The organism is Lutimonas vermicola, from assembly GCF_038433205.1.
Classification (GTDB): Bacteria; Bacteroidota; Bacteroidia; order Flavobacteriales; family Flavobacteriaceae; genus Lutimonas; species Lutimonas vermicola.
Genome location: NZ_JBCDNA010000002.1, coordinates 178,919 through 409,604 on the forward strand (window position 1 = coordinate 178,919; position 230,686 = coordinate 409,604).

Below are 230,686 nucleotides of genomic sequence, written 5' to 3' on the forward strand. Positions count from 1 at the left end.
TTAATTTAACTAAACAAAGGAATTATATAATATTAGCTCAACTTCCAACATCCGCTCCAGAGCCTGATAAAAAAACAAGCAATCCACATCCCCACACTAACTTATAAGGAATAAAAAAAGATTTTAAATCTAAAAAAAAAATACGAGAAATTAATAAAAAAGAATAGGCCTGCGGATTAAACCCCGTTAAACCGATCAAGATCCAGACACTGCTTCCTTCTGAATGCGTTCCAAATGCGCCTGAAAATCAAAGGGAGACGACACCTTAAGAAGCTGCTCGCCGTCTGCTACTGCATCAAGATTTTCCATACTCCCGGAAATCACGAAAGGGACGCTATTTCCTTCGACAATAGACTCAATATAACCATTAACCTTATTGATTTTAGGGGTAACGAACATGGTCATCAAAAGATTCGGTTCAGCGATTTCAATAACCTTTTTGATATTTGCAATTGGTACTCCCTGACCTAAATAATAAACATTCCACCCCATTTCCTTTGCTATAAAACTCGCAAGCAGCAATCCAATCTCGTGCTCTTCGCCTTCTAAAAGAAACAGAACGATTGACGGAGCCCCCTTTGGCGGAATAGACAAACGCTCTATGGCGGCAATAATCTTTTGTCGAATAAGATTTGACATATAATGTTCCTGAGCTATCATTGCCTTGTTGGTGGTCCATAGAACACCTACATACTGCAGAAAAGGATAGATCGATTCTGTTATCGTTCTCAAAAACCCTTTTTTAATAACCTGCCTTTCAAATATATTGTCAAAATCCTCCTCGTTCATTTCCAGCATACTCAGCGTAAGTCCTTTCATATCATCGCTTGACTCTGATTCAGGATCGGCCAATACTTTGGCGACCTCCTCGTAAATCTCTTCAGGGGTCATCTTATTCAATTTGGATACCCTGTATCCGTTTCGAACGAGTATTCCAAAATTCAGAAGCATCTTCAACTGCTCGTCAGAATAATACCTAATATTGGTAGGGGTCCGCATTGGATTCAAAAAATCATACCTACGCTCCCAAATCCTCAGCGTATGCGCCTTAATTCCTGTAAGAGCTTCTACTTGAGCTACCGAATATGTTACCATGTTTAGTTTTTTTAATTAAAAGATGGACAAATATAGAAACTTTATACCTTACAAAGCAAGTAAAATCAGGAAAATTATTTTTTTTGTTCATTTTTTTTACTTTTTTCTTGGACAGTAATTATTTTTTTATTTATATTTGTCGAACTATTTTAATTAAATTATTAAACAACCAAAAATTTTATCCAAATGAATTATTTAAAAAAACTTACGTGGGCCGTTTTAATAATGGCCATTCCGTTGCTAATAACAAGTTGTAGCGACGATGATGATGATAACGGCAACTCGAGCAAAAACATTGTTCAGGTTGCACAGAGTTCTCCGGAACTAAGCATTTTAGTAGACGCTATTGTAGCGGCTGACCTGGTAGGAGTTCTTTCAAGTGACGGACCTTTTACAGTTTTCGCTCCGACTAACGCGGCGTTCCAGGCTATTCCTGAAGAGACGCTGAACACTATTCTTGGCAACCCTGCCTTGTTAACCTCTCTGCTTCAATACCATGTAGTGGGAGGTGAAGTAAAGTCTGGAAATCTTTCTACAGGCCCTGTTCAGACCTTATTATCGGGACAAACCGTTGCTGTTGACGTTTCAGGAGGTATGGTAACCTTAAATGAAACTTCAAATGTGACAGCAGCTGATATAGGAGCATCAAATGGTGTCATCCATGTTATTGATGAAGTTCTTATGCCAGAAGATTTTTATGCGATGACATTGGCTCAGATCGTTGGAGGAAGCCCTGATCACACTATTTTACTAAGTGCTTTGACAAAACCAGGATTATCCGGCTTATTAGCTGCCGCCATGGACCCAACTGCCGACCTTACAGTATTCGCACCAACAGATGCGGCTTTTGAAGCTGTCTTAGCTGCTTTAGACAAAGAAAGTATCGATGATATTCCTGAGGCTCTTTTGAATGAAATTGTTTCTTATCATATATTAGGTGCATCAGTTACTTCTGACCAGTTGGCCAACGGAGACGTTGAAACCATTCTTCCGGGAGAATCAGTAATCGTTGACCTTACAGATGGTGTAAAAATTAACAACGCAAACGTAACCGCAGCAGATCTTAAAGCGGTAAATGGTGTGGCACATGTTGTAGACGCTGTTTTATTACCCAGTTATGTTGCTTATTCAGTAGGAACAATTGCTGAAGTCGTTCTTTTTGAAAAAGACTTTACAATTCTTGCAGGAGCTTTGAGAAAAGCAGATCTTTTAGAAACAGTTGCTACTGCCCCTGCTCTTACAGTTTTCGCTCCGGATAACGCAGGATTTGTTGCCGCTGGTATTACTAATTTAGATGACTTCACTGCTGAGCAATTGAGCCCTATATTATTGTACCATGTATTAGGAGGTGTTGTTAAATCAGGCGATCTTCCTGCCAGTGGAATTGCAGAGACCTTAAATGGAGGTAATATATATCTAGGATATTTAAATCAAGGTAGGGTTTTAGTTAATGGTTTAACTGAAATCACGACTGTAGACATAGAGAAAAGTAATGGTGTGATCCACGTGATCAATAGAACTCTGGTTCCACCAGCACTAAATATAGTTGAAATTGCCTTAGCCATGGCTGATATGGGAGAAGCTTCTGAATTCACAGTACTTACAAGTTTATTAGCTTCTGACGAATATGCAGATATCACTCAAGACATCATTGACGCAGACAATATTACTGTATTTGCTCCAACAGATGCAGCCTTTGCTGAAGTTAATAATGGTGCAGGTTTAACGCAAGAACAAATTAGCACGATCTTAACTTATCATGCTGCAGGAGCAAGAGTATTCAGTTACAACCTTGTTCAGGGACAAGAAGTAATCATGCTGAATGGACAAACATTAAAAGTTTCAAGCATATCAGGTGAAGCCATCGTTTTGGAAGACAAAACTGATGACAGTGCCAATGTTATTGAAGTGAATGTTCATGGTAGCAATGGTGTCATCCATGTTGTTGACAAAGTATTACTCCCCGAGTTATAATTCTTTCTTGATAGTTTGATTTATTTTGGATGGGTGGATCGATGGTTATTGTAATCGTCGGTCCATTCTTCTTTAAATAAGCCTGCTAAATTACTATTTCTTTTTTATCTTTAATTAAACTTATCACAGTGTTTTCCAAAATAAACCTACTACTTGTCATAGCTCTAATTACAGTTACTAATCTAATGGCACAAACCGGCTCTATTAAAGGCCGTGTATACAATGAGATCAATAATGAAAGTATACCTTTCGCAAATATCGTACTGGATAGCACGCTCATTGGGACAACGTCAGATGAAGAAGGGCGCTATGAGATCAGCAACCTGACACCGGGTATATACAACCTCACCTGCAGCTTTGTTGGTTTTAAAACCACTTATCTCTATGAGATAACAGTAGGTTCGGCAGCTGTTACCGACATCAATATTGCCTTAACAGAAGAAAGCGCACTTTTAGACCAGGTAGTCCTGCAAACCAACCGAATTGAAAAATCAGAAGAAAGCCCTTTGAGTAAGCAAACCATTGGAGCAACCGAAATTTACAGAAATCCGGGGGCCAACAGGGATATTTCAAGAGTCGTACAGATACTTCCAGGGGTTGCAACAACCGTTTCCTTTAGAAATGACATTATTGTTAGAGGTGGTGCACCCAACGAAAACAGGTTTTATCTCGACGGTATCGAAATACCAAATATCAATCACTTTGCCACCCAGGGATCATCCGGAGGTCCGGTAGGAATGATCAATGTGAATTTTATCCGTGACGTAGATTTTTACTCAGGTGCATTCCCTGCAAATCGGGGTAATACCATGAGTTCTGTAATGGAGTTTCAACAGATTACAGGAAACAGGGAAAAATTAGGAGGTAGCTTTATGGTGGGCTCCAGCGATATTGGACTTACCTTAAACGGACCTACCGGCAAGAATTCTTCATTTATTCTTTCAGCCAGAAGGTCTTATTTGCAATTCCTGTTTCAGGCTTTAAAACTTCCCTTCTTACCCACGTATAACGACTTTCAATACAAACATTTTTTTGAGTTCGGCGACAAGGATCAGCTCACCATTGTTGGCCTTGGTGCCATTGATAATTTTGAGCTTAATACAGATGTGAATGACGGAGAGACCGATCAGGAAACCATAGACCGGAACAATTATATCCTGGGTAACTTACCCGTAAACGACCAATGGAATTATACGATTGGGGCCAATTGGAAACATTTCTCAAAAAATAGTTATCAAAATGTAATTTTAAGTCGTAATCACCTGAACAATAGTGCTATAAAATATAAAGATAATATCGAAGACCCGGATGCATTACTTTATGACTACAATTCAGAAGAAATCGAAAACAAATTACGTGTTGAAAGTACAAAAAGAATAAACGGATGGAACTGGAATATTGGAGCAGGTTTTGAACATGTAAAATATACAAATTCAACCTTTAATAAAAGGGTTGTAAATGATGAAGTAACGATCATTGATTTTGACTCCGAATTTACCATGCAAAAGTATTCGCTTTTTACACAATTGAGTAAATCTGTCTTAAATGAGCGCTTATCACTTTCTTTAGGTATAAGAACTGATGCCAACAGTTATTCAGATGAGATGTCAAACTTACTGGACCAATTGTCTCCGCGTTTTTCAGCATCTTATCAATTTACTGAAAAGTTTTCTGCCAGTTTTAACCTGGGACGTTACTATCAACTTCCCGCTTATACGGTTATGGGCTACAGAGACAATGACGAAAACCTTGTTAACAGAGAAAATGGCATTACCTATATTCAAAGTGACCACATCGTTGGAGGCGTTCAGTACAACCCTACAAGATATTCGAAGATTTCGGTGGAAGCCTTCTATAAAAAATATGATAATTATCCTTTTTTAACCAATGATAGCATCTCTTTGGCGAATCTGGGAGGAGATTTTGGAGTCATTGGAAACGAACCTGCAGTTTCTAATTCCAAAGGCAGGAGTTATGGGCTTGAATTTTTTCTCCAGCAAAAATTGAGTTCTACGGTATATGGTTTGATTTCTTACACCTTTGTAAGAAGTGAATTTGAAGATAAAAATGGTGATTATGTGGCCTCTTCCTGGGACAACCGACATATCCTGAATATTACAGCAGGTAAAAAATTAAGGAAAAACTGGGAAATCGGTGCAAAATTCAGGTTTCTGGGCGGATCACCTTATACGCCTTACGATATCGAACAGTCTTCTAAAAAAGAAAATTGGGATGTGACCCAAAGGGGAATCAATGACTGGGATCAGCTAAATACTGTGCGAAACGGTAATTCCCATGGGCTTGATTTTCGTGTTGATAAGCGCTGGTTTTTTGAAAAATGGGCGCTAAACGCCTATCTTGATATTCAAAACCTCTATGGTTTTAAGACTGAAACCCAGCCCTTTTTGGATGTAGTAAGGGATGATAGTGGAAATCCTATTGAAGATCCGAATCAGCCTGACAGTTACCTTACCAAAGAGGTCGAAAATACGTCGGGCACAATTCTTCCTTCAATAGGACTTATGATTGAGTTTTAAAACTATTACTAAGCTTCAACCTTTTTTTTGTAGGCCTCTTCATGGACATTGGCAACCGCCCTTCCTGACGGGTCATTCATATTCTTGAAGCTTTCATCCCATTCCAGCGCAATTTTTGTACTACAGGCAACTGAGGCTTCCTGAGGCACACAAAGAGCTGCCGTATCAGAAGGGAAATGTTCTGCAAAAATACTTCTGTAATAAAATTCTTCCTTGGATGTTGGTGTTTGAATTGGGAATTTATACTTGGCATTTGCGAGTTGTTCATCAGTAACTTCCTGTTCAACTACTTCCTTCAAGGTATCGATCCAGCTATAGCCTACCCCGTCAGAAAATTGTTCCTTCTGCCTCCATGCCACACTTTCTGGCAGGTATTTTTCAAAAGCCTTTCTTATGACCCATTTTTCCATTCGTTCACCGTTGATCATTTTATCTTGTGGGTTAATTCGCATGGCTACATCCATAAACTCTTTGTCGAGAAACGGAACCCTTCCTTCAATTCCCCATGCTGCCAATGACTTGTTGGCTCTCAGGCAATCATACATATGGAGTTTTTCAAGTTTTCTCACTGTTTCTTTATGAAACTCCTCAGCACTGGGTGCTTTGTGAAAATATAAATAACCTCCAAACAATTCATCTGCCCCCTCTCCCGAAAGCACCATTTTAACACCCATGGATTTGATCACCCTTGCCATCAGGTACATTGGTGTGGAGGCTCTTATGGTAGTAATATCATAGGTTTCGAGGTTGTAAACAACATCCTTTATGGCGTCAAGACCTTCCTGAATCGTAAATTTGATTTCATGATGAACTGTACCTATGTGGTCAGCCACTTTTTGAGCGGCGGCAAGGTCGGGTGATCCTTCCAACCCTACTGAAAATGAATGTAAACGGGGCCACCAGGCTTCCTGTGTATCACCGGATTCAACTCTCTTTTCAGCATATTTTTTTGCCAAAGCCGAGGTCACAGAAGAATCTAAGCCTCCCGATAACAGCACACCATAGGGCACGTCACTCATCAGTTGCCTGTGAACAGCCGCCTCAAGTGCATCATGGAGTTCATCTATGCTTGTCTGATTTTCCTTTACCGCGTCAAATTCTGTCCAATCCCTTTTATACCACCTGCTTAGTTCCCCATCCTTGCTTGACAGGTAATGTCCGGGAGGAAATAATTCTATTTTTGTACAAACTCCCTCAAGTGCTTTTAGCTCAGAGGCCACATAAAAAGTTCCGTTAGCATCCCAACCAATATATAATGGAATGATACCCATATGATCTCTCGCAACAAAATACTCGTCCTTCTCTGCATCATAAATAGCAAATCCGAAAATACCGTTCATCTCATCAATAAAATCTACACCCTTTTTCTGGTATAAAGCCAGAATTACCTCGCAATCTGAATCAGTTTGAAAATTATAAGTTCCTTCGAATTGTTTGCGTAAGTCCTGGTGGTTGTAAATTTCTCCATTAGCAGCCAAAATCAGTTTTTTATCTTCGCTGAAAAGAGGTTGTTTCCCCGAAGCAGGATCAACGATAGCCAAACGCTCATGTGCGAGAATCGCCTTCTCATTGCTATATATTCCACTCCAGTCAGGCCCGCGGTGACGGATTTTTTTTGACATCTCTAACAATTGAGGCCTTAACACCTCAGCTTTTTCTTTCAAATCAAATGCACATACAATTCCACACATGTTTATTCTATTTTAATTTTTATTAGGCTGCAAATATGATATTTATATTTCAATACGTAAACGTATATTCAATATATGGTTATATATTATAACTTATATTTACTTATTGATTATAATATGTAAGTCTTTTATGCTGTTTTTATTTCCAGGCTTAACACATTGAAATTTCCCGAAGGCAAGCCACAAATCGATAAACACGGCAGGATTCAAGTCAATAGCAAAAAGCCGGAATCACAGAAATAGCCGGCGCTTCAATTCAAGGACCTATTGGCGAAATCATACCAGGTAACTTTGAAGCGAATAGTAGATGGTATAAAAATGGATGAACTCTCGAATTACACCACGATTGAAAAACAACAGGATAAATTTCCTTCACTTTTTTATGCCAGGAAGTTTAAGATTTCCCTGTACATGTTTAACCCAACTTCATTGCCATAAAGTTCAAGCTTATAATCGGGAGTATTCTCCTGGTAATAGGTATATGCATCCTTTATTTTAACCGGATCACTGCCAACTATCAAAGCAAATCCGCCCTCTAACAATTCAACCCATTCGGTTTGTTTCCTGGCAATGATACAAGGTTTTTGATTAAAATAGGCCTCTTTCTGAAGCCCGCCACTATCTGTAATGACCAGTTTACAATGTTTGAGAAGCTGCAACATATCAAAATAGCCAACAGGTTCTATCAATAACCCTTCAAATTCTATATTGAACTTCTTCATCATAACCTTTGTTCTCGGGTGCAAAGGCATCACTACAAGAGTGTCTGCCGAAATTGAATTAAGTCCTTCGAGGATGGCTTTCAAAGTCTTCAGGTCTTCTGTATTTTCCTGCCGGTGGATTGTTGCAAGCACAAAACCATTATGCTCTAAATTTAAGCTCCGAACGATACCGGATTTCTCATCTGACAGCTTGCTGTAATAAGCGACGGAATCTTTCATGATATCACCACTCAGGACCACTTTTGAACCAAAGTGGTCAAAGCCTTCGTTTTTTAAATTTGACAGCGCCGTATTTGTAGGGCATAGCAACAAATCCGAAATCCTGTCGGTAAGTATTCTATTAACCTCCTCGGGCATAGCCATATTAAAAGACCTTAAACCCGCCTCAACATGAACCACTTTAATTCCCAGTTTTTTAGCGGCCAGTGCTCCTGCCAATGTTGAATTTGTATCACCATAAACAATGACCAGAGCAGGTTTTTCCAGCAACAGGACCTTCTCTATTTCCTCAAGCATCCTGCCGGTCATGGCTCCGTGGCCCACCCCATTGATGTTCAAATTATACTTTGGTTTGGGGATTTCCATTTCCTGAAAGAAAACATCACTCATGTTCTTGTCAAAATGCTGACCCGTATGCACAATCACCTCTGTGAACTGCTTTTGATCACGAATGATCCTGCTCAATACAGCAGCTTTTATAAACTGAGGCCGCGCTCCTAAAATGCTTACTACTTTTTTCAATTGTTATTTTATTAATGAACAAATATAATTCTATTGCTCTTTCTGCATCATATATAACTCACTTAATCACGGTTGGCCCCTACCCGGTCATATCAATTTAACCCGGCTTCGTTGACCTATAATTACAAACTCTTTAAAAGCGTGGCCAAATCCTTCGTCAGGTTTTTCCTGTGGTATTGGTCGATATGCTGAGCCTGGCTATTTAAGCCTCCGGCCTTATACAAAGCATATTGTTTTCTCAATAAGCCCTTTAATGAGGTGAGATCATCAAAATCAATCATCTTACCCGATCCGGTTTCATTTAGGATTTCGGCCAGATCACCATCAACCGGCCCAATCCCTATTATTGGCCGCTTACTTTGAAGATATTCAAACACTTTACCCGTGACCACTGATTTTGCCGAAGGGACTCTGTTTACAGCGAGTAAAAGCAGCTGGGATGATCGCTGAAATTTCAGCACATCCTTGTGGGGCACATAGGCTACAAATGAAACATGATGCTGTAATTTAAAATCGGCTATACTTTGATATACTTCCCGATCGCATTTCCCAATCAGTTTAACACTCAGGTCTTGTGCAAAATCTTCAGATTCCTCCATAAGTTCCTTCAGCGCCTTCCAAAGGATCTTAGGATTTCGATCGGCATTCATCATCCCAATATGGGAGATACTGAATTTCGTATCCAGTATAACTTCTCCTGGCAGGTTCTCATCATCAAATCCGTTACTGATGACTACGACTTTATCGTTTCGGTCATCAAATTCCTTCTTCATGAATTTTCCAACCACAACTACGGCATTAGCCTGGTTCAGCACCATGGTTTCCAAATCATGATGTTTTCTCCTGGCCTTATTTGTGAGCGGTAAATTATGAAAATAATCAATATTGGTCCAGGGGTCCCTAAAATCAGCAACCCACTTTACCCCGGTTTTGTTTTTCAAGGCAGCACCTATGAGATGCAAACTGTGAGGAGGTCCGGTCGTGATAATCACATCAACCTTGTTTTCTTTGACAAAAGAAGTCAGTTTCCGAACAGAGGGTTTAATCCAGAACTTTCTTGAATCAGGAATAAAGTAATTGGCCCGTATATAAAGCATTTGACGGCCGAAAAAAGTTGGATTGGGATCGAGAAACCCTGCACTTTGTTTTGTCTTTTTTAATTTTAAACGGCCCAAAAGGGTATTCGGCTCCCAAATGCTTTTAGTGATCACCCAAAGATCCTTTGGCACTTCATGACTTAAGCTGAGATCTTCCACGGCATACGATGGATTCTTAACCGTATACACCAATGGCTCCACACCAAAAGACGGTAAATACTTTACGAATTTAAGCCATCTCTGAACGCCGCTGCCTCCTGCTGGAGGCCAGTAATATGTAATCAATAAAACTCTCAAGGCTTTTCCAATTTCAAATATAGGTCCTTCAAATTATCCGAGACCTTTTCCCAACAAAATTTCTCCTCAATAAATTGCTTTCCTCTTGATCCAAATTCCAAAGCAAGGCCCGGGTGACGATAGAGGTACAATATTTTTTCAGCAATGTCAGCTGCATCTTTCTCCTTATGCACAAGCCCGCTGTTGACTTCTTCAACAAGGTTTTTCTGAGAGCGCGCGTCACTAACAAGCAGAGGCACGGCAAAACTCATATATTGAAACAACTTGTTCGCATAGGTGGTATCATGGTGAAGGTTTCGATGCAAGGGAGAGATTCCTATTTTAGCTATCTGAAGATATGAGGGGAATACAGCAATATCCTGCCAGCCTTCAAAATCAATCAGGTCATCCAGGCCCAATTCCTGAACCTTATTTTTAAGCACTGTATCAGATGAATTCTGACCAACAATCACCAGTTTAAATTTTTTTCGCAAAGAACGATCATTTCCTATGATAGAGAAAGCCTCTATCACCGACATTAATCCACGTCGCAATCCCGTATCACCTAAATATAGGATTACAAATTTATCCTTATACTTTTCAATGACAGACGCGTCAGTTGTAAATTTGGTATAGAAGGATGCACTTACCGTATTGGGTACAATAGCGATTTTTTCGTCTTTTATGCCCGTCCTTTCTTTTAACTCTTCCTTTGCCTCTCTTGTTACAACAATCACCCGATCAGCCTGCTGAACCAGAACACCTTCTTTGTGTTTCCATAAAGCGGGTGAAATCAAAAGATTTCCAGGAAATTTATTCAGGTGAGGATAGGTCTGCATAATTTCCGGCCTGTTCTCATGAAGGTCCAGGATCCAGGGAAGCCTGAAGGCTTGATTGGCTTTCATCACAGCATCTGCGATCACCATATCATGCACATGAATGACCTGAATCTTATTCTCCTTTAAGAAATGGGCAATTTTTCGAGACATCATATTCCTGTACAGCGGAATGCTGTAGGACAATGCCGAAAGTTTATATTCCAGGGTATTACTGGGATATCTTTTGACTTCAATTCCATGTATGAGCTCAGCCTGAAATTTTTTTTCGTAAGTGAGGCAAAAAAGAAAAACCCGGTGCCCGCTTTTGATCAAAGCCAGAGCCTCATTCTCAACCCGGGGATCAGGTGGAAAGGTCTTGTCTAAAATCATTCCAATTCTCATGTCATAAGGAATCTATCGTTCGGCATAGACCGCATAATATCTAGGCGTAAATTTTCTTAGAATAGGCCTGAAACCAATTTTATTCACAGGACTCGACCATTTTTCAGATTTTCTAATATGCCATCCTGACTTTTCCAGCAACCAGTCAAACTGCCAGTCTTCGAACTCGTGATAATGCCGGTCCCACTTATCAGTTTTACTTCTGTAAGCACTGGCAAACCATAATTTTAATGGCACTGTGGTAATCAGTTTAGAAGCCTTTATTGTTTGCAATACATTAAATGGAGCTATAAGGTGCTCAAAAATTTCAAAAGCCGTTACTGCGTCAACCTGATGTTTTTTAACATTCACGAATTCCAAATCAAGATCTTCTCCCATAGTATTATAAACCGTATACCCATAACTCTCCAGGATCTCGCTCAATTCATTTCTAACCCCGAGATCAAGTATGGTTGCCGGAGCCGGAAGTACAGACTGAAGAAACTCAACAGTATGTCTGTATCTTTTTTTTGGAACGGTTTTATAGGATTTGAAATCACTCATTTTCGTCAGGTTTGAACGATTTTTTTTGTCTTTCCCTTAAGAACCAACCTAATGGAATCAGTATCAGAAGACCATAAGAAATCAATGAAATCATATTTCCTGTTTCGATGACCCTTGGCTCAAATTTAAAAACCAATTCGTGCTCCCCTTTGGGAATCATCAAGGACCTCAAAACATAATTTGCTCGCATATGCGGCACTAACTTACCATCAATATATGCATTCCAGCCATCTTCATAATATATTTCTGAAAAAACAGCCAACTGATCACGTGAAGCCGAAACAGCATAAATCAATTCGTTGGCCTTATAAGATGTCAGACTGATACTCGCTGTGCTGTCTTTTTCGAAAACTGTTTCCCCTATTGCTTCTTCGTATTTGCGCTCAAGGATTACTTTTGATTTGGTTTTTAAACTATCAAGGGCCTTTATTTCTTCATTGGCCGTATCCACATATTCAATTTCGGTCACAAACCAGGCATTTCCATTTGCTTCTTCATTTATCTGAACGTTTTCCAGATTGTTCTCCCCCGGAAATATAAAATATTTTGTATTGAGCATATTGAGTACCTCCATATTGTTCCTTGCAATCTGGAAATCAAATAATTCCTGATAACGCCTTGGTTTCGCGGCATGATATCCTCCTATTGAATTATGATAAAAAGAGGTGCTTCCGTCATTCATGGGGTTTACCATAAAATTCATGACCCTGAAGTGTTCTTTATCTTTAAGGATTTCAGCCTGCATAGGGCTAAGGTCAAAAGGCTTTTCAATTTTTGCCTTACTGATAAAATCATCCTGGTTCACATAACGAAGATCGACACCCACCAAATCGAACAGTACGAGTATAAACAGGCCAATTATCACAATATATCTCTTGATTTTATTGGTCATAAACAACCATAACAAACAAGCTGTTATCACAACAAATACCAAGGTGCGCAAACTATCCTGAAAAAAAATGGTTCTTCTGTCCTCAACAAGCACTTCTGACAAGCCAGCCAACATTTGTTCATAGTTTCCGTCACGGTAGCTCTCAAAAGAAAAAAGGCTGGCACCCACTGCTGTAAAGAAAAGAGCAAGACCCAGCACCAAGATGCCTGAAGCTTTAAACGCTTTCATCTTTTCAGCTTTGGTGTATGTATTACCGAGAAAATGATGTACCCCAAAAATGGCCAGTAACGGCACGGCTAATTCTGCAATTACCTGTATGGATGAAACAGCCCTGAACTTATTGTACAAGGGCACATAATCAATAAAGAAATTGGTGACAAGTTCAAAATTCTTTCCCCAGCTCAGTATAATTGAAAAAATGGTTGCTGCAACAAGCCATTTTTTCAAAGGGCCTTTGATTAAAAAAGCTGCCAATACAAACAAATAAATAAAGACCGCACCTATATAGGGAGGGGCAGCTACTATTGGTTGGTCACCCCAGTACATTGGTGCATTTTGTGCAAAACCCAGCGCCTGCTTTCTACCTGCTTTATCTTTCAGAAACCTGTAGGTATAACTTTCCTTATCAAGTTTTTCATTATTTGAACCTCCCATAAATCGGGGGATGAACAAATCGAATGTCTCCATCAGGCCAAAACTGTATTCGGTTATATATGATTTCGACAAGCCCGAAGATATTTCCTTAGGGCTCCCATCCGGATCGATGGTCAGCTCACTTTGACTTCGGGTACTGTGATCGGCATATTCCATCGTAGCCAACAAACTGGTGGCATTCACCCCCACTGCCAGGACAACGGCTACCAACAACAAACCAATGTGCTTTGCAAACAGCTTTACTTCCCTGTCTTTTACAGCTTGAATCAGATAAACAATTCCAAATATCAAAACTAAAAAAAGCAGGTAATAGGTCATCTGAGGATGACTCGCATTAATTTCAAGAGCCATGGCCAGGGCTGTAAGCACAAAACCCAGCAAATATTTTTTATCAAAAACCAGTAACAAGCCCGACAGCACAAAAGGCATATAGGCTATAGCGTGTGCTTTGGCATTGTGCCCTACCCCCAGAATAATGATCAAATAGGTTGAAAATCCGAATCCCACTGCTCCGATCAAAGCCAATTTCCAATCGACCTTTAGTATGCTCAACAACAGATAAAAGCCCAAAAAATATAAAAAAAGATAATCCGCAGGCCTGGGAAGGAATCTCAAAAACCCATCTAATTTTTTAATATAATCATTTGGATAATAGGTACTTAACTGGTATGTTGGCATACCGCCAAAGGCCCTGTTTGTCCAATAAGGTTCTTCCTCAAACCGATCTCTGAAATCCTTTACTTCTTTAGACATTCCCCTAAACTGAGCAATGTCTGACTGAAACAATTCTTTTCCTTCCAAAACCGGTGAGAAATACGCCAGCGAAATGATCACAAAACTTAGTAAAGGGATCAGTACAGGCAGGAATTTCTTAATATTCATAGACCTTAAGTTATATTCAGTTTTTTTTTGATCCGGGCGATCTTTAGTCATCAACTTCCTCAAAATCTATGTATTCACCAACATTATTATTAATTTCATTTTTCTGGACGGGTTTTTTGTCAACCACAGTCTCACCTTCTCTCACCTGATCAGCCGGATCTTGATATCCCTGTTGCTCCCTTGCCTTTTTCTCAAAGTTTCTCACTGCTTTTTGCATCAAAAACGGAAGAAAAATCCTTGCCAACCATTTGAAAGCATAATACCCGAGAATAAGGATCAAAATGAACCGCAAACCCTGAATTGAAGCCTCCTGCATAATTTTAAAATTTAATTTTCAAAAATAACAATTTGAGAGCAACTTAAGCGTTTATATAATGAAAAACTTAATTTGATCAAATTATAAGTTGAACATGAAATCCTTCCTTACAACCCTTCTCCTCCTGCTATTGGCAGAATTTTCTTATGCTCAATATACCGAGGTAATCAATTCCCGTCGTCCGGGATTTTCAGACAGCCCTTATGCCGTGGGCACTAAAGTATATCAGGTAGAAGCAGGTCTTTTTTACAAAGATGTAGGCGGATATCTATACTATGACCCAAATCTTCAACAAACTTTTTCCTATAGCGGGGCCAGTATCGGGTCTGACATTATGTTGAGGACCGGGCAGTTTTTTGAACCATTGGAGTTTAGCCTTGACATGGCGGTTGTGAACGAAAACCGGGACTTTTCTAGACCGGCTGTTTACAGCAAATCTTCATTCGGCTTCAGTAAACTTACCGTGGGTGCCAAATACATGGTGTACAAACCGGAGTATGCCGATAAATCAAAGGAGATCAGGAGTTGGAAGGCCAGGCATAGCTTTGACAAAAAAAGGCTGATTCCTGCCGTGGGAGTTTATGCAGGCTTGAACACCAATTTACTCACTGAACTTCACAAAAATCCTGAGGGCATGAGCCCAAGGTTTGGGATTTATACACAAAACGACCTGTCGAACCGATTGATCGTTCTTTTTAATTTTATCGCCGATAAAGTCTTTACCAACGAAGCCGAAAACTCATATATCGCTACTGTAACCTACACTTTGCACGAAAAATGGTCAATCTTTGGGGAGAATCAGGGTTTTTTCAGAAAAAATGTCCCTAATGATTTTCAATTTGGCGCAGGAGGCGCCTATTTGATCAATCCGAATATGCAGGCCGATCTTTCGGCTAGAATGATTTTCGATGAAAGAGGAGACAATACCTATTTAATAGGTGGTGGAATCTCCTGGCGCCTTGACAAACACAAAGACAAAATCATTGTCGGTGAAGTCGAGAACAATGATGCATCTATCATGCCAAAAGAAAAGAAAAGTTTCTGGAATACCATAACATTCGGGCTTTTTTCCGGTAAAAAATCATCCAGCACAGGAAAAATACGTAACGTAAAAACTTCAAAAGTAAAAACAAGAAGTCTTGAGCCTCCTGTTAATAAAAAAGCTCAGAAGGCCAGAAAGAAACAAAACAAGATGCAAGTCAAGCAAAACAAGAAAAAAGAAAAAGCTGAAAAAAAATCCAATAAAAAATAAGAAAACGATTAATTTTGTCGAATGATAAAAATCCTCGAGATTTCGACAAAAAAAGAACTTAAGCAGTTTGTAAAGTTTCCCTTCACTTTATACAAGGGAAATAAATATTGGGTACCACCTATTATTAGCGAAGAAGTCGAAAGTTTTGACAAACTTAAAAATCCAGTATTCGAACATGCGGATGCCAGGTTCTTCCTTGCCTACAGGAATGGTATGATTGTCGGCCGGGTGGCTGCCATTATTAACAAGGTTGAAATCGATGTTCAAAAAGTTAGAAGAATGCGATTTGGCTGGATTGATTTTATTGATGACCTGAACGTTAGCAGGGCTTTGCTGGATAAGGTTATTGAAATTGGCAGGATGCATCAACTGGAGTTTATTGAAGGGCCACTTGGCTTTTCAAATCTTGACAAAGTTGGTGTACTAACAGAAGGATTTGATTCGATAAGTACGATGATTACCTGGTACAATCATCCCTATTATGCTGAACATTTTAAAAGCCTGGGACTAAAACCTGCTCAGAAATTTATAGAATCCAACTTTCATATAAAAAATGTAGATATTGAAAAGTATAAGAGATATGCCAGCCTAATCAAAGACCGTTACAATCTTAAGGCCATTAATTTCAAGACAACTCAAGAAGTGATGCCATATGCTGAAGACATGTTTGACCTTTTTAATACTTCCTATGCCAAATTATCTTCCTTTGTTCCTGTTAGTGACCAACAAATTGCCTATCTCAAAAAGAAATTTATCAATTTTGTCAATCCTGAATACATCAAATTTATTATAGACAAAGACGATAGACTCATTACATTTTCGATCACTATGCCGTCTTATGCTGAAGCCCTGCAGAAAGCAAATGGTAAATTGTTTCCCACGGGATTCATGCATTTGCTCAAAGCCAAAAAATCTTCTAAGGCTTCAGTGTTTTTTCTGATTGGCATTCTTCCTGAGTACCAGAGAAAGGGTGTAACCGCCATTATTTTTGATGAGTTTTTCAAAACATTTAAAGAAAAAGGAGTAGAAAAAATGATCATAACGCCTGAATTGGAAGAAAACAAAGACATTCAACTTATCTGGAAGAATTTTAAACCTCAAGTACATAAAAGAAGGTGCACTATGAGAAAAGATATCAATTGATATGGATCTTTGAATGAAATATACTGATGAGAATAAGTTATATTTAACCTGCTACACAAACAATCATGCAACTTTTTTACAATCCTGACATCACCGAGAAATTAGAAACAGTTGCCTTTAATAAGGAAGAAAGCAGGCATATTGTGAGGGTTTTAAGAAAAACCAGCGGTGACGAGTTATCCATTACTGACGGTAAAGGAAAATTGTTCCAGGCAAAAATTGTTCAGGCCATGGATAAAAAATGTATTGCTCAAATCAGTACCTGGGAGCACAAACCCAAAACCTGGAATTATCATTTACACATTGCCATTGCACCCACAAAAATGAATGATCGTTTTGAATGGTTTCTTGAAAAAGCGACAGAAATAGGGGTAGATGAAATCACCCCGATTTTTTGCGACCATTCTGAAAGAAGGCAAATCAAAACAGAGCGCATGGAAAAAGTGATACTTTCGGCCATGAAACAGTCCTTGAAATTTAACCTTCCCGTGTTGAACAAGCCCGTTAATTTTAAAGAATTCCTGAGTACAAGCCATTGGGATCTCGGCCTTATAGCTCATTGTGAAGATGGCGCAAAGAATCATTTAAAATCATTCTTCCCCTTTCATCAAAAAATCATGATTCTTATTGGTCCAGAAGGTGATTTTTCGGTCGGCGAAATCCGGCTGGCACTCGAGATGGGTATAAAGCCGGTAACTTTAGGCGAGAGCAGATTACGATCTGAAACAGCAGGTATTGTGGCCTGCAACGCAGTGGCACTTCTCAATGAAATTTTATAACTTGACACGCATGAAAGTTAAACATAGTACATCATATTTATTAGCTGTACCTCTTTTTATGGCCTTTATATGTTTAATCTCAGGCCAACAGATTAGAGCTCAGGAAGTTGCTATCCTAAAATATGAAGGCGGGGGAGACTGGTATGCGAACCCGACTGCGGTTCCAAACCTGATCCGTTTTTGCAATTCGAATATCAATACAAAACTCAGTGAAAAGCCAAAAAATATTGAGCCTCAAAGTCAGGAACTCTTCAATTTTCCCATTGTGTTTTTAACAGGTCATGGGAACATCTTCTTTAGTGAAGAAGCTGCCAAGAATTTAAGAAATTATCTTGTTTCAGGTGGTTTTATTCACATTTCCGATAATTATGGATTAAACGATTATATACGGAAAGAAATGAAAAAAGTATTTCCCGAACTTGAATTCGAAGAAATTCCGTTCGATCATGAAATATACCATCAAAACTATAATTTTAGTACCTTACCAAAAATTCATGAACACGAAGGAAAGCCTGCCCAGGGTTTTGGCCTCATTTATGAAGGCCGATTGATCTGTTTTTATGATTATGAGAGTGATTTGAGTGATGGATGGGAAGACGAAATAGTACATAACAATCCTTCGGAGGTTCGATCCAAGGCGTTGCAAATGGGAGCAAATATCATGGCCTACGCCTTTAAAAATTAAGCATCAAATAACCCCTATGATCGATTCTATTGACAGTATACAGATCAATTTTAATTCAGATAACCTTTGGTTGGTAAACCTTACCTTGTCATTGGTCATGTTTGGAGTGGCTCTTGATATCAAAATGTCGGATTTTACAAATTTACTCAAATCACCCAAATCTGTAATTGTCGGGATTATTTCACAATTTATCCTGATACCACTGGTTACTTTTTTGATGATTATCATCATTGAGCCCTATCCAAGTGTAGCCCTGGGAATGATTATGGTGGCGGCTTGCCCGGGAGGGAATATTTCAAATTTCATGACCAAACTCGCTGGAGGAAATACAGCTTTGTCGGTGAGCCTGACTGCCTTTGCTTCTTTAGCAGCTCTTGTGATGACTCCGCTCAATTTCGCTATCTGGGGTAGTCTTTACCCCCCGACCTCCGAAATTCTAAAAAATGTGGAAGTAGCTCCTTTAGAGGTAGCGAGATTCGTTCTGTTGATCCTGGGTATTCCATTAATCCTTGGTATGATGATCAATAACTATCATCCCGTATTTGCCTTTAAAACCTCAAGGTTTCTGAAACCGGTTTCAATATTGATCTTTCTGTCTTTTATCGGAGTTGCTTTTTATAATAACCTTGATGTTTTTTTGACACATATCCATTATGTTTTCGCCATAGTGATCGCCCATAACTCCTTACTTCTGCTGGTAGGTTTCTTCTTTGCAAAACTCAATAAACTCTCTTATCTCGATCAAAAGACCCTCAGTATTGAGACTGGAATTCAGAATTCGGGACTGGGCCTGCTATTGGTTTTTAGTTTTTTTGACGGCCTTGGCGGAATGGCTTTACTGGTAGCTTTCTGGGCCATATGGGATATTTTATCCGGCTTGCTTATTGCTTATTTTTGGTCTGAAAAAACGAAACCTGTTAAGGCATGAAAAAGATTTGGTACCTTTTTGTGAAATCTTATATGAGACTGGGTTTCTCTTTTTATTTCAAGAAAATACTGATCTCAGGAACAGAGAATATCCCTAAAGACAAGGCAATTCTTTTTGTAGCCAATCATCAGAATGCCCTTATAGATCCGCTTTTGATCGGTGCAGTTACCCCGAGAGAATTAAATTTTTTAACCAGAGCCGATGTCTTTAATAAACCTGTGATCAGAGCATTGTTATCTACGGTTAATATGCTTCCGATTTACAGGATCAAGGACGGAATGAACAGCCTTTCCAAAAATGAAGAAGTATTTCAGAAATGCTATAAGATCCTTGATAAAAATGGAACCGTATTGATCTTTCCGGAAGGCAACCACAATATCAAAAGACGATTAAGGGTTTTGAGCAAAGGCTTTACCAGAATCATCTTTGGAGCACTCCATAACAAGCCTGATCTTGAGATCGTCGTCGTACCAATAGGCATTAATTATTCGAATGCCAAGAAATACGCCAGCAGCGTTCATCTTGTTTACGGACAGCCCATACCTGTAAATGATCATCACAGGGAGTCGGTATTAAACGGCGCCTCTTCTGATTTAAAAAATGATGTAAGCGAAGCCTTGAAAAAACTCATTACTCATATAGAAAATTTGGAACACCACGACAAAATAGCGGCTTCTTTCAAGGAAGAAGAATTTCTTAATCCCGATAATGTCAATGAAAAACTTCTTGATTTGGACCATGAAAACATGCCACATAAGGAAGATGACAACCAGTTTCATTTTTTGCGCCCATTTGTAAAGGTCAATAGTTTTATTCCGATTTTAGTATGGAAATACTTGTACCCGAAAATTGTTGAAGAAGAGTTTATCGCTACGCATCGTTTTACAATTGGGATTACCCTGGTGCCCATCTGTTATCTTATTCAAGCTGGTATTATTGCATCTTTCACGACAGGCCTTACAGGTTTGATCTATCTGGGAACCAGCTTACTGATCGTATACCTGTTTGTAAAATCAAGTTAGGCCTTTATTCGTTGATAATCGCTTCCTGAATAAGCATTTGAACAACAGTTCTGATATCAGCCTCACCCAGCTTATTGTTTTCACGGGTTGGATACACCCTGTTTGATAAAAACACATAAACAATTTCTGTTTCAGGATCTGCAAAAGTATAGGTGCCTGTATATCCGCTATGGCCGAAGCTCTTAAAGGAGATACAACCGCAGGTTGCCATTGATTCATCCAGCTGAGGCTTGTCAAATGCCAGTCCCCTTCTCACCCCCTTGTCTTCAAAATATCGGCGGTTGAATTTATCAAAAGATTCAGGTTTAAAATAACTTTCACCACCGTAATATCCCTTCTGCAGGAACATCTGCATCATTTTTGCCACGTCATTCGACGTTCCGAACAAACCGGCATTTCCACTCACCCCGCCCATCATGGCTGCACCTTCATCATGAACATTTCCATGTAAGAGCTGGTGTCGAAAAAATTCATCCTTTTCTGTTGGAACTATTCTTGATTTTGGAAACTTATTCAATGGGTTGTAAACTAATGTAACGGCCCCCAGGGGGCCATAAAAATATTTATGGTTGAGAACATCCATTGATTCCTTGTAGGTTTTCTCTATATAATCCTTAAACAGATAAAAAGGCAAACCGCTGTATTTGTATTCCAGCACGTCTCTTTGGGGTGCATCTGCGATCAATTGAAAGATAGTGTCTCGATAATCAGTTCTCAGATAAAGGTTTTCGGCAACCTTAATACTGTATTTACCTGAATTCGTGGTACTGAAATACTTCTTCATAGGTGTGTTCTCCTCGCCCTCAACCATGGTTTCATAATAGGGGATATAAGGCATTAGTTTGGCAAAATGAGAAAGGGCTTCTCTTACTGTTACCGTGTCCTTATTACTGTCTTTTAACACGGGCATGAGTTCCCCGAGAGGGGCGTCCAAGTCAAATTTTCCTTCTTCTTCGGCTTTGATGATCATAGGAAGGCCTCCGAGAATCTTTGTCACAGAAGCCAGGTCATAAATGCTGTTATTGTCTACCTTTTTTTTTTTATCGTAGGTATGGAACCCATAAGCCTTTCTGTAGACAATTTTGCCGTGTCGAGCCACCAGTACCTGCATGCCGGGAGCCATCATTGAATCGATCACCACCTCAGCCACTGAATCAATCCTTTGAAGCCTGTTTCTGTCCAAACCCACATCCTCCGGAATTGAATAGCCCATTCTATTGAGGCCGGCGAGCTGAAGTCCAAAACCTACTTTGAAATCATCTTTGATATTCACCGGTAAAACGCCTTTGAAGTCGAGAGCTCCAAAAATCATTTGAGCTGATATATCCTGGGCGAGACCGGTATTCTGATAGGATACAATAATACCATCTATATTTTCATAAGATTTGATCTTTAGCAAACTATAAGGGCTCGCAAATACATCGAGGATTACCTTGTGATTTTTTGCTATTTCCTGAAGGATCAATAATTCATCATCATCGATCTTGTAATTCGCATAGGCGCCCAGGCTTGTGTGAAAACTAATGATTACGGTTGTATAGCCCTTTAGTTTATTTAAAATTTCAGCCGCACTTTTACCCGAAATCACATCAACTTTTGCATAATCTTTAAGGCGATTTACAAAGGGGCTGTTATTGTGTTTTCCCAATTTCACATAAGCCAGCTTATTCTCCCCTAAGTTTTTAACAGGCAATACGTCATTTTTATTCTGGATCACCGTAACCGAATTCTCAACAAGTCTGCGGTTCAAAAGATCATCTTCTACAGTATGGAGGTCACTCATCAGGTTTTCCACTTTCAATGGCTCATAATTATGCAATCCGACCCAATATTTCGTTTTGAGAATCTTTCTAACAGATTCGTTTAACCTATCCTCAGAGAGGGTTCCCTTGGCATAGGCCTTTTTCATTAACTGAATTGATTTGACAACGTTGAGCGGTACATCAAGAAGATCGTTTCCTGCGAGAATAGCTTGTAAATTGATTTCTTCAGAGGAAGCAAAATCAGCGGATCCCTTCATGTTTAACGCATCGGTAACAATCAATCCCTTGAAACCCATTTTCTCCTTGAGCAATTTTGTAACGATATTATAAGATAAAGAGGATGGCAGATTCACATTGGGTTCCAAAGCCGGAACACTGAGGTGACCGATCATAGCCGATCCTATTCCCTGTTCTATAATCTTGGTGTACGGGTATAATTCGATTGAATTTAATCGTGTTGTATCATGGAGCACTGATGGAAGTGTTTTATGAGAATCCTGAGCCGTATCTCCGTGGCCGGGGAAGTGTTTGGCACAAGCCATTATTTGTTCACTTTGGATTCCCTTGGTAAAGGCGATGGCCTTTCTCGTAACATTGTCCTTGTCCTCGCCATAGGAGCGATTGCCAATAACCGGGTTTAAAGGGTTGGTATTCACATCGACTACCGGGGCAAAATTGATATGCACACCCTCTCTTTTCATGTGCTTACCCATTTGTTTGCCCATCTCATAGAGCAACTTATCGTTACGAATTGCTCCCAGTGCCATGTTATAGGGAAATGCAACCGTATTTTGAAGCCGCATTCTCAATCCCCATTCTCCGTCTATTCCAATCAGTAGGGGAATTCTGGATAAACTTTGATATCTGTTGGTCAGTTCCACCTGTTTCACCGCCTGGTCCTGAAAAAATATTAAGGCTCCGATATGATGCTTTTCTATCAGGTCGCTGATAAATTTTTCGTGTGCCTCATCCTTATTCGAATAGGCAGCGACCATAAATAACTGACCTATTTTCTCCTCAACATTCATGGTCGCCATAATACTGTCAACCCATTTGTTTTGAGCTATACTGTCTTTTGTTTGTAAAGGGTCTTTTTGGGCTCTGGCCTGAAAGGCCATAAGCAGGACTATCAGTACTGCGATCTTCTTCATAAAAGTGAATTTAAGGTAATAAAACAAATGGTTCAAGGGAATCTGTTGTTCTGTGCTCGTCTGCAGATGAGGTAACCACCTCATACGGTAAAATTAAAAAAATCAGTTAAAATACCGGCTGTGCCAGCTCTTATTGGCCGGAACTTCCCACATCTCCTTTAGATCCGCCTTGTTTTGCACCAAATTGTTGAAGACCAAAGTATCAGGATGTATTTTTTTCTCTTTTACGTAGTTCTGGAATTCAGCCAGAGAAACTACATTGATATGGTCTCCATGCTTAAATGCTGTATTTAACTTATTCAAAAGTTCAAGCTCAAATTCCTTTTCAAAATGCTTAAATACATGGGTTGAAGCATCAATGGAACAGCCCGAAACCTGATTAAAGGATTCATCGACAGCCAATATGATAAAATGATTGTACTTAATATCGAAAGATCCCTTGAGGTCATCCCCGTGCCTTGTCCATTCATTGATAAAATTTTTCATCGTGACCGATATAGTTTTCATCTCATCAGCACTGAATTCTCTATTAGACTGATAAACCCAAACTCTTGAATTATCCTTCAAAGTATCAAAATCTACGTACATATTTTATATCTTATTATTAAATTTATTTTGCAGGTCTTCCAGCGTGCTGATCTGTTTTTTGGCCGACATATTCTCTTTGACATTTGTCAGTATTTTTTTCGTGTAAAGAGGAAAGTCAGCATTCTGTATCCAGTTGTAATATCCCGGATTTTCTCTAAAAACATCTCTTACCTTCCTGCCTTTGTATTTACCAAATGAAAAGATTTCCTCGTCTTCAGCATCCATTAAAATAAAGCCGGCAAAATCGGCCCGTTTCTGATGTGAAGAATAGTCACTTAAAAACGAAACGTCGTTTTGAAGATCCTCATATTTCTCTATCTGTGCCTCCAGAATTTCAAAAGTCGCTATGGTATCAGCTTCTGCAGAGTGTGCATTTTCAAGGTTCTTTCCACAGTAGAACTCGTAACCTGCACTAAGGTTTCGCTGTTCCTTTTTATGAAAAATAACCTGGACATCAATGGCTTTCCTGTTTTCCATGTCAAAATTTACCTTGGAACGAAGCATTTCTTCAGCGAGTAAGGGAATATCAAAACGGTTTGAATTGAATCCGGCAAGATCACAACCTTCTATCATTGTACTCACCTTGTGGGCCAGTTCTGAAAACTTGGGTTCCATCACAACCTTTTCATTCGTTATGCCGTGAATGTCTGACGCTTCTTTCGGAATTTCAATTTCGGGATTCACCAGCCTTGTCCATGTTTCTTTATTTCCATTGGGGTAGACCTTAAGAACAGAGATTTCTACGATTCTATCTGTTGCTATTTGAATTCCGGTAGTTTCCAGATCAAAGAAAACGATCGGTCTTTCAAGTTTAATATTCATCTTAGTGAAATGAAATTTATATTCGTTTTATAATTTTCTTAAAAAGTGGTATTGACATCCCAGGCTTCCAGATAATCTGCAATTCTTTTGGCAAACATACTTCCCAGTGCTCCGTTGACGACTCTGTGATCATAGGAATGCGAAAGGATCATTTTATGGCGGATTCCTATAAGATCGCCTTCAGGGGTTTCAATAACCGCAGGAATCTTGCGAATTGAACCCAGGGCCAATATGCCTACCTGTGGCTGATTGATAATTGGGGTACCCATGATACTTCCAAAAGAACCCACGTTCGTCACCGTAAAAGTACCTCCCTGTACATCATCCGGATTAAGCTTACCTGCCCGTGACCTTTGAGCAAGATCATTAACGGCTTTGGTCATGCCCACAAGATTGAGCTGATCAGCTCTTTTGATTACAGGAACAATTAAATTACCATCTGCAAGTGCTGCGGCCATGCCTAAATTGATGTCTTTATGTTTAAGGATCCTGTCTCCGTCTACAGAGATATTCATCATCGGGAAATCACGTATTGCCTTGGCGACTGCTTCCATAAAGATCGGAGTAAAAGTGATTTTTTCACCTTCCCTCTTTAAAAATTCATCTTTGACTTTCTCTCTCCATCGCACAACATTGGTAACATCTACCTCAACAAAACTCTGAACATGTGCCGAGGTCCTCAAAGAATCGACCATATGCTTGGAAATAAGCTTGCCCATTCTGCTCATCTCAATGATTTCATCATTTAAAGCGGGTTGAATGGCTTCAACTGAAGGAGCGTTTGCAACTTTTTCAGAAACTGGTTCAGGGCTTTTTGTATCCTGTACTTTCTCCGAAGCTTTTCTGCCTCTTTTAATATAGTCCAAAATATCATTCTTGGTAACCCGTTCACCCTTGCCCGTTCCTTTTATAGACTCAAGTTCATCAATACTAATCCCTTCAGTTTTTGCAATATTCTTAACCAAGGGTGAAAAAAACTTTCCACTTGGTGAGCTAATATCAGCACTATTTGTGCTTACTGAATCCATTGCTGATTTCACCGATGAAACTGTTGGCAATTCCTCAGGAACTTCTATAGCTGCTGCTTCGGGTTCGTCAGTAACTTCTTGAGATTCACCATTTGTTTCGATCACTGCAATTACCTGGCCAACACCAACAACCTCGTCAACTTCAAAAAATCTTTCCACCAATACACCTTCTACCTCACTTGGAACCTCTGAGTCAACCTTATCTGTTGCTATTTCTACGATAGCTTCGTCCATTTCAATGGTATCCCCAACCTCCTTCAACCAAGAAGTAATTGTTGCCTCGGCAACGCTTTCACCCATTTTCGGCAGTTTCAATTCAAATTTTGACATTTCGTTGGTAATTTTAGGGGCAAATTTAAGAAATTAAAAAGATAATAATAGGGAGTTTTTAACTATACTCTATTTTACTAAAAACAATTTAATCAGAATACTCTAATTTTGCGAATATGATATTCGGGGCCATCTGTAAATAATCCTTTGATCGCTGGATGATCAACCTTTTAAAAACTGCTAAGGATTCCCTGAAACCTGGTCATCCTTTTTGATCTTGATCATTTCTTTGGTGAGCTCATTCATTTTCGACACCTTGTCTTCAAAATCACCTTTAATCGTTTTCCTGTATCTATTAAGGTTTTCAACCAATTCATTGATATTATCCGGAAGTATTTCTTCAAAAAACTGTCTGAGCCTCTTCGCCGCTGTCGGCGATTTACCATTGGTGGAAATAGCAATTTTCACATTGCCTTTGGTCACGATTCCTCCCATGTAAAAATCACAATAAGCAGGATTATCGGCCAAATTCACCAAAATATTCTCTTTTTTACAATCATGATATACTTGTATATTCACGTCGAGATCATCAGTGGTTGCAATGACTATCTGCTTTCCCGACAAATAACTTCTTTTATAGGCATCCTTGACTAATGAAACATTAAATCCCCCGGCAAGTGAAATAACTTCGGGGATAAATGACTTTGAAACCAAAGTAACTTTGGCATTGGGACTGGACTTCAGGAGAAAGGTCAGTTTCTCCAATCCAACATGGCCACCCCCTACGATCAATACATCCAAAGCTGCCACTTTGAGAAAAACAGGATAAAGCTCATTTTGTTCCAAAACACAAATTTTAAGGTCAATAATCAGGTTGAAAAAACTGAAGACTCTTCAAAAATACTTGAATTTTATCAAAAGCCTCAGGAAACTTTTTCAATTTTTTCCATCTCACAACCGATAGTATGATGAAAATCATAAAAATTTCTATTCCTAACTTTTACATTTACCTTTAGAATACATGAAAATCAGCGTGAATGAAAAATTTGGTTCTTGGAAATGAAGCATTGGCACAAGGGGCCATCGATTCTGGTATTTCAGGGGTTTACGCCTATCCGGGCACGCCCTCCACAGAAATAACTGAGTATATACAACAATCTAAAATCGCAAAAGAACTCGGTATTCATTCCAGCTGGTCGGTCAATGAAAAAACTGCAATGGAAGCTGCTCTCGGAATGTCGTACTGCGGAAAGAGGGCCCTTACGGTCATGAAACACGTAGGGCTCAATGTAGCTTCTGACGTATTTATGAATATGGCAGTCTCAGGAATCAATGGTGGATTGGTAGTTGTGGTGGCCGATGATCCTTCGATGCATTCTTCACAGAATGAACAGGATTCGCGTTTCTATGGAAAATTTGCCAAAGTTCCAGTTTTGGAGCCCTCAAATCAGCAGGAGGCCTATAACATGATGCACTACGCCTTTGATCTGTCGGAAGAAACTCAACTCCCTGTTTTATTGCGTTTGGTAACCAGATTATCCCATTCACGTACAGGAGTTATATTCAAAGAAAGAAGGGCACAAAATGGCATACAGTTGCCCGTGAATACAGATCGTTTTGCCTTGGTTCCTTCGAATGCAAAAGTACAATACGAAAAACTGGTCGATAAAAAATCGCTCTTGCTCGAGGCCTCCGAAAAGTCATCCTGGAATCACTTGGTGCAAAATAAGGATCGCACCCTGGGAATCGTGGCCTGTGGGATAGGATACAATTATGTTATGGAAAACCTTGCCGATGATTTAGGTTTTTTCTCATTGTTAAAGATCTCTCAATATCCGTTACCCAAAGAAAAACTCAAAAAAATATATGGTGATTGCGACGAACTGCTCGTAATAGAAGAGGGATATCCATTGGTGGAAGAGCTTCTGAACGACTATTTTGACGAAACTCCAAAAGTCACCGGAAAACTGAGCGGGCACTTGCCTCAAACAGGAGAACTGAATCCTAATATCGTAGCAAGGGCAATAGGCCTTTATCGAAATGAAACTGCACAAACATCCGATCTTGTAGTCGGAAGACCTCCTCAGCTCTGCGATGGATGTGGACACCTCGATCTGTTTAAAGTGATTCAGGAGATACTCCCTGAAATTGGACAAAAAAAAGTATTTGGCGATATTGGCTGCTATGCACTTGGTGCATTGACTCCCCTTAATACAGTCAACACCTTAATTGATATGGGTGCGTCCATAACCATGGCCAAAGGTGCAGCGGATGCAGGAATCGAGAGCGCCATTGCCGTAATTGGTGATTCTACTTTTACCCATTCGGGCATGACTGGTTTGCTGGAAGCCATTAATGAGAAGTCTCCCATCACAGTCATTATTTCAGACAATTCAACTGTTGCCATGACAGGAGCTCAGCCATCTGTTGCAACAGGGCGTTTAAAGGATATCTGCCTGGGCCTCGGGGTAGACCCGAAACACTTGAAAAGAATCGAACCTTTAAAGAAGAATTTTCAAAAAAATCTCGAAATTCTGAGAAAAGAAGTTCACTATAAAGGGGTATCTGTTATCCTCTCTGAAAGGCCATGTGTAAGGCTAAGCAGAGAAAGTAAAGAACAAATTAAACAAACAATAGCCTCCTTAAACTAAATCTACATTATGAAGTCGAATATTATCTTATCCGGAGTTGGTGGACAAGGGATCCTCACCCTGGCTTCCATTATTGACATTGCCGCCCTACAACTCAATCTATTTGTTAAACAATCTGAGGTTCATGGAATGAGCCAACGTGGTGGTGCGGTTCACTGCCATGTCAGGATTTCTGACAAGGAGATCTACTCCGACCTCATTCCTGAGGGAAAAGTCGATCTTATCTTATCTGCTGAACCTATGGAGCTTTTAAGACATATTCCTTACCTTAAAAAAAACGGTTGGATCATTACCGATTCGAGTACCTTTGAAAATATAATCAACTATCCCGACAAACACGAATTATACAAACAGATAAAAAAACACGTTAACCATATCATCATTAACGCCAAAAGCTGTGCAAAGGACATGGGAAACACTAAGGTTTGCAATATGGTCTTATTAGGTGCTGCCGCAGATCATCTGCCGATACCAGAAGAAAAGATCCTGCAGGCGATTAATTATTGTTTCAGGGATAAAAGTGAAAAGGTAAGAATTAAAAACACTGAAGCTTTTCAACTTGGACGCCAGAAAGCCAAGGAATTCGTTGAGTTCATGTATTAGTATCGTATAACATCGAAACTTTTAGGTGATTTTTGATGACTTTAGAAAGAAGAACTACGCCTTTTTCAATTTCCTTTTTGGGCATGTTGGAGAATGACAACCGAAGGTTGTGGTCCTCCTCATTTTCCGGGTCGAACGTTTTTCCTGCAACAAATACAACGCCTTTTTCCAGGCAGTCCTTAAAAATGGCACTGGCACTGAGTTCATTTGGCAGCCTTAACCATATATAAAATCCACCTTTGGGTTCGATCCACCGAATACCGTCAGGTAGATGTTCCTCCAAACTTCGTTGAAGGATTTCCTTTCTTTCGCTGTATTCCTTTCTCAGGAAATCAAGATAGGGTGTCAAATAACCTTCATCGATGAAATGCTGTGCCAAAATTTGCATAAAATTAGAGGTACAGGCATCAAGTGCCTGTTTAATGGTTTCGGCTTTTTCAAATATTTCCGGTGAAGACAGCATATATCCCAAACGGAATCCAGGCCCCAATATTTTAGAGAAAGAGCCTGTATAAATGATCTCTACATCATAAGCATGGTATGATTTCAAAGGTCGTGTCAAGGGCTTGTCGTTCACATCAAAATAAAGGTCTCCATAAGCATCATCTTCGATCAATATGATATCAGTTCCGGATAGGGTTTCCAATAGCGCGCGCCTTCGCTTTTCTGTGTATAAAATTCCTGCAGGATTGTGAAAATTCGGTGTGATATAAAGAAATTTTGGAGGCCTTTTCAATGTTGAAATCACTTTTCTTAAAGCATCTATATCTATCCCTTCTTCATCAATGGGTATCCCTATAATTTTTGCGCGGTATGTTTCGAAAACAGACAAAGCGCCAACAAAACAGGGATTCTCAGTAAGGATAATGTCTCCTTCATTTACAAATTCCTGCGTGATAATACTTATGGCCTGTAAGGACCCTGTAGTCACAAGAATTTTATCTGTTTTAGCAGGTAAACCCTTTTTCAGCATCATTTTTTGAAGAGACCTTATCAATGGAGGATACCCTGTAGTTGGGCCGTATTGAAAACAAAGTTTCTTAGTATCGTCGCTTAAACTGTTATAAATTTTATCTATTTGCTTTACCGGAAACAGATCATTATTTGGCATCCCGCCGGCAAAAGAGATCAAACCTTTCCCTGAAGACTGTTTCATCAATAATTTAATGTCTTCTGAGTGCATTGAATTAACTGCCCGTGAGAATGGGTACATATTGTTCACACTTTAATCCGTTTATCAAAGTAACTAATTTTTGAGCCTAAAAGACTTGATAAATATCAGTAAATGGGTCATTTTTTTTGGCTTATTTTACATCTACCAATCCAGCACAGTTATGTTGCATAATAACCTTCTTCAACCATCGAGTATCGCAGTAATAGGAGGTTCGGATCATCTTGACCATTTAGGGGGGAGTGTCCTCAAAAACCTTCTTGATCAGGAATTTAAAGGAGACTTATACGTTGTGAATCCCAAAAAAGATGAGGTACAAGGTGTAAAATCTTATCGAGACGCTTCTCTCCTTCCTCAAACTGATCTTGCCATAATTGCCATTCCTGCGCAGGAAATTTGGCCGGTGATTGAGGAATTAATTAAATCAAAAGGAACCAGAGGGTTTATCATTTTTTCATCCGGGTTTGGAGAACTCAATAAAGAAGGACGCGATCTGGAGAGAAAAATAACCACACTCATCAGCAGCGCCGGCGGAAGTCTTTTAGGCCCCAACAACATTGGTATGATCAACCGCCACTATGCCGGGATCTTTACCCGGCCTCTTCCCGTGATCGATAAAAAAGGCGTCAGTTTTATATCTGGTTCCGGCGCAACCGCAGTATTTACATTGGAAGCGGCACAGCAGATTGGCTTGAGGTTCTCCAACATATTTACGGTGGGAAATAGTGCCCAATTAGGAGCAGAAGACATATTGGAACATCTTGACGATACCTTCAGGCAGGGTGAAAGCAGCCTTGTCATCATGCTGTATCTGGAGTCAGTAAAAAATGCTTCCAAACTACTTGAACATGCTATTTCTTTAAGGCGAAAGGGCTGTTCAATAGTCGCCCTGAAATCGGGTGTTACCGACAAAGGAAATGCCGCCGCGGCATCACATACAGGTGCCATGGTCAACTCAGACCTGTTTGTACAGGCACTCTTTAAAAAGGCCGGAATCATAAGGTGTTACAGCAGGTACGAACTGATAACTATTGCTGCCATTCTGCAGGCAACTCAACAAAAACCAAAGCGCTTTGCAGTCGTCACTCATGCAGGAGGCCCGGGTGTAATCCTGACCGATACCCTGACTCAAAACGGCTTATCTGTCCCAGACCTTTCAGTTGCCCATCAAAATGCTTTAAAGCAATTACTCTACCCGGGCGCAGCCACTGCCAACCCGATTGACATTCTGGCTACCGGAACTGCCGATCAACTGGAAAAGGTTTTGGACTATTGTGAACGTGACGTAAAAGAAATCGATGCCGTAATTGTGATTTTCGGCAGCCCCGGGCTGGGAACTGTAACAGAGGCCTATAAAGTAATTCATCAAATGGCTCAACGATCAAGTAAGCCTGTATTTGCTATTTTACCTTCTGTTGTGAACGTCAGGGAAGAGATCAGCAATTTCATAAAAAAAGGGAATCTGGCCTTTAATGATGAATACCTTTTTGGAACATGTCTTGCCAAAGTGATGGAGAATAGTGTACCATCTGGACAACTATTTAAAATCAAACCGAAACAATACTCAAACATCAGGACACTGGCCAGGGAGTTTCCGAATGGGTTCCTGCAAGCTGACCAGGTCTATGCGATCCTGCAGGCTGCCGGAATTCGCTGTGCTCAACAGCAAGTAGTTAGTACCGAAACAGAATTATTGAAGATATCCGGCTCCCTGAATTACCCGGTGGTCCAAAAAGTTGTCGGACCTCTGCACAAAAGTGACATAAAAGGGGTAATCATTGACGTGACAAATGTCAGCGATTTGTTGCATAACTTCAGGAAATTGAAAAAAATTAAAGGTGCTACCGCTGTTTTGATACAAGAGATGATCAAAGGAAAAGAAATTTTTACAGGAGCAAAAAGAGAAGCTGGTTTTCCTCCGTTGATCCTTTGCGGTGCCGGCGGAATCTATGTAGAAGCGCTTAAAGACAGTGAGTCCAGCCTATCGCCAATAACAAGAAAGGATGCCGTGGAAATGGTAAGCAAACTGCGGATCAAACCTATCCTTGATGGAATGAGAGCGGAAGCCCCGTGTAATCTGGAAGCTTTATATGAGGTGCTTCAAAAAGTCTCTGAACTCATGGAAAGCATACCTGAAATAACCGAGTTGGATATCAATCCGTTGATGTTGAACGAAGACGCTGCCATTGCCGTTGACGCAAGAATCAAAATTGAAAAACAAGACGAAAATACCTTATAAAATCACGACCTCTCCCCTTTCATCTGATGCATCACTACCCAAATAAAAAGATTGGTCAGCCGAGATGATTCTTTTTTTGACCCCACTAAAATTGGGGTCGCTTATTCTTTCAATTATTTTAGTATAACTCAGGTTCTTACTGTCAAAAAAAGCCAATTCAGGTTGTAGGAATTCCTTACCGGCAGGTTGTTCATATAAACCATTTGAAAAAGGATACTTGTTTTTTAGCTTCTCAAAAACTTGCTTGTCGTTTCCAAAATAGATCCATGTATCGAACATAACCGGGTCGCCTTTATCAGGAGAAACCCTGACAGATTTTACTGTAATAATCATGCTCACCAAGACTTCAATCAAACCATAGAGGGCTTTTCTGTTCGGAAAATGCTTCCTGTAGAATATACTGAGTGCGCCATAAAAATTGCGAAAATAGAAGGTATTTTTAACGGTAGATTCCCCTTTAAAGTGTAAGACTTTTGTGCTCCCCACATAATAATTTTTGTATCCCGAGCTGCTAATTCTATAACTTAAATCAATATCTTCTCCATACATAAAAAAATCTTCATCAAATCCGCCTACCTCTTTATAAACCTTCTTTTTGATAAACATAAAGGCCCCAGTCAGAATATCGATCTCTGTAATTTCGTTCTTGCCAATATGATTGGCATAATAATATTTGGAGTAGCCCAGAAGTTTAGCACCCGCGACCTTTAAATCAGGGAAATTCCTTTTGCTTTCGGGAAGATATTTACCTGACCCATCAATAAAATGTACTCCGGCAGCTCCGAAATCAGCTTGTTGCTCACTAAAATGTAAGAGCTCCGACAGCGTAGTTTCTGTCAACATGGTATCCGGGTTCAAAATAAGTACATAGCTTCCCTTTGCCAATGAAACACCTATGTTGTTGGCTTTGGAGAAACCTATGTTTTCATCATTCTGAACATAATTCACCTGAGGGAAATCACGCTGTATCATTTCAGAACTACCGTCTGAAGAATTATTATCAACAACGATAACCTCTACTTCTTCTGCGATGTCAGAACTAAGTATGCTTCCAATGCAGTTCCTAAGAAAATACCGGGCATTATAATTGACAATGATAACAGAGATGCTGACCAAAAGCAGTAGTTTTTCGGTAAAAATATGACAATTTATTATTTAGTCAAGACATAGCTCTATATTTGTGTATATAATCATAAACCTATGAAATCAGCTACTGTAAGGGAACTCAAAACCGAACTTCAGGAAAAATCTCCAAAAGAGATATTAGAGCTGTGTTTAAGACTCTCTCGTTTTAAGAAAGAAAACAAAGAACTCCTTACCTATCTGCTTTTTGAATCATCCGACGAGCAGTCTTATATTGAGAGCGTTAAGGAGGAAATCGACGAAAAATTTGAGCACGTCAATCGCAAAAGCCCCTATTTTGTCAAAAAAAGCATCCGTTCAATTTTAAACCATACAAAAAAATACATCCGCTATTCTCAAAACAAAGAGACCGAATTAGAGTTGTTAATCTACTTTTGTCAGAAATTGAAAAATTTCAAGCCTTCCATTCACAGAAATAAAAAAGTAGAAACCCTGTATTACCGTCTTATCGCCGAATGCAAAAAGAAAACCGGTTTATTACACGAAGACCTGCAATATGATTATTACAGGGAATTGGAAGATCTTTAATCAGTGCGGATTTTATGTCTTATCGCCTATCGTTTGATGCCTTGTTCAAAAGGAACCCTGTTGATGATGCTGCGCCCGAGGGTTACCTCGTCGGCGTATTCAATTTCATCTCCTACCGAAATTCCCCTGGCGATCGTCGTTAAATTGACTTCATGTTTTTGCAGGCGCCTGTATATATAAAAGTTGGTAGTATCCCCTTCCATGGTCGAGCTCAAAGCTAAAATGATCTCCTTGATACCTCCCCTTTCCACTTTTTGAACAAGATCTTCGATGGTTAGATTATGCGGACCAATGCCCTCTATAGGTGATATCTTACCTCCAAGCACATGGTAAAACCCTTTGAACTGAGCTGTGTTTTCTATAGCCATCACATCTCTTATATCTTCCACTACACAAATCAGCTCAGGGTCTCTCCGCTTGTTTGTACAGATCTCACATAATTCCATATCTGAGATATTGTGACAGTTTTTACACAGCTTAATCTCATCCCTGAAATTTTTAAGGGCCTCTGCTAAATACTGGGTTTGTTCTTTTGGTTGTTTTAACAAGTGTAATACCAGGCGAAGTGCCGTACGTCGGCCTATCCCGGGTAACTGCGCCATTTCATTCACAGCATTTTCCAATAATTTTGACGAAAAATCCATGTTGCAAATGTAATGTTTTTAAATTTTTGAAAACCATCAACAACCTGATATTAATAGGTTTCTTATTCTAATATTTTCAACAGTTCCCAAATCAAAATCTGTTACTTTTGCACTTTAATGTTGAACTATGTCTCCTTTTTTACTACTGACCATCGTACTGGCCTATTTTGCCTTGCTTATCGGCATTACTTACCTCACTTCGAAGGACGATAGCAATAAGGTTTTCTTTAGGGCCAACAGAAACTCGCCCTGGTACGTGGTGGCATTCGGCATGATTGGCGCCTCTCTTTCAGGGGTCACTTTTATTTCGGTTCCGGGATGGGTCAGCAGCACGCAGTTTAGTTATATGCAACTTGTTATCGGATACTTTTTAGGTTATCTGGTCATCGCATTTGTATTGCTCCCCTTGTATTACAGAATGAACCTCACCTCGATCTATGGGTACCTGCATCAAAGATTCGGGCCTAAAAGTCATAAAACGGGAGCCTTTTTCTTTTTGTTGTCCCGGATGCTGATTGCGTCGTTCAGATTATTCCTTGTCGCATCGGTGCTGCAATACTTTATCCTTGATGCCTGGCATATACCCTTTGTGGCTACTGTCATCATATCCGTATTGTTTATTTGGCTCTATACTTTTAGAGGAGGCATTAAAACCATAGTTTGGACCGATACCTTACAAACTTTTTTTATGCTGGCCGCTGTGGTTTTTGCCGTACTGATCCTCATGGATCTCCTGCCTTATGATTTTATGGAATTCATAAACTCAGATGACTTTAAAAAATACAGCAAGACTGTTTTTTCCGAAGATGTCAATGATCGAAAATACTGGTTGAAAGGGTTGCTTGGAGGTATGTTTATTGCCATAGCCATGACGGGGCTCGATCAGGATAATATGCAAAAAAATCTCACTTGTAAAAACCTGAGGGATGCTCAAAAAAATGTAATATCACTGGGTTTGGTGCTCATCCCGGTAAATTTGATCTTCTTGTTTCTGGGGGCACTTCTTTTTACTTATGCTCAAGAATATGATGTAGCTATTCCTGTGGTAGACGGAAAGGTCAAAACTGATTTGCTTTTTCCCGAAATCGCTCTCAACCAGGGCCTTGGAGTCGGGTTTGGCATTGTATTTATCCTTGGGTTGATCGCTGCGGCCTATTCAAGTGCCGACAGCGCACTTACTTCTCTAACCACTTCGTTCAGTATTGATTTTATGGATATTGATTCAAAAATAAAAGGAGAAAAAAAGAAAATACGCAAAAGAATCCACCTCGCTTTTTCGGGCTTGCTCGTGCTGATTATTATAGCATTCAAATACCTGTTACATGATAATATTATCAGTAGTCTGCTGCAAGTATCGTCTTATACCTATGGGCCATTATTAGGCTTATTTTCCTTTGGCCTGCTTACCAAACACAAGGTTAAGGACAATTGGGTATGGCTGATTGCTATTGCGTCTGTGGCCTTAAGTTTTGTACTGAATTCATATGCGGCAAGCTGGTTTAATGGTTATACCTTTGGTTATGAAATTTTAATCATTAACGGATTCCTGACCTTTACAGGATTATACCTGATCCGTCAAAAAGAGGGTCACAGCAAAATTTAATGTATTTTTGAAACATGGAAAAAGACCTTAGCCATTACAGAAAAAATTATGAGCGAAATCCTTTGATAAAGGAGGAGTTACCCGAAAACCCAATGGAGCTATTCCAAAAATGGTTTCTTGAAGCTGATGACTTTGACGGCTTGGAAGAGGCAAATGCAATGAGTGTTTCAACAATTGGTTTAGATGGTTATCCAAAAACCCGTATTGTTTTGTTGAAAAAATTCACCTGGGAAGGCTTTATTTTTTATACAAATTACAAGAGTGAAAAGGGAAGAGCGATAGAAGCAAATCCAAATGTATGCCTCAATTTTTTCTGGCACGGACCTGAACGGCAAATTATAATCAAAGGGGTTGCCGAAAAATTAGCACCCAATTTGTCGGATGGATATTTTGAATCAAGACCAGATGGAAGCAAGCTTGGTGCCTGGGCCTCAGATCAGAGTGAGGAGATTGATTCAAGGGATGCCCTTGATTTAAAGCTAAAGCAATTAGAAGAAGCATATGCCAACAAAGAAATTCCCAGACCCGAACACTGGGGAGGGATCATCGTCAAACCCGTATCCATGGAATTTTGGCAGGGCAGGCCTAACAGGATGCACGACAGGATTCTATTTGCCTTGCAGGAAGATTACGAATGGAAGGTAACCCGGCTTCAGCCCTAAACCTGTGGTTTAATTTGAAAGAAGTTTTAAAAAAAATAAGTATTGAAAAATTTCGCTTCTTAATTTGTTTATATTTGAGAACAGCTAAGTTTATTTTTGCGAATTGATAAGATGAAAACACTGTTTATTGTGCGTCATGCCAAATCGTCCTGGGAATACGAAGGTATTAAGGACATAGATCGCCCCCTGAAGAAAAGAGGTATCGAAGATGCCTATTTGATTTCCAAAGTATTACAGAAAAAAATTGAAACCCCATCGGTCTTTGTATCAAGTTGCGCAAACCGGGCGCTTCATACAGCCATGATCTTCAGCTATTCTTTTAATTACCCTTTGGCCAACTTAAAGATCAGCAAATCACTTTACAGTTTTAGTGATGGTTATTTGATCAAAACCGTAAAGGCGCTGGATAACGGCTTTGACTCCGCTATTATATTCAGTCATGACCACGGTATTAGTGATTTTGTCAATAAATTTGGCAACATTGCGATTCACCATGTACCCACCTGTGGGGTAGTAGCCATTGAATTCAATACAAAACACTGGAAAAACATAAAAGACGGCAAAACCCTGTTTACAGAATTTCCAAAATACTATAAATAAACAAGTGAATGCACTGCGGTTATGAAGTTCACTTTGAAGACGAACGTGCTAAAAAGATGCTCCTGCCGGAGCTTGAGAAAAGTAATTCAAAATTTCATCACTATCCTTCGTTGAATGTAAAAGGTGCCTTAAGAGCCTTTAAAACAGCATCATCTCTTTTATACACATCTTTCATAAACATTAAGTTGTTGTCCTGATCAACAGCTGCCGTAAGATAAATCAAGTAAATATTTATGGGTTTGGGCAAGTAGATTTTTGTTGTTTCTCCTGATTCTAAAATTTCATTGATCTTCTCCATATTCCAAACTTCCGGATCGTTCATCAGGCTCATTAAAAGGCCCCATTTATCTTCGGTCCTGATGCAGCCATGGCTAAAAGCCCTGTCCTGCTGATTATACAAGCCACGTGAAGGAGTATCGTGAAGGTATACGGCATATTTATTAGGAAAAATAAATTTGACCTCCCCTAGTGCATTCCAGGGACCTGCCTTTTGCCGTATGATAAAAGGAAAATTTCCAGATGAATACTGGTTCCAGTCAATAGAGGAAGGATTGAGTAATTTTCCTTTGTTATCCATAACCTCCATGTGCTTCTCCTCCAAATACCCGGGATCTTTCTTTAAGTTGGGTAAAGTTTCGTGTGTTGCAATGGAATAAGGCAGGATCCAGGTAGGATTTATCACGATATATTCCATAACTCCCTTAAAAATTGGAGACTCCTTGTGGTATTTCCCAACAATCGCCCTTGAATTAAACACTTCTTTCCGATTGGTGAATCTCTTTACATGAAACCCTGCTATATTGACCAACAAAAAATCCTCATCAGGTTGATGAAATATCCATCGTGTTCTTTCAAGATTGAGCAGTAACATATCAATGCGGTCCTCAACCGGGACCTGCATTTGTTCAACGGTGCCTTTTCCAATAACGCCATCCTGTGTTAATTTGTGCCTCCACTGAAATTTTTTAACACCTTGTTCAAGATCTTTATCGAATATGTTCTTATTTTCCACCAGGCTTTCTTTAAGGTCTCCTACTGCTATGAGATATTTTCTGATTTCAGCAACTCTGCCCGCTGTATCTCCTGGCTTTAATACCTCTCCATCACTCACCCATGGCCACCCGCCTTGTGCCGATTCTTTCCTCAATCGTTTCAAATGAAATTTCATGAGATCATACATATAGTGATGGGGTTTAAAATCTTCAAATACCTGTTTAATATTTTGATTGTGCAAAGTGATCGTCAAAAGACTGTCAGGATTAGACGGGCCTGCGTTTCTTTCGACATCCCAATTTTTTCTTATTTCAGATTGCTCCAGCTTGCCCTCCAAAAGATGAGACGCATAAAGGATCAGGGCATCGGTCATCAAAAGGTCAAGGTCTGCCGTTTCTGTCTTACTCAGTTTTGCTTTGTCTGATTTAGCCATTAATTTTCTGATCCTGTCAAGATGATAATCTTCAGGACTAAGCCCTTCATCATAAGATGATTCGAGGCTTTCGATCAGGTCCCTTCTGTTTTTATGACTCGTCCAGGCCAATTCAAATTCCCTGTTGGTATAGAACTTAGGCAATTCAACTTGAGAAAATAATTCGATACCTTCCACAATAACGGTCCCTTGCGTTTCCTTCGCAAGAATCTTGTCCTCCAGTATTTCTTCAACAGAAAGATCCTGTGCATGAAGAAGAACAACCGGCAAAAAAAATATAAGGAGTAATAAAACTTGTTTGAATGTACTCATGATATATCAGCTTGTTTAGCTAACAAAAATATCCAATTATTCTCATAAAAAAGCTGCAGTAATTAAAAACAATATTTTATCAGTACACTGACCGTCTTATGCAAGCCGGTTAACGGCTTTTCGGAGCAATTAAAAAATATCTATATTAGTCGATCATTCTTTAAAACATCTGTATATGCCTCACGGTGATCATAAAAAATATTGGAAAACAAATCTCAAATATTTAGGGGTTCTCTTGTCAATATGGTTTCTTGTCTCTTATGTCATGGGAATTATTCTTGTGGATGAATTAAATGCCATACGGCTTGGGGGCTTCAAACTTGGCTTCTGGTTTGCCCAGCAAGGATCGATTTATTTCTTTGTACTCATCATCCTGGTCTATATAAGACTTATGAATAAACTCGATAAAAAATACGGGCTAAACGATTAAATTATGACATTACAAATCTGGACCTGGCTATTGATCGCCATCACATTTTCACTTTATATAGGAATTGCAATCTGGTCAAGGGCCTCTTCCACCAAAGAATTCTATGTAGCAGGAGGCGGGGTTTCTCCTCTTGCCAATGGAATGGCCACCGCCGCTGACTGGATGTCGGCTGCCTCGTTTATTTCAATGGCAGGGCTGATCTCATTCAGTGGTTACGACGGTTCGGTATATCTTATGGGATGGACGGGCGGCTATGTTTTGTTAGCCCTTTTACTGGCGCCTTATTTACGGAAATTCGGAAAATTCACCGTTCCTGATTTTATAGGGGATCGGTATTATTCGAATGTTGCCAGGTCGGTGGCTGTATTTTGTGCCTTAATTGTCTCCTTTACCTATGTCGCAGGACAGATGAGAGGGGTGGGATTGGTATTTTCCAGATTTTTGGAAGTAGACATTACTTCAGGGGTGTTGATTGGGATGATCATCGTTTTGTTTTATGCTGTATTAGGCGGTATGAAAGGCATTACCTACACACAAGTAGCCCAATACTGTGTCCTTATTTTTGCATTCATGGTGCCGGCCATATTTATTTCAATCCAGATGACCGGAATTCCAATTCCACAATTAGGCTTTGGAAGCACAGGCACAGACGGAATATATTTGCTCGATAAATTGGACGGACTTCATCGGGACCTTGGATTTCACGAATATACCTCGGGCGCTAAAAGCAAACTTGACGTGTTTTTTATTACGGCAGCGCTCATGGTCGGAACAGCAGGACTCCCTCATGTGATCGTTCGGTTTTTTACTGTTAAAAAAGTAAGTGATGCGCGTAAATCTGCGGGCTGGGCCCTGATGTTTATTGCCATTTTATATACCACTGCACCGGCAATTGCTGTATTTGCAAGAACGAACCTTATCGAAACGGTATCAAATACACCTTATCACGAATTGCCGGCATGGGTTGGGAACTGGGAAAAAACAGGCTTGATGAAATTTAATGACAAAAACAAGGATGGATTGGTCCAGTATCTGGCTGATCCAAAGCTAAATGAACTAACCGTTGATAGGGATATTATGGTACTGGCCAATCCTGAAATTGCTGATTTACCCAATTGGGTGATTGCACTGGTTGCAGCCGGAGGCCTGGCAGCTGCCCTTTCTACCGCTGCCGGGTTGTTGTTGGTTATTTCGGCATCCGTTTCTCATGACCTGATCAAAAAAATGATGAATCCAGATATATCTGAAAAGGGAGAATTGGTGGCGGCAAGGATTTCGGCCGTTGTAGCCGTTTGCATTGCCGGTTATTTTGGTATAAACCCACCCGATTTTGTAGCTGCGACGGTGGCTTTGGCCTTTGGCCTTGCTGCAGCTTCATTTTTTCCTGCCATAATATTAGGAATATTCGTCAAACGCATGAACAAGGAAGGTGCCATAGCGGGTATGGTTGTTGGTATGGCGAGTATGATCTATTACATGGTGAAATTCAAATTCGACTGGTTTGGCGGAGGAACACAAGAAGATTGGTTTTTGGGAATATCTCCTGAAGGATTTGGAACGGTCGCCATGATCATCAATTTTGTGGTATCACTCAGCATCGCATTTATGACTCCAAAACCTCCCTTGGAAATTCAGGAATTGGTGGAAAATATAAGAATCCCTTCCGGAACGGGAAAAGCTCATGATCATTGATGCGTTAATTTAGTCGTTCGTCGAATTTTTTTCTAATTAATTATCATTAATTTTATATTCGTCATGGTTGTGGCCTGACCGTGTATTGATCAGTCACAACTAATGAATTCTGGAATCAATAAATTAATTTGATATTTTATGAAATCTTTGCAAATCAACACCTTTAAAGAGTACAAAGAGAAATATGAACAAAGTGTTTCTGATCCTGAAGGATTCTGGAGCGAAGTTGCTGAGCACTTTCAATGGAAAAAGAAATGGGATAAAGTATTGGAATGGGATTTTTCCAAACCCGAAATAAAGTGGTTTATCGGTGCAAAATTAAACATTACTGAAAACTGTCTTGACCGCCATTTGGAAACCATTGGCAATAAAACAGCGATCATCTGGGAGCCCAATGATCCCGATGAAGAATCAAGATATATCACCTATCGGCAACTTTATGTAAAGGTCTCACGATTTGCAAACGTCCTTAAAAACAACGGGATCAAGAAAGGAGATCGGGTTTGCCTGTACATGCCAATGATACCTGAGCTCGCTATCGCCATGTTGGCCTGTGCCCGAATCGGAGCCGTGCATTCCATCGTCTTCGCGGGCTTTTCTTCTTCGGCCCTGTCGAGCAGGATCAATGATTCTCAATGTAAAATGCTGATAACTGCAAATGAAGTCTACAGGGGAACCAAACCTATTAATCTTAAAAAAGTATGCGATCAGGCACTTGAAAACACACCTTCTGTTGAGACCGTTATTGTATACCGCAGAACAGTTGAACCGACTGAAATGACACCTGGAAGGGACAAGTTCTGGTTTGACGAATTGCAAAAAGTTGACACCCCTTGTGAGGCTGAAGCGATGGATGCTGAAGATCTCCTGTTTATTTTATACACCTCCGGTTCAACCGGAAAACCAAAAGGAATGGTTCATACCACAGGAGGATATATGGTAGGATCAACCTATACTTTTGAAAATGTATTTCAATGTAAAAAAGATGATATTTACTGGTGTACTGCAGATATAGGCTGGATCACAGGGCATTCATATATTATTTATGGTCCGTTGTGTGCCGGAGCCACCACAGTTATGTTTGAAGGCGTTCCTTCTTATCCTGATTACGGCCGGTTTTGGGAGATTGTCGACAAACTGAATGTCACACATTTTTATACAGCACCCACTGCGATAAGAGCCCTTGCAAAGCATCCTCTTTCTTTGGTTGAAAAGCATGATCTTTCTAGTTTAAAAGTACTTGGGTCTGTAGGCGAACCTATCAATGAGGAAGCCTGGCACTGGTACAATGATAACATTGGTAAATCAAATTGTCCAATTGTGGATACCTGGTGGCAAACTGAAACCGGGGCAATGATGATTTCACCTATAGCAGGGATCACCCCTACAAGACCGACCTTTGCCACACTTCCTTTGCCGGGGGTTCAACCCGTATTGATGGATGAGCGTGGAAATGAAGTAGTTCAAAAAAGCATGGAAGCCTCAGAAGGCAGGTTGGCCATGAAAGCACCTTGGCCGTCGATCGCCAGAACCATATACGGCGATCATCAAAGATATAAAGACACTTATTTTTCTGCATATAAGAACATGTATTTCACAGGTGACGGAGCTTATCGGGATGCCAGCGGGAATTATAGAATTACAGGAAGGGTTGACGATGTTGTGATCGTCTCCGGGCATAATTTAGGGACAGCTCCGATTGAAAATGCCATTGACGAGCATGCTGATATCGTTGAGTGTGCTGTGGTTGGGTTTCCACACGATGTTAAAGGAAATGCCCTTTATGCCTTTGTTACAAAATACGATGATTGCAAAACTTCTGATGAAGACCTGAAAATTGAAATTAACAAATTAATTGCCAGCACTATTGGCGCCATTGCCAAACTGGACAAAGTCCAATTCGTGTCAGGGCTGCCAAAAACAAGATCTGGAAAAATCATGCGCAGGATCCTAAGGAAAATTGCCTCAAATGAAGCTGATAACCTGGGGGATATTTCGACACTTTTGAACCCGGATATAGTTGAAGAAATTAAAGCTGGAGCACTTTGATTGTTATACATGGATATAATATGATATTCATTTTATGAAAATGATTCATTGCGCTTTTTGGAATTGACTGATAAAAGGTTTAATGGCCTATTTACCGAACAAAAATGTTTCTTGGATTAAATCGAAATAGAATCATTTAGATAATCGTCAATTTCAATTATCTTTACAATATCAGAATGTATGGTATAAAAGCGAATTCATGATTTCAAAAAAAACGAAATACGGTCTAAAAGCCTTAACTTATATTGCTCGCAATGACAAGCAGATGGTTCCTATAGCACTAATTGCAGAAAGTGAAAACATTCCTCATAAATTTTTGGAAAGTATTTTGTTATTGTTAAGGAAGTCCGGATTTTTGGGCTCCAAGAAAGGAAAAGGCGGTGGCTATTACCTTCTTAAAGAAGCTTCGGATATTTATATGACTGATGTTATGCGAATACTCGAAGGGCCAATCGCCCCGGTGGCTTGCGTGAGTTTGAACTATTATGAAAAGTGCGATGATTGTGAAGATGAAACCACTTGCAGTCTGAATAAATTAATGATACAGGTTCGTGATGCCAACCTTCATGTTTTCAGAAATACTACACTTGAAGACCTAAAATAATCCAATTTTAACATATCAAAACTTGGCTGGTTCAATTATTTTTTTACATTTGCATTATTATCCTAGTTATCCGATAGGAATTATATTTATAATACAAAGTTATGCTGGTCGATAAATTCTGCGCATCAAAAATCCAAAATAGCGATTCTCACAGTAAAAGCATGGTCAAAGCAATCAGCTGGAGAATTATAGGAACAATAGATACAATTCTTATCTCCTGGCTTTTAAGCGGAACACTGACTTTGGCCCTTTCAATAGGATCAATAGAAGTGTTTTCAAAATTTTTTCTCTATTACGGACACGAGAGGGTCTGGAATCTAATAAAATGGAAATAACATGAAAATCAACAGTTTAAACATAAATATCGATCAGGCCAATGTTTTTTTAAGAGACAAAGATCCGGTGGAAATCATTGAATGGGCTTTGTCAAAAGCAAAAACCCCGATACTTACAACCAATTTTGGCCCCTACTCAGCCAGTTTGGTTCATGCAGTGACAAGATTGAGAAATGACATCAAACTGATCTGGTGCGATACCGGTTACAATACAACGCATACCTACAGATTCGCTCATGAACTTATACAGAGATTGTCTTTGAACATGCACATCTATACACCAAATTCAACCGCAGGTTTTAGAGATGTCACAATGGGAATTCCTCAGGTCGATACTTTAGAACACAAACTCTTTACCGACGAAGTAAAACTGGAGCCCTTCAGGAGAGCACTCAAGGAGCATCAACCGGACCTGTGGTTTACAAACCTGCGAGCTGATCAAAGTGAATTTAGAAGAAACCTCGATATACTCCATGTAGACAAAACAGGAATTCTCAAAGTAAGTCCATTTTTCTATTATTCCGAATTTGACATGGAACTATATCTTCAAAGGTTTGCGCTTCCAAATGAAAAAAAATATTTCGATCCTACCAAAGTACTGACCAAACGAGAATGTGGATTACACCTAACATCTAAATAAACAATAAACTAATGTTAAGCTTCAGAACTGAAATAGAAAACCCCCTGGTTCAAAAAGATATTCTAGAATTAGACAAAAAGATCCAATTGTATCAGAATGGTAAAATTGACGAAGATGGATTTAGGTCTCTCCGACTTGCCCGCGGTATATACGGACAAAGACAGGAAGGTGTTCAAATGATCAGGATCAAACTGCCTTTTGGAAAGCTTAGTTCGGCACAGCTTCACCGAATCGCCGATGTTTCGGATGAATATTCCACGGGCAGACTTCATATAACAACAAGACAGGATATCCAGATTCACTACGTAAGCCTGGATCGTACCCCGGAACTTTGGGCTGAACTTGAGAAAAACGATATTACCTTAAGAGAGGCATGTGGCAATGCAGTTCGAAATGTTACAGCTTCAGAAACTGCCGGTATAGACCCAAATGAACCATTTGATGTGAGCCCATACGCAGATGCCGTTTTTAAATTCTTTTTAAGAAATCCCGTTTGTCAGGAACTGGGCAGGAAATTTAAAATTTCATTTTCATCAAGTGATGAGGATAGTGCATTAAGTTTTATTCATGATCTTGGCTTTATTGCAAAAAAAAAGGAAAATAACGGAAAAGAGGTCAGGGGTTTTAAAGTCATGATTGCAGGAGGCCTTGGAGCACAACCCAGACAGGCAGATGTGGTTTTTGACTTCCTCGAAACCGATAAAATCATTCCATTTATCGAAAGCACCCTGAGGCTTTTCGACAGATATGGAGAAAGAAACAGAAGGGCCAAAGCACGCTTAAAACATTTGATTTTAAAAATGGGCCTGAACAAGTTCCTGCAATACATTAAAGAAGAGCAGGCTGCTTTGTCTCATGAAAGCGTACATATCGATACAACAATGGCAGCATCTGAAATTCCTGAAGAAGACATGTTGATACCGGAAGTTGAGATCACCGATACATCAGCCTATCAAAACTGGAAACAAAGTAATGTCTTTGCACAAAAACAAACCGGCTTGTTTGCGATCGGGATAAAGGTGAGACTGGGTGACTTTTATACAGACAAGGCCAGGCTACTGGCCGACCTTATTAAACAATACGGACAGGACGAATTAAGACTTACCATTAAGCAGGGTATCCTGATAAGAGGTATCAGGGAAGCTTTATTGCCTTTTTTTTATGTCAGGCTAAGAGAACTTGGTTTTGCCGATATAGGCTATAACAGCAGCCTGGATGTGACTTCCTGTCCGGGAACAGATACCTGTAATCTTGGTATAGCCAGCAGTACAGGACTTGCAAATGAACTGGAAAAAACATTACAAGAAGAATTTCCTGAATATGTGAATAATAAGGACATCTCCATAAAAATCAGTGGTTGTATGAATGCTTGCGGGCAGCACAGCATTGCACAAATTGGTTTCTATGGTATGTCAATCAAAAAAGGAGCTATCGTTATTCCTGCATTTCAGGTATTGCTGGGAGGAGGCGCCTTAGGTGATGGAAACGGTAGGTTCGCAGATAAAATTATTAAGATCCCCAGTAAAAAAGGGCCTGAAGCACTAAAACTACTGCTAAATGATTTTGAAACCAACAAAAGCGATGACATCAGCTTTAATGCCTATTACCTCAACAGGGGTAAGGCTCATTTTTACCAATTACTCAAGCCATTAGCAGATATCTCTGAAGTAGATAAAGACCTCTTCATCGACTGGGGACATAGCGAAGAATATATCAAAGCAATTGGGGTTGGAGAATGTGCGGGAGTCGTCATAGACCTCGTAAGTACACTTTTGTTCGAAACGGAAGAAAAACTGGAAAATGCCAGGCTTAATCTGGAAGATGGAAAATGGTCAGACAGCATTTATCACAGTTATTCCTCAATGATAAATACAGCTAAAGCAGTTTTGATTGGAGAAAATATCAAAACCAATACACAGGCAGGTATTGTGAAGGATTTTGATCAGTATTTTGTTCAAAATGGTTTGATAAAGTTAGAAGGTAGCCTGGGTGATTTGATTTATCAGATTAAATCCAACAAAGCAGATGCAGCATTTTCGAGGCAATATTTTGCAGCAGCTCAAAATTTCTATAGTCTAGTCGATAATTTAAGAACCAAGGCCCTGAATGATGAATTCTAAAGCAAGACTTACATTAGTCGGAGCGGGTCCGGGAGACCCCGACTTAATAACGGTTAAAGGTTTAAATGTATTGAGAACAGCCGATGTTATCCTGTATGACGCACTCATTAACCCTGCGCTTTTGGACCATGCTCCAAAAGCAAAAAAAATATTTGTTGGCAAGAGAAAAGGTTTGCATCGTTATTCTCAGGATGAGATTAACAGTTTGATTGTTGAACAGGCTTTTCAACACGGTCATGTCATCCGTTTAAAAGGAGGTGATCCTTTTGTATTTGGAAGAGGTTCAGAAGAAATAGATCATGCCGAAAACTTTGGTTTACACACTGATATAATACCTGGAATTTCTTCCAGTATTGCTGTTCCCTCGAGTATTGGTATTCCACTTACCAAAAGAGGTGTGTCAGAAAGTTTTTGGGTGATCACGGGCTGCAATTCAGACAGACAATTAAGTTTGGATGTTTCGTTGGCAGCCCAATCTTCTGCAACTGTAGTGATTTTAATGGGCATGCATAAACTTGCCCAGATCACGGCTGTTTTTAAAGGGCTTGGCAAAGGCGAAACTCCTGTAGCTGTCATACAAAACGGAACAATGAGACATCAAAAAAACGGCGTTGGAACAATTAATGATATAGAAGAAACTGTCAAAGAAAACAACCTCTCCTCACCCGCTATCATTATCATTGGAGATGTCGTCTCAGCGGCGGGCAATAGCGAGGAATTAAGCAGGGCTCTTGAGTTACATCTGGCCTCCTGATCTAAAAGCCTGTCATTTAAAAATGAAACTCAATACCCAGAACAGGGCCCGCCAATTAAATCTCCAAATTCAGATATTTTAATTCAAAATCCTGCTCGTAATTAAACTTTAGAAAATTCCAGCCAAGCCCCCATTGTGAGCAACTTATTAAAGCGATAAGTACCATTGATACTCGCAATCCACGACCAATGATTATTGATGCTTAGTCCCCCGACATCCAATTGGGATGAAAAAAACCATCGTTTGTATTGTATAGGGATTTCCAGCCCGATGACAGGTTCTATGATCTATTTCCTTTAAAAAATCTAATCGGTAATTTTTATTGCTGTTGGAATCCTGAGCACATAAATCAGTGCTTGAAAGACTTATTAAACATAAAAAAACCAGAAATATCTTTCAAAGAAACCCATTACTCAAAATAACTAAACCCTTTCTTTGGATCAATCTCCAGCAAGGTTTCATAGATCAGCCTGATGACGTTTTCCACATCATCCCGATGGACCATTTCAACAGTGGTATGCATATACCTGAGCGCCAAGGAAATCAACGCCGAAGGGACACCTCCATTTGAATAGGCAAAAGCGTCTGTGTCTGTTCCGGTTGCCCTGGATGCAGCTAATCTCTGGAATGGTATTTTATGTTTTTCTGCAGTATTAATGACCAATTCCCGCACATTGTTTTGAACGGCCGGAGCATAGGATATAACGGGGCCATCGCCTGACTTGGTTTCTCCTTCTTTCTTTTTGTCGATCATCGGGGTGGTTGTGTCATGGCAGACATCGGTAATGATGGCCATGCTTGGCTGAATGGTATGCGTAATCATTTCGGCTCCTCTTAAACCAATCTCTTCCTGAACAGAGTTTGTGATATACAACCCGAATGGCAATTCCTTCTTGTTTTCCTTTAACAATCTTGCTACTTCCGCAATCATAAAACCTCCCATGCGGTTATCTAAGGCACGGCATACAAAATTATTTTTATTGAGAATCATAAATTGATCAGGATACGTGATCACGCAGCCCACATGTACACCCAATGCCGTTACCTCATCCTTTGTTTTACAGCCTACATCAATAAAGATATTATCCAATTTTGGCGTCTCTTCCTTACCCTTGTCTCTTGTATGTATTGCCGGCCATCCAAAAATACCTTTTACAATACCTTTCTTTGTATGAATATTCACGCGCTTTGAAGGTGCAATCTGATGGTCACTGCCCCCATTCCTGATTACATAGATCAGCCCTTCATCAGTAATGTAATTCACATACCAGGAAATTTCATCGGCATGACCCTCAATCACAACCTTAAACTCCGCTTTAGGATTGATGACGCCTACAGCCGTACCGTAATTATCAGTGATAAACTCATCCACATAAGGTTTTAAATAATCCATCCAAATCTTTTGCCCCTCAGATTCATATCCTGTAGGAGATGGATTGTTTAAATATTTTTCCAGAAATGATATCGATTTTTTATTGAGAATTTTCTTTTTTGACATGTTCTTAAGTTTTCTACGAAATTAAGAAATATCACATAATATTAACAGAAAACATCTTACATATTCCTAAATTTGCAATGTCAATATAAGTCTCAAATATTTGATTACTTCTTTAATGAATTGAGAACCATACTATGAAAAAGTGTTTTGGCATATTACTATTCTTGTTTCCTTTGATCTTATTCTCGCAAAACCCGGAGAAAAAGCTGTCAATTGATGAATTTTATATCATTAGAAACGACTCTCTCACCATTCCTTTAGATGAAATTCTGTTATTGGATAAGCGAGATTTTAAATCAAAAAAAGAAAGGCGTTATTATTACTGGTATTATAAAAAAGTTCAACGGGCTTACCCTTTTGCAAGGCTGGCTTCAGATACCCTTGTAGGGATAAATAAAGAACTTGAAGGTATCAAGTCTAAGAGAAAGAGGAAAAAAAAGATAAAAGAAATTCAGCATTATATGGAAGGTGAGTTTTCAGATCAACTCAAGAAACTTACGCGTACCGAAGGCCGTATCCTTATCAAACTCATCCACAGGCAAACCGGAGAGACCATGTATGAATTGATCAAAGAATATCGAAGCGGATGGAAAGCCTTTTGGTATAATTCTACGGCAAATATGTTTAGGCTCTCTCTTAAAAAAGAATATATTCCAACTGACGAAGCCCTTGATTTTATAATTGAAGACATTCTACAGAGATCATTTATCAATGGTACCCTCGAAAAAAGGGAACCTAAGCTGCAAATGGATTATGTAGAGCTCTTGAACCAATACCGTGACATTGATATAGAAAAAGAAATCACGGAGTACATTGACAAATACATGAAATAAATCAACCTCCCTTTAAAGTGGATGCATTGGGATCCATCCTGTGTTCACGATCATTAAAATCATCAGAAACCTCCTTTATCTTTTTATTTATTTCGGCCTGATCTCTAATATATTTTGGTGCCAGGGAACTCTGGCCGGGAAATTGTTCTATCATCATGGTGGTAGACGGGAAAGCAAATTCAACTCCAAGTGCCGCCGCCAGTCTAACGATTCCAAGATGCAGGATATGTTTTGATTCCTGTTCTTGCCCCCAGTCAAGCCCTTTGAAATATACATTTACCAAAATGTTCAAAGAGGAGGCTCCAAAGGAAATAAAATCGACATTATACGATTGACTCTTTGTAGAGGGGTGCAAAGCGATCAGGTCCTTTATTCCCTGAACAAAGGCTTCAATCAACTCGGGAGGCGTATCATATCGTATGCCAAGCTCTGTCGTATAGCGTCTAAACACCCGCAGCCCTTTATTATTGATGTCTGCTTCAGAAATCTTGCTGTTTGGAACCTGAAACAAAGTCGTATCAGCAGCTCTTATCACTGTTGACCTGAACCCCACTCTCTCTACCGAACCTTCAACGCCTCCAAATTCAATCCAGTCATCGAGCTGGAAGGGTTTATCAAGAAAAATTACCATGGTTCCTATTAAGTTCTTGACGGAATCCTGAGCCGCGAATGCCAAAGCGATACCCCCTATGGAAGCTCCTGTCAAAACAGTGACCGGATCTACACCGAAAACGGTCAATATATGCAGAAATCCTATCAAAATTACAATCGCATGAAGGACCTTGCTTAAAATGGGAGCAAGCTGTTTATCAAGTTTGGTTTTTTCTTCAGGCTTGTATCCGTCATAAAAATTCAAGACAACATTTAATAATTTCAGCACCATGACAATCCAAAAAACAGTTTCCGCTATTTTAAGGCCCGTAATCAACAAAGCGTTAAGCTCTACCATTTGCAATGAGGGAAGTATACTTTTTACAAATCTTAAAATGATAATAAATACAAGTGGATTGGCAAGTTCATGTAAAATTGTCATTGTATTCCGGTCCGAAATTTTTCTAAAAAACATTCGTTGAAACATCCTGAGAATGAAAAACATGACAGGTTCCAGTATATAATACAGAATGACACAAATAACAAGTATAATCAAGACTGAGACAGGCTTCCAAATGAGGATTCCTTTTACAGATGTACTAAAAAAACTTGGGAACTGTTCATTGAACCAGGAAAATTCCAAAGGAAAGGTTTTCTTGTAAATCCTATCGAGGTTTTGGACGGTTTCTTCAGAGAAATACCAATTCTGTCCTGATTTTTCAATATATATTTCCGGAAGTCGGATGGGAAAAGGTGCATATCGGTGTTTGGCATACTCTAATGTATTTGTGCCGATATTGAGTGAATCCTTATAATCCGGATCAGCAGGAACTTTTGTGAAATCAATGATTAAGCCATTTCCATCAAAAACTTCCTTGATTCTTTTTACAATAAGTTGTGCCTCCTTTGGTTCCATGCCTTTTACCGTCGCAGAAGATTTTTCCACGTCATAATGTTCAGGCATCAAAAAATAGATGTGGGTGTATAAGGTCGCTTTAGGGTTGCTAAGATCAACCTTCCACTTTTGTTGTGATTGAGCAAAAAGAGAAACAAATAGAAATAAAAAAGCTATTTTTTTCATGAATAATTGAATTAATAAGAGCTAAATTAGTAATATAAATCTTAATATTCTGAGGAATTCATCTTCATTTATATCGGTTTATAATATGCACCCGTGAAATAATAATGACTTGGGTAAAAGATTAACCTTTTGTTTTTCTTTTGTGCTTTAATACACTTGTATATGTCCCCTCATTACCCTTTGACTTATTCCTTTTTTGACCAGGCTTGAATTTTTTCTTGCCTTCTGCAGGTAACAACCTTGACATCAAATCATGCCTCCCTACCTTTTCAAGTGTGTTTCTGATCCAACTCTGATTCTCCTTTTTATACCAGAAAAAGAATCGGTGTTGCTCGTCTTTATCTTTTTTTGATTTAGGAACATAAGACTTTTTTAAGGTGTAAGGATGATAGCCACTGTAGTAGATAACTGTGGCAACAGTCATGGGAGTCGGAGTAAAACCCTGTACCTGTTCAAGTTGGAATCCCATATCTTTGGTTTCAGCCGCCAAATTTGCCATATCCTCAAGCCTGCTTTCAGGATGATTTGAAATAAAATAAGGAATTAATTGAAGGTTTAATTTTTTACGCAAATTGATTTTGTCAAAAGTCTCCTTAAACTTATGGAAATAGGTAAAAGAAGGTTTTCTCATCAATTTTAACACAGGATCCGAGGTGTGTTCGGGAGCTACTTTCAATCTTCCTGAAACATGATTGGTGATTACTTCTTCGGTATAATCCTCCAGTTCCTGCGGATCGGCATTTTTATTAAATTCAGGCACAAGCATATCATATCGAATACCGCTTCCGATAAATGATTTTTTAATTTTAGGATTCTTATCTATAGCCTGATACAGTTCAGTCATTGGTTTATGAGAAGTATCCAGGTTATGGCAGATAACAGGAGAAATACAAGACGGGGCCACACAGCTGTCGCAAATACTCTGAACCTTCCCCTTCATTTGATACATGTTTGCCGAAGGTCCTCCGACATCTGATAAATACCCTTTGAAATCAGGCATTTCAGTTAGGGCCTGAACCTCCTTCAATACAGATTCCTGACTTCTGCTGGCAATGAACTTTCCCTGATGAGCTGAAATAGTGCAGAAACTGCAGCCACCAAAACATCCCCTATGGGTGTTAATTGAAAATTTGATCATCTCATACGCAGGAATCGGTCCCCTTTTCTCGTATTTAGGATGAGGCATCCTTGTAAAAGGCAGGTCATAGGAAGCATCGATCTCCTTTTCGGTCATGGTTGGAAAAACCGGATTGATCACCAGTAACTTTCTCCCGCTTCTCTGCAGGATTCTTCTGCCTTTAATTTTATTGGATTCCTGTTCAATCACTTTAAAATTTGAAGCAAAGGTCTTTTTATCTTTTAGGCAGGCTTCATGAGAATTGATCTCTATATCCTCCCAGTGCTTATTTCTTGGGGGTTGTTCCCCCTCTTCGAGTAAAAAGGCAGTCTGCCTTATTGTTTTTATAGCCTCGAAAGGAACCCCCTTTTTCAAAAGGGTTATTAATTCTCTCAGTGGTTGTTCACCCATTCCATACACCAGCAAGTCTGCTTTGGAATCGACCAAAATATTCGGTTTTAAAGAGTCGCTCCAATAATCGTAATGAGTTACGCGACGAAGAGACGCTTCTATCCCCCCTATAACGACAGGAATATCAGGAAATTTCTCTTTGAGTATTTTACTGTATACAGTTGTGGCATAATCTGGCCTGAATCCTTTATCCCCGTTTGGCGTATAGGCATCCTTATCTCTTCTGCGTTTGCTTGCAGTATAATTACTCACCATGGAATCCATGGCTCCGGATGTAACGGCAAAAAACAAATTGGGCTTTCCCAACTTTTCAAAATCCTGTAAATTATCATTCACATTTGGCTGTGGGACAATCGCCACCCGAAGTCCATAACTTTCCAAAATCCGTCCTAATGCAGCAGGTCCGAAGGCAGCATGATCGACATAGGCGTCTCCGCTAAAAATGATCACATCAAGGTCTTCCCAACCTCTGATCTTCATTTCTTTTCTAGTGGTAGGTAACCAATCTGAAAGTTGAAGTGTTTTTTGCATTTTGCAAATATAAGGCTATTTGCAACATCCTTCACATCTTAAGATATTCTCTAAACAAGGCGAAAGTAGTATGTCAATATAAAAAACCATCATTGCCCAGACTCTTCTCCCGAAGCGTTTTTAATCAATTGGACATAAAACCTGATGGCGTTTTCAAATTCACTAATTGCGATTCTTTCATTCAAGCCATGAAATGATTTTACGTTGGATCTGTTGATCCTCGTTGGCAAAAACCTGTAAATCTGGTCTGATAGTTCATTAAAGTGTCTCGCATCTGTGGCGCCAACAACCAAATAAGGACTCACAAGTGCTTCGGGAAATATTTGTGCAATCGTACGCTGAACGGTTTTAAAACCTTTGGCCTCCGTATCAGAAACACCTGATGGTTCAGTGTTAAAGTTCCCTTCTTTGATTTTAATCCTTTCATCATCGACGACTTCTCTAATATGATCAATTACATCATTTATTGACGATCCGGTAATGATCCTGAAATTAATGGTAGCTTTTGCAGACAGGGGGACAATATTGTCTTTTAAACCGCTATTGAAAATTGTTGGAGCAGTTGTTGTTCTTACCAATGCATTCCCTGAAGCCGTTTTTTCATAAACGCCAATGATCATAGATTGAAAAAAGTCTTTGTTTGCAAATGCCATTCTGTTTACAAAAGGCATTTCAGGACCAAGATAAGATAAAAATCCTTCTACCGGCTTAGAAATTGTGGCCGGAAAAGGATTTGATTTCAACTTAAAAATAGCCTTTGAAATCACATCAATGGCGGTTTCCCTGGCAGGCATTGATGAGTGTCCACCTTCAAGTTCAACCGAAATTTCCAAAGATACCGACCCTTTTTCGGCCGTACCAATCAAAGCGACGTCTTTGTCAATTCCCGGAACCATTCCTTGGGTTATAGTACCTCCTTCATCGAGGATAAATTCTGCCTTAACCCCCTGATCGGCCAAATAAGAAGCCATTGTTTTGGCTCCCTTCAACCCTCCTATTTCTTCATCATGACCAAAGGCTAAAAACATATCGCGTTTGGGTTGAAATCCTTCTCTTAATAAATGCTCAACCGATTCCATGATCCCAATAACTCCTATTTTATCATCAATGCAGCCTCTGCCCCATATCGTATCATTAACAATTTTTCCATCGAAAGGGTTTTCTTTCCAATAGGCCCTGTTTGCCTCAATCACCGGAACCACATCGAGATGCCCCATCAGAATGACAGGTTTTAATTTAGGATCCGTACCTTTCCAATGATAAAGATGACTGTACTTGTTAAATATTTTGTGATTCAATAAGGAATCCGTCAAGGGATAGGTGTTTTGCATAAAAACGTTAAACCTGTTGAATTGAATTGAGTCGAAGTCGGAGCTGTGTTCAGGAGATATTGTCGGGATCTGTATGGCACTGGAAAAGCGTTCGATCGACAAGGAACTGATATCAATCTTTTCGACTGATTCTTCGATAAGTTGTTTTGACCTGATTGAAAACGTGTTGAATAAAATGTAGATAATGCTGAGAATAAAGACGATCAAAACCAGCACTAATATTGACTTTAGTATTTTCATTTGCAATGATTCAGGATAAGCGAAACTAGTAAAAACAAACATACTACTTTTCTGCCTCTTCTTTATATCATTCATTGATCTACTCGAAACCTCTTCCTGTATTGACTTCAATTTGCTTCGAGTGAAACGGAGCAGTAAACCTTTAGATGCTTCCCGTTGAAAAAATCCTGTGAGAATTCATTCAAAGGTCCTTAAAATCAACAAAAGCAAACGAATTCCAAATCTAATCAAAAAGAGAAATCAAAATGACCATTTGAACCTGACAAAAAGGGCGGTGCCGCTGCTCACCAATTCATTTCCATTGCCGTCATCCACTTCGTCCATATCAAAATACTGTCCAATACCGGTCAGCTCCATTGAGTTTGAGATTGAATAGGACAAGGTGGGGCCCAAATAAATAAAATTACCTTCAGGGCCGTACATAGCTGCAAACATAAGCCTGAATAAAGCACTCACATCATAAGCCCCACTACCCAAAAAAGCCAGTTTTGTTGGAAAAAGATTCTTGGGGTCGAGGTCCTGAAATACCAAATCACCTAGCCCACTTGAAAAATTTTCAGCACCAAAGCCGTTGTACAGCGTTTCAAACTGAAGGTTTAGAGAATTCTTAAAAGTATAGTCATAATGCAGTGTTGCCGTTGCTTTTCCTTTTGTATTTTGATCATCTATTGGATGGAAATAGGTCATTTCGCCACTAAAACCACCCCCGCCTATGCTTCCCGAAAAACCACCTCCCAATACGTAATCGGTTTGGGTATAGATACCTCCTAAAAACTGGATATCATATCCTTTGGTATTGAATCTGTACAACAGGACCGAGGTAAGTTCGCTTTCTGAATTCAGCGACGTTGAAAGTTCGAGCTTACTGGACTCTCCAATATAATACTGTAATCGAAGGGCGTCACTGCCGGGTTTTTCCTCATAGTCAAAATCAAAGTATGAATAAGTATTAAATAAATCATTGGGGTTCCAGACAAAGGTCTGACCCCAGTTGATCCTCTGTCTTCCCAAAGTTATCTGAAGATTCCCGACGGTGTAATCAATCATAAACCGATCGAGTTGTGAAATACCTATCCATGAGGTTTTATCGGCCCAGACCCATGAAAGATCCAGGTAACCATTATCCCTGGCCACGTAATCACTGTAACCGGGAATCAGGCTCACATTATTCCCGATGATGATACGATTCCTTAACCCTGCTGAAAACGTTAGCTTATTATTGATAAACCAATTCAGATCCAACCGGTTATGCACCACATTTTCCAAAGCTATTTCACCGTCCTCTCCTACGGTCTGCATGATAGCAAGGCCTTTTACATAACCTTTTACCATCAGGTTATCCTGGCCAAATACGGCCAGGGTTATCAATAAAAAAGTTGCAATAATTATTTTATCCGGCATAAAATGACTATTTACATCCAAAGCGTTTTAATTAAGTCCGACTAAGCTTTGGTAACATCGGATATTACTTTCCCGTCATCCAGCGTGATCACCCTTCTCGCCTTATCCATCACCCTTTGATCATGAGTAGCAAAAATAAAGGTGATTTGCTCTTCCCTGTTCAGTTTTTCCATGATTTCCAATAGCTGGTTCGTAGCCGTTGAATCTAAATTTGCCGTGGGCTCATCGGCCAGAACAAACTTAGGCTTTGAAGCCAGCGCCCTCGCAACCGCAACTCTTTGCTGCTGTCCTCCTGAAAGCTGGTTTGGACGGCTGTTCAATTTATCTCCCAGTCCAACAGACTCCAACAAGGAAATGGTCCTTTTTTGCATTTTTCCCTTCTTCCAGTTTTGCAGTTGCATGATAAATTCAACATTCTCCCTGGCGGTGAGGACCGGTATTAAATTAAATGCCTGAAAAACGAACCCGATATTTCGCAATCTAAAATCTATGAGCTCATTTGAGGACAGTGTCGACATATCACTTTCATCAACCACCACCTTTCCTGATGTTGGTTGTTCCAACCCGCCGATCATATTCATCAGGGTAGTTTTCCCGCAGCCTGAAGGGCCGACTATTGCCGTGAATTCTCCCTTCTCAAAAGTGAGATCTATCCCATTGACCGCGTGAACAGGAATTTCAGTGTCGTGATATGTTTTCTTCAAGTTGATGATGTGTATGATACTCATGATTATCTGCTTTCCTGATGTTAGTTTATAGTGACCGTATTGCTTCTGCCGGATGTAATCGGAGTGCCTTCCAGGCAGGATATATCGAAGCCGCCACGCCTGTGACAATAACGAGTATGGTGATTTGCACATACCTGAAACCTTCCAGCATGGGGTAGGTAATGGCGGCATAGCCTACGGATTCCATTCCTTCACCCACAAAAGACAAGTCAATACCCGACTGGTTAAAGTAATTGATAATGAGCATGCTGAGAATTTCCCCGATGATCGCACCCACAAGGGCCAGAAAGATGGTTTCCAGCATGATCATAACAAAGACCCGTTGCTTTGTCATCCCAATGGCCATCAGCATGCCTAATTCGCGGGTACGTTCCAATACTACCATTAACATGGTATTTACAATACCAAATCCCAGAGCCCCCAAAATAATGGCCATAAATAAGCCCATCATGGTATCCATATATCCTGACATCAAACTCAGGTATGGTGATATCTCGGCCCAACCTTCGACCTTGGTATCAGCATACATAGCTTGTAACCCGGGCTCAATAATTGCTGCTTGTTCAAAATCATCAAGTAGCATGACTATTTCATGTGATTCATCCTGAGGCAATTCCAAAACCCTTCTGAGATCATCATTTCTTACAAATACATGCATTTTATCCCAGGGGTTGTTATCAGTTTTATAAATACCTGATACCTTAAAGGCAGCCCCGGTAATTTCACCCTTGTAATCCTGAAAAGTAAGTACGATTTTCGACTTTAATTTGGCCTTGAGTTCATCTGCAAGTGCCTGTGAAATTACAATAGGATTTCTCCTTTCTGATGTAAAGAAATTTCCTGAAGCAGAATCTATCCTCTTATAAATCTGAAAAACTTGTTTTTCCTGTTCAGGATCTACTCCAACGATGTTCACGCCCAGGTTTTTATTAGCAGTGGCAGACATTCCTGTTACCAGAACTCTTTCTGTAACCGCTTTGATTCCTGCTGTCTTTTTGAGTGCTTCAAGCTTATTGCTGGTTTCCTTAATAGTTTTTTTTACATCTCTATTCTGGGCATACTCGGGATGATGCATTTGCATATGGCCGATTTCATAAACAAAAGTATTATTCACCCTTTGCTGAGCCATCCCATTCATCCAGGCGCTTGAAAACAGACCTCCCAAGAGCCCCGAAGCGATAGCAAAGATAACCACAGCGCTTCTTAATTTGCTTCTCCAGATACTCCTCCATGCTATTTTTATCAATACCATACCTTAAGATCTTAAGCCTTTTACAACATCAAGTTTTAATATTTTTATCGTGGGATAAGACATAGCAATCAGACTGAGAATACTGATGGCAATACCTTGAAAAACGAAAATACTCCAATCCATGCTCATTGGCATAACGGGTTCAAAATTAAAGTCCAGCATCACCTCCACTGCATCACCTGAAAATTCTATAGGATTATACAAAAAGTAATACATAACCGGAAGGCTTATGACCACACCTGCCGCAACAGCCAGGCCGGTCAAAAAGAACAATTCCACGATTACTACAAGAGCCAGTTTTCTTTTCTGCATACCGACGGAGACCATTACAGAAAACTCTCTGATCCTCTCATTGGTCATCATCAATACGGTTCCAAATATTCCAAACGCAATGACCATATACAGAATGGCGATCATGATTACGCCGCCTGCATTATCTGTTTCAATCATTTGTAACAACTCTTTATTCATTGCTTCCCACCCCATGACTCTATATTCATTAGTATCTATCTTATAACGTAACTTATCTTCAACAGCCTTCACGTCGTTCATGTCGTAAAGGTCAAAAACGAGTGCACTATATCGGTCATAAGCCGAAAATAGATCCTGTGCCTCTAATATGGGCAGATATACGGTGCTGCGGTTCATTTCGGGTGTCGGCAGCTTGAGAATTCCTTTAACGGGATATAAGCCTGCGGCAGTCGTTCCGTGATAGCCGGATGAAAACAACACAAGGGTATCATTAACCCCAATATCTAAAAACTGGGCAAGACCTTGTGAAAGCATGATGCTTTTGTCGTCTTGCTCAATAAATTCTCCCGATTGCAAATAAGATTTTACCTTGGTCATCTTGTCTTCCTTGTCGGGGTCTATACCCATCACGACCACACCTTTAGTGGATACTCCGGAAGAAGCGAGGGAAAACGACTCCAATCGCGGAATGATCACCTTGACCCTTTCATCTTTGGCCAATTCAAATGCCATTTCCTGACTAAAGGTCATGGTATTGTTAATCGTCTTATCGTCCCAGTAATCCTTGTTCTGAATTTGCAGGTATCCTGAATAAGATTCAACTGCATTTTCTTTCATTTTGGCATAGGAACCCTTTTGAAAGCCACGCATAATAATTGCGAAGAACAAGGCAAACATTATTGAAGCGACCGTAATAAGGGTTCTCCGCTTATTACGCCAGATATTTCTCCAAGCTATTTTTAAGATGGTTTTCATTGTGTAATGAATTTGAATCTATCTGATGCGCTTCATATTTTGCTGAGAAAAAAAAGATTTGTCGAGCTCAATATCGAATTTGATTTCTTTGATATATAAAACGGTCTTTTTACCTTCTTCACCAGCCGGGACAATCTCAATTCTGGAAGGGATAAGTCTTCCATCCATCACTTTAAAGTCATATCCAAAATCACTTTTTACCAGTTCATCCTCTTCGTCGTAATATTCTGATTTAATCTGAATAAAATCATTTTTTGTAATCCATTTATAGACTTTTGACCAGATCACCGCCGCTTCTTCTTTTGGCAACATTTCTATTTTGTAACAATCAAATCCTTCTAACCTTTCTTCAGCAAAAATACTGTGGTTATAATCAACGACAATTGAACTTTCCTTGAGTATGTCATCGTTGGTATAATCTGAACCCATCCAACCCTGAGACATCATGGATGCCGGTATTTTTATCATTCTTCCTATCGCGGGCATCCAATTCCACATTTCTGTTTCTCTTTTCATAAAAACCTGCCCCTTATCACGCGCAGGTGCTGTAATATAGGTCATGGAGTAATCCAGTCCGTTGGCCCAGCTTTTCATTGAAATATTCCGTTTCCAGGAAGGTCGTACTATTTCCATTTCCAAAACTGATTGGTTGGTCTTCCCCCTTACTTTTTCATCAGCTTTCCGGATTATTTGTTCAGCTGTAAGTTGCTCTTGAGAAAAAATTGAATGTTGAATGGAAATAATACTGATGATCAGTGTAAAAGAAAGTGTTTTAAATTTCATAACATTTCCCTTGAAAGAATGAAATATAAAAATAAGGTTTTAAGTCAATAATTCCTAGCAAATCATAGGATATAACCGGGTCAAACAGAATATATGCGAGGCGATCGCAGGTCATCGCCTCATCTCTCATCGCCTCGGAGGTGAGGTGCTCACCTCCGAGGCGATGAGGACAAAAAATTAATATTGATGAAAGGCCATCGACACAAATTCAAGCACTTTGGGAAGTGATTCGCGCCAATAAGTCCAGTTGTGAGTTCCGTTGCGAACCCTGTATTCATGAGGGATTTTATTTTTACTCATTGATATGTGAATCAAACTGTTTCCTTCGAAAAGAAAATCGTCATCACCGCAATCAATATACCATCTTACAGAAGACAGGTCGTCAGTTGAAGAATTGTCGACCAAAAAAACAGGGTTATGCTTTTCCCAATAATCTTTTATTTGTACATCCGAATAACTCATTTCATTATTTCTGCTTAGGTATTCTTTAAGGCTTTCAATTGTCGGAAACCCGGTAAAAGCACTGAGCGGCGCCGATGATGAAAAAAGTTCAGGATGGTGCAAAGCATAGATAAAAGAGGCTCCGCCTCCGGAAGACAGACCCGAAACAGCCCGGTAACGCTTTTCACCCTTAATTCGATATTTTTTTTCGACATAAGGCATGAATTCTTCAAAAAAGAAATCTTCATAATTCCAGTCTCCGTCAATCGTATTGTAAAAGCCCCGTTTAACGGCACTCGCATCAGGCATAACTATAATCATTGATGTAGCTTTAGCGTCTTTAATGGCCTGATCAGCTATGTGTAATACTTCTCCAAATTGAATCCATCCTGTTTGATCGTCACCTCCACCGTGAAGCAAATAAAGCACCGGATAACTTCTGGATGATTCGTCATAATCAGGAGGAAGATAAATAGCATATTTCCGTTCGCTTTTTAGAATGCTGCTGTTCATGCTCAGGTTGTCATAGACCTTCCCATGCTGTCCGAAAAGCCAGTTCGTAGCGAAGGCCAACAACAAAAAAGTTAACGTAAGGATCCTTTTTCTTATCATATCTATTCTATGCAAATACTACTTGTTTTATCCATTTAATCAGAATTGCTTACAAAAGCGACTTTTTTACTGTCAGGTGACCAACTAGGCACATTAATGGTGCCCTGGCCTCCATATACATAGCTTATGATTTTTGGCTTTCCGCCTTCTACAGACATCATCCTAAGATACACATGCTTGTAAAAAGGGTGATCTCCCGACTCAACATCTGTCCCAAAAGACAGAAATACTATTTTTTTTCCATCAGGGGAAATATGTGGAAACCAGTCATTTAATTCGTCAAAAGTGAGCTGTTCAACTTCGCTGCCATTTGGCTTCATCCTGTAAAGCTGCATCACTCCGCTGCGATTTGAATTGAAGTATATATACTTTCCCTGAGGATCATATTCCGGCCCGTCATCCAGTCCCGGGGTGTTTGTCAATTGTGTTTCAATGCCTGATTCAATATTCACACTGTAGATATCGTATTGACCTTTTCGATTTCCGGTAAAAACCAATTCTTTGGCATCTGTTGACCATCCGTGAAGATAGGAAGCCCCCAATCCCTTTTTTGTGACGCGCCTGGGCTCATCGCTCCCTTCCACAGGCAATGTATAAATCGCAGAGTCACCATCATCAGCATCGTCATGGTGGCTGATTGCCAATTGCTTTCCATCAAATGACAATACATGATCGTTATTGTTTCGATCAGCAAATCCTGTATTGGTCATTGTTGTTTGCTGGCTTTTCAGGTCGTATCGATACAAATAACCATTAGAATTATAGATCAATGCGTTTCCATCAATTGTCCAATTTGGCGCTTGCAAGGAATGTTTTGAAGAAAATAGAATTTTTCTTTCCAGGCTTTCAACATCAAGGATTTCCATATTGCTTCCTAAATAATCCTGATAGCGCTCACCGGATTCAACAAAAGGTTTAATGATCCTCACATTGCTGAAGATCGCCTTTTCAACAACTTCAGGGTTATGTGAACATACATAAAGCCCTACGAAAATCTCATTGTTTAAGCCGGCATCATCAAGCGTCACTTTGACCAAAGGCTCTCCCATTTTAGCTGTACCCATGATAAAGGTATTTCCTTTTCTTTCGAGCTGAATCACGTCGGGTGATTCATCAACCGAAGTCAACTCTTCCGTTTCACCGCCTCTTTGTTTTCTGTATTGCAGTGCAACCAGCCCGTCACCATGAATGGCGGCACTTACATGTTCTGAATCAGAATGAAAATTGTTTCTCGCCATCCATCCCAGTTTTCTATGGGGATCGACTCCGTTTCCAACAAATTTCACATTGGCTCTCAGGATAAAATCTCCCTGTATACTATTCCATAGAAAATGAAACTGATCATCTGCAAACCAAATATTTTTACCTGAACCTTCAATCAGGTATTCCTGATCAATATTGTGATAAGATACGTTTCCGGGATGCTTTACCGATCCAATATCGCTATGGTTATAAAAGATACCCGTCGAATCAGTTTGGCTCATTACTTTTGTATTACAGCTCATTAAAAATAGTAAAATTAAGCACCTCAAAAGATTTTTTTTCATAACTAAAAAGCTTTAAAAAATGGCATACTCAACTGCCATCTAAATAATTTTAGATAAAAGTAGGACAAAATACAGGATCGGTGAAATCAATTCAATAAAACAGCATCCTCCACAATAACAGGATAAACATAACCTGCGCCAAATTCCCTGTCTATGGCCAGAATACCTTCAAAAGTAACAGTATCACCTACCTTCACTACATCCTTTGTTGTAAATGTCAGGTCAGATCTTTTTTCTCCCCTGGTCCCATCCATCAGGTGTACCCAGTTTCGGTCCATAATGTCCATATTTACTTTAACAACCTGGCCTCGTACTTTAACGGTTTGCCCATTAAACTCTTTGGAATTATTGTATAATTCACTAATACTGTGGCCATCGGCCGGCGGACTGATTTTTATACTATCGAGCAACTTATTAATCCCTTCCTTTTTTTTACTGATCATCTCTGTCTTTTTTGAATCATAGTCAATGGGATTCTTACTAATACGATCCACAAAAAAGATACGATCAAAAACCTTGTTTAATTCCTTGCTTTCAAAATTTTTCATCTCCATGGCCCCTGTGAAATAAATCTTTTCTCCTTCCTTGACCTCTGACTTCGAAACAGCCATCCAATACTCCTTACCGGATTCCTGTACAAATAAATATGTATAATCGCTGGTTTGCTGTACCTCCTTGACCACAACTTCATTTTGAGCAATTTCTTTCTTTAGGGGTGCATAATCCTTTTTTTTAGTTTCACATGACATCAGTAATGTGATACAAAATAGTAACAACGTGATTCTCATTTCAATTTAATTTAATTTATTTGGTTATTTCTTTATAAAGCGACAAAATACGTAATTCTGTACTGTATTTGCTGGTGTTTTATGAATAGATTCAAAATTTTCTACCAGTCTGTACCCTCTTGAAAAAAGCCTTGATAATCCTGAACTGTCGTATTGACGTATTGGAAGACCACTGCATTTCTCAGGGCCCGTTTTAGAAAATGTTCCAACAATCAAATTACCACCCGTTACCAAACACTTTCCTACTTTTTCCCTGTATAATTTCAATTCCGCATCACTGGTTAAAAAGTGGAGGCAGGCTCGATCATGCCATAAATCAAAAACAGCATTCGTCTGAAGGTTTGTTACATCCGAACAGATCCAGTTTACTTTTTCGGCTAATTTTCCAAGCCTAACTTTTGCCTTTTCAAGGGCCCTTTGGGATATATCAAGAACCGTGATATTCTCATATCCTTGGTTTAACAGATGATCCACGAGTAAACTATCTCCACCTCCAACGTCAATAATCCTGCTTTTTTTGGAGATTTGTGATCCGGCAATCAATCTAAGTGAGCTTGCAGGGTTTGGCTGATACCAACCAGATTCGATCAACGATCTGTTCTGATAGACACTTTCCCAATATTCCTTGCTGTTTTCCGGGCTGCGTGAAGTTTTTGAATCGATCATAACTTTATCTCTTAACTTATTGAATCTGAGGCAAAGCCACCACATGGGCAAGCACTTGAATTTCATTCATTGTCATTTCGAGCCTTTTATCGTACATTTTTACCCCTTTTACATCATTGAGTTTTCCTTGCTGGGAAATGGCTTTAACACCGTAAAAAGATCCATCCTTTTCAACAGCTTTGATATGAATTATATACCCTGATTTACGAACTCCCCGTACTTCCAATAAGTCTCCGTTATTCGCAATGGCAGCTAACTTATAGATCTTTCCCTTCTCAGCAATGGCTGCGACGGGTTTGTATTGCTCTTCGCTCACCAAAACCTTCACCGGCAGTATTTCCGTGCCAACAAAGGCCTTGACATCCATAATGTATTTCTGGCTTGAATCTTCCATTGCCTTGACATCATAACGGTTTCCTCCAGCATCCAAGGCTTTGACATCCATGGTATAGCCCTCAGGGTGCATCGCTTTGACATGCCATATAACCCGACGGTTATTCTCAGGTTCCTCATAAGAATCATGATTCTGCCCGATAACTGCAAGGCAGGGAGCCATCATTAACCATAAAAACCAAATTTTACTATCCATGTGCATACTAACCCATTCAATAAAGAAGACAAATGTAGTAATAGCAAATCATATCAACTATGATTTTGATTAGCTTTTACAGCATTTTTGACCAAATCAAAAGATATTTTGAAAACAAAAAACTTCAATATAATTTGAAGTTTTTCACTCATTGAATAAAAGTTATTTTAATATTTTAATGACGATTGACTATATAATCATTATTAGAATCTTCGCCTTCTTTATGATACCTTTTCCTGAGAATTTTTATATCAGTGTTTCTCTCCCCGGTTTCAATGTAGCTCTTATAAGATAACAGACTGTCAAAATTGGCCCTTTTTAATTTCCTTTTAAACAAATTTGTCAAAAAGCCATTATTCAACTTATAGAACGTTTTACTAAACAAAACCGTTCTTCCTCTATGATCTAACCTGACACCATAGGTAACATGCATTTTTTTAGTTGGGAAGTTTTCAGATTCATAGACTTCGTAAGTATAATAGACCCCATCTATGTATTTAATTATGCGTTCCTTATTGATGATATTATTTATCCCGTCAGGGATCTGAACTTCTCTTTCGGCTCCAAGACTTGCTTTCTCTTCAGTTCCATTAATTGCCATTGACTCGTCAATGGTCGTATGAAAACCACTCACATTTCCAAAGGATAACAGCGCATTCCAAACCGCTTCATGGGAACTATGAACAATCACCTCATTCTCCAAAACCTCCATTTTTTTGCCATCTATGATTTGCTGAGCCGATAGCTGGTTGACCAACAACGTAGCTGTCACAATTAATAGGTGGATTCTGATTGTAATTATACTTTTCATCGTTCCATATTTAGGGGCATCATGAAACAAATTTCTTGTTTTATTCGCTAGACACTTTTATTATTTAGGCCAATTGATTGACCGTTTAATTCATTCTGCAGCCTGATGGTGAACTACCAAACTCACTCCTAAAACTTCTGGAGATTTATGTTCTAAAATCTTATCGCATTGTCATTCTTATATCCTATATACAATAGGACGATTAAAACCTTAAAACATTACACTTTTTATTGGGATTATTCTAATAAAAACGAAGATTTACTCAAGATACAAATTGATGAAGTTCTGATCCAGTTCCTCGGAATCCTTGTACTCAATCCGGAGTTCATCAAGTTTTTTATGAAGTTTATCAATAATATTTTTGTACGACGGATCATCATAAACATTATTCATTTCCTGCGGATCTTTAATCCTGTCATATAGCTCCCATTCATCAATATCATAATAAAAATGAACCAATTTAAATTCTTTGGTCACAATCGCATAATGCCTTTTTACCATGTGAACCGAAGGGTACTCATAATAATGATAATAAACGGCCTTTCTTGACCAGGAAGCTGTATCTTCCTTAAAAAGCGGAATCAAACTTTCTCCCTGCATATCTTCGGGGGCTGCTATTCCTGCTGCTTCCAAAAAAGTTTGGGCAAAATCAAGGTTTTGGACCATTTCATCATTAGTGGTTCCGGGATTGATCTCATTGGGCCATCTCACCAATAAGGGTGTTTTAAAGGATTCATCATAAATAAATCTTTTATCGAACCAACCGTGCTCCCCCAGATAGAAGCCTTGATCAGAAGTGTAAATGACAATAGTGTTTTCAGCAATCCCGGATGCATCCAGGTAGTCCAATACCCGCCCCACATTGTCATCCACTGAAGATATAACTCCAAGATAATCCTGCATATACCTCTGGTATTTCCAACGCATCTTATCTTCCATACTCTTCGTGGGCCAGGTATTTTTAAAATCTTCATTGATCGAATCAAGCGTAATATCATATGCCGCTTTTTGTTCGGCATTTGCCCGGCCATAGGGGCCGTAAAATCCATTTTTCATTTCGGACACCACCGGTTCCACTCCTCCCATAATCTCAATCGTTTCTGGTCTTATTTTACTGTCATGGCTGTACATCATATGTTTGTACAAATTCATTTCGGCGGTTTTAGCAGCGGTTCCCCTGTTTGCATAATCGTCAAATAAAGACTCTGGCTCAGGAAAGGTTTTTTTACTGAATTCGGCAAACTTCTCCGGGCTGGGCCACCAGGGCCTGTGAGGAGCTTTATGCAAATACATCATCATAAAAGGCTTATCCTTATCTCTTTTTTTATCCAACCAGCCTATGCTAAGGTCAGTGATAATATCTGTTACATAACCTGTAATGGTCGTGTCTCCGCGAGGCGTTATAAAGTCGGGGTTGATGTAATTTCCCTGACCGGGAAGAATCATATATTCATCTACTCCTTTAGGGCTGTTTCCAAAATGTAATTTTCCAAACATGGCTGTTTGATAACCTGCTTTTTGAAACAACTGGGGAAATGTTACCTGTGTAGTGTCAAATGGCATTCTATTATCAATCTTACCATTAATATGGGTATGCTTTCCTGTAAGAATGGTAGCCCTTGAAGGTGCACAAATGGAATTTGTAACACAGGCATTTGTAAATAAAAGGCCTTCTTCTGCAATTCGATCGATATTGGGGGTTTTAATCAATTGGCTGCCATAGGCACTTATTGCCTGATAGGCATGATCATCAGACATAATAAATAGGATATTAGGCCTTTTCGGAGTTGAAACTTCCTGGTTATTACATGAAGCAAAACCAATTAACGTCAAAAGTGAAATCAGAATTTTACCGGCACTATACATAGAAGAAAGCTGATATTAACATTTAGTTTAAAAAATACCGGGTTCCGAATATTTTATCAGTCCCCAGTGAATCAAAGATATAGAAACCTGCGCTCTTCATAAGAGGTAGAGCGCATTAGTTTTAACATAAATTTAAAGATTGATCTTTAAACCTATGTGTGCAATTCAGGTCTTACCATTGAACAGTAAATCTTAAACATCATGAAAAAAATAATGATTTTCCTATTTCTGGGAACTACACTTTTGAGCTTTGCTCAAACGGAGAATCGACAAAAAAAAATGAATGCGGACTTCACTTCTGAACAAAAAGCCATTTTAAAAACGAAACAGATGGCCCTGGAATTGGATCTTACAGACGGGCAACAGAAACAGATGCTCGCTTTGAATAAAAAATGGGCTGAAGAAAAAGCCACTCGAAAGGCTAAAATGAAATCTGTGAACGAAGAAGAAATGACCTCTGATGAAAGGTTCAATCACATGAACGCAATGCTTGACAGCAAAATTGCCCATCAAAGCGAGGTTAAAAAAATTCTTACTGAAGACCAGTATGCCGAGTGGAAAAAAGCTACAAAAAAAATGCCACACAGATCGAAAGACAGAAGGCCTCAACATTACAGACAAAACAGAGTAGGTCAAAAATAATGAGATTGGATAAGTAGATTGATTTTGAGTTTAGACGAGAGCCACCCTTTTATAGGGTGGTTTTTATTTGGAAACCAGCAACTTCATCCCCACGCTTATCTCATTGGAATCCAAACCATTGATTCTTTTTAAATCATCCACCGACAAATTATTGCTTCTTGCAATAGAATAGAGTGTGTCACCACTTACCACGGTAATAAAGATATCCGAATCATCAATAACGTTGCTCACAATACTGCGATCATCATACTCAGGCTGATAATTGTCAAGCTGACGGGTTCTTTTATACCCTCTTTCATCAAGCACTAACTCATCATACTTGTACAGTTCAAAGGTTTCTATGAAGGAGATTAATTTCTTAGGATATTTTCTGTCAGTAGCATAGCCTGCCTTTTTAAGCCCCTTTGCCCAAGCCTTGTAGTCATCGGGTTTTAGATCGAATAAAAATTCATACCTGCCTCTTGACGTGAGAAACTTTGAATGATCATTAAAAGAACCCTCAGGCGATGGATATTTTCTAAAACACTCTCCCTTTTTGTCGTCATCGTGATAAACGCGTTTTCCTCTCCATCCTGAATGACATTTAATACCGAAATGGTTGTTTGATTTTTTTGCCAAGGTACTCAAACCGTTTCCGGATTCCAGGATACCCTGTGCAAGCGTAATACTGGCCGGGATTTTATACTTTTCCATTTTATCAATAGCAATATTTTTGTAGGTGCCAATGTATTTCACGGTATAATCATTGACCTTACCTTCATTGCTATTTTTATAGGAATCAAAAATAACGTCACTCTTGGCCTGGAGATACTGTTCCCTTGTCTCAACTTTTTTCTTCTTCCCTTTGTCGGCTGAAGATCGACTTGAACCACAAGCTGACATCAACGTTAACACAACCACTAAGATTGAAAATTTACAAACCTGTTTCATACACTGATCAATGGTAGTTTCTTTTTTAATAACTGCCGATTCATGCCTTCTATGCCCTGAAGCCCCCCGGTATGAATAGCGAGTATACTCATGTTTTTCTTAAAAAAATCCTTTTCTACAAGGTCCATGATACCAAACATCATTTTTCCGGTATAAACAGGATCTAAAGGTATGGTTGTCTGTTGATAAAAATTGTTGATAAAACTAATCAAAATTTCATTGATTTTCGCATATCCGCCAAAATGATATTCATTATTCAAACTCCAATTATCCCTTTTCATTGTACTATCGTCAATAATATCTTCCAAAAAATCGCCTTTCAAGCTTTGAAAACCAAGTATAGTTTGATGATCAGAAGCTGAGTTTATAAGTCCTGAAATCGTGCCTCCTGTACCAACAGAAACGCAAATATAATCGTAAGTATTGTCTGATTCCAACAAAATCTCTTCACAACCACGAACTGCAAGGGCATTGGTTCCACCTTCGGGAATCTCATAAAAATCACCAAATTCATCTTTTAAGGCAGCTGAAAAGCTTTGTTCAGTTTTTCTTTTATATACTGCTCTTGAAACGAATTTAAATTGCATACCATTTTCATAAGCGAATTTTAATGTTGGATTTGTGTTGAGAGTAGTGCTAAGGTCAATTCCTAACTCATCTCCACGAATGACACCAATGGTTTTAAAACCGTGAATCTTCCCTGCATAAGACAAGGCACTGATATGGTTAGAATAAGCCCCGCCGTATGAAAGAAGTGTTCCACAACCTTTATCCTTGGCAAGGAGAAGGTTATACTTTAACTTACGGTATTTATTCCCTGAAATAATTGGATGCAGCTCATCTTCCCTTTTGACCACAAGGCGAATCCCTTTTTCATTCAATAGCTTTAAAGACACCAACTGATTTCTACTGCTGCTCATGGCCTGGTGTAATTGATGAATGATGAAAAATATTTAAGGCTAATAATGCCGGTCGAAATTCAAAGTCAGCGCCTTTGGATTGATATCGGAAATGACAGGTGAAAGAAGGATGAAGAGATCGCCTATAATTCCTTATTTTAGCCGATTGAATGTAAGCATCAAAAAATGGGTGATTGATCTGCATGAAAAGAACAAAATGGAAAAAAAGTTACATTTAGTATGCAATTTAACAATAATAACTTAGATCCTGAAGATTTTTATTACAGTGAGGAAGGTTTTAAAGTTTTTACCAAAATCTACCATTTGAAGAGGGGCTATTGTTGTAAAAATAATTGCCGTCACTGTCCTTATGGGTTTGATCTTAAACGGCCCTAAAATCAATTCAAAAAACTTGCAACTCATAAGCTTTTGAAGCTAAGCATATTGTGTAGCTTCAGCATAAAAACCTGACATGATCATGCATTTGTTTGGTATGATTCTTGATATACCTTAGCAAAGTATGCTGTTTTTATAAAATACGTTTATATGAAGGATTTTTACTTTGTAGCCTCGCTATCATTATTGCTGATTGTTTTTTCATGCTCTTCAGTCAATGTTTATTCTGATTATGATAAAGAAACCAATTTTTCCAGTTTTAAAACCTATGCATTTTATAAAAAAGGTATTGATAAGGTGGAAATTTCCGATCTTGATAAAAAAAGAATTCTCAGGGCCATTGAAAGGGAACTAAAAGCCAAAGGAATGGTTCCTTCCGATAATCCCGACCTGCTGGTTAACATTTTTACAAAATCACGCGAAAAAATTGACGTTTATAACAATAGTTATTACGGCTGGTATCCATGGTATTATGGTTATGGATATGGACCAGGGTATGGATTTGGCTATAGCAATGTCACCAGTTCAACAGAGGGCACCCTTTTTATAGACCTGATCGATGCCAGAAAAAAAGAATTGGCCTGGCAGGGTATCGGCGTAGGAATACTTTCCTATTCTAAAAACATAGATAAAAAAGAAGCCCGTATCAGTGAAATAGTCACCAACATCATGATGCAGTATCCACCAAAAATTGAAGTCTCTTCAAACTAACGAGATAACTTAAAATCACAATGGCCTAAAGCGATTCAATTTGTCCTTGTACCTCCTCCCACAAGGTCATGAGCTCTTCAACCTTTGATTTTTTTTGTTGATACGATTTAAAGAACTGTTCATTTTCATGTAATAATTGAAAATTTTCAGCGATTTCGGCATCATCATTTATGATCTTCTTTTCCAAGTCTGAAATTTCAGTTTCAATTTTGCTCAAACGATTCTGCAATTTTTTCTTTTGCTTTTGATCCGCATGATTTTGCTTCCCCCCTTTTGAGGAATTAGCTGAACTCTCTTCTTTTTTGGTCTTCATTTCAACGGCTCTCATGTCTTCCAATTCATGCTGCTCAAGAAAATAATTAATGTCTCCAAGGTATTCTTTGATTCCACCTTCCCTGAATGAATAAACCGTAGCTGCGAGATCCTGTAAAAAGTCCCTGTCATGTGAAACCAGTATCAATGTTCCATCAAATTGTTTCAAGGCCCTTTTTAGTACATTCTTTGAAGCTATATCCAGGTGATTTGTAGGCTCATCCATAATCAGCACATTAAAAGGATGCAGCAACATCTTGCACAGCGCCAGGCGATTTCTTTCACCTCCTGAAAGTACTTTAACTTTCTTTTCGACTTCATCACCTCTGAAAAGAAAAGACCCCAGCATATCTCTAACTTTCACCCTGTTCCCGTCAGTGGATTCATTTTCCATAGTTTCCAGAATGGTCAGTTCACCATCGAGATATTCAGACTGGTTCTGGGCAAAGTATCCTATCTGAACATTATGTCCCAATTTCAATTCACCATCATAGGGGATCTCCCCAACCATAATCTTGGCAAGCGTCGATTTACCTTGACCATTTTGTCCAACAAAAGCGATTTTACTCCCGCGTTCGATGAGCAAGTTAACGTGCTCCAGGACCTGATTTTCATCATAATTCTTCGCCACATTATTGGCTTCCACGACAACTTTTCCCGGGGTAACAGACATGGGAAATCTTACATTCATAACAGCATTGTCTTCAACATCAACTTCTATGCGTTCCACGCGATTCAGCTTTTTGATCAATGATTGAGCCATTGAGGCCTTGTTGGCCTTGGCCCTGAATTTCTCAATAAGTTGTTCGGTATGCTTGATTTCGCGTTCCTGATTTTTTTGAGACTGAAGTTGTTTCTCTTTTATTTCATTCCTCAGAAGAAGATATTGAGAATATGGTTTTTTATAATCATAGATCTGACCTAATGATATTTCTATCGTTCTGTTGGTCACATTATCAAGGAACATCTTATCATGAGAGACCATCATAATGGCTCCACTAAATCCTTTTAAAAAGTTCTCAAACCAAATAATGGATTCTATGTCCAAATGGTTTGTAGGCTCATCAAGCAAAAGAATATCGTGATTCTGCAACAACAATTTTGCCAATTCTATTCTCATTCTCCATCCTCCTGAAAATGTATTGGTCAATTGCTGAAGGTTTTCCTGCTTAAAACCAAGGCCGGCAAGGATTTTTTCTGTTTCTCCCTGGTAATTATAACCTCCAATCAATTCGTATCTATGAGATAACTCGTCAAGGTCATGCATCAGATCATGGTAGTACTCGCTCTCATAATCTGTCCTTTCTGCTAATTGGGTATTGACCTCCTCAAGTTTCCTTTCTATGCTCTTGATTTCTTTGAAGGCCTGATAAGCCTCCTCGATCACGGTTCGGCCTTCTTCAAAATCAATATCCTGTTTTAAGAAACCCAGGCTTATATCCTTGTCAAAGGCCATTGAACCCCTGTCATATTCCTGTTCGCCGGCAACAATTTTTAGCAAGGTGGATTTTCCTGCTCCATTTTTACCAACGAGTCCTATACGATCTCCGGCATTTAACTTAAAAGTGATTCCCGAAAACAATTCTTCTCCAGAAAAGGAAACGGTAATATCGTGGGCATTGAGCATTATTCTGTTTTAAAAATTTATCTTTGCAAAAGTAATTGAATCTTGTTAATCTGCAATGCTTAAAAAAGGCTCTAAATTCTATAGTGTTTTTCACAATAAATGTCCCAGATGCCAGGAGGGTGAATTCTTTAAGTATGGCATTACCCTGAATTTTAACAACAATTTAAAAACCCATACTGCCTGCAGTAACTGCGGTTTGAAATATATGATCGAACCTTCGTTTTTTTACGGTGCCATGTATGTATCCTATGCATTGACTGTGGCCTTTGCTATTGCTGTTTTTGTGATTTCTTATCTGATTGGCTTAGGGCTGATCAGTTCACTTATCGCCATCATTGTCATTCTGATCGCTTTGACACCTCTTACCATGAGGATGTCCAGGCTACTGTATATAAACCTGTTTATTCACTATAAAAAGGAGATTTAGATTTTTTGTTTAAACCTTTTGATGTCTATCTCTGTATCCAAAGGCTCTCCATTTTCCAAAAATTGATATAGTTTTTTAGCCATCAATGGAGCAATCATGACACCTCTTGTTCCTAAACCGTTTAAAATGGCCAACCTGTGATTTTTCGCATGGACTCCAAGTAAAGGTTTCCGATCTCCTGTTGTTGGCCTCACACCAGCCTCATGATCAGTAATTTTATACGGACAATTGATCACTGTCATTAACTTCTCTTCAAGTTCTTTTTTTCCTGCCATTGTCGGGTCATTGGTTTTATCCGACCAGTTAAAAGTAGCTCCAACTTTATAAAAATCATTTCCAAGAGGCATGATAAAAACAGCAGATTTTATAACATAGTCCAGTTTTAGCTCCGGAGCATGAATCGTAAGCAACTCTCCCTTAGTACCGTTTAGCGGCAGTTTTTTAAAAAACGGATTGCTTTTAACGCCATTTCCTTCACAGAAAACAATCTTCTGAGCCATAATATCACCATAGTCAATATGGCTGTCCCAGGTGATGACCCGATCATGCCTGAAGGTTTCTTCGACCAAATAATCGTTTTTCCTAAGGTCTTCCCGATACATGGAAACTAGTTCCTTCACTCTTATTCTTCCGGTGTGCCTTAGTTTCCCTGCCTGATATGGTGCATTAACTCCCTTAGATTCAACCTTGACCAACTCGGGATGCATAAATTCCCTGAGTATGGGTTGATCACATGCTACGAACCAGTTATTTTGTTCTTCAATACTTTTAAAGGTTCTGTAAATGGGTAAAGGCTCATCGAAAGATGCTGAGAGTTCTTTTTCAAGTGACAAATAAAAAGGAATGGCTATATCCAATTGCTCCTTTGCATTCCAAACGGGTGTAAAGCGTTTTAGAATAACGGGATTGTACATGCCTCCGGCCACCAGGGAAGAGGTTTGAGAATGGTTTTCAAAAACCAAAAAGGACCTGCCCTGTTTTTTAAGTTCCTCGGCAAAAGCAATACCGGCCAGTCCAAGTCCTACAATGATATAATCAACAGTTGTATTCAATTTATTCCAATGAATCAATAAAATATTCAGTATTCAAAGATAGTATATAGCGCTTAACTATATATTATTTATTTCCGAGGCGATCGGAGCTGAAACCCTCAGTTCTCATCCCCTCAGTTTTCATCACCTCAGTTCTCATCACCTCAGTTTTCATCACCTCAGTTCTCATCACCTCAGTTCTCATCGCCTCAGTTCTCATCACCTCAGTTCTCATCACCTCAGTTCTCATCGCCTCACCTCCGATCGCCTCGCTTCCGATCGCCTCGCTTCCGATGCCCTTGAGATCAAGGCATAAAAAAAACCCTGCTAAAAAAGCAGGGTTTTTTTCTTATTAACTCAGTAATTAGTAATTCCACATATCGAGCTCCCTATCTCGAATGTCTTCTTTAAGTTTATCTGATTCTAAAACTTGAAAAAGTGAATTTCCCTTTATATATTCCGCAACATCTCTGTTACCATAAATATTCTCTTCTCTGTATATGATCGCATTAAACCTTCTTGCATTGAGCAAATGATCATAAGACAACGGATAGGCCGAATTCTTTTGATTGAAAACCTTCATATCGTGAGTAGTGTACCTGGCACCAGGATACCATACCCAAAACAATTCGATTAATTCATCTTGAGATCCTTCACTATCAATGAAGTTTACATCCGGAGCTACAGGTGCAACTCCAAGCAACCTGTATTTTAACTCGCCTTGTCGCTTGTCAAAATACCATACTCCCTTGATTCTGAAACCTTCAATATCTCCGGCAGTAATATCTCTTCTGTCTATATATTCATCCGTTAATACTTCTCCTGCATTCAATCTCTCTATACCAGCATCAGAGGTATCAACCCTGGCCAATCTGCCCTGGATATCCTTTAGCGTCAATTTGTCTTCGAAATATGAGTCGTCATAAACATCGATGATCTCTCCGCTTTTGATCCCCCGTAACAAAGTATCGTATAATGACCTTCTTGATGAACTGATGTTACTTGTATCTACCGGGTAGTAGAAAGGCATATTTATCTTTTCATTAAGATCTACATATTCCCAAACTACTTTAGACCACAAAATGTCTCTGTCATCTATATACCCGTAAGGTAATGGACTATCATTGTCTGCAGCGAGCTGCTCAGGGGTTTTCATACCTACCTGTTCAGGAATCTTTGCATTCAGTAAATTTGCCTGGGCACTTACCGATCCAACAGATAGTAAACCTATTATTGCTATTATTAAACTTCTCAATTTCATAATTCTATATGGATTAATTTGTAATTTCAACATTTACTGGTGAAGCATTTTTCAAGTAATAACCTGAATTCCCCACTAATTTTTGTTTGATATCAAAAATGATCACAACATCACCTCTTCTCGCTTTATTCAATACTCTAATAGCAGAGGCATCAAATTTTTCACCTTTAACGATTACGGTTGGTTGTCCTGGCACTTTGACACTGAAACCGGTAGTATTGATCTTTAGATCGAATACAAAATCAGGTAATATTGAACTTATTGTTGCCTTTTGTAAAGTACTTTTTGGCATTTTGATCATTCCATACTCACCTCTTACTGCTGCAACAGGGGCAGGGATATCTTTAATTCTAAATATTTGACTTGAAGTAATCGGGGTTCCGTCAGGTAATTTTGCACTTACCGTGATTTTCACTTCTCTTCCTTTTCCCGGAGCCATTTCATATTTTCCTATTCCTTTTACTTTTCTCAAACCTGGAGCGCTGGCTTTTACAGCATTGTCAGCAACACCCGGAACAGAAACAGTAATTGGATTCTGAACACCTCTGTAAACCACATTCATCTTATCTGCAGAGATTACAGCACTATTTGGTTTTGCAACCACAGCATATGAAGTTTCAACTGGTATTTCAACAGGTATCCCATTCTCCATAAAGATGAACTTACCCTTGATTTCATTTTCTCCAACGTTTCCTGAAGGAAAATCAAGGATTGCTCCTCCGTCTTTGATATTGGTAATCTCCTTACCATTGATCACTACCTTAGTAGGCTTTAGTGACCCATCATATCGACCCAATACTATTTTACCTTGGAAATTTTCTCCTTGTAAGGTCGCTGGTGCATTAGGAATCAAGATGGCCTGATAGTTATTCATCGATACATCACTGGCCATTTGACCCTGTAACATATTTCCAAGAACTTCTGATTCAGTAGTTTTAATATCTGCCTGAATCTGCGTCATCTTTGTGATTGATGCCACTAAAGGGAATCCTTTGTAATTGTAATCCAACCAAAAGATTTCTTTGCCTTCTCTGTTGGTAACTTTATCAGTTGAAAATCTTGTTTCTACATCCTTTTTGACACTTTCGCTTCCCTCACCCATTACTGTAGAAAGGTCGCTACGGTATTTATTCATTCTGTCAACAAACTCCTGACCTGCTTCGTGATAAACTCCATCATCTCCTTTAAAAAACTTCTCATCAAGAAATTTACCAGAATCCATAGTTTCGTAATCTGTTGGATCGTCAACAGTAGATTTCATTTCTTCTTTTAAATTTTCGATATAGGCAAAGTAATCTTCAGATAATTTTTGAATCTTATCCGCTTTTGCTGCCTCATCTCCATACTTTTCAGATTGCTCTACTGCTTTTAGCGCCAGATCCTCATAGGATCTTTTATTCCTGGTTGTAGCAGCATCGTTTGCCGCGACCAGTTTATTGTCCATTAAACCAAAGGCCTGTAAAACTTCCTTTGACATATTCATTGCCAACATAGCGATGAAAATCAAATACATCAAATTAATCATTTTTTGCCTTGGTGATTGCTTACCTCCTGCCATTCTTCTTAGTTTTTATAGGGTTAATAATTGAGTTGTTAAAAAATTATAACTCTATGAATTTCTATTTGACATAGCAGATAACATACCTCCGTAAACACCGTTCAATGAAGATAGGTTGGTAGCTAAGGATTCCATTTGCTCTTTTAAACGTTCCGCATTATCCAAAGTTTCTTGATTCAGGGTAGCCTGACGTTCCGCATTTTCCTTCTGGATGATATACATACTGTTCAACGATTCTAATTCAATGGCTGCAACTGATAGTTGCTCAGCATATCTGTTTGACGCTGCGATAGAATCCGTTGCCGGCTTCATTCCTTCTGCCGCACCTGCAAAATTGCTGATACTTTCTGATAACCTTGCTATCTTTTCTGAATCCAAATTTGCTTCTTTCAAAAGGTCATCCAATTTTTGTGACAACATTCCCTGAGCGTCATTAGCTTCTTCTTTATCTTTAGCTGCTCCTCCTGCCAATTCAGGATATACATTCGTCCAATCCAAATCTTCTTCAACCGGTTCAAAAGCTGATAATGCAAATACTGCTGCTTCAACGATCATTCCAATGGTTAACATTTCGGTTCCCCCGGGAAAGTGAGCAATTTTAAAAAGTGCTCCTAAAATTACTACTGCTGCTCCCAGGCCATAGGCCATGTTGAACATTTTCTTTTTCGTTTTTGATTGTGCCATAATTTTTGTTTTTTTTAATTATTGATTGATTAAGCTATTTTCTTATTTATTTTTCTCGGTCATTTTCGTACCCATATAATCCTGAACAGTTCTAAAGCCAATATAACTTCTGGCAGAATCACCATATTCATAGTCTCTTGTTCCTACTTCAAGGAAATAGGCCACATCTTTCCAAGATCCACCTCTGATCACTTTTCTTTGGTTATCACTGTCAACCACATTTGGATTGATCGTTGAGCCTAAATAATAAGATGATGGGTTATAAGCCGTGTTGGTCCACTCTGACACGTTTCCGGCCATATTGTACAAACCGTAATCGTTCGCATTATAAGATCGTGCTTCTACTGTATACAAAGCTCCATCGGCAGCATAATTCCCTCTTTCAGGTTTGAAATTGGCAAGGAAGCATCCCCTGTCTGTTGTTGTATAAGGTCCACCCCATGGATATTTAGCATATTCCAAACCTCCTCTGGCGGCATATTCCCATTCAGCCTCAGTAGGTAACCTAAAACTTGGTTCTCTGCCGGTTCCTTTCTTTTTACCAGCTAAAAAGTCATTTCTTTTTTCTGATCTGAAATTACAAAAAGCCTTTGCCTGATTCCAGGTAACTCCCACAACGGGATAATCGTTATAAGCCTGGTGCCAGAAATAGTCCTGATGCATAGGATCGTTGTATGAATAATTAAAATCCTTAACCCAAACAGCAGTGTCCGGATATATTTCAACTTCAACTTTTTTTAAGAAATCCTTTCCACTAGCATTATTTCTTGCAGCACTTACCCCATCAAAAGCCAGGTAAACATATTTTAATTTCTTAGTGTCAATTCTTCTTTTTCTCTCCATTGCCTCATCCATTGGAATATAAAGGCTGTCCATCGCTTCAGCATAGTATTCATCTGGAAATTCGTTGGTGTTCCATACCAATTCAACATCCCAGTTTAAATAACGTCCTTCAGTAGGTGAGTTGATATCCCCCAAACTACCATAGTTGTCCATCATATATTTATAGTACGCATTATCAGTACTATCCTGTTCCTTAAATTTATATTTTGAGATGCCACTTATATCTCCTTTATTCTGTTCAATTGGAGCACCACCACCTATATCAGCCTCTTCGGCCAGAATAGCCAGTTTTGTTCTTAGAATGGAATCTCTCACTCTAAAGACGAACTCTCTGTATTCACTGTTGGTAATCTCTGTATCGTCCATATAATATGGTCTTACAGTGACGGTTCGGGAAGGGGCACTAAAAGAGCCGGCCACATCTTCATCTCCTTTTCCCATGGTAAAAGCACCACCGGGAATCAGTACCATTCCGAATGGCTTTTCAGGAAAAAATTTCTTATTTGCCGAAACTCCTACCAATTGACCTCTGTCGTTGCCAGATTTACAACTGCTTAAGAAAGCAATGACAAATAGTAATAGGATTAGGGATAACTTTTTCATAATTTTTACTTTTCTAACAAGATGTTATTGTTACATTAAAACTTATTGTTACTACTTTTAACCGGGATTTTATTCAAAATAATCAAATAAAATTCCATACAAAATTTAACCTTTTGTTCCCTAAGAACGCTAAAAAACCAAGTTTAGTGTGTATTAATTTAATTTTCTGAAGGTTTTTAACCATCTTTCGGGTATTATCTGATTATTTGCTGTTAAATAATCCTGATACGTACATGGTACTAACGAAGATTTATCCATATTATTATGGCTAAAGTTAATTTCCATCCACCATCTTTCGCTCTTATTGCTTTTGAAGAAATTAATCGTTTCGTTTTCGACTAAAACGATGTATTTTTTATAGTTTTCAACTGATTCAAAGGGATATTCCTCAATCCTTAAATTATATCCTTCCATAAAATACCATATCATCTGAGCCATCAAATGAGCGGTATTTTCTCTTTGGTCAAATTTTGAATTATATTCGTAAAGGCCAAATGAAGAAACTTTACTGCTGATTCCTGCATATCTTGCAATGGCACAGATCTGATCCCCAAAAAAACCGTTGGGAACAGAATTGCTATTTGCCGGCGCATCACTCATTCTTACCGCTCCCAGGTCAATGCTTACAATATCTGCATCTCTTAAAATGGGTTCAACCGAAGACAGGTCATGAGTGACCTCTCCCAGCCTGTAGGCTTCGAAGAACATTTTGTCCATAAGGTCGATTTCTTCCTGAGAATTAAAGAAAGTTTGAAAACCGATATTACTGTAATTAAACAGGTTATTCGGTTTATCCATGACGATATAGTGTAAATAATTACGTGAATTCAACTTTGGATCCATTTCACCAATATCGAAGCGGTTGTCTACAGATACAATGTTCACAGGTTTATACAACCGGTCATAGGCCCTGTAATTGGCATAGGTAATGTCCTGGCTGCCACCAATAATAACGGGAGTGATCTTTTGCTCTAATAACTCACCCAGGATTTCCTGAACTAAAAAATAGGTATCCCCTGTTTCATTTCCAAGGGGTACATTACCAAGATCAGCAATCTGTAAATTCCAATTACCCGGAAACATCTGATACAGATATTTTCTGATGATATCCAATCCTTTTCCCGCTCCAATGTTGTCAACGGCCCCTCTTGCCTCCGAAATACCAATCATGGCTATTTGAACATGCTCAAGGTTGGGCAACCCTTCCTTTTTTGTGTGTATCTTAATTTTTCTTCCTAAGGTAAGGTCTGATTGCAAAGCAGTATGGGCAACTGCATTTTCTTCTACAGGTAAAAGAAGCTCTAGGCTCATATGATAATGTTAAAGATAAAAATCGCCGCAATGTAATTAAATTTCGACATGAATGAAATTAGTGTTTACAAAAAATAAAAAGTCCTTTAAGTTTTAAAACTGAAAGGACCCTTTTTCGAAAAATAAATTAATTATTTCTTTTTTACAGCTCGCTTCTTTCTTACGGCTTTTTTCTTTGGTGCATTTTTTTCAATCAGATCTTTAACCTCTTCAAGAGTAAGTGCCTGGGCATCTACGGTTTTGGCCAACTCAATTTTGGTGCGCCCCTTTAAAATATTGTGACGGCCCCAGCGTGCTTTTTCAACTCTAATTCCTTCTTCTTCCCAATTATGCACTACTTTCTCGATCTCCTTTTGCTTCTTTGCTTCAATCAATTCAACAATATCATCATACGACAAATTATCAAAATCGTATTTTCTGTTGACATTAATAAACATGCCGTTCCATTTTATAAAAGGTCCGAATCGACCCACGCCCTTTTGAACCGGAAGGTTTTCATATTCAGCAATGGGTGCATCTGCCTGCCGCTTCTCCTCTATTAATTCTATCGCCCTCTTAAGATCGACTTCCATCGGATTCTCATCCTTTTCCAAAGAAACAAAGGCTTTACCAAACCTCACATAAGGGCCAAACCTTCCATTGGCCACAACTACCTCCTCACCTTCATAGTTACCCAGTGCTTTAGGCAATTTAAAGAGGTCCATAGCCTCTTCATAAGTGATATTGCCTAAGGTTTGTTCTCCTTGTAAACTTGCAAACTTGGGTTTTTCGTCATCAGTAGCTTCACCTATTTGCACCATGGCCCCAAATCTGCCCAATCTTGCGTAAACGTTTTTACCTGACTCAGGATCTACTCCCAACAAGCGTTCTCCTTTTGCCCTTTCAGCATTTTCCGAAACATGCTCAACAGCATCATGAAATGAACCGTAAAAAGCCTTGATCATTTCTGTCCAGTTTCCATTTCCATCAGCAATATCATCAAACTGCTTTTCTACATTGGCTGTAAAACCAAGGTCCATGATAGAGGAAAAATTATCGATTAAAAAATCAGTTACGATCTTCCCTATATCAGTAGGTACCATTTTTCCTTTATCCGCACCAACTTTTTCAGTTAGGGTTTTTGAAACTATTTGCCCATTTGAAAGCGTCAATTCTGTATAATCTCTATCCTTTCCTTCGACTGTGCCTTTTTCAACGTATTCTCTCCTTTGTATCGTCGAAATAGTTGGAGCATAGGTAGATGGACGTCCAATCCCCAATTCTTCAAGCTGCCTGACCAAAGAGGCCTCCGTATATCTGTAAGGTGCTTTTGTATAGCGTTCTGTAGCATTGATATAGGAATTCTCTAGCACTTCGTTTACTTTAAGCTTAGGAAGCATTCCTTCTTGCTCCTCCTCTTCAAAGTCATCCCCCTCCAGGTATACTTTTAAAAAACCTTCAAAAGTAATCACTTCACCATTGGCGGTCAAAACCTCTTGATTCTTGTTATTGGTTATTCTTACATTGGTTCTCTCAAACTGAGCATCACTCATCTGGGAAGCAAGCGTTCTCTTCCAGATCAATTCGTATAACCTCGCCTGATCACTTTCGATCTTTACAGTTCTGGTACTCATATTGGTAGGCCTGATTGCCTCATGCGCTTCCTGAGCCCCTTTAGATTTTGTCGTAAAATTTCTCGGATAACTGTACTCGCTTCCATATGAACTGACAATCTCCTCCTGAGCCTCTTTTTTAGCATCATCAGAAAGATTAACACTATCGGTTCTCATATATGTAATGAGTCCTGCTTCATATAACCTTTGGGCAACCACCATGGTTTTGGCTACCGGGAAATATAATTTTCTCGAAGCCTCTTGCTGTAATGTGGAAGTTGTAAAAGGTGCAGCAGGAGATTTTTTTGCCGGCTTGGTCGTTAAGTCATCAACCTTAAAGCTCGCTCCAATACATGATTCCAAAAATGATTCGGCTGCTTTTCTGGTGGGGAAATTTTTCGGCAATCTGGCTTTGAACTTTTTACCTTCTTCATTAATGAATTCTCCTACGACCCTGTAGGAGGCCACCGGAACAAAGTTTTCAATTTCACGCTCCCTTTCAACGATGAGCCTTACAGCAACAGATTGTACCCTTCCTGCGGACAAACCTCCTTTTACTTTTTTCCAAAGTACGGGAGAGAGTTCATAACCTACCAATCTATCTAAAACCCTTCTGGCTTGTTGCGCATTCACCAAATCGTAATTGATGCTTCTCGGATTTTCAATGGCCTTAAGAATAGCCTTTTTTGTTATTTCATGAAAAACGATCCGTTTTGTATTCTCGTCGTTTAATTTCAGTTGTTCGTATAAATGCCAGGCAATAGCCTCTCCTTCGCGATCTTCATCACTGGCCAGCCATACCGTATCCGCTTTTTTTGCCAGCGACCTCAATTTTTTAACAACCGCTTTCTTATCTGAAGAAACTGTGTAATTTGGTTTAAAATCCCCATCAACATTTACTCCTAACTCTTTGGATGGCAGATCAGCAATGTGCCCAAAGCTCGATTCCACCACATAATCTTTTCCTAAAAATTTTTCAATGGTTTTGGCTTTGGCTGGTGATTCTACAATTACTAAATTCTTCGACATTTTTATCTTTTTTATGATGAATGCAACATAAAGCGGCTGGTTGAACCGCAAGTTGAAAACCCCTTTTTGAGATTGCAAAAGTATATAGAAATTTTTAATTCGAAATTTTAATAAGTAAAATTCATGGGTTTTAGGGATATTTTAACTTCTTCAAGCATCTATTTTTTTCTGTCAAAATGTCATAAAAACAAATTTTGATCGTATCTTTGCAATCCCAAAAAAATGAAAATGGCAAGTGAAAATATCATAGAAGAAAAAAAACAGGGCCAGGCCCTTATCACCGATAAAATAAAAGGGAATAACAAAAAACTTTTTATAGAAAGTTATGGGTGTCAAATGAATTTGAACGATAGTGAGATCGTCGCTTCTATTCTTGCCAAGGAAGGTTTCAACACGACACATCTGTTGGAGGAAGCTGATTTGGTTCTGGTTAATACCTGTTCTATCAGGGAAAAAGCAGAGCAGACGATTCGAAAAAGATTACAAAAGTACAATCGTGTAAAAAGGATTAACCCCGAGATGAAAATTGGGGTCCTCGGCTGCATGGCTGAGCGGTTAAAAACCAAATTTCTTGAAGAAGAAAAAATGGTCGACCTGGTTGTTGGTCCCGATGCTTACAGGGATCTGCCAAATCTGGTTAAAGAAATTGAAAGTGGAAAGGATGCGATCAACGTAATCTTGTCCAAAGAAGAGACCTATGGGGATGTAACCCCGGTAAGGCTCAATAGCAATGGGGTTTCAGCCTTTATTTCGATTACCAGAGGCTGCGATAATATGTGTACTTTCTGTGTGGTGCCTTTTACAAGGGGTAGAGAAAGAAGCCGGGATCCTCAAAGTATTTTGAAAGAAGCACAGGATCTTTGGGAAAAAGGTTATAAAGAAATTACCTTGTTGGGTCAAAATGTGGATTCTTATCTCTGGTACGGCGGCGGCTTAAAAAAGGATTTTAAAAATGCTTCAGAAATCGCCAGAGCCACTGCTATAGATTTTGCCAAACTCCTTGAACTGGTGGCGCAGGAAGTCCCGAAAATGAGAATTAGATTTGCGACATCCAATCCGCAGGACATGAGTATTGACGTATTGCACAGCATGGCCAAATACGAAAATATTTGCAACTATATTCATTTGCCGGTTCAAACCGGGAGCACGAGAATGCTTGAAAGAATGAACCGTCAACATACGCGTGAAGACTATATCAAACTTATCGACAATATCAACAAAATCATTCCAGAATGTGCTATTTCTCAGGATATGATCGCAGGTTTCTGTGGTGAAACAGAAGAGGACCACAAAGCGACCCTGTCTTTAATGGAGTATGTAAAGTATGATTTTGGTTTTATGTTTGCCTACTCTGAACGTCCGGGAACACTCGCAGCAAAGAAATTGGAAGATGATGTCCCAATGGAAACAAAAAAAAGAAGGTTATCCGAGATCATCAATCTTCAACAAAAACATGGACTATACCGTATGCAGCAATTTGTGGGTAAAACAGTTGAAATCCTTATTGAAGGTGACTCTAAAAAATCATCTGAACAATGGATGGGCAGAAATTCGCAAAATGCGGTTGCTGTATTTCCAAAAACAGATGAAAAAATAGGAGATCTGGTCATGGTCCACATTGATGATTGTACTTCAGCCACCCTGATAGGAAGACGCGTAGCCTAAAAAAATAGAAATCATTGCCTGTTAAGACGGGCCATAAAATAATTATTTTGGAATCATTACAAACCATAAAACAACGATTTGGAATCATTGGTAACAATAACCAGCTCAATGTTGCCCTTCAAAAGGCAATGCGTGTTGCACCAACCGATATTTCAGTGCTTGTTACAGGAGAAAGTGGAGTGGGAAAAGAAGTTATACCCAAAATCATTCACAACCTCTCTCATAGAAAACACGCCAAATATATTGCTGTGAATTGCGGTGCCATTCCCGAAGGAACTATTGACAGCGAATTATTTGGGCATGAAAAAGGATCTTTTACAGGTGCTTCACAATCCAGAAACGGTTATTTTGAAGTGGCCGATGGTGGAACAATTTTTTTGGATGAGGTAGGTGAACTGCCTTTAACGACTCAGGTAAGATTGTTAAGGGTTCTTGAAAATGGGGAGTTTCTTAAAGTGGGATCGTCAAAAGTGCAAAAAACAGATGTAAGAATTGTGGCTGCAACAAATCAAGATATGTTTCAGGCCATTCAAAAAGGAAAATTCAGGGAGGATTTGTATTACAGACTAAGCACCGTCGAAATTCATTTACCCCCATTGAGAGACCGGAATGATGATATCCATCTTTTGTTTCGAAAATTTGCCTCGGATTTTGCCATGAAATACAATATGCCAACCATAAGACTTGACGATGATGCCGTTGAAGCTTTGGTGTCAAATCAATGGAAAGGAAATATCAGGCAATTGAGAAACCTCACTGAACAAATTTCTGTTCTTGAACAAAACCGCAATATAACAGGAGCTGTTTTACGTTCGTACCTGCCTGATTACAATCAAAATCTACCCGCAGTGGTTTCACAAAAAAAGTCTGAAGGTGATTTTGCCAATGAAAGAGAGATCCTGTACAAAATTCTTTTTGATATGAGGAATGACATTACCGATCTGAAGAAACTGACCAGGGAACTGCTCAATGAAGAAGTTCCTAACAAACCTCAGAAAAAGACGCAGTTACTTATTGACAAGATCTATGGAAAAAACGAAGATCGTGATGATAACCATCCCCTTGAAATTATTTCCAAAGAAGAACAAGAGAAGTTTGAACCTAATCCTGAACTGGTATCCTTTGACGATGCCGAGACTGTAGAAGAAACTGTTTCACTGCAGGAAAAAGAAGTTGAAATGATCAAACAATCCCTTGAGAGAAATAAAGGAAAAAGGAAACTGGCAGCAAAGGAGTTAGGCATTTCAGAAAGAACACTGTACAGAAAAATAAACCAATATAATTTGTGATTTCGATCCTTTAATTGTTTATTTGTTCAAAGTAAGCTGTTCTAGAAATTCTGTGATTTCTTATTAAGTTTCTACCGAACCTTTGCTATATACATTTAATTACTAATGAAGAACATTTTATTTGGTTTGGCTTGTCTTATCCTCCTTCTGCCTATTGGATGCGGAGTGTACTCTTTTACCGGAGGAAGCACAGGGGATGCGAAGACTATACAGATAGATTATTTTCCAAATACCGCCATCCTGGTTGAGCCTACTTTGAGCCAGAGTTTTACCCTGGCACTGCAGGATCTGTTTTTGAGGCAAACCAACCTGAAATTGACTGATTCAGGAGGAGATTTGCATTTTGAAGGTGAAATCACCCAGTACAGGATTATGCCTATTGCAGCAACAGCCGAACAGACTGCGGCTCAGAATAGATTGACCATTGGGGTTAGGGTAAGGTTTTACAACCGTCTTAATGAGGAGGATGATTTTGAACAGACCTTTTCTTTCTACAGTGATTATGACGGAAACCTGCAGTTGACCGGATCGGTTCTTGAATCTGCCTATGAAGAAATCTTCGAAAGAATTACACAAGATATTTTTAACGCAGCTGTTGCCAAATGGTAGTATATGAATCTGATTGAATTCAATAAAATATTGTCACAACCCAGCCAGATTAAAAAAGGGCAAATTCAAGGTCTCTCTGAACTTATAAAGGAGTATCCTTACTTTCAGGTGATCCATTATCTTCATCTGAACGGACTAAAGAATCAGCACAGCTTCAAGTACAACGATTATTTAAAAAAAACAGCTGCCTACACAACTGACCGGACAGTTCTTTTTGATAATATCACTTCAGGCGATCTCGACATCCATCCGGCTCCCGCGGATTTAATTGAAGAGGAATCAGTACCTGTGGAAAAGACGGAGACTGCTCCGGTTATTAAAGAAAAGTCTGAAATAACAGCAGCATCATCTCCCGAAAAAACACTCGGCATTGGAGAGCCTTTGCAATTTAAACGCGATGAAACCCACTCTTTCAGGGAATGGCTGCAATTGAGCAGTTTTACTCCTATTCAAAGGAACGAAAGATCAGACAGCGATATAACCCCCGGAGAAACGGCTAAGAGGCAAAAGGAGCAAAAAGGTGATACAAACATGGATCTGATCGATCAGTTTATCGCAGCAAGCCCAAAGATAAATCCTTCATTATATGACAATTATAATGATATCGCCATGAATAGTGTACAAGAAAATGAGAGCCTGATGACAGAGACTTTGGCCCATGTTTATGTGGAACAAAAAAAGTACAAAAAAGCGATTACAGCTTTTACAATTTTAAGTTTGAAATATCCGGAAAAAAGTAGTTTCTTTGCACACCAAATTGAAGCAATAAAAAAATTACAAGCAAAATAATTTAGATTATGTCGTACTTTCTATTTTTAATATTGATTATTATCGTTTCAGTATTACTTATACTGGTAATCATGGTTCAAAACCCAAAAGGAGGCGGACTATCTTCTTCTTTCGGAGGCGGGGGCTCTCAGAGCCTTGGTGGGGTTCAAAATACAACGAACTTTCTTGATAAAAGCACATGGGCTTTAGCCATTGCCTTATTCGCATTGATACTTTTGTCTAATTTTGCTATTCCAAGAGCAAATTCAGTTGACTTAAGGTCTGAGACGGAAGGGATCATCAACAATCGGGAAGTGTTGGACACTCCTCCAACTTTAGATACTGACAAATTGATAGACAGCAGCAACTGAGCACGATAAAAACAAACAAAAATGCCAACGTAATGACACGTTGGCATTTTTTTTTCTCATTTGTCAGTTTTTTCACAATGGCAGTGTTTTTGCAACTTTGAAGAAAATATTAATAACCTAAAAATATATATAATGAGTAAATTAACAATTAAGCCTCTAGCAGATAGAGTTCTTGTTGAGCCTTTAGCGGCAGAAACCAAAACAGCATCTGGAATTTATATCCCTGATTCGGCAAAAGAAAAACCACAACAAGGTAAAATTGTTGCAGTCGGTAACGGAACCAAAGATGAACCAATGACTGTTAAAATTGGTGATACCGTGCTGTATGGCAAATTTGCGGGTACCGAATTAAAACTGGATGGAAATGACTATCTAATCATGAGGGAGAGCGACATCTTCGCAATTCTATAATTCTAATTACAACCAAAAACTTAAAATAAAATAAAATGGCAAAAAATATAATTTTTGATATAGACTCGCGCGAAGGATTGAAGCGTGGTGTCGATGCATTGGCAAATGCAGTAAAAGTAACCTTAGGACCGAAAGGACGAAATGTAGTGATCGGAAAAGCCTTTGGAGGACCTCAAATCACAAAAGATGGTGTTACGGTTGCAAAGGAAATCGAATTGGAAGATGCCCATGAAAATATGGGTGCTCAAATGGTTAAGGAGGTTGCTTCAAAAACCAACGATCTTGCCGGTGACGGAACAACAACTGCGACAGTTTTAGCGCAGGCTATCGTCAAGGAAGGTTTAAAGAACGTAGCTGCTGGTGCAAATCCACTTGACCTTAAACACGGCATTGACAAGGCTGTAACAGTCATTATTGAGGATCTTCACAAGCAATCTCAACTTGTAGGCAATAAGCTTGACAAGATCAAACAAGTTGCATCAATCTCTGCCAATAACGACGAATCAATAGGAGAATTGATCGCTGAAGCATTTGACAAAGTTGGTAAAGAAGGTGTGATTACTGTTGAAGAAGCTAAAGGTACAGAAACACATGTTGACATAGTTGAAGGAATGCAGTTCGACAGAGGATATTTGTCTCCTTATTTCGTAACTGATTCAGAAAAAATGATTGCTGACCTGGAATCTCCTTATATTCTTTTATATGATAAAAAGATCTCAACAATGAAAGATCTCTTGCCGGTACTTGAACCAGTGGCTCAGTCTGGAAAACCCTTATTGATCATTGCTGAAGATATCGACGGAGAAGCTCTTGCTACTTTAGTCGTGAACAAATTAAGAGGTTCTCTTAAAATCGCAGCAGTAAAAGCTCCTGGATTCGGAGATAGAAGAAAGGCAATGCTTGAGGATATAGCGATTTTAACGGGAGGTACTGTAGTCGCTGAAGAAAGAGGTTTTACCCTCGAAAATGCTACAATTGACATGTTGGGTACTGCAGAAAGAGTTAGCATTGATAAAGACAATACCACAGTTGTAAACGGTTTTGGAGATACAGATGCCATAAAGGCCAGGGTAAACCAGATCAAATCTCAAATAGAGACAACGACTTCTGATTACGATAAAGAAAAACTTCAGGAACGTTTGGCAAAATTAGCCGGAGGTGTAGCTGTACTGTATGTCGGTGCTGCGAGTGAGGTTGAAATGAAAGAGAAAAAAGACCGTGTTGATGATGCCTTACATGCCACTAGAGCAGCTGTAGAGGAAGGAATTATCGCAGGTGGAGGGGTTGCTTTGGTAAGAGCAAAACAAAAGCTGGTTAATTTAAAAACAGAGAATCAGGACGAAGCAACAGGCGTTAAGATCGTAGCCAGAGCTATTGAGGAACCATTACGTCAAATTGCTGAAAATGCAGGTAATGAAGGATCTGTAATCGTCTCTAAAGTGTTGGAAGGAAAAGGAGACTTTGGTTTTAACGCGAAAACAGAAGAGTTCGTGAACATGCATAAGGCAGGAATTATTGATCCTACAAAAGTAACTCGTATTGCTTTGGAAAATGCGGCTTCAGTTGCGGGAATGATCCTGACCACTGAGTGTGCCCTTGTAGACATCAAGGAAGATGCTCCTGCAGGAGGTGGTATGCCTCCAATGGGAGGTGGCATGCCAGGCATGATGTAATCAAATGACATTATGATTGAATGATACAATAAGATTGTATTGTTAATACCTTAAAAACACCTGTTCATTACTTTGAGCAGGTGTTTTTTTATAAAGACTTTAAAATTGCGTCGAGATCCGATCGATTCTTATAATCCGGATCGTAATGTACATAAGATATTTTACCCGATTGATCGATCAAATAAGTAGCCGGAACCGGTAATACATTATTGTCATCCTCATTGTATTCATTAATCCTCTGAGTAATCTTATCGTAATATTTGGGAACAGATAATTCATTAACGGTAAAAGCTACTTTATAAGCAGTCATAATCTTATTCCCAGGGTCATGAATTATAGAAAATCCATTATTATATTTATTTCCTGTCTCTTGGGTTTTTTCAACTTTTTCAGGAGTAACAACGAGTACAAAAACACCTTTGTCTTGAAATTCCTGTAAATGTACTGCCAAGGAGCTCAAGTGTTTTTTACAATAAGTGCACCAATTTCCTCTGTAGAAAATGAGTAAAATCTGATTGTCCTTTAAAATTTCCCTAGAATCGATCAATTTTCCATTTTGGTCCTTGCCCATGATGGAAGGTGCTGTTTCACCTAACATTAAATGATCATCATCAATTTGCGCCGCTAAAAGAGCACTCACAAACAGGCCTATAAAAGTTAAAAGTATTTTCATCTCCTTGTTTTGAAGTTTAGACGAAGGATAATATTCAAATTACATCCGGTCCTTTGTTCCGTCTAAAGATATTCTGCCCAATACGATGTCAAAAAACATTCTAAAGTCGGAGACGAGACTCCAAAAGGGATATGTAAAAGTAGCAGGCTTATTCTTCTCAAAATAATAATGACCCACCCAGGCAAATCCATACCCCATAAGCGGTACAAAATACCACAAAACTGACAGCTTAAGGTAGAGGGCCAGAAATATCAGCACAAACACCAGAAAAGTTCCAATAAAGTGAAGACTTCGGCAGGTTTTATTCTGGTGTTCAGTGAGGTAAAAACGGTAGAATTCACTGTAGGATTTAATTTCTTTCATATATAAATTGATTAAAATCAATTGATAGAGTAGAAAAATACAAAAATAAAAAGTGCAAAACAAAGCACAAAAGAACAATTATTCCATTGCAAAAAATAAATTCTATTGCTTTATCTAATGATCAGCATACAGGTCATCATAGTTTATAGCCGTTGAAATCGATTAATTCTCTTTTAATTCTTTTCTGATTTCTTTTGCCTTTGCCGTAGCTTCAACATTTCTTTCTATGGTATGTCCGGGCCTGCTCCATTTTTTAACCTCTTCGGCTTCCACAAGAGATTTTCTGATCTTGAATTTACCTGTATCATCCTTCTGTTTTTCAGTGGGGGTTAAACCCAGGTCTTCAAACATCTGAGCGTCTTTATCTTCTCCGGGATTGGGAGTGGTCAATAATTTCTCTCCCGCAAAAATAGACGAAGCTCCTGCCATAAAACACAAGGCCTGAGCCTCTGTACTCATTTGGGTTCTTCCCGCCGATAACCTTACGGTTGTCTTAGGCATTACGATTCTGGTGGTAGCGATCATTCTGACCACATCCCAGACCGGTACGATATTTTGTTCTTCAAGAGGTGTTCCTTCAACCGGAACAAGGGCATTGATCGGCACTGATTCCGGCTGCGGATCCAGCATCGAAAGACTCAATAACATTCCAGCTCTATCCTCAATTTTTTCACCCATTCCAATGATACCACCCGAACAAACTTTTAAGGCACTTTTTCTAACATTATCCAATGTTTCCAAACGATCTTCATAACCTCTGGTTGAAATCACCTCTTTGTAATACTCCTCTGAAGTATCTAAGTTATGGTTGTAATAATGTAAACCTGCCTCTGCCAAACGAGTTGCCTGACTTTGGGTAACCATTCCAAGTGTACAGCATACTTCCATATTCAATTCGCTAATACCACTGACCATTTTTAAAACACTCTCAAAATCTTCCCCTTCTTTAACATTTCTCCAGGCCGCTCCCATGCAAACACGCGAAGACCCATTCTCTTTAGCGCGCTTGGCCAAATTGATAACAGTTTCATAAGGCAGTAAATCATTCTTGTCAATCTGGGTATGGTACCTGGCTGCCTGTGGACAATAGCCACAGTCTTCTGGGCAACCTCCTGTTTTAATTGAGATCAATGTACTTACCTGAATCTTTGACGGATCGTGAAATTCCCTATGCACACGGGCAGCCTCATATACCAGCTCCATCAGTGGTTTATTATATATATCAATGATCTCTTGTTTGGAATATCTGCTCATGTGGAAAATTTTAAACGTCAAAAATAAGGAAACCTTATGTATTAATCTAAAGAAAGTAAAATACTAACGGCATTTCCTCCAAAACCAACGGCATTGATCATGACCTTCCTGATCTGTTCAGGTGTTTTTGAAAAACTGCCAAATGGCACTTCAATAAATTCCTGATGCCGCATCATCAGTATCGCCAATTCAAGACTCATTCCACCGGAAGCACCAAGAGAATGACCTATAATCCATTTATTTGAAGTCAGGGCCGGATAATCATCACCGAACACTTTTTTAATGGCATTAAACTCAGAACCATCACCTTTTATGGTCCCGGGAGCATGCATCACTATGGCATCCACTTCCCTTGCCTCCATCCCGTTTAAGGCCATTTTCATGGAGCGCTGGAAACAATCTGCATTTGTTGAAATTGAAATATTGTGTTTAAGGGGTTCGGTGGCATAACCAATTCCCCGAATGACGCCAAGAGCCGATTTTTGAACACCTCCTTCAAGACAAAATACAGAAGCTGCTTCTCCCAGAACCATCGAATTGACTTTTTTATCCATATCCAGGCTCCTGCAGGGAAATTCATTTTTATCCCTGGCATAGATCTTCAGGGCTTTCATTTGAGCAAGGGTAAAAGCCGTATTGGAGGCTTCGCTCCCACCTGCCAAAAAACGATCACTCATGCCACTGTTGATCCATGCAATCCCATTTAAAACACCATGCAAAGCTGTTGAACAGGCTATCGAGTGACTTATAACCGGCCCCAGGGTATGCAAATCATGCCCCACCCAAGAAGAAATATTACCCAGGGTTGTGGTCGGGGAGCTTAAGGTGTTTACAAGGCCCTTTTCATTTTTACTGAATTCATCAAAATACTTTTCAAACAACCGGGTAGCACCTCGCGAAGAACCTATATTCACACCAAATTCCTTATCATTCCAATGTGCTTTTTTATATGCCATTCTTGAACAATAGATCGCCATTAAAACTGAAGGATCAAGATCTTTATAATTCTTGATACTCCTGAGTTCCTGTATACGATCCTTATGTATATCGCTTATTTCACTTACTAAAGCATGAAATTTTTTAAAATCTTTTTCTTGAATTAAAGATCTGCCTCCTTTATAGTTTCCCCAAATTTCATCCTCTGAGGCCCCGAGTGCCGATACTGATGCCATGGAAATAATGGATATCTCGTTTTTCATGTCAGATTATTTCCAAAGATTTTTCCATGACCTCATAAATACGCTCCAATTCACTATTAGAAATCACAAAGGGTGGAAGAGTATAGATCGTATTGCCCAGAGGCCTTAGAAATACACCTTGTTCCATAAAAAAGGCATATAGCCTGTCTCTTAGTGTACCATATCTATCCATTTCAACATCCAGGTCCATAGCTAAAATAACCCCGGTAACCCTGGTTTGTTTCACCTTATCATGGTTTTTGATATAACGTTCAAATTCAAGGTGCCGTTGGTGAATAGTTTTAATTGCTGTTTGAATTTCATGTGAACAAAGAAGATCCAATCCGGCAATGGCCGCAGTACAGGCCAACGGATTTGCAGAATAAGTATGCCCGTGAAAAAAACCTTTGCTTATCTCATCATCAAAAAAGGCGTTATAAACTTTTTGGCTGCAACAGGTAAGCGCCATCGGAGCAACACCGGCGGTTAAAGACTTTGACAAGCAGATGATATCGGGCTGTGACGTCATATACTCAGAAGCAAAATTCTTACCTGTTTTACCAAAACCTGTCATCACTTCATCAGCAATGGTCAAAACCCCTGCTTCCTTCGCCATCTTGATAAGGATTTCCAAATGATCAGGGCTGTACATATGCATAGCTGCTGCTCCCTGCACCAAAGGCTCATAGATAAAAGCTGCCACTTCGTTGGAATCCAGCATGGCCCGAAAACTTTTCATTACAGTCTCGATATTTGTCTTATCCGGCACATTAAGCCTGTCTACTGTCAGCAGGAAATTCTCAAAAGGCCCGTTATAAACAGATAGTCCGGACACCGACATGGCACCAAAGGTATCTCCGTGAAAAGCGTTATCAAAAGCAACAATTCTTTTCCTGGAATTTCCTTTATTAAAATAATATTGTAACGACATTTTAATCGCCACATCAACTGAAGTCGAACCATTATCAGAAAAAAATAACTTCTCCATACCCGGGGGTAACAGCGGTATTAATTTTTCAGACAATTCTATGGCCGGAGGATGGGTGAATCCGCTAAAAACAACCTGATCCAAGACATCGAGCTGCTCTTTTACACGTGATATAATCTTTGGGTGACTGTGCCCGTACATACAGGTATACCAACTAGAAATACCGTCTATATATCGTTGTCCGTTTTCGTCATACAACCAAACACCTTTTGCTTTTACAATGGGCAAATGGTCGGGGTGCAATTTATGCTGGGTCAAGGGATGCCATAAATGCTTTCGGTCTCTTTCTTTAAAATTCATTATAGGGCTTCGAGTAGCGGTTTAAATAATCTTGAGTACTTTTTAATTGTCTTTTTATCGATATATGGCTCCTCATCGATTCTTCCAATTTCCTTTACAATCCCCATTTTTTTAATAATACTTTCAGTACGCTCATTTACAGTGCCATTAAACACGATTCCCGACACGTTCAAACCCCTGTTTCTCAATTCACTCAAGGTAAGAAGGGTATGGTTTATACTACCCAAATAGTGCCTTGAAACTACTACGACCTTATATTCCTCTCTGATCAAATCAAGCATGGTTTCTTGCTCATTGAGAGGTACCAGCAAACCTCCGGCTCCTTCAATGACCAGATGATTTTCAGTTTTCGGCGGCCTGATAAAAGACAGATCTATGCTTATTCCATCAATAGCGGCTGCGGCGTGAGGACTCATGGGTGATTGTAAGGCATAACTATGCTCATGCATAACAGATCTTGAATTAGAAATAAGGTCCCTGACACGATGTGTGTCAGTGTACTGTAATTCTCCGGCTTGCACCGGTTTCCAATAATCAGCTTCCAAAGCTTCGGTAACAATGGCTGAAACCACAGTTTTTCCTATATCGGTACCTATACCAGTGATAAAATATTTATTCATGAAGTACTTAAAAAATCTAGACAAAAGTACTCAATAAAAAAAGAACTTCCTGAATCTCAGAAGAAGTATTATAACTGTGAATACAAAACCTGATTCGCTCTTTACCCAAAGGAACAGTAGGGCTAAGGATTGATTTTGCATCGAAATTATGATCTCTTAATTTAACGGAAAGTTCCTTGACCCTTTTAGGTGAATCGAAGACCGAACTTTGGATAGGACTGCTGCTTTTGATAAAAATATCATCCAGTTTTAAGGCAGTTATCCTTTCTCTAAAAAAAGAAATGTTTTGGTTTAAGAGCTCCCTCTCATTTGTCTCAGCCAAAGCCAAAATCGCATATTTTATGGTAAGTACACTGAATAAAGGCATCGCAGTTGTATAAATAAACGACCGCGCAAAATTAATAAGATACTGAATCAGTTTTTGACTCCCAACGACTGTGGCTCCATGGCATCCCAAGGCCTTTCCAAAGGTGTGTATTCTCGCGAAAACAAATGATTCCAATTGCTTTTCGACAACCATTCCCTGACCTAGGGATCCGTATATTCCTGTTGAATGAGCCTCATCCACAATCAATTTAAAACCCATTTCAATGGATAAATCCACAAGTTCTCTTAAAGGGGCTGAATCACCATCCATGGAGTATACAGACTCAACAATAACATACGCTTCGCCTTCTGAACTGGTCCTTTCAATTTTATTCCTGAGATCGTTCAGGTCATTATGCTTAAAGCCAAAGTTTTTTGCATTGGATAACCTGATACCATCCCTAATCGATGCATGTGAAAACTCATCGTAAAAAATGCTGTCACCTCGCTGGGGAACCGAAGACAACAATCCTATATTGGCATCATAACCTGAATTGAAAAGTAAGGCAGCTTCTGCCTGGAAAAACCCTGCAAGTTGTATCTCCAGAGCTTCGTGAAAATCAAAATTACCGGATAATAACCTTGAACCCGAACTTCCGACACTGGGATCATGGGTTTTCATCTCCTCCATCACTTGGTTGGAAATAAGTTCACTCCTGGAAAATCCAAGATAATCATTGGAAGAAAAATCTATCAGGTCATTTTGACGAGGCAGGCTTCTTAAGGTTTCATTGAAACGACGAGCCTCTAGTTTCTCATTAAGATTTGACGGAAAATTCATATGGCTAAAATAAAAAAAAACGGGTTATTACCCGTTTTTAAAACTTTTAAGCTTGACCTGTCGGGCCGAAATTCAATGGGATCGGAGGTTGCTCGTAATCTTTAATTTCACCATTGTTAGCTTCAAACCTTTTTATGTTTTCTGCCAAAGCCTTCGCAAGCCTTTTGGCATGCTGAGGTGTCAGGATGATCCTTGATTTTACTTTTGACTTGGGTGATCCCGGCATCACATTTATAAAATCTACAACAAATTCTGAAATAGAGTGATTGATAATCGCCAGGTTGGCGTAAGTACCATCAGCTGTTTTTTCATCTATCTCAATATTTAACTGATTCTGATTTGTTTCTTTTGACATGACTGAAAATTTTAAAAAAAAAAGGCACGATATATCGTGCCTTTATGTTTATCCTTCTATTTCATCTTTAGAACCGACGATGATATGATCGTATTCTCTCATTCCTGTTCCTGCAGGAATTCTCTTTCCAACGATTACGTTCTCCTTCAATCCTTCCAGATAATCTTCTTTACCGCTCACAGCGGCTTCATTCAGTACTTTGGTTGTTTCCTGGAATGACGCAGCCGAAATAAACGATTTCGTTTGAAGTGAAGCCCTTGTAATACCTTGTAAAATTGGCTCTGCAGTTGCAGGAATCGCATCACGTGCTACAAGCAGGTTCTTATCATTCCTACGCAAAATAGAATTTTCATCCCTCAGCACTCTTGCCGAAACGATCTGTCCTTCTTTTAAGTTCTCTGAATCACCGGCATCTTCAATAACCTTTAGTCCATAAATATTATCATTTACTTCCATAAAGTCATTTTTGTGCACCAATTGGTTTTCAAGGAAAATAGTATCCCCGGAATCAATCACTTTAACTTTACGCATCATCTGTCTTACAACAACTTCAAAATGCTTATCATTAATCTTTACTCCCTGCAAACGATATACCTCCTGGATCTCATTTACCAAATATTCCTGAACCTTCGCAGGCCCCATAATATTCAATATATCAGTTGGTGTAGTTGCTCCATCAGATAATGCCATACCCGCTTTCACGAAGTCATTTTCCTGAACAAGGATCTGGTTAGATAACTTCACCAAATACTTTTTAACATCTCCTAATTTAGATTCAACGATAATTTCTCTGTTTCCTCTTTTGATCTTACCAAACGAAATAACACCGTCAATCTCAGAAACAACAGCCGGGTTAGACGGGTTCCTGGCTTCAAATAATTCTGTTACCCTTGGAAGACCTCCTGTAATATCACCTGCTTTACCAGACTTACGCGGAATCTTTACCAAGATCTGTCCTGCTTCAATTTTCTGTCCTTCCTCAATTAATAAATGAGCTCCAACAGGTAAAGAGTAAGATCTTTGAGTTTCTCCTTTTTTCGTTTGAACGTGTAAAGTAGGAATTACTCTTTTCTTCTTGGAATCAGAAATAACTTTCTCCTTAAATCCGGTTTGTTCATCCATCTCAACCTGGTAAGTAATTCCTTCGGTTACATCTTCAAATACAGCCTTACCACCAAATTCAGAAACAATCACCCCGTTATAAGGATCCCACTGACAAATTACATCGCCTTTTTTCACTTTAGTTTGATCACTAACAAAAATATGTGAACCGTAAGGAATGTTATTTGTACTCAAAACGATACCTGAATTTTTATCAAGAATCTTAAATTCACTCGTTCTTGAAATCACGATTTTTACCGGATTTCCTTCATTATCCTTACCATCAACAGTCTTGAGATCATCAATGACCAGCTCTCCGCCGTGATTGGCTACCATTCGGCTGTCCTCAGAAATGTTTCCTGCAATACCACCTACGTGGAAGGTTCTAAGCGTTAACTGTGTACCAGGTTCTCCAATTGATTGTGCCGCAACAACTCCAACAGCCTCACCTCTTTGAACCATGTTGTTCGTTGATAAACTTACCCCGTAACATTTTGTACATATTCCTTTTTTCGCTTCACAAGTAAGAGCTGAACGCACTTCAATGGCATCCAATTCTGCCTCCTCTACTTTCTTCACGCATTCTTCAGTGAATAATTCACCCGCTTCTATGATCAATTCATCCGTAGTAGGATTGAATACATCATGCAGAGAAACCCTGCCAAAAATTCTTTCAGAAAGAGATTCTACGATTTCATCGTTGTTTTTTAACGGCCTTACTTCAAGTCCTCTTAATGTACCACAGTCTTCTTCATTGATGATTACATCCTGTGCCACGTCAACCAGTCTTCTTGTAAGGTAACCGGCATCAGCTGTTTTCAATGCTGTATCCGCCAAACCTTTCCTCGCACCGTGAGTTGAAATAAAGTATTCAAGGATTGATAACCCTTCTTTAAAGTTAGAAAGAATAGGATTCTCAATAATCTCTCCACCACCTGCAGTAGACTTTTTTGGTTTCGCCATCAATCCACGCATACCTGTCAGCTGTCTGATCTGCTCTTTAGATCCCCGTGCACCTGAATCAAGCATCATATACACAGAGTTAAATCCTTGTTGATCTTCTCTTAAGCGTTTCATCGATAATTCAGTCAACCTGTTATTTGTAGATCCCCAGATGTCAATTACCTGGTTGTATCTTTCCTTATTGGTCAACATACCCATGTTATAACTTGTCATGATAGAATCTACCTGCTTGTTGGCGCTATCGATCATATCGTATTTTTCCTCAGGAATAATAATATCACCCAAACTGAATGACAATCCACCCTGAAAGGCAAATTTATAACCCATGTTTTTTATATCGTCAAGGAACCTTCCGGTAGTTGGAACGTCAGTAACTTTTAAAATATCACCAATGATATCCCTCAAAGAACGTTTGGTCAATACATCGTTGATATATCCTGCTTGTTCGGGAACAACCTCATTGAACAATACCCTACCAACGGTAGTTTTAATGATCTGAGTGACTAATTCTCCCTTTTCGTTAAAGTCTTTGCCTCTTACCTTTATACCTGCGTTAAGATCAACTTTTTTCTCATTGAAAGCAATTTTAACCTCTTCCAAAGAATAGAACGTGGTACCTTCTCCTTTCACTTTATGTTCAGGAGTAGAAATACGTTCCTTGGTCATATAATACAGACCTAAAACCATATCTTGAGATGGCACCGTAATTGGTGATCCATTAGCAGGGTTCAGGATATTATGAGAGGCAAGCATCAATAATTGAGATTCTAAAATGGCTTCCTGTCCAAGTGGAAGGTGAACCGCCATTTGATCCCCATCGAAATCCGCATTAAATGCAGTACACACCAATGGGTGCAACTGAATTGCTTTACCTTCAATCAATTTAGGTTGGAAAGCCTGAATACCAAGCCTGTGCAAAGTAGGGGCCCTGTTCAGTAATACCGGATGTCCTTTAAGGACGTTCTCCAAAATATCCCAAACTACAGGTTCTCTTTTATCTATAATTTTTTTCGCTGATTTCACAGTTTTAACAATACCTCTTTCAATCAGTTTTCTGATAATAAAAGGCTTGTACAATTCTGCGGCCATATCTTTAGGTAAACCACATTCGTATAATCTCAATTCAGGACCAACGACAATTACAGAACGTGCTGAATAATCCACACGTTTACCTAAAAGGTTTTGACGGAATCGCCCTTGCTTCCCTTTTAGTGAATCTGAAAGTGATTTTAGCGGTCTGTTGGATTCAGTTTTTACCGCAGATGATTTTCTCGTATTGTCGAACAACGAATCCACTGATTCCTGTAACATACGTTTCTCATTTCTCAAGATCACCTCAGGCGCCTTGATCTCCATTAATCTTTTCAAGCGATTGTTACGAATGATCACCCTTCTGTACAGGTCATTCAAATCGGATGTAGCGAATCTACCACCGTCTAATGGAACTAAAGGTCTTAATTCCGGCGGAATAACCGGAACTACCTTCATGATCATCCATTCGGGCTTATTTTCTTTACGGGTATTTGCATCCCTGAAAGCCTCTACAACGTTTAAACGTTTTAAAGCCTCCATTTTACGTTGCTTGGAAGTTTCTGTATTTGCTTTGTGCCTCAATTCATAAGACAAGGCATCAAGATCGATTCTTGCCAACAATTCTATCAAACATTCAGCACCCATCTTGGCGATGAATTTATCCGGATCATTATCATCGAGATATTGATTCTCCTGAGGCAGCGTTTCTAAAATGTTTAAATACTCTTCTTCAGTAAGAAAATCCATTTTTTGCAATGGCTCTCCTTCTTCATTTTTTGCAATACCTGGTTGAATCACTACATAACGCTCGTAGTAAATGATCATATCCAGTTTCTTTGATGGTAAACCTAACAGGTAACCCATTTTATTTGGCAGTGATCTGAAATACCAGATATGCGCCACAGGCACCACAAGGTTTATGTGTCCAACCCTGTCTCTACGGACTTTCTTCTCGGTTACCTCTACACCGCAACGGTCACAGATAATCCCTTTATACCTTATTCTTTTATATTTTCCACAGGCACATTCATAATCTTTGATCGGACCAAAGATCCTTTCACAAAACAATCCGTCTCTTTCTGGTTTGTGCGTACGGTAATTTATCGTTTCCGGCTTCAAAACCTCTCCTTTTGATTTCTCAAGGATGATTTCAGGAGATGCCAGGCCAATCGTGATTTTATTGAATTTTTTTACAGTGTATTTTTCTCTTTGTCTTGCCATGGTAATGGATAGAATTAAATTGTAAAAATTATATTGTGGTCCCGCCTCGCGTCAAAACGCAGAGCGGGACATGGATTGTTGTTTATTCTTCGAGCTTAAGGTTAAGACCCAATCCTTTCAATTCGTGCATCAACACGTTGAAAGACTCCGGTAAACCAGGCTCGGGCATTGCGTCACCCTTAACAATTGCCTCATACGTCTTGGCTCTACCAAGAACGTCATCAGATTTTACTGTTAAGATTTCTCGCAAGGTAGCAGACGCACCATAAGCTTCAAGTGCCCATACTTCCATTTCTCCAAACCTTTGACCACCAAACTGAGCCTTACCTCCAAGAGGTTGCTGCGTTATTAATGAATAAGGTCCGATAGAACGGGCGTGCATCTTATCTTCAATCATATGGCCAAGTTTGATGATGTAGATCACCCCAACTGTTGCGGGTTGATCAAATCTCTCACCAGTACCGCCATCGTATAGATAGGTATGACCAAAATCAGGAATCCCAGCCTTTCTGGTCAGCTCCGTAATTTGATCAATATTGGCACCATCAAAAATCGGTGTCGCATATTTTTCTCCAAGGTTTTGACCGGCCCAACCCAGAACCGTTTCATAGATCTGACCAATGTTCATCCTTGAAGGTACACCTAAGGGGTTTAAGACAATATCCACCGGAGTTCCGTCTTCAAGGAAAGGCATATCTTCTGCCCTAACAATTCGGGCCACAATACCTTTGTTACCGTGACGTCCGGCCATTTTATCACCCACCTTTAATTTACGTTTTTTCGCAACATAAATCTTGGCAAGTTTAATAATTCCCTTTGGTAATTCATCACCTACAGTTACAGCGAATTTCTTTCTTCTCAATGATCCCTGAAGGTCACTTAATTTGATCTTATAATTGTGTATTAATCTGTTTACAAGATCATTAAGATCCTTGTCAGTAGTCCAAACACCCTTTGTTAAATGTTCGAAATCAGCAACTGAATTCAACATTTTTAAAGTGAATTTCTTCCCCTTTGGTAAAATCTCTTCTCCAAGGTCATTTTGAACTCCCTGAGAAGTCTTCCCATTAATCAAACCAAAAAGCTTGTCTAATAATACATTTCTCAACTTGTCGTATTCAACAGAGAATTCAATTTCCAGACTATTGACTTCTTCCTTGTCTTTAACCCTTTTAGCCTTGTCTTTAATTGCTCTTTGGAATAATTTCTTATCGATAACTACCCCTCTAAGCGATGGTGAGGCCTTTAATGAAGCATCCTTAACATCACCGGCATTGTCACCAAATATGGCTCTTAATAATTTTTCTTCCGGAGTAGGATCTGATTCTCCTTTTGGAGTAATCTTACCGATAAGAATATCGCCCGGTTTGATTTCAGCACCGATCCTAATCATACCGTTCTCATCAAGATCTTTCGTAGCTTCCTCACTAACATTCGGAATGTCAGCGGTTAACTCTTCAGCTCCCAATTTAGTATCTCTTACATCCAAAGCATATTCGTCAATGTGGATTGAAGTAAAAATATCTTCACGAACCACTCTCTCAGAAATTACAATCGCATCCTCAAAATTATAACCTTTCCAAGGCATAAACGCAACCTTCATATTTCTTCCCAAAGCCAGTTCACCTTTTTCAGTGGCATAACCCTCACAAAGAACCTGGCCTTTTACAACCTTACTGCCTTTACTTACGATCGGGTGCAGGTTGATGGAAGTACCCTGGTTGGTCTTCCGGAATTTGATCAACTCATAAGTTCTTACATCAGAATCAAAACTTACAATTCTGTCTGCTTCGGAGCGCTCGTATTGTATTTCAATTTTATCTGAATCAACATAAATTACTTCACCATTCCCTTCTGCATTGATCAATATCCTTGAATCTTCGGCAACCCTTCTTTCAAGGCCTGTTCCCACAATCGGAGACTCAGGACGCATTAAAGGTACTGCCTGACGCATCATATTCGATCCCATCAATGCCCTGTTCGCATCATCATGCTCAAGGAACGGAATCAAGGAAGCTGAAATAGAAGAGATCTGATTTGGAGATACGTCCATATAGTTTACCTCAGTGGCTTTTACTACAGGGAAGTCACCATCTAATCTGGCAACTACTTTTTCAAGTATGATGTTTCCATCTTTATCCAGGTCAAGATTTGACTGAGCGATCCTTCTTCCTTCTTCTTCTTCAGCACTCAGGTAAATTGGTTCTTCTGTGACATCTACATGCCCCTCATTAACCTCTCGGTAAGGCGTTTCGATAAATCCTAAATTATTCACTTTGGCATATACAGCAAGTGAAGAAATCAAACCAATATTCGGGCCTTCCGGTGTTTCAATCGGACATAATCTTCCGTAATGCGTAAAGTGAACATCACGAACCTCAAATCCGGCTCTTTCACGAGAAAGGCCTCCAGGCCCTAGTGCTGATAATCTACGTTTATGCGTGATCTCTGCCAACGGATTCGTTTGATCCATAAACTGAGACAACTGGTTGGTACCAAAAAAAGAATTAATAACAGATGACAAGGTTTTCGCATTGATCAGGTCAATAGGCGTGAACACCTCGTTATCACGAACATTCATTCTTTCACGAATGGTACGGGCCATTCTTGACAAACCAACTCCAAACTGTCCTGCAAGCTGCTCTCCAACAGTCCTTACACGACGATTCGATAAGTGGTCAATATCATCAACTTCTGCTTTAGAATTGACCAGGTTGATCAGGTTCTTTACAATAGTAATGATGTCTTCCTTAGTAAGTACTTTCTGATCAATATCAACATCAAGCCCTAATTTCTTATTCATTCTGTAACGTCCAACTTCTCCAAGATTATAGCGTTGTTCAGAAAAGAATAATTTATTGATTATTCCTTTTGCAGTTTCGTAATCCGGCGGTTCAGCATTACGCAATTGACGGTATATATGTTCAACAGCCTCTTTTTCAGAGTTTGTTGGATCCTTTTGCAAAGTGTTATGAATAATGGCATAATCACCTGCTTCATTATCTAATTTGTGTAATAAAATGGTTTTGGCACCGGATTCAATGATTTCATCTATATGCTCCTTCTCTAGAATAGTATCTCTGTCAAGAACAATCTCATTACGCTCTATCGATACAACTTCTCCTGTATCCTCATCTACAAAATCCTCGAACCATGTTTTAAGAACTCTGGCGGCAAGTTTTCTATCAAGCACTTTTTTAAGCCCGCTTTTTGATACTTTGACCTCTTCAGCAAGATCAAAGATCTCCAGTATATCCTTATCTCTCTCAAAACCAATGGCTCTGAACAAAGTAGTAACCGGTAATTTTTTCTTTCTGTCAATATAGGCGAACATCACCTGATTGATATCAGTTGCAAATTCAATCCATGAACCTTTAAAAGGTATGACCCTGGCTGAATATAATTTAGTTCCATTAGCGTGAAAAGACTGGCCAAAGAAAACCCCTGGTGAACGGTGCAGTTGAGAAACAACCACTCTTTCGGCCCCGTTTATTACAAAGGTACCACTGTGGGTCATGTATGGAATTACACCTAAATATACATCTTGAACAATAGTTTCGAAGTCTTCATGCTCAGGATCAGTACAATATAACTTTAAACGTGCCTTAAGCGGAACACTGTAAGTAAGCCCTCTTTCAATACACTCTTGGATGGAATATCTTGGCGGATCTACAAAGTAATCTAGGAATTCTAAAACAAAATTATTTCTTGTATCGGTAATAGGGAAGTTTTCCATAAAGGTTTTGTACAAACCTTCGTCACTTCTTTCATCAGATTTGGTTTCTAATTGAAAAAAATCCTGGAAAGATTTAATTTGAATATCGAGGAAATCAGGATATTCAGTAATCAATTTAGCTGATGCAAAGTTTACTCTTTGGGTTTTTTGTTTCGTTGCCAATGGAGAAAAATTTAAATTAAATGATAAGAACGAATATATATGCAAAACGGTTTAGGTCTAAGCGGTATTACCCCAAAGACCTAAACCTTAGTTGTTTAGTAGCTAAGTGAATTATTTAAGCTCAACTTCTGCTCCAGCTTCTTCTAAAGATTTTTTAAGCCCTTCTGCCTCATCTTTTGAGATTCCTTCTTTGATAGGTGCTGGTGCACTATCAACGATTCCTTTAGCTTCTTTTAAACCTAAACCAGTTAATTCTTTAACCAATTTAACTACAGCTAATTTAGAACCACCTGCGGCTTTAAGGATCACATCAAATTCTGATTTTTCCTCTTCAGCGGCTTCTCCACCTGCTGCAGGTCCTGCTACTGCTACTGCAGCGGCTGCAGGCTCAATACCATACTCTTCTTTTAAAATATTTGCCAATTCATTAACTTCTTTTACTGTTAAGTTAACCAACTGTTCTGCGAAATCTTTCAACTCTGCCATTTTTCTACTGTTTAAATTTTATTATTTAGTTTATTAGTGTGTTTATTATTTTTCAGATAAAGTCTGAAGGATACCATGTATCTTACCACCACCTGATTGAAGCGCTGAAATAACATTCTTCGCTGGTGATTGCAACAATCCAATAATCTCTCCGATCATCTCTTCTTTCGACTTGATGCTTACCAGGTGGTCCAGTTGGTCATCTCCAACATAAACTGCCTCTTCAACATAAGCTCCTTTAAGAATTGGCTTCTCCCTCTTCCCTTTACGGAAAGCTTTGATTACCTTCGCCGGAGCATTACCTATTTCTGAAATCATCAGGGAAGTGTTTCCCTTAAGAACGGTTGGTAATTCTCCAAAATCTTTATCACTACTATCCATTGCCTTTGCAAGCAAGGTATTTTTCACTACTGCTAATTTTACGTTAGCTTTAAAACAAGCTCTTCGTAAATTAGAAGTGTCAGAGGCATTCAATCCTGAGATATCTGCTAAATAGATTACTGGGTTATCAGTTAACTTGCCAGTTAAATCTTGTATTACTTGCGATTTTTCTTCTCTTGTCATAATTCAAAAATTTACAGCATTAAACTGATTTAGCATCTATTGCAACTCCAGGGCTCATTGTGCTCGACAAGAAAATACTCTTGATATACACTCCTTTCACAGTTGAAGGCTTTAACTTTACTATGGTTTTGATCAATTCATTTGCATTCTCGGCAATTTTATCAGCTTCAAAAGAAACTTTACCGATTGACGCATGAACAATACCAGTTTTATCCACCTTAAAGTCAATTTTACCACCTTTAACATCTTTGACTGCTTTAGCCACATCCATAGTAACGGTTCCTGTCTTTGGGTTTGGCATTAAACCCCGAGGGCCTAATACTCTACCTAAAGGACCTAATTTTCCCATTACACTAGGCATAGTGACAATAACATCAACATCTGTCCATCCTCCTTTAATTTTTTGAAGGTACTCATCCAATCCAACGTAATCAGCTCCTGCTTCTTTGGCTTCTTCTTCTTTATCAGGAGTAACCAATGCCAATACTTTAACATCCTTTCCTGTACCGTTTGGAAGGGTTACAACACCTCTTACCATTTGGTTGGCTTTACGTGGATCTACACCTAAACGAATTGCAAGATCAACACTTGCATCAAATTTTACGCTGGTGATTTCCTTTACCAGAGTCGAGGCCGCTAATACATCATGAGATGCACTAGGATCTACTTTTGCTCTGGCTTCTTTTTGCTTCTTTGTTAGTTTTGCCATTTTCTTACGCTGTTTTAACTGGAGCTGTTCCCTTTACACGAATTCCCATAGATCTCGCTGTTCCTGCAACCATCAACATAGCCGACTCAATCTGAAATGCATTTAAATCCTGCATTTTATCTTCAGCAATGGTACGTATCTGATCCCAGGTAACGGATGCTACTCTTTTACGATTAGGTTCTCCAGAACCTTTCTTAACTTTAGCCGCTTCTAACAATTGAATTGCTGCTGGAGGAGTTTTTACAACAAAATCGAAAGACTTATCCTTATAAACATTAATTACAACTGGTAAGACCTTTCCGGGCTTGTCTTGAGTTCTAGCATTAAACTGCTTACAGAACTCCATAATATTAACTCCGGCAGCACCTAATGCGGGTCCTACTGGTGGTGACGGATTTGCCGCGCCTCCTCGTACCTGCAATTTTACTACCTTACTAACTTCTTTTGCCATCGTTTTAACTTTAATTAATAAAATACACTAAGTGGAAGCTAATGCATTTACATAATATCGTAACATTTATGATATTTTCTCAACCTGCATATAGTTCAATTCCAAAGGAGTTTTTCTCCCAAAAATCTTCACCATAACCTCAAGTTTTCTCTTTTCTTCATTTATCTTTTCAATGGTTCCATCAAATCCATTGAACGGACCATCAATAACTTTTACCGTTTCACCGGCAATAAATGGTATTGCAACATTTTCATTCTGAACCGCCAAATCATCAACTGTTCCCAACATTCTGTTTACTTCTGATTTTCTTAAAGGTACAGGATCACCTCCTTTAGTTTCTCCAAGAAAACCAATAACACCTGTAACAGATTTGATTACGTGAGGGACTTCGCCGCTCAAATTCGCCTCTACCATGATATACCCGGGAAAATAAACCTTCTCTTTGTGGTATTTCTTACCATTTCTGATTTGGATCACTTTCTCTGTTGGCACCAACACCTGGCTTACATAATCAGATAATCCCAATCGAGCTATTTCATTCTCGATATAAGTTTTTACCTTATTTTCTTGTCCACCGATGGCCCTGACGGCATACCATTTCATTACAGAAGAATCAGACATATAATTATATTAATTAAAAATATTGAAATATTTTTCTAAGCCCATTTGAAAGAACTTGTCAACAAAAAACACAGCGAGGGCAAAAATAACAGTAAACACTGCTACCAATACCGTATTCTTTTGTGCTTCATTTCTTGGCATCCAAGAAACATGATGCTGCAACTCCCCAAATGATTCCTTAATGTAATTCACTATACCCATTATTGTCATTTTTACGCACGGGTGGAGAGGCTCGAACTCCCGACACCTGGTTTTGGAGACCAGTGCTCTACCAACTGAGCTACACCCGTATGGTCAGAAAATGCACCTTTTATACAGAGGTCATTTGTCTCCCAATTAATCAGTATGTCTTCATTAAAAACATACTTTTTTAAAAGAATATAAGGCGCTTCAATAAAGAAGCACCTGATATTCAATTTTTTATTTCAACTGAAAATGATTATGATTAATCAAGAATTTCAGTTACCTGTCCAGCACCAACTGTTCTACCACCTTCACGGATTGCAAAACGCAAACCAAGGTTCAAGGCAATTGGCTGAATCAAATCAACAGTAATTGTCAAGTTGTCACCAGGCATAACCATTTCAACACCATCAGGTAAATTAATTGTCCCTGTAACATCCGTAGTTCTAACATAGAATTGAGGACGGTAGTTTTTATGGAATGGAGTATGACGTCCACCTTCTTCTTTTTTCAAGATATACACCTCAGCTTTGAATTTAGCATGCGGAGTAATAGAACCTGGCTTACAGATTACCATACCTCTCTTGATCTGGTCCTTATCAATACCTCTTAATAAAATACCAACGTTATCACCAGCTTCACCTCTATCCAAAATCTTACGGAACATCTCTACTCCAGTAACTGTAGAAGTTAATTTCTCAGCACCCATACCAATAATATCAACAGAATCACCAGTGTTTGCAACACCTAATTCAATACGACCAGTAGCAACAGTTCCACGACCAGTAATAGAGAATACATCTTCAACAGGCATCAAGAAATCCTTATCAACGTCTCTTTTAGGAATTTCAATCCAAGTATCGACAGCATCCATTAATTCCATAACAGTATCAACCCATTTTTCCTCTCCGTTCAATGCTCCTAAAGCAGAACCCTGAATAACAGGACCGTTATCACCATCATACTCATAGAATGAAAGAAGATCTCTTACTTCCATTTCTACCAATTCCAGTAATTCCTCATCATCAACCATATCTACTTTATTCATAAACACAACCATTCTAGGAATACCTACCTGACGTCCTAACAAGATGTGCTCACGAGTTTGTGGCATCGGACCATCAGTAGCAGCTACTACTAAAATTGCACCGTCCATTTGAGCGGCACCAGTTACCATGTTCTTAACGTAATCCGCGTGACCCGGACAGTCAACGTGTGCATAGTGACGCTTTTCAGTTGAATATTCAACGTGCGCCGTATTAATGGTTATACCTCTTTCTTTTTCTTCAGGTGCGTTATCGATCTGATCGAAATCCTTTACTTCAGAAAGTCCTTTATCTGCCAACACTTTTGTAATGGCAGCAGTCAAAGTAGTTTTACCGTGGTCAACGTGTCCAATAGTACCAATATTTAAATGGGGCTTTGAACGATCAAAAGTTTCTTTTGCCATGATTGTTAAATTTTAATCTTAGTTATATATATATTCGTGTTTAATTCTATTTTGAAGCATCTATAAATTGAGCCAATGACGGGATTTGAACCCGTGACCTCTTCCTTACCAAGGAAACGCTCTACCCCTGAGCTACACCGGCTTAGGTATTTTTAAAACCGGATTCCTTTCAATGTATTTCGGGTTCAAGCACATATTTACCCGGAATAGGTTTTATTCATTTCAACTATACCTATCAATAAGTTGAAAATAGAGCGGGAGACCGGGCTCGAACCGGCGACAATCAGCTTGGAAGGCTGAAGCTCTACCAACTGAGCTACTCCCGCTTAAATTTTTTTCATTAAACAAACTTGTGGGGAGAGCAGGATTCGAACCTGCGAAGGTTTCCCAACAGAGTTACAGTCTGTCCTCGTTGGCCGCTTGAGTATCTCCCCTCAATTTTACTATTTTTTTCAAAGACCTGAGCCGATGGAGGGACTCGAACCCACGACCTGCTGATTACAAATCAGCTGCTCTAGCCAGCTGAGCTACATCGGCTTTTTCACGTGAAAAATTCCAAAAAAAACGAAACAAATTTCATTTGTCTTTCTCGGATATCTACATAAAAAAACAAACCGCTTTTTCTAACGGTTTGCAAATGTAAAAAGTTTTATCAGTTCTGCAAAACTTTTTGACTATATTTTTAAAATAATTATGCTCTTAATTTCTCTTTTCGTTTAACCAATTGTCTTTTAACCGAATCAACAGCCAGACTAACACCTTCTTCAAATGTTTTTGAATGTTTTTTAGCCACAATATCAATACCTGGCAGCTTCACTTTTATATCAATTATTTTATTTTCTTTTTCGCTCGTACTTTGCACCTTCAGAAATATTTCCGCACCGATAATATGATCATGGAATTTCTCCAGATTATTAACTTTCTTTTCAATGTAATTGACTAAATCGTTGCTAATATTGAAATTAACAGATTGAACAGATATTTTCATAAGTTAATAGTTTTTATTGCTCCTTGGATGAGCCCGGTTATACATTATTTTCAAATCCTTCAAGTTACTGTGTGTGTAAACTTGTGTCGAAGCCAGACTGGAATGTCCAAGCAATTCCTTTACGGAATTCAAATCAGCTCCTTCGCTCAGCAAATGCGTCGCAAATGAATGCCTCACTACATGAGGGCTTTTTTTCACTTTAACCGACACCTTACTAAAATATTCATTTATAATTCTGTAAACAAGAGTCGGATAAATAGCATCTCCTTTTTTCGTAACGAAAAATGAATCCGATATTCTGTGAATATCCTTCCTGAGTAATTTGTATTTTTTTATGGTTCCGGCCACCGAGTTCAGTAACGGCAGTTGCCTTTCTTTATTTCTTTTTCCTACCACCTTTACAATACTTTGTGAATGGTCAATGGACGTATCTTTTAAACCAATCAATTCGGCCCTGCGCATTCCTGTTGTGTAAAGAAGTTCAATAATCAGTTTATCCCTTACTTGTTCAAAACCACCTGCCTGATCGAAAAAATCAAGTACTTCATTCATCTCTTTTTCTGAAAACGGCACATTGACTCTTTTCTCCACCTTAAGGGATTTATGCTTTCTTAAGGGGTGCTCTTCTATTTGCTTTGATTTTAGTAAAAAATTAAAATACGACTTTAAAGAACTAATTTTTCTATTGATCGATCTGTTTGAAATACTATTCTCTACCAAATTAACGATCCAACTTCTGATAATCGTATAAGACACAGTAGAAATCTCCTTTATTTGAAATTCTCTTTCACAGAACTCCTCAAAAGATTCCAGGTCTTTATTATAAGCCGCAATAGTGTATGGTGAATATTTTCTTTCGCAATCCAGATAGGTTATAAAATGAGTTATGCTCAAAATCAATCTTCAGTTATCAATAAATATTTCAATAGTCTAAGCGCTTGTGAACCCATGCTGCTAAATCCAAAAATACAAAAAATACCTCATAAACCTTAAAAATTAACATAAAAAAAGTCCCGTAAATACGGGACCTTTTTTAGTTAGAAGGTTTTAACCTTTCTCTTCTGAAGTTCTTAAAGCCTGAACATATTGGGCTTTTTGAATCTGTTTACGCCTTAAGACTGAAGGTTTTGTAAACTCCTTTCTTTCGCGCAACGTTCTCATTGTCTTCGTTCTATCAAATTTTCTCTTAAAACGTTTTAACGCTCTGTCTATATTTTCACCATCCTTTACCGGAATAATTAACATAGTGGGGCACCTCCTTTCATGTGTACTTTAAATTTATTTTTAGGGCTGCAAATATACAAAGAATTAGTTCGAAAAAAATGTATTATATTTAATTTTTATTCTATCCCCCAAAATGAAACAAAAAGTTAAACTTTTTTTTATTGTAGTCGTTGGCCTGTTCTTTGTTGTTGTGGGCTTTTATTTCTGGGCATCTTCGCCCAATCTACCTCACAAGGATTACAATGTTTCGGGTCAGTACAATCTCAACACAGGGGGCTCCTTACATGATTCTGTCCTTAGTGTTTTAACCTATAATATTGGCTATTTAAGCGGAATGACCAATAATTTACCCGTTCAAAATTCAAGCTCGCTTTTCGAAGAGAACCTCAACAAGGTGATCTATGAATTGAAAAAGGCCGACGCTGATATTCTGGCTCTTCAGGAAATCGATTATGGCTCAAAAAGATCCTATCATGTTGATCAGCAGAAAGAACTTGGAAAACTCGGGTATAATTATTTTGGGCAAAGCATAAACTGGGACAAAAAATATGTTCCTTTCCCGTATTATCCATTCAGTGTGCATTTTGGGGAAATCCTTTCAGGGCAATCTGTTCTTAGCAAGTATCCTATTTCGGAACTGGAAAGAATCGAATTGAAGAGAAATACATCTAACCCCTTTTATTATGACAGTTTCTACATAGACAGGCTTGCCCAGGTCGTTAAAATTAAAATAAACTCCAGAACCCTGATCCTTATTAATGTGCATTTAGAAGCTTACCATAAGGAGACCCGAAAAATACAAATGCAGCAAGTAAAAAACCTTTATATTAAATACTACAAAGACTTCCCTACAATTTTACTCGGAGATTTTAACAGCGACATCAACTTTGACGGAGCCGCTATCAACATGATCATGGAAATTCCTGAAACCGGATGTGCAGCCTTTGATTCATCAGTTCAAAACAATACTTTCAATTCAATATCGCCTACTGAAAGGTTGGATTATATTTTTTACAACAAGAGGTTTATCAAAGAAGTGGATGCCGAAATACTGACGCAATTTAAAATGGCTTCAGATCACTTGCCTTTACAACTGAAATTCAAATTTAAAAACCAATTTTATGCAAACTCTCGACCACAACCGAACTCTTGATGCCAAAGAATGGGCATTGACCATCTTTATTTCTTCTCTGCCTTTAATTGGGATCATAATGTTGCTGGTTTGGGCCTTTAGTGATGATGCGAATATTCATAAAAAGAACTGGGCTAAAGGAACTCTTATACTTTGGATCATAGGCTTTGTTATTGCTTTTGCCTTTTTGTTTCTATTTGGCGGTATTGCTATACTGTCTCAAGTATTTAATTAATATTCTATGTAAAATTCGAAGCATCATAAACTTGATGCTTCGGTTTTTTTCAGGAACACTGACCAATTCACAAAGAAAATCCAAGCACATGTTGTAACATCCTCATGTAAAAAGGTTCATGTAAGCCCTCCTTACTCCTTTTTCCCGAAAACTCGCTTGAACCAGGATTTGTTTTTTTCTCTTTTAGCTTGTTTTTTGGCCTTTTTAGTCGCCTTTTTAAAAGTCATGTTTTTGTCTTTAAATATATTATCGAAGAATTTTTCAATTTCAGAATCATCAATAAAATCCGGACAGTTCAACGCAAATGTATTTTGCTCTGAAATTTTTAAATCGCTAAGGTATTTGGGTCTCAGGGTACGATTATTCTGAACCTGTTGTAAGGTTTTCCCGACAATTGGAAGCGCAAGGGCGCTGCCCGAACCATTTGTACCGCTTCTAAAATGTATCACGGGATAACTTGCCCCAACCCTGGTGGCTATTACCAGGTCATTATTATAGGCCAGAAACCAGGCATCACCATAATCCTGGGAAGTTCCTGTTTTTCCCGCCAATTCGCTTCTAATACCATAAACAGAATTCAAGGCCCTTCCTGTACCCTCCCTGACAGCTTTTGCGAGCATGGCAGTCAATAAGCCGCTTGTCGATTCCTTGAGGACCCGGTCAAGTTGAACAGCTTTGGGGTGCTTGTAAAGGCTCCGCCCATCAGAAGTTCTTATTTCTTTGATAAATACTGGTTTGATCCTTTTTCCCGCATTCGCAAATGCTGAATAAGCTATGGCCATTTCATATAGACTGGCTGTTGAAATCCCCAAGGCAACAGAAGGTTTATCGCTCAATTCCTGTGAAAATCCCAAAGACTTCCAGGTGTCGTTCAAGACATTAAAGTCCTGTTGAAAAAATAAATTTACGGTAGGGATATTCATTGACTTTGACAAAGAGGCGGCCATTGAATACTTCCCCCCTGCCGAACGATCATAATTCTGAGGTTGCCAATCCTCGAAATCTTTTAGAATCACGGCCTCATTATCGAGATACTGGCAAGGCATAGCCCCTTCTTCCAGTGCTGAGGCATAAAGTATGGGTTTAAATGCTGATGCCGTTTGGCGCTGTGCAAATATCTGATCATATGGCTGTGTCCGGAAATCAATCCCTCCTACCCAGGCTTTTACAAAGCCATCGTTGGGGTCGACGGCGATTAAGCCGGCATGAAGCAGCTTTAAATTGGCAGACACGCTGTCTCGAACCGAAATTGAATCCGAGGAGAACCCGTTCCATGTAAATATTTCTCTGCGTTTTTTAACATCTGCCACCTCAGTTAATTTCAACCTTTTCAATTCCTTATTAACCAGCGCATCAAGCGAGGCTTTATCGGAACCATTCGAATACTGCCTGTTCAATTGTTGCTGCATTTTTCCCAAATGAGATTTAAAAGCCCTCAAAGCATATTGCTGCAATTCATAATCCAGGGTTGTTTCTATGATCAAGCCACTTTTTTTTAGATCATATACTGTATCAGCTCTTTTATTGATCGTTTCTAATATGGCCAAAGCCTCATTTCTAATCTGAACCAAATAATAATTGGCAGGGCCTTCTGATTCCAGATTCGCATAATCCAGGGATAAGGGAAGTGCCTGCAGTTCATTTGTCCTTTTCTCTGTCAAATACCCATATTTTTTCATTTGTTCAAATACAACATTCCTTCTATTCAGGGCATGTTCAGGATACAACCTTGGATTGTAGTAAGTATTTGCTTTGAGCATTCCAATAAGCACCGCCGATTCCTCTGTTTTTAACTTTTTTACGCTTTTGTTAAAATAACGGTGAGCCGCCGCTTCAATTCCTAAAACATTCTCCCCGAATGGCACCGTATTCAAATAAAGTGTTAGAATATCCTCCTTTGAATACATGCTTTCCAGCCGATATGCCAAAATCATTTCCTTGGTTTTGTTCACGGGCATTGAAAGAAATCCATGGTTACTTCTTCCAAACATGTTTTTGGCCAGTTGCTGGGTAATGGTACTGCCACCACCTGCGCTTTTTTGCTGTAAAACCAATGTCTTGACCAATACTCTTAACAAACTGCGCGAATCCACCCCCTCGTGTTCAAAATATCGGGCATCTTCTGTTGCCACCAATGCATGTATAAGCTCTTTAGGGAGATGATCAAAATCGACATTGGTCCTGTTATCCGCAAAAAACTTACCGATTAACCTGCCCCTATCAGACAGTACCAGTGAAGCTGTCTCATTTTTGAATTCCTTTAGTTCCTTCTTGGTAAAAACATGGCCAAATACACCTAAATATATTGAGCCAATAAAAAGCCCAAAGAGTAAGGTCCCGAGTAACAAAAATTTAACAAAAAATACTATTAGTTTTCTTTTCATAAGGCAAAAGGAAAGTTCCTTTGAACTTTTCTAAATCGTTTTGGGTAATGAAACTTTACTATCTTTTCATGACTACAAGCGTAGCTATATAACCTGTAAGTATATTCCACTCTTTATCCGCAAGAAGCATCCCATTCTCATCTAAAACTTTGAATTCAGCAGTATTTGGTCCTGAGGAACCTTGATTGAGCGCCTCAATATCAATCCGATTAAATCCTTCTTTTAGGTTGATGTCAATGCTGTAATAGCCTCCCTGGAGGGTTATGCTTCTGCGAATTACTTCTTCATTTACATATAATTTGACTCGATCTCCATCGACATAACTGTGATCCCTGCAGATAATTCGAATGGTTTTTGAATTTGTTTCCAGCTTTCCAAGTTCCAGGGAGGTCTGAATCTTATTGATGCTCACATCTTTCCCATTCCAGTAGTTTGAAACAAGGACATCCTTGTCTATCTGGTTGAGATTGTTCATACTCCTTTGCTTCTTTTGGGGAATGACGCTATAGGATGGAAATTTATCCGCAATGTCTTCAATTGTTCCAAAAAGAGTTATTGTTTCAGCCTTGATCTCCTTATTCTCTGCATCTTGAGGGACAAATTCCATGACATTGCCCTTGTTAGGCTGGTATTGAAACACGTCAGTTTCCTCCGCAATGTTATTGTCAATTTGAGCGAATATTCCAGCGGTTAAGAAAAAAAACACAAAAGTTGCGAAGATTTTTTTCACGATTTAACAGAGCATTTAATAAAAAATTCCGGGCCGCAAATTACAAATTAAAGCCTACCTTTTTATTAAAACTTTATTAAAACTTACAAGCTTACTTTGGCTAGGACTGCTCCTTTTCATAATTACGCTGTATCTTCTTGATCGCGTTATCTATTGATTTATCTGGTTCTATAACGTTTAATTCTCCCCAGAATGAAGGATCAGCAAATCCCGATGCCTCATCAGTAAGTATTACATTTTTTCTCATTCTATCCCTGTTCTTAACTGTGATATCCTGATCATTGGGCTTCCAGTCGGTAATAGCCATTTCAATAGCGATATTATAGATAGAATTAAATAATTTTTTATCCCATTTGACTTTAAAAGACAGCTCAATACGGCTATAATTGAAATGCCATTTACCATTGGTCTGCTTGTAATCGATTATGTATTTGGTATCGAGTGGAATCACATCTGCATTAGCCGGTTTTTTCTTGACAAAGAATTTTTTTGCTTTGCTTAGGTTTTCCAAATTCAAACTGAAAACTGCCTTAACCAAGGCGAAGCTCTCGGTGTCGATATAGAGTTTTCCTTGATAGAAAGGCTCCACCATAGTCGGCTTTTGAACAAAATCTATCACATAAACATTTCTCTTGTCCATATTGATCATTTTGTCAAAGGAAAATTTATAGATATCAAACATATCCCCCGAAAAGAACAATTCTTCATTTCTCATCATATCCATACTTAAGTTATTATACGGACCTCCCTGTAACTTGATCACGAGCGTATCGATCTTATTGTAATCAGTGCTTTTTCTTGCTTTGTCGAGTACAACGTAATCGCCCTGTATAACTTTGGTTGGCTTGTAAACGTCAACGACCGCTTCAGAAAGGGAAGCATAAGTTTTCCTTTTTCTGATGGATTCCCTGTAAAATGCCTTGGCTATAACAGGTTCTCTGTATGTATTCGATTTCCTTTGCTCTATCACTTTTTTAACGACCGATATCGGATTGGCTTCGACCAAATTCACATCTGGCAACTTCTCAAAAGACTCTTCCATGGCAAATGTCATTTCCAGCCCTGTAAATGATCTTAAAGGAATTATTTTATTTTGGTAACCCAAATAAGTAACCACTACTTTCTCGTTTTCCAGGGCCTTAGGTACCTTTAGCAAAAACACTCCGTCAAGATTGGAAATTGTCGAGATATTGGAATTGCTAACTGAAACAGAAGCGTATTCCAATGATTTTTTCGTTTTTGCGTCAATCACAACCCCTTTGTATTCTTTAAAGTCTGACGTTTCTTCCTGGGCTTCTACCGAAGGATGAACCAATAACAAAGCCGTTACATATATAAAGGCGGTTAATACTATTCTGAAGCGGTTGTCTATTTTATTCATTATGGATACCATATTAATTGAATTTACATATCATTTGAACTATTGAAATTACCGATTTCTAGTCAATTATAAAAGAATTTTAACTTAATTATAACACTTGCGATCTTTCTTTTGGCAATGCTAGCTTATCTTGTGAATAATAGGGTTAAAAGCCTTTGACGCTATTAACACCTTGTCTCCAATTTCAAGAACAGCTGCTTCCTGGTCATTGGCAATCACCTTGACCAGATTCCTGCCGATTAAGACCGTAACAATCACAATAAAATCCTGTTTTACCATACTCATAATTTCACCTGTAAATTGAAACTTGGCGTTTACCCTGTCATTCGTAAACATGCCCACAGGATCTCCTTGACGGATGATAAGGCCTTGATCAAGTTCTATCATAAAATCTGATAGCCTGATTATTTCGGAGACGTCATGACTTATCAAAAGTGTGGTAAGATTAAACTCCCTATGCGCTTTGAGAATATACGTCTGAAGTTTCACCCTCATTTCATGATCCAGGGCCGAAAGAGGTTCATCCATAAGCAGCAATCTGGGTTTTCTTACCAATGCCCTTGCAAGTGCTACTCGCTGCTTTTGTCCTCCCGACAGCGTATTGGGCTTCCTGTTCTGTAATTGCCCAAGGTCAATGATTTCGACCAGTTGATCAACAATTGTTCCTGGCTGACCTTTCGCCTGGGCGAACAGAAGATTTTCCCTTACGGTCATATTCGGGAAAAGGGCGTATTCTTGAAATACAAAACCAATTTTCCTTTTTTGCGGGGGTAACATTATTTTTTTGTCTGTATCGGTCCAAATTTCATCACCCACTTTTACATATCCTTTTTCGGGATCCATAAGCCCGGCAAGTAACATCAGCAAAGTACTTTTACCTGCACCTGATTTACCGTAAACTGTAATCAGTTTACCTTCTTCAAGTTTGACCTGTACATTGAGGTTCATGCGGCCTCCCGGCGACTTTAACAATTTTTGAAGAGAGATATCAATCATGGCCTTCTGTTTTATTAAAATAACCTCCGTTAATTAGGTAAACCATCAGAAGAATTGCAAAGGTGATCCCAAAAAGAATTAAGGAATAGGTATTTGCGGCTCCATAATTCAAACTTTCAACTTCATCATATATGGCTATTGAGGCCACCCTTGTCTTTCCAGACAGGTTTCCCCCTATCATTAAAACCACTCCAAATTCGCCAATGGTATGCGCAAAGGCTAAAATAATTCCGGTAATCAAGGAGGGCTTGATGTTAGGCAGTAAAACCCTGATCAAAGTGGTTAATTTAGATTTGCCCATCACGTATGAGGCATTCTTCAAAGAAGGAGATAAATTGGCAAAACCGGCCTGAATAGGATGCACCATAAAAGGTAAACTATAAATTATTGATCCGAGTACAAGACCTTCAAATGAAAATACAAGACGCAGCCCGAGCCATTCATCCAACCAATTCCCAAACCCATTCGAAGGGCTTAATGCCAAGAGCATATAAAATCCAATTACGGTGGGTGGCAATACCAGGGGCATGCTCACAAAGGTCTCGGCTACCGGCTTTAAACGAGAACGGGTATTGGCAAGCCAGTACGCAATGGGTATTGCAATCAGCAACAATAAAATCGTAGTGATCAAAGCGAGTTTAAAAGTGATCAATAATGGGTTCCAGTCTATCATTTTGACAACATCAATTCATTGGTTTTTACCATAGCCGTTAGTTCCATATCCTGAACAATCTGCAGTTGTTTCACTGCATTTGAGGTAATGATGGAAGTAATTGTTCCCATTTCGGTATCGATGCTAACCTTACTCAATAAAGTATCCGATTCAATGTGGCTTACCTTACCCTTCATTTTATTTCTGAGACTAATACCACTCATATCACCGACACCAAGGATAACTTCAGTTTCTTTAAAAATGATCTTGACCTTATTGTCTACAAAGAGATAAGGCGCAGTTTCAGGTGTATCAATAAGGATCGTTGAAAATACAGCCGATCCTACCCTCACTTTTACAATCGAAAGATCCCCGTTTACTTTTATACTATCTATATGTCCTTCTAATATGTTCATTAAAATTCAATCTGATAACCAAACTTATGCAAAATTTCCTTGCCTTCGCGTGAAAGGATAAAATCCCTGAACTGAATCGATTTTGTTTTGAAGGATTCCCTTGCCTTCAAAATAACCATACCCTGTGCGATTGGTCGATAAAGACTTTTGTCGATTTCTTTCCAGAAGCCGCGATTTTGCATACGTGGGGACATCACTACTGATTTTGACGTGAAACCCAAGTCTGCTGCCTTGGAGATGATGAATTGATTCGTTTGGGAAACGCTTTCTCCAAATACAAGTTTATTTCGAATTGACTCTTCAATACCCAAGCCTTTTATCACTTCCAATGCCGTTACACCGTAGGGTGCCGTTTTGGGATTGCCGATGGCAATATGCTTCACCTCTTTTGCAGTGAGGGATTCCAAATCAGGATTGATTTCTTTCTTTAGGGTCCATAAGATCAAATTACCGTAGGCATAAATGACGGGTTCCTCAAAAGTAAAACCATTTTTAAAAAGTTCTTCCGGATACTTTAAATCGGCCGAAAGGAATACGTCGAATGGGGCACCTTCAAAAATCTGTGCAGTAAGTTTTCCACTCGAACCAACAATGATTTCACATTCCACTCCGGTTTGATCAGAAAATTTTTCAACCAATTCTTCAATTGCAAACTGTAAATTAGCCGCTACGGCAACGGTTAATTTATCATCTTGTTTAGATCCGCAAGAGATCAGTATCAGGAAGGAAAGCAGTAAACCTAAAAAAAATATTTTTTTAGCAGTATTTCCAGAAAGCATTTGGTACCTTTTAATATGTAAAAATACAAGAACTTTTCGATTTTCCAGAGATATCTTTTATTCATAGGTTATAAAACTCAGAGGGGCCGTTCAGCCTGTCAGACCGCTTCAATCTCTCTGCTGTGATATCACAGGACTCTATTCTTTTTCAGGTGACAGGTATTTATAGACGATCCCTGCCAAAGCCATCTTTGCCTGAAAGCAATTCAAAACCAAATAAAACACCAAGCATTTATCAATTACAAAAGCACTTTTCAAAATGAGTTGCCTCTCTTCGTTGTTTAATGGTCAATGGTACTTATTTTAAAGTTATTAGCCGAATATCTTTGCCCGGCAGTAATTAATTATTTAATATTACAAAACGGGTAATTAAGATTTATAGCATAAAGTAGTTTCGAAAAGTAATTTTGGCAATTAATCTTATGCCATGCAGTCAATGATTTTATATTCACAAAACTCTGAAAAATGGAAAAATTCGATTCAAGTAAAAGGCTTATTTCACTGGATATGCTCAGGGGACTTACCATTGCATTAATGATTGTTGTAAACGATCCGGGGTCATGGGAACATCTGTACTGGCCTCTTGCGCATGCCTCCTGGCATGGCGTAACAATTACAGATTTTGTTTATCCCTTCTTTATTTTTATCGTAGGTGTTTCAATTGTACTGTCCTCCTCCAAACAATTGGCAGCCGGCGCCAATAAAAGGGAAATGATAAAAAAGATCTGGATCAGATCATTGAAAATATTCGGATTGGGGATTTTACTTAACCTGTTTCCTTATTTTAATTTTATGGAATTGAGAATTCCGGGTGTCTTGCAGCGCATCGCTCTGGTATATTTGGTATGTGCGCATATTGGTTTGGTGACCAACTGGAAGGGTCAAGTAAAGATTGCAGCAGCACTGCTGATTGGTTATTGGCTGGCGATGATGCTGATTCCTGTGCCAGGAATCGGAGCAGGTGTTTTAGAACCTGGTCAAAATTTAGCAGCGTGGATTGACAGCATGGTTATTCCACTAAGAATGTACCGGGGAACCTGGGATCCTGAAGGCTTATTAAGTACTATACCCGCAATTGCAACCGGTATAACAGGGATGCTGGCCGGTCAATTACTCAGACAGGATATGAGTATAGAAAAGAAATTAAATTACATGTTCTTTATCGGATTTTTATGCGTCATCGTAGGATATGCATGGGATCTGGTTTTCCCTTTTAATAAAAACCTATGGAGTAGCTCCTTTGTGATGTTCACTTCGGGATGGGCCTTTATGTCTTTTGCTGCCTGTATTTTAGTCGTGGATATTCACGGCTATCAAAAAGTTGCCAGGTTTGGTGTCATCTACGGAAGCAATGCTATAACAATTTACGTTCTGGCCGGTATGCTTCCTGTACTCTTAAGTAACGTTCTGGGCTTACAAGGACTATTCTTTAACGGCTTGGTCGACATTGGCATGGCGCCAAAACTCGCCTCAGCATTATGGGCCGTTGTTTATATGTTTATCTGTTTTATCCCTGCCTATATTTTATACAAGAAAAAAATATTTATAAAAGTATAGCCTCAGGGGATACGCATTTTCTTACAATTTCAAGACCCTGATCTTTTGGTCAGGGTATTTTTTGTTGCGGTACATGATTTGATGACATCTATTTGTACTAAGGTCATCATTGAGATATTGCCAAAACCATATCAACCTTAGTATCGCTTTGCCAATGGAGTCATATAGTGTATTCCACGATGACCTGTTTATGGCTACGAACATCTCTAAGCTCCTGTAAAACAAAATAATGGTTTATAAAATCATGGAGGAATATATTGAAATACACCCGTAATTTCGTATCTTAAAGGGTTGTAATACGCATTAGTTTATTTTTAAATCTCGTCATTATGAACCCAATCAATTTTTTCTTAGTCATTCTTGTTGTTTTCCTATTATCCGGCATTCGAATCGTTTATGAATACAAGAGAGCCGTTAAATTCCGATTTGGGAAATATGTCTCCCTCCTAAAACCGGGATTCAGATGGATTATTCCGGTTGTCGACAGAATTCAACTTGTAGATATAAGAGTCATAACGATTAACATACAGAAACAAGAGGTAATGACCAAAGACAATGTGCCATGCCATATTAATGGCGTTTTGTTTTTCAAGATTGACGACGCCACCAAAGCGATTCTTCAGGTTGAAGATTTTGTATTTGCCATTTCTCAGATGGCTCAGGCCACGCTTCGCGATGTATGCGGAAAGGTGGAACTGGATACCATTTTGTCAGAGAGGGAAGAAATAGGGCGAAATATCAAGAACATTGTTGAACTGGAAACCGAGATCTGGGGTATCTCCATTCAGGATGTTAAAATCAAAGATATCGAATTGCCTGAAAACATGAAGCGCTCCATGGCCAATCAGGCAGAGGCTGAACGTTCACGAAGAGCGAGAATCATTCTGGCAGAGGCAGAAGAACAGGCTGCCTCCAAATTACTTCAGGCAGGGAAGATCATTGATCAGTCACCCTCAGCAATCAAATTAAGGCTGTATCAAACCTTGTCAAATATAGCCAGTGAGAAAAATTCAACTATCGTATTTCCATTTCCAGAAGAAGCGCTGACCTCCAAAAAGTGAGCGTATAAAATTACTTTAATTGAAAATACTCAGGCATGTGTTAGTCATTAAAGCCACAAGCATTTTTGTATCTTGTTACTAAAATCAATCAATTATGATCCAGACCTATAAAAGAAATCCGAAGCTTCATAAACATTATCACACCATTCTGATCGGATCAGGCATGGGCTGCCTTTCAGCAGCTGCCATTTTAGCCAAAGAAGGTTTTAGGGTTCTGGTTTTGGAACAGCATTATACTGCTGGCGGTTTTACTCATGTTTTTAAAAGAAAAGGATATGAATGGGATGTAGGCATCCATTATATAGGTGACATGCAACGTCCAAAAAGTGCCATGAAGAAATTGTTTGATTATGTAACAGACGGCAACTTAAAATGGGCGGATATGGGAGATGTCTACGATCGGATCATTATAGGTGACCGCTCTTATGATCTGGTGAAAGGTTTAGAAAATTTTAAAAAGCAACTCATAGACTATTTCCCTGAAGAAAAAGAAGCTATCTTACAATATATTGACTTGGTTTTTGCGGCCAACAAAACCGCAGGTAAATATTATATGAACAAGGCTTTGCCACCATTTTTAAGCAAATTATTATATGGATGGATGACCAAGCCGTTTTTTAAATATGCTGATCAGACTACTGACGAGGTCATCAGAAAATTAACAAAGAATGAGGAGCTGATCAAAGTTCTCTGCGGGCAATATGGTGACTATGGTCTTCCTCCAAAAGAAAGTAGTTTTTTTATGCATAGCACCGTGGTCAAACACTATTTTGGAGGTGGCAGCTTTCCCGTAGGCGGTTCCTCACAGATTGTAAAAACAATCGATCCTGTAATTGAGGCTGCCGGAGGTTCTATAATGATCAATGCCGAAGTAGATAAGGTACTGATAGAAAACAACAAAGCCATAGGCGTCAAAATGAATGATGGAAAAAAAATTCGATCTACCTATGTAATTAGCGGAGCTGGATTATTAACCACTTATGAAAAGCTTTTGCCTTCTGAAATTGTTCAAAAACATGCCTTGAGGTCACAATTAAAAAAAGTAAATCCATCTGTTTCTCACGCATGTTTATATATCGGGCTGGAAGGAAGTCCGGAAGACTTGCAATTACCCAAAACAAATTTTTGGATCTATCCGGATAAACTTAATCATGACCAATGCGTTCATAATTACCTGGAAGATATTGAGCAAGACTTCCCGGTGGTATATGTTTCTTTTCCGGCAGCCAAAGACCCTGATTGGTCAAACCGCTATCCAGGAAAAAGCACCATTGATATCATCACCTTATTGCCCTATGAAGTTTTCAGTGACTGGGAAGACTCCAAATGGATGAAAAGAGGCGAGCCTTATGAGCAACTCAAGGAAAAGATTTCACAAAGGTTGCTGGAAAAGCTTTACGATCAATTACCTCAGGTTAAAGGCAAGATCAAACATTATGAATTGAGCAGTCCTTTAACTACGAAACATTTTATGAACTATAGCAAAGGAGAGATTTACGGCCTTGATCATAGTCCGAAGCGATTCAGGCAAAAGTTTCTTGTACCGCGAACCCCGATCAAAAACTTTTATCTTACGGGTCAGGATATCGTAACAGCAGGTGTCGGAGGTGCCTTATTTTCAGGACTACTGACAGTATCGGCAATGACAGGGAAGAACTTTATGAAGAAAATTGTAGGCTCCTGATCGCCTCGCAAGCGAGGTGATCAACTCCGAGGCGCTCGCAACTGAGGCGCTCGCAGCTGAGCGCCTCAGTTCTCATCACCTCATCTCCGAGGTGATGAGAATTGTTACTTCACTCTACTCTCCAAATCTTTCCGATGTATTTGTAACAACCTTTCTATGGCCTTACCATTTCTAAAAGACCGGACTCTCAAACTGTAATCACCTGCAGGGAGTTCAAATGGGCCCTCGTATTTTTTACCAAAAGTTACCGGATATGTATTGTCAATCGTATAAAACATATCAATGTCAGAGAAAGGTGTATTCAATTTACACATAAGCTTCCTTCCTTCTTTATAAACCTTCACTTTAGGTTCATAAATCGTTTTTGCGATATTGATCCCTTTCTGGTCAAATCTTTTAAAATGAGATTCTGTTCTTCTGAGAAAATCATTCCAGTTTTTATCATCCTTGTTACTCCATAAAGATTCAGATAAGGCGAAGGCTCTTGGATAGGTCATATAAAAAGCGAACGGAAGATTTGGGATTACTTCGGTCCATAGATTTCCCTGCCCACCCAAAATCAATTCGGGATCCAATACAAAGTCGGGAACAGGCTCAAAGCTATAGGCTTTTTCAAGAGAAAGGTCTGAATAGATTTTGTTCTCTACGCTATAATCACCTTGTGTAAAATCAAGGTATGTAAATTCATTTGGTGTCATCACGACTTTATGGCCGAGCCCGACGGCTTCAATACCACTTTTTACATCCCTCCAATTCATCACGGCGGCTCCGTCTGCCAACCCTCCTTCAAGAATTTCATCCCAGCCAATCATTTTTTTGCCCTTGCTGCTAATAATCTTTTCAACGCGTTTTACAAAATAACTCTGTAATTCAGCACCGTTACTGATCCCGTTTTTTGCCATAAAGTCCTGTACTTTTGCATCTTCTTCCCAATAACCGTGATAACACTCATCACCTCCCATATGGATATACTCACCCGGAAACAATTCAGCTATCTCGTTAAAAATCATGTCTAAAAAAGCATAAACCGCAGGATCAGCAGGGTTTAATGAATTTTCAATTGTCATTTTAAAGGTTCCGTCGCCATACCAGTCAGCAATTTTTGCACCTGGGTTCACCTGTTTAAACTCTTTTTTAACAGAGTACTGAGGATATGCAGCTAATAAAGCCATACTATGGCCCGGGACGTCAATTTCAGGAACTATGGTTATATTTCTCTCAGCGGCATAGGCAACAACTTCTCTAATCTGTTCCTGGGTATAAAACCCTCCGTATGTCGTTTTCTCCGATTTTTTGGGTTGTGCCCGTTCAGAACCAAAACGTCCATGTCTTTCGACCCTCCAGGCACCCACTTCGGTTAATTTTGGAAATGTCTTAATCTCGATTCGCCATCCTTCATCATCTGTCAGATGCCAATGAAAAACATTGAATTTGTATGCTGCCATCTGATCGAGATAGGCTTTCACCTCTTCGACAGTAAAGAAATGACGACTCACGTCGAGCATCAAGCCTCTCCATCCAAATCTCGGAAAATCTTCAATGATACAAGCTTTGATTTCAACGGGCAAGAGTTCGCCTTCATCTGATGTTATTCGCTTTGTTGGAAATAACTGTTTTAAAGTCTGAATCCCGTTAAACGTTCCTGCTTTTGTATTGGCCATTAATAAAATGCCCCCTTCTTCCACAACAAGCTGGTAACCTTCATGTCCGAGCGTATCAAGCTTTGCCTCATAGAGACCTATCTTGAGTGTTTTCAAGGTTGAACTATCACCCCTGACTTGCGAAAAGTTAACACCAATTTCCTTAAGATCTGATTTCAGGAATTCAACCTGCCTGCTTAAATCATCGTTTTCTGTAAGTAAAACAAGGCCCATGTTCTGATCGATGATTAAACTACCTTCAGAGCCTGTATACGACACAGGAGCCGGAATAATCTGATGCTGGGACCAGGTAACCTGGCTTGAAATTAACAAGGTTATAATAAGCAAGCTTAAAATTCTTTTCATTTTATAAAAATTTGGATTATAGCATTTTTTTAATGGCGTGAAATTAATTGAATTCAATAAAATAAACTACTTTTTAATAAAAAAAAACAGGGAAATAAACCCTCTCGTATCTTTTCAATCTAATAGATTTAATACCTTATTTAATTCTTAATGCTCACTGTGAATTTACTAATGTGGGATAAATATTTATTCTGTTAATATCATCATTGGTTTTAAAAAACAAGAACCAAAAAAACGCGTCCTTGCATGGGATGTCAGAAGATTACACGGGCTTTGCCTGATCGATATTTTTTGAGAAAGAAGAACCGGATAAAGCAGTGATCAAATGATTTTTTCCATCAAATAATCATCCATAACAAATCCGTTCCCAATGTCCTGCACCAAAGCCCCCGTCTTTACAAAACCTGCTTTTTCATAGGCTTTTATCGAATTGAAATTGAACTTATTAACAGTAAGACTCACCTTTTTACAATTCAGGCTTTCTGCAACTTCTGTCACAAATTTCATGGCCTTTTTCCCAATTCCCTTGCTTCTGAATTCTTTTAAGACATATATTTTACTTAAAAATAAATCCTTCTCCCTTTTTTCAAAAGATAAATAACCAACATTTTTAGATTCGAAAGTGATCATGAAATACTGATAACCCTTGTCGATCTGATCTTTCATGGTGCCGGAAGACTGGAACTTGTCAAGCATATACAGTACTTGTTCTTTACCTATTATGGGCGTATAATGCTCATGCCAAATAGTACTTGCCATGATTTCTATTTTTCCCAAGTCACTGTGGTTTTTTACCTCCCAAAAACTTATCATCCTTAAAACTATTTTAGTGTCCAGCCCCCATCGACCGTCACGATCTCACCGGTAATCAATGAGGCAGCATCCGAAGCCAAAAAAACGACCACGCCGGCTACTTCCATTGGTTTTCCTATCCTGCCAAGAGGAATTCTGTCCAAAACACTTTGTCTAAACTCAGGATCCTTTAACCAGGGCTCTGTACCAGGGGTTTCGATAAATGTCGGGGCCACGGCATTGACCTGTATATGATATTTGGCCCATTCTGAAGCCAGGTTTTTCGTCATATGGTTTACTGCAGCCTTGCTCATGCAATAAACAGATTCGTCGTCAAGGGCAATTTTTCCGGCCTGTGAGCTCATATTGATGATCCGGCCATACCCTTGTTTAATCATATGTTTTGCAACCGCTTGTGAAGTAAAGAACATGGCTTTTACATTGAGGTTCATGGTCAAATCATAATCTGCTTCGCTAACTTTCTCAGCCGGGTTTGCAGGGGCGACACCAACATTGTTTACCAAAATATCAATCCTGCCAAAATTTTCAATAACCTGTTCCACTGCGTTTTGAATCTCCTTTACAGTCGAAACATCCATTTGCACCCTGATCACCTTTCTGCCCATTGCCCCGATTTCTTTTTCAAGATCTTTAGCAGAATTCACGTCTCTCAAGCCTAGCGCAATATCTGCACCTGCTTGGGCAAGCGCCAAAGCACAGGCTTTACCCAGACCTCTTGCCGATCCTGAAACCAGAGCTACTTTATGATTTAAACTAAAATTGGGGTATTCAATACTGTTTATATTCATTGGAATCTATTTAGTACCATCAAATATAATGCAGTTTAACGCAAATTCAAACTTATTAAGTCCAATCGCGGTCAATTATATTTCTGAACGTTAAGTTAATACGAGAGCCTATGTTTTTTTTTGTTTTAGGCACTTGGTGCAGCCAGTATTTTTGGACGACTCCTTTCATCAATAAGAGACTTCCATTTTGTAAAGTCAAGGAAATGGTTTTCTTTGATTTGCGGTGCTTAAACGAGAATTTCCTATCGCTCCCAAGGCTCAATGAAGCAATTGTTGCCCCCGGTACCAATTCTTTTTCGTTATCACTATGCCAGCCCATCCCATCGCTACCCTCAGGATATAGGTTAAGCAAGCAACTGTTAAACGAATTTTTGGTTTCAAACTCTATTAATTTCCTGATCTCGTTCAACTCCTGATTCCACAAATGAGCTTTTCTTCTGATTCGGGAATAGTTATATTCAAATGGTTTGCTTCCATACCAACCCACTTTTCTGCTTGTAATGATTTTTTTACCGTACATAAGAAACTCATCATGTTCCCATAAAATATTATCGTTTAAGGCCTCAAACATTTTTTTTGATAGCATGTTATCGACAAAATCCGGGATATAAACTGCTTCCCCGTCATAAGGCAGTAAATTCTGTAAGATTGTATTCTTAATTGACATCACGCAGCATGTTTTAAAGAAATATAATGATAATTCGATTATAATTTTGATATTGAAACAACAAAGTAATCTACTTTTTATAAATTTGTTATGACTGAAGCCCATATGAATTCGATCTCAATCAGCAAATTATCATGAGTGAAAATAATTTTATCGTAATTTGGGAGTTCTTGTTTTTTTATAAAAATAGTTTACTTTAGCCCCGTCTAAAGAATACTAAAATGTAGTATTTATTTTAACATCTTGAAACATTTTTGTAGTTTCGGGCATCTGGTTATTAAGGAGTTAAGTCAGATTGCAGCTTATTGGATAAGTGACCGATTTTTAGAGAAAATTCCTACTTTAAACTTTTTGGTTTACGCAGATCATCATGCAAGGTATATACCGATGCAGGGTCAATTACGAATTTAATTCATTGCTTTTCAGAAATACATGAATACAGTTTATTCATGATTATACTCTTACACTAAATTAAAAGCAATAATGAAAACAAAATATATTGACCTTATCGATCAAACCTACTTTTTTCCCCAGGATGAATTTCAGCTTGAGGGTAACAAACTAAGGTTTCACGACATCAACCTCTCAAAATTAGTTGAGGAATATGGCACCCCCTTAAAATTTACCTATCTGCCCAAGATATCTGATAATATTCAAAGGGCTAAATCATGGTTTAAAGAAGCCATGGTCAAAAATGAGTACAAGGGCGCATACAAATACTGCTACTGCACCAAAAGCTCTCATTTTAAACACGTTATAGAAGAGGCACTAAAGAATGATATACATTTGGAAACGTCCTCAGCCTTTGATATCAATATCATAGAAAATTTAAAAAAGAATAACAAAATAGGCAATGACACCTATGTGATTTGCAATGGCTTCAAAAGGTCTCAATACGTTAGTAATATTGCCAGGCTGATCAATAATGGGCATTATAACTGCATCCCGATCATAGATAATTATGAGGAAATTAATATTCTTTCTCAAGAGATCAAAAAGCCTTATCAAATAGGCATCCGAATTGCTTCGGAAGAAGAACCGAAATTTGCCTTCTATACGTCAAGGTTGGGAATTGGATACAAAAATATCCTTCCATTTTACAGAAAGCAGATCAAGGAAAATGATAAAGTTGAGCTTAAAATGCTGCACTTCTTCATAAATACGGGAATCAAAGACAACGCTTATTATTGGAATGAACTTCAGAAATGCTTAAAAGTATATACCAGTTTAAAGAAAGAATGTCCAACATTGAACAGTCTTAACATTGGTGGCGGATTTCCAGTGAAGAATTCTCTTGCATTTGATTATGATTACCAATACATCATCAATGAGATTGTAAATCAGATCAGAGTAACCTGTGAAGAAGCAGAGGTGGACGTTCCTGATATCTTCACCGAATTTGGAAGTTTTACAGTAGGTGAAAGCGGAGGAGCGATATATGAAATCCTGTATCAAAAGCAACAAAATGATCGTGAAAAATGGAACATGATCAATTCGTCCTTTATTACTACCTTACCTGATACCTGGGCCATTAATAAACGATTTATTATGCTGCCGATTAACAGGTGGAACGATTCTTACGAACGCGTACTTTTAGGAGGACTGACCTGTGACAGTGATGACTATTACAATTCTGAACAACACATGAATGCCATTTACCTTCCTGTTTACAACAAGGACAAGCCCCTGTATATAGGATTCTTTAATACAGGAGCCTATCAGGAAAATATAGGTGGTTTTGGAGGCTTACAGCATTGTTTGATCCCTCAGCCCAAGCACTTGATTCTCGATCGGGATAAAAATGGAGATTTACTATGCTCTGTTTTCTCTGAACAGCAAACATCTGATCAGTTGCTCTCTATTTTAGGCTATTCTGAAAAAGACAAAACCGAAAAAGAAAAAATTAAAAAAACTAAATTAATTGAATTATAACACTTACGTAAAATGAACAATGAAAGGACTTTTGCGGGTATACCTGAGAGCTATGCCAGCAGCGAAAAAGCAAAAGTAGTTTTAATCCCGGTACCCTATGACGGAACCAGTACCTGGCAAAAGGGAGCGGATAAAGGTCCGGATGCTTTTTTGGAAGCAGCCGAAAACATGGAACTTTATGATATTGAAACAAACTCTGAAGTTTACAAGGAAGGAATTTATTTGGCAGAAAGTGTACTGGAGAACAGTTCTCCTGAAGATATGGTTGAAGCTGTTCATAAAGTCACCAAAAAATATATAAACAAAAATAAATTTGTAACAATTTTTGGCGGGGAACACTCAGTATCTATAGGAACCATCAGGGCATTTAACGAATGTTTTCACAACTTAACCGTTTTGCACATTGATGCACATGCAGATCTAAGAAAAGAATACGAGGGATCAGCTTGTAACCATGCCTGTGCCGTTTATGAAGCCAGTCAGTCGACCAATTTGGTACAGGTGGGTATTCGCTCTATGGACGCAATTGAAACAACCATAGCAGATCCCGACAAGACCTTTTTCGCCCATAAAATGGTTACAGATGATTTTTGGATGGTCAATGCGATCGACCAAATGACTGACAATGTCTTTATTACCTTTGATCTTGATGCTTTTGATCCCTCGATATTACCTTCCACGGGAACTCCTGAACCAGGTGGGCTTTTGTGGTACGAAACCTTGGATTTCCTAAAAAAAGTATTTAACGAACGAAATGTGGTTGGATTTGACATTGTTGAATTATGCCCGAATCCAAATGAAAAATCATCTGATTTTTTGGCTGCAAAATTGTATTATAAAATGTTAACTTACAAGTTTAAGTTAGACGTTGAAGATGAAGAGGATTTGTTTGATGAAGAAAATAACAATCACTTCAACCAATTATCAAAATTCAAAGATCTCGATGATGAGTGAAAAAGGAACCATTTCCAAATTTATAGAAAATTACTATCTGCATTTTAATGCTGCTGCACTTGTGGATGCTGCAAAAGCTTATGAGATGCAGTTGAATAATGGATCCAAGATGCTGATTTCGTTGGCAGGTGCAATGAGTACGGCTGAAATCGGAAAGATTTTTGCCGAGGTCATTCGACAGGATAAAGTGCATATCATTTCATGTACAGGAGCTAATCTGGAAGAAGACATCATGAATCTCGTGGCCCATTCTCACTACAAGCGTCTGCCAAATTACAGAGACTTGACACCAGAGGATGAATGGGAACTTCTTTTAAAAGGCCTTAACAGGGTTACAGACACCTGTATTCCTGAAGATGAGGCTTTTAGACGTCTTCAAAAACATATTTTTGCCATATGGAAAAAGGCCGAAGACGAGGGGGAAAGATATTTTCCACACGAGTTTATGTATAAATTGTTACTTTCGGGTGTATTGGAGGAGTACTATGAAATTGATGTAAAGAACTCTTGGATGTATGCCGCTGCGGAAGCTAATTTACCAATTGTGGTGCCCGGCTGGGAAGACAGTACCATGGGAAATATATTTGCCAGTTACGTGCTTAAAGGAGATTTAAAGGCAAGCACAATGAAATCAGGCATTGAGTATATGACATTTTTAGCCGACTGGTATTCAGATAATTCTGAAAATGGCATTGGCTTTTTTCAGATCGGAGGAGGAATTGCCGGGGATTTCCCCATATGCGTGGTTCCAATGCTCTATCAGGATATGGAAAGAACAGAAACGCCGTTTTGGAGTTATTTTTGTCAAATTTCTGATTCGACAACCAGTTATGGATCTTACTCGGGTGCTGTGCCCAATGAAAAGATAACCTGGGGTAAATTGGGAATTGACACCCCAAAATTTATTATAGAGTCGGATGCAACAATAGTTGCTCCATTAATTTTTGCCTATTTATTGAACATGTAAGAAAACATCAATATGAAAAGAGTAATTGTAGATTTCAAAAAACTAAATCAGGAACTATTGGAAATGTTGGTGACTAAATTTCCAAACGGATACGATGATACTGACATCATTACTTTTCGCAACGCCAGCTATGAATTGATAGAAGCTGTGGAAGTTAAGACAGATGATACAACCTATCTGATAAAGATCAGTAAAAGGCTTGCTGATACGATGGAAAAGTTCGATGTCAACAGCGACGATGACGATGACGATGACGACGAGTCATTGAAAGAAAAAGATGACGAAATACTTTCGGCCAATACCGACATGGACGATGATCTGGATGACGATTTTGAAGATGAAATCGATGACGACGATCTTTAAGGACGTCTTCGGAATTGCTGTCTGGCATTTCCGGTCCCTGATCGAATTTCAGTCCTATTGCATTGATTAGAAAATATCAGGTTGCATGAAATTATGATACTGTTTCTTATCAAATTTGATATGATTCGTAAAATATAATCCTCAGGTTTTACTTCAACATAAAACCTGAGGATTTTTTTTGTTAGATAACAACCTGACTAACCTGAACCTGTGGTTCGATATTTGTAAAGTTGGGTAGATCAGCCATGATCTCGGCTGCATTGGGTCCAAATGAATTCTGAAATGATTCCATTGATTCAAAATACAGATTTCCAAGAGCCTCAAACGGGGGATGCTCTCCCGGGGCGCCTCCACCAAGCCCCTTTTCAACTGTCGCTCCTATGACCGAATCGCCAAGTAAGCCGGATACCATGCTTACATGTTGATTGGCATAATAATCAATATCGAAGTGTTTTCCTTCTCCCGAAGGATATAATACAGTCACTTTAATACTTCCTTTTTTCATGTTCTTGTATGTTTACCGAATTCATAAATATAATTTATCGTTCTATTTAGCTGTCATAAGAGCCTGGCTGTAATAAGCATTTTCTCTTACAATCTTGCCCTCATCATTAAAATTGTGAATCACAAAAAGAGGCATGACAATCTTTTTATTATCAGATTTTCTTGTCATTCGCAATTTCCACCAGGATTGAACCACTTTGGCATTACCAAGGCCATAATTAAGGTAATCCGGATATCCTGACACATCCACTGCGGTTATATCATAATTCTCCATCAGCTCCTTCATTCCTTTTTTGTCTTCTTCAAGTGACTTGGACTTTTCACCAACCGCCATGTGTATATTTCTGAACGTCGCCTTTTCATCAAAATAACTGTGGAATTTTTCCATGTCGTGATTTTCCAGGGCGGCCATCATTCTTCTCACATGATTGATATAATCATGGTGGTTATAAATAGTCCCGTTTTCACGCGCGACAAAACTTTCTCTCAATTCGTCCCAAACCCTACGGTCACTGTAATCAATTACCGTTTGAATCTTATTATCTGCATTGACGACATAAAGGCGATGTACGGGCATATCTACCTTTACACCGGTTTCATTATGCACACCTTTTAAATGGTCCCAGGTTTGTACCCAAACCACATCATTCTGATTTTCGTCCTTATACTCTATGGCATCGGGATAGGCCTGCCCTGATCGTTCTAGGCTTAAGTAAGCCATATTCTCTTTCCACCAGGTTGTGTTTCTTCCTGCTCCTTCCTTGGTTCCGGGTGTTGCATCCTTGTTCGAATTATTGCCATTCCACCATTTGTAGTCATCAGCGAGGTAACTCATCACCTTATCAGCATCTCCTGATATAAATGCCTTTTGAAAATCTTCAACGACATTTATGGCAGGATGTTCGGAATAAATGGTTCCATTTTTCTTTTTTTGTGCATAGGTGACAATGGTCAATAACATTATCATGACTAGTGTTAATCTTTTCATACTTATAAAGTTTTTTGGTTTAAGATTTTAATATAACTTCAGTAAATAAACACCATTCTAAAATTAGAATCAACTCATCATGGACGAATGCGCGTTAATAATGTCCGGAAGTACCATTTTAATTTTCAAGCAACACAATCAGTGGCATAAGGCAGATGTTGAAATACGGTCAGTATCCGGATAAGTAAACTTATGATCTGTTTGGATAGGTAATTTTCCTTTATTCACGGTAACAATTATGTCTGCCTCCACATTGTAAGAAATAAAAAAAGAATCACGTTTCCATGACTCCTTTTTCTTTAATGAATCCCTGGTGAATTTCCCGGGACCACAGTTCAAAATATTGATTGAAGTGATCTATTTAAGACACCAGCACCTGTAATTCGATAGTTCCCGCATCAGTGATTTCTCCAGCAGTTACCATAATTGGTTGCTTGGATTCGAAATCAGCATAGTTTAGCGTTACTATTTTTAATATGTAATAACCCTCGTCAAGGCCCTGCACTAAAAATTCGCCTTTGTCATTGGTAAAAGTAGAACCGACATACTCATCATTTTCTGTAAAAATGAATACTTCTGTTTTGTCCTGTGGAACAGCTCCATCAATTTCATCTTCCAATTCTTCAGCCACGACAATGCCGCTTATTGAACCAGAATTTACTTCCAAATTCACCCTTATGACAGGTTTTAAAATGTATTTACCTGAATTACCCGCCTTGACAATTGACTTGCTCACATCCCAATCGAGGATGAATGTATATGAAAAACCTCCCTCCAGATCAGTGTTCAGTTTTAATTTTAATCCCGATTGTTCAGCACTTGGCGTATCTAAATCAATAGGATCAGCACTTCCTTCAAGTAAAAGTGTATTGTTATCGCTTAACACCAAACGAATCTGATTTACCGAGCCAGAAGGAATAATGTCATCTGAAAGCAGCAAATCATTTCCGGCGACCAATTCTGTCAAATCTACCTTGATAGGATAACCATCCACCGGCTTCAGGCTTGTCCAACCTTCATCATCCTCAGTGTTGTTATATTGAATATCAATAATTTCAATATTGACTTCTTTATATTTTTCATCAGGTTCATCAATAAGTTTTAATTGAATCCGTGATGTATCATCTTTTGTACCCCCGTTGCCTTCATTACATCCAAAAAGGGTGGCAAAAACTGAAATAACGACAACTATAATTGATAATTTCTTTTTCATAACAAATGTATTTAATACTATTACTTAATCTTTTTTAAGGTAAATGTAATTGTTGTTTCTGAGTAAATTCTGTAGTTCAATAATGTGAGCATGTGCTATTTATTTATCCTGAAAGGAATCTTCAATAATCGCAGTTTGAAACATCGTGTAAATAGTTTTAAACCTGAGATAGGCCATGCCCATATGATACTATGTGCAATCTTCACAATATATACCGCAATTATTTATATACTTTGGCCGGTAGGCTTAACCTGATCACATTTCCAAACCCCTGACAATTACAATTTGCTCCTTTCGTTCAGTGTCGGGGTAAAACATTAACATGTCATTTTCTGCATCTTCAATGAGTTTTCCCCCTGTTGTCCAAACCGAATAACCGTTGCCGTAATGAAAATCCGGAATAAATATTTCCGTGGGTTCATTGATACTTTTATCTAATTCAAATTTTAAATAAAATTCCTTTTCTTCCCGAAAAAAATTGTATTCCAATATTCTTCCGGTAACTTTGTAAGGATAGGGTCTTATTACAGCATCAAGAGCCCTTCCGCCAGAATCAATATCACCGGGATCCTTTTGTTGGTCAGGACTAAAAATCGATAAATCCTCACCATTCCATTGATCTCCCCTTTCATTTGTATTATCAGCTGTATAATTCCACAGGGTGTAGTTGAGCAGGTTCTTTTCCATAGCTTTAAAAACCCTGTCAAAGGCTTTTTCCTGGCTTTCAAAATTTCCCGTTTTAAACGCTTCTTTATCATTCATATCAAATGGAATGCCTGTTTCTCCGATCAAAGAGGGAGCCTCACCCAGACTCTTTTTCGTACCGAGCTTTACGGAAGCAAACATATTTTCGAACAACAGTTTGACATTCCTTTTCCCAAACGTCAATTCCCCTGTTTCATAGTCGATACCCAGCCAGGGGGTGAAGCGTCCGGTTCCCAATGTTATACCATCGTACCAGTGAGATGCATTAACAAACCTGGATGCCTTTTCTTCGCTCCATACCGGTAAAGACAGGTGCTCCGGGAATAACACCGGTTCAATAAATATCAACCAATTGGAATTAATACTCCTGATGGTGTCTGCATAACGATCAATAGCAGGTTTGAAGTAATCTGAAGAGAAATCGACCGTGCGCCCGTTGATCCTGGCAAAATAGTCTGGTTTAAGTACCTTTGGATTGCCCTCTTTATCTTGTTCCCACACGCCGTTTTGCTTCCAAATACAACCTTTTGAAGTCTTCCAAATGGATAAGCCGTCGGGATTCAGGACTTTGGGGTCTCCTTCATTCATCCCAAATCTGCCCAATTGAAAAGTTTTCACTTCTGTTGAGATTCCATCACCAAGAAACATCGACTCAGAGGGTGTTGGGGCATTTCCGAAATAATTTGTATTCATCGGCTCGTTTAAATCCTTCACGCCAATAAAACCTGCCGAAGGTTCGTTCAAAAACTCGAAACCCACCACATTGGGTTCATCCTTGAGTTTTAAGGCCACCTGCTTCATAGCATTAATGAAATGATCTTGCAGATATTCCTGTATGGGTATCGTATCCTGTACCTTAACTTGTGGCGCGAATTGGTTACCTCCGAAGAATAAGGTGAACATATTGGCTGCTGCCAGTTTAAAGTTATTGGTGTACCAAATCATCCCCGGGAAAGGATCTCCATGCAGGTTATGTAATAAGGCGGCCCCGGTATCTTGAAATTTTGTGACATCCATACCTGCAGCCTCAAATGTCCACATAGGTGCTCCATCTCCTCCGCTATACCTGCTCCATACGTCCTGATGCGGATCAATAAATACATTAAGGTTATGTTTCTCAGCCTTCCTGATTATTTGAACAATATAATCCAAATAGGACTCATCATATATTCCCGGGCCCTCATGTTCAATGGCCTCCCATGTAACAATAAACCGGATAAAATGAAATCCCCATTTTTTCAATCTGTTAAAATGGACATCTGCCTCATCCAAAGGAAATGGCCGGCCAATAAAAGAAACAGCCTTACCGTTAAAAAAGCCTTCTTTAACATGTGTCGCCATATAAGGGGTATAGGGTACTTTAGAACTGCCACCCAAGTTTATTCCCCTAAGAAACATGGTTCGCCCGGTATGGTCCTTGAACCATGATCCATCCGCCATAATGTTGCTTTTTGAATCAGTTATGGTGTCAACCTGTTCTGAGTAAGCTGTCTGGCTGTCGGTTAGTTTTTCAATGTCATCACTTGAAACTTTGATCAAACCTTCGGTACTGGCCGATTCTTCAGAAGGATCGTAAAAAAGGTATAAAAGGGCTATACCGGCAATAATGATAAGGGTCAATAAAAAACCTGCCAAAATTTTAAATATCTTCTTCATGCATATGGTTTTAGCAAAATTAGGGTTCAACAAAAATAGATTTTAATCAGTAGAATAATAAATTATTTCAGTCAAATTGAATTGATTTTCCTGGTTACATTGGGATGTGATCTTTAATTTTTTTCTTGTGAATACCAACTTTTTAGCTATGTGAAGCAGCATTCCACTGGGTTGCAATGCACTCTATATATTGTTGTGCTTAATTGTCTAATTATCTTTGAGAAAAGCTCCATCTCTGTGTCCACCAACATACAGCCACTTATTATCGACTTTTAAATAAATATCACTGAATCTCAATTTCCCGTTCATTATCTGGTCATTTTGAATAGTGGCACCATCATCCTTGGTTCCATTTTCTCCAATCCACTTATATTCTTCATATATTGTATAATGCGCAATTGCAAGGTTTCCGTCATCAAGGATCTGCATTTTTTTTCTTTCAATCTCAATATTGATGACTTCCTCTTTTTTTTTTAATGCCATCCCAGAAAGAAGCAAAAATTTCTTTTGTCATCAATGTCTTTGAGTGAAGGGTCCATCTCCTGAAATCCGGATGATAAATCGACATATGACCTTTAAAGTCATTTTCAGCCCAAGTACTGTTTCTTTGTTCTACTACTTTCCAGACCTCTTCTATAATTGGCTCTTCGTCATTTAATTTATTTGTTTCTTGGCACAAAGCTGAAAAGCAACCCACGGACGATATGATCAAAAACAGAAAACCCTAACTTTCATAATACTTTATTCTAATTAAACAAAACGTTCAGTGTATGACTCGTTTCAATACGCAATATAAGTCTTAAGCCGGATGCAGAAAATAGCTTCCTTTTTACAACGATTCAAGTGCTTTGTATTTTTCCCAGTCCTCTTTTAATTTTGAAAGTAAAACTGTAAAACCTTCACTATCCTTTAAAGATTTTAAATTCGGATCTGAATTGTATAAAGGATAATTTGGAAACCCTTTATTGGCTGCTTTTTCAAGCCAGTTTAAAGATTCTTTCTTTTCGCCTAACAAAGCCGAAGCAACACCTAAATAATAGTAAATATGATGCGCATGGATATAATCATTTGTGTTTTCTTGAGCCAAGGCCATTTTTTGTAAAGCTTCATTTTTCTCTCCCTTGCTGGAAAGGATTATGGCATATACACTATTTATATGAGGACTATTTGGATAGTCGATTAAGTTTTCTTTTAACAATTCGATGGCTTTATCGTGTTGATTAAGATAAAAATACGTCAAGGCTTTAAAGGCATGAGTTGGTTCCGGCGCAAAACTTTTAGGGATTTTATTAAATTCATTAAGAGCGTCCTCGTAATTTCCTTGAAAAAGAAATATTTCTCCAATAAACCTTCGTGCCCTATAGTTGCCTGGGTCTAGCGAAATACTTTTTTGAGCGTTTTTATTTGCTTTGTCAAAAAGCCCAATGTGTAATTGAATCAAAGCTATTTGCTCATAAGTTTGACTAATTGTCGAATCCTTAGCAATCGCTTTATTAAATTCCCTCAAAGCTTCTTCATGAGCAAAATTATGACTTGGACTCCAATAAAATTGCCCTTGTATGATATGAGGATTTGCAAGATCAGGGTCTAATTGCAAAGCTTTTCCCGCAGCGGCATAAGCTTCCTCCTCCCATTTGGTGTTTGGGTCAAAGGAAAGGTTTTTTCTCATGTATGCACTACCTAAATTATTATATGCCATGGCAAACAGTGAATCATGCTTAATGGCTTTTTGGTAATTCTCAATGGCTAAATTAATATCGGCAAGTGATTGTTTTTTATGATAAAACTCTCCTCTTTTATAAAAGTCAAGAGCAATCATATTTGTTGTAAAATTCTTCGGTTCATTTATTGAATCTTTGGCCGTTTTATTTGTTTTAAGATCTTCTTCTTTTGTTTTGCTTTTGACAGGATTCAGGATCAAAATAGCTATTGGTGTTATAACAATAAGAAAGAATAAGCCATATATTAATCCGGCACTTTTTGAATCATCAGAATTAATACTCTCATTCTTTTTTAAACCATCAGATGTGATTTGAAAAGCCCATGAAAAAAGCAACCAAAATGGAAAACCAATAAACATACTTACAGTGATTGTTTTTAATACCCATTTTGGGGAATCAACCATTGGTAATAAAATGGAAAATACCTGAAGCAATATCCAGGCAACAGCCAAATAAGCCAGGGCAGTCTTAAAAACATTCCGCCTTTTTAATTCCTTAACAACTTTTTTAAAATCCAAATGATATTTTGATTATAATTTTCAATTTTATTACACGAAACATTTAGTCTATGGCAAGCATTGCATTAGAAAGCAATAAACTTTCGTGTTTGCTATATACGGCCTTGTAATCTGTTTTTTATTCGTTTTATATTACAAACCCTACAATGCTGTATGCTAGAATATTCGCCAATCCATGCGAAATCCAGCCGGGAATAATACTGCCATTTGCAATTTTTTCATTAAGATATACAGACACATAAGCTCCAGTTGAAGGAATAATAAATATTGCGATCAAGAAAATTATGTTGCTTGTTACTAAAGCAAATAAAGCAGTGTGAATAACTCCGAATATAGCAGCCTGGATTACATTCCCTTTTTGATACCCTGCAACACTAATAAGTCTTTTTGCTATAAATCCTCTAAACAATACTTCTTCAGCAAATGAAGTCTTAAATAAGGCAATTACAATCAAAATAAATAATGATTCTATCCCAAATCCCATCTGTCTGAATTTACCCGTTATACTATTGGGGTCAAACATGAGTTCTTTGAAATCAGCATTGGTTAGTGTTAGTATTAACATTGGTGTTGCAAATAACAGACAAGCAACAACGGCAAGATAATTTGCTTTTTTTGTTGATTTCTTTAATCCAATATATTCTAAAAAGCCTTTCGCTGATTTATTCTTTATCAGATAAACTAAAAATGGGACCAGAGTAAAAACTAAAATCTGCAGTATAGCTCCAATTGATTCGTTTATCATAAACTATCTCTTTTTATTATAAAACTGCTCAGTATCATTAAGAGCGGGTTTTCAAAATAATTCATGTTCAATATACACAGATTTCTATTAACGGCTAACATCTTCATATTCGATGCCTTAACTCTGATTTCATCTGTAAAAAGATAGTCCCTGATATTAATATTGTACTTGCCACTAACTGGTTAATAAACTCATATAGCTTTTATAACCCTTTTTAGATCCATCTGCCATCACTTGTTGTCATCCGTTTTTGGATCAATTAACCTGTCACGATTGTTTATTTTTAATTTTTATTTAGTTCTAAATCTATTTCTCTAACTAATTCTTTCATCGGAGGTATCAGTGAATTAATCAAATCAGTTACGTCTTTTGATGTCTTTGAAGACCAACTCAATAAAGACAGAAAATCCTGATTTGTTTTAAGGTCCACATTTTTCATCCTATTATAAATATATAATACATTGTCCTCTTTTAATTCAATTTGAATACTATCTTTTAATCGGTTTTCATGCTTTTTACTTTCAGTATTATATTCATTCATGAATATAGTAATAAGACCAGTAGTCCTGGGCAGCATAAATTCGTACGTATCAATAATCTTATTTCTTAATGAATCGTTACTTATTTTATCAATTCCTGTGGATTTTAAAGCTTCAAATGGGCCTCGATTGTAAGTTATTTGCAAACCCCGATTCAGGCCTGAGAAATGATAATTGATGCTGTCCCTATAAATGGAATCTGTCCTGAGGTAATTTTCAAAAAACCGCGTTGCCTGTTTTACTCTGCCCAACCTTCCTGTGATTAAATGATTATTGAAAAAATCAATATCTTTAATCAGCACATTTCTAATTTCAGTCAGCATTTTCTTTTCAAAAGTTCGTTCTTTTTTTGCCTCATTCCAGTTATTGATTTGCAAAGCAATCAGAATACCTATTACCACCAACACTATCTCTCCAACAGCATAACGCAGATATTTTAGAGGTTTGTTGTCATCTGCCAGTTTTTTACGGATTTTACGAAAAAAGTTAATCATTGAATTATTAGTTGGTTTTTAATGAAGCACAACAGTCTGGTATGTGAGTATGTAAATGGCTTCACCATGTTGTTAGGCTTTCATTATTCTTTTTTAAATTTTATATATATCTCTTTCATACAATCAATCAGATTTTTTTAATTCTTCCCTCACAAGGTGCAACATTCTTTGGTTTTCTTCTCTGTGATCATTGATCAAGTTTATAAAGTAATCACGTTGGCCTTGAGTTTTATTGATTAGGGCAATAAAATAATAGTCTTGCAGTATTTGGTCCGGTTCAAAAGGTATATAAAATACTTCGTTTTCGTCCTTATTAAACTTCTGGACAAAATGTTCGTCTATGAACTTTTCCCTGTCTGCCTTGTCTACATCACCCCACTCCAATTCGACATGAAAACGCGGTTGTCTTTCCTCAAAAAATATACTTAATTCTTTTTTCAGACTGTCATTCCGGATAATTTCGAAACCACTGGCTTTAATAGATTCATATCCCATATCGGAAAGTCTAAATCCGGATGTATTCATCAGAGCGGGATGGAACATCACAGAAAGGGAATCGTGGTATGGCATTTTTTGGTCGAGGACCTTTATGATATGCTGCCCCTCGTCACGGAAAAAGTTGATAAAACGAATTCGATACTTCATCAGATCCTCGTTCTGTGCTAAATTATCAGCCAAATTCTCCAGCAGTTTTTTCTCCAATACCCTGTCTTTTCTGCCTTCATTCCAATTATTGATTTGCAGAGCAATCAAAATTCCGATTACGACAAGTACAATTTCGCCAATAGCATAAAGAAGATATTTCTTGAATTTGTTTTCAGAGAGCAGTTCTTGTCTGATTTTTCTAAAGAATTTTATCATTGGTTATTCGTTGGTTATAATGAAGCACAATGTTTATGCATAAGATTAGTGGCGTGGCCAGGCACTGAATTTAATGAACAAATACTTGTCAGAGAAAAATTCAGCAGAAATTTTCCAGGGAAGCCAGAACCAAGGCATTAATTTTATGCTTTGTTGGTTGTGGTTTTTAATTTTAATAAACAGAAAAAGTTTTAATCATTTTCCTTTCAACTGCATTCGGAATTTCAGAGATTAGTACATAACTTCCTTTTTCCAGAGTTACCTCAAAATAACCAGTTTTCCCGGATGGCAAATCTTCAACTCCTCCCAAAAACAATAGCCCTTCAGGTTCAGGTGTCCTAAATGCCTTAAAGTCAACTATATTTAACCAATTACTCAAATCAATTATTAAGCTGTCGTTTTCAATCTTAACTAAATTAACATCATGTCCCATTAAATGTTCATATTGTTTTTGGTCCTCAAATTTTACCGCAAGCATGTAATTTCCTGCTTTAATTGAGTCAATAAATGAGATTCCTTTTTCACTTGAGATGCCTATATTGAAATCAGCTATTGGAGGTTTATTACCATTGGATTCTTTACTTACTTTAAGCTCTTTAACCATGCCCATAAAAACATGTCCTAAGCCATTTGGCATCCTTACATAGCATTCCATAACATAAGTTCCGGGTTCAAGAAATATTGTCGATTTGGATATTGTTTTCTTTGAGGTCAATCCGACTCCACCAGCCAATTCTACTTTATAAAACCATTGTGGTATTTTTTCAAATTCCTTAATTCCAGCTTCCATTTCTCCTTTTTCAAAATGCTCAAATGCAGAAATAAAAGGTGGAAATATATCTTTTTTGTAAGTTTCTAATCCCAATGTATCAGGCATTTTTTCTAGAATAAAAAAGTGTGGTTCTATTGATTTGTTTATATATTTAAATGTAGTCCAACCAGATTTAACTTCATCCACCATTTCGAAATCCATTCCATTTGTTATAACCTCAACATAATTTTTTTCTGAATCTATTTCATTTCCTAATGTTTTAGTTTCTTTTTTCTCTTGACACGAAGCCAAAACTATGAACGCTAATATTGTAAAAATTAATATTGAGTTTTTGTATTTTAATTTCATATTGTTAAATTTTAATCAAATCACTTTCAACTGGATAATAAACTCATATAGCGTTTATATCTCTTTTTTAAAACCATCTACCATCATTTGTTGTTTTGCATTTTTGACTCAATTAACCCATCACGATTGTTCCTGATTTTTTGCAAAAAAAAAGTATTTCCACCTAAACAATGCATCCCGGCAACCAGAGATGCCTAAAGATATACAAAAATAGGAAAGCTAAAAATAAAGGTTTCACCTCTACCATAAATGTTATGTAAAACTATCTTTTGACCAAAACGTGACCAAACCCCTTTGGCCATCTGTGATGATCTGCTAGAAAAAGATAAAAAAAAGTCGCTTTTGGGCGACTCTCTGCTTCCTGCTTTCGCGGGAATAACTTGTGTTTTTTAACAATAGCTGTTACATGGCCTCAACAAATAAACCTTCATCGATTTTACTTACCACAGCCAGCTTGTTCTTTGTCAAGCCTTTAATCGTTTTATCCCAGTCATGGGAACTTTTATTATTCTGTCCAAATCGGATCAGTATTTATTCCATGGCAGCTGTTACACTGTCCGGATGTTATGCTTGAATTCATGTGTTTTGTAACAGAGTTACCTTCAACCGAGGTGTAAATCCCATCTCCATAATCGAGGTTTTCAGTTGTATAAAAATTGCCATAATTATCAACTTGAATGGTTAGCTTTAAATCACCTGTGCCGTTAGGACCTGTAAATAATTTAACCGTTGCATTTGGAAAAGTTGATTTTTTCGAACTGTCATATACCGTACCTGCTGTTGTAAACCATCCTTCTCCAGATCCACCAGATTCATGGCAATTCATACAATTTTGCCCTTCCATGTGACTCTCTGTTGAATTATAAGTACTTATTTTGGTTTCGTTCTCATTCTCATCATCTTGCTCGCATGATTGAAATGAAATCACTGATATGATCATCACGATTAAAATATTTAAACCTCTTCTTTTCATGAATTTATTTAATTCGGGTATTTGTATAAAACTATTATTTAGCCTCCTTCCAATTTAAGAACCAGTTAAAGGTATAGAAACTGAAACAAATCGTATATGTATTATGACTAAATTTTTATTTCTACTTTACCATGAACAGTTAAGTATATTCATGTAATAGTCTCATCCGGCCCAGTCGCTAAAAATATCTTCAGGACATTTTCTTGATGCGCTGTCCATTAAAGGAGTTGATCATTAAAGAATTTAGGTAAAATATAAGAAAATCCAAGCAACTCCATTTACTCATACTATTCCGTGTTTTAAAAATCATTCAAGTGACCAAAACGTGACCAGATCCATGTGGCCATCTGTGATAATCTGCTAGAAAAAGGCATAAAAAAAAGAGTCGCCCAAAAGCAACTCTCTGCTTCCTGCTTTCGCGGGAATAACTTGTGTTTTTTAACCTTAGCCGTTACATGGCCTCAACAAATAAACCTTCATCAGTTTTAGTTACAGCAGCCAGCTTGTTCTTTGTCAGGCCTTTAATCGTTTTGTCCCACTTTTTATTGGATAAGCCCGATTGGGTCTTAAGATCTCCCAGCTCTATTTTTTCTGCCGCCTGTAACATTTTTAAAACGGCTTTTTCATCCTCATTCAGCTCAATGGTTTTGGCAGCTTTTGTTTCGGGTTTCATTTGGGGAAAGAACAGTACTTCCTGAATCGATGCATTATTGGTCAAAAACATAACCAACCTGTCGATTCCAATACCGATACCCGAAGTCGGCGGCATACCATATTCCAAAGCCCTTACAAAGTCCATATCGATAAACATAGCCTCATCATCTCCCTTTTCAGATAAATTCAACTGATCCTGAAACCTTTCCAACTGATCAATGGGGTCGTTTAATTCAGAATAAGCATTGGCCAGTTCCTTTCCATTTACCAGCAATTCAAACCTTTCGGTCAATTCAGGATTGTCACGATGCTCCTTACAAAGGGGGCTCATCTCTTTTGGATAATCTATGATAAAAGTCGGCTGTATATAATGATGTTCACATTTCTCCCCAAAAAGTTCATCGATCAACTTGCCTTTTCCCATGGTCTCATCAACCTCTATCCCAATTTTGGTGCAAACTTCTCTTAATTCCACCTCGTCCATTCCGGCAACGTCATACCCCGTGTGTTCTTTAATGGCCGATAAAATAGGAATTCTGGCATAAGGAGCTTTAAAATTGACAATGTTTTCTCCTACCCGGGCTTCATATGAACCATTTGCGTCAACCGCCACTTTTTCAAGCAACTCTTCGGTCATTTCCATCATCCAGTGATAATCTTTATAGGCTACGTATAACTCCATCACAGTAAATTCGGGGTTATGTGTTCGGTCCATTCCTTCATTTCGAAAATCCTTGGAAAACTCGTACACAGCATCAAATCCTCCAACAATCAGTCTTTTTAAATACAACTCGTTGGCGATTCTCATATACAAGGGCATATCCAATGCGTTGTGATGAGTGATAAACGGCCTTGCAGCTGCTCCACCCGGAATAGGTTGCAAAATAGGTGTCTCAACTTCTAAATAACCCCTGTCATTAAAAAACTGACGTATCGAATTTGTAATCTTTGTCCTTTTTAAAAAGGTGTCCTTTACATGATCATTCACCATCAAATCCACGTAACGCTGACGGTATCTCATTTCGGCATCGCTAAAGGCATCATGTGCTTTCCCGTCTGCATCAACTTTGACTATTGGCATAGGCTTTAAAGCTTTAGACAATACCGTAAGTTCTTTTACCATGATAGAAGTCTCCCCTACCTGGGTCTTGAATACTGTTCCTTTAACCCCAATAATATCTCCAATGTCTAAAAGTTTCTTAAAAACCTCATTGTACATGGTTTTATCTTCCCCGGGACAAAGCTCATCCCTATTGATATAGATCTGCATCCTGCCACTTCCATCCTTCAGTTCAGCAAATGAGGCTTTGCCCATTATCCTTCGGCTCATGATTCTACCGGCCAATACAATCTCCTTGCCTTCGAGAGATTCAAAATTGCTGACCACTTCTTTAATCGTTGAAGTCGTCTTAAACTGCGCAGCAGGGTAAGGATTAATACCTAAATCACGTAATTTCTTTAATGAGTCTCTACGAACCATTTCCTGTTCTGATAATTGCATTTTCTATAAGTTTTGAAAAATTGGTCGCAAAGATACGGGGAATCAATGATATATTGAATTAATGATATAATGAAAAATCGATATAATATGTTAATGCGCCACATATTCAACGATCAGTATGTGTTCTCAAAAGATTAAATTGTAACGAAAACAGTAAAATTGCGTCAAGTAATCAAAATAAATTAACGAATTTTGTAATCTCAAACAATTATTTAAAATGAGCATTTGGAGGGTACTTTTATCGATTTTATTTCCGCCTTTGGCAGTCATTGACAAGGGATGCGGAAGCGTGGTAATCGTTTTCATTTTAACCCTTTGCGCGTGGATTCCGGGAGTGATAGGAGCCTTGATCATATTAAATAATCCTAAATACAGCTGATGAATCGGGTTATTTATAAAGACCTTGGATCCATGGATTACAAAGAAGCATGGGATTATCAAAATGAGCTTTTTCAAGGCATCATAGATATTAAACTCGCGAATCGAAGTCGCGATGTAAAAGAGATAAGCCCTAATTATTTTTTATTTACCGAACACCCACCGGTCTATACGCTGGGTAAAAGCGGCGATCTTTCCAACCTCCTTCTTAACGAAGAACAATTGAAGCAGAAAGGCATCTCATTTTTTAAATCCAACCGCGGAGGCGACATCACCTTTCACGGGCCCGAACAAATTGTAGGATACCCGATTATTGACCTGGAAGCATTTAAACCCGACATCAGGTGGTATATGCGCAGTTTGGAAGAAGTCATTATAAAAACTATTGCAAATTACTCGCTTAAGGGGGTTCGCAGCGACGGTGAAACAGGCGTTTGGCTCGATGTGGGGACTCCCTTTGCCAGAAAAATATGTGCGCTTGGGGTTAGAACTTCGAGATGGGTGACCATGCATGGTTTTGCCTTAAACGTCAATACAAACCTTGGATACTTTGACCATATCATCCCCTGCGGAATAAGGGGTAAAGCAGTTACCTCAATGGAGGCTGAACTCAATCGAAAAATTCCTGTTGAAGAAGTGAAGTCGCTGATACAGGAAAATTTTGAAAAAGTTTTTGGGGCGAAATTGACCAATGATGTAAAAATCTGATCACCTTGTAAAAACAGCGGTTTTTTAGTATACTAAGTCGTTTCTTCGTTAAAATACACCTTATAAAATTTCATTTTCTTTTCTTCGTCATAGCCTAATTCAAGGTATTCCGAAGAAGCGTCCGGAGCCTCCACATCCAGTTTGATCTGAATATGCGTATCCAGTTTGATCTCTGTTTTCAATTTTTGTTTTTGCTTTTTCAAAACAGATTCCGATACATGGAATTGATTTCGGATTAACACTTCCCTGTCAGATTCAAAAAGCTTCTTATAGTCATCAAATAAATCTTTTTGATCTTCATCTTCAAAAACCTCTTCCTTAAAATCATGAATGTTCACCGTGTCATTCTCCTTAAGGTAGTCAATGGTTTTGGCTAAAAAATGACTCTGTTCCTGTGTACTGTAATCTGTCTTCAGAACTTCATTGGAAAAATCTTTGCACATTTCGATATACGACTGTGTATGATTGTTCTTGTCATCTGCAAATTTTACATGCAAGAAATTTTTGATCCAGTATTGGGCATCGTAATTATTATTGTCAACACTCAGGACAACCATACCTTCGTCATCCTGGTAATTTACGATTAAACAGCCCTTATCAATCTTTTTTGTGCTGATGCCTTTTTGCACAACTACATCCAGGCTATCCCCTTCCATATAGGTTTGGAAGAAATTTGTTTTGCTTTCTATTTTAAAGATCCCCAATGCATTTGTGTGCACCTCATTAAATTCTATATCTTCAAAAAGGGCCACAATGACGTCTCCTGTCTTGATCTGTGCCGAATTGGATTGTTCGAACAGGTGTAAAACAATATTCTTGGATGCTTCTATAAAGAATTCTTCTTCTTTGAACAAGCGCTGTGAATAACTGTTGATCTCGTTCAAATTGATATCCGCATGATGATCGAACCTGAAACTTTCGGTTAGATTGCCAAAAGGCTTTAACAAGTAAGGCAACATAAGGTTATAACTGTCTTCGTCAAAAACTACAGGTCCTTCAGAAAATACATTGCGTGTATCGTTGAATTTGTTGCCGATTTTATGGATGATCAATTTAGGGATGCTGGCCTTGGTTCTTTTAATCATGTAATGGTTTTTTTAGGAGCTGCAATGATACGATTTTAGAAGAATTTATCGGGTTCCGGGGATAAAAAAATCTCACCTACAAAGAAGCAGAAAGATTTTTATCATATGTGAGATCAGGTTTGATCGGAGTACTTTAATTTACAAATTACTCCTCAGAAATAATCTGACACGCTTTAAAAAAAATTACAGGTCCAGTTTTAACTGATCAGGTAAAAGCCTAAAGCTTTTCCTGTGGTGTAAGCATGAACCAAATTCCTTGAGAGCCATTCGGTGTTCTTCAGTGGGATAGCCTTTATTCCTGGCCCAATTATATACCGGAAAATCGTCGTGGATTTTCTCCATATAATCATCTCTGTAAGTTTTGGCCAGTATGGAAGCTGCGGCAATGTTCAGGAATTTACCATCACCTTTTACGATTGTCTGATGCGGAATACTGAAATAATCCTTAAACCTGTTTCCGTCTACAACAATAAACTCCGGACTAATAGCCATGGCCTCAATTGATTTGTGCATGGCCAGAATCGAAGCGTTAAGGATGTTTATCTGATCAATCTTATCCTGATACACAAAAGCGACCCCAAAAGCCAGCGCTTCCTTTTCAATGATCGGCCTGAGATAACGCCGCTTTTTGTCGGATAGCTGCTTGGAGTCATTTAAAAGTTCATGCTCAAAATGATCGGGAAGAATTACGGCAGCTGCAACCACAGGCCCTGATAAACAACCTCTTCCGGCCTCATCAGTCCCCGCTTCATATTGATGGGATGAATACTTTAATTCGAGCATAATAAAGATCTTTTCAAAAATACGGAACCCGAAACAAATAGGATGATATAATATGCTCAAAAATTTTACCTTTGTCTTCAATTAAAATTATCCATGTTAAGGAAGCTTCCCATTCTAATTTTGCTATTTATTTCGGCTGTTGGCTGGGCTCAAATCAATGACGGACAGCTCAACACTTTAGACAACAGGTATATTGATGAATACGGAGACACTGCCAAGGTCTATACCAAAGAAGTTGAGATAGAACTTAGCGACAAAACTTATTATCACGACTATAAGATCATTGATTATAAAATGGATACCACCTATGTTGATACCACGCTCAACATCAAAAAGTACTATAAATTCAATGTTGAACGAAAAGATGATTTCGAGCTGATGCCTTTTCACAACCCGGGACAAGCCTATAACCAGCTTGCTTACACATTTGAAGGGACCGGTACTTATCCCAAAATAGGTGCAAGGGCGCAGCATTACGATTATTACGAGGTTGAGGATATCAAATATTACAGTGTCCCGACACCTACTACAGAATTAATGTGGTCAACCGTTCTCGAACAAGGGCACCTTTTGGATGCGCTTTTTACTTTTAATCTCTCAAGGCAATTTAATGCTTCATTGAGTTTTAAGAGTCTTCGTTCATTGGGTAAATACAGACATTCATTAACAGATCATGGAGCGGCCAGGATCACCATGAGCTATCACACTAAAAACAAAAAATACTTTATCAGGGGGCACCTGCTGTCACAAGACATCAACAATGATCAAAACGGAGGATTAACAGAACAATCCCTTTTCTATTTTGAAACAGCCGAAGTCAATTTTAAAGACAGGGCAAGAATGGAGACCAATTTTACCGATGCCATATCTGTAATAAGAGGCAATCGCTATTATTTTGATCAATTCTACGTGCTTTGGGATAAAAAAGACAGTTTAAAATCAATTCCATCTGATCTTAAAATAGGCCATCAGTTTAATTTTGAAAGAAAGCATTATGAGTATGAGCAGGATAATGCAAATGATATGTTCGGGCAGGCCTTTTTTAGCAGTATTGACGATGACGCCAAGTATTCTAAATTTTACAATGAAGCCTATATCTCATTAAACTCACCAATCACCTTGGGTGAAGTTAGGTTCAAAGTCAACAATTACCAATACAATTACAGTTATAAAAGCATTGTGATCACCGAGGATGGCGTAATAGATTCTAAACTCGAAGGAAATAGTTTTGCCCTTGGTGGTGAATGGCATACCCAATTCAAAAAGTTTAATCTTGATGTTGACGCTTCACAGATCATTTCAGGCAACCTCACCGGGCACGCTTATTCTGCGATGGCAAGTTTTAAAACCGATAGTGTTTTTGCAGTCAATGCCAGGGTTTTTAGCAATAGCCGATCCCCTAACTTTAATTACCTTTTGAATCAAAGTGACTATAAAAGCTATAATTGGCAAAATGACTTTAATAATCAGGAAATTAACGGTATAGATTTTGTTTTTGATTCCGATAAATGGATTTTTGCTTCGGCACACCTCGCCAACATTGATAACTATTTGTATTTTGACAAGGATGTAATCACTGGTCAAACAGCACCGATGCAGGCATCACAAGCTGTAAATTATTTTAAGATCAAGTTGAGCAAGGAAATCAGGTTTGGTAAATTTGCATTGGATAATCAATTCATCTATCAAAAAGTAACAAATGGTGAAGATGTGATGAGGGTGCCTGATTTTATCACCAGAAATACCTTTTATTATGCGAACCATGTATTCAAAGGGAAACCCCTGTATCTGGAAACCGGGGTTACCTTTAGTTATTTCAGCAAATACCTGATGAATAGTTACAATCCAGTGCTTGCTGAATTTTATTTACAGAATGACCAGGAATACGGAGGCTATCCTCTGCTTGATTTCTTTGTTAATTTCAGGGTAAAGACAATGAGGGTGTTTTTCAAACTTGAACATTTTAATTCAGGCTTTAGCGACAACAATTACTATTCAGCGCCAACCTATCCTTACAGAGATTTTGTGATCAGGTTTGGTCTGGTCTGGAATTTCTTTATCTGATGATTAGCGCATTGTCCTGCTTTTTAGCAAAAAACAAAATAACTTGATCACTTAAATTTTTTATGCAACAAGAACTTCACATACAGGTTTCTCCCGAAACAGCGCATAACGAAGATCAGTTAAAGTCTTATGTGTCAAAACAAATTGGCCTGTCCAAAAATGAGATCAGTCATATTGAAATCTTAAAACGCTCCATTGACGCTCGTCAAAAATCTGTCAAAATCAATTTAAAAGTCAAGGTGTTTCAAAATGAAACACCAGTTCCGAGAGAAATAGACCTTCCCGAATTTAAAGACGTCAGTTCTTCTGAAGAGGTTCTTGTTATAGGAGCCGGGCCTGCCGGATTATTTGCCGCTTTAAAACTTATTGAAAATGGTTTAAAGCCCGTTATCCTGGAGCGTGGAAAAGACATAAGGGAAAGAAGAAGGGACCTGGCGGCCATTACAAAACACCACCTGGTCAATGAAGACTCAAACTATTGCTTTGGAGAAGGTGGAGCCGGAACCTATTCGGATGGAAAACTGTATACACGCTCAAAAAAAAGGGGTGATGTCAATCGTATTCTCAACCTGTTGATCGCCCATGGAGCCAACCCGGATATCGCCATCAATGCACATCCTCATATAGGAACCAATAAATTGCCTAAAATCATCCAGGCGATAAGAGAGACGATTCTTCAATATGGCGGAAAAATCCTTTTCAATACAAAAGTTATTGATATCCTTATTAAAAATGGTGAAATCGATGGAGTAGAAACAGAATCAGGACAAGTTATACATGCCAGAAAAGTAATTTTGGCCACGGGTCATTCAGCCCGGGATATTTTTGAACTCTTGCATAAAAAAAAGATTCATATTGAGGCTAAGCCATTTGCCCTGGGAGTACGAGTTGAACATTCACAAGAACTGATTGATCAGATCCAGTACCATTGTACCACAAGAGGTGAATATTTGCCCCCCGCACCTTATAGTGTCGTAAAACAGGTCAATAACCGCGGCGTTTATTCATTTTGCATGTGCCCCGGAGGGGTTATCGCGCCTTGTGCGACAGCTCCCGGGGAAGTTGTAACCAACGGATGGTCACCGAGTAAAAGGGACCAGCCTACTTCAAATTCGGGTATCGTTGTTTCACTTGATCTCAAAGATTTTGAACCCTATAAAGAATATGGCGCCTTGAGTGGGCTTCAATTTCAAAAAGAAATCGAACAGAAAGCCTGGAGGCTAGGTGGAAAAACGCAGAAAGTTCCGGCTCAAAGGCTTGTTGATTTTACCGAAAACAGGCTGTCTGATGATATCCCAAAAACGTCGTATCAACCCGGAACAACCAGCGTTGAACTTGGAGCACTATTGCCGAAATTTATTCATGGCACCCTGCAGGAAGGATTTAAACTATTTGACCAATCCATGAGGGGATATCTAACGAACGAGGCAGTAGTCCATGCACCCGAATCGAGAACATCATCTCCTGTAAGAATCCCCAGGGATCCAAAAACTCTTGAACACATTCAGGTCAAAGGACTTTATCCTTGCGGCGAAGGCGCAGGTTATGCCGGGGGCATCATTTCGGCCGCAATAGACGGTGAAAAATGTGCTGAACAGGTGAAGGCTTCGCTTGCGAGGTGATCGGAAGTGAGGCGATCGGAAGTGAGGCGATGAGAAGTGAGGTGATGAGTAAAGAGGGTGTGACTTAAGTCAAACCTTAGTTTAAGCCTTTCATTTCAGCTGTTTTATCTTGATGTGCAAAGCAGCAAACAAGAGCGTCATAAACGGGCTCAACCAATTAAATATTGCATAGACAAAATATTCTCCAACACTTACACCCAGCACGCCTGACTGATAGGCTCCACAGGTATTCCAGGGAACGAGCACTGATGTTACCGTTCCGGAATCTTCCAAGGTACGGCTGAGATTTTCAGGTGCCAGGTTTCTTTCTTCATAGGCCTTTTTAAACATTTTACCCGGGACCACAATCGCCAGGTACTGGTCAGAAGCCGTTACGTTAAGTGCCAGACAGGTTACCACGGTACTGGCAAACAAACCAAAGACCGTATGCGCCATCTTCAACAGTGCTGCACTAATGGTCGACAAAGCTCCAATGGCATCCATCACGCCGCCAAAAACCATGGCACAAATAATGAGCCAAATGGTTCCCAACATCCCATACATACCTCCTGAAGAAAACAGGTCGTTTAACTCAGGATTATTTGTCTCGACGGAAGTATCAACCGTGATCGCATTCATGACACCCTGATAGGCAGCCCGGAAATCAAGTTGCTCCGCTCCTGCTATTTTCATGACAATATCGGGTTGAAATATGATGGCAAAAACACCTCCCAATAAAGTACCGATCAGCAAAGCGATCAAGGGTTGAGTCTTGCGAATGATTAGCGCTATTACCGCCACGGGAACTAAAAACAACCATCCGTTAATATGAAAAGATTCTTTTATCGAACTCAAAATCGCCTCAGTATCGGCTGTACCTGTCGTGTCAAATGTGAATCCTAAAACAATAAATACGATCAAAGTCACGATAATGGTAGGAACCGTTGTAAAGGCCATATAGCGAATATGGGTAAAAAGATCGGTGCCGGCCATTGCTGGAGCCAAATTAGTTGTATCTGATAAAGGAGACATTTTATCACCAAAATAAGCGCCTGATAACACGGCTCCCGCAACCATTCCCAGGGGTATGCCCAATGCCCCTCCTATTCCTATCAAAGCGATACCCACCGTTGCCGAGGTTGTCCAGGAACTTCCTGTTGCAATTGAAATCACTGCACAAATCACAACAGTAGCCGGTAAAAAGATGGTCGGATTCAAAAGTTTTAACCCGTAAAAGATCATCGTAGGGATAACTCCACTAATGAGCCAGGTTCCTGCCAGAGCTCCAACAAAAAGCAAAATCAATAATGCACCTGTAGTTGACCTTATATTGTTTGCGATCTCTTCGATCATTCTCTTATAGGTCACTTTATTAAAAAACCCTACCACTGCAGCTACTGCTCCCCCAAGGAGAAGGATAAACTGGTTGGATCCGCTCAAAGCATCATCGCCATAAACAAAAACGTTGTAAGCAAGCATTCCAATAAGCGCTAATACAGGAATCAAAGCTTCGTAAATATTGAGTTCCTTGTTCCTTATAATCTTATCATCCATAAAAAAATCAATTGATTCTGTAATGTTACACAAAAACCACGACTTACAAAAACCAAATAGAATCCATTAATTTCACCACAAACTCTAAAACCAAAAAACAATGAAAAAATCAATTAACTATTTTTTACTGGGAGCTTTAACTGTTGGATTATTTGCCTTTGTTAAAAAGGACAACAATGTCGATACAGGATTTAAAAACTCCTTTACGGAAACGCTTAAAAATGCCAAAGCCTACACACTTGAAGTGGCAGAAAAAATGCCGGCCGAAGATTATACCTTTAAACCGCATGACTCCGTAAGAACATTTGGTGAGCAAATAGCCCATATCGGAATGTCGTCAAAGTTATTAAATACTATGTTTATCAAAGGAGAACAAGTTGATTTTGACCCTGCTGAAGGAGCAAAATTAGAAAAAATCACTGGTGCTTCAAAAGAAGATTGCATCAAAATGATCAATGCAAACTTCGACGAGGTAATAGCTACCATTGAAGCTATGAGCGATACAGATTTACAAGGCACATTTGTGTTTGGTTTTGCCTCAAATAAACCTGAATTGACAAAAGAACAAGGCTTTCTTTTTATACGTGATCACGTTACACATCACAGAGCTCAAGCCATTACATATTTGCGTATCAAAGGTCATGATGCGCCTCAATACAGGCCTTTTTAAGCGTTGATTATAAGAAAGTTAAACCCATTCTTTAAAAAGAATGGGTTTTTTATTGCTTTAAAAACAGTAAACTAAGACGAATTCCCCCAGAAATCTTGTGTTTTTTCATGTCCTGACGCAACCCCAGGGTCATTTTGGTATCTTATTGACAAATCCCCCGGACTATGAAACTTGAATATTCTATATTGGAGCATTTAAGTAATAACGATAATGGAAGATTTATTGATGTTACTTTTATCGAAGATGACTATGACTCTTTAATCAGTGCATTGGACGAATTAAAGGGAAAGAATATGATCTTGATTGAGAAGAACACTGGAAGAGATTTCGAAGCTTTTGGAATCGGAAATGACAGGAAAAAATCAGTTAAGGCCAAGATTCAGATGAATGGAAGAGTGCATTTTCATGCGATAAAAAGTAAAAACAGTGGAACTTCTGGAATCGACAGAAGGAAAAACAGATGGAGTTTGAGTTATTTTTTTACTTTTTAAATACAACATATGACATAACATTTACTCAAGATTAATCTTAGGATTATAGATCGGGGTTTGATTTATCAGGCCCTTTTTTTGTGCCTTCATTTGTCAGTTTTCATATTATGCTGCCCAATTATTTTTGATCCGGATACCGTTTTCAACCTGTTCTTTTAAATCCTTATATTTGACAGGTTGCTTATAAAGCCTTTCTTGGCTCTGATGCAGGATTTTTCAAGTTTGTTATGAATCATAACCATGAGCCTTTTAAAAAAAGTAAGAAGTTTGAGAATTTATTCAGTCTCAGTTTTTTATTGCTTATTTTCTTTTCGATTGGACAGATAAGGGCTCAAAAAGTGTTCAATGTTGAAACACACGCTGAAGGTAGCATTGAACTTGCAGCTGGAATAAATATCAAGAAAGTGAATTCGGGGTATACCCTATGGCTTCCCGAGACAGATTCTGTTAAAGGCCTGGTTCTATTTACACATGCCAGAAGGGATACTGTTAATGATGATCTTTTGATAAAAGAAGCACTCAAGGAGCAATTAGCAGTGATGTATGCCACAACGGATAATCGATTGGAATTCTTTTTTTCGAATGACCGCCTTAAAGAAATAGAAAATTACCTTCAAACTGTAGTTGAAAACCATAGGATTCCAAAAGAGAATATCCTCTTTTGTGGAATGTCGTTAGAAGGGACCAGGGCCCTTAAATTAGCTATTTTTGGTGCTTCCGAAAATTCCGAGTTTCATTTAAGGCCAAGAGCGATTGCCATTTGTGACGCTCCTCTGGATTTTGTCAGGTTTTATCAGGAAATGGTCAAAGCAAAAGATTTAAAATTTAGTCCTGTCGCTGAAAATGAGGGAACCTGGGTGTCAGAATATCTTTATAAGAATCTTCAGGGAAGTCCTAAGGAGGCATTTCAAAACTACGTTTATTATTCACCTTTTTGTTATTCTGCGAATGGAGGAGTTCATTTAGGGGAATTTAAAAACATTGCTGTTAGAGCTTATACCGAACCAGATGTAAACTGGTGGATTGATAACAGGAGAAAAGATTATTACGGAATGAATGCAATAGATTTGGCGGCCTTTATAAACATGCTTAAAATTAACGGGAATAAAGAAGCAGAACTTATCTTAACCAACAATAAAGGATATGATGATTTGGGAAACAGGCATCCGCATAACTGGAATATTGTAGACGAAAAACAGCTGATCCAATGGTTTAGCAGACTTATCAATTAATTGATTTTTTAAAACAACGCAACAAGGATATATGAAAAAGCTTATCATATTTTTAATTTTTATAGGATGTTCTAAAATTCTGGCTCAACAGATAGATTATCAATTGGAAACCACTATTCACTATTATGCTGATTCAGTTCAAATAAATGATGCCTATGTAAAAGAGCGATGTATTCTTGATCTATATTATCCCAAAAACATGGCATCTTTTGCCACAATCGTCTGGTTTCACGGAGGCGGACTCACCGGAGGACAGAAAGAAATTCCCGAGGCTTTGAAACAAAAGGGTGTTGCTGTAATCGGAGTGAATTACAGGTTATATCCTAAAGTAAAAGCACCTGTATATATAGAAGATGCGGCAGCCGCAGTAGCTTGGGCATTTAAAAATATTGCCTCCTATGGAGGAGACCCGAATGCTATTTTTATTTCCGGTCATTCTGCAGGAGGTTATTTGGCGAGTATGGTGGGCCTTGACAAAAAATACCTGGGCCAACATGGTATCGATGCCAATAAAATAGCGGGATTAATTCCCTTTAGTGGCCATACCATTACCCATTTCACCGTTCGGAAGGAAAGGGGGATTGAAGGCACACAACCGATTATTGATGAACTTGCTCCTTTGTTTCACGTAAGACCGGATGCATCGCCCCTTCTCATGATCACGGGAGATCGTGACATGGAACTTTTGGGACGCTACGAGGAGAATGCCTATATGATGAGAATGATGAAGGTTGCAGGGCATAAGAATACGCGTCTTATGGAAATTGATGGCTATGGACATGGAATGACATATCCCGCTTTTCCATTATTAATTAATGAAGTCAAAGGAATTTTGGATGAAAAGGATTAAATTACACCCTCTAATAAACCCTAAGTTTTCATTTAAAAAATCCTCGTTTCCCATATGAAAAATAATTCGGTCCTTATCGCTCTTTTACTGGCTGCAGCGATCATCATAGCAGGATATTTTATTGGCAATATGCATAAAACAGCACAGGAATTTAATCGGTTTGTACAGGTCAAAGGCCTGTCTGAAAGAGAGGTTCAAGCTGATTTGGCCGTATGGCCCATCCATGTAATCCTGTCAGGTAACGACTTAAGGCCTTTAAAAGATCAAATTCAAAATCAAAACCAGCAGGTCTATCAATTCTTTCTTGATCACGGTTTTACAGATCAGGAACTCACCAAAGGAATGGTCAATATCAGTGATGCCGCAAGTAATTTATACAATAATAACCAGTACAGCGGTTTCAGGTATGTGGCAAAATCCGAATTTACGGTGAGAACCAAAGACATTAAAAAATTACATAAGGCGCTAAGTGAATCCTTAAGCCTAATGTCAAATGGTATCGTTTTAGGATCAAAAAATGAATGGCGGCCTGTTGAATATATATTTACGGGCCTTAACGAGCTTAAGCCATCGATGATTGAAGAGGCGACGAAAAATGCAAGGCAGGTTGCAGAGAAATTTGCCAGGGATTCAGACGCTGAAGTCGGACCCATAAGAATTGCACGGCAAGGATTGTTTTCGATTAATGACAGGGATCAGAATACGCCTGAGATCAAGATAATCAGAGTAGTCTCTACCATTGATTTTCAACTTATTAACTAAACTATATAACCATGCCTGCCTTTGTAATTGTTGAAATTGAAATCCATGATCAGGAACTTTATAAAACCTATACCCTCTTGACTCCCCCCTCAATTGCCTCTTTTCAGGGTGAATTTGTGGTGAGAGGCGGAGAAACAACTATCCTTGAGGGAGACTGGCAGCCAAAACGACTCGTTGTGTTAAAATTTCCTTCTGTAAAAATGGCCAATTCATGGTGGCATTCCACGGAGTACATGAAAGCAAGAAAAATCAGGCAGCAGGCGGCAACAACCAGAATGATCATCGTTAAAGGAGTTTGAGAACCGATATAAAAAGTTAATGAAGATGAGATCTAATGACATTTAAGACCGAAAAAAATGAATGAAAGAAAACAAAAAATGTACCAGATCGATGCCTTTGCAAATACTGTTTTCGAAGGTAATCCTGCTGCCGTATGTATTTTAGACAATTGGCTGGATGCAGGGCTTATGCAAAGGATTGCCGCGGAAAATAATTTGGCCGAAACTGCCTTCGCGGTAAAAAGAACGACGGATTATGAAATCAGGTGGTTTACACCAACCACCGAAGTAGCACTTTGCGGACATGCCACCCTGGCCACGGCTTATGTTTTGTTTCATTATTATAAGTATCAAAATGACAAGCTGCTTTTCTATTCCCGGCAAAGCGGACAACTTTCTGTCAGCAAAAATAAAGACTTGTTAACACTTGATTTTCCTAAGGATGTCATCAAAAAAGTAACACCTCCTCAAGATATTATCGATGCCTTTCACAAAAAGCCACTTGAAGTTTATAAAGGGAAAACCGATTATCTTCTCGTTTATCAGTCACAGAAAGATATCGAAGAAAGTGACCCTAATCATCATATACTGAAGAAATCAGACGCCAGGGGTGTGATCATTACTGCACCAGGTGATGAAGTTGACTTTGTTTCGAGGTTCTTCGCGCCAGGTTCAGGAGTTGATGAAGACCCTGTAACGGGTTCGGCGCATACGACACTAACACCTTTTTGGAGTCAAAAACTGGGAAAAAGCACCATGAGAGCACAGCAACTTTCGAAGAGAAAGGGAGAACTGCTATGCGAGAATGCAGGTGACAGGGTCAAAATATCAGGAAAAGCAGTTCCATATTTAAGCGGTGAAATTTATATTTAGCAAGTAACTTTAAAACTCATAAAAAAGACTCTTTATCCAGGTTGGAATTAATTTTCGGATAACAAAAGTCTTATAAATCATGTCGAAACTACCAAAGGAACACCGGTTTATTGATCTTTCAGATTATGGAAGGCCTATTGCAATAGTTATCGCTACATCTCTTAAAAACACTGCGGTAACTCCTGTTCATATAACCCTTGCATTTACTGTGTTCGGTCTTATAGCCATTATGTGTATGTTACAAGGTTATTATTGGGCCGCGGCATTTTTCTATATTTTTAAATCTATTTTAGATGCCGCAGACGGAGAATTGGCGAGAATAAAGCATACGCCTTCATATACCGGCCGGTATTTGGATTCTATAGCAGATATCATTTTAAATTTCCTCATCTTTTCGGGACTGTATTTCTTAACCGAGACCAGTGTCATATTTGCTTTGTTAGCATTTATAGGGCTTCAATTGCAGGGAACATTATATAATTATTACTATGTGATTTTGAGAAATAAATTTGACGGTGACAAAACCAGCAGGATTATTGAAAACAAAACGCCCGTTGCCATGGCCGGTGAAAAACAAAAAAATGTAGATGTTTTATTTCGTATCTATAGAATCCTCTATGGAAAATTTGATGAGTTTATTTTTATGCTGGACCCCAAAGCCTCTAAAACCAATTCGTTTCCAAATTGGTTTATGACCGCAGTTTCAACTTTTGGTTTAGGATTTCAGTTATTGATCATTAGCGTCATGCTGGTATTGGGATGGAAAGAATTCATTATTCCTTTTTTTATTTTTTATTCCCTTTTCATTTTTGTTTTTATAGGGGTGAGAAAAATCTGGCTTGATTGATGATTTGAACCAGTGAAGACCTGGATTGATGTCATTGACTTGAATTCTCTTTGTGATGAACTTTAAGCTGAGCAAAATTAAGCTTATAAAAGCTAAGCATATTAGATCGGGAATTCCATGGTCCCGAAGGAGTCAATACTTTCAATTATTATTTTAAGCCTCAAAACTTTGGATATATTGTTGCCTGGCTTTTTCCATATTTTCTAAAATTTCACCTTGTAATTCAACAATGGTTTTCTTTTTACTTTTCTTTATAAAAAATATGTACCGTATCATTCTTCTAAATCTCTTAATACCTGCATAATAATACATCGCAACATAACCAGCTACTGGCATGATGCAAAAAAGGATCAAACTATGCCAAAAATCATCGCTTATATAGGTTCTGAACAACCAAATTATGATTCCATAAAAAAGGGGGAAAGTTATGAGTCCCGTAATCATTTGAACAGGGGCCCGATATGAAATATCCAGTTTTAAGGTCTTAAATATTCTTGCAGTAAGCATATAAGGCAGGTAATTCGAAAACAATCCCAAGATATACATGGGCAACAGAACCAGAAATTTCAAGAGTGAAGTCACATATTCAAGCGGCTTGTTTTTTCCTCTTATATTCTTGGAGACGGTGGCCGGCGTTATTCTTTCTTCTTTCAATAGTTTAAAAAACAAAACTAGTTTTTCCTGTGTATCGAGGTATAGTCCTAAATTTTCCTTTTGTAAAAATCGCAGGGCTTTTGAAACCTGATTTCTCAATTCTAACGACAATTTGGGGTTTTTCTCCAAATCAGCTTTTGTCGCATAGAATGCAGTATAAAACTGATGTGCCGCTAACAGGAATTCCTCTTGTTCCTTTCCGGAGGTATGAGGAATGATTTCCGCAAGTTCTTTTCTAATGGCTTCAGTCAGCTGCAAAACTGCATCAAACTCTTTCGATTCATAGGCCTGCTTATAATCACTCACCGCCAAGGGCTCACAAACCGTTATAGACACCACACTTCTGAACTGAATGGAATCTGAGTAGTCCAAGGCGATTGGAATGATTTTTAAATCCCCCTTAAAACGCTTCAGTTCCTCAAAACTCAGTGCAATCCTTGCTGTACCTGTTTTGATTTCGCGTAGTTTCAGTTCGTAATAACTGGTCCCTTCAGGAAAAATAAGCAAAGTTCCCTGCTGCCCCAAATAGTCATGACATTTAGCAAAAGCCATTTTGTTGTCCGGCTTTTCCCCGGGTTTGATATCCTTCTTCCTGTATATTGGTATCACGTGAAAATAGCTGAATACCTTAGAGACAAAATTGTTCACAAAAATACCTGCGTTTGCAACAAAACCAATTCTATTGCCGGTTATGGCTGCAATAAGCAAAGGATCCATAAAGGTATTTGGATGATTCGCCACAAGAATCAGCGGGCCGGTGTCAGGAATATGCTTCCTCCCTGTTACCACTATTTTCTTAAAAAAAAAGAAAAGAGAAACCTTAATAATCTGTTTTAAAAAATTGTAAATCACGCCAGGTTCTTCTTAAGGTTAGCCATTTGAAGCACTATAAAACCAGTGATAAAAAACAATGACATAAAAACCATGCTATAGCGCATACTTCCTGTAACCTGATCGATAAATCCGTAAGACAATGATCCTATTACAATCGCCATCTTTTCAGTGATGTCATAAAAACTAAAAAAAGACGCCGTATCTTTTGTTTCAAAAGGAATTAACTTCGAATAGGTTGACCTTGACATAGACTGAATACCTCCCATTACAAAGCCCAGAAAGGCCGCCAGGGTGTAAAAGGAGATTTTATCTTTCAGAAAATAACCAGATATACAAACAAAGGTCCAGATGAGCAAGGTTGTACTGATGGCAAATCCATTACCCCTCAGCTTTGACAACCAGGCAAAAAAGAAAGCCCCGCCTATGGCCAGTATTTGTACAATCAACACGATATAAATCATTTCATCAGCACCCATGCCTATTTCCTTATCAGCAAACAAAGGCGCCAACAACATAACGGTTTGAACACCCATACTGAATAAAAAAAACGAATAAAGAAAACGTTTCATGACCCTCTTGTCTTTTATTACTCCCCATACCTTCTTTAATTCCTTTGCGCCATTACCCAAAATTTGAAAAGTTATTGATTTTCTGCTATTACTATCTTTTAAATAATAAAATGCTATTTGAGCAAAGCCCAGCCACCAGACTCCAACCAGGATAAATCCGAATCGAGTTGCAGAACTGCCATTATCAAAACCAAAAACTTCAAAATTTTGATACAGAACCAGGTTAATGATCAACAGGATCACACTTCCGATATAACCCATGGCAAATCCCCTTGCACTCACACTATCCATTCTGTCCTTGGTCGCTATTTCTGGTAAAAACCCATTGTAGAATACCAAAGAACCTGCAAAGCCAATACTGGCCATCACAGAACAGCTAATACCGTATTCAACATTCTCCCCTGTAAAGAAATAAAGGCCTATACAGGCTAAGGAGCCCATATAGGTGAAAAACTGCATAAAGCGCTTTTTTAACCCTCCGTAATCAGCGATACCCGATAAAATTGGAGAAATAAATACAATAACTAAAAATGAAAAAGAGATGGCATATGAATAGAGTACCGAATTTTTAACACTCAGGTTAAAAAAATCAACGATTTCTCCACCATAGGCTTCCTGGGTTGTTCCCAGGTAATAAATCGGAAATATAGCTGTGGTAACGATAAGGTTATAAACTGAATTGGCCCAGTCAAATGAAGTCCATGCATTTATAAGTTTCGAGTTGTTTTTTTCCAGCATAATAGTTGAATTGATCATCAGAATTTAAATGAATTATGGGTCAATATACCTAAAAAAAATAGGTTTAGAAGAAAGGCATTAATGAAGCCCAAATCCAATCAGATTCATAAAGGGCCATAAGGATTCTAAACCTATTGATTATCATTCTTATTTGTTTTCGGGAACTTTCTCTTTGTTTTCAATAAAACTTTTATCCCGGGTGTTTTTTTGCACGGCGATGGCTGCAAAAAGGCTCAATGTATAAGACATGCCATAAAATCCTTTTTCACTCAACAGCAAATCTGCATTCCAAAGCCCTATAATCAGCAATAAAACAGCACTCAATACAGAGACCCAGCTTATTCCATAATACATGTCGGTTACCTTTAAACCTTCCAACCGGTCCCTCACGCTTTTTTGAACTGAGACCGCCGAAAACAATCCAAAAAGCAAAACAGTAAAGTAATATCCTTGCTCGTTGAGCATCATTTCTGAGTTCCATAATCCGGTACAATAACAAATAACCCCTGCCAACAGAGCGATCCAAGAGGCTCCGATAAAAGCCGGTGTTGGTTTTTGATTAAATTCCCTTTCTGCTCCTTTGGAAGAAAGCGCTTCTTTCGATGCGGTTTTCTCTTCCGCAGTATTGTCTGTCTTAAAATTGTAATCCATAATAATCTGTTTAATGGTTAAATTATATGATTCAAAATTGCGGTATATGATTTAAATGTCAAAATCATAATTTTACTAATACTTACGTTATAATAATTAATTATATTTACATTTATATATGATATAAAGTATATTTAATATAATAATACTTATGATATAAATGAATAGTATTTCTTTGATCATTGCTACTTTAACTCCTCAAGACAAAAAGGATTTTCTACTGACGCTCAAGCGGAGAAACAAGAGAAGCGATACAAAGAATGTAGCGCTTTTTAAACTCCTGGATACTCCTGACCCTGCCGGTAATTTGGACCTTGTTCTCTATGGTAAGCGTTCAAAAAATGCCTATCATGCGCTGTGTAAGAGACTTCATGATACCCTTATAGATTTTGTAGCCACAAAAAAAATTGAAGAAGAATCTTCCAAAGAAATGACGGCTTTAAAATTAATCCTGGCAAGCCGCACTTTTTTTCAACATCATCAAGCCACTATTGCCTTTAAAACATTGGCCAAAGCCGAATTGATAGCCAAAAAAAATTCATTATTCACAACATTAAATGAGATATACCAGATCCAGTTAACACACTATCATTTAAGCGATTCACTTGATTTTAAGGAAACATTAAAAAAGTTAAAAAAAAATAAAGGCAACATTCTTCATAAAGAAAACCTGAATCTTTTTTATGCCGCAATTCAAGAAGAGTTAAACGGTAAAAACCCACAGCTATCAGATATCATTGAAAGAAATTTACTCCTTTATAATATCTCAATTACAAAACATGTTAGTTACCCGTCACTTTTTAAGATTTTGCAAATCAGCAACCAGGTGGCCTATGTCACGAGAAACTATTATGATATCCTGGATTTTATAGAGCAGGCAAGAAAGAAAATTGACATTTCTGAAAGGGTTCAAAAGCAGCACCTTTATGATCATATCCAGATTTTGTATTATTTATCAAATACCTATTTTAGAATTAAAAAATTCAAAAAATCAGCTGATACACTACAGAGCATGCATAACAATATGCGCTTGCAGCAACAAAAATACTATCCTGTTTTTTATTGTCAATATTCATTGCTGGAGAACTTGCTTCTTATCTACACGGGTCATTTAGAGCAGGCTATTGACAAATTATATCAATTCAATTTTAAGAAATTTAAAAATCAGGAAGTACATATTCATGATTTGAAATTAACACTTGTCGTCGCTTTGTTTCTTCATGAAAATTTCAAAGAAGCACTTAAAGTTTATACAGATTTTTACCATAGTGACAACTGGTATTCAAAAAAAGTAGGCTTTATATGGGTTATCAAAAAGAACCTCCTGGAGATTTTGATATTTATAGAGCTGGATTATATAAATCTGGTTGAATCAAGATTAAAAAGTTTTAGAAAAAAACACAGCGCCCACCTGATCGAGCACGACGAAAAAAGAATTTTAGATTTCGTCACACTCATTGGTGCTTATTATAGCAATAAAGAAGCCATTACATCAGAAGCCTTTGCAAAAGAACTTGATCATATATTAAAGGTTGAGAGCGGTGAAGAAGATATTTTTGCCATAAGCTTTTATGCCTGGCTGAAAGCGAAAATAACCTCTAAAAAGACCTATGATACCTGTCTTGAATATATAAACAAAGTATAATAAATTAGGGATAAATAGGTTTGAGTAGGGCCAATCCCAAAAATTTAACTTACTTTAAACACCTCTCAACATTTAATGAATTCCTTTTTATGAAATCGTATACAATTGAAGAAATCAATGCCATTTTAAAAGGCGAATTGATAGGACATACCACTGAAAAAATAGTGGGTCCTGAAGAATTAGAAAAGGCTCAGGCAAATCATATCACATTTATTGGCAGCAGTACATATGCAAAACTATGGGCAAAATCCAAAGCAAGTGCTGCCATAGTCAACGAAACATTAAGTGTTGAGCCCGGAGATGATCGGGCCTTAATTAAGGTTAAAAATGCCGATTTGGCCATGGCTAAAATATTAGAGTTATACAATCCTCCCAAACCTCATTTTGATATCGACATCCATCCTACTGCGGTGATACATGCTTCAGCCAGCATTGGTAAGGGTTGTATAGTTGGAGCTAATTGCTATGTCGGAAAAGACGTTGTTCTGGAAAAGGAAGTAGTGCTGTATCCCAATGTTTGCGTTTTTGATGAAACCATTATCGGAGAAGCTACGGTTGTTTGGTCTGGAACCGTCATTAGGGAACGTTGCATTATTGGCAGTAATTGTATATTCCACACCAATGTAAGTATTGGTGCCGACGGTTTTGGTTACCGCCCAAGTGACGATGGGAGAGGTTTGACCAAAATACCACAAATAGGCAATGTTGTTATAGGGCATTATGTTGAAATTGGCGCCAACTCTTGTGTGGACCGTGCCAAATTTAGTGCAACCATTATTGGCGATGGATGCAAAATAGATAACCTGGTGCAAATCGCGCACAACAGTGTTATGGGGCGTTCATGTATTATGGCCGGACATAGCGGGTTAGCAGGTTCTGTAACTTTGGGAGATGGAGTTATTATTGGAGGAAGTGCTTCTATCAAAGACCACACAACAATACATTCAGGTGCCACAGTTGGCGCTGGTTCTGGTGTGATGAATAATGTTGCTGCCGGACAAACCGTTTTGGGCTATCCAGCTCAAGAAGCCCGAGAGATGCTGAAACAATGGGTTGCCATGCGCCGATTGGCTAAAAAGTAGCCTTTTAATAAGAAACCCATTCGAAATTCCTAATTCGATATTCAATATTCCCAGGGGATTACTCCGTGATCCCCGGTCGACCTCGGTTGCAACTAAAATCCCAATGCGCTGAAGCGCAGGGATTATTTCATGATCCCTACAATGTCCTCGGCTGCAACTAAAATCCCAATGCACTGAAGCGCATTGACGATTTTTTGTTTCCCTTCTTGCTTTTGAGCGAGCTCAACGCGAAGGGAAACAAAAAATCCCGATGAATTTTCATTCATCGGGATTTTGATTGATGTGGGCAATGAGGGATTCGAACCCCCGACCCCCTCGGTGTAAACGAGGTGCTCTGAACCAACTGAGCTAATTGCCCTAAGCGGATGCAAATATAATTTAGTTTTTAATACTGGCAAACATTTTTAATTAATTTTTAGGCTTTTCTACAGAATAGATTTTCTCACTTTGATAAGGACGGGATATTTCTGTAAAACTTTGATTCCTGGCTTTCAATGGCACTGTAAAGAGAAGTTAAAAACTGCATTCTGCCTTCCTCATTCGGAATGATTTTAGCTATTAAAGCATTGCTCTCATATTGAGATAATTCCACATCCGACAATGAATCAAAAATAAACATCTCGACAAACTCGCGACTATCCGCTCCCCAGAAATGTTTAAAAGGATAATAACCAAGTATCTTGGAATTCTTATAAAGAACTTCTTCTACGTAGTTCTTGTAATTGTCATAGGAATATTCATCCTCAGTATCCGAAAGTATATTGGTTTTTATCATAAAGGTAAAAGGCAAGTTCTGGCCCGGTTCTCTTATTAAATCTTTTGTGCTTTCTGAAGTAAGGTATATCTCATCTTCATGTTTGCTTTTATAAAAACTGTTTTGTTTTTCAAAAAAGGCATTTCTTTCCTCTTCATCGGGCCAGGCCTCCTCTATCAGTGCCATCCTCATCTCATTAATGGTCATGATGTCTTCCCACGAACCGATCACATTAATCACCTTGATCTCACCAAACTCAGGCAAAAAATAACTCATCAAAACTTCATGAGAACGTATCAGGTCAATCTTGCTGGTTACTTTATTGAAATATTCCTCTTCAACTTCCTTCCAGGCTTCAAAATCAAAGCCTTCAACACCGTGCAAAGTAGTGATGGTCACATAAGCCTGCTCACCGTCAATGATTTCTTGCCCGGAAATTGGGCTCAAATTTAAAACAGCAACAAATAAGATTACCAGGGAAAGAGATAAAGGCTTCATAAGATTTGATTGTAAAATACACTATCAAATTTAAGCTATTTTGTTGAAAAATTATAAGTGAAGTTCAGCAACTACAAAAGTACTTCCCCCGACGTATATAAAGTCATTGGGCGACGCATTTTGAACCGCTGCATCGTATGCAGAGGCAACCGATTCATATACTTGCCCGTGAAGACCATGGTTAACTGCCTCCTCTTTTAATGCCTCGGCTTCCAAACCCCTTGGGATATCGGGTTTACAGAAATAATATTTCGCCTTGCTTGGAAAAATCGGCAATATACTTTCAAGGTCCTTGTCATTTACAACACCCAGCACGATGTGCAATGTTTCAAATTTCTCTTTATTGACCTGAGACATGGCGAGTATCAGCCCCTCTCTGTTGTGTGCAGTATCGCAGATAATCTTTGGCCTTTCACCTAACAACTGCCATCTCCCTTTTAAACCTGTATTTTTTGACACCGACAAAAAACCATTCACCAAATGTTCATGTTTTATATTGAGCCCCGTTTGATCAAGCAGTTTTAAGCATTGAACCGCCGTTCTAACGTTCTTAACTTGATAATCCCCCAAAAGGTCAGTATCAAAGTTATCCTTTACCAGGTGCTCGGCTATATATACCGGTGCATGATTTGCATTGGCAAGATCTTTAAAAACCTGAATGACCTCCTCTTGGTATTCACCTATGACTACTGGTGTTTCAGGCTTGATGATCCCTCCTTTTTCAAAGGCAATCTCTTTCAGGGTTTCCCCTAAAAACTGGGTGTGATCGAGTCCGATATTGGTAATCACCGAAACCAGGGGCCTGATAATATTTGTCGAGTCCAGCCTTCCTCCCAGGCCAACCTCAACAACAGCTATATCAACCTTTTGTTGAGCAAAAAAATCAAAAGCCATGCCGACCGTCAATTCAAAAAATGACAGTTTCTGGTTTTCTAAAAAAGTTCTGTGTGTTTTGATAAAATCGATCACTGATGCCTCATCAATTGATTTTCCATTCACCCTTATTCTTTCCCTGAAATCCTTTAAATGGGGTGAAGTATAGAGGCCGACTTTATAACCGGCTGTTTGCAAAACCGAAGCAATCATATGACTGGTTGATCCCTTTCCATTCGTACCGGCCACATGAACCGTGGCATACAAATTCTGGGGTTCATGAAGTATTTTGCAAAGCGCTTTGATATTGGTAAGATCCTTTTTAAATGCGCTGCTTCCCTGTCTTTGATACATGGGAAGCCTGGAAAACATCCAATCTAAAGTTTCCTGATAATTCAATTTATTCAGATAAAGAAAAATTATAGATAATGGCACCCATTTGCTTTACCGGCGCCTTACTGTCAGCATTGAATTTGGTCTTAAGTGCGGCTTCCTTGGCCCGGTTCAATAAACATTGGGCCGAATTGGTAGTCCCTTTTACGCCTGGCTCCGCAGCTATAACCCTTCCGGACTGATCAACAGAGATCGATACAACTACCTTGCCCTCTTCATTACAATCATATTCAGGCTTTGGCTTGTTAAGGGCATTCCTGTTGCCCAACCTGTAATTACCGCCACTTCCGTCTCCGCCTATTCCATAATAACCACTGGCATTGGGATCTCCTGTCACTTTCCCTTTATCCCCAGCCTGATTGTCATTTCCTTCTCCCCCATCTGCCTTGCCATTGCTATCACTTATGCCGCCTATCATGGCATCAATGCTTTTTCTCTTAGCCTCTTGGGCCGCTTTTTCCTCAGCGATTCTTTTCGCTTCAGCGACTCTTTTGCGTTCTATTTCAGCCTGGCGTTCAGCCTCGGCTTTTCTTTTTGCTTCAGCCTGCCTTTTTGCTTCTGCCTTCGCTTCTGCTTCTTCCCTTTTTTTTGCTTCTTCCTTTTTCTTAATGGCTATGGCTTCTTCGTTAGCCTGAGTAATGACCTCCTCGGATGTTTCCTCGGGCGCAGCACTGGGCTCAATGGCCTCTTCCTGAACCTCCTCAGCAACTTCCTCAGCAACTTCTTCTGTGGGCTGTTCTGTATTCTCTGTTTCAGGTTCTGATTGAGCTGCCGGTTTCAATGCCTCGGTTGGCTGTTGGTTGCCACTTCCATAATCCGTGGTTCCAAAATTAACTGCGATACCAAATTCTTCAGGAGGATCCAGATAAGTCAAACCAAATACAAACATCAACAGAAGGATAAGCACGGCAATAACAGAAGTCATTAGGGCTGATTTACGTTTATGAGTTGTATCAAAAAGAGCCATTGTTGAATATCTATTTAGGTCTTACGGCCAGAACCACCTTGATTTTGTTTCGATTGGCAATATCAAGTACCTTCACCGCCTTTTCAATTGGAACACCCTCTTCTGCCCGCAACACTATAGTGGGTTGGTCACTATGCTTAAGCTGGTTCAGCAAATACTGTTCCACTTCATTTTCCTTAACTTTTTTCTTATCGATATAATAATCGAGCTTCCTGGTGATGCTCACTGCGGTTGATTTGTTGTTCTCCGTTTTACCCTGGGCTTTTGGCAAAATAATGTCCAATGCATTTACAGTGACCAGTGTAGAGGTCAGCATAAAGAATATTAAAAGCAAAAAAACAATATCTGTCATCGACGACATATTGAAATTTGGATTGATCTTATTTCTTCCTCCTAAATTCATATATTAATTAATACGTTATACCGGTTCGTTTAAAAGATCAAGAAATTCCAGTGAATTGGCTTCCATCTGGTACACTACCTTGTTTGTTCTTACGATCAGATGATTATAGGATATGTAAGCAATGATACCTACAATAAGCCCTGCGACCGTAGTTGTCATGGCGGTATACAAACCGTCACTAAGCATTTTTATATCTATTTGCCCACCCGAATTTGCTATTTCATGAATGGCAATAATCATCCCGATTACCGTTCCAAGGAACCCAATCATCGGGGCAGCTCCAGCTATTGTGGCAAGTACACTTACATTTCTTTCAAGTTTATAGATCTCCAGCTTTCCTGCGTTTTCAATGGCTGTATTAATATCATCAAGGGGCTTCCCAATCCTGGAAATCCCTTTTTCTATCAATCTGGCAACAGGCGTTTTGTTATTCTGGCTGAGTATTTTAGCGGCTTCGATATTACCACTCAGGATATTATCCCTGATCTGGTTCATGTAATTCTTATCAATTTTACTGGCCGCTTTGATCGCTAAAAACCGCTCAAAATAAATATAAAGACCAATCAATAACAATACAAACAACAAAGCGATAATGATCTGCCCTCCCAGGCCGCCTTCCATTATGAGATTGAAAATTGATAAAGTTTTTTCTTCAGAGACAATTTCTTCAAGGTTTTCAGGTGTCGTATCAGTATCCTGAAGTAAAAGTAATGACATATTGCTAAATTAATGAGTAATTAAATCGTAACGATGCAATCGCACTAAAATTGTTCGGGAAATGTGAAAGTTTCCTTAAAATTTTAGATAAAGGATCTAAGGAACATAAAACCGGCTGAACCGACTAAAAAACCTACTAAAGCGAGCCATCCTATTTTCTTCATATACCAGAAAAAATTTATATTTTCCATGCCCATGGCAACAACACCTGCTGCTGAACCAATAATCAGCATACTTCCACCGGTTCCTGCTGCATAGGCTATAAAATGCCAAAGCGGGCTATCGACCGGATCTGAAAACATACCAATACTTGCCGCTACCAAAGGAACATTGTCAATTACAGCTGAGGCAACACCCATCAGCATCACGACCAAATCGGATACGCTGTAACCCGCAATAAGCGGCTCCGTACCCAACATCGGTACGGTGGCATTCATTTCATTGGCAAAATTAAACAGTGTCCCCAATGATTCAAGCCCTGCAACGGCCATTAAAATTCCCAGAAAAAACAAAATACTTGGCAATTCAATTCCAGACAAGGCCTTATGAACCGGACTATAATGTGCAGCCTCATCAGAATTAGAGTCTACTGTGGTCAGAGAAAATCTCGTATTTGAATAGATCTCTGCGAAAATAGCCACGACTGCAAGTGAAAGCATCATGCCTACATAGGGCGGCAAATGCGTAATGGTTTTAAAAACAGGAACAAATACAATGGCACTTAAGCCCAGGTACAGCATAATTTTACTGTACTTATCAATCTTTTCGTCATCGCCATCTTCAATAGTTTCGATATTGCCCTTAAAAGCCGGCAAACGAGAAGCAATCAGCGCGGGTATAACCATGCATAAAAGTGAAGGAATAAACAGGAATTTAATAAGGTTAAGCGTAGTTACCTTTTTTCCAATCCACAACATGGTTGTTGTAACATCTCCAATAGGTGACCATGCTCCTCCTGCATTCGCAGCGATTACGATCAATCCCGCAAACCATAACCTGTCTTCTCTTTCCCTGACGATCTTTCTCAAGATGGTGATCAAAACGATAGTGGCAGTTAAATTATCTATAATGGCCGATAGAATAAAAGCCAGTATTGAAAAAATCCACAAGAGTCTTACCTTGGAGTTTGTTTTTACAAATCCTTTGATGGCAGAAAAACCATTGAAATAATCAATGATCTCGACTATGGTCATAGCTCCAATAAGGAATACCAGTATTTCGGCAGTTTTACCCAAATGGTGTAATAGAATTTCATCCAAATGAGTGGGCTCCAGTCTGAGTTCAGCAGTATTCACTTCAAACACCGGAAGATGTCCTAATGAAATCATGGCCCAAATAATTGCCATCATTCCCAAGGCAGGAATAAGTTTGTCGATTTTTAAATTGTGTTCTAAAGTAATTGCAAGATATCCTAATACGAAAACGATTATGACCAGTGATTCCATTTATTTTATTTTATTCGCTAAATATAATAATTTATCATAATGAACACCCGCAAAAGCTACATAAAGTTGAATAAAATTTCACAGATTGGCATGACGCCCGCCTGTTAATGGATATCATTGTCAACACTTGCAACAACAACTTATTTTTTTTAAGATTCATGCTATCATATCAGTTGCTGTAAGGCAATTTCAAAAGCCGTTTTACAAATATTTGTCTTGTATGGATGTAAGCGGTGTGTTTTTTCAAGAGCCAATCTTATCGTATTTGAAGTATCTTCAAAGATAGAATGATCGCTCATGGGAAGCTCGATTTTAGATTCCATCAGATAAGCAAACAACCTTGCTATCCCACAATTTGAAATAAAATCGGGTAACAGGCTTACCTGCTGGTCCGTGAATTCCATAATGGAACCAAAAAAGATTTCCTCATCTGCAAATGGCACATTGGCTCCTGGAGAAATCACTTCAAGCCCGGCTACTATCATTTTTTCTACCTGATCTTTGGTGACGAGTCGGGATGCCGCGGCAGGAATAAATATTTCCGCCGGGACAGACCATATTTTTTCGTTAATCTCATCGAAGGGCATCATCTTTTCGGCCACCAGCATATTACCCCGTTTATTTAAAAACATGGTTCGGATGTCTTCCATATCAAAGCCTTCCTTATGAATCACTCCCCCAACTCTATCAATGATGCCCACTACCTTTACACCAAGCTGTGTAAGATAGTAAGCCGCGGCTGACCCCACATTTCCAAATCCCTGGACAATGGCTCTTTTCCCCTTAATTTCACCTCCATAAATGTCATAGTAATGTTTTACTGCCTGTGCCACGCCAAAACCAGTAAGCATATCGGCTATAGTATACTTTTTAGAAAGATCAGGAGAGTAGTGTTTATCTTCTATAACTTTTATGACCCCGTGTCTTAACTGGCCTATCCTATTGATTTTTTCGGCCTCGGTGGGCTTAAAATGCCCGTTAAAAACTCCTTCCTGAGGATGCCAGACCCCAGAGTCTTCGGTAAGGGGGATCACATCGTGGATCTCGTCGACATTTAGATCACCACCCGTACCGTAGTAATGTTTCAACAAGGGGGTAACGGCCCTGTACCATCGTTCCAAAACACCTCTTTTTCTAGGATCATTAGGGTCGAAATTGATACCTGATTTAGCACCTCCGATACTGGGTCCGGAAACGGTGAATTTCACCTCCATGGTCTTAGCCAACGACAAAACTTCATTCATATCCAATCCCTTACGCATCCTTGTGCCGCCACCGGCTGCTCCTCCCCTCAAAGAATTGATAACTGTCCAGCCTTCTGCTTCGGTCTCCCTGTCTCTCCAGTGAAAAACAATTTCAGGTGGTTTATTCTCATACTTCTTTAAAAGCTCCTTCATGATGCTGATGTATTAGTCTTTATACGTTATAAATTACCCCACTGCTATGGTCCTTAATCGCTCCGGTTACACTGCTGAGGCAATTGACCTCATCCTGGTCTTTTAAAACACCTAAAAAGGCAAAGAGTAAAGCCTCTTTAAAATCAATAATGTCTCTTGAAGGAATAACAATCTGAGCATTGGTCAGGTCTTTGATTCTTTGGATCATAAAATCGTTAAGCGCCCCGCCTCCGGTGATCAAAACTTTTAACTCCTCTTCATCAAAATTGGATGCAGCTTCATTGATGCTTGAGGCGATTTGGGAAGCGCTGTGTTCAACAAAAGTCCTGAGCCTGTCTTCAAAGGACAAATCAAACTCGGAAAAAATTGGAAGAATCGATTCTATCACATATTCATAACCCAGTGATTTTGGCTGATCCTGTAAATAAAATTCCAATGCATCCAACTTTTTCAGAAGTTCTTTGTTGACAGCACCCTTTGAAGCTATTTTTCCTTTATCATCATAATCAAATCCCTCAAGACGCGTAAAAAGATTCAATACGATATTTGCCGGACAAATATCATAGGCGATTCTATCGGAACCATTATCATAAGAGACATTGGCAAAACCACCAATATTGAGGCAAAAATCATATTCAGAAAACAAGATCTGGTCACCGATTGGAACCAGGGGAGCTCCTTGCCCTCCAAGTGCTACATCCTGGGTCCTGAAATCACAAATCACTTTCTTTCCTGTTTTCGTCGAAAGATGTGCTCCGCTGCCAATTTGCAAGGTGTAATTTTGGCTTGGATTGTGAAAAATAGTATGCCCGTGAGAAGCTATAAAATCAACTTTATCAATGTTGTTCTCGCCTATAAAATCCACTACCAGTTCTCCGAGGTAAATCCCATAATCAGCATCGAGCCTTGTTAATTTTTCTCCTGAAAAAGAAAATGCTTTCTGTAATCTATTTTTCCATATTTCGGAATAATTAATCGATTTTGTTTCTAATATTTCAAAATCATAAGCCTTATTTCTGCTTATTTTAACATATACTAAATCTACTCCATCAAGGGAGGTTCCGCTCATTAATCCTATTACATACCAATTTTTATTCATCATACCCGGTAAAATTACAAATACATTTTGAGAATTTGACTATATTTGAGCAATACAATTTATATTTAATCAAGTAATTTTTATCCATGGATTTTACCCTTACCGAAGAACAGATCATGATACGTGATGCAGCTCGTGATTTTGCCAGAAATGAATTATTGCCAGGTGTTATAGAAAGAGATGAAAAACAACAATTTCCGCATGAGCAGATAAAAAAAATGGGGGAACTTGGTTTTCTGGGTATGATGACAGCTCCGGAATATGGCGGTGGCGGCATGGACACAGTATCTTATGTTCTCGCTATGGAGGAGATTTCAAAGATTGATGCTTCGGCATCCGTCGTCATGTCAGTAAACAATTCATTGGTTTGCTGGGGCCTCGAAACATACGGAACGGAGGAGCAAAAGCAAAAATACCTTGTGCCTCTTGCAACAGGAGAAATCATTGGTGCATTTTGTTTAAGTGAGCCTGAAGCAGGGAGTGATGCTACTTCGCAAAAGACCAGTGCCGTTGATATGGGGGATCATTATATAGTCAATGGAACCAAAAATTGGATCACCAATGGCAGTACCGCAAGTGTTTATCTTGTAATCTGTCAAACCCACGCCGAAAAAGGCCACAAGGGAATCAATGCCTTAATTATAGAAAAAGGCATGGATGGATTTGTGGTTGGCCTCAAAGAGAATAAATTGGGAATCAGAGGCTCAGATACCCATTCTTTAATGTTCAACAATGTAAAAGTTCCAAAAGAGAACCGGATTGGGGAAGACGGGTTTGGTTTTTCCTTTGCCATGAAGACCCTTGCGGGTGGTAGGATAGGAATCGCTGCTCAGGCGCTCGGAATTGCATCAGGAGCCTATGAACTGGCTCTGCAATACTCAAAGGAGAGAAAAGCCTTTGGCAAGGAAATCAGCCAGCATCAGGCCATCGCTTTTAAACTGGCAGACATGGCTACCGAGATAGAGGTTGCCCGCTTGCTTTGCCTGAAAGCAGCCTGTGATAAAGATGAAAAAAGAAATTACGACCAGTCTGGAGCCATGGCAAAGTTGTATGCTGCGGATATGGCCATGAGGAATACAGTAGAAGCCGTTCAGATTCATGGAGGTTATGGATTTGTAAAAGAATACCACGTTGAAAGACTTATGAGAGATGCAAAAATCACGCAGATCTATGAAGGAACTTCAGAGATCCAAAAGATCGTGATCTCCAGATCACTTCTCAAATAAGATATCTATGGCATTAAAAGTTCTGATTACAGGAGGTACCGGTGCTATTGGCAGTCAGCTTTGCGATTTCCTGTCTGAACACAACTGCGAAGTAAGTGTTTTGAGCAGAAGCAGGAATGAGCACTCAAAATATACCACCTATTTGTGGGACTACGAAAATTCCCTTATTGATAAAAAGGCTTTTGAGCAATGTGACTATATCATACATCTGGCCGGTGCAGGAATAGCAGACAAAAGGTGGACCAAAGCCAGAAAAAAGGAAATACTTAACAGTAGGGTAAAAACTACAGCTCTTTTGTTCAAAGCTCTTTCAAACACTGATCATAAGGTAAAGGGAATTATTTCGGCTTCAGCCGTTGGATATTACGGCCAGATTACCACACCACTAAATTTTAAGGAAGAGGACCCGCCAGGAAATGATTTTGTTGCTTCAGTCTGCAAAGCCTGGGAAACGGAAGTAAACCGTTTCAATGAACTATCTGTTAGAACCGTCAATTTAAGAATTGGCATCGTACTTATGAAAAAGGGAGGAGCACTTGAAAAAATGGCAAAGCCCTTTAGATGGAATGTCGGGGCTCCCCTGGGACACGGGAAACAGATCATTCCATGGATTCATATCATTGATCTCAATCATATTGTTTTACAGGCACTTTCTAACCCTGAAATGAAAGGAGCCTATAATTGCTGTGCACCTGACCCTGTAAGCAATGAAAAATTTTCGGAGGAAATTGCTGTCGCTCTGGACAAAACTTTGTGGCTTCCACATGTGCCTTCATCAGTTTTGCGATTGCTGCTTGGAAAGCGGTCAGTGCTCTTAACTGAAGGAAGCAGGGTGTCATCAAAGAAGATTTTGAATTCTGGATATGTTTTCAAATATCCTCATATTCGGGAGGCTCTGCATGACCTGTTACCTTGAAACAGGTTCTTTTTTGATTATAAATCTTCAATTTTTAGAGATGATTTTAGCATATCCATACTTTTTGCAAGGCTAAAATTGTGATTTTACATTTCTTCTTTGGTTTAACACTTTTCTTTGATTTTTAAGTAGAGATTTCGCTATTTTTGTGAAAATTTACTAATTATGGCATACGAAAAGCAGGGGGTATATTTACCTGAATATGAACATGACAATTGTGGAGCCGGTTTTATTTGCAGTCTAAACGGGGAAAAAACCAATAGCATCATACATGATGCCCTTGAGATACTTATAAAACTGGAACACAGAGGGGCAGTTAGTGCCGACGGGAAAACCGGTGACGGAGCCGGGATACTTATTGAAATTCCCCATGAATTCTTTCAAAAGACTTGTGATTTTGAGCTACCTGAACAGATGGAGTATGCAGTAGGGATGATCTTTCTGCCAAAGGGAATCAATCAGTATACCTATTGTATCAATGCACTTGAAGCAGAAATCAAGAATCAAGGACTTGAAGTGTTAGGCTGGAGAGAGGTACCGGTGCATCCTGAGCATTTGGGGCGCATTGCCAAATCAACAGAACCATATATAAAACAATTGTTTGTCGGGAAAAACGGTCTGGAACTCACACCCCTGGCCTTTAACGCCAAGGTTTATGCTGCCCGAAAAATTGCCGAACATAAGATTAACGAATCGAAATTAAAACACGCCAGGCAGTTTTATATCCCTAGCTTTTCAACAACAACGCTGATCTATAAAGGATTATTGATTCCCGAAGATATTAGAAATTTTTATGCTGATTTATCTGATCCGAAACTCGTAACAAGATTAGCACTGGTTCATCAGCGTTTTTCTACAAATACAGCGCCTTCATGGGACCTCGCCCAACCATTCAGGTTTATGTGCCATAACGGAGAGATCAATACCCTTAGAGGTAATGTAAGCCGTATGAAAGCACGCGAGGAACTGATGAAAAGCGACCTTTTCGGAGAAGATATCAAAAAGCTGTACCCGATCATTCTTGAAAAGAAATCTGATTCGGCTTCCATGGATATGGCAGTGGAATTATTATTAATGACGGGGCGCTCATTGCCTGAAGTCATGATGATGTTGGTTCCGGAGGCTTGGGAAAAAGACAAAACAATGCCTGATGAGAAAAAGGCTTTTTATGAATACAACTCCTGTATTATGGAGCCTTGGGACGGGCCCGCATCAGTTCCGTTTACAGATGGCAACTATATAGGTGCTCTACTTGACCGTAACGGATTGAGGCCTTCACGTTTTACGGTAACCAAAGGGGGCTATGTCATCATGTCTTCAGAAATTGGCGTATTGGATATCAAACCTGAAGATGTTGTAAGGCATGGCAGGCTTGAACCAGGCAAGATGTTCCTCGTTGACATGAATGCAGGCAGGATCATTGAAGATGAAGAAGTGAAAAATGAGGTAACTAAAAAACATCCATACAGGCAATGGCTAAATGAGAATATACTTCCTTTAGCTGATGTGCCATATACCGGAAACAAATGTCCTGTAGAACTGACATCTTACAAAACCAGGCAAAGGATGTTTGGATATACCATGGAAGATATTGATACGATCATTACTCCGATGTGTAAAAGCGGTAAAGAAGCTTTGGGTTCCATGGGAACAGATACGCCACTTGCGGTTCTTTCAGACAAACCCCAGTTGTTATACAATTATTTCAAACAGTTGTTTGCCCAGGTAACCAACCCGCCTCTCGATGGTATCAGGGAAGAGATCATAACAGATATAAGCCTGGCAATTGGTGAAGACCGAAATATTTTTGTTACTTCTCCGGACCACTGCAAGAAACTAAAAATTCAAAATCCGGTTATCTCAAATGATGACCTGGACAAAATAAAAAATATTGATCATCCTGATTACAAAGCGTATGAAATCCCCATGCTATATGATATTAAAAGGGGATTAAATGCCTTGGAAAAATCACTCAACCTGATCGTCGAAAAAGCGACCAAAGCAGTCGAAGAAGGATATAATATCATGATTCTTTCAGATCGTGGAGCTGATAAAATAAATGGTCCTATTCCTGCACTTTTGGCCTGCTCTTTTCTTCATCATTCCTTAAACGATATAAAAAAACGATCAAAATTCGGCATCATTATCGAATCTGCCGAGCCGCGTGAACCTCATCATTTTGCTACACTTTTTGGATATGGAGCAAGTGCCATCAATCCGTATATGGTTAATGAGATTATCCGTGAAAAAGTAAACTCAGGGGGTATTTCGGGCATTGATGCCGAAGAGGCTGTTCAGAATTTTAACAAAGCTATTGGAAAGGGAATTCTAAAGATCATGAATAAGATCGGAATTTCCACGCTGCATTCTTACAGGGCTTCTCAGATCTTTGAAATACTGGGTCTTAACTCTAAATTTACCAATAAATATTTCCCTAACACGGCCTCCAGAATTGAAGGAATCGGACTTTACGAAATTGAAAGAGAGATTTCCAAAAGACATAAAAACGCATTTTTCAACAATAAGATTGACAATAATCTTAAACTTGATATTGGTGGAGATTACAGATGGAGAAGGACTGGTGAAAGGCATATGTTCAACCCGACAACCGTTTCCAAACTTCAGCAGGCAGTTCGTATGAATAATACTGAGAGCTATAAACAGTATTCAGACATGATTAATGAGCAAAGTAAAAATCTGATGACGCTCAGAGGTCTCTTTGAATTCCAAAACCTTGATCCTATTCCGTTGGAGGAAGTTGAGCCATGGACAGAAATTGTCAAAAGGTTCAAAACCGGTGCCATGTCATACGGATCCATCAGTAAGGAAGCCCATGAAAACCTTGCCATTGCCATGAACAGGATTGGCGGGAAAAGCAATTCGGGCGAAGGTGGTGAAGACCTGAAAAGGTTTAGAAAAGATTTGAATGGAGACAGCAGGAACTCTGCGATCAAACAGGTGGCTTCAGGCAGGTTTGGCGTATCGAGCAATTACCTGACCAATGCTCAGGAAATACAAATCAAAATGGCTCAGGGAGCCAAGCCGGGAGAAGGAGGGCAGTTGCCAGGAGAAAAAGTTTTCCCTTGGATTGCCGAAGTTAGAAATTCTACGCCCTATGTAGGATTGATCTCTCCGCCTCCACACCATGATATATATTCTATCGAAGATTTATCGCAGCTGATTTTTGATCTTAAAAATGCAAACAGAGAGGCCAGGATCAATGTTAAACTGGTTTCAGAAGTAGGCGTTGGCACAATTGCAGCAGGGGTTGCCAAGGCTAAAGCCGATGTGATTCTGGTATCCGGTTTTGATGGAGGTACCGGTGCTTCTCCTTTAACCTCCCTAAAGCATGCCGGGCTCCCCTGGGAACTTGGTATAGCGGAGGCACAACAAACCTTGGTGTTAAATGATCTTAGAAGTCGTGTTGTTCTCGAATGTGACGGACAGTTAAAGACTGGTCGTGACGTTGCCATTGCTTGTCTTCTTGGAGCAGAAGAGTTTGGTTTTGCCACAGCTCCATTAGTTGCTTCGGGCTGTATCATGATGCGTAAGTGTCATTTAAATACCTGCCCTGTTGGGATTGCGACTCAGGATCCTGAATTAAGAAAAAACTTTAAAGGTACACCCGAACACGTCATCAACTTTATGTACTTCGTTGCCGAAGAACTAAGGCAGATCATGGCGTCATTAGGATTCAGAACCATCAAGGAAATGATTGGCCAATCTCAAAAGATCCATGCAAAAAATGCTGTTGAACAATACAAGGCACAGGGTCTGGATTTATCAGGTATTTTATACCAACCATCAGACTATCACGATAAAGTAATCCGAAATACTGAGAAACAACATCATGAAATAGAGGATGCCCTGGATTTCCAGATCATTCAGGATGCCCACCCGGCCATCTACAGAAAGGAAAAAATGCAATTAAAATATCCGATTTCCAATACAGACAGGTCTGTTGGAGCCATTATCAGTAATGAAATATCCAAGATCTATGGAGCCAACGGATTACCAAGCAATACCCTTCAGGTTAATTTTACCGGATCGGCAGGACAAAGTTTTGGAGCCTTTGCAACAAAAGGCCTTACCCTCAATCTGGAGGGAAACACCAATGACTATTTAGGAAAAGGGCTATCAGGCGCCAAAGTGATCATTAAGAAGCCCGAAAAGGCCACTTTTGTAGCTGATGAGAATATCATTATCGGAAATGTATGTTTTTACGGTGCCACTAAAGGTGAAGCCTATATCAATGGGGTGGCAGGAGAACGGTTTTGTGTTAGAAATTCAGGTATTACTGCAGTTGTTGAAGGTGTAGGAGACCACGGATGTGAATACATGACAGGAGGTAAAGTCGTCATCCTTGGGAAAACAGGCAGGAATTTTGCTGCAGGAATGAGCGGTGGTATTGCATATGTATACGATCCTGAGGAAAAATTTGTCAATGGTTTGTGCAATATGGAAATGGTTGAACTTGAAAAACCATCGGCCGGCGATGCACAGGAATTGTTTGAGTTGGTTCAAAATCATTACCATGCTACCGAAAGTACCAAGGCATTAATGATATTAGAAAACTGGGATAAGCAATTATGCAACTTTGTAAAGGTAATACCAACTGATTATAAGAAGGCTTTGGCTAGAATTGAACAAGAGAAAGCAGTAAAACAAACAGTTTAATTATGGGAAAAATAACGGGATTTATTGAGTTTGAAAGAGTCGATGAGCATAATAAGGCTGTAAAGGATAGACTGAAAGATTATAAGGAATTTACGGTTAAGCTTCCTGAAGAAGAGCTTAAAAAGCAAGGCTCCAGATGCATGGATTGCGGAATACCATTTTGCCATAGCGGATGTCCGTTGGGTAATTTGATTCCAGATTTTAATGACCTTGTTTACAGGGGTGAATGGAAAAAAGCATTGGAAATTCTTCATTCCACAAATAATTTTCCTGAATTTACAGGGAGGCTTTGTCCCGCGCCTTGCGAAAAAGCATGTGTTCTTGGATTGATTGAGGATCCTGTATCCATCGAAAATATTGAAAAAAACATTGTCGAAAAAGGATTTGAAAAAGGATGGATCGTGGCGCATCCACCTAAAGAAAGAACAGGTAAAACAGTTGCCGTTGTAGGTTCTGGACCTGCCGGCTTGGCCGCAGCCCAACAATTGAACAGAGCCGGGCACATGGTCACCGTTTTTGAACGCGATGATGAAATTGGAGGGCTTTTGCGTTATGGTATTCCAAATTTCAAAATGGAAAAAGAAATCATAGACAGAAGGGTTGCCATTTTAAAAGAAGAAGGCATTTTGTTTGAAACCAATGCGAACATAGGGCTCAATTACCCAATAGAAAAACTTGATGATTTTGACTCAATAGTGCTTTGTGGCGGAGCGACTAAAAGACGTTCCTTGCCAACCAAGGGCGCTGATGCCAAAGGCGTGGTTCAGGCAATGGATTTTCTTACTCAGCAAACCAAATCATTATTCGGCAGTAAATTTGAAGGAGAAATGATATCCGCCCGGGGCAAAGACGTTATTGTAATTGGCGGTGGTGATACGGGGTCTGATTGTGTTGGAACGTCCAACCGCCAGGGCGCGAAATCTGTTACTAATTTTGAGATCATGCCTAAGCCTCCCTTATCAAGAAGTGATACTACTCCATGGCCCTTTTGGCCTTTGCAACTCAAAACATCTTCCTCTCATGAAGAGGGCTGTGAACGAAACTGGCTGATCAATACCAAAGAATTCATCACCAATGACAAAAATGAATTGATCGCCTTAAAGACCGTTGAAGTTGAATGGAAAACAGTTCCTGGTCAAAGACCTCAACTTATTGAAAAGGCAGGTACCGAAAAAACCTGGCCATGTGATCTTGTATTACTTGCTCTCGGATTTACAGGGCCTGAAACTACCCTCAGTGAACAACTTGGTTTGGATTTAGATGAACGAACAAACTATAAAGCCAGCAATTACCAGACGAATGTATCGCATGTATTCACCGCAGGGGATATGAGAAGAGGACAATCTTTGATCGTTTGGGCCATAAACGAAGGAAGGGAAGCTGCACGAGAGGTTGATTTATTTTTAATGGGAAGCAGCAATCTTCCCATCAAAGGACAAGGGGATCTTCCGGGCGTATGATAAAATAATATGATCATGCATAAAAAGAAAAAGACAAGGTTTAAACCTTGTCTTTTTCTTTTGTAAAGAGCCTGCAAATAAGACCTTATATTGTTCAAATGTTTTAACTGAATTTTCATTTTTTTCATCGCTTTCCGAAAATGTTAAGATTATCTTCAGAATTCAAAGCTACTTTTATCCCATCAAACCTTAAAAGGGTTAATAAACATTTGTTTAATTACCCCATCACTAAAAACTAAAGTAACCTAAAATTAAATTATGATGAAAAAAATTCTTGCATTACTTGTAATGACAACTTTAATGGTGTCTTGCGTATCTAAAAAGAAATACGTCCTATTAGAGGAAGATCTAACGGAGACTAGGGGAGAATTGCAAAAGACCACCCTTGAAAAAGAAGCATTGGAAGCAAAATTTGCAAAAATTGAGAAGAGAGTTGAAGTATATAATACTCAAATCAATTCACTGCAATCTGACAATGCGAACTTGACAGAAAGCAGCAATCAAAAAATGGATTTATTGTCTGATAACTCAGCTGTTATTTCTGAAAACATGAAAGTAAATCTTAGAGAAACTTTAGCAAAATTGCCACCGGAGGCTTTGGAAGGAGCAAAGACCTTAAAAGATTCCATGAATATTGCTATTTCATATAAATTGAAAAAATCTATTAACGAAAATAATATTGACAATGGTGGAGATATTGATGTAAACATCGATCAGACTGTTGTGATGATCTCTGTTGCCGACAGTTTATTATTCAGATCAGGAAGTTATAATGTAAGTTCAAAGGCACACCCATTATTAGCTAAATTAGCTGATGTTATCAATGCAGAACCAAGTATCGACGTGATGATCGAGGGTCACACTGATTCTAAGGGCATACATACAGAAGAGATCGTTGACAACTGGGACCTAAGTGTAAAAAGATCAACATCTATCGTTAGACTTCTTCAAAGTAAATACAAAGTTGATCCGGCGAGATTGATTCCTTCAGGAAGAAGTTCATATGTTCCTTTGACTGATAATTCTACTTATAAGAACAGAGCCAGAAACAGACGAACTAACATCATCATTATGCCTAACCTTAACAAATTCTTTGCCCTTATGGCAGAAGAAGAAGTGGTTAGCATCGAGAACTAATCTTAGTTTTCTAATCATTTAAAAAGCGACCTTAAGGTCGCTTTTTTTTGTCCTGACGGGAAGAAACCCATCACCTCGGAGCTGAAGTGATCGGAAGTGAGCACCTCAGCTCTCATGCCCTCACCTCCGAGGTGATGAGAATCGGGAGGTGAGAAGTAATCCCTGTAGCTTCAAAATAAAAATCCGGAATAAAACAAGGTTTTATTCCGGATTTTTCCACTAACTAAAACTAAAAACTAATCAACATTATCGTGTAGGAATGAATTGTTGGAACGTAACTGAATCTCGTCATTATCGTCCGTTCCCAGGGTCATTCTTGATTTATTTTTATCTGCTTCGGATGAAGAAGGAACTTCATCAAGGTTTACGCCCATTCGCTTATAAGCAGGCTCACTTTCTATGTCATTTATATGGTGATTCAACTTATTGATGAATTTATAATTGAAATCCTTCATTTTTTTCCTTCTCATTTCGGCCCTGTTGCGTAATTCGGCAATGGTAAGATTCATCGGAGAAACGTCTTTGTCTTCAATTACTTCTTTTACATTATTCTCAATTACTTCATCTTTGGCAATTTTCAACTCAAAATGCATTTCCTCTTCATCTCCTTTTTCTGCGTCTGATATACTTTTTAATGTATTGATCTCAGAAGCAAATTCATCTTCTAGTGTATGGCGAATTGTATCGTCATTTAAAGGAGCAGCACTTGGTTCTGGCTTAATCAATTCAAGCCCTACAATTTCAATATCATTGATATTAAAATTTTTAAGAGTCTTCACCTCCTTAACTTCTTCTTTTTGAATATTCTGAATTGGCAGGTCAAACGTAAAAGAAAACTGGTTCTCACTATCTTCGTCTAAAGAGTCATCCACTTCAGCTTTTGGAGTAATATTGGTAATCTCATAATTGTCTTCAACCTTATCAGCCTTTATATAATCAAATTGAACTGACATATCATTTACGTCCTCCTGAACAGATGATTGCGGTTTTACCTCTTCATAAGTCACCACCTGGTCTTTTATGTCATTGTCAGTAGTTGGAGGTTTTACTGCTTCTTCTGACTTAACTGTCTTTGCTTCTTCTATAAAATCCTCTTCATGCAATATATGTCTGGTAACTTTTTTTTCGGGGGCAACAGGTTCAGATTTAGCAACGTGCTTGACCTCTCTCTCCTCAACAAGATTGTGTACGATCTTTTTTGATTCAATTTTAGATATCTCGCTCTGTTGCTCAGGATTGAATCCAGTGGCAATAATAGTTACAGCTATCGCATCGCCTAGTGCTTCATCTTCACCGACACCCATGATGATATCCACATTGGTTTTAGCCTCCGACTGAATATAATCATTGATCTCTCCAATCTCATCAATAGTCACTTCAGAAGTACCGGATACAATTAATAACAATACATTTTTTGAACCTTCTATTTTATTATCATTTAAAAGTGGTGAATCCAGCGCCTTGGTAATTGCATTTTGCGCGCGATTAGAACCAGATGCCTGGGCAGATCCCATAATAGCGGTTCCACTGTTTGACAAAACGGTCTTGGCATCCCTTAAATCGATATTCTGAGTATAGTGATGCGTGATCACTTCGGCAATTCCTGTGGCAGCCGTTGATAATACTTCATCTGCTTTTGAAAAACCGGCCTTAAACCCTAAATTACCGTAAACCTCTCTTAATTTATTGTTATTGATCACCACCAATGAGTCTACATGGGACCTTAATTTTTCAATACCCAATTGCGCCTGTTCATTTCTCATTTTTCCTTCAAATGAAAATGGAATAGTTACAATCCCAACTGTCAAAATATCGAGGTCTTGAGCAATTTTGGCAATTACCGGAGCAGCCCCGGTTCCTGTACCACCTCCCATTCCAACAGTAATAAACAACATTTTGGATTTAGTATTCAGCATGTTTTTGATATCCTCCATGCTTTCCATAGCAGACTGCTCTCCGATTTCGGGATTTGCCCCTGCACCTAAACCTTCGGTCAAAGTTGCGCCAAGCTGAATTTTATAGGGAACAGGACTGCTTTGAAGCGCCTGGGCATCAGTATTACAAACAACAAAATCAACACCTTTAATGCCTTTGTTGTACATGTGATTGATAGCATTACTTCCGCCACCACCTACTCCAATTACTTTGATAACATTGGATTGATTCTTTGGTAAATCAAAAGATAGATTACTAAATTCTAAACTCATAACTAAATTTTTATTTTTGGGGTTGTATTGTTATTCAGCGTTATCTAAAAAATCTCTAAATTTTTCGCCCCATTTCTCAAAAATGGTTTTCTTCGAAACCTCTTGTGACTCGGGATTTTTTTTATACGATTCTTCTTCAATTTCGGTTACGATCGTATTTCTTTTTTCGTTTTCTTTTAAACCTTTCATTAAAAGTCCCACAACTGTGGCATATAAAGGACTAGACAATTCACTGTCCGAATTACTTGCCAAGTGCTCATTGGGATATCCAATACGGGTGTCCATTCCCGTAATGTATTCAACCAATTGTTTTATATGCTTCAATTGTGCGCCACCACCGGTAAGTACAATACCTGCAATAAGCTTCTTCTTGCTTTCTTCATGTCCGTAATTCTTAATTTCCAAGAAAACCTGCTCTACGATTTCAACAACTCTGGCATGTATAATCTTTGATAAATTCTTTAGGGTTATTTCTTTGGGCTCTCTGCCTCGTAATCCGGGAATCGAAACAATCTCGTTATCCTTATTCTCACCCGGCCATGCTGATCCGAATTTGGTCTTTAGCAATTCAGCCTGCTTTTCTATGATGGAACAACCTTCCTTAATATCTTCAGTAATCACGTTTCCTCCAAAAGAGATGACTGCAGTATGTCTGATGATCCCATCTTTAAAAATAGCCAGATCAGTGGTACCACCCCCTATATCAATGAGTGCCACTCCCGCTTCTTTTTCTTCCTGGCTTAAAACAGCGTCGGCTGAAGCCAAGGGTTCGAGGGTAATATTTCCCAACTGAAGCCCTGCGCTTTTAATACATCTCCCAATATTCCTTATTGAGGATACCTGACCAACAACAACGTGGAAATTTGCTTCCAATCTTCCTCCGTACATTCCTATTGGTGTTTTGATTTCGGCCTGTCCGTCTACTTTGAAATCCTGAGGTAATACATGTATGATTTCCTCTCCGGGCAACATGACCAGTTTATACACCTGATTGATCAACCTTTCAATATCTTCCTCATCGATCACCTTGTCAGAATTTGGACGGGTGATATAGTCACTGTGATGTAAACTTCTTATGTGCTGGCCCGCAATCCCAACCACAACTGTACCGATTTTTTCTCCGGAAGCGCTTTCAGCCTCGTCAACAGATTGCTGTATGGATTGTATGGTTTGGGTTATATTATTGACAACTCCTCTGTGAACGCCGAGACTTTTGGCCTTACCGGTTCCCAGAACCTCAATTTTGCCATAAGCATCCTGCTTCCCGACCATCGCAACTATTTTTGTAGTTCCGATATCTAAACCCACTGCTATATTCTTATTGTCCATAATATTTATTTTTCACAAACAATTTGATTGTAAAATTTTAAGTTTATTGTTTTATAGTCTGTAATCGTGCTATCCAACATTATTTTTTGATAAAATACCTTTAGCTTCGCAATTTTTTCTTCCATTCGGGACAAATCTCCAAAAATGATCTTTTGGTCTCCAATCCTGGTCTTCAGTTCGAACTGATGTTTCTTTGTGCCTTCAATCTGGTCAATGCCTATGATCTGCTTCTTTAAAAAATCATCATTTCTTATGGTATTCGACAAGGTGATCAGCTCGAACCCTTCTATCCCCGAAATTGTATCAGTGGTTATAGGAACCCTGGCAGAATAATTATCAGATAATGGCATTTTGATGCCTAGTTTATCGTAATAATAGGTTTCCGATTCATTCGCTACTCTTAAAACTGGTGTTCTTTGTGTAATTATCGCCCCTAAATCCCCACTTAATGTTAGAAAAATCTCAGCGTTTTCAATCATTTCATTGCGCTGCAGGAATCCTTCTAAGTTATTCAAATTTATATTTTCTTTCGATTGATTTTTATAGGCCTCCAAATTTTGTATTAACAACTTATTAACTGTTTCATAGCTTACAAAAAGATTCTCCCCATTCTCAAAAATCACCTTAACTTCTTTGTTGCTTTTTTTTGAATTTCTTACAGCGGCAAAACCGTATAAAAACACAATCACAAACGTGAGTAGTAAAAATTTAATAATGGTATTGTATTTTTTCATTCTTTTTGTTTTAAAAAAACTATGACTACCTTTTAAATAATCCCCTCACTATTTAAGAGGGTAGCCATAGTTACCAAAGTATTTAGCACATAATTCTATTTTAATATTTTTTCGACCTCATCCGCTATCTGCTTTGTAGCATCCGGCAGGGCCAGCTTTTTAATGTTTTGACTCAGGGAAATTTGTTTTTGCTCATCTCCCAGTAATTGTTCGATCACCTCAGGCAACCTGCTGATTTCACTTTCCTTCAATAAAATGGCTGCCTTCAGATCGGTTACCGATTTGGCATTTTTTGTTTGATGATCTTCAGCTACATTCGGTGAAGGAATAAAAATCACTGGCTTGCCAACGATACAAAGTTCAGAGATGGATCCGGCACCTGCCCTGCTGATCAATATATCTGCAGCTGCATATAACAGATCCATTCGTTGAATAAATTCAATTACCTGAACTCCCTCGATCTCGCTATACTTCTTGTATTCCTGATAATATAGTTTACCAGACTGCCAGATCACCTGAACATCATTTTTCAGAATTGTTTGTATGTATTTTTCCAAAGCCTGATTGATAGCTCTGGCACCAAGGCTTCCACCCATAATTACCAGTGTCTTTTTATCAGGATTTAACTTAAAATGACGCAAGGCTTCTTCTCTTTTTCTCTCTATATCCAAAAGGTCCTGACGAACGGGATTTCCCGTTTTGATCAATTTTTCAGCCGGGAAATATTTCTCCAAACCGTCATATGCCACGCATATTTTATTCACCTTTTTCGCGAGTATTTTGTTTGTAATTCCCGGATAAGAATTTTGTTCCTGAATCAAACTTGGAATATGTTTCTTATTCGCCATATACAATGTTGGACCCGAAGCAAATCCTCCTGTTCCGATGACCACATTCGGTTTAAATTTTGTAATAATCCTGTTAGCCTTCAGCAAACTCGATATCAGTTTAAACGGAAAGCTTAAATTCTTAAGGCTAAGGCTTCGCTGTAATCCGGTTATATTCAAACCCTTGATCTCATAGCCCAGTTGTGGCACTTTTTCCATTTCCATCCTTCCCTCGGCACCCACAAATAAAAATTTAGAATCAGGGTGCCTTTCCTTGAGCTCATTCGCAATAGCTATGGCCGGATAAATATGTCCTCCGGTACCTCCTCCGCTTAGCAGTATGTTAACCGATTGCTTCATGTAATATATCTAAAGGGTTTTCAATTTCGTCCTTTTGCTTACCTGTGACGATCTCTTTATCAGAAGCGCTTACGCTTAATACGATTCCTATGGCAAAACAAGTCATCCAGATAGATGTTCCTCCCGTGCTTATCAATGGCAATGGCTGACCGGTTACCGGGAAAAGCCCGACGGCTACTCCCATATTGATCATGGCCTGAAATATGATAGGCAAACCCACTCCTAAACAGAGCAATGTTCCAAAAATCGTGGTTGATTTGGTAGCGATGATTACGATCCTGAACAATAGTCCCAGGAAGAATAAAATGATCAGAATAGCCCCTATCAATCCAAATTCTTCTCCAATGATGGCATAGATGAAATCTGAAGATGATTGCGGAAGGAAATTCTTTTGAACGCTCTTTCCCGGTCCCTTTCCGTAAATCTCACCTGATGCTATCGCAATTTTAGCCTTTTCGGCCTGATAGTTATCTTCAGATTCGCCGGAAGCAAAATTCTCAATTCGACTTGACCAGGTGTTGATACGTGTATTTTTCATCGCTTCCGGAAAAGCCTTGGCAGTAAGAATGAATAAAACCAAACTCAAAACTCCGACTCCCAAAATAGTCGCTATGAATTTCACAGGATATCCGCCGAGAAACGAGAGTAAGACCACCATAAAAAAAGTGATTGCCGTTGTAGAAAAGTTGGCAGGCAATATCAGTATAAGAACAAGGCCCACAGGCATCCACATATACAGGAAGCTTTCCTTAAAGGTTATCTCTTTTTCTTTGTTCCGGGCAAGATACCTCGCTACGTAAATCATTAAGACCACAGCGGCCAGCGTCGAGGTCTGGAACCCAATACCTATAAACGGAATACTGATCCATCTGCTGGCATTCGCCCCGTCGATAACCGTTCCCTGTGTAAGGGTATAGACCAGAAGCAAAATAACCACAGGAAGCATCAAAACAGATAAGCCGCTAAAGTATCTGTAAGGTACTTTGTGAGTTGTATATACAATAACAAATCCGAGCAGTAAAAGAATAGCATGCTTTAAAAGATACCCAAGTGTTGACCCTTTTCCGGCTACATATACAAGATTGGTACTTGCGCTGTAAACCGGAAGGAAAGAAAATATGGCCAGAACAGCTATGATAGCCCAAATGGTTTTATCTCCTTTAATATTGTCAAAAAATCTTGTCAGCATCCCTATGTTTTCAATTTATAATTGCCTTACTGCTTCTTTAAATTTCTTACCTCTTTCTTCGTAATTTTCTGCTGTGTTCTCGCAAGCTCCCGCAGGTGAAAAAAGAACCGTTTCACCTTCCCTGCAAAGTTTATATGCGATCTTGACAGCATCCTGTATACTTGTTGTCTCGATCATGAAATCCACAACGTTGCCGAATGTTTCAATAAGCTTGTCATTATTATTGCTCAAACAAATAATGGCATTGACTTTTTCATTGACAAGTGGCAGCAACATGTCATAATCATTTTCAGCATCCACACCTCCAACGATCCAGATGGTTGTATTTTCCATACTGTCCAAAGCATAAAAAGTTGCATTGACATTTGACGCTTTTGAATCATTCACATACTGAGATCCGTTGATCGTCAAAACTTTCTCAAGCCTGTGCTCTTCATTCTCAAAATCAGAAAGACAATTTCGAATGGTTTCCTTTCTCACTCTCATCAAATCAGACAAGGTGCTGGATGCCATAGCATTCTTTACATTAAAATTGGTTTGTAAAGCAAAAGATGAAATACTCATGTAGTTTCTATTTAATTGTTATTGTTGAATTATCTTACTTTTAGTGTCAGGATAGAAATTACTGCAAGCAGAATTCCAACAATCCAAAACCTGGTTACTATTTTACTTTCGTGATATCCGCGCTTCTGGTAATGATGGTGAAGTGGTGACATCAGAAAAATTCTTCTTCCTTGTCCGTATTTTCTTTTTGTATACTTGAAATAGGAAACTTGAAATACAACTGACAGATTTTCTGCCAAAAAGATCCCGGCCAGAATAGGAATTAAAAATTCCTTTCTTACAGAGAGAGCGATCACTGCAATCACGGCGCCTATTGTCAAACTGCCGGTATCGCCCATAAAGACCTGTGCCGGATATGCATTATACCATAGAAACCCGACCAGGCCTCCCACAAAGGCACTTATAAAAATGGTTATCTCTCCTGAATTTGGGATGTACATGACATTGAGGTAATCTGCGAATATGATATTACCCGAGACCCATGCAAAAATGGCCAGTGCCAGAACGATAATGGCCGAACTGCCGGCTGCCAGGCCGTCAATTCCATCGGTTAAATTCGCCCCGTTTGAAACCGCGGTAATAATAAATATTACCACAATCACAAAGAAAAGCCAAACATAATCCTTGGTCCAATCTCCCATCCAGGTGAGCACGTTGGCATAATCAAATTCATTATTCTTAACAAACGGGATCGTTGTTTTTGTTGATTTTTCGGCTTCGCTGAAACGATTCGACGATATGGTTATGTCCTGACTGATGACAACTTCGCCTTGACTTAGTTTTTCCTTCACCACAACATCAGGGTTGAAATAGAGCATCAACCCGATAAAAATCCCAAGGGTTACCTGGCCGACAATTTTAAAACGGCCTTTAAGCCCCTCTTTGTTCTTTTTAAAAACCTTAATATAATCATCCACAAATCCAATGGTCCCCATCCATATTGTCGTGACAATCAAAATAATGATGTAAATATTATCGAGCTTGGCGAATAAAAACACAGGGATCAAAGTCGCCATGATGATAATCAACCCTCCCATCGTTGGGGTGCCTTTCTTTTCAACCTGACCTTCAAGACCCAGGTCTCTTATTGACTCCCCGACCTGCATCCTCCTGAGCTTGTCAATAATCTTGCGACCGTATATGGTTGAGATCAACAAGGAAAATGCAAAAGCCAGAGCCGACCTGAAAGAGATATACTGAAACAATCCTGCTCCCGGAAGGCTGGTATTTTGATCTAAGTATTCAAATAAATAATATAGCATTCTGGGTTTCTATTTATTGAGTTCAGTCAGTATTTGATTCGTGATTTCAAAATCATCAAAACCCGATTTCCGGTCGCCAATGATTTGATAGTTTTCATGGCCTTTTCCGGCAACGAGAACTATATCGCCCTCCTGAGCCAGCTTACAGGCTGTTTTAATTGCCTGCCTTCTGTCTGTGATGGATATGGTCTTTTTATAATTTTCAGGACGTACTCCTGCTTCCACCTCTTTAATAATTTGTTCCGGGTCTTCATTCCTGGGGTTGTCAGAAGTAAAAACCACTTGATTGCTTAAACTTGATGCAATGTTTCCCATTTTCGGGCGCTTTTCCCGGTCTCTGTCACCTCCGCAACCGATAACAGTAATGACTTGCTCGTTGAAGGTCCTGATCGAATTGATCGTCTCTAAAACATTTTTGAGCGCATCAGGAGTATGCGCATAATCGATAATGGTGTTGATTCCGCCTTTTGAAACTGCGTGCTGGAACCGGCCTGAAACGTTATCCAGTTCGCTCAGAATCCTGAGGTTTTCATATTTATCCACACCCAGCAAATCAGCTGTAGCGTAAATTGCCAAAAGATTATATGCGTTAAATGTACCTATCAATTTTGTCCAGACTTCCTGTCCGTCTATATTGAGGAGTAATCCATGGAACTGATTCTCCAAAATTCTGGCCTTGTAATCTGCCTCTGTTTTAAGGGCGTAACCATACTTTTTAGCTTTTGTGTTCTGTACCATGACGCTTCCATTTTTATCGTCAAGATTCACCAGGGCAAAAGCGTTTGAGGATAAGCAATCAAAAAAAGATTTTTTTACGTCCCTGTAGGCAGCGAAAGATTTGTGATAATCTAAATGGTCATGCGTTAAATTTGTAAATATGCCTCCACTAAAGGTCAAACCCATGGTTCTTTTCTGATGAATTCCATGAGAACTGACCTCCATAAAACAGTGACTGACGCCTTGATCAACCATTCTTCTGAGCACCTTGTTGATCGTAACCGAATCTGGAGTAGTATGGGTGGTGGGGATCTCTTTCTCGCCAACTTTTATCTTAATCGTTGAAATTAATCCACTTTTAAAACCTGCTTTTTGAAACTGTTCCGCCAGGAGGGTTGCTATGGTTGTTTTGCCATTTGTACCGGTAACACCCACTAAGGTTAAAGCTTCGGATGGATTCTCGTAAAAATTAGAAGAAATAAGTGCGAGGGCCTCATCGGCATCTGCCACCTGGACAAAAGTAACGTCTTGAGGAGTCTCTTTCGGGAAATCCTGGAACACAATAGTCGTTGCACCTTTAGAAATAGCCTGGGTTATAAAATCATGTCCGTCGAAAAGCAAACCTTTTTGAGCTACAAACAAGGACCCTTGATCAATGTTTCTGGAATCAAACTCAATGCCCCGAACGTCAATATCGGTTGAACCTTTAACTGATTCAACGGATACCCCATACAATATGTCTTTTAACTTCTTCAATTCAGGACAATTCTAATTTGATGACTTCCCCCTTTTTTATGGCCGATCCAGCCTTAATCGACTGATTTTTTACTTTTCCAATACCTATAAAACTTACCCTGAAGCCCATATTTTCCAATAAGGATACAGCATCCATTCCCGGCATATTCTTGACATCAGGCACTTTGGTATATGCTTTATTTGCCTTTTCGTAATACCCTTCATAGTCATCATCCATCGAAGAGAGGTTTTCTGTGAATGCCACCTCTTCAACCACTGGGGTTTCAGTATAAATTTTTCTTGCTATTCTTTCAAATACAGGTGCCGCCACGATATTACCGTAGTAGCCTTTCTTTTTATCGGGCTTGTGGATTACTACAATACAGGAATACTTTGGTTTATCTGCAGGGAAGTATCCAACAAAGGATGAAATATATTTGGTCTCATCTGTCCAGTACTCTGTTTGACAGGTTCCTGTTTTACCCGCCATTGAAAAATTCTTGTCGTAAATATTTTCAGCCGTACCCCTTTTTACAACATTCAACATCATTTCCTTTACCTGGTCTATGGTCTCCTGTGAACAGATTCTGGGATCAATGATCTCTTTCTCAAATTTCGTCACCACATTGCTTTGCGCCCTGATCTCTTTTACAAACCTTGGCTTAACCATTTCCCCGTTATTAGCAATGGCATTATAAAAAGTAAGTATTTGGAGAGGTGTAAAAGAAACGCCATAACCGTAAGCCATCCATGGAAGAGATAAGCCATTCCAGGTGTCTTTATTAGTTGGGTCGGGAATTCTGGGTTCCCCCTCGCCTTTAATAGGCAAACCTATTTTTTGACCAACTTTCATCCTTTTTAAACCTTCTATGAATTTTTCGGGATGATCCTTGTAATGTTCATCAATGATCTTAACGATGCCAACATTTGAGGAAACTTCAAACACTCTTGATGCTGAAATTTTACCATAGCCACCATGGTGTGAATCCCTCACGGGCTTTCCATGAAACCTGATCACTCCTTTTTCTGTATCAATAATCTGAGAAGTATCGATCACTTTATCTTCCAAAGCCACAACCATCCCCATCAGCTTAAATGTTGATCCGGGTTCATGAGATTCGTAAATCGCATAATTTCGCTGTTCAAAATATGTACCCACAGAAGTTCTGCCCAGATTTGAAATAGCCTTGATTTCTCCTGTTTTTGTCTCCATGACAACGACTGAACCGTGATCTGCTTCAAACTCCTCCAATTGGGCCAGCAAAGCATGGTGGGCAACATCTTGAATTTTCAGGTCTATCGTAGTAATGATGTCCTTTCCATCAATAGGCTCTATTTCATTGTTGTCATTTAAAGGCTTCCATTGACCTTTGGCAATTTTTTGTTTTAACCTTTTCCCTTTTTTACCTCTAAGAAATTCATAAAAGCTGCCTTCAATACCTACCCTGCCTCTGTAATCATCGTAGCCAACAGCCCTTTCAGCTATTTTACCAATAGGATGCTCTCTTACTGTTCGCTGCTCAATAATCAAACCTCCCCGGTACATTCCCAATTTGAAAATCGGAAACTTTTTTAACTTTTGATAATCATTATAACTCAGGTTTCGGGTTATAAAAAGATACCTGTTCTTATTTACCCTGGCTTTTCTGATCTTGTTTTCATAATAACTTGCAGATTTACCGAGCATGTCTGATAAAGCCTCACTCAATTCTTTGATCCCGGATTCGAAGTCACTTTCTGAAATGGTAACGGCATCCATCCTGACATCAAAGCGTGAAACAGAAGTTGCCAACAAACTGCCGTCAGCTGTGTACACGCTGCCCCTGTTGGCCGCTATCTCAAAAGTCTTGACAGTGCCTTCCTCAGCTTCAACACGATACATCTCCCCATCGATATGTTCTATATGAATGAGTTTGTATATGATCGCAATGGCAAACAAGAACAAAAACCCCGTAAGCAGGTAGAGTTTGTTCAATATTTGTTTCTTTTCAACTGCCATGTTTATTTATTAATGATTACTTTGATCTTTTGAGGTGGTATTTGAGATATGTACAATCCGTTATCAGCAAGCCTTTTTGAAATACTTGACTCCATTTTTAATTTCATAAGATCAGATCGTGTTGAGACAAATTCAGAATAGAGTTTGCGCTTTTCCTTGTTCAATAAAGCTATGCTTTGGACCTTTCTGTCTATTTGATGAGAACTGGTAATCATCAATAATGCAAGGAAGGTGAGGAAGATGATAAAGCCCCAATTCTTCTTTGCATCTTCATCCACAAGAAACTTCCCCTTAAGGATGTTGTACAAGGTTTGTTTGACTTTTGACATTTTGAGTTATGACTTCTGATTTGATTAATTCTTCTCTGCTATTCTTAATTTGGCACTTCTGGACCTGTTATTCCTTTTTATTTCATCGGCTGACGGAAGAATCAATTTTCCCACTTTTTTAAAAGGAACGCTTACATTCCCATAAAAATCCTTTTCCGGTTCACCCTTGAACAATCCAAACTGCATATATCTTTTTACCAGCCTGTCTTCTAATGAATGGTATGATATCACACTTAATCTTCCCCCGACATTCAGCAGATCCTCTGTTTGCAATAAAAACTCTTTAAGAACCTGCATTTCCTGATTTACCTCTATTCTGATGGCCTGAAATATCTGAGCCAAAATCTTATGTTCCTTGGACTTTGGCAAGAAACGCTTTAAAACCTCTTTTAACTGAAAGCTGGTTCTTATGGGGTCCTGGTTTCTGACCTGCACGATCTCTTTGGCTATTGCTCGGGAATTTCTTAACTCCCCATATTGATACAAAACCTGCGAAAGCTCCTCTTCAGTATACTTATTGACTACCTCAAATGCCGATAAGGTGTCATTTGCGTTCATCCTCATATCAAGTTCTGCATCAAACCTTGTAGAGAACCCGCGATCTGCGCTATCAAACTGATGTGAGGAAACACCTAGATCTGCTAAAATTCCATCTACTTTTTTCACTCCGTGAAAACGCAGAAACCTGCTTATGAACCTGAAATTCTCATTGATCAGAACAAAGCGCTCATCCTGTATCTCATTATTCAAAGCATCCGCATCCTGATCAAAGGCAAACAATCTTCCGTTGGCATCAAGTCGCTTTAGTATTTCTGTGGAGTGACCTCCCCCTCCAAAGGTCACATCCACATAAATACCATCTGGTTTTATATTAAGACCATCAACACTTTCAAAGAGCAGTACCGGGTCATGATAACTCATGATCGGCATCATTTACGTTTCCCATTACATCTTCAGCCAAATCAGCAAAATCAACCGTTGCATCATCTATGGCTCTTTCATATTTTTCTTTGTCCCAGATCTCAATGATATTCACTGATGATGAGAGCACAACTTCCTTTGTAATTCCCGAAAATAAATGCAGGTCTTTTGGAATCAGCATTCTTCCGGACACATCCAGCTCAACAACCTTAACTCCGGCAGTAAACCTTCTTATAAAGTCATTGTTTTTCTTGACAAACCTGTTTAGCTTGTTTACTTTCGCCATCATTTCATTCCATTCCTTCATGGGATACAACTCTAAGCATGGCTGAAAAACAGAGCGCTTTAAAACAAAACCATCCTGTAGTATGCTGGACAGTTGCTTTTTAAGTGGAGAAGGCAGCATAAGACGTCCTTTGACATCTGCCTTACATTCGTATGTACCGATTAGATTTACCACTTTGAGCCCTGAAAATTGATTTATAATGACAAATATAAAGATTTTTACCACTTTTTACCATTTTTTACCACTTTGTTGATAACTTTCTTTATATTCGTTTAAGTAATTGATTCATCGACCATTAAATAAACAGGATTTTTTTTGTGGAAAATAATTTGAACTAATGAAGAGAAAATTAGTACTTTGAACCAAATTATTTAAATTTGCAAATCGATAAGAATTTAGATCGTAAATGAAATACACCGTCAAAAAAGAAAATGGATATTCCTACCTTGAATCAGGTGAAGGAACCCCTTTAATCATATTGCATGGTCTCATGGGGAACTTAAGTAATTTCGATGGCGTTTTTGACCATTTTTCAGATTTAGGATATCAGGTCATCATGCCTGAACTACCCATTTACACACTTCCGTTGTTAAAGACTAATGTAAAGAGTCTATCAAAGTTTATCAAAGATTTTGTCAAATTCAAAGGTCTTGAGAAGTATATACTGATGGGTAATTCTCTGGGAGGGCATATCGCATTATTTCATACCAAGTTGAATCCGAACAATGTCAATGGCTTAGTGCTAACAGGCAGTTCCGGACTCTATGAAAACACCATGGGAGAAAGCTATCCAAAAAGAGGTGATTACGAATATATCAAAAAGAAGGCACAGGATGTTTTTTATGACCCTGAAATTGCTACCAAACAGGTTGTTGATGATGTTTTTGAAACTTTAAATAACAGAAATAAACTGATAAGGACCATTGCTATTGCCAAAAGTGCCATCAGACACAACATGGCAAAAGATCTTCCAAAAATGAAAGTTCCAACTTGTTTGATCTGGGGAAAACAGGACACGGTAACACCCCCTTCTGTAGCTGAAGAATTTCATAAATTATTGCCTAATTCTGAATTGCACTGGATCGATAAATGCGGGCATGCCCCTATGATGGAAACTCCTGATAAATTCAATGATTTACTCGAACCATGGCTCACAAAAAATTTCAGGTAAAAGGAATACTATTGCTTTTATGCGATTTTTTTGAATATGACATGTGACTTGACAGCAGTAAGCATTTGCTCAGTAACTAAATTATCCCAAGGATCTCTCCTGTACCTTCCGAAAACCTTATCTTTGCCTTGGAGACCATATGAAGCCAGACATCTCAGTCATTCATTTTCCGATCTCCAATTACAATCATGCCAAAAATCTTATTTTTTTACATTTCGCTTTTGCTTTTGATATCTTGTCAAAACAACCCTCAACAAAGTGAGGTTTCGGTCCTGGAACCCGAATCATGGGTTTTATCCGGATTTGAAAAAAAAGACGAGGTAAATCCGATTTTACGACCCTCGGACACCTTGATGTTTGTTTGCCCGATTACAGGAAAGGAAGTCCTGTGGGAAGAAAGAAATGTACTCAATCCTTCGGCCATAGTCACAAACGATAAGGTGTACTTGTTCTATCGGGCCCAGGATTCAATGGGCACCTCCAGAATTGGTCTTGCCATCAGCGAGGACGGGCTTCATTTTAAAAAAAACATGAAACCCGTGTTTTACCCAGAACAGGATTCTATGAAGCTGTATGAATGGAATTATAGAAAAAAAGACGGGATGCCGCTGGATGAAAATTGTAAGAGTTGTTATTTTGACGGCGCCGAAGATCCCAGAATCATTGAAACTGAAGATGGAACCTACATCATGACATATACCGCCTACGATGGCAAAAAAGCCCGACTCGCATTGGCAAGTTCAAAAGACCTTATGCATTGGACCAAACACGGGCTTGTTATTAAAAATGATTCTTTTAAAGATATATGGTCTAAATCCGGAGCCATAGTCGCCCAGCTGAAAAACAACAGAATGATTGCTGTTAAAATAGATGGCCTGTACTGGATGTATTTTGGAGACACAAGCCTCTATATGGCCTATTCAAAGGACCTGATTCATTGGGAACTTGCCATAAATGAAGAGAACGGTCAAATGATTCCGGTTATGCATCCCAGACAAGGTTTTTTTGATAGTCGACTCGTTGAACCGGGACCGTTCGCCTTGTTAAAAAAAGAAGGTATCCTCTTGATTTACAACGGAAGTAATGCATCAAATTTTAACGACCCTTTGTTACCCAAATTTACCTATGCAGCCGGACAGGCACTTTTTGATAAAGAGGCCCCATACAAACTTCTGGACCGAACCGATGATTATTTTTTATTTCCTGAAAAAGACTATGAAATGATGGGAGAAGTAAATAATGTTTGCTTTGTGGAAGGATTAGTATTTTACAAAAACAAGTGGTTTCTCTATTATGGTACCGGAGACTCAAAAATCGCTGTGGCAGTAAGTGAATCAGTTACTGTTGCCAGTGAATAGGCATATGTCATATAGAAGTATGCAATTTTAGAACTAATTTTAATTATGAAAATAAAATCAGCAGAATTCGTCATCAGTAATACAGATGTCTTCAAATGTCCGAAAGAGAATCTTCCCGAATATGCCTTTATAGGAAGATCCAACGTGGGAAAATCTTCTTTGATCAACATGTTGACCAATCACAAATCTTTAGCCAAAACATCCGGGAAACCGGGAAAAACACAACTGATCAACCACTTTATCATCAATAAAAATTGGTTTTTAGTTGATCTTCCGGGATATGGATATGCCTCAGTTTCAAAAGACAAAAGAAAGACTTTTCAAAAATTCATTAAAGACTACTTCAATAAAAGGATGCAACTCGCCTGTACTTTTGTGCTGATCGATAGCCGTCATGCTCCTCAAAAAATTGATTTGGAATTTATGGAATTTCTAGGCATTAACGGTATTCCGTTTTGTATCGTTTTTACAAAGGCAGATAAGCTCAATAAATCAACCCTGCCTAAAAACATTGAAATTTATAAAAAAGAATTATTAGAATACTGGGAGGAATTGCCAACATATTTTATTTCCTCATCTACCGACAAAACGGGACGTGAAGAAATTTTGGATTTCATTCAAAATGTAAATGACAGTATGAAGTAAGCCCCTTTCACGGGCCCTTCTTATGATCTGAGCAAGAAAGGATCAGGAAAGAAGTTATCAGCATAAAAACAAAGACTTTAATCATCGCTATATCTATTTAGATAACTACTGTAAAGTTAGCTAAAACAGGCGCTCTGTTAAAATATTCAAATGTAACATGAGTCACTGTTTCATATCCCGATCATTTAAAAACCTGAAGTGATTTTAATTCGTATTTTTACAGCCAAATGATCCCGGGAATGCACAGTACAAAAGATAATCTGCAAATACTTTTTGAAGACAATCACCTTATCATCATCAATAAAAGAGTCGGAGACATTGTTCAGGGCGACAAAACCGGCGACAAACCATTAAGCGAGGTTGTTAAAGATTATATCGCCATTACATACCAGAAACCCGGGAAAGTTTTTTTGGGTGTGGTTCATAGACTTGACAGGCCCACTACAGGAATAGTCATCTTTGCAAAAACCAGCAAAGCCCTGGAAAGGATGAATAAAATGCTCAGAGAAAAACAAGTTAAAAAGACCTATTGGGCCCTGGCAGAAGGGAACCCGGATTTATCGGAAGCAACACTGAAACACTATTTAAGGAAAAATCCGAAAAACAATAAGTCAACTGCCTTTTCCAAGGAAACCAAGGATGCAAAAAATGCTGTCTTGCACTATACCACCCTGCTAAAACTGGATCGTTATTCATTATTGGAGATTAATTTGGAAACAGGGAGACATCATCAGATCAGATGTCAGCTATCTGTTTGTGGTCATCCCATAAAAGGAGATTTAAAATACGGAAGTAAAAGGTCGAATCAAAACGGCGGTATCCATTTACACGCCATCAAAATTGAATTCAATCACCCTGTAAAAAAAGAACTTCTCTCAGTAGAAGCTCCCTTGCCCAATGATCCTCTTTGGGAGATTTGTGCCTCAAAATTAAAATAAAAGGATCATTCTCAATCCCAGATCCACCATTCTGCCTTTACCCCAAAATAATAACCCCATCTCTCGCTTCCTGTAAACTCAAGATATGGAGAATAAAGCGATTCCATGGCAAAATCATTATATCGGGCTACCGACACCACGGCCCTTAAATGAGGACGGGCCCAGGTATCTCTTTGACCCGTTGGAACATAAACCGGTGCCACACTAAATTTAAGCATACTGGCCCAGGGGTTATCGCCGTCCTTTCTCTGTGAATAATGTACTTCTGTTAGTAAATGAAAATAATCTGAAAGATAGTGCTCGTTCCTAAAACCAACGGTAACATCAAATTTCCTATTGTATACTTCCCGGCCAAAAAATGTTTTTGACAAACCATTGCCATCCGCCGCCCCTTTACTATGCGTCAAAATCACATAGCCATTCAAGGTGTATTTATCAGAAAAATTAAACACTGCATGATCTGTAACCGCAAGGCTATAAGCACCTTTGAAATTCTGAGCAATGGTATCAGGAGCCCCAAAAGTGAGCCAGGTCTTAGACAAGCCTCCATCTCCTCCATTTGCGATACCTGTTCCATATCTCATGGAAAAATCATTAAATGAACCAGGTAACATTTTTTCAATTTTATGTTGGTGTCTTAACCCTACCACAAAACCATAATCAGACGGAAAGTTAAACTCCTGTTCAATAGAATCTATTTCAACTTCACCATCGGCATTAGCCATTCTGTGTATCTCACCTAAAAGCGTAAGGCTGTTGTTTTTATTGATTTTAAAATCCTGTTCACCAATGACCACAACTCTTTGTCTAAGCGCAGTACTTGGCGTACCTGTTTTTATATTCAAATAGAAATAGGGAGGAACGGTTGCCGTCGTATCGGTTGACGCTACAAATACTGTTGATAATCTGGTGTTCTTAAACTCAACACCAAATCCTTGCCCTGAATGGTCATTAAAATAAAAATGGTCGGCAATATGGATATCCGGGCCCCTATATAATCTTGATCCGGCCCAAAGGCTCACTCCAGAACCTTTGATGTTCCTGGCTTCCACATAAATTTCAGGCAGCGCAAAAGCCAGTCCGCCCGCACTTGTCGAGGTGCTGTTACCAAAACTTGTAAGGCTTGTTGAATAAAAAGAAAACCTCAGCTGTGCATAGATTTGTGTACTATCGCCTTCTTTAGGGTTCCAATTAAAATTAGGGACCACCTCAAGGTAATCCTGCTCCTCAAGCCTCCCTCCGATACTACCCATATTATTCAGATTGAGCCTCCTGCCGATAGAACCTCCATTCTCATAATTCCAATCCACCCCGACACGACCGTAGGATCCCACATTAACCTTCTTATTGGTGGGGATTTGATACATAATCTGACCATGAAGCCATGGTGAAAAAACTAAAAAAACCAAGAAAAAAAAACATACCCCCAAGGCCGGCGGATATTCAATGGGTTTGGTTTTGTGAGACATCTGTAAGCAGTTAGTGATAACCGAAGATAATCATTGTTCCTTTTTTAAACAAAACTTTATAGGCCATAAAAAAGGAGGTCCATGACCTCCTTATCTGAATTAGCCCGATAGAAACACCTGCGCTTTATAAAATGTAATTCGTGCTGACAAAGTTTGATTTATTATTGTCGAGTATATCGTTCAATATATCCTTGTTGAGCTGATTATTTTTACAGGCAACCAGTGTTCTGATTGAAAATGACCTGAGCGCAGCACGAACACTTAGTGTGCTTACCGCTGAATCTTTTCTCCCTACAAAAGGATAAACGTCAGGGCCTCTTTGGCACTGACTGTTAATATTAACCCTGCACACCTGGTTCACGAGGCTGTCGATAAGTGGTGCCAGGGTATCGGCATTTTTACTGAACAGGCTCACCTGCTGACCGTAATTAGAATTCACTATGGAATCAATTGGTTCCTGAACATCTTTAAAGGAAAGGATTGGAATAACCGGCCCGAATTGCTCTTCGTGGTATATATCCATTTGTTCATTCACAGGATATAAAACAGCAGGGTACACAAAACTGTGATGCGAATCACCTCCACCTTCATTGATGATTTCTGCCCCTTTGGAAACGGCATCGTCAATAAGATCCTGAATATAGGCAGGCTTACCGGGTTCTGGCAAGGGCGTAAGTTTTACACCATCTTCCCAGGGAAGTCCGTATTTTAATTCCTTAATTCTGTTTACAAATTTCTTATTAAAAGTCTCGATGATATTTTCATGAACAAAGATCATTTTTAAAGCAGTACAGCGTTGCCCGTTATATGAAAGCGAACCCAAGACGCATTCTTCCACTGCCAGGTCCATATCGGTATCGGGAAGCACGATGGCAGGGTTCTTTGCTTCCAGACCCAGGACCAGTCTTAATCTGTTCTGCTTGGGGTGGTGACTTTGCAGGGCATTTGCAGATTTGCTGTTCCCTATCAAAGCCAAAACCTGAACCAGTCCGGTTTTTACAATGGGAGTAGCGACTTCACGTCCGCGCCCGAAAAGTATATTGACAACCCCTTTTGGAAATGCTTCAGCAAAAGCTTCGAGCAAAGGAGTGATCAAAATAACACCGTACTTTGCCGGCTTAAACACAGTAGTATTGCCCATGATCAGGGCCGGAATAAGCAAACAAAAAGTTTCGTTTAATGGATAATTATAGGGCCCAAGACACAAAACCACTCCCAAAGGGCCCCTTCTGATCTGGGCATAAACCTCACTGTGTAATTGAACCCTGGCGCAATTTCTGTCGAGCTCCTTTAATTCTTCAATGGTATCGTAAATGTATTCCACAGTTCTGTCAAATTCCTTCCTGGCATCCGGAAGTGTCTTTCCAATTTCCCACATGATGAAATTAACGACCTCTTCTCTTTTCGTAACCATTAAACCGGCAAACTTTTCCACGCATTTGATGCGTTCTTCCACCTTCATAGTCGGCCACAAACCTGTCCCGTTATCAAAAGCACTATTTGCAGCATCCAAAGCTTCCAAGGCATCTTTTTCTCCCATTACAGGAACCGTGCCCAGCAATGTAGGCTGTAATTCTCCGTGCTTATTCTTACTATAAACCGGCGAGTGTACCTCCGCGGTTTTGCCACTCCATTTTTTGACCTCTCCATTTAACAAATAGCTGTCGTATTTTTTTCCAAGTGGTACCTGAAATGATTGAGGTACTTTCTGATCATTGAAAATCGTCTTAATTGACATATTGAGTAAAATTTAGGTTATATAAATTGATTATCCGATGTACACAAAAGTAGCATTATATTAAAAACTGAAACAGTTGAGGGCTGTCATTAAGGTATTCTCCGAAAAATCCCAATTCCTTCATCCGTTGTAATAAAGGATCAAAATCAGAGCGGCTCTTAAGTTCTATCCCGACTACGGCCGTACTTCTGTCCCGGCTGTTCTTTTTAGCGTATTCAAAATACGTGATATCATCAGTCTCTCCCAAAACATTGACCACAAACTCCTTCAGCGCTCCCGCACGTTGAGGAAAAACAACCATAAAATAGTGCTTGACCCCTTCAAAGAGCAATGACCTTTCCTTGATCTCCTCCATTCTTGATATATCATTGTTGCCGCCACTAATGATACAGGCCACCCTCTTGCCTTCAATGGCATCTTTGTACTGATCTAAAGCGGCCACAGAAAGCGCACCCGCCGGTTCGGCTACTATGGCCTTCTCATTGTACAATTTTAACAAGGTGGTACATATCTTACCTTCGGGTACGACTGTTACTTCATCAAGGGATTCCTGACAGATTGCAAAAGGAAGTTCTCCCATCCTTTTCACCGCTGCCCCGTCAACAAATTTTTCAATATGGGTCAAAGTCGTATTTCTTCCATTTGACAAAGAGGTTGTCAAGGAAGGGGCTCCCTGTGGCTCAACCCCTATTATTTTAGTTTTAGGGCTCCTGATTTTAAAAACACTCAAAATTCCTGCAACAAGTCCTCCTCCTCCTACAGGGACGAACAAAAAGTCAAGCGGTTCATTGAGGTCTTTAAGTATTTCAAGGGCTACTGTACCCTGGCCTTCAATAATCTGTTCGTCATCAAACGGATGCACGAATTCAAATTGGTTCAATTCACTAAATTCACGTGCAACTGCGTAAGAAGCATCATATGTATCACCAACAAGCCTGATTTCTATATGTTCCCTGCCAAACATTTTAACCTGCTGGACCTTTTGCTGAGGTGTTGTGGTTGGCATAAAAATAATACCTTTGATTCTTAGAAACTGACAAACCTGAGCCACCCCCTGGGCGTGATTTCCTGCACTCGAACATACAACAGTTTTTATATTCCGGCTTTTTACAAGTGAACTGATCTTATTATAGGCACCCCTTATCTTATAAGACCTGACTCTTTGAAGATCTTCCCGCTTAAAGTATACTTCTGCCTTGTACCGCTCCGAGAAATGAGGCATCCTGATCAGGGGGGTGTGTTTGACCAGATCACCAATACGGTCAGCTGCCTCTTCAATTTTATCTATATCGATAAAAGTTTTTGTCATATGTACCAATTAAAAAACCACCGGTTTCATTATTTTGAAACCGATGGTCAACTCAATTCTATAAGTTAATTTTTCGATTTCCTGATTAAACAATCTTAATCATTGCAGTCATTGATTCTCTTAATTCAGAACCAATAATTTCTACAGGATGATAACGCACTTCTTCATTCACTGCAATCAATTCCTGATTATCCACACCATTGTTTGTTCCTTTGCCAAAGGTCGTACCTATGACATCTGTTTCTATCCCCTTCATAAATTCAGTCAATAATGGTTTACAGGCATGATCAAACAAATAACAACCATATTCAGCAGTATCTGAAATCGTTGCATTCATTTCATATAGTTTTTTACGTGCTATCGTATTTGCGATCAAGGGAGTTTCATGTAATGATTCATAGTAAGCTGATTCGTCGATGATCCCGGCTTCGGTCATGGTCTCAAAGGCCAATTCGACGCCTGCCCTTACAAAGGCCACCATCAATACTCCGTTGTCAAAATATTCCTGTTCTGAGATCTCAACATTTCCGGCTGCTGTTTTCTCAAACGCCGTTTCTCCTGTTGCCGCTCTCCAGGTCAATAGGTTTTTATCATCATTTGCCCAATCTTCCATCATGGTTTTTGAAAACTCTCCAGACATAATATCATCCATATGCTTGTGGAATAATGGCCTCATGATCTCTTTCAATTCTTCAGATAAAGCGTAAGCCTTCAGCTTAGCCGGATTTGACAAACGATCCATCATATTGGTTATTCCACCGTGCTTAAGAGCCTCTGTTATGGTTTCCCAACCGTATTGAATCAATTTTGAAGCATATCCGGCATCTATTCCTTTTTCGATCATTTTATCAAAACAAAGGATCGATCCTGTTTGCAGGACACCACATAAAATTGTTTGCTCACCCATCAGGTCAGACTTCACTTCGGCAATAAAAGACGATTCCAAAACACCGGCCTTATCTCCTCCGGTCGCAACAGCATAGGCTTTTGCTTCTGCAAGCCCTCTTCCCTGCGGGTCATTTTCGCTGTGTACCGCTATCAATGTTGGAACTCCAAAACCTCTTTTGTATTCTTCCCTTACCTCTGATCCCGGACTCTTTGGTGCCACCATGATCACGGTAAGGTCTTTGCGGATCTGCATTCCTTCTTCCACGATATTGAACCCATGAGAATAAGCAAGTGTAGCTCCTTGTTTCATTAATGGCATCACAGCTTTTACAACTGGAGTATGCTGTTTATCAGGAGTCAAATTACAAACAAGATCAGCAGATGGGATCAATTCTTGATACGTCCCAACAGTGAAACCGTTCTCTGAAGCATTTATAAAAGATTGTCGTTTTTCATGTATTGCACTTTCTCTTAATGCATAAGAAATATCCAATCCTGAGTCTCTCATGTTCAGGCCCTGATTCAGGCCCTGAGCACCGCAACCCACAATAACTACTTTTTTCCCTTTTAAAGCCGACACGCCTTCTGAAAATTCAGAAGTGTCCATAAACCTGCATTTTCCCAGCTGCGCCAATTGTTCTCTTAATGAAAGAGAATTAAAATAATTTGCCATTATAGTTTTAATTTATTTTTTAATTTAACTGTTTTCTTAATAATTCCGATATTTTCATTTCTTCCTTAGTCACTGAAATTCTGCCAGAGCGAACAAACTGCATAATTCCATAAACCGACAGGTCGTCATACAAGGCATCTATTTCTTCCCTCCGACCCGACTTTTCTATGACAAAGAATTCAGGTGATACCGTTACGATCTGAGCATTGCTGTTTTTAATGATATTTTGAATTTGACGCTCTTCAAAGAGAAGACTCGATTTGATCTTAAATAAAGCCGATTGTAAAAATATGCATTCGTCATTGGTATGGTAATAGGCTTTAATGACCTCAACTTGTTTTTCAATCTGACCAATGATCTTTTTGACCTGCTCTTCAGAAATGTCAACAACAATAATAAACCTGGAAACATGTTCAATTTCCGAACCCGATACCGTCAGACTTTCAATATTGATGTGTCTTTTTAAAAAAATTGTTGCGATTCTGTTTAACAATCCCAGATTGTTTTCAGAGTATACTGATATGGTATATTTTTCTGTCTTCATTTTTATTATTTTAATCTGATGTCAGACACACTTGATCCGGTTGGAATCATCGGAAATACATTCTCCTCCATTTCTACTGCAACTTCAAGGAAATACGACTCCTTTGAAGCGACCATTTCTTCTATAGCTTCAGTGAGTTCCTTTCTTTCAGAAACTCTTCTGGCCTTTATGCTATACCCTTCGGCAATCTTCACAAAATCAGGGTTGGTCATTATTGTCGAAGCATATCGACCATCAAAAAACAACTCCTGCCACTGACGTACCATACCGAGAAACTGGTTGTTCAACACCACAATCTTTACCGGAACCTTGGTTTGTAAAATGGTTCCTAATTCCTGTATGTTCATTTGAAAGCCACCGTCTCCTATAATGGCAACAACCTCTCTTTCCGGAGCGCCCATTTTAGCTCCTATTGCAGCAGGCAAGGCAAATCCCATAGTTCCAAGGCCTCCTGAAGTTATCTTGCTTTTCCCATATTTAAACTTACTGAATCGGCTGGCAATCATCTGATGCTGTCCTACATCCGAAACGATTACTGCTTCTCCTTTTGTAGCCTTATTCAAAGCCACGATGGTCTCTGCCATGGTAAGGCCGTCCACATTTACATTGATTTGACCATCAATTACTTCCTTAAATTCTATCTCATATAAATCATGGAATTCCTGCATCCATTCCACATATTGTTTTTTCTCAATCAGAGGAAGAATAGCCGAAAGCGTATCCTTTACATTGCCCATAACGGCAACGTCTGTTTTTACATTCTTATCAACCTCTGCCGGGTCAATTTCAAAATGAATTATTTTGGCCTGCTTGGCGTAGGTTTCCAGGTTTCCCGTTACCCTGTCATCAAATCGCATTCCAACAGCGATCAGTACATCGCAAGAATTGGTGAGCACATTGGGGGCATAATTCCCGTGCATACCTACCATACCCACATGGAGTTCATGATCTGACGGTAATGCAGACAAGCCCAGCAATGTTGAAGCAGAAGGAATACCCGCCTTTTCAATAAAGTCCTTGAACTCTTTTTCGGCTTTTCCCAAGGTCAAACCCTGACCCCATACAATAAATGGTTTTTTTGCTGCATTGATCAATTCAGCAGCAGCAGCTATGCTGTTTGGGTCCATCTCTGGAACTGGATTGTAACTTCTCACTTCTTTGCAGTGTTCATAGGTAAAATCAAGTTCCCCAAACTGCGCGTCTTTGGTGATATCAATCAATACCGGACCAGGTCTTCCTGCTTTGGCGATATAAAAGGCCTTGGCCATAATTTCAGGAATTTCAGACGCTTTTGTGATCTGATAGTTCCATTTGGTCACAGGGGTTGATATACTAATAATATCTGTTTCCTGAAAAGCATCACTACCCAAAAGGTGAGATCCGACTTGCCCCGTTATACATACCAATGGGGTTGAGTCAATCTGGGCGTCAGCAATTCCCGTGATTAAATTAGTAGCGCCTGGACCTGATGTTGCAATTGCAACACCGACCTTATCAGAAACCCGTGCATAGCCCTGTGCCGCGTGAACAGCACCTTGCTCATGCCTTGTCAATACATGATGTAATTCTTTTTCATATTTATAGAACTCATCGTAAACAGGCATAATGGCACCTCCCGGATAACCATAAATCAGATCTACACCTTCTTCCAAAAGACATTTCACAACTGCTTCTGCCCCGGATATTCTTAAACTCTTATTATTTGTCACTTTTTGAGTCGATTTTGTCATTGTTTCCATAAATAACAATTTAGTATTTAGTTTTTTCTAAAACTTGTCCGTAACGCAACCTTCAGAAGCGGAAGAAACAGTTTTTGCATATTTATATAATATTCCTTTTGTGTGTTTGGGAGCTGGAGCTGTCCATAAATCTCTTCTCCTCAAAATCTCTTCTTTTGTGAGATCAACATCTATCGAATTATTGGCAGCATCTATAGTGATCATATCTCCGTCCTCGAGCAATCCAATTAATCCTCCAGATTGTGCTTCAGGAGTAATGTGACCCACAACAAAGCCATGCGTTCCTCCTGAAAATCTCCCATCAGTAATCAGCGCAACGGTCTTTCCTAAACCGGCTCCCATGATCATTGAAGTTGGTTTTAGCATTTCGGGCATTCCGGGTCCTCCTCTCGGGCCAACATAACGTATCACCACAACATCCCCCTGTGATACTTTACCGGCACCAATACCGTCATTGGCTTGCTGTTCTCCATCAAAGACAACTGCCTTTCCTTTGAAAAGGTTTCCTTCTTTCCCGCTTATTTTTGCAACAGCTCCTTCTGAAGCCAGATTTCCAAAAAGGATCTGTAAATTACCTGACGATTTCAAGGGATGGTCGGTTGGATAGATCACTTGCTGGTCCTCCTCAAAACTCAGGGGTTTTACATCCTTTAAGTTCTCCGCAAGGGTTTTCCCCGTAACGGTCATACAATCTCCATGTAAATACCCTTCTTCGAGCAAATACTTCATAACAGCAGGGGTACCGCCCACTCCGTGAACATCTTCCATTAAATATTCACCACTTGGTTTTAGATCTGCTATCAAGGGTGTTCGGTCGCTTACGCGTTGAAAATCGTCTAGTGTAAAGTCAATTCCAGCCGCATGTGCAATAGCCAAATAATGCAATACTGCATTTGTTGAACCCCCCAGGGCGTTGACCAGGGCCACCGCATTCTCCAGCGATTTTTTACTTATGATATCCAGGGGCTTCAGATCAAGTTCAAGTAAGTTTTTTATGGCATCAGCTATCCTTGTTCCTTCATTTTCCTTATGTGGATTTTCAGCGGGAATTGATGAATTATAGGGGAGGGCAAAACCCATCGCCTCAATAGAAGAGGCCATGGTATTGGCGGTATACATTCCCCCGCAGGCCCCTGCACCGGGAATGGCGCTTTTTATGATTTCCTTATACTCCACATCTGAAATTTCTCCTGATATTTTTTGCCCAAGTGCTTCAAAAGCCGATACTATGTTTAATTTGCGGCCCTTGTAACTTCCTGAGGCAATCGTCCCTCCATATACCATCAGAGAGGGTCGGTTCAATCTAAGCATGGCCATTATGGCTCCGGGCATATTCTTATCGCAACCCACTACCGACACCAGGGCATCGTAGCTTTGAGCATTCATGACCACCTCAATAGAATCTGCAATAATATCCCTTGACGGCAATGAATAATTCATGCCACTTGTTCCCATAGAAATGCCATCACTGACTCCTATAGTGTTAAATATCAAGCCTACCTGATCCTTCTTATTTACTTCTTCTTTGATTCCTGATGCCAAATCATTCAAATGCATGTTGCAGGGATTGCCATCATAACCTGTGCTGGCAATACCCACTTGTGGTTTCTGCATATCTTCATCACTCAGGCCGACTGCATAAAGCATCGCCTGGGCTGCTGGTTGCGTTTCATCCTGAGTAAGTCTTTGACTGTGTTTGTTTAACCCGTTCATTTACTGAGAAAGATCTTTTAGTTCGTATTGAGATTATTTTATTGGAAGTTGTTATTCTTTAAATAATCATCAAAAATAAACAGGCTTTCTGCCATAGTTGAATTCTTATTTATTTTATTACAATATCCAATTGAGCTTGATATTCATTAATTATCTGACAAACAACTACTTAACAACACTTATTTACAAGGTTTAACAAAAAAAAAACCTTCCCCAAAGGAAGGTGTTCTATAATGATCTTACAAAATAAGTTTCAGCTTTATTTTTGATTAAATAATCAGAAAATGAACTGATCCATAATGAAACCTCTGCTCGTCAGATGTTTTATCACCGTCAAGTAAAGTACTGCTATTTATATTTGAGTTTAGATTTTTTCTTGATAATCGATTCTACCGAAACGTTTTCAATTTTACTTTCTAACCAAGATATGATATCCAAATACATAAATGAACGCTTTTCGTAAGGGTGATTTTCAAACTCCTTAAGCTCCAGATAAAGTTCCTTAAAGGCATTTCTCAATTCATGAGGATATATTTTACTTAAATTTCTTAAAAATGCGATTATTTTTTGCTGTACCAAATGCAGTTCATTCATCTTGATTAAAAACTTGTAGGTAGACTTTATCAATGCCTCCAGATTCTGATCCATACCAGCTTCATAGTGAGCAATAAGATTCAATATTCTGGTAAAACAAAGTAAATCTTCACGCATTCCCAACTGCTTGTTTTTCATGATCTTTTCTAGGTAAAAGATACATTTTTCATACTTTGAAGCACCAAAATACAAACTGGCAAACTTATAATAGAAGACCATGACATGATGCTCGTCAATTTTTGACCGATGGCTTTCGATTTCATCCAATACCTCCGGAATCAAACTAAGGCCCAGGTTAAAATTACCTTCCAAAAAATACAAATTGATCTTATTGAGGTACAGATACAGAAAAGCCAAGGACTCCGTATTTTCATTGATGAGAAAATTTTGCTTTTTCAGTTCTTCTTCAAAAAATATCAAAGTAGACCTGAATTTAGTCAAATGCTGAACCAGGAACAAAACTTCAAGAAGGTAATTGATTCCCTTTAAATAAAACACAGGATTGGTTTTTTTCATTTCAGGATTGTAACAGAACAAATCAACCCATTTCTGGGCATATCGATATCCCGAAACAAAATCCTGAACGATAAAATTATACCAGAGGTAGGCCTTGTACAGGTACAGTTTTTCAATGATGCCTAATTTTCTGATATCGTATTCGGGTAATGACGACTTAAAAAACGCACGGACTTCTTCAAAATCCTTGTCGTTACTCACGTATCCTCTTTTCAATAGCATACTGTATAACTGAAGTGACAAGTTCGAAAGCTTGCTGAGCATCAAGGTTTTCTCTCCCAGGTCTTTTGATTGTGCGATCAAATCATCTGCCCTGCTGCTCAAACTCCTGGTAATGTATTGTGACTCCACGACCTTCTCTAATTCCACAATACTAAACGCAAGGATTGTGTCTTCATTCGACAATGCTATTGCCTTGGCCTTATCCAAAACCTTGAGGCTTTGTCTGTGAAGTCCTTTGTTATACAAAATTGTGGCAAAATCCAACTGTTCTCTCACCTGCATTTTTGCATTTTGATGTATCGGATTCAGTTTAAGGCTTACAAGGATCTGCCTGTATAAATGGGCTTTGGAATTAGAGAGTTGCTGTTTCTTTATATTAGTTTTTAAAAGAATCTGCTTTTCATCAAATTCAGTCAGTTTGTCCAAAACCGAAAAAAGAGCGATAAAATTCTTCTCCGAATTTCCTCCCAGTCTTCCGGCATATAATTTAAATTGTCTTTTTTCTGATTTTGTCAATGATTTGACCAATAAAAAAAGAGCGTCTGTTTTTTCCATAGACATCGTAATAAAATACCCTTAACAGCCTGATTACTTGGTTTTTAATAGATCTTCAAATAATTTGAATGTAGTAAACCCTTAAAAGAAAATCCTAGCTATTAGTGATTTCCAATTAATTTTGATTATTCAAAAGTGATAAAAAATATTTAATAATGAGTAAAAATCAAGTCCAAATATTCGACACAACCTTAAGAGATGGAGAGCAAGTTCCTGGTTGTAAGCTAAATACGCCAGAAAAATTAATTATTGCTGAGCGGCTAGATGAGCTGGGAGTGGATATTATTGAAGCTGGTTTTCCGATTTCAAGTCCGGGTGATTTTAATTCTGTTGTAGAAATTTCCAAACTTGTAAAAAATGCTACTGTATGCGGTTTGACCCGAGCCAATATGAAGGATATTGATGCTGCGGGGGAAGCCTTGAAACATGCTTTAAAACCAAGAATTCATACGGGTATTGGCACTTCAGAATCACATATTAAATACAAATTCAATTCTACACCTGAAAAGATTATTGAAAGGGCTAAAGAGGCCATAAAATATGCTAAAACCTACGTTGAAGATATTGAATTTTATGCAGAGGACGCTGGAAGAACAGATAATGTTTTTTTGGCCAGGATATGTGAAGAAGCGATTAAAGCAGGTGCAACCGTGTTGAACATTCCCGACACGACCGGGTATTGTTTACCTGAAGAATACGGGGCGAAAATGAAATATTTGATGGAAAATGTAAAGGGAATAGAAAATGTTATCCTTTCTTGTCATTGTCACAACGACCTGGGTCTTGCGACCGCTAATTCGATTGCAGGTGTTCAAAACGGTGCCCGTCAAATAGAGTGCACTATTAACGGACTTGGAGAAAGGGCAGGAAATACGGCTCTTGAAGAAGTCGTCATGATCCTGAAGCAACATCCATATTTAAATCTTGACACCAATATAAACACTCAATTATTATATAGTACGTCTCAAATGGTGCAACATCATATGGGAATTCTTGTACAGCCCAACAAAGCAGTGGTTGGTGAGAATGCTTTTGCGCATAGTTCGGGAATACATCAGGATGGAGTGATCAAAAATAGGGCAACCTATGAGATCATGGACCCTTCTGAGGTAGGTGTTACAGAATCATCGATCGTATTGACTGCGAGAAGTGGAAGAGCCGCATTGGCTTACAGGGCAAAAAAAATTGGATTTGACCTTACAAAGAAGGAACTTGACAAGGTGTACCCGGAATTCCTTAAAACTGCTGATAGCTTGAAAGAAGTGCATGATATGGACATAGAACGGATCATAAAATCTAATAGGGTCAGGGCTGACAAAATGGCCTCTTAAACAAAAAAAATGAAATTAAAGATCGCTGTTTTAGCTGGTGACGGAGTCGGGCCAGAAGTCTGTGAGCAAGGTGTAAAAGTGCTTAAAGCAATTGAAAAAAAATATAACCACGAATTCACGTTCACCCATGGCCTTGTTGGTGGCAGTGCCTTGAGTGCAAAAGGAGTGCCTTTACCTGACGAAACTCTTGAACTTTGTTTAAATTCGGATGCAATCCTGTTCGGAGCTATTGGCGATCCGAAATATGAAAACAGTCCTGATGCGAAAATCAGGCCCGAAGAAGGTTTACTCAAGTTAAGAAAAGAACTTGGTTTATATGCCAATATCAGACCTTTAAAGGTTTTCGAACCATTGATCCACAAATCTCCCATTAAGGAAAAAGTTATCAAGAATACCGATTTTATCATTTTCAGGGAATTGACAGGAGGTATTTATTACGGAGAAAAAAGTACAAGCGCGGATGGAAAATCAGCTTCAGATACCTGTAATTACACTGAGCATGAAATTGACCGTGTTGCCCATATGGCTTTTAAATCAGCTAAATCCAGAAGGAAAAAATTAACCCTTATCGACAAGGCCAATGTTCTTGAAACTTCAAGATTATGGAGAAAACGCGTTAAGGAACTTGCCAAACAATATCCTGAAGTTGTGGTTGATTACCTCTATGTGGATAACGCAGCCATGAAGATCATTGTGAATCCAAGGAAGTTCGACGTAATATTAACAGAGAATTTATTTGGTGATATCCTCTCGGATGAAGCCAGTGTGATATCAGGTTCCATAGGGCTTTTAGCATCAACTTCGATTGGCGAAAAATCTGTTTTATTTGAACCTATTCATGGTTCCTTCCCCAGGATGAAAGGAAAAAATCTTGCAAACCCGTTAGCAACGATTTTATCAGCTGCTATGCTACTTGAACATTTTAAATTGTATGAAGAGGCGGATGCGATCAAAAACGCTGTGGAAAAATCAATAGAGCATCATATCACAACGCCTGATATCAATTCTACCAAGAAATTTGCACACACATCCACAGTAGGGGAATTCATATCTGAATACATCATTGATAAAAAGAATATACTCTATCATGTGGAGAATATTTCTCTCGGACAATCTACAATCATTTAGCTATCTTTATTGTCGCAATCATAAGCCGTGATTTGCTGTATCATATAGAAAAGAGATAGGAATGGAATTTACGGAAGTCGTCAAAAAAAGGAGGTCAGTCAGAAAATACGATGCCAACAAACACATTGATTCAGGCAAAGTAAGAGCATGTCTTGAAATGGCAACCTTAGCCCCAAACAGCAGCAACATGCAGTTGTGGGAATTTCATCATATCACTTCCAAAGAAATTTTGTCAAGAATGTCTTCCTATTGTTTTGATCAAAACGCAGCTGCTTCAGCTCAACAAATGGTGGTCTTTGTTGTGAGAAAAGATTTATGGCGTCAAAGGGTCAAAGCGCACCTTGCATACCTTAAGGGCATTTTTGGTGACAAGCCTAAAAAAGAACAATCCAAAAGGGCCAGATTTGCCTTCACCTATTATAAAACAATCGTTCCTTTAACTTATATGGATTTTTTGGGAATCTTTGGTTATATCAAATATATATTCTACTGGTTAATCGGTCTTTTCAGGCCTATATACCGACAGGCTCGTAAAAGTGATATAAGGGTAGTCACACATAAAAGTGCAGCATTGGCGGCACAAACCTTTATGCTTGCCATGTCAGACATCAATTATGACACCTGTCCTATGGAGGGAATTGACACGCTTAGAATAAAAAAATTGTTGCACCTGCCTTCTGGATCAGAAATCAATATGGTGGTGAGTTGTGGAATAAGGCTTCCGGAAGGTGTTTACGGAGAAAGATTTAGAATTCCTTTTGAGGAGGTCTACAAAACCATTTAAACAAAAATAAGTATCATCGTCAACGTTGATTTACGTCTTTAAAAAAACTTACTCAGAACCAATTAAAAGCTATGTCAGTAGATAAGATCATTCAAAGCATCAGGAATAACAAACAGAATCACCTGGTTGATTTTAGGCTGAAATCAGGTACTGAAGATTTTACCAATGCCTTATTTCATATTTTATTCGATTCAAAAATTTCTGTAAGGGAAAATATTGATGACCTGGCAGATTCCTTTCGGGAAATTAGTCAAATGCTGAAAGAACAGGAGGGACTAAGTTATGAATTGATCTGGAAAAAATTTATGGTGAGTCTTCCCGATCTTCTTCAGCAACTCAATCAGGATGCCAAATGCATCTATCTTCACGATCCAGCTGCGCGAAGCGTGGAAGAAGTTATCCTGGCTTATCCTGGCTTTTTTGCGATTGCCGTCTATCGTCTAAGCCATGAATTCCACCTGTGTCAAATGCCTTTGATTCCAAGGATGATGAGCGAATATGCACATCGTCTTACTGGGATAGATATACATCCTGGAGCCAGCATTGGATCTCCCTTTTTCATTGACCATGGAACCGGTGTAGTTATTGGAGAAAGCGCCATTATCAAAAATAAGGTCAAAATCTATCAAGGTGTTACGCTGGGTGCTCTTCAGGTTTCCAAGAACATGAAAGATCAGAAACGACATCCAACTGTGGAGGATGACGTAACGATTTATGCCGGTGCCACCATATTGGGTGGAGAAACTGTAATTGGAAAAAACTGTACTATCGGCGGAAATGTCTGGTTGACGAATTCAGTTCCTGAAAATTCCATAGTCTACCAAAGAACCGATACCAAACTCAAATCGAAAACCAATGATGAAAACAAAAAGAATTCTTGATCTTATTGGAAACACGCCACTAGTTGAATCAAGCCGCCTAATTGAGAAGAAAGGCGTAAGGATACTTATGAAATTGGAAGGAAACAATCCAGGTGGAAGCGTAAAGGACCGACCGGCAATGAATATGATAAAGTCTGCCCTAGAAAGGAATGAAATTGATCAAAATAGCCGACTCATAGAGGCAACCAGTGGCAATACCGGAATAGCCCTAGCCATGATTGCTGGTATATATAAATTAAATATGGAATTGGTAATGCCCGAGAATTCAACCAGAGAAAGGGTTCAAACAATGAGGGCCTATGGTGCCCAGGTCACTCTTACACCTGCCGGTAATGGCATTGAAGGGTCCAGAGATTATGCTGAAATGAAAGTAGCCAAAGAAGGCTTTGTCATGCTCAATCAATTTGCCAATCCTGATAACTGGAAGGCGCATTACAAAACTACAGGGCCCGAGATTTGGAGAGATACTGATCAAAGTGTTACGCATTTTGTCTCGGCTATGGGAACGACAGGAACGATTATGGGGGTCTCCACATATTTGAAAGAAATGAATCCTGATATTCAAATTATAGGGGCGCAACCCACTGACAATTCAAAAATACCCGGTATCAGAAAATGGCCTGAAGAATATCTCCCAAAAATATTCAACCGCTCTAAAGTTGACCGAATTATTGAAGTAAGTGAAGAAGAAGCGCGGGCTATGAGTATCAGGCTGGCCAAAGAGGAAGGGGTTTTTGCCGGTATGAGCAGCGGAGGCTCCGTAACCACGGCTCTTAAAATTGCCAATGAAATTGAAAAGGGCGTAATCGTCTGTATAATTTGTGACCGTGGAGATCGGTATTTATCATCAGATCTTTTTGATTAAAAGTGCAGGTGGATTCGGAGTTATAAAACAACATGGCTTGCCTGTCTCCTACTCGATGCTGTCATTCATCGGAAGCAGCACCAATACATCTTCAGAGGCCTTGATCTCGTCCTTGTTCATCATCATTTTGACAAATTCTCCTTTGAGGTATCTATCCGCCTGATCTTTATAATGTTTGCTGAATACATTTCCTGACTGTCCTGTCGGTAAAATAGCCCTGGCATTTTCAACATCACTAAAATCAATGATGCGTCTTGTTGACGGACCCGCTTTAACGTTGTAATTTCCAGTTGGATTCAATTTAAATAATTGATTATTGATTACTTCAATACCTCCATTGGTAGAGAAAGGCCCTACATTAAAAAAACCTCTTAACATTCCATTCTTATCAAAAGCATGCTTATGGCTCACGCTTAGGGCATCAGACCACTTCCAGTCATCCGGATCATTACCGAATTGAGATTCAAGTGCTGTAATCGTTTGATGGAAGGAGCGTGTAATGATTTCATCTTTTAATTCTTTTATCTCCTTCGTATTCACGTCATCCCACCAAACGGATTTGTTCAGTTTTATTTGTTTGGCAATTTGCCTTTTGTATAAATGTGTCTCTAAAAACTGCTCAAAAAGCTCGTCTCCCATTTCATCTTCAAAGGTGTTTTTAAAAAACAGGTAAACGAATTTGAAATAAATGGTAGGTGCCGAAAGGTCGGATATGTAATCGCCTTTCCAGTCCTTCAAAATTTTTAGTGCCTCTTTTTCATTTTTATTCAGGTTTACGGTGGAAACGTTGTTCAATATGATTTTCACCAGCTCCGGTGTCACTGAAGACTCTACATCAATGATCATTGATGCTACATCATTTGCCGATAATTTATCTGAAGACTCTATTAAGTTTACTATTCTTTTTGCCCGATCCTGAGGAAGATAATAGCCGGGGTATAGTTTGCCGTTAACCTCTTCAGGCTGGTTATTCGCAGAGTATACATAATGCCATGATGGATTGATCGCATGCGGGTTATCCTCAAAATCAATATAACTCACTTGATCGTCAACACCATTGGCACCGTCAAGAATAAACTTTGAATGCACTCCTTCTGCCCGTTCATATAATTTAGCTGCAGCAAACCAGGCAATATTGCCTCGTGCATCCCCATACATAATGTTTAAACCAGGAGCCACTATTTTAGAAACTCCATCCTTGAATTCCTGTAAAGATCCTGAATGAGAAATCGCATAAGAAGCTTGGAGCATTTCGTTGTCAAATTTCGTATAAATCCAATCCATGGCTATTTTATCAGCTCCATCTATTGTTTCTATCAGGTCATTCATTAGGGGGCCGTGAATGCCCGTTTTTACTTCAAATTGAATGTCCTCCTCATTTTTAACTTTAATAATTTCTTGCCTGATAGCATATTTTTGATCGTCTGTTTCAGCGTAAAAATCAATATCATCATTCTCTAACATCGTCAAACCATAAGCATAGTCATAATTATGACCCAATAAAGGAAAAGGGCTCAAGGCAAGGTTGAAACCGTACATTTCATGCTCCGGGGTAATCAAATGAGCCTGGTACCAAACAGAGGGTTGTGAAAATCCTATATGCGGGTCATTGGCAAATATGACTTTGTTGTTTTCAGTTCTCTGGGGCCCTACCACCCAACTATTGCTTCCAATAAAAGGTGGAACCGGCAAACCTTCCATCAGTTTTGAAACTTCTGTTCCAATATTACCTGCCATCCTCTTCATACCGCGAGAGTTTCTAATGAGTGTGGTTCTCGGACTAATATCTATATCCAGATCAAGAAGGTATTGATTCCCTAAAAAATCTTTCAAATCTGTTAAAAAAGGGTCAGTCTTATGTGCTTGAGCAAAACTAAAACTCATATAGCCGTAAACATTATAAATGTCCTTTAATGAATAATGCTCCTTATCTATTCCAAGCAGCTTGAATTCAATAGGTGTCTTCCCTTCATCTATAAAATGATTTATTCCATCCAAATAGGCCTTTGCCAGTAAAAAGTGCGGCGAGTTTGTGTCAAGGCCCTGTATAGTCCTATCTGCAGCTGCATCGATACCTAAACCTCTAAAAAGTTTGTCGGTTTTCACCAACTCAGAACCAAATATTTCAGCTAACCTTCCGGCAGCAACCCGTCTGATCAATTCCATTTGCCAAAGACGGTCTTGAGCGTGAACATAACCTAAAGCCCTATATGCATCGGCTTCATTATCAGCAAAAATATGTGGGATGCCATAGTCGTCAAAATAAATACTGACTGCTTTATCAAGCGTATTCATTGAAACAGTGCCCTTATAATCGGGCTTATTATTCTGTATGTATACGTAAGATACGACTCCTAATAGAAGTAGTAATGCTATCACGAAATAGCCTATTTTTTTTAACATGACCAGACCTTGTTTTGATTAAAGGTAAAAAAAAACCCCAATAAAATTGAGGTCTAAAAATATGATTTTTTTAATTAGTAGTAGCTTTTAAAACTCTTCTTCACCTTCTCTCATCGGTACGTTCTGAGGTGTAAAATCCTGACCTCCCCATAAGTCACCATTATCGTCGGTCTTACTGTAATCATAGGCCCAGCGATATACTTCAGGAATTTCTCCGGGCCAGTTACCGTGCATATGCTCTACCGGAGTAGTCCATTCCAGAGAATTGCCTTTCCAAGGGTTCCGAACGGCTTTCTTTCCTTTGCCAATGCTAAAGAAGAAATTCGCAAGGAAGATCAATTGAGCCAGACCTCCAATAAGGGCAAAAACCGTGATTACTTTATTGATGTGAAGTAAATCTTCAAACATCGGAAATGCCGAGTTACTGTAATATCTTCGAGGAAGTCCTGCCAACCCGATAAAATGCATTGGGAAAAACACCCCATATGCCGAAATAGCTGTAATCCAGAAATGAAGGTATCCCATATCTTTATTCATCATCTTACCATACATTTTCGGGAACCAGTGATACACACCCGCAAACATCCCGAACAAAGCAGAAATACCCATCACAAGATGAAAATGAGCTACCACAAACATGGTGTCGTGAACGTTAATATCAAGTGCACTATCCCCCAGAATCAAACCTGTAAGCCCTCCTGTGATAAAAGTAGAAACCATACCTATAGAAAAAAGCATGGCAGGATTCAACTGCAAATTACCCTTCCAAAGTGTAGTGATATAGTTAAAGGCCTTGACAGCCGAAGGAATTGCAATAAGTAAAGTCGTAAACGTAAATACTGATCCGAGGAACGGATTCATTCCTGTAACAAACATGTGGTGTCCCCAAACAACGGTCGATAAAAACGCAATGGCCATGATCGAACCAATCATTGCACGGTAACCAAAAATTGGTTTACGCGCGTTGGTCGAGATTACTTCAGAGGTAATACCCAGTGCCGGTAAGAGAATGATATAAACTTCGGGATGCCCCAGAAACCAAAATAAATGTTCAAAAAGAATTGGAGATCCTCCTTTATAATGCAACACTTCCCCTTGAATAAAAATATCCGATAAATAGAAAGATGTTCCAAAACTACGGTCAAAAATCAACAATAAGGCCGCTGACAACAATACCGGGAACGAGATTACTCCAATAATAGCCGTAATAAAGAAGGCCCAAATGGTCAAAGGCAATCGTGTCATCTTCATCCCTTTTGTACGAAGGTTTAAAACTGTTACGATATAATTCAATGATCCCATTAGGGATGAAGCAATAAAGATTGCCATAGACACCAACCAAAGGGTCATTCCAAGGCCAGATCCTGACATAGCCTGCGGAAGGGCACTCAAAGGCGGATAAATGGTCCATCCTGCAGAAGCCATTCCTGTATGAACAAAGATCGAAAGAAACATGATCAAACTTGAAAGGAAGAACAACCAATAAGAAATCATGTTTAAAAATCCTGAGGCCATATCCCTTGCACCGATCTGTAAAGGGATCAAAAGGTTACTGAAAGTACCACTCAACCCTGCCGTAAGCACAAAAAATACCATAATGGTACCATGAATGGTCACAAGCCCCATATACATGTCCGGGGTCATCTGCCCGCCTTCTCCTCCTTTTCCAAGGAATGCCTCAATAATGCTAAAACTTTGGTCCGGATAGGCTAGTTGCAAACGAAACAACATAGACATAAACACTCCTATAACCCCCATAAACATACCTGTAATAAGGTATTGTTTTGCGATCATTTTATGATCCTGGCTAAAAATATACTTGGTTATAAATGTTTCTTTATGATGGTGATGATCTGACATTTTGCTTAAATAAGTTTTTCGATTAGTTCTTAGTTATTGATAACCTCGGTTAACGTTTTTTGCTCTTTTAACCATTTATTGAAATCATCCTCTTCCTGAACAACTACTTTCATCTGCATGTTGTAATGAGAGGCTCCACAAATTTTATTACAGAGCAATAAATAATCAAATTCAACAGTTTCTTCGTTACCATTAGCAAGTCTCAACTCATTAATAGCGTCAAATTTTGCCTTTGTATCCTCGTCAAGTCTCATTTCTTCAGTAGTTACCGTTGGCGTAAATCCAAAGGAAGTCGTCATACCGGGAACACAATTGATCTGTGCTCTAAAATGAGGCATATAAGCTGAATGAAGTACGTCCTGAGATCTGAATTTAAAAATTACCTTTCTTCCCTTGGGTAAGTGTAATTCCCTTACAGGGATATCATCGGCAGCATTCTTGTCTGTCATATCAACTCCCATGGTGTTGATACCTTTGATAAAATTTACATGCCCTACACCCAATTCATTGTCTTCCCCCGCATATCTTGCTTCCCATTGAAATTGCTTGGCATAGACCTCGATGATCAAGGGATTTTCTGCCTGAGAAAGATCCTGTACATTATTCCATGTCCATAGACCGTAGATAATCAATACTGACAAGACTATTGTTGGAGCAACCGTCCACCACATTTCAAGTTTATGGCTATCTGCGTAGAATAAGGCTTTACGTCCCTTAATGCCTCGGTATTTAAACGTAAAGTAGTAAATGAGGAACTGAGTGATAAACTGAACCACAATGATCAAACCCATCGTTATGACGAACAACCTGTCAATATCCTCACCTTCAAGGGAAGCTGACATTCGAGGCAGTAAAACAACCCTGCCCTGAATCATAGAATAGACCATTAATCCGTAAATAAAAGCTCCTAAACCTAACATCAACCATCCATTGATGTTGTTCTCCTTTTCTGTTGCTACCTGATCCTTCTTTGTTAATCCTAATAATTTAAAAAACTGCCAAAAAGCCGTTGCAATTACAAAAAATATAAGAATATAAAATAGTGCTTTCATCAATGATATATAAGTTTATAAGCGGATTTTCTGTGCCGCAAATATAAAGAAAAATATTAATTTTCATGATTTATATCAGCTTTAAGCCAAAAAAAAATCAATAAATTATCCGGGTACAAAAAAAGGTTGTCTAAACATAGACAACCTTTTATTATTTAAGCAGTTACTCTAATAGTGATAAATCTCGCTTTCCTTAATAAAAGGGTTGCCTTTTGCAAGCAATGGAGCCTTCGAAATCGCTGTAAAAACAACATAAATAAAAAGGCCAAGGAAAAAAGCAAGAGAGCCCAATTCGGGTATTCCGATACTCCAACTGTCACCTACAGTAGCCGGTGAAATCAATTGAAAAATATCAATATAATGTCCTGTTAAGATCACCAATCCAGCCGCAACCACAAACCAAGGGATTCTTTTATAATCACTGTTCATAAGAATCAGGATGGGGAATACAAAGTTCATCACGAGCATAGATATAAAGGGTAACTGGTACGAACCAATCAATCTTGGGTAAAAATACGCAGCCTCTTCAGGAATGTTAGCATACCACTGTAACATAAACTGGTCAAAAAAGAAATAAGTCCAGAAAATACTGAATCCAAACATATATTTGGCCAGGTCATGGATATGACTGTCGTTTACAAATGGCAGTACGCCTTTGCCTTTTAAATAGATCGTTACAAGGGCAATGGTCGTGATAGCAGACACAAGAACACTCGCAAATACGTAGAATGAATACAATTGGCTGTACCAATGCGGATCCAGTGACATCAACCAGTCGAATGACATAAATAATTCGAATATTCCAAATACTACGATAAATGCAACTGAAAGGTTAAAGTTCTTTTTATAAATCCTTATGTCACCAGATTCATCAAGTGCCAAAGAATTTCTTCTCAACATAAACATGAAGATATTGTACACAAACAGATAGATAAAACTTCTTATCAACCATCCCGGGGTATTTAACCACCAACTTTTACCAGCGATAATAGCATCATAATTTTCGCTAGTAACGTCAAAAGTACCTTCTGCCATCCACACATAAATGTGATTCATATGAAATGCCGACAACAAAAGAAAAACAAACAATAATATCGATCCGGGCAGAATAAAAGCCGAAATACCTTCCATGATCCTAAAAAGCACGATTGACCAACCGGCCTGAGCAGCCCATTGTATAGCATAAAAAACGAGTACACAAACTGAAATCATCAAAAAGAAGAACGCCGATATAAAAAATGCGGCCCATGGTCTGTTTTGACCTTGATGAAGAAGATGCTCCAAATGATTTTGTGCCTCATCTGAGTCATGCGCTTCCTCCTTGGCGTCATCATGTGCACTTGCCTCAGCCTGAACAGCTTCATCTCCATGATGCCCTTCTTCACTATGAGCCAAAGCCTGCTCAATATCCTGAGTGGTTTTTGGGGCAGTAAAAAACCCGTAACCAATGCTCAAAGCACCGATGATCATTAGCACAAGTGAAACCGTTTTTATTTTACCTGAAAATGTATACATTATATTCTGTATTTATTTTTTACTTAATTATTTTATTTCAAAAGATCCGCTCTTAACAGCTCGACGTAATGAACCACATTCCATCGCTCCTCTTCAGTTAATTGCGAAGCATGAGATCCCATAAGATTTCTTCCATGCATGATCACATGATAAATACTTCCTTGAGTGATATCTCTGTCTTTGTAATTGGGAACACCTAAAAATTTCTCGTTTTTAACCAGTGTACCCATACCGTCACCCTTATCACCGTGGCAAGAAGAACAGTAAATCTGGTAGGTAACTTTTCCCTTTTCAAGAACTGATTCGTCAACCTTAAAAGGCGATGTCAATGAATCTTTTGCCATCTGATATCCGGCCTCAGAATCAGGATAATCGTAAACTGTTGCCCCCCGTGCAATGCTTCCTTCTACAGGTAACTGAGCATTAATTTTATTTTCGAAAAAAGGATTTTCACCGTAGGTTTCATACGAAACAGGAACGTACATATCTGTATCTCCCATATATTGAACGCTTCTTTCAGTAGGTCTTCCATCACTACATGAAACAAGCAATACCATCATTAAACCTGTAAATGCAATATTGAATATATTCTTCATTATTAATCTTTTAGTGCTTATCAACAATTTTAGTTTCAGTGGCTCCTGTTTTGGTCAAAAATGCTTCCAGTTCCTTTGCATCACCTGTTACAGGAACCTCCATTAAGAATTTATCATCCGTGGTTCGCGGATCAGGATTCGACGCCTTGACAAAAGGCCCAATCTTACTTCTCATATAGAAAGTAATCACCATCAAATGTGCAGCAAAGAAGACGGTCAATTCAAACATAATTGGCACAAATGCCGGCATGTTCTCTGCGTAACTAAAACTTGGTTTTCCACCAATATTCTGGGGCCAGTCTTCAATCATCATATAGTTCATCATCCAGACTGCAAATCCAAGACCAGTGATTCCGTAAAGAAAAGCTGTGATTGCAATTCGCGTATTGGCTATCCCCATGGCTTTTTCCAGGCCGTGAACCGGAAACGGCGTGTAAACTTCATCAATATGATGATTAGCTTCACGAACCTCTTTAACTGCCTTTAACAGAACATCGTCATCGTCGTATATCGCATGTATAACTTTATCGCTCATCTTTTTTTATTTTATCAATTGTATCTTTTATTTAGTATCTCTGGCTCTTTTAAAATTATCTCCTGATGATTTTAAAATGGATTTTACTTCTGCCTGCGCAACAGCAGGGAATGTTCTTGCATATAAAAGGAACAGCACAAAGAAGAATCCTATCGTACCCATAAAGATCCCTATGTCTACAAATGTTGGTTCAAATTGAGTCCAGGTTGAAGGAAGGTGACCCCTGCTCAGGTTAATCACAATAATATCAAAACGTTCAAACCACATCCCAATGTTGATAATTAAGGCCATGATAAAAGATACCGTATAATTTGTTCTAAGCTTTTTAATCCACAGTAACTGAGGAAACACTCCATTACACAATATCAATGCCCAGAATGCCCACCAATAAGGTCCCGTTGCGGCACCTACAGATAAGTATGTGAAATCTTCATAGGAACTACCTGAGTACCATCCCACAAAAAATTCAGAAAGATATGCGACCATAACGATACCGCCGGTTACCAAAATAACCTTGTTCATATTTTCAATATGGCCCCTTGTGATATAAGCTTCGAGGTTTGATACTTTCCTCATGATGATCAAAAGAGTCTGTACCATGGCAAATCCTGAGAATACGGCTCCAGCCACAAAGTATGGCGGATAAACAGTACTGTGCCATCCTGGAATGACCGAAGTGGCAAAGTCAAATGATACAATTGTATGCACAGAAAGTACTAAAGGTGTTGCAAGCCCGGCCAAAACCAAAGATACCTCTTCGAAACGCTGCCAGTCTTTAGCTCTTCCGGTCCAACCAAAACTCAATAAACTGTAAATTTTCTTTTGAAATGGCTTGGTAGCTCTGTCACGGATCATAGCAAAATCAGGCAATAATCCCGTATACCAGAACACTACGGAAACTGTCAGATAGGTTGAGATAGCAAATACATCCCATAATAAAGGTGAATTAAAGTTTGTCCAAAGATTTCCGAATTGGTTTGGTATAGGCATGGTCCAGTAACCATTCCATACACGTCCCATATGAATTACAGGAAACAGTCCTGCCTGGAATACGGCAAAAATAGTCATGGCCTCAGCCGAACGGTTGATCCCCATTCTCCACTTCTGACGGAATAAAAGAAGTACAGCTGAAATAAGTGTTCCTGCATGTCCGATACCTACCCACCAAACAAA

Annotated in this window: 202 protein-coding genes and 6 tRNA genes (1 of these 208 only partly in view); 72 read left to right on the top strand and 136 right to left on the bottom strand. The window is 38.9% G+C overall.

What is annotated here, in order from left to right:
* Positions 1 to 195 precede the first annotated feature (195 nt).
* Positions 196 to 1,095, bottom strand: a complete 900-nt coding sequence (locus AABB81_RS08200; protein ID WP_342159854.1) for a MerR family transcriptional regulator — start codon at positions 1,093 to 1,095, stop codon at positions 196 to 198.
* Between the two features lie 186 nt (positions 1,096 to 1,281).
* On the opposite strand from AABB81_RS08200, the gene AABB81_RS08205 reads away from it, so the two are divergent.
* Together AABB81_RS08205 and AABB81_RS08210 are read left to right on the top strand one after the other, a co-directional pair.
* On the top strand, positions 1,282 to 3,069 hold the full coding sequence (locus AABB81_RS08205) for a fasciclin domain-containing protein (protein WP_342159856.1): 1,788 nt from the start codon (positions 1,282 to 1,284) through the stop codon (positions 3,067 to 3,069).
* A gap of 185 nt (positions 3,070 to 3,254) precedes the next feature.
* A complete protein-coding gene (locus tag AABB81_RS08210; RefSeq protein WP_342159857.1) occupies positions 3,255 to 5,606 on the top strand; it encodes a TonB-dependent receptor in 2,352 nt (783 codons plus the stop codon).
* A gap of 8 nt (positions 5,607 to 5,614) precedes the next feature.
* Here the strand turns inward: AABB81_RS08210 and asnB are convergent, their stop codons facing one another.
* The 7 genes from asnB to AABB81_RS08245 all read right to left on the bottom strand — a co-directional run bounded on the left by asnB (position 5,615) and on the right by AABB81_RS08245 (position 14,640).
* Complete coding sequence (gene asnB, locus AABB81_RS08215; RefSeq protein ID WP_342159858.1) at positions 5,615 to 7,297, bottom strand: asparagine synthase B; 1,683 nt, start codon at positions 7,295 to 7,297, stop codon at positions 5,615 to 5,617.
* A 380-nt stretch (positions 7,298 to 7,677) separates the two neighbouring features.
* Positions 7,678 to 8,760 (bottom strand): non-hydrolyzing UDP-N-acetylglucosamine 2-epimerase, encoded by a 1,083-nt coding sequence (wecB, locus tag AABB81_RS08220; protein WP_342159860.1) that lies wholly within the window; start codon positions 8,758 to 8,760, stop codon positions 7,678 to 7,680.
* A gap of 122 nt (positions 8,761 to 8,882) precedes the next feature.
* A complete protein-coding gene (locus AABB81_RS08225) occupies positions 8,883 to 10,154 on the bottom strand; it encodes a glycosyltransferase (RefSeq protein ID WP_342159861.1) in 1,272 nt (423 codons plus the stop codon).
* A complete protein-coding gene (locus tag AABB81_RS08230; protein WP_342159862.1) occupies positions 10,151 to 11,353 on the bottom strand; it encodes a glycosyltransferase family 4 protein in 1,203 nt (400 codons plus the stop codon). The genes AABB81_RS08225 and AABB81_RS08230 overlap by 4 nt, the downstream gene beginning before the upstream one ends.
* A 12-nt stretch (positions 11,354 to 11,365) precedes the next feature.
* On the bottom strand, positions 11,366 to 11,896 hold the full coding sequence (locus AABB81_RS08235) for a class I SAM-dependent methyltransferase (RefSeq protein WP_342159864.1): 531 nt from the start codon (positions 11,894 to 11,896) through the stop codon (positions 11,366 to 11,368).
* On the bottom strand, positions 11,889 to 14,324 hold the full coding sequence (locus tag AABB81_RS08240) for a YfhO family protein (protein WP_342159866.1): 2,436 nt from the start codon (positions 14,322 to 14,324) through the stop codon (positions 11,889 to 11,891). The genes AABB81_RS08235 and AABB81_RS08240 overlap by 8 nt, the downstream gene beginning before the upstream one ends.
* 43 nt (positions 14,325 to 14,367) lie before the next feature.
* The gene (locus AABB81_RS08245; RefSeq protein ID WP_342159867.1) at positions 14,368 to 14,640 is read right to left on the bottom strand and encodes a DUF4834 family protein; all 273 of its coding nucleotides are present in this window, start codon (positions 14,638 to 14,640) and stop codon (positions 14,368 to 14,370) included.
* Between the two features lie 94 nt (positions 14,641 to 14,734).
* Between AABB81_RS08245 and AABB81_RS08250 the strand changes: the two genes are divergently transcribed.
* The 6 genes from AABB81_RS08250 to AABB81_RS08275 all read left to right on the top strand — a co-directional run bounded on the left by AABB81_RS08250 (position 14,735) and on the right by AABB81_RS08275 (position 20,449).
* Entirely contained in the window at positions 14,735 to 15,892 is a 1,158-nt protein-coding gene (locus tag AABB81_RS08250; RefSeq protein ID WP_342159868.1) for a transporter, read from the top strand.
* Between the two features lie 21 nt (positions 15,893 to 15,913).
* A complete protein-coding gene (locus AABB81_RS08255; protein WP_342159870.1) occupies positions 15,914 to 17,035 on the top strand; it encodes a GNAT family N-acetyltransferase in 1,122 nt (373 codons plus the stop codon).
* A 65-nt stretch (positions 17,036 to 17,100) separates the two neighbouring features.
* Entirely contained in the window at positions 17,101 to 17,814 is a 714-nt protein-coding gene (locus AABB81_RS08260; RefSeq protein ID WP_342159871.1) for a 16S rRNA (uracil(1498)-N(3))-methyltransferase, read from the top strand.
* Between the two features lie 58 nt (positions 17,815 to 17,872).
* Entirely contained in the window at positions 17,873 to 18,499 is a 627-nt protein-coding gene (locus AABB81_RS08265; protein WP_342160765.1) for a DUF4159 domain-containing protein, read from the top strand.
* A 16-nt stretch (positions 18,500 to 18,515) separates the two neighbouring features.
* Positions 18,516 to 19,427 (top strand): bile acid:sodium symporter family protein, encoded by a 912-nt coding sequence (locus AABB81_RS08270; protein ID WP_342159872.1) that lies wholly within the window; start codon positions 18,516 to 18,518, stop codon positions 19,425 to 19,427.
* Entirely contained in the window at positions 19,424 to 20,449 is a 1,026-nt protein-coding gene (locus AABB81_RS08275; RefSeq protein WP_342159874.1) for a lysophospholipid acyltransferase family protein, read from the top strand. Before AABB81_RS08270 ends, AABB81_RS08275 begins: the two co-directional genes overlap by 4 nt.
* 4 nt (positions 20,450 to 20,453) lie before the next feature.
* Here the strand turns inward: AABB81_RS08275 and AABB81_RS08280 are convergent, their stop codons facing one another.
* The 5 genes from AABB81_RS08280 to AABB81_RS08300 all read right to left on the bottom strand — a co-directional run bounded on the left by AABB81_RS08280 (position 20,454) and on the right by AABB81_RS08300 (position 26,917).
* The gene (locus AABB81_RS08280; protein WP_342159875.1) at positions 20,454 to 23,363 is read right to left on the bottom strand and encodes a serine hydrolase domain-containing protein; all 2,910 of its coding nucleotides are present in this window, start codon (positions 23,361 to 23,363) and stop codon (positions 20,454 to 20,456) included.
* Positions 23,364 to 23,465: 102 nt separating this feature from the next.
* Positions 23,466 to 23,951, bottom strand: coding sequence for an ABC transporter ATPase (locus AABB81_RS08285; protein WP_342159876.1), 486 nt, complete (start codon positions 23,949 to 23,951; stop codon positions 23,466 to 23,468).
* A gap of 3 nt (positions 23,952 to 23,954) precedes the next feature.
* On the bottom strand, positions 23,955 to 24,773 hold the full coding sequence (locus tag AABB81_RS08290) for an exonuclease domain-containing protein (protein WP_342159877.1): 819 nt from the start codon (positions 24,771 to 24,773) through the stop codon (positions 23,955 to 23,957).
* A gap of 38 nt (positions 24,774 to 24,811) precedes the next feature.
* Positions 24,812 to 26,131 carry a dihydrolipoamide acetyltransferase family protein gene (locus tag AABB81_RS08295; RefSeq protein ID WP_342159878.1) on the bottom strand — a complete coding sequence of 440 codons (1,320 nt, stop codon included), beginning with the start codon at positions 26,129 to 26,131 and terminating at the stop codon, positions 24,812 to 24,814.
* Positions 26,132 to 26,311: 180 nt separating this feature from the next.
* Positions 26,312 to 26,917 carry a precorrin-2 dehydrogenase/sirohydrochlorin ferrochelatase family protein gene (locus AABB81_RS08300; RefSeq protein WP_342159879.1) on the bottom strand — a complete coding sequence of 202 codons (606 nt, stop codon included), beginning with the start codon at positions 26,915 to 26,917 and terminating at the stop codon, positions 26,312 to 26,314.
* A 191-nt stretch (positions 26,918 to 27,108) separates the two neighbouring features.
* On the opposite strand from AABB81_RS08300, the gene AABB81_RS08305 reads away from it, so the two are divergent.
* Both AABB81_RS08305 and AABB81_RS08310 read left to right on the top strand, forming a co-directional pair.
* Complete coding sequence (locus AABB81_RS08305) at positions 27,109 to 28,722, top strand: thiamine pyrophosphate-dependent enzyme (RefSeq protein ID WP_342159880.1); 1,614 nt, start codon at positions 27,109 to 27,111, stop codon at positions 28,720 to 28,722.
* A gap of 9 nt (positions 28,723 to 28,731) precedes the next feature.
* Positions 28,732 to 29,325, top strand: coding sequence for an indolepyruvate oxidoreductase subunit beta (locus AABB81_RS08310; RefSeq protein WP_342159881.1), 594 nt, complete (start codon positions 28,732 to 28,734; stop codon positions 29,323 to 29,325).
* On the opposite strand, the gene AABB81_RS08315 is transcribed toward AABB81_RS08310, so the two are convergent.
* Complete coding sequence (locus AABB81_RS08315) at positions 29,315 to 30,481, bottom strand: aminotransferase-like domain-containing protein (protein WP_342159882.1); 1,167 nt, start codon at positions 30,479 to 30,481, stop codon at positions 29,315 to 29,317. The two genes, AABB81_RS08310 and AABB81_RS08315, sit on opposite strands and share 11 nt — an antisense overlap.
* Positions 30,482 to 30,659: 178 nt before the next feature.
* Between AABB81_RS08315 and AABB81_RS08320 the strand changes: the two genes are divergently transcribed.
* On the top strand, positions 30,660 to 32,735 hold the full coding sequence (locus tag AABB81_RS08320) for an acetate--CoA ligase family protein (protein WP_342159883.1): 2,076 nt from the start codon (positions 30,660 to 30,662) through the stop codon (positions 32,733 to 32,735).
* Here AABB81_RS08320 and AABB81_RS08325 read toward each other — a convergent pair.
* A complete protein-coding gene (locus tag AABB81_RS08325) occupies positions 32,730 to 33,851 on the bottom strand; it encodes a glycosyltransferase family 2 protein (RefSeq protein ID WP_342159884.1) in 1,122 nt (373 codons plus the stop codon). The two genes, AABB81_RS08320 and AABB81_RS08325, sit on opposite strands and share 6 nt — an antisense overlap.
* Before the next feature lie 84 nt (positions 33,852 to 33,935).
* Here AABB81_RS08325 and AABB81_RS08330 point away from each other — a divergent pair, with 84 nt between their 5' ends.
* Entirely contained in the window at positions 33,936 to 34,406 is a 471-nt protein-coding gene (locus AABB81_RS08330) for a hypothetical protein (protein WP_342159885.1), read from the top strand.
* Positions 34,407 to 34,432: 26 nt separating this feature from the next.
* On the opposite strand, the gene recR is transcribed toward AABB81_RS08330, so the two are convergent.
* Entirely contained in the window at positions 34,433 to 35,050 is a 618-nt protein-coding gene (recR, locus tag AABB81_RS08335) for a recombination mediator RecR (RefSeq protein ID WP_342159887.1), read from the bottom strand.
* Positions 35,051 to 35,177: 127 nt separating this feature from the next.
* On the opposite strand from recR, the gene AABB81_RS08340 reads away from it, so the two are divergent.
* From AABB81_RS08340 to AABB81_RS08350, 3 genes are all read left to right on the top strand, one after another.
* Positions 35,178 to 36,653, top strand: a complete 1,476-nt coding sequence (locus AABB81_RS08340; RefSeq protein ID WP_342159889.1) for a sodium:solute symporter — start codon at positions 35,178 to 35,180, stop codon at positions 36,651 to 36,653.
* A gap of 14 nt (positions 36,654 to 36,667) precedes the next feature.
* Entirely contained in the window at positions 36,668 to 37,315 is a 648-nt protein-coding gene (gene pdxH, locus AABB81_RS08345) for a pyridoxamine 5'-phosphate oxidase (RefSeq protein WP_342159890.1), read from the top strand.
* Positions 37,316 to 37,426: 111 nt separating this feature from the next.
* Positions 37,427 to 37,915: a SixA phosphatase family protein gene (locus AABB81_RS08350; protein ID WP_342159891.1), complete on the top strand. Its 489-nt coding sequence runs from the start codon at positions 37,427 to 37,429 to the stop codon at positions 37,913 to 37,915.
* 100 nt (positions 37,916 to 38,015) lie between these two features.
* Here the strand turns inward: AABB81_RS08350 and AABB81_RS08355 are convergent, their stop codons facing one another.
* On the bottom strand, positions 38,016 to 39,653 hold the full coding sequence (locus tag AABB81_RS08355) for a L,D-transpeptidase family protein (protein WP_342159893.1): 1,638 nt from the start codon (positions 39,651 to 39,653) through the stop codon (positions 38,016 to 38,018).
* A 175-nt stretch (positions 39,654 to 39,828) separates the two neighbouring features.
* Between AABB81_RS08355 and AABB81_RS08360 the strand changes: the two genes are divergently transcribed.
* From AABB81_RS08360 to cobA, 8 genes are all read left to right on the top strand, one after another.
* Positions 39,829 to 40,083, top strand: a complete 255-nt coding sequence (locus AABB81_RS08360; RefSeq protein ID WP_342159894.1) for a DUF4212 domain-containing protein — start codon at positions 39,829 to 39,831, stop codon at positions 40,081 to 40,083.
* A gap of 3 nt (positions 40,084 to 40,086) precedes the next feature.
* Positions 40,087 to 41,775 carry a sodium:solute symporter family protein gene (locus AABB81_RS08365; protein ID WP_342159895.1) on the top strand — a complete coding sequence of 563 codons (1,689 nt, stop codon included), beginning with the start codon at positions 40,087 to 40,089 and terminating at the stop codon, positions 41,773 to 41,775.
* Between the two features lie 138 nt (positions 41,776 to 41,913).
* Positions 41,914 to 43,824: an acetate--CoA ligase gene (gene acs, locus AABB81_RS08370; RefSeq protein ID WP_342159896.1), complete on the top strand. Its 1,911-nt coding sequence runs from the start codon at positions 41,914 to 41,916 to the stop codon at positions 43,822 to 43,824.
* Between the two features lie 199 nt (positions 43,825 to 44,023).
* Positions 44,024 to 44,428 carry an RrF2 family transcriptional regulator gene (locus tag AABB81_RS08375; RefSeq protein ID WP_342159897.1) on the top strand — a complete coding sequence of 135 codons (405 nt, stop codon included), beginning with the start codon at positions 44,024 to 44,026 and terminating at the stop codon, positions 44,426 to 44,428.
* 161 nt (positions 44,429 to 44,589) lie between these two features.
* On the top strand, positions 44,590 to 44,763 hold the full coding sequence (locus tag AABB81_RS08380) for a DUF2061 domain-containing protein (protein ID WP_342159898.1): 174 nt from the start codon (positions 44,590 to 44,592) through the stop codon (positions 44,761 to 44,763).
* Between the two features lies 1 nt (position 44,764).
* Complete coding sequence (locus tag AABB81_RS08385) at positions 44,765 to 45,403, top strand: phosphoadenosine phosphosulfate reductase domain-containing protein (RefSeq protein WP_342159899.1); 639 nt, start codon at positions 44,765 to 44,767, stop codon at positions 45,401 to 45,403.
* A gap of 11 nt (positions 45,404 to 45,414) precedes the next feature.
* Entirely contained in the window at positions 45,415 to 47,523 is a 2,109-nt protein-coding gene (locus tag AABB81_RS08390; protein WP_342159900.1) for a HEPN domain-containing protein, read from the top strand.
* On the top strand, positions 47,510 to 48,277 hold the full coding sequence (gene cobA / locus AABB81_RS08395) for a uroporphyrinogen-III C-methyltransferase (RefSeq protein WP_342159902.1): 768 nt from the start codon (positions 47,510 to 47,512) through the stop codon (positions 48,275 to 48,277). The genes AABB81_RS08390 and cobA overlap by 14 nt, the downstream gene beginning before the upstream one ends.
* A 409-nt stretch (positions 48,278 to 48,686) precedes the next feature.
* Here the strand turns inward: cobA and AABB81_RS08400 are convergent, their stop codons facing one another.
* Positions 48,687 to 49,775, bottom strand: coding sequence for a M42 family metallopeptidase (locus AABB81_RS08400; RefSeq protein WP_342159903.1), 1,089 nt, complete (start codon positions 49,773 to 49,775; stop codon positions 48,687 to 48,689).
* A gap of 134 nt (positions 49,776 to 49,909) precedes the next feature.
* Between AABB81_RS08400 and AABB81_RS08405 the strand changes: the two genes are divergently transcribed.
* The gene (locus AABB81_RS08405) at positions 49,910 to 50,608 is read left to right on the top strand and encodes a DUF4294 domain-containing protein (protein ID WP_342159904.1); all 699 of its coding nucleotides are present in this window, start codon (positions 49,910 to 49,912) and stop codon (positions 50,606 to 50,608) included.
* Between the two features lies 1 nt (position 50,609).
* Here the strand turns inward: AABB81_RS08405 and AABB81_RS08410 are convergent, their stop codons facing one another.
* From AABB81_RS08410 to AABB81_RS08480, 15 genes are all read right to left on the bottom strand, one after another.
* Positions 50,610 to 52,280, bottom strand: a complete 1,671-nt coding sequence (locus tag AABB81_RS08410) for a mechanosensitive ion channel family protein (protein ID WP_342159905.1) — start codon at positions 52,278 to 52,280, stop codon at positions 50,610 to 50,612.
* Between the two features lie 121 nt (positions 52,281 to 52,401).
* The gene (locus AABB81_RS08415; protein WP_342159906.1) at positions 52,402 to 54,339 is read right to left on the bottom strand and encodes a YgiQ family radical SAM protein; all 1,938 of its coding nucleotides are present in this window, start codon (positions 54,337 to 54,339) and stop codon (positions 52,402 to 52,404) included.
* Between the two features lie 89 nt (positions 54,340 to 54,428).
* Positions 54,429 to 55,910 carry a M20 family peptidase gene (locus tag AABB81_RS08420; protein ID WP_342159907.1) on the bottom strand — a complete coding sequence of 494 codons (1,482 nt, stop codon included), beginning with the start codon at positions 55,908 to 55,910 and terminating at the stop codon, positions 54,429 to 54,431.
* 240 nt (positions 55,911 to 56,150) lie between these two features.
* Complete coding sequence (locus AABB81_RS08425) at positions 56,151 to 57,311, bottom strand: hypothetical protein (protein WP_342159908.1); 1,161 nt, start codon at positions 57,309 to 57,311, stop codon at positions 56,151 to 56,153.
* 41 nt (positions 57,312 to 57,352) lie between these two features.
* Entirely contained in the window at positions 57,353 to 58,039 is a 687-nt protein-coding gene (locus tag AABB81_RS08430; protein WP_342159910.1) for an ABC transporter ATP-binding protein, read from the bottom strand.
* A gap of 25 nt (positions 58,040 to 58,064) precedes the next feature.
* Positions 58,065 to 59,291 carry an ABC transporter permease gene (locus AABB81_RS08435; RefSeq protein ID WP_342159911.1) on the bottom strand — a complete coding sequence of 409 codons (1,227 nt, stop codon included), beginning with the start codon at positions 59,289 to 59,291 and terminating at the stop codon, positions 58,065 to 58,067.
* 3 nt (positions 59,292 to 59,294) lie between these two features.
* Positions 59,295 to 60,518 (bottom strand): ABC transporter permease, encoded by a 1,224-nt coding sequence (locus AABB81_RS08440; RefSeq protein ID WP_342159913.1) that lies wholly within the window; start codon positions 60,516 to 60,518, stop codon positions 59,295 to 59,297.
* 18 nt (positions 60,519 to 60,536) lie between these two features.
* Entirely contained in the window at positions 60,537 to 61,301 is a 765-nt protein-coding gene (locus AABB81_RS08445) for an outer membrane lipoprotein-sorting protein (RefSeq protein WP_342159915.1), read from the bottom strand.
* A 177-nt stretch (positions 61,302 to 61,478) separates the two neighbouring features.
* The gene (locus AABB81_RS08450) at positions 61,479 to 62,369 is read right to left on the bottom strand and encodes an alpha/beta hydrolase (protein WP_342159917.1); all 891 of its coding nucleotides are present in this window, start codon (positions 62,367 to 62,369) and stop codon (positions 61,479 to 61,481) included.
* A gap of 20 nt (positions 62,370 to 62,389) precedes the next feature.
* Positions 62,390 to 63,838, bottom strand: a complete 1,449-nt coding sequence (locus tag AABB81_RS08455) for a TolB family protein (protein ID WP_342159919.1) — start codon at positions 63,836 to 63,838, stop codon at positions 62,390 to 62,392.
* Between the two features lie 149 nt (positions 63,839 to 63,987).
* Positions 63,988 to 64,689, bottom strand: coding sequence for a GW dipeptide domain-containing protein (locus AABB81_RS08460; protein WP_342159921.1), 702 nt, complete (start codon positions 64,687 to 64,689; stop codon positions 63,988 to 63,990).
* A 24-nt stretch (positions 64,690 to 64,713) separates the two neighbouring features.
* Positions 64,714 to 65,355, bottom strand: a complete 642-nt coding sequence (locus AABB81_RS08465; protein WP_342159922.1) for a class I SAM-dependent methyltransferase — start codon at positions 65,353 to 65,355, stop codon at positions 64,714 to 64,716.
* Positions 65,356 to 65,371: 16 nt separating this feature from the next.
* Positions 65,372 to 65,944, bottom strand: coding sequence for a DUF7486 family protein (locus AABB81_RS08470; RefSeq protein ID WP_342159923.1), 573 nt, complete (start codon positions 65,942 to 65,944; stop codon positions 65,372 to 65,374).
* A 175-nt stretch (positions 65,945 to 66,119) separates the two neighbouring features.
* Positions 66,120 to 66,755, bottom strand: coding sequence for an SRPBCC family protein (locus AABB81_RS08475; protein ID WP_342159924.1), 636 nt, complete (start codon positions 66,753 to 66,755; stop codon positions 66,120 to 66,122).
* A 258-nt stretch (positions 66,756 to 67,013) separates the two neighbouring features.
* Positions 67,014 to 68,621: a sulfatase family protein gene (locus AABB81_RS08480; protein ID WP_342159925.1), complete on the bottom strand. Its 1,608-nt coding sequence runs from the start codon at positions 68,619 to 68,621 to the stop codon at positions 67,014 to 67,016.
* A 201-nt stretch (positions 68,622 to 68,822) separates the two neighbouring features.
* Here AABB81_RS08480 and AABB81_RS08485 point away from each other — a divergent pair, with 201 nt between their 5' ends.
* Entirely contained in the window at positions 68,823 to 69,263 is a 441-nt protein-coding gene (locus AABB81_RS08485) for a DUF4890 domain-containing protein (protein WP_342159926.1), read from the top strand.
* A gap of 63 nt (positions 69,264 to 69,326) precedes the next feature.
* Here the strand turns inward: AABB81_RS08485 and AABB81_RS08490 are convergent, their stop codons facing one another.
* Together AABB81_RS08490 and AABB81_RS08495 are read right to left on the bottom strand one after the other, a co-directional pair.
* Positions 69,327 to 70,157 carry a glucosaminidase domain-containing protein gene (locus AABB81_RS08490; RefSeq protein ID WP_342159928.1) on the bottom strand — a complete coding sequence of 277 codons (831 nt, stop codon included), beginning with the start codon at positions 70,155 to 70,157 and terminating at the stop codon, positions 69,327 to 69,329.
* Between the two features lie 32 nt (positions 70,158 to 70,189).
* Positions 70,190 to 71,113, bottom strand: coding sequence for a 1-aminocyclopropane-1-carboxylate deaminase/D-cysteine desulfhydrase (locus AABB81_RS08495; protein WP_342159930.1), 924 nt, complete (start codon positions 71,111 to 71,113; stop codon positions 70,190 to 70,192).
* A gap of 219 nt (positions 71,114 to 71,332) precedes the next feature.
* On the opposite strand from AABB81_RS08495, the gene AABB81_RS08500 reads away from it, so the two are divergent.
* Positions 71,333 to 71,488: a C1orf53 family protein gene (locus AABB81_RS08500; RefSeq protein ID WP_342159932.1), complete on the top strand. Its 156-nt coding sequence runs from the start codon at positions 71,333 to 71,335 to the stop codon at positions 71,486 to 71,488.
* A 150-nt stretch (positions 71,489 to 71,638) separates the two neighbouring features.
* Positions 71,639 to 72,199, top strand: coding sequence for a DUF4136 domain-containing protein (locus AABB81_RS08505; RefSeq protein WP_342159934.1), 561 nt, complete (start codon positions 71,639 to 71,641; stop codon positions 72,197 to 72,199).
* Between the two features lie 25 nt (positions 72,200 to 72,224).
* Here AABB81_RS08505 and AABB81_RS08510 read toward each other — a convergent pair whose 3' ends face one another.
* Positions 72,225 to 74,138: an ABC-F family ATP-binding cassette domain-containing protein gene (locus tag AABB81_RS08510; RefSeq protein ID WP_342159936.1), complete on the bottom strand. Its 1,914-nt coding sequence runs from the start codon at positions 74,136 to 74,138 to the stop codon at positions 72,225 to 72,227.
* A gap of 55 nt (positions 74,139 to 74,193) precedes the next feature.
* Here AABB81_RS08510 and AABB81_RS08515 point away from each other — a divergent pair, with 55 nt between their 5' ends.
* Complete coding sequence (locus AABB81_RS08515) at positions 74,194 to 74,565, top strand: DUF983 domain-containing protein (RefSeq protein ID WP_342159937.1); 372 nt, start codon at positions 74,194 to 74,196, stop codon at positions 74,563 to 74,565.
* Here the strand turns inward: AABB81_RS08515 and AABB81_RS08520 are convergent.
* The 8 genes from AABB81_RS08520 to topA form a co-directional block, all read right to left on the bottom strand.
* Positions 74,562 to 75,617 carry an NAD(P)/FAD-dependent oxidoreductase gene (locus AABB81_RS08520; RefSeq protein WP_342159938.1) on the bottom strand — a complete coding sequence of 352 codons (1,056 nt, stop codon included), beginning with the start codon at positions 75,615 to 75,617 and terminating at the stop codon, positions 74,562 to 74,564. The genes AABB81_RS08515 and AABB81_RS08520 overlap by 4 nt on opposite strands.
* Before the next feature lie 64 nt (positions 75,618 to 75,681).
* Positions 75,682 to 75,831 carry a hypothetical protein gene (locus AABB81_RS08525; RefSeq protein ID WP_342159939.1) on the bottom strand — a complete coding sequence of 50 codons (150 nt, stop codon included), beginning with the start codon at positions 75,829 to 75,831 and terminating at the stop codon, positions 75,682 to 75,684.
* 129 nt (positions 75,832 to 75,960) lie between these two features.
* Positions 75,961 to 76,857: a type IX secretion system ring subunit PorN/GldN gene (gene porN, locus AABB81_RS08530; RefSeq protein WP_342159940.1), complete on the bottom strand. Its 897-nt coding sequence runs from the start codon at positions 76,855 to 76,857 to the stop codon at positions 75,961 to 75,963.
* A 13-nt stretch (positions 76,858 to 76,870) separates the two neighbouring features.
* The gene (gene porM, locus AABB81_RS08535; protein WP_342159941.1) at positions 76,871 to 78,415 is read right to left on the bottom strand and encodes a type IX secretion system motor protein PorM/GldM; all 1,545 of its coding nucleotides are present in this window, start codon (positions 78,413 to 78,415) and stop codon (positions 76,871 to 76,873) included.
* Between the two features lie 51 nt (positions 78,416 to 78,466).
* Positions 78,467 to 79,099, bottom strand: coding sequence for a type IX secretion system motor protein PorL/GldL (gene porL, locus AABB81_RS08540; protein WP_342159942.1), 633 nt, complete (start codon positions 79,097 to 79,099; stop codon positions 78,467 to 78,469).
* Positions 79,100 to 79,141: 42 nt separating this feature from the next.
* Positions 79,142 to 80,545, bottom strand: a complete 1,404-nt coding sequence (gene porK, locus AABB81_RS08545; protein WP_342159943.1) for a T9SS ring complex lipoprotein PorK/GldK — start codon at positions 80,543 to 80,545, stop codon at positions 79,142 to 79,144.
* Positions 80,546 to 80,698: 153 nt separating this feature from the next.
* Positions 80,699 to 81,856 carry a formimidoylglutamase gene (locus tag AABB81_RS08550; RefSeq protein WP_342159944.1) on the bottom strand — a complete coding sequence of 386 codons (1,158 nt, stop codon included), beginning with the start codon at positions 81,854 to 81,856 and terminating at the stop codon, positions 80,699 to 80,701.
* Between the two features lie 131 nt (positions 81,857 to 81,987).
* Positions 81,988 to 84,477, bottom strand: a complete 2,490-nt coding sequence (topA, locus tag AABB81_RS08555; protein ID WP_342159946.1) for a type I DNA topoisomerase — start codon at positions 84,475 to 84,477, stop codon at positions 81,988 to 81,990.
* 228 nt (positions 84,478 to 84,705) lie between these two features.
* On the opposite strand from topA, the gene miaB reads away from it, so the two are divergent.
* The 7 genes from miaB to groL all read left to right on the top strand — a co-directional run bounded on the left by miaB (position 84,706) and on the right by groL (position 91,263).
* A complete protein-coding gene (miaB, locus tag AABB81_RS08560; protein ID WP_342159947.1) occupies positions 84,706 to 86,142 on the top strand; it encodes a tRNA (N6-isopentenyl adenosine(37)-C2)-methylthiotransferase MiaB in 1,437 nt (478 codons plus the stop codon).
* Positions 86,143 to 86,189: 47 nt separating this feature from the next.
* The gene (locus tag AABB81_RS08565) at positions 86,190 to 87,431 is read left to right on the top strand and encodes a sigma-54 interaction domain-containing protein (RefSeq protein ID WP_342159948.1); all 1,242 of its coding nucleotides are present in this window, start codon (positions 86,190 to 86,192) and stop codon (positions 87,429 to 87,431) included.
* 105 nt (positions 87,432 to 87,536) lie between these two features.
* Complete coding sequence (locus AABB81_RS08570) at positions 87,537 to 88,040, top strand: LptE family protein (RefSeq protein WP_342159949.1); 504 nt, start codon at positions 87,537 to 87,539, stop codon at positions 88,038 to 88,040.
* 3 nt (positions 88,041 to 88,043) lie between these two features.
* On the top strand, positions 88,044 to 88,829 hold the full coding sequence (locus AABB81_RS08575) for a hypothetical protein (protein ID WP_342159950.1): 786 nt from the start codon (positions 88,044 to 88,046) through the stop codon (positions 88,827 to 88,829).
* Positions 88,830 to 88,837: 8 nt separating this feature from the next.
* Positions 88,838 to 89,179 (top strand): preprotein translocase subunit SecG, encoded by a 342-nt coding sequence (secG, locus tag AABB81_RS08580; RefSeq protein ID WP_342159951.1) that lies wholly within the window; start codon positions 88,838 to 88,840, stop codon positions 89,177 to 89,179.
* A 132-nt stretch (positions 89,180 to 89,311) separates the two neighbouring features.
* Entirely contained in the window at positions 89,312 to 89,590 is a 279-nt protein-coding gene (locus AABB81_RS08585) for a co-chaperone GroES (RefSeq protein WP_342159952.1), read from the top strand.
* A 35-nt stretch (positions 89,591 to 89,625) separates the two neighbouring features.
* Positions 89,626 to 91,263 (top strand): chaperonin GroEL, encoded by a 1,638-nt coding sequence (groL, locus tag AABB81_RS08590; RefSeq protein ID WP_342159953.1) that lies wholly within the window; start codon positions 89,626 to 89,628, stop codon positions 91,261 to 91,263.
* 88 nt (positions 91,264 to 91,351) lie between these two features.
* Here the strand turns inward: groL and AABB81_RS08595 are convergent, their stop codons facing one another.
* The 25 genes from AABB81_RS08595 to rpsU all read right to left on the bottom strand — a co-directional run bounded on the left by AABB81_RS08595 (position 91,352) and on the right by rpsU (position 113,053).
* Positions 91,352 to 91,936 (bottom strand): peroxiredoxin-like family protein, encoded by a 585-nt coding sequence (locus tag AABB81_RS08595; protein ID WP_342159955.1) that lies wholly within the window; start codon positions 91,934 to 91,936, stop codon positions 91,352 to 91,354.
* A 39-nt stretch (positions 91,937 to 91,975) separates the two neighbouring features.
* On the bottom strand, positions 91,976 to 92,299 hold the full coding sequence (locus AABB81_RS08600; RefSeq protein ID WP_342159956.1) for an Mpo1-like protein: 324 nt from the start codon (positions 92,297 to 92,299) through the stop codon (positions 91,976 to 91,978).
* Between the two features lie 162 nt (positions 92,300 to 92,461).
* Entirely contained in the window at positions 92,462 to 93,553 is a 1,092-nt protein-coding gene (gene bioB / locus AABB81_RS08605) for a biotin synthase BioB (RefSeq protein ID WP_342159957.1), read from the bottom strand.
* Positions 93,554 to 93,594: 41 nt separating this feature from the next.
* Entirely contained in the window at positions 93,595 to 94,752 is a 1,158-nt protein-coding gene (locus AABB81_RS08610; protein ID WP_342159958.1) for a beta-ketoacyl synthase N-terminal-like domain-containing protein, read from the bottom strand.
* Position 94,753: 1 nt separating this feature from the next.
* A complete protein-coding gene (bioA, locus tag AABB81_RS08615; RefSeq protein ID WP_342159959.1) occupies positions 94,754 to 96,019 on the bottom strand; it encodes an adenosylmethionine--8-amino-7-oxononanoate transaminase in 1,266 nt (421 codons plus the stop codon).
* Positions 96,019 to 96,639 carry a dethiobiotin synthase gene (bioD, locus tag AABB81_RS08620; RefSeq protein ID WP_342159960.1) on the bottom strand — a complete coding sequence of 207 codons (621 nt, stop codon included), beginning with the start codon at positions 96,637 to 96,639 and terminating at the stop codon, positions 96,019 to 96,021. Before bioD ends, bioA begins: the two co-directional genes overlap by 1 nt.
* A 16-nt stretch (positions 96,640 to 96,655) precedes the next feature.
* A complete protein-coding gene (locus AABB81_RS08625) occupies positions 96,656 to 97,786 on the bottom strand; it encodes an aminotransferase class I/II-fold pyridoxal phosphate-dependent enzyme (protein ID WP_342159962.1) in 1,131 nt (376 codons plus the stop codon).
* A gap of 46 nt (positions 97,787 to 97,832) precedes the next feature.
* On the bottom strand, positions 97,833 to 98,141 hold the full coding sequence (locus AABB81_RS08630) for a DUF3467 domain-containing protein (protein ID WP_342159963.1): 309 nt from the start codon (positions 98,139 to 98,141) through the stop codon (positions 97,833 to 97,835).
* Between the two features lie 48 nt (positions 98,142 to 98,189).
* Entirely contained in the window at positions 98,190 to 102,458 is a 4,269-nt protein-coding gene (rpoC, locus tag AABB81_RS08635) for a DNA-directed RNA polymerase subunit beta' (protein ID WP_342159964.1), read from the bottom strand.
* Between the two features lie 82 nt (positions 102,459 to 102,540).
* Positions 102,541 to 106,356, bottom strand: a complete 3,816-nt coding sequence (gene rpoB / locus AABB81_RS08640) for a DNA-directed RNA polymerase subunit beta (RefSeq protein WP_342159965.1) — start codon at positions 106,354 to 106,356, stop codon at positions 102,541 to 102,543.
* Positions 106,357 to 106,467: 111 nt separating this feature from the next.
* Positions 106,468 to 106,842, bottom strand: coding sequence for a 50S ribosomal protein L7/L12 (rplL, locus tag AABB81_RS08645; RefSeq protein ID WP_342159967.1), 375 nt, complete (start codon positions 106,840 to 106,842; stop codon positions 106,468 to 106,470).
* A 45-nt stretch (positions 106,843 to 106,887) separates the two neighbouring features.
* Positions 106,888 to 107,406: a 50S ribosomal protein L10 gene (gene rplJ, locus AABB81_RS08650; RefSeq protein WP_342159969.1), complete on the bottom strand. Its 519-nt coding sequence runs from the start codon at positions 107,404 to 107,406 to the stop codon at positions 106,888 to 106,890.
* A 19-nt stretch (positions 107,407 to 107,425) separates the two neighbouring features.
* Complete coding sequence (rplA, locus tag AABB81_RS08655; protein WP_342159970.1) at positions 107,426 to 108,115, bottom strand: 50S ribosomal protein L1; 690 nt, start codon at positions 108,113 to 108,115, stop codon at positions 107,426 to 107,428.
* A gap of 4 nt (positions 108,116 to 108,119) precedes the next feature.
* Positions 108,120 to 108,566 carry a 50S ribosomal protein L11 gene (gene rplK, locus AABB81_RS08660; RefSeq protein WP_342159971.1) on the bottom strand — a complete coding sequence of 149 codons (447 nt, stop codon included), beginning with the start codon at positions 108,564 to 108,566 and terminating at the stop codon, positions 108,120 to 108,122.
* 66 nt (positions 108,567 to 108,632) lie between these two features.
* Positions 108,633 to 109,187, bottom strand: coding sequence for a transcription termination/antitermination protein NusG (nusG, locus tag AABB81_RS08665; RefSeq protein ID WP_342159973.1), 555 nt, complete (start codon positions 109,185 to 109,187; stop codon positions 108,633 to 108,635).
* 9 nt (positions 109,188 to 109,196) lie between these two features.
* A complete protein-coding gene (secE, locus tag AABB81_RS08670) occupies positions 109,197 to 109,388 on the bottom strand; it encodes a preprotein translocase subunit SecE (RefSeq protein ID WP_342159974.1) in 192 nt (63 codons plus the stop codon).
* A gap of 16 nt (positions 109,389 to 109,404) precedes the next feature.
* Positions 109,405 to 109,477 (bottom strand) — tRNA-Trp (locus AABB81_RS08675).
* Between the two features lie 155 nt (positions 109,478 to 109,632).
* Entirely contained in the window at positions 109,633 to 110,820 is a 1,188-nt protein-coding gene (tuf, locus tag AABB81_RS08680; protein ID WP_342159975.1) for an elongation factor Tu, read from the bottom strand.
* Positions 110,821 to 110,890: 70 nt separating this feature from the next.
* Positions 110,891 to 110,962 (bottom strand) — tRNA-Thr (locus AABB81_RS08685).
* A gap of 111 nt (positions 110,963 to 111,073) precedes the next feature.
* Positions 111,074 to 111,146: transfer RNA gene (locus AABB81_RS08690), tRNA-Gly, on the bottom strand.
* A gap of 27 nt (positions 111,147 to 111,173) precedes the next feature.
* Positions 111,174 to 111,254, bottom strand: a tRNA-Tyr gene (locus AABB81_RS08695).
* A 29-nt stretch (positions 111,255 to 111,283) separates the two neighbouring features.
* Positions 111,284 to 111,357 (bottom strand) — tRNA-Thr (locus AABB81_RS08700).
* Between the two features lie 154 nt (positions 111,358 to 111,511).
* On the bottom strand, positions 111,512 to 111,808 hold the full coding sequence (gene hpf, locus AABB81_RS08705) for a ribosome hibernation-promoting factor, HPF/YfiA family (RefSeq protein WP_342159976.1): 297 nt from the start codon (positions 111,806 to 111,808) through the stop codon (positions 111,512 to 111,514).
* Positions 111,809 to 111,811: 3 nt separating this feature from the next.
* Positions 111,812 to 112,702: a tyrosine-type recombinase/integrase gene (locus tag AABB81_RS08710; protein ID WP_342159977.1), complete on the bottom strand. Its 891-nt coding sequence runs from the start codon at positions 112,700 to 112,702 to the stop codon at positions 111,812 to 111,814.
* Between the two features lie 153 nt (positions 112,703 to 112,855).
* Positions 112,856 to 113,053, bottom strand: coding sequence for a 30S ribosomal protein S21 (rpsU, locus tag AABB81_RS08715; protein WP_342159978.1), 198 nt, complete (start codon positions 113,051 to 113,053; stop codon positions 112,856 to 112,858).
* A 112-nt stretch (positions 113,054 to 113,165) separates the two neighbouring features.
* Between rpsU and AABB81_RS08720 the strand changes: the two genes are divergently transcribed.
* Together AABB81_RS08720 and AABB81_RS08725 are read left to right on the top strand one after the other, a co-directional pair.
* A complete protein-coding gene (locus AABB81_RS08720) occupies positions 113,166 to 114,185 on the top strand; it encodes an endonuclease/exonuclease/phosphatase family protein (RefSeq protein WP_342159979.1) in 1,020 nt (339 codons plus the stop codon).
* Positions 114,154 to 114,399: a hypothetical protein gene (locus AABB81_RS08725; RefSeq protein WP_342159981.1), complete on the top strand. Its 246-nt coding sequence runs from the start codon at positions 114,154 to 114,156 to the stop codon at positions 114,397 to 114,399. Before AABB81_RS08720 ends, AABB81_RS08725 begins: the two co-directional genes overlap by 32 nt.
* A 131-nt stretch (positions 114,400 to 114,530) precedes the next feature.
* On the opposite strand, the gene AABB81_RS08730 is transcribed toward AABB81_RS08725, so the two are convergent.
* The 7 genes from AABB81_RS08730 to modA all read right to left on the bottom strand — a co-directional run bounded on the left by AABB81_RS08730 (position 114,531) and on the right by modA (position 121,737).
* Positions 114,531 to 116,783 (bottom strand): transglycosylase domain-containing protein, encoded by a 2,253-nt coding sequence (locus AABB81_RS08730; protein WP_342159982.1) that lies wholly within the window; start codon positions 116,781 to 116,783, stop codon positions 114,531 to 114,533.
* 58 nt (positions 116,784 to 116,841) lie between these two features.
* Entirely contained in the window at positions 116,842 to 117,513 is a 672-nt protein-coding gene (locus tag AABB81_RS08735; protein WP_342159983.1) for a hypothetical protein, read from the bottom strand.
* A gap of 100 nt (positions 117,514 to 117,613) precedes the next feature.
* Positions 117,614 to 118,906 carry a carboxypeptidase-like regulatory domain-containing protein gene (locus tag AABB81_RS08740; RefSeq protein WP_342159984.1) on the bottom strand — a complete coding sequence of 431 codons (1,293 nt, stop codon included), beginning with the start codon at positions 118,904 to 118,906 and terminating at the stop codon, positions 117,614 to 117,616.
* Positions 118,907 to 119,014: 108 nt separating this feature from the next.
* A complete protein-coding gene (locus tag AABB81_RS08745) occupies positions 119,015 to 119,890 on the bottom strand; it encodes an ATP-binding cassette domain-containing protein (RefSeq protein ID WP_342159985.1) in 876 nt (291 codons plus the stop codon).
* Positions 119,883 to 120,563 carry a molybdate ABC transporter permease subunit gene (gene modB, locus AABB81_RS08750; protein WP_342159987.1) on the bottom strand — a complete coding sequence of 227 codons (681 nt, stop codon included), beginning with the start codon at positions 120,561 to 120,563 and terminating at the stop codon, positions 119,883 to 119,885. The genes AABB81_RS08745 and modB overlap by 8 nt, the downstream gene beginning before the upstream one ends.
* Positions 120,560 to 120,958, bottom strand: a complete 399-nt coding sequence (locus AABB81_RS08755; protein WP_342159989.1) for a TOBE domain-containing protein — start codon at positions 120,956 to 120,958, stop codon at positions 120,560 to 120,562. The genes modB and AABB81_RS08755 overlap by 4 nt, the downstream gene beginning before the upstream one ends.
* Positions 120,958 to 121,737 (bottom strand): molybdate ABC transporter substrate-binding protein, encoded by a 780-nt coding sequence (gene modA / locus AABB81_RS08760; protein ID WP_342159990.1) that lies wholly within the window; start codon positions 121,735 to 121,737, stop codon positions 120,958 to 120,960. The genes AABB81_RS08755 and modA overlap by 1 nt, the downstream gene beginning before the upstream one ends.
* A gap of 465 nt (positions 121,738 to 122,202) precedes the next feature.
* On the opposite strand from modA, the gene AABB81_RS08765 reads away from it, so the two are divergent.
* The 3 genes from AABB81_RS08765 to AABB81_RS08775 all read left to right on the top strand — a co-directional run bounded on the left by AABB81_RS08765 (position 122,203) and on the right by AABB81_RS08775 (position 126,039).
* On the top strand, positions 122,203 to 123,294 hold the full coding sequence (locus tag AABB81_RS08765) for an acyltransferase family protein (protein WP_342159991.1): 1,092 nt from the start codon (positions 122,203 to 122,205) through the stop codon (positions 123,292 to 123,294).
* A 329-nt stretch (positions 123,295 to 123,623) separates the two neighbouring features.
* Positions 123,624 to 124,355 carry a slipin family protein gene (locus AABB81_RS08770; protein WP_342159992.1) on the top strand — a complete coding sequence of 244 codons (732 nt, stop codon included), beginning with the start codon at positions 123,624 to 123,626 and terminating at the stop codon, positions 124,353 to 124,355.
* Positions 124,356 to 124,449: 94 nt separating this feature from the next.
* On the top strand, positions 124,450 to 126,039 hold the full coding sequence (locus AABB81_RS08775) for a phytoene desaturase family protein (protein ID WP_342159994.1): 1,590 nt from the start codon (positions 124,450 to 124,452) through the stop codon (positions 126,037 to 126,039).
* A gap of 104 nt (positions 126,040 to 126,143) precedes the next feature.
* On the opposite strand, the gene AABB81_RS08780 is transcribed toward AABB81_RS08775, so the two are convergent.
* The 4 genes from AABB81_RS08780 to AABB81_RS08795 form a co-directional block, all read right to left on the bottom strand.
* Entirely contained in the window at positions 126,144 to 128,045 is a 1,902-nt protein-coding gene (locus AABB81_RS08780; RefSeq protein WP_342159995.1) for a beta-N-acetylhexosaminidase, read from the bottom strand.
* Positions 128,046 to 128,366: 321 nt separating this feature from the next.
* Positions 128,367 to 128,804 carry a GNAT family N-acetyltransferase gene (locus AABB81_RS08785; protein WP_342159997.1) on the bottom strand — a complete coding sequence of 146 codons (438 nt, stop codon included), beginning with the start codon at positions 128,802 to 128,804 and terminating at the stop codon, positions 128,367 to 128,369.
* A gap of 62 nt (positions 128,805 to 128,866) precedes the next feature.
* Positions 128,867 to 129,646 (bottom strand): SDR family NAD(P)-dependent oxidoreductase, encoded by a 780-nt coding sequence (locus tag AABB81_RS08790; protein ID WP_342159999.1) that lies wholly within the window; start codon positions 129,644 to 129,646, stop codon positions 128,867 to 128,869.
* A gap of 55 nt (positions 129,647 to 129,701) precedes the next feature.
* Positions 129,702 to 130,313 (bottom strand): alpha-ketoglutarate-dependent dioxygenase AlkB family protein, encoded by a 612-nt coding sequence (locus AABB81_RS08795; protein ID WP_342160001.1) that lies wholly within the window; start codon positions 130,311 to 130,313, stop codon positions 129,702 to 129,704.
* A gap of 483 nt (positions 130,314 to 130,796) precedes the next feature.
* Here AABB81_RS08795 and AABB81_RS08800 point away from each other — a divergent pair, with 483 nt between their 5' ends.
* From AABB81_RS08800 to AABB81_RS08815, 4 genes are read left to right on the top strand one after another with little or no spacing between them, the layout of a single operon-like run.
* Entirely contained in the window at positions 130,797 to 132,245 is a 1,449-nt protein-coding gene (locus tag AABB81_RS08800; protein ID WP_342160002.1) for an arginine decarboxylase, read from the top strand.
* Positions 132,246 to 132,257: 12 nt separating this feature from the next.
* Positions 132,258 to 133,199 carry an agmatinase gene (gene speB / locus AABB81_RS08805; protein WP_342160003.1) on the top strand — a complete coding sequence of 314 codons (942 nt, stop codon included), beginning with the start codon at positions 132,258 to 132,260 and terminating at the stop codon, positions 133,197 to 133,199.
* The gene (locus AABB81_RS08810; RefSeq protein ID WP_342160766.1) at positions 133,192 to 134,166 is read left to right on the top strand and encodes a deoxyhypusine synthase family protein; all 975 of its coding nucleotides are present in this window, start codon (positions 133,192 to 133,194) and stop codon (positions 134,164 to 134,166) included. The genes speB and AABB81_RS08810 overlap by 8 nt, the downstream gene beginning before the upstream one ends.
* 12 nt (positions 134,167 to 134,178) lie before the next feature.
* Positions 134,179 to 134,529 carry a hypothetical protein gene (locus AABB81_RS08815; RefSeq protein ID WP_342160004.1) on the top strand — a complete coding sequence of 117 codons (351 nt, stop codon included), beginning with the start codon at positions 134,179 to 134,181 and terminating at the stop codon, positions 134,527 to 134,529.
* A gap of 181 nt (positions 134,530 to 134,710) precedes the next feature.
* Here the strand turns inward: AABB81_RS08815 and AABB81_RS08820 are convergent, their stop codons facing one another.
* The 13 genes from AABB81_RS08820 to lysS all read right to left on the bottom strand — a co-directional run bounded on the left by AABB81_RS08820 (position 134,711) and on the right by lysS (position 148,721).
* Positions 134,711 to 135,034, bottom strand: a complete 324-nt coding sequence (locus AABB81_RS08820) for an EthD family reductase (protein ID WP_342160005.1) — start codon at positions 135,032 to 135,034, stop codon at positions 134,711 to 134,713.
* Between the two features lie 42 nt (positions 135,035 to 135,076).
* Positions 135,077 to 136,021 (bottom strand): nuclear transport factor 2 family protein, encoded by a 945-nt coding sequence (locus AABB81_RS08825; RefSeq protein WP_342160007.1) that lies wholly within the window; start codon positions 136,019 to 136,021, stop codon positions 135,077 to 135,079.
* 138 nt (positions 136,022 to 136,159) lie between these two features.
* Positions 136,160 to 136,360 (bottom strand): hypothetical protein, encoded by a 201-nt coding sequence (locus AABB81_RS08830; protein WP_342160009.1) that lies wholly within the window; start codon positions 136,358 to 136,360, stop codon positions 136,160 to 136,162.
* Between the two features lie 22 nt (positions 136,361 to 136,382).
* Positions 136,383 to 137,234 (bottom strand): DUF4382 domain-containing protein, encoded by an 852-nt coding sequence (locus AABB81_RS08835; protein ID WP_342160010.1) that lies wholly within the window; start codon positions 137,232 to 137,234, stop codon positions 136,383 to 136,385.
* A 255-nt stretch (positions 137,235 to 137,489) separates the two neighbouring features.
* A complete protein-coding gene (locus tag AABB81_RS08840) occupies positions 137,490 to 139,595 on the bottom strand; it encodes a glycoside hydrolase family 5 protein (RefSeq protein ID WP_342160012.1) in 2,106 nt (701 codons plus the stop codon).
* A gap of 207 nt (positions 139,596 to 139,802) precedes the next feature.
* The gene (locus AABB81_RS08845) at positions 139,803 to 140,078 is read right to left on the bottom strand and encodes a hypothetical protein (RefSeq protein WP_342160013.1); all 276 of its coding nucleotides are present in this window, start codon (positions 140,076 to 140,078) and stop codon (positions 139,803 to 139,805) included.
* A 346-nt stretch (positions 140,079 to 140,424) separates the two neighbouring features.
* Positions 140,425 to 141,834 (bottom strand): tetratricopeptide repeat protein, encoded by a 1,410-nt coding sequence (locus AABB81_RS08850; protein ID WP_342160014.1) that lies wholly within the window; start codon positions 141,832 to 141,834, stop codon positions 140,425 to 140,427.
* 127 nt (positions 141,835 to 141,961) lie between these two features.
* Entirely contained in the window at positions 141,962 to 142,579 is a 618-nt protein-coding gene (locus AABB81_RS08855; protein WP_342160016.1) for a CPBP family intramembrane glutamic endopeptidase, read from the bottom strand.
* 283 nt (positions 142,580 to 142,862) lie between these two features.
* Positions 142,863 to 143,495, bottom strand: a complete 633-nt coding sequence (locus AABB81_RS08860) for a hypothetical protein (RefSeq protein WP_425287336.1) — start codon at positions 143,493 to 143,495, stop codon at positions 142,863 to 142,865.
* A gap of 240 nt (positions 143,496 to 143,735) precedes the next feature.
* Complete coding sequence (locus AABB81_RS08865) at positions 143,736 to 144,473, bottom strand: DUF6090 family protein (protein ID WP_342160020.1); 738 nt, start codon at positions 144,471 to 144,473, stop codon at positions 143,736 to 143,738.
* Between the two features lie 172 nt (positions 144,474 to 144,645).
* Positions 144,646 to 145,593, bottom strand: a complete 948-nt coding sequence (locus tag AABB81_RS08870) for a hypothetical protein (RefSeq protein ID WP_342160022.1) — start codon at positions 145,591 to 145,593, stop codon at positions 144,646 to 144,648.
* A gap of 505 nt (positions 145,594 to 146,098) precedes the next feature.
* Positions 146,099 to 146,566, bottom strand: a complete 468-nt coding sequence (locus tag AABB81_RS08875) for a hypothetical protein (protein WP_342160023.1) — start codon at positions 146,564 to 146,566, stop codon at positions 146,099 to 146,101.
* 451 nt (positions 146,567 to 147,017) lie between these two features.
* Complete coding sequence (gene lysS / locus AABB81_RS08880; RefSeq protein ID WP_342160024.1) at positions 147,018 to 148,721, bottom strand: lysine--tRNA ligase; 1,704 nt, start codon at positions 148,719 to 148,721, stop codon at positions 147,018 to 147,020.
* Between the two features lie 217 nt (positions 148,722 to 148,938).
* Between lysS and AABB81_RS08885 the strand changes: the two genes are divergently transcribed.
* Both AABB81_RS08885 and lipB read left to right on the top strand, forming a co-directional pair.
* Complete coding sequence (locus AABB81_RS08885) at positions 148,939 to 149,100, top strand: YqaE/Pmp3 family membrane protein (RefSeq protein ID WP_302043618.1); 162 nt, start codon at positions 148,939 to 148,941, stop codon at positions 149,098 to 149,100.
* Positions 149,100 to 149,807, top strand: a complete 708-nt coding sequence (lipB, locus tag AABB81_RS08890; RefSeq protein ID WP_342160026.1) for a lipoyl(octanoyl) transferase LipB — start codon at positions 149,100 to 149,102, stop codon at positions 149,805 to 149,807. The genes AABB81_RS08885 and lipB overlap by 1 nt, the downstream gene beginning before the upstream one ends.
* Positions 149,808 to 149,839: 32 nt before the next feature.
* Here lipB and AABB81_RS08895 read toward each other — a convergent pair whose 3' ends face one another.
* Both AABB81_RS08895 and AABB81_RS08900 read right to left on the bottom strand, forming a co-directional pair.
* Entirely contained in the window at positions 149,840 to 150,892 is a 1,053-nt protein-coding gene (locus AABB81_RS08895) for a nucleoid-associated protein (RefSeq protein ID WP_342160027.1), read from the bottom strand.
* 183 nt (positions 150,893 to 151,075) lie between these two features.
* On the bottom strand, positions 151,076 to 151,675 hold the full coding sequence (locus tag AABB81_RS08900) for a ribonuclease HII (protein WP_342160028.1): 600 nt from the start codon (positions 151,673 to 151,675) through the stop codon (positions 151,076 to 151,078).
* Positions 151,676 to 151,768: 93 nt separating this feature from the next.
* Here AABB81_RS08900 and AABB81_RS08905 point away from each other — a divergent pair, with 93 nt between their 5' ends.
* Positions 151,769 to 153,739: a putative porin gene (locus AABB81_RS08905; RefSeq protein WP_342160030.1), complete on the top strand. Its 1,971-nt coding sequence runs from the start codon at positions 151,769 to 151,771 to the stop codon at positions 153,737 to 153,739.
* A gap of 62 nt (positions 153,740 to 153,801) precedes the next feature.
* The gene (locus AABB81_RS08910; RefSeq protein ID WP_342160031.1) at positions 153,802 to 155,361 is read left to right on the top strand and encodes an NAD(P)/FAD-dependent oxidoreductase; all 1,560 of its coding nucleotides are present in this window, start codon (positions 153,802 to 153,804) and stop codon (positions 155,359 to 155,361) included.
* 90 nt (positions 155,362 to 155,451) lie between these two features.
* Here the strand turns inward: AABB81_RS08910 and nhaC are convergent, their stop codons facing one another.
* Entirely contained in the window at positions 155,452 to 156,894 is a 1,443-nt protein-coding gene (gene nhaC, locus AABB81_RS08915; protein WP_342160032.1) for a Na+/H+ antiporter NhaC, read from the bottom strand.
* Between the two features lie 100 nt (positions 156,895 to 156,994).
* On the opposite strand from nhaC, the gene AABB81_RS08920 reads away from it, so the two are divergent.
* The 8 genes from AABB81_RS08920 to AABB81_RS08955 all read left to right on the top strand — a co-directional run bounded on the left by AABB81_RS08920 (position 156,995) and on the right by AABB81_RS08955 (position 162,897).
* Positions 156,995 to 157,564, top strand: coding sequence for a DinB family protein (locus tag AABB81_RS08920; RefSeq protein WP_342160033.1), 570 nt, complete (start codon positions 156,995 to 156,997; stop codon positions 157,562 to 157,564).
* A 164-nt stretch (positions 157,565 to 157,728) separates the two neighbouring features.
* Positions 157,729 to 158,055 (top strand): hypothetical protein, encoded by a 327-nt coding sequence (locus AABB81_RS08925; protein WP_342160034.1) that lies wholly within the window; start codon positions 157,729 to 157,731, stop codon positions 158,053 to 158,055.
* A gap of 227 nt (positions 158,056 to 158,282) precedes the next feature.
* Complete coding sequence (locus AABB81_RS08930; protein WP_342160035.1) at positions 158,283 to 159,287, top strand: hypothetical protein; 1,005 nt, start codon at positions 158,283 to 158,285, stop codon at positions 159,285 to 159,287.
* Between the two features lie 31 nt (positions 159,288 to 159,318).
* On the top strand, positions 159,319 to 160,137 hold the full coding sequence (locus tag AABB81_RS08935; RefSeq protein WP_342160036.1) for an alpha/beta hydrolase: 819 nt from the start codon (positions 159,319 to 159,321) through the stop codon (positions 160,135 to 160,137).
* Positions 160,138 to 160,191: 54 nt separating this feature from the next.
* Positions 160,192 to 160,899, top strand: coding sequence for an SIMPL domain-containing protein (locus AABB81_RS08940; protein ID WP_342160037.1), 708 nt, complete (start codon positions 160,192 to 160,194; stop codon positions 160,897 to 160,899).
* Between the two features lie 11 nt (positions 160,900 to 160,910).
* Positions 160,911 to 161,198 (top strand): DUF1330 domain-containing protein, encoded by a 288-nt coding sequence (locus tag AABB81_RS08945; protein ID WP_342160038.1) that lies wholly within the window; start codon positions 160,911 to 160,913, stop codon positions 161,196 to 161,198.
* 57 nt (positions 161,199 to 161,255) lie between these two features.
* Positions 161,256 to 162,050, top strand: coding sequence for a PhzF family phenazine biosynthesis protein (locus AABB81_RS08950; protein ID WP_342160039.1), 795 nt, complete (start codon positions 161,256 to 161,258; stop codon positions 162,048 to 162,050).
* A gap of 79 nt (positions 162,051 to 162,129) precedes the next feature.
* Entirely contained in the window at positions 162,130 to 162,897 is a 768-nt protein-coding gene (locus AABB81_RS08955) for a CDP-alcohol phosphatidyltransferase family protein (protein WP_342160040.1), read from the top strand.
* 153 nt (positions 162,898 to 163,050) lie between these two features.
* Here AABB81_RS08955 and AABB81_RS08960 read toward each other — a convergent pair whose 3' ends face one another.
* The 3 genes from AABB81_RS08960 to yiaA all read right to left on the bottom strand — a co-directional run bounded on the left by AABB81_RS08960 (position 163,051) and on the right by yiaA (position 166,343).
* Complete coding sequence (locus AABB81_RS08960) at positions 163,051 to 164,403, bottom strand: 1-acyl-sn-glycerol-3-phosphate acyltransferase (protein ID WP_342160042.1); 1,353 nt, start codon at positions 164,401 to 164,403, stop codon at positions 163,051 to 163,053.
* A complete protein-coding gene (locus tag AABB81_RS08965) occupies positions 164,400 to 165,710 on the bottom strand; it encodes an MFS transporter (RefSeq protein ID WP_342160043.1) in 1,311 nt (436 codons plus the stop codon). Before AABB81_RS08965 ends, AABB81_RS08960 begins: the two co-directional genes overlap by 4 nt.
* A gap of 129 nt (positions 165,711 to 165,839) precedes the next feature.
* Positions 165,840 to 166,343: an inner membrane protein YiaA gene (yiaA, locus tag AABB81_RS08970; protein WP_342160044.1), complete on the bottom strand. Its 504-nt coding sequence runs from the start codon at positions 166,341 to 166,343 to the stop codon at positions 165,840 to 165,842.
* Between the two features lie 160 nt (positions 166,344 to 166,503).
* On the opposite strand from yiaA, the gene AABB81_RS08975 reads away from it, so the two are divergent.
* Both AABB81_RS08975 and lpxD read left to right on the top strand, forming a co-directional pair.
* The gene (locus AABB81_RS08975) at positions 166,504 to 167,988 is read left to right on the top strand and encodes a hypothetical protein (RefSeq protein WP_342160045.1); all 1,485 of its coding nucleotides are present in this window, start codon (positions 166,504 to 166,506) and stop codon (positions 167,986 to 167,988) included.
* A gap of 89 nt (positions 167,989 to 168,077) precedes the next feature.
* Positions 168,078 to 169,070, top strand: a complete 993-nt coding sequence (gene lpxD, locus AABB81_RS08980) for a UDP-3-O-(3-hydroxymyristoyl)glucosamine N-acyltransferase (RefSeq protein WP_342160046.1) — start codon at positions 168,078 to 168,080, stop codon at positions 169,068 to 169,070.
* 122 nt (positions 169,071 to 169,192) lie between these two features.
* Here lpxD and AABB81_RS08985 read toward each other — a convergent pair whose 3' ends face one another.
* The 10 genes from AABB81_RS08985 to AABB81_RS09030 all read right to left on the bottom strand — a co-directional run bounded on the left by AABB81_RS08985 (position 169,193) and on the right by AABB81_RS09030 (position 177,619).
* A complete protein-coding gene (locus tag AABB81_RS08985; RefSeq protein WP_342160048.1) occupies positions 169,193 to 169,336 on the bottom strand; it encodes a hypothetical protein in 144 nt (47 codons plus the stop codon).
* Between the two features lie 17 nt (positions 169,337 to 169,353).
* Positions 169,354 to 169,428 (bottom strand) — tRNA-Val (locus AABB81_RS08990).
* A gap of 84 nt (positions 169,429 to 169,512) precedes the next feature.
* Positions 169,513 to 170,322 (bottom strand): hypothetical protein, encoded by an 810-nt coding sequence (locus AABB81_RS08995; RefSeq protein ID WP_342160050.1) that lies wholly within the window; start codon positions 170,320 to 170,322, stop codon positions 169,513 to 169,515.
* Between the two features lie 51 nt (positions 170,323 to 170,373).
* Complete coding sequence (locus AABB81_RS09000) at positions 170,374 to 171,594, bottom strand: bifunctional folylpolyglutamate synthase/dihydrofolate synthase (RefSeq protein WP_342160767.1); 1,221 nt, start codon at positions 171,592 to 171,594, stop codon at positions 170,374 to 170,376.
* A gap of 1 nt (position 171,595) precedes the next feature.
* Positions 171,596 to 172,513, bottom strand: a complete 918-nt coding sequence (locus tag AABB81_RS09005; protein ID WP_342160051.1) for an energy transducer TonB — start codon at positions 172,511 to 172,513, stop codon at positions 171,596 to 171,598.
* 52 nt (positions 172,514 to 172,565) lie between these two features.
* Positions 172,566 to 172,958 carry an ExbD/TolR family protein gene (locus AABB81_RS09010; protein WP_342160052.1) on the bottom strand — a complete coding sequence of 131 codons (393 nt, stop codon included), beginning with the start codon at positions 172,956 to 172,958 and terminating at the stop codon, positions 172,566 to 172,568.
* A gap of 15 nt (positions 172,959 to 172,973) precedes the next feature.
* The gene (locus AABB81_RS09015) at positions 172,974 to 173,675 is read right to left on the bottom strand and encodes a MotA/TolQ/ExbB proton channel family protein (protein ID WP_342160053.1); all 702 of its coding nucleotides are present in this window, start codon (positions 173,673 to 173,675) and stop codon (positions 172,974 to 172,976) included.
* An 83-nt stretch (positions 173,676 to 173,758) separates the two neighbouring features.
* Positions 173,759 to 175,120: a sodium:proton antiporter NhaD gene (gene nhaD / locus AABB81_RS09020; protein ID WP_342160054.1), complete on the bottom strand. Its 1,362-nt coding sequence runs from the start codon at positions 175,118 to 175,120 to the stop codon at positions 173,759 to 173,761.
* Positions 175,121 to 175,284: 164 nt separating this feature from the next.
* Positions 175,285 to 176,517 (bottom strand): Glu/Leu/Phe/Val dehydrogenase dimerization domain-containing protein, encoded by a 1,233-nt coding sequence (locus AABB81_RS09025; RefSeq protein ID WP_342160055.1) that lies wholly within the window; start codon positions 176,515 to 176,517, stop codon positions 175,285 to 175,287.
* A gap of 19 nt (positions 176,518 to 176,536) precedes the next feature.
* A complete protein-coding gene (locus tag AABB81_RS09030) occupies positions 176,537 to 177,619 on the bottom strand; it encodes an anhydro-N-acetylmuramic acid kinase (protein WP_342160056.1) in 1,083 nt (360 codons plus the stop codon).
* Between the two features lie 83 nt (positions 177,620 to 177,702).
* Here AABB81_RS09030 and AABB81_RS09035 point away from each other — a divergent pair, with 83 nt between their 5' ends.
* The 5 genes from AABB81_RS09035 to AABB81_RS09055 all read left to right on the top strand — a co-directional run bounded on the left by AABB81_RS09035 (position 177,703) and on the right by AABB81_RS09055 (position 187,032).
* Positions 177,703 to 178,842, top strand: coding sequence for an acyl-CoA dehydrogenase family protein (locus tag AABB81_RS09035; RefSeq protein ID WP_342160057.1), 1,140 nt, complete (start codon positions 177,703 to 177,705; stop codon positions 178,840 to 178,842).
* Between the two features lie 7 nt (positions 178,843 to 178,849).
* Positions 178,850 to 179,758 carry a TIGR01777 family oxidoreductase gene (locus AABB81_RS09040; protein WP_342160059.1) on the top strand — a complete coding sequence of 303 codons (909 nt, stop codon included), beginning with the start codon at positions 178,850 to 178,852 and terminating at the stop codon, positions 179,756 to 179,758.
* Between the two features lie 165 nt (positions 179,759 to 179,923).
* The gene (gltB, locus tag AABB81_RS09045; protein ID WP_342160060.1) at positions 179,924 to 184,435 is read left to right on the top strand and encodes a glutamate synthase large subunit; all 4,512 of its coding nucleotides are present in this window, start codon (positions 179,924 to 179,926) and stop codon (positions 184,433 to 184,435) included.
* A gap of 2 nt (positions 184,436 to 184,437) precedes the next feature.
* Complete coding sequence (locus AABB81_RS09050) at positions 184,438 to 185,895, top strand: glutamate synthase subunit beta (RefSeq protein WP_342160062.1); 1,458 nt, start codon at positions 184,438 to 184,440, stop codon at positions 185,893 to 185,895.
* 258 nt (positions 185,896 to 186,153) lie between these two features.
* Entirely contained in the window at positions 186,154 to 187,032 is an 879-nt protein-coding gene (locus AABB81_RS09055; RefSeq protein ID WP_342160064.1) for an OmpA/MotB family protein, read from the top strand.
* A 236-nt stretch (positions 187,033 to 187,268) separates the two neighbouring features.
* Here the strand turns inward: AABB81_RS09055 and ftsZ are convergent, their stop codons facing one another.
* The 12 genes from ftsZ to AABB81_RS09115 all read right to left on the bottom strand — a co-directional run bounded on the left by ftsZ (position 187,269) and on the right by AABB81_RS09115 (position 200,665).
* Positions 187,269 to 189,239 (bottom strand): cell division protein FtsZ, encoded by a 1,971-nt coding sequence (gene ftsZ / locus AABB81_RS09060; protein WP_342160066.1) that lies wholly within the window; start codon positions 189,237 to 189,239, stop codon positions 187,269 to 187,271.
* Positions 189,240 to 189,269: 30 nt separating this feature from the next.
* Positions 189,270 to 190,568, bottom strand: a complete 1,299-nt coding sequence (gene ftsA / locus AABB81_RS09065; protein WP_342160067.1) for a cell division protein FtsA — start codon at positions 190,566 to 190,568, stop codon at positions 189,270 to 189,272.
* Between the two features lie 5 nt (positions 190,569 to 190,573).
* Positions 190,574 to 191,302 carry a cell division protein FtsQ gene (locus tag AABB81_RS09070; RefSeq protein ID WP_342160068.1) on the bottom strand — a complete coding sequence of 243 codons (729 nt, stop codon included), beginning with the start codon at positions 191,300 to 191,302 and terminating at the stop codon, positions 190,574 to 190,576.
* Between the two features lie 95 nt (positions 191,303 to 191,397).
* Complete coding sequence (gene murG, locus AABB81_RS09075; protein WP_342160069.1) at positions 191,398 to 192,489, bottom strand: undecaprenyldiphospho-muramoylpentapeptide beta-N-acetylglucosaminyltransferase; 1,092 nt, start codon at positions 192,487 to 192,489, stop codon at positions 191,398 to 191,400.
* A complete protein-coding gene (locus AABB81_RS09080; protein ID WP_342160768.1) occupies positions 192,473 to 193,675 on the bottom strand; it encodes an FtsW/RodA/SpoVE family cell cycle protein in 1,203 nt (400 codons plus the stop codon). Before AABB81_RS09080 ends, murG begins: the two co-directional genes overlap by 17 nt.
* Positions 193,676 to 193,693: 18 nt before the next feature.
* Positions 193,694 to 194,242, bottom strand: coding sequence for a glutamate ligase domain-containing protein (locus AABB81_RS09085; RefSeq protein WP_342160071.1), 549 nt, complete (start codon positions 194,240 to 194,242; stop codon positions 193,694 to 193,696).
* A 29-nt stretch (positions 194,243 to 194,271) separates the two neighbouring features.
* A complete protein-coding gene (mraY, locus tag AABB81_RS09090) occupies positions 194,272 to 195,504 on the bottom strand; it encodes a phospho-N-acetylmuramoyl-pentapeptide-transferase (RefSeq protein ID WP_342160072.1) in 1,233 nt (410 codons plus the stop codon).
* Between the two features lie 9 nt (positions 195,505 to 195,513).
* Positions 195,514 to 196,977, bottom strand: a complete 1,464-nt coding sequence (locus tag AABB81_RS09095) for a UDP-N-acetylmuramoyl-L-alanyl-D-glutamate--2,6-diaminopimelate ligase (protein ID WP_342160073.1) — start codon at positions 196,975 to 196,977, stop codon at positions 195,514 to 195,516.
* 1 nt (position 196,978) lies between these two features.
* On the bottom strand, positions 196,979 to 198,955 hold the full coding sequence (locus AABB81_RS09100) for a penicillin-binding protein (RefSeq protein WP_342160074.1): 1,977 nt from the start codon (positions 198,953 to 198,955) through the stop codon (positions 196,979 to 196,981).
* 2 nt (positions 198,956 to 198,957) lie between these two features.
* Positions 198,958 to 199,284, bottom strand: coding sequence for an FtsL-like putative cell division protein (locus tag AABB81_RS09105; RefSeq protein WP_342160075.1), 327 nt, complete (start codon positions 199,282 to 199,284; stop codon positions 198,958 to 198,960).
* 24 nt (positions 199,285 to 199,308) lie between these two features.
* Entirely contained in the window at positions 199,309 to 200,205 is an 897-nt protein-coding gene (gene rsmH / locus AABB81_RS09110; protein WP_342160076.1) for a 16S rRNA (cytosine(1402)-N(4))-methyltransferase RsmH, read from the bottom strand.
* Positions 200,192 to 200,665, bottom strand: a complete 474-nt coding sequence (locus AABB81_RS09115; protein WP_342160769.1) for a division/cell wall cluster transcriptional repressor MraZ — start codon at positions 200,663 to 200,665, stop codon at positions 200,192 to 200,194. The genes rsmH and AABB81_RS09115 overlap by 14 nt, the downstream gene beginning before the upstream one ends.
* A 232-nt stretch (positions 200,666 to 200,897) precedes the next feature.
* On the opposite strand from AABB81_RS09115, the gene AABB81_RS09120 reads away from it, so the two are divergent.
* The 4 genes from AABB81_RS09120 to AABB81_RS09135 all read left to right on the top strand — a co-directional run bounded on the left by AABB81_RS09120 (position 200,898) and on the right by AABB81_RS09135 (position 204,603).
* Entirely contained in the window at positions 200,898 to 201,662 is a 765-nt protein-coding gene (locus tag AABB81_RS09120; protein WP_342160077.1) for an alpha/beta fold hydrolase, read from the top strand.
* Between the two features lie 188 nt (positions 201,663 to 201,850).
* Complete coding sequence (locus AABB81_RS09125) at positions 201,851 to 203,020, top strand: glycoside hydrolase family 130 protein (RefSeq protein ID WP_342160078.1); 1,170 nt, start codon at positions 201,851 to 201,853, stop codon at positions 203,018 to 203,020.
* Between the two features lie 45 nt (positions 203,021 to 203,065).
* The gene (gene yihA / locus AABB81_RS09130) at positions 203,066 to 203,665 is read left to right on the top strand and encodes a ribosome biogenesis GTP-binding protein YihA/YsxC (RefSeq protein ID WP_342160079.1); all 600 of its coding nucleotides are present in this window, start codon (positions 203,066 to 203,068) and stop codon (positions 203,663 to 203,665) included.
* Positions 203,666 to 203,904: 239 nt separating this feature from the next.
* Positions 203,905 to 204,603 carry an RluA family pseudouridine synthase gene (locus AABB81_RS09135; protein WP_342160081.1) on the top strand — a complete coding sequence of 233 codons (699 nt, stop codon included), beginning with the start codon at positions 203,905 to 203,907 and terminating at the stop codon, positions 204,601 to 204,603.
* Positions 204,604 to 204,614: 11 nt separating this feature from the next.
* Here AABB81_RS09135 and AABB81_RS09140 read toward each other — a convergent pair whose 3' ends face one another.
* From AABB81_RS09140 to AABB81_RS09175, 8 genes are all read right to left on the bottom strand, one after another.
* On the bottom strand, positions 204,615 to 206,072 hold the full coding sequence (locus AABB81_RS09140) for a carbohydrate porin (protein ID WP_342160082.1): 1,458 nt from the start codon (positions 206,070 to 206,072) through the stop codon (positions 204,615 to 204,617).
* Between the two features lie 124 nt (positions 206,073 to 206,196).
* A complete protein-coding gene (locus AABB81_RS09145; protein WP_342160083.1) occupies positions 206,197 to 207,810 on the bottom strand; it encodes an NADP-dependent glyceraldehyde-3-phosphate dehydrogenase in 1,614 nt (537 codons plus the stop codon).
* A 55-nt stretch (positions 207,811 to 207,865) separates the two neighbouring features.
* A complete protein-coding gene (gene ilvA / locus AABB81_RS09150) occupies positions 207,866 to 209,119 on the bottom strand; it encodes a threonine ammonia-lyase IlvA (RefSeq protein ID WP_342160084.1) in 1,254 nt (417 codons plus the stop codon).
* An 85-nt stretch (positions 209,120 to 209,204) separates the two neighbouring features.
* Positions 209,205 to 210,680, bottom strand: coding sequence for a ketol-acid reductoisomerase (ilvC, locus tag AABB81_RS09155; protein ID WP_342160086.1), 1,476 nt, complete (start codon positions 210,678 to 210,680; stop codon positions 209,205 to 209,207).
* A 19-nt stretch (positions 210,681 to 210,699) separates the two neighbouring features.
* Positions 210,700 to 211,224: an acetolactate synthase small subunit gene (gene ilvN, locus AABB81_RS09160; protein WP_342160087.1), complete on the bottom strand. Its 525-nt coding sequence runs from the start codon at positions 211,222 to 211,224 to the stop codon at positions 210,700 to 210,702.
* Positions 211,225 to 211,229: 5 nt separating this feature from the next.
* Entirely contained in the window at positions 211,230 to 212,963 is a 1,734-nt protein-coding gene (gene ilvB, locus AABB81_RS09165; protein WP_342160088.1) for a biosynthetic-type acetolactate synthase large subunit, read from the bottom strand.
* A 27-nt stretch (positions 212,964 to 212,990) separates the two neighbouring features.
* Positions 212,991 to 214,676, bottom strand: a complete 1,686-nt coding sequence (gene ilvD / locus AABB81_RS09170; protein WP_342160089.1) for a dihydroxy-acid dehydratase — start codon at positions 214,674 to 214,676, stop codon at positions 212,991 to 212,993.
* A 348-nt stretch (positions 214,677 to 215,024) separates the two neighbouring features.
* Positions 215,025 to 216,563, bottom strand: coding sequence for a hypothetical protein (locus tag AABB81_RS09175; protein WP_342160090.1), 1,539 nt, complete (start codon positions 216,561 to 216,563; stop codon positions 215,025 to 215,027).
* Between the two features lie 155 nt (positions 216,564 to 216,718).
* Here AABB81_RS09175 and AABB81_RS09180 point away from each other — a divergent pair, with 155 nt between their 5' ends.
* The 5 genes from AABB81_RS09180 (at position 216,719) to cysM (ending at position 221,552) form a co-directional block, all read left to right on the top strand.
* Complete coding sequence (locus AABB81_RS09180; protein WP_342160091.1) at positions 216,719 to 217,894, top strand: 2-isopropylmalate synthase; 1,176 nt, start codon at positions 216,719 to 216,721, stop codon at positions 217,892 to 217,894.
* 9 nt (positions 217,895 to 217,903) lie between these two features.
* Positions 217,904 to 219,022 (top strand): 3-isopropylmalate dehydrogenase, encoded by a 1,119-nt coding sequence (gene leuB, locus AABB81_RS09185; protein ID WP_342160092.1) that lies wholly within the window; start codon positions 217,904 to 217,906, stop codon positions 219,020 to 219,022.
* 61 nt (positions 219,023 to 219,083) lie between these two features.
* On the top strand, positions 219,084 to 219,806 hold the full coding sequence (locus AABB81_RS09190) for a nitroreductase family protein (protein ID WP_342160093.1): 723 nt from the start codon (positions 219,084 to 219,086) through the stop codon (positions 219,804 to 219,806).
* A 71-nt stretch (positions 219,807 to 219,877) separates the two neighbouring features.
* Positions 219,878 to 220,687, top strand: coding sequence for a serine O-acetyltransferase EpsC (gene epsC / locus AABB81_RS09195; protein ID WP_342160095.1), 810 nt, complete (start codon positions 219,878 to 219,880; stop codon positions 220,685 to 220,687).
* Positions 220,665 to 221,552, top strand: a complete 888-nt coding sequence (gene cysM / locus AABB81_RS09200) for a cysteine synthase CysM (protein WP_342160770.1) — start codon at positions 220,665 to 220,667, stop codon at positions 221,550 to 221,552. The genes epsC and cysM overlap by 23 nt, the downstream gene beginning before the upstream one ends.
* 48 nt (positions 221,553 to 221,600) lie before the next feature.
* Here the strand turns inward: cysM and AABB81_RS09205 are convergent, their stop codons facing one another.
* The 7 genes from AABB81_RS09205 to nrfD form a co-directional block, all read right to left on the bottom strand.
* Entirely contained in the window at positions 221,601 to 223,955 is a 2,355-nt protein-coding gene (locus AABB81_RS09205; RefSeq protein WP_342160097.1) for a penicillin acylase family protein, read from the bottom strand.
* A gap of 87 nt (positions 223,956 to 224,042) precedes the next feature.
* Positions 224,043 to 225,815: a cytochrome c oxidase subunit I gene (locus tag AABB81_RS09210; protein WP_342160098.1), complete on the bottom strand. Its 1,773-nt coding sequence runs from the start codon at positions 225,813 to 225,815 to the stop codon at positions 224,043 to 224,045.
* Between the two features lie 29 nt (positions 225,816 to 225,844).
* Positions 225,845 to 226,867, bottom strand: a complete 1,023-nt coding sequence (locus AABB81_RS09215) for a cytochrome c oxidase subunit II (protein ID WP_342160100.1) — start codon at positions 226,865 to 226,867, stop codon at positions 225,845 to 225,847.
* 168 nt (positions 226,868 to 227,035) lie between these two features.
* The gene (locus AABB81_RS09220; protein ID WP_342160101.1) at positions 227,036 to 228,382 is read right to left on the bottom strand and encodes a quinol:cytochrome C oxidoreductase; all 1,347 of its coding nucleotides are present in this window, start codon (positions 228,380 to 228,382) and stop codon (positions 227,036 to 227,038) included.
* Between the two features lie 32 nt (positions 228,383 to 228,414).
* On the bottom strand, positions 228,415 to 228,978 hold the full coding sequence (locus AABB81_RS09225; protein WP_342160102.1) for a c-type cytochrome: 564 nt from the start codon (positions 228,976 to 228,978) through the stop codon (positions 228,415 to 228,417).
* Between the two features lie 10 nt (positions 228,979 to 228,988).
* Positions 228,989 to 229,513 (bottom strand): DUF3341 domain-containing protein, encoded by a 525-nt coding sequence (locus tag AABB81_RS09230; protein WP_342160103.1) that lies wholly within the window; start codon positions 229,511 to 229,513, stop codon positions 228,989 to 228,991.
* Positions 229,514 to 229,540: 27 nt separating this feature from the next.
* Positions 229,541 to 230,686, bottom strand: the 3' portion of a protein-coding gene (gene nrfD, locus AABB81_RS09235; protein ID WP_342160104.1) for an NrfD/PsrC family molybdoenzyme membrane anchor subunit. It continues 243 nt past the right edge of the window; the window shows 1,146 of its 1,389 coding nt (coding positions 244-1,389); its start codon lies off the right edge, out of view; the stop codon is at positions 229,541 to 229,543.

What these genes read in the sequence shown, in the direction of transcription:
- AABB81_RS08200 (WP_342159854.1), bottom strand. Translation starts at nt 1,095, where the DNA reads ATGGTAACATATTCGGTAGCTCAAGTAGAAGCTCTTACAGGAATTAAG.
- AABB81_RS08205 (WP_342159856.1), top strand. Translation starts at nt 1,282, where the DNA reads ATGAATTATTTAAAAAAACTTACGTGGGCCGTTTTAATAATGGCCATT.
- AABB81_RS08210 (WP_342159857.1), top strand. Translation starts at nt 3,255, where the DNA reads ATGGCACAAACCGGCTCTATTAAAGGCCGTGTATACAATGAGATCAAT.
- asnB (WP_342159858.1), bottom strand. Translation starts at nt 7,297, where the DNA reads ATGTGTGGAATTGTATGTGCATTTGATTTGAAAGAAAAAGCTGAGGTG.
- AABB81_RS08230 (WP_342159862.1), bottom strand. Translation starts at nt 11,353, where the DNA reads ATGAGAATTGGAATGATTTTAGACAAGACCTTTCCACCTGATCCCCGG.
- AABB81_RS08235 (WP_342159864.1), bottom strand. Translation starts at nt 11,896, where the DNA reads ATGAGTGATTTCAAATCCTATAAAACCGTTCCAAAAAAAAGATACAGA.
- AABB81_RS08240 (WP_342159866.1), bottom strand. Translation starts at nt 14,324, where the DNA reads ATGAATATTAAGAAATTCCTGCCTGTACTGATCCCTTTACTAAGTTTT.
- AABB81_RS08245 (WP_342159867.1), bottom strand. Translation starts at nt 14,640, where the DNA reads ATGCAGGAGGCTTCAATTCAGGGTTTGCGGTTCATTTTGATCCTTATT.
- AABB81_RS08250 (WP_342159868.1), top strand. Translation starts at nt 14,735, where the DNA reads ATGAAATCCTTCCTTACAACCCTTCTCCTCCTGCTATTGGCAGAATTT.
- AABB81_RS08255 (WP_342159870.1), top strand. Translation starts at nt 15,914, where the DNA reads ATGATAAAAATCCTCGAGATTTCGACAAAAAAAGAACTTAAGCAGTTT.
- AABB81_RS08260 (WP_342159871.1), top strand. Translation starts at nt 17,101, where the DNA reads ATGCAACTTTTTTACAATCCTGACATCACCGAGAAATTAGAAACAGTT.
- AABB81_RS08265 (WP_342160765.1), top strand. Translation starts at nt 17,873, where the DNA reads ATGGCCTTTATATGTTTAATCTCAGGCCAACAGATTAGAGCTCAGGAA.
- AABB81_RS08270 (WP_342159872.1), top strand. Translation starts at nt 18,516, where the DNA reads ATGATCGATTCTATTGACAGTATACAGATCAATTTTAATTCAGATAAC.
- AABB81_RS08275 (WP_342159874.1), top strand. Translation starts at nt 19,424, where the DNA reads ATGAAAAAGATTTGGTACCTTTTTGTGAAATCTTATATGAGACTGGGT.
- AABB81_RS08280 (WP_342159875.1), bottom strand. Translation starts at nt 23,363, where the DNA reads ATGAAGAAGATCGCAGTACTGATAGTCCTGCTTATGGCCTTTCAGGCC.
- AABB81_RS08285 (WP_342159876.1), bottom strand. Translation starts at nt 23,951, where the DNA reads ATGTACGTAGATTTTGATACTTTGAAGGATAATTCAAGAGTTTGGGTT.
- AABB81_RS08290 (WP_342159877.1), bottom strand. Translation starts at nt 24,773, where the DNA reads ATGAATATTAAACTTGAAAGACCGATCGTTTTCTTTGATCTGGAAACT.
- AABB81_RS08295 (WP_342159878.1), bottom strand. Translation starts at nt 26,131, where the DNA reads ATGTCAAAATTTGAATTGAAACTGCCGAAAATGGGTGAAAGCGTTGCC.
- AABB81_RS08305 (WP_342159880.1), top strand. Translation starts at nt 27,109, where the DNA reads ATGAAAAATTTGGTTCTTGGAAATGAAGCATTGGCACAAGGGGCCATC.
- AABB81_RS08310 (WP_342159881.1), top strand. Translation starts at nt 28,732, where the DNA reads ATGAAGTCGAATATTATCTTATCCGGAGTTGGTGGACAAGGGATCCTC.
- AABB81_RS08315 (WP_342159882.1), bottom strand. Translation starts at nt 30,481, where the DNA reads ATGAAACAGTCTTCAGGGAAAGGTTTGATCTCTTTTGCCGGCGGGATG.
- AABB81_RS08320 (WP_342159883.1), top strand. Translation starts at nt 30,660, where the DNA reads ATGTTGCATAATAACCTTCTTCAACCATCGAGTATCGCAGTAATAGGA.
- AABB81_RS08330 (WP_342159885.1), top strand. Translation starts at nt 33,936, where the DNA reads ATGAAATCAGCTACTGTAAGGGAACTCAAAACCGAACTTCAGGAAAAA.
- recR (WP_342159887.1), bottom strand. Translation starts at nt 35,050, where the DNA reads ATGGATTTTTCGTCAAAATTATTGGAAAATGCTGTGAATGAAATGGCG.
- AABB81_RS08340 (WP_342159889.1), top strand. Translation starts at nt 35,178, where the DNA reads ATGTCTCCTTTTTTACTACTGACCATCGTACTGGCCTATTTTGCCTTG.
- pdxH (WP_342159890.1), top strand. Translation starts at nt 36,668, where the DNA reads ATGGAAAAAGACCTTAGCCATTACAGAAAAAATTATGAGCGAAATCCT.
- AABB81_RS08350 (WP_342159891.1), top strand. Translation starts at nt 37,427, where the DNA reads ATGAAAACACTGTTTATTGTGCGTCATGCCAAATCGTCCTGGGAATAC.
- AABB81_RS08355 (WP_342159893.1), bottom strand. Translation starts at nt 39,653, where the DNA reads ATGAGTACATTCAAACAAGTTTTATTACTCCTTATATTTTTTTTGCCG.
- AABB81_RS08360 (WP_342159894.1), top strand. Translation starts at nt 39,829, where the DNA reads ATGCCTCACGGTGATCATAAAAAATATTGGAAAACAAATCTCAAATAT.
- AABB81_RS08365 (WP_342159895.1), top strand. Translation starts at nt 40,087, where the DNA reads ATGACATTACAAATCTGGACCTGGCTATTGATCGCCATCACATTTTCA.
- acs (WP_342159896.1), top strand. Translation starts at nt 41,914, where the DNA reads ATGAAATCTTTGCAAATCAACACCTTTAAAGAGTACAAAGAGAAATAT.
- AABB81_RS08375 (WP_342159897.1), top strand. Translation starts at nt 44,024, where the DNA reads ATGATTTCAAAAAAAACGAAATACGGTCTAAAAGCCTTAACTTATATT.
- AABB81_RS08380 (WP_342159898.1), top strand. Translation starts at nt 44,590, where the DNA reads ATGGTCAAAGCAATCAGCTGGAGAATTATAGGAACAATAGATACAATT.
- AABB81_RS08385 (WP_342159899.1), top strand. Translation starts at nt 44,765, where the DNA reads ATGAAAATCAACAGTTTAAACATAAATATCGATCAGGCCAATGTTTTT.
- AABB81_RS08390 (WP_342159900.1), top strand. Translation starts at nt 45,415, where the DNA reads ATGTTAAGCTTCAGAACTGAAATAGAAAACCCCCTGGTTCAAAAAGAT.
- cobA (WP_342159902.1), top strand. Translation starts at nt 47,510, where the DNA reads ATGATGAATTCTAAAGCAAGACTTACATTAGTCGGAGCGGGTCCGGGA.
- AABB81_RS08400 (WP_342159903.1), bottom strand. Translation starts at nt 49,775, where the DNA reads ATGTCAAAAAAGAAAATTCTCAATAAAAAATCGATATCATTTCTGGAA.
- AABB81_RS08405 (WP_342159904.1), top strand. Translation starts at nt 49,910, where the DNA reads ATGAAAAAGTGTTTTGGCATATTACTATTCTTGTTTCCTTTGATCTTA.
- AABB81_RS08410 (WP_342159905.1), bottom strand. Translation starts at nt 52,280, where the DNA reads ATGAAAAAAATAGCTTTTTTATTTCTATTTGTTTCTCTTTTTGCTCAA.
- AABB81_RS08415 (WP_342159906.1), bottom strand. Translation starts at nt 54,339, where the DNA reads ATGCAAAAAACACTTCAACTTTCAGATTGGTTACCTACCACTAGAAAA.
- AABB81_RS08420 (WP_342159907.1), bottom strand. Translation starts at nt 55,910, where the DNA reads ATGAAAATACTAAAGTCAATATTAGTGCTGGTTTTGATCGTCTTTATT.
- AABB81_RS08425 (WP_342159908.1), bottom strand. Translation starts at nt 57,311, where the DNA reads ATGCCGGATAAAATAATTATTGCAACTTTTTTATTGATAACCCTGGCC.
- AABB81_RS08430 (WP_342159910.1), bottom strand. Translation starts at nt 58,039, where the DNA reads ATGAGTATCATACACATCATCAACTTGAAGAAAACATATCACGACACT.
- AABB81_RS08435 (WP_342159911.1), bottom strand. Translation starts at nt 59,291, where the DNA reads ATGGTATTGATAAAAATAGCATGGAGGAGTATCTGGAGAAGCAAATTA.
- AABB81_RS08440 (WP_342159913.1), bottom strand. Translation starts at nt 60,518, where the DNA reads ATGAAAACCATCTTAAAAATAGCTTGGAGAAATATCTGGCGTAATAAG.
- AABB81_RS08445 (WP_342159915.1), bottom strand. Translation starts at nt 61,301, where the DNA reads ATGAAATTTAAAACACTTTCTTTTACACTGATCATCAGTATTATTTCC.
- AABB81_RS08455 (WP_342159919.1), bottom strand. Translation starts at nt 63,838, where the DNA reads ATGAGCCAAACTGATTCGACGGGTATCTTTTATAACCATAGCGATATT.
- AABB81_RS08460 (WP_342159921.1), bottom strand. Translation starts at nt 64,689, where the DNA reads ATGAGAATCACGTTGTTACTATTTTGTATCACATTACTGATGTCATGT.
- AABB81_RS08465 (WP_342159922.1), bottom strand. Translation starts at nt 65,355, where the DNA reads ATGATCGATTCAAAAACTTCACGCAGCCCGGAAAACAGCAAGGAATAT.
- AABB81_RS08470 (WP_342159923.1), bottom strand. Translation starts at nt 65,944, where the DNA reads ATGGATAGTAAAATTTGGTTTTTATGGTTAATGATGGCTCCCTGCCTT.
- AABB81_RS08475 (WP_342159924.1), bottom strand. Translation starts at nt 66,755, where the DNA reads ATGAAAAGTATAATTACAATCAGAATCCACCTATTAATTGTGACAGCT.
- AABB81_RS08480 (WP_342159925.1), bottom strand. Translation starts at nt 68,621, where the DNA reads ATGTATAGTGCCGGTAAAATTCTGATTTCACTTTTGACGTTAATTGGT.
- AABB81_RS08485 (WP_342159926.1), top strand. Translation starts at nt 68,823, where the DNA reads ATGAAAAAAATAATGATTTTCCTATTTCTGGGAACTACACTTTTGAGC.
- AABB81_RS08495 (WP_342159930.1), bottom strand. Translation starts at nt 71,113, where the DNA reads ATGAGCAGCAGTAGAAATCAGTTGGTGTCTTTAAAGCTATTGAATGAA.
- AABB81_RS08500 (WP_342159932.1), top strand. Translation starts at nt 71,333, where the DNA reads ATGCAATTTAACAATAATAACTTAGATCCTGAAGATTTTTATTACAGT.
- AABB81_RS08505 (WP_342159934.1), top strand. Translation starts at nt 71,639, where the DNA reads ATGAAGGATTTTTACTTTGTAGCCTCGCTATCATTATTGCTGATTGTT.
- AABB81_RS08510 (WP_342159936.1), bottom strand. Translation starts at nt 74,138, where the DNA reads ATGCTCAATGCCCACGATATTACCGTTTCCTTTTCTGGAGAAGAATTG.
- AABB81_RS08515 (WP_342159937.1), top strand. Translation starts at nt 74,194, where the DNA reads ATGCTTAAAAAAGGCTCTAAATTCTATAGTGTTTTTCACAATAAATGT.
- AABB81_RS08525 (WP_342159939.1), bottom strand. Translation starts at nt 75,831, where the DNA reads ATGAGAACTGAGGTGATGAGAACTGAGGCGATGAGAACTGAGGTGATG.
- porN (WP_342159940.1), bottom strand. Translation starts at nt 76,857, where the DNA reads ATGAAATTGAGAAGTTTAATAATAGCAATAATAGGTTTACTATCTGTT.
- porM (WP_342159941.1), bottom strand. Translation starts at nt 78,415, where the DNA reads ATGGCAGGAGGTAAGCAATCACCAAGGCAAAAAATGATTAATTTGATG.
- porL (WP_342159942.1), bottom strand. Translation starts at nt 79,099, where the DNA reads ATGGCACAATCAAAAACGAAAAAGAAAATGTTCAACATGGCCTATGGC.
- porK (WP_342159943.1), bottom strand. Translation starts at nt 80,545, where the DNA reads ATGAAAAAGTTATCCCTAATCCTATTACTATTTGTCATTGCTTTCTTA.
- AABB81_RS08550 (WP_342159944.1), bottom strand. Translation starts at nt 81,856, where the DNA reads ATGAGCCTAGAGCTTCTTTTACCTGTAGAAGAAAATGCAGTTGCCCAT.
- topA (WP_342159946.1), bottom strand. Translation starts at nt 84,477, where the DNA reads ATGTCGAAGAATTTAGTAATTGTAGAATCACCAGCCAAAGCCAAAACC.
- miaB (WP_342159947.1), top strand. Translation starts at nt 84,706, where the DNA reads ATGGCAAGTGAAAATATCATAGAAGAAAAAAAACAGGGCCAGGCCCTT.
- AABB81_RS08570 (WP_342159949.1), top strand. Translation starts at nt 87,537, where the DNA reads ATGAAGAACATTTTATTTGGTTTGGCTTGTCTTATCCTCCTTCTGCCT.
- AABB81_RS08575 (WP_342159950.1), top strand. Translation starts at nt 88,044, where the DNA reads ATGAATCTGATTGAATTCAATAAAATATTGTCACAACCCAGCCAGATT.
- secG (WP_342159951.1), top strand. Translation starts at nt 88,838, where the DNA reads ATGTCGTACTTTCTATTTTTAATATTGATTATTATCGTTTCAGTATTA.
- AABB81_RS08585 (WP_342159952.1), top strand. Translation starts at nt 89,312, where the DNA reads ATGAGTAAATTAACAATTAAGCCTCTAGCAGATAGAGTTCTTGTTGAG.
- groL (WP_342159953.1), top strand. Translation starts at nt 89,626, where the DNA reads ATGGCAAAAAATATAATTTTTGATATAGACTCGCGCGAAGGATTGAAG.
- AABB81_RS08595 (WP_342159955.1), bottom strand. Translation starts at nt 91,936, where the DNA reads ATGAAAATACTTTTAACTTTTATAGGCCTGTTTGTGAGTGCTCTTTTA.
- AABB81_RS08600 (WP_342159956.1), bottom strand. Translation starts at nt 92,299, where the DNA reads ATGAAAGAAATTAAATCCTACAGTGAATTCTACCGTTTTTACCTCACT.
- bioB (WP_342159957.1), bottom strand. Translation starts at nt 93,553, where the DNA reads ATGAGCAGATATTCCAAACAAGAGATCATTGATATATATAATAAACCA.
- AABB81_RS08610 (WP_342159958.1), bottom strand. Translation starts at nt 94,752, where the DNA reads ATGAAAAACGAGATATCCATTATTTCCATGGCATCAGTATCGGCACTC.
- bioA (WP_342159959.1), bottom strand. Translation starts at nt 96,019, where the DNA reads ATGAATTTTAAAGAAAGAGACCGAAAGCATTTATGGCATCCCTTGACC.
- bioD (WP_342159960.1), bottom strand. Translation starts at nt 96,639, where the DNA reads ATGAATAAATATTTTATCACTGGTATAGGTACCGATATAGGAAAAACT.
- AABB81_RS08625 (WP_342159962.1), bottom strand. Translation starts at nt 97,786, where the DNA reads ATGAATTTTCCGTCAAATCTTAATGAGAAACTAGAGGCTCGTCGTTTC.
- AABB81_RS08630 (WP_342159963.1), bottom strand. Translation starts at nt 98,141, where the DNA reads ATGTCAAAAGAAACAAATCAGAATCAGTTAAATATTGAGATAGATGAA.
- rpoC (WP_342159964.1), bottom strand. Translation starts at nt 102,458, where the DNA reads ATGGCAAGACAAAGAGAAAAATACACTGTAAAAAAATTCAATAAAATC.
- rplL (WP_342159967.1), bottom strand. Translation starts at nt 106,842, where the DNA reads ATGGCAGAGTTGAAAGATTTCGCAGAACAGTTGGTTAACTTAACAGTA.
- rplJ (WP_342159969.1), bottom strand. Translation starts at nt 107,406, where the DNA reads ATGACAAGAGAAGAAAAATCGCAAGTAATACAAGATTTAACTGGCAAG.
- rplA (WP_342159970.1), bottom strand. Translation starts at nt 108,115, where the DNA reads ATGGCAAAACTAACAAAGAAGCAAAAAGAAGCCAGAGCAAAAGTAGAT.
- rplK (WP_342159971.1), bottom strand. Translation starts at nt 108,566, where the DNA reads ATGGCAAAAGAAGTTAGTAAGGTAGTAAAATTGCAGGTACGAGGAGGC.
- nusG (WP_342159973.1), bottom strand. Translation starts at nt 109,187, where the DNA reads ATGTCTGATTCTTCTGTAATGAAATGGTATGCCGTCAGGGCCATCGGT.
- secE (WP_342159974.1), bottom strand. Translation starts at nt 109,388, where the DNA reads ATGGGTATAGTGAATTACATTAAGGAATCATTTGGGGAGTTGCAGCAT.
- tuf (WP_342159975.1), bottom strand. Translation starts at nt 110,820, where the DNA reads ATGGCAAAAGAAACTTTTGATCGTTCAAAGCCCCATTTAAATATTGGT.
- hpf (WP_342159976.1), bottom strand. Translation starts at nt 111,808, where the DNA reads ATGAAAATATCTGTTCAATCTGTTAATTTCAATATTAGCAACGATTTA.
- rpsU (WP_342159978.1), bottom strand. Translation starts at nt 113,053, where the DNA reads ATGTTAATTATTCCGGTAAAGGATGGTGAAAATATAGACAGAGCGTTA.
- AABB81_RS08720 (WP_342159979.1), top strand. Translation starts at nt 113,166, where the DNA reads ATGAAACAAAAAGTTAAACTTTTTTTTATTGTAGTCGTTGGCCTGTTC.
- AABB81_RS08725 (WP_342159981.1), top strand. Translation starts at nt 114,154, where the DNA reads ATGCAAACTCTCGACCACAACCGAACTCTTGATGCCAAAGAATGGGCA.
- AABB81_RS08730 (WP_342159982.1), bottom strand. Translation starts at nt 116,783, where the DNA reads ATGAAAAGAAAACTAATAGTATTTTTTGTTAAATTTTTGTTACTCGGG.
- AABB81_RS08740 (WP_342159984.1), bottom strand. Translation starts at nt 118,906, where the DNA reads ATGGTATCCATAATGAATAAAATAGACAACCGCTTCAGAATAGTATTA.
- AABB81_RS08745 (WP_342159985.1), bottom strand. Translation starts at nt 119,890, where the DNA reads ATGATTGATATCTCTCTTCAAAAATTGTTAAAGTCGCCGGGAGGCCGC.
- modB (WP_342159987.1), bottom strand. Translation starts at nt 120,563, where the DNA reads ATGATAGACTGGAACCCATTATTGATCACTTTTAAACTCGCTTTGATC.
- AABB81_RS08755 (WP_342159989.1), bottom strand. Translation starts at nt 120,958, where the DNA reads ATGAACATATTAGAAGGACATATAGATAGTATAAAAGTAAACGGGGAT.
- modA (WP_342159990.1), bottom strand. Translation starts at nt 121,737, where the DNA reads ATGCTTTCTGGAAATACTGCTAAAAAAATATTTTTTTTAGGTTTACTG.
- AABB81_RS08765 (WP_342159991.1), top strand. Translation starts at nt 122,203, where the DNA reads ATGGAAAAATTCGATTCAAGTAAAAGGCTTATTTCACTGGATATGCTC.
- AABB81_RS08770 (WP_342159992.1), top strand. Translation starts at nt 123,624, where the DNA reads ATGAACCCAATCAATTTTTTCTTAGTCATTCTTGTTGTTTTCCTATTA.
- AABB81_RS08775 (WP_342159994.1), top strand. Translation starts at nt 124,450, where the DNA reads ATGATCCAGACCTATAAAAGAAATCCGAAGCTTCATAAACATTATCAC.
- AABB81_RS08780 (WP_342159995.1), bottom strand. Translation starts at nt 128,045, where the DNA reads ATGAAAAGAATTTTAAGCTTGCTTATTATAACCTTGTTAATTTCAAGC.
- AABB81_RS08785 (WP_342159997.1), bottom strand. Translation starts at nt 128,804, where the DNA reads ATGGCAAGTACTATTTGGCATGAGCATTATACGCCCATAATAGGTAAA.
- AABB81_RS08790 (WP_342159999.1), bottom strand. Translation starts at nt 129,646, where the DNA reads ATGAATATAAACAGTATTGAATACCCCAATTTTAGTTTAAATCATAAA.
- AABB81_RS08795 (WP_342160001.1), bottom strand. Translation starts at nt 130,313, where the DNA reads ATGTCAATTAAGAATACAATCTTACAGAATTTACTGCCTTATGACGGG.
- AABB81_RS08800 (WP_342160002.1), top strand. Translation starts at nt 130,797, where the DNA reads ATGAAAACAAAATATATTGACCTTATCGATCAAACCTACTTTTTTCCC.
- speB (WP_342160003.1), top strand. Translation starts at nt 132,258, where the DNA reads ATGAACAATGAAAGGACTTTTGCGGGTATACCTGAGAGCTATGCCAGC.
- AABB81_RS08810 (WP_342160766.1), top strand. Translation starts at nt 133,192, where the DNA reads ATGAGTGAAAAAGGAACCATTTCCAAATTTATAGAAAATTACTATCTG.
- AABB81_RS08815 (WP_342160004.1), top strand. Translation starts at nt 134,179, where the DNA reads ATGAAAAGAGTAATTGTAGATTTCAAAAAACTAAATCAGGAACTATTG.
- AABB81_RS08820 (WP_342160005.1), bottom strand. Translation starts at nt 135,034, where the DNA reads ATGAAAAAAGGAAGTATTAAAGTGACTGTATTATATCCTTCGGGAGAA.
- AABB81_RS08825 (WP_342160007.1), bottom strand. Translation starts at nt 136,021, where the DNA reads ATGAAAAGATTAACACTAGTCATGATAATGTTATTGACCATTGTCACC.
- AABB81_RS08835 (WP_342160010.1), bottom strand. Translation starts at nt 137,234, where the DNA reads ATGAAAAAGAAATTATCAATTATAGTTGTCGTTATTTCAGTTTTTGCC.
- AABB81_RS08840 (WP_342160012.1), bottom strand. Translation starts at nt 139,595, where the DNA reads ATGAAGAAGATATTTAAAATTTTGGCAGGTTTTTTATTGACCCTTATC.
- AABB81_RS08845 (WP_342160013.1), bottom strand. Translation starts at nt 140,078, where the DNA reads ATGGCATTAAAAAAAAAAGAGGAAGTCATCAATATTGAGATTGAAAGA.
- AABB81_RS08855 (WP_342160016.1), bottom strand. Translation starts at nt 142,579, where the DNA reads ATGATAAACGAATCAATTGGAGCTATACTGCAGATTTTAGTTTTTACT.
- AABB81_RS08865 (WP_342160020.1), bottom strand. Translation starts at nt 144,473, where the DNA reads ATGATAAAATTCTTTAGAAAAATCAGACAAGAACTGCTCTCTGAAAAC.
- AABB81_RS08870 (WP_342160022.1), bottom strand. Translation starts at nt 145,593, where the DNA reads ATGAAATTAAAATACAAAAACTCAATATTAATTTTTACAATATTAGCG.
- AABB81_RS08875 (WP_342160023.1), bottom strand. Translation starts at nt 146,566, where the DNA reads ATGAAAAGAAGAGGTTTAAATATTTTAATCGTGATGATCATATCAGTG.
- lysS (WP_342160024.1), bottom strand. Translation starts at nt 148,721, where the DNA reads ATGCAATTATCAGAACAGGAAATGGTTCGTAGAGACTCATTAAAGAAA.
- AABB81_RS08885 (WP_302043618.1), top strand. Translation starts at nt 148,939, where the DNA reads ATGAGCATTTGGAGGGTACTTTTATCGATTTTATTTCCGCCTTTGGCA.
- lipB (WP_342160026.1), top strand. Translation starts at nt 149,100, where the DNA reads ATGAATCGGGTTATTTATAAAGACCTTGGATCCATGGATTACAAAGAA.
- AABB81_RS08895 (WP_342160027.1), bottom strand. Translation starts at nt 150,892, where the DNA reads ATGATTAAAAGAACCAAGGCCAGCATCCCTAAATTGATCATCCATAAA.
- AABB81_RS08900 (WP_342160028.1), bottom strand. Translation starts at nt 151,675, where the DNA reads ATGCTCGAATTAAAGTATTCATCCCATCAATATGAAGCGGGGACTGAT.
- AABB81_RS08905 (WP_342160030.1), top strand. Translation starts at nt 151,769, where the DNA reads ATGTTAAGGAAGCTTCCCATTCTAATTTTGCTATTTATTTCGGCTGTT.
- AABB81_RS08910 (WP_342160031.1), top strand. Translation starts at nt 153,802, where the DNA reads ATGCAACAAGAACTTCACATACAGGTTTCTCCCGAAACAGCGCATAAC.
- nhaC (WP_342160032.1), bottom strand. Translation starts at nt 156,894, where the DNA reads ATGGATGATAAGATTATAAGGAACAAGGAACTCAATATTTACGAAGCT.
- AABB81_RS08920 (WP_342160033.1), top strand. Translation starts at nt 156,995, where the DNA reads ATGAAAAAATCAATTAACTATTTTTTACTGGGAGCTTTAACTGTTGGA.
- AABB81_RS08925 (WP_342160034.1), top strand. Translation starts at nt 157,729, where the DNA reads ATGAAACTTGAATATTCTATATTGGAGCATTTAAGTAATAACGATAAT.
- AABB81_RS08930 (WP_342160035.1), top strand. Translation starts at nt 158,283, where the DNA reads ATGAATCATAACCATGAGCCTTTTAAAAAAAGTAAGAAGTTTGAGAAT.
- AABB81_RS08935 (WP_342160036.1), top strand. Translation starts at nt 159,319, where the DNA reads ATGAAAAAGCTTATCATATTTTTAATTTTTATAGGATGTTCTAAAATT.
- AABB81_RS08940 (WP_342160037.1), top strand. Translation starts at nt 160,192, where the DNA reads ATGAAAAATAATTCGGTCCTTATCGCTCTTTTACTGGCTGCAGCGATC.
- AABB81_RS08945 (WP_342160038.1), top strand. Translation starts at nt 160,911, where the DNA reads ATGCCTGCCTTTGTAATTGTTGAAATTGAAATCCATGATCAGGAACTT.
- AABB81_RS08950 (WP_342160039.1), top strand. Translation starts at nt 161,256, where the DNA reads ATGAATGAAAGAAAACAAAAAATGTACCAGATCGATGCCTTTGCAAAT.
- AABB81_RS08955 (WP_342160040.1), top strand. Translation starts at nt 162,130, where the DNA reads ATGTCGAAACTACCAAAGGAACACCGGTTTATTGATCTTTCAGATTAT.
- AABB81_RS08965 (WP_342160043.1), bottom strand. Translation starts at nt 165,710, where the DNA reads ATGATCAATTCAACTATTATGCTGGAAAAAAACAACTCGAAACTTATA.
- yiaA (WP_342160044.1), bottom strand. Translation starts at nt 166,343, where the DNA reads ATGGATTACAATTTTAAGACAGACAATACTGCGGAAGAGAAAACCGCA.
- AABB81_RS08975 (WP_342160045.1), top strand. Translation starts at nt 166,504, where the DNA reads ATGAATAGTATTTCTTTGATCATTGCTACTTTAACTCCTCAAGACAAA.
- lpxD (WP_342160046.1), top strand. Translation starts at nt 168,078, where the DNA reads ATGAAATCGTATACAATTGAAGAAATCAATGCCATTTTAAAAGGCGAA.
- AABB81_RS08985 (WP_342160048.1), bottom strand. Translation starts at nt 169,336, where the DNA reads ATGAATGAAAATTCATCGGGATTTTTTGTTTCCCTTCGCGTTGAGCTC.
- AABB81_RS08995 (WP_342160050.1), bottom strand. Translation starts at nt 170,322, where the DNA reads ATGAAGCCTTTATCTCTTTCCCTGGTAATCTTATTTGTTGCTGTTTTA.
- AABB81_RS09005 (WP_342160051.1), bottom strand. Translation starts at nt 172,513, where the DNA reads ATGACTTCTGTTATTGCCGTGCTTATCCTTCTGTTGATGTTTGTATTT.
- AABB81_RS09010 (WP_342160052.1), bottom strand. Translation starts at nt 172,958, where the DNA reads ATGAATTTAGGAGGAAGAAATAAGATCAATCCAAATTTCAATATGTCG.
- AABB81_RS09015 (WP_342160053.1), bottom strand. Translation starts at nt 173,675, where the DNA reads ATGTCATTACTTTTACTTCAGGATACTGATACGACACCTGAAAACCTT.
- nhaD (WP_342160054.1), bottom strand. Translation starts at nt 175,120, where the DNA reads ATGGAATCACTGGTCATAATCGTTTTCGTATTAGGATATCTTGCAATT.
- AABB81_RS09025 (WP_342160055.1), bottom strand. Translation starts at nt 176,517, where the DNA reads ATGAAGGAGCTTTTAAAGAAGTATGAGAATAAACCACCTGAAATTGTT.
- AABB81_RS09030 (WP_342160056.1), bottom strand. Translation starts at nt 177,619, where the DNA reads ATGATGAATAAAAATTGGTATGTAATAGGATTAATGAGCGGAACCTCC.
- AABB81_RS09035 (WP_342160057.1), top strand. Translation starts at nt 177,703, where the DNA reads ATGGATTTTACCCTTACCGAAGAACAGATCATGATACGTGATGCAGCT.
- AABB81_RS09040 (WP_342160059.1), top strand. Translation starts at nt 178,850, where the DNA reads ATGGCATTAAAAGTTCTGATTACAGGAGGTACCGGTGCTATTGGCAGT.
- gltB (WP_342160060.1), top strand. Translation starts at nt 179,924, where the DNA reads ATGGCATACGAAAAGCAGGGGGTATATTTACCTGAATATGAACATGAC.
- AABB81_RS09050 (WP_342160062.1), top strand. Translation starts at nt 184,438, where the DNA reads ATGGGAAAAATAACGGGATTTATTGAGTTTGAAAGAGTCGATGAGCAT.
- AABB81_RS09055 (WP_342160064.1), top strand. Translation starts at nt 186,154, where the DNA reads ATGATGAAAAAAATTCTTGCATTACTTGTAATGACAACTTTAATGGTG.
- ftsZ (WP_342160066.1), bottom strand. Translation starts at nt 189,239, where the DNA reads ATGAGTTTAGAATTTAGTAATCTATCTTTTGATTTACCAAAGAATCAA.
- ftsA (WP_342160067.1), bottom strand. Translation starts at nt 190,568, where the DNA reads ATGGACAATAAGAATATAGCAGTGGGTTTAGATATCGGAACTACAAAA.
- AABB81_RS09070 (WP_342160068.1), bottom strand. Translation starts at nt 191,302, where the DNA reads ATGAAAAAATACAATACCATTATTAAATTTTTACTACTCACGTTTGTG.
- murG (WP_342160069.1), bottom strand. Translation starts at nt 192,489, where the DNA reads ATGAAGCAATCGGTTAACATACTGCTAAGCGGAGGAGGTACCGGAGGA.
- AABB81_RS09085 (WP_342160071.1), bottom strand. Translation starts at nt 194,242, where the DNA reads ATGAGTATTTCATCTTTTGCTTTACAAACCAATTTTAATGTAAAGAAT.
- mraY (WP_342160072.1), bottom strand. Translation starts at nt 195,504, where the DNA reads ATGCTATATTATTTATTTGAATACTTAGATCAAAATACCAGCCTTCCG.
- AABB81_RS09100 (WP_342160074.1), bottom strand. Translation starts at nt 198,955, where the DNA reads ATGGCAGTTGAAAAGAAACAAATATTGAACAAACTCTACCTGCTTACG.
- AABB81_RS09105 (WP_342160075.1), bottom strand. Translation starts at nt 199,284, where the DNA reads ATGTCAAAAGTCAAACAAACCTTGTACAACATCCTTAAGGGGAAGTTT.
- rsmH (WP_342160076.1), bottom strand. Translation starts at nt 200,205, where the DNA reads ATGAGTTATCATGACCCGGTACTGCTCTTTGAAAGTGTTGATGGTCTT.
- AABB81_RS09120 (WP_342160077.1), top strand. Translation starts at nt 200,898, where the DNA reads ATGAAATACACCGTCAAAAAAGAAAATGGATATTCCTACCTTGAATCA.
- AABB81_RS09125 (WP_342160078.1), top strand. Translation starts at nt 201,851, where the DNA reads ATGCCAAAAATCTTATTTTTTTACATTTCGCTTTTGCTTTTGATATCT.
- yihA (WP_342160079.1), top strand. Translation starts at nt 203,066, where the DNA reads ATGAAAATAAAATCAGCAGAATTCGTCATCAGTAATACAGATGTCTTC.
- AABB81_RS09135 (WP_342160081.1), top strand. Translation starts at nt 203,905, where the DNA reads ATGCACAGTACAAAAGATAATCTGCAAATACTTTTTGAAGACAATCAC.
- AABB81_RS09140 (WP_342160082.1), bottom strand. Translation starts at nt 206,072, where the DNA reads ATGTCTCACAAAACCAAACCCATTGAATATCCGCCGGCCTTGGGGGTA.
- AABB81_RS09145 (WP_342160083.1), bottom strand. Translation starts at nt 207,810, where the DNA reads ATGTCAATTAAGACGATTTTCAATGATCAGAAAGTACCTCAATCATTT.
- ilvA (WP_342160084.1), bottom strand. Translation starts at nt 209,119, where the DNA reads ATGACAAAAACTTTTATCGATATAGATAAAATTGAAGAGGCAGCTGAC.
- ilvC (WP_342160086.1), bottom strand. Translation starts at nt 210,680, where the DNA reads ATGGCAAATTATTTTAATTCTCTTTCATTAAGAGAACAATTGGCGCAG.
- ilvN (WP_342160087.1), bottom strand. Translation starts at nt 211,224, where the DNA reads ATGAAGACAGAAAAATATACCATATCAGTATACTCTGAAAACAATCTG.
- ilvB (WP_342160088.1), bottom strand. Translation starts at nt 212,963, where the DNA reads ATGGAAACAATGACAAAATCGACTCAAAAAGTGACAAATAATAAGAGT.
- ilvD (WP_342160089.1), bottom strand. Translation starts at nt 214,676, where the DNA reads ATGAACGGGTTAAACAAACACAGTCAAAGACTTACTCAGGATGAAACG.
- AABB81_RS09175 (WP_342160090.1), bottom strand. Translation starts at nt 216,563, where the DNA reads ATGGAAAAAACAGACGCTCTTTTTTTATTGGTCAAATCATTGACAAAA.
- AABB81_RS09180 (WP_342160091.1), top strand. Translation starts at nt 216,719, where the DNA reads ATGAGTAAAAATCAAGTCCAAATATTCGACACAACCTTAAGAGATGGA.
- leuB (WP_342160092.1), top strand. Translation starts at nt 217,904, where the DNA reads ATGAAATTAAAGATCGCTGTTTTAGCTGGTGACGGAGTCGGGCCAGAA.
- AABB81_RS09190 (WP_342160093.1), top strand. Translation starts at nt 219,084, where the DNA reads ATGGAATTTACGGAAGTCGTCAAAAAAAGGAGGTCAGTCAGAAAATAC.
- epsC (WP_342160095.1), top strand. Translation starts at nt 219,878, where the DNA reads ATGTCAGTAGATAAGATCATTCAAAGCATCAGGAATAACAAACAGAAT.
- cysM (WP_342160770.1), top strand. Translation starts at nt 220,665, where the DNA reads ATGAAAACAAAAAGAATTCTTGATCTTATTGGAAACACGCCACTAGTT.
- AABB81_RS09205 (WP_342160097.1), bottom strand. Translation starts at nt 223,955, where the DNA reads ATGTTAAAAAAAATAGGCTATTTCGTGATAGCATTACTACTTCTATTA.
- AABB81_RS09210 (WP_342160098.1), bottom strand. Translation starts at nt 225,815, where the DNA reads ATGTCAGATCATCACCATCATAAAGAAACATTTATAACCAAGTATATT.
- AABB81_RS09215 (WP_342160100.1), bottom strand. Translation starts at nt 226,867, where the DNA reads ATGAAAGCACTATTTTATATTCTTATATTTTTTGTAATTGCAACGGCT.
- AABB81_RS09220 (WP_342160101.1), bottom strand. Translation starts at nt 228,382, where the DNA reads ATGTATACATTTTCAGGTAAAATAAAAACGGTTTCACTTGTGCTAATG.
- AABB81_RS09225 (WP_342160102.1), bottom strand. Translation starts at nt 228,978, where the DNA reads ATGAAGAATATATTCAATATTGCATTTACAGGTTTAATGATGGTATTG.
- AABB81_RS09230 (WP_342160103.1), bottom strand. Translation starts at nt 229,513, where the DNA reads ATGAGCGATAAAGTTATACATGCGATATACGACGATGACGATGTTCTG.